Genomic DNA, 190510 nt, shown 5'->3' on the forward strand with positions numbered 1-190510 from the left:
CGCGAGGTCGGACACTTCCGGCCGGCCGTTGCCCTGCGTGTTGGCCGGCAGAGCGCGCAGGCCAACGCAGGCCGCATTCTGCGCCGCGCTTCCCGCAGTGGCCGAACAGGCGCGGTCAAGCGCTGAGAAGTCAAGATTGAAGCCACCCGCCTTGTAGCCCTTCGACGCCGAGCCGTAGATCAGCAGCGAATCGATCGGCTTGAACGACAGCACCGCCGTGCCGGTCCACTCGCCGTCACGGAACTTGGAGCCGGGCGAGCCCTTGGGAATGTCGATCGCGGCGCCGTTGATGACGCAGGCGAGCGACGCGAAGCTCTGCAGCGGCGAATTGACGATCGCCGGGCACAAGGTGTTGTTGGCACGCGTGTCGCCGGACAGGTCCTTCGCCTCGTGGGTGTAACGCACACCGACGGTCAGCTTCAGCACGTCCTCGACGATGTCGAGCGTGTTGTGCGTGAAGAAGGCGTAATTCTCCGCGTCCTGGCGAAAAGCATTACCGTTCGCGCCAGTGCCGTTGAGCGGCGAAGCACCGAGCGCGGCAGCAATCGCGTTGAACCCGGGGAAGGCCGCAGCCGGCGCGGTGGTGCAGGTCGGCAGCGCCGGATTGACCGCCCCGACGCCTGCGCCGGCGAGCGAGGCTGCGGCAAGACAATTGGCAAATCGGGTATAGTCACGGCCGTAGCGGATGTCGTCGACGACATCGAGCTTCTCGGTCGAGTAGTAAGCACCGACGAGCCAGTCGAGCCTGCCGTCCAGCGCCTCGCCCTGCAAGCGCAGCTCCTGGCTGAACAGGCGGAAACGACGGTCGAGATTCTGGCGATCAAGAATGTCGAGCGCGCTGAAGTCGCCGTCCTGCCCCTGCTTGTTCTTATAGTCGCGATACGCGGTGATCGACGTCAGCGTGGCGCCGCCGAAGTCGTAATTGACCTCGCCCGACACGCCCCAGTCCTCACTATCCGAGGTGTAGCGTACGCCCGGCGACGTCGGCGTGCCGAGCACGAAACGCTGGTCGCCCGAGAGAGTCGGGTAATTGGCACCCAATGCCTGGACGAGGCCGAACAGCGAGTTCGGCCCGTAAGCGACTGAACCGTCCGGCTGGCGCGTCAGACCGCGCACCGGGCCGAGCAGCACGCCGGCGCAGCAATTCTCGTCGCGCTTGGAATAATCACCGATCAGCCGGACCGACAGCGCATCCGTCGGCTCATAGGCGAACTGCCCGCGCAGCAGCCAGCGATCGCGGTCGTTCATGTCCGGCTCGCCCGGTGTCAGCGCCTTGATATAGCCGTCGCGCTGCTGCCACACGCCGTCCAGCCGGAACGCGGCGTCCTGGCCGATCGGGGCGTTGACCGCGCCGTCCACGCGCCAGAAATCGTAATTGCCGTAGGTCAGCGCACCCTTGGCCATGAAGCGGCCGAGCTCCGGCCCCTTGGTCACGATATTGATAAGGCCTGCGGTGGAGTTGCGTCCGAACAGCGTTCCCTGCGGGCCGCGCAGCACCTCGACGCGCTCGATATCGCCGAGCTCCGACAGACCAACGCCCGTACGGCTGCGATACACGCCGTCGATGAACAGGCCGACCGAGCTTTCGAGGCCGGCATTCTCACCCACCGTGCCGATGCCGCGAATACGCGCGGTGAAGTTCACCTCGCTTGTCGCGCCCGAGACGAGCAGCGAAGGCGCCACCTGGTTCAGCGCACGCACGTCGGTCGCGCCGGTATTCTGCAGCGTCTCCCCCGAGACGGCCGAGATCGCGATCGGCACATCCGACAGCGCCTCGGAACGACGGGTCGCGGTCACGACGATGTCGCCGGCGTTGCTTGCCGTCTCAGCCTGCGACTGGTCGGTGACGGGCGTGGCACCGTCCTGCGCAAGCGCAGGCGCCGCCAGCGCGATCGATGCAGTCGAGACAAGACAAGAAATCAGAAACGTGGCGCGCATCAAGAATCCTCCCCAGGAAACGGCCTTTTCGGCCGCATTAGATGCGCCCCTAGGGATAATCGCGCGCCAGCTCTAGCTGACAGCCACGTCAGGTTTCGTGTTCGTAACGAAGTGCGTCATTCGCGCCACAGTATTCGCGCCGAGAATGCCGAGAGCAGTCGCGGAACGACAATTGCCTGCCGCCCCACGTCTACTTGCGCCCTTGCCTCAGGCAAGATCAGGCGGCGTCGCTTCCTTCACCAGCCGCGCCACGATCTCATCGAGCGAGACGATCTCCTGCCCCTGGCTGCCCAGCCGGCGAACGGCAACGGTGCCTTCCTCCGCCTCGCGCTTGCCGACGACCAGCAAAGCCGGCACCTTCGCCAGGCTGTGCTCGCGCACCTTGTAGTTGATCTTCTCGTTGCGAAGATCCGTCTCGACGCGCAGCCCGGCTGCCGCCAGCCGATCACGTACCACGTGGGCATAATCGTCGGCTTCGGACACGATCGTCGCCACCACCGCCTGCACCGGCGACAGCCACAGCGGGAAGCGGCCTGCGTGATGCTCGATCAGGATGCCCAGGAACCGCTCGAACGTCCCCAGGATCGCGCGGTGCAGCATCACGGGACGATGACGTTCGCCATCCTCACCGATGTAGCTGGCGTCGAGCCGCTCCGGCAGCACGCGGTCCGACTGGATCGTGCCGACCTGCCAGGTCCGCCCGATCGCGTCAGTCAGGTGGAATTCCAGCTTGGGCGCGTAGAAGGCGCCCTCGCCCTCCAGCTCCTCGAACCCGTCCTTGATCGTCTGCGGCAGGTTCGACGCCATGACGGCGCGGCGCAGCTCGTCCTCGGACTTGTCCCACATCGCATCGTCGCCGAAGCGCTTCTCGGGGCGCAGCGCCAGCTTCACCGCATAATCCGTGAAGCCCAGGTCATGGTACACGCTGTCGAGCAGGTCGATGAACTTGGCGACCTCGTCGACCAGCTGGTCCTCGCGCACGAAGATATGCGCGTCGTCCTGCGTGAACTGGCGCACGCGCATGATGCCATGCAGCGCGCCATGCGGCTCGTTGCGGTGGCAGCAGCCGAACTCGGCCATGCGGATCGGCAAGTCGCGGTACGATTTGATGCCCTGGCGGAAGATCAGCACGTGTGCCGGGCAATTCATCGGCTTCAGCGCCATCCAGTCCGCATCCGGCGAAACCAAAGCGCCCTCGTCGGACACATTCGGCACTTCGTCCGGGATGACGAACATGTTCTCGCGATACTTGCCCCAGTGGCCGGAGCGCTCCCACTGCCGCGCGTCCATCACCTGCGGCGTCTTTACTTCCTCATAGCCGCCGGCATCCAGCCGGCGGCGCATATACGCCTCCAGCTGCCGCCAGATCATATAGCCCTTGGGATGCCAGAAGACGCTGCCATGCGCCTCGGACTGGAGGTGGAACAGGTCCATCTCCTGCCCGATCTTGCGATGATCGCGCTTCGCCGCCTCCTCCAGCATGTGCAGATGCGCATCGAGCTGCTTCTTGTTCAGCCAGCCCGTGCCGTAGATGCGGCTCAGCATCGCGTTCTTCTGGTCGCCGCGCCAATAGGCGCCCGATACGCGCGTCAGCTTGAACGCCTGCGGATCGAGCTTGCCGGTGGAGGCAAGGTGCGGGCCGCGGCACATGTCGAGCCAGTCGCCACCCGACCAATAGACCGTCAGTTCTTCGTCATCGGGAAGCTCGGCCGCCCATTCGGCCTTGAACGTCTCGCCCTGCTGCGTCCACCGCTCGATCAGTTGCTCGCGCGTCCACACCTCGCGGCGCAGCGGCTTGTCCGCGGCTATGATCTTGCGCATCCGCTCCTCGATCAGCGGAAGGTCCTCCTCCGTGAACGGGCCGTGGTCGGCCGGCGCGGCGAAGTCGTAATAGAAGCCGTCGTCGGTCGAGGGGCCAAAGGTGATCTGCGTGCCGGGGAACAGCTCCTGCACCGCCTCCGCCAGCACGTGCGCGTAATCATGCCGCGCCAGTTCCAGCGCGTCCGCCTCGTCGCGGTTCGTCACCAGCGCGAGCTGGGCGTCACGTTCGAAGGGGCGGTTGATGTCGCGCAACTCGCCGTCGACACGCGCGGCGATCGCGGCCTTGGCGAGGCCCGGGCCGATGGCGGCGGCAATGTCCGCGGGCGTCGAACCCGGCGGCACCTCGCGTACCGAGCCGTCCGGAAGCGTGATCGAAAGCATGTTCATGGTCGGTTTCCTGCAATGCCATTGCGCTTAGGCGAGGCGGCCCCGCGCGAAAAGGGCGTCCGACGTGGCAGGAACGAAGTGGAGGACGCCGGCCCACCCGTTCCCGGGCGAGCTAGCCGGCCGCGCGCTCAGCGCGTGGCGGGCCGCCCCCGGAACCCCGGGGTCGTGGTAGTGGTGCTGGCACGGTCGCGCGGCATGAGCGCAATATAGCGTGGGCGCGCCAGCCCGACAACTCGGGGCAGTACCTGCCAAAAAACAACGGGCCCGCCTTCTTTCGAAAGCGGGCCCGCGCCCTCATACACTACGCGAGGGATACTCAGGCCGATGGGGCCATCTCGTCCGCGGCGGTGCCTGGGCGGCCGCTTCAGCAGCCAGCCCCGGGCCCCGCGCCGCCTCAGCGGCAGTAACGCGGGTTGTTCGACTTCTCGATCGCGTTGCCGGCAACTGCGCCGCCGACGCCGCCGAGCACCGTGCCGAGCGTGCGGTCACCGCGGTTGTCGATCGTGCGGCCCAGCAGGCCGCCCGCGATCGCGCCGACGATGGTGCCGGTCGTGCCGCTGTTGCAGCGCTGGTTGCGGTAGTAGCGACGGTCGTTGCCGCGGTAGTTGTTGTAACCACGGTAGCCGCGGTGATTGTCATAGCCGCGATACTGGCGCTCATAGCGGTCGCCATAACGCTGCGCCGAAGCCTCGGCGGGGATCATCGCGACAGTGCTCATGGCTAGGGCGGCACCAGCGAGGGAAAGCTTCTTGAACATGGACTGTCTCCCGTTTCGTATCTCGTTCGAGGCCCGATTCCGCCTCGTTGAAGCCCTTTTGTCCGATTCGCGTTGAGCCAACCCTGAATGCGCCCGTTATCGTTCGTTCAGGCTTGAAGCGGCTAAGGCACCTCGTGCGCTGGCCCCTCTCTATCCTTGCCGTCCTTCTCGTCGTGCCGCGTTACAGCGGGGAGGAACGCCTGCCGCTGATCAGTGAGGCACCAGCGATAACAGCGGCGCCTTACGTACCCGCCGGCGGCTGGCCGAAGCGGATCGGCGCGCTGGAGCCGGTCGGCGCGGTCACGCTTTCAAGCCGCGATCCGGCCTTCGGCGGCTTCTCCGCTATCGCCTTGCACGATGGGCGCGCGATGCTGCTGTCCGATGGCGGCAACGTCGCCGCCTTCGCCATCCGCCGCGGCATGATCGAATCTCCGAGCGGTCATATCCTGAAGGCCGGCCCCGCGACTGGCTGGCTGCGCAAGGATCGCGACAGCGAATCGCTGACGCTGGATCCGGCAACCGGTCGCGCGTGGGTCGGCTACGAGAACCAGAACGAGATCTGGCGCTACGCCCCAGGCTTCAGTGGTGCCGAAGCGCGCGCCTGGCCGAAGGGGATGCGGCGGTGGGTGGCAAACCAAGGTGCAGAATCACTTGTCCGGCTTCGCGATGGCCGGTTCATCGCCATTGCGGAACGCAAGCCGGACCGGGCGTCCCGCTACGCTTTGCTCTTCTCCGGCGACCCGACCGCCAGGGGCACTCACGCCGAGGCCTTCCGGATCCAGCCGCCCGCGCGTTACGATCCCAGCGATGCCGCGGAATTGCCCAATGGCGATCTTCTCGTCCTCACCCGGCGCTTTCGCTACCCGTTCACCTTCACCGCCAAGCTGCTGCGAATCCCGCGCGCCGCGATCCGGCCGGGCGCCGTCGCGAAGGGGACCGTGATCGCCACCCTAGCACCGCCGATCATGGGCGAGAATTGCGAAGGCATCGCCGTCACGAGGGAAGGCGGGCAGGCCATGGTGTGGATCGTGACCGACAATGATTTGATGCCGCTGCGCCCCACATATCTGATGAAGTTCAGGCTGCGCGATTGAGCTCCGGCGAGGCACGCGACGAGTTCACCGCCACCAACACGAAAAGCCCGCCACCCCGTAGGACAGCAGGCCTTCATGTCGTGCGATCCTTAAAAGCGGATCAGGCGGCGGTTGCGGTCGCCGAGCGCTTCTTGACAACGTCGCGCTTCAGGCGACGGGCGCGCAGCGACAGCTTCTCGTCGCTGGTCTTGACCAGCCAGTTGTCGAGACCGCCGTTGTGCTCCACCGAGCGCAGACCATGGGTCGACACGCGCAGCCGCACGCTCTTCTCGAGCGAATCGGAGATCAGCGTCACGTTCTGCAGGTTCGGCAGGAACGTACGCTTGGTCTTGTTGTTGGCGTGGGAAACATTGTTCCCCACCTGCCGGCCCTTGCCGGTCAGCTCGCAGATGCGCGACATGGTTCAGATCCTGAGTTTCGGGTTGGCCCGGAAAGTGGGCGCCGATAACCCCCGGGGCGTCGCGCGTCAAGCACAGGCGATGCAACCTAGCTGGATCAAGGCGCGTTGTTCCGGCAGCGAATCGGTTGGAGATACTTCATGCGCGCCTTGCTCGTCCTGCTCGGTATTGCCGCTCTCGTGATCCTGGCGGGCATGGCGACCGGCTTTATCAATATTGATCAGACGCAAACGGCGCAGCTGCCGCGGCTGGAAGGCGGCCAGGCGCCGGAGTTCAAGGCGGATGTCGGCCGAATCGATGTGGGTACGGAGACGAAGACTGTCGAAGTGCCCAAGATCCAGGTGCAGAAGCCAGGCGACGCGCCCACCCCTGTCCCGGCCCAGTAACCGGCTGAGGCCGCCGCTGGACCAGGCGGCGCCGACGGCGCTACGGCGCGCAGCCATGTTCCCGCTCCCCGCCCCCATGCGCCTTGCGCTGGACGCCGCGCGCGAGGCTGCCGCCGCGGGCGAGGTGCCGGTTGGCGCGCTCGTGCTGTTCCGGGGAGAAGTCGTTGCCACGGCGGCGAATGCGCCGCGCCGCCTCGCTGACCCCACGGCGCATGCCGAGATGCTGGCGATTCGCGCCGCAGCCCAGGCGCTCGGCCGGGACCGGCTGGAGGACTGCGATCTGTGGGTCACCCTCGAGCCGTGCGCAATGTGTGCCGGCGCGATCGCGCATGCGCGGATCGCCCGGCTCTATTACGGCGCCGCCGATCCGAAGGGCGGCGCGGTGGAGCACGGGCCCCGCTTCTTCACGCAACCGACCTGCCATCATCGGCCGGAAATCTATCCCGGGATCGGTGATGGCGAATCGGCCGCCCTGCTGCGCGGGTTCTTCGCCGACCGGCGCTGAACCCGCGCTGCCGTTCAGCCGACCTCGTTCTGCGAGATCGGGACGATCTTGATCTCGACCCTGCGATTCGCTGCTCGGCCTTCCTCCGTCTCGTTCGTCGCGATCGGCTGGGTTTCGCCGAAGCCGCGGGTGCCGATCCGGGCGCTTTGCACACCGCGGGTGGAGAGATAATCGGCGACCGCCGCCGCGCGACGCTCCGACAGGCCCTGGTTGTACGAATCGCTGCCGGTCGAATCGGTATGGCCGTACACGTCGACATAGGTGCGGTTATATTCGCTCAGCACACTCGCCACCTGATCCAGCGTGCGCTGGAACTGCGGCTGCACTGCTGCCGAATTATAGGCGAAGTTGATCCCGCTCGGGATGTTCAGCAGCAGGTCGTCACCCTGGCGGATCACTTCTACGTCGGTGCCGGCGGTGCGGGCGCGAAGGTCGCGCTCCTGCTTGTCCATGTAGGCGCCGATACCGGCGCCGGCGATGCCGCCGATGCCGGCGCCAACGATCTTCTCGGTCCGATCGCGCCGCCCGCCGACGAGGTCACCCAGCAGATAGCCGCCCAGCGCGCCGCCGATGCCGCCGATCGCCGCCTTGGAAATCCGCTGCTGTCCGGTCTCCGGGTCGGTGGTGCAGGCCGCCGTCGCCAGCAGCGCGCCACCGGCAATCGCCGAAACCAGAGCAGTTTTGATACGCATTCGAATTGTCCCCTTTCACGTGGCTCGCCCGAAGAACCCGGGCATTGTGCCGGTTGTTCCGCCCCCGTCCTGAACCGGAACTGACGCGGACAGTTGTCGAACCCGGCGATTCACGCCAAGAGGGCGCCACATCATGCTACCGCCGTTCCCCTGGATCGACGTCCTCATCATTCTGGCGCTTGTCGCCCTGAATGGTGTTTTCGCGATGAGTGAGCTCGCCATCGTCTCCGCCCGCAAGGCTCGTCTGGAGGCGATCGCCCGTGGCGGCAACCGCGGCGCCCGTGCCGCTCTTGCCCTTGCCGCCGATCCCGGCAAGTTCCTTTCCACCGTTCAGATCGGCATCACGCTGATCGGCATCATAGCCGGCGCCTATTCGGGCGCTAGCCTCGGCACGCCAACCGCAGCAAGGCTGGAAGCGCTGGGCGTGCCCGCGCACATCGCGGCCAACCTCGGCTTCGCGATCGTCATTGGCCTCACGACCTATGCCTCGCTGATCATCGGCGAGCTCGTTCCCAAGCAGTTCGCGTTGCGCAAGCCGGAGGCGGTGGCGATTTGGATCGCCTTGCCGATGACGTGGCTGGCGGTCGCCACGAAGCCGCTAGTGTGGCTGCTCGACGCGACCAGCGCGCTCGTCTTCCGCCTCCTGCGCCTCAACCGCGAATCGGAAGAGCATGTCACGGCCGAGGAGATTCATCACATCGTCGCCGAAGCCTCACGCTCGGGGATCATCGAGGAGCATGAGCGCTCGATCATCTCCGGCGTGGTGCGATTGGCGGACCGCCCGGTACGCGAGGTCATGACGCCGCGGACCGAGGTGGAATGGCTCGATTCCTCGCTCGACGATGCGATGATCCGCACCAAGATCCTCGCCTCGGCGCACAGCCGCCTGCCAGTCGCCGAAGGATCGATCGATGCGGTGATCGGCGTCGTGCAGGCGCGCGACATCGCTCGTACGCTGGCTCAGGGCGATTCGCTCGATCTGAAGCAGCTCGTCCGCAAGGCTCCCGTCGTGGTGGACCAGATCGACGCAATGGACGCGCTCGACGCGCTTCGCCGCGCCGACGTGCCGATGGCGCTGATCCATGACGAATACGGTCATTTCGAAGGCATCGTCACGCCGGCGGATCTGCTCGCGGCGATCGCCGGCGAGTTCGCCTCGGACGCGGAGCCGGGTGAAGGACCCAATCTGGTCGAGCGGGAAGACGGCTCGATGCTGGTCGCCGGCACGATGGCAGCCGATGCGCTGGCCGAACGGCTAGGCATCGATCTGCCCGAGGATCGCGACTACGCCACCGTTGCGGGCCTTGCACTTGCGGTATTCCGGCATCTGCCCAACGAAGGCGAGAGCTTCGTCGAACAGGGATGGAAGTTCGAGGTGGTCGATCTTGACGGCCGCCGCATCGACAAGCTGCTGGTCAGCGCGGACTGACCGGCAGCGCCGCTCAGCCGGAGTTGCGCAGCCCCGTCGCGATCGCGTTGATCGACAAGAGGATCCCCTCGCCGATCCGCGGATCTTCGTCGCCCGCACGGTGGCGGCGCATCAGCTCGATCTGCAGCAGGTTAAGCGGCTCGATATAAGGCAGGCGCAGCCGGATCGAGGCGTCGAGCGTCGGATGTTTCTCCAGCAGCCGCGATTGGCCCGTCACCTGCAACAGGCAGTCATGCGTCGTCTGCCAGTCGTCGCGGATCCTCCCGAAGATGCGAGCGCCCAGCTTCTCGTCCTCGACAAGGCCCGCGTAGCGCTCGGCGATCCCCATGTCCGATTTCGCCAGCACCATTTCCATGTTGGCGAGCGTCGCGGCGAACAAGGGCCACCCCTCGGCCATCTCGGCAAGCAGGCCCTTGTCCTCGAAGCCCGCGATCGCCTGGCCGACGCCATACCAGCCCGGCAGCATCACGCGGGACTGGGCCCAGCTGAACACCCAAGGGATGGCGCGCAGATCCTCGATCCGCGTCGATTTGGTGCGACTGGCCGGCCGGCTGCCGATCTTCAGGCCGGAGATTTCGGCGATCGGCGTCATCTGGCGGAAGAAGGTCCGAAAACCCTCCGTGCCGTACACGAGATCGCGATAGGCGTGGAACGCCGTTTCCGAGAGGCGATCGATCGCGGCCGAGAAGGTCTCGCTTTCCGCATTCGACAGCGGCGCCGGCGAAAGGCTGGCGAGCAGGGTCGCCGAGGTCATCGCCTCGAGGTTCGTGATCGCCGTTTCCCGCGTGCCGTATTTGCCGGCGATCACTTCGCCCTGTTCCGTGATCCGGATGCGCCCTTGCACCGTCCCGGGCGGCTGCGCGCGGATCGCCGCGAAGGATGATCCGCCGCCGCGTCCCACCGCGCCGCCGCGGCCGTGGAACAGCTGCATGCCGACGCCGGCCGCCTCGAACACCGATTTCAAGGCGGTCGACGCCTTCGACAGCTGCCAGGTGGAGGTGAGATAGCCGCCGTCCTTGTTCGAATCGGAATAGCCGATCATCACTTCCTGGTGGCCGCGCGCCTTGGCGATCGCCGCCACTTCTGGCAGCGCGAACCACGCCTTCATGATCGCCGGCGCCGCTTCCAGATCCTCGATCGTCTCGAACAGCGGCACTGCCATCACGGCCGCGGTGGCGGGCTCTCCCGGCCGGTACAGCCCAACCTCCTTCAACAGCAGATGCACTTCGAGAAGGTCGCTGACCGATTTGCACATCGAGACGATATATTGCCGGATACACGCCGGCCCGTATGTCGCATGAGCATCGGCCGCCGCCGCGACGATCGCCAGCTCGGATGTCGTCTCGTCGGAATAATGGATGAATCGGCTGGTCAGCGGGCGTGCCGTCGCCAATTCGCGGGTGAGCAGCGCCACCCGCTCCTCCTCGTCCAGCGCCGCATAATCGTCGCACACGCCGGCGGTGGCGAGCAGTTCGGCCACCACCCGCTCATGCACCGCGCTGTTCTGCCGAAGGTCGAGCGTCGCGAGGTGAAAACCGAATACCTCAACCGCGCGGATCAGCCGCTCGATCGCCCCGCCGCTCGCCCGCAGCCCGTCGGTCAACGGATGCGCGATCGTGGCAAGATCATCGCGCAGCTCATCGGGCGAGGCATAGGGCTCGGCCGGCCGGCTCGGCCGTGGCGGCGTCGCACCGGTCAGCTTGCTGTAGGTGGCTGCCGTGCGCGCATAGATGCCGGTCAGCGCGCGGCGGTATGGCTCGTCGCGCCGGCTCTCCGCCTCGTCGCCGCTCCGTGCGGCCAGCGCCAGCACCGCCTCGTCCACCGGCGCATGATCGGTCGAGATCGACAGTTCGGCGCCAAGCGCATGCAGCTGCTCGAGATAATAGCCGATCACACCGGCCGATGCCTTGCTGAGCGCGGTACGCAGCGAGTCCGCCGTCACATAGGGATTGCCGTCGCGGTCGCCGCCGATCCAGTTGCCCGGCCGCAGGAAGCTCGGCACGCGCTTGCCCATCGCCCGGTCCCAGCGCTGGTAGAGCGCGGGGATCACCGGCAGGAACACGTCGCGCAAATAGCTCAGCGCCGTCTCCACCTCGTCGGTGACATACAGCCGTTCGCGCCGAAGCATCCGCGTCTGCCACAACAGCGCCACCTGCCGCACGATCGCCCCGTCGATCAGGTCGCCCTCCGGCGTCTCGGTCGCGCCGCTGTCGCGCAGCGCCATCAGGTCGGCGATGCGGTTGCGGTGGTCGATCATGCTCTTGCGCCGCACCTCGGTGGGGTGTGCGGTCAGCACCGGCGCGATCAGCGCATGGTCGAGCAGGGCAAGCACGTCCGCCTTGCCGATCCCCTCGCGCGACAGGCGCTCCAGTGCGGAGGCGAGATCCGCCCCTTCCTCCGCCGCGATGCCCTGGCGATCCTCGGCAAGGTTCGCCAGCATCGAAAACAGCATGAAGCCGCGCACGAAATCGAGCGTCTCGTCGAGCGACAGCGCGTCGAGATGATGGTCCACCGGCGCGCCGCCGTCGCGGTGGCGCTCCACCGATGCCGATCGGATCGCCTCGGTCGCGGCGAACAGCCGCTCGCCGCCAAGTTCGCGGATCACATCGCCGAGGACGCGCCCCAGATAGCGGATGTCGGGGTTGTTGTTGATCGGCGGAAGCTCGGCCATGTCGTCATGCTGCGCTGCAACAGGATCGCGGTCAACGCCCACGCTCAGTTGCCGCTGACGTTGTCGGCGCCGGCATCGGGCACGGGAACGACGGCATTGTCGGTGCTGTTGCCAAGCACCGATATTCCGCCCGGCGGCGCGATCCGCTCCATCGCTGTGGCGCGCTCCTCACTCGTCACCGAGCCGTCCTTGTTGAGATCCAGCTGGTCGAACCGGCCGAGCATGAACGCGCCCCATTCCTGCGAGCTCAAGCTGCCGTCGCCGTCCGTGTCGGCCTGCGCCATGATGCCGCGCAGCCGTGGCGGCAGTTCGTCCGGCGTCAGACGATCGTCGGCATTGACGTCCAGGCGGTGGAAGCGCCGCTCCACCATCCCGCCAAAGTCCAGCCGGGAAGTCACCGTGGGCGGCCGGTAATCCACCGCCATATTCTCGTCGGCCGATGTCCCCGATCCGCCGCACCCCGCCAGCACCGGCAGGACGCCAGCGAGCACGACCAACGACCGCATATATTATCCTCCAGAACCAGCCTTACGCTTCCAGTTCAACGTCCCAATAAAGCCAATCGTGCCACGTCTGATGAAGATAGTGTGGCGGATAGCTTCGGCCGTGTTCCTGCAGCTGCCAGCTGGTCGGTCGGATGGGCTCGATATGGAGCGGCATCGACGCTTCCTTCGGCGTGCGTCCGCCCTTCTTGAGGTTGCACGGGGAACAGGCGGTGACGACGTTTTCCCACGTCGTCCGCCCGCCCTGCGCCCGCGGCACGACATGATCGAATGTCAGTTCACGCTGCTGCGTGCCGCAATACTGGCAGGCAAAGCGATCGCGCAGGAAAAGGTTGAAGCGGGTGAAGGCCGGGAATTGCGACGGACGCACATATTGCTTCAGCGCGATCACCGATGGCAGCTTCATTGTCTGCGTCGGGCTGCGCACCTCGCGCTCGTAATGCGCGACGATATCGACACGGTCGAGAAACACTGCCTTGACCGCGGTCTGCCACGGCCAGATGCTGAGCGGATAATAAGATAGCGGCGTGTAATCCGCGTTGAGGACCAGCGTCGGACAAGCGTCCGGATGGCGGATCAGATCGGGATGGAACAAGCGCGCTCCCCTTCGATACTGTGTCGCCGCAGCGCATCGCGCCCAGCGATGACGCCATGATGACAGGCCGGGAATCACCGGGTCAAGGGGAGAGGATATATGACCGACAGCGTCACCTATGAAGTCGCCGACCATATCGCGACGATCACGCTCAATCGGCCCGAACGCCGCAACGCCTTGAACTGGGATGCTTATGCCAGGCTCGAGGCCGCGTTCCGCCGCGCGGTCACGGACGAGGATGCACGCTGCGTCATCGTCACCGGCGCCGATCCCGCCTTCTGCTCCGGCGATGACGTGGGCGAGATCATGGCCGGCCCCGATGCCTTTGCGAAGCGCAAGGCGCCGCCGGTCGTTCGTCATCAACCGACGCCCGCCGCCATTGCCGCGCTCGAATGCGACAAGCCGGTGATCGCCGCCGTCAATGGCGCCGCCGTCGGCTGGGGCATGGAACTCGCGCTTTACGCCGATATCCGCATCGCATCGGACAAGGCGAAGTTCGCCGAGCTCTTCATCAAGCGCGGCCTCGTCTGCGATGTCGGCGGCTTCTACCGTCTCCCTGCCATCGTCGGCCCCGCCAAGGCCGCGGAACTGCTTTTCACCGGCGACGTGATCGACGCGGCCGAGGCCGCGCGCATCGGGTTGGTGCGCGAAGTGGTGCCGCATGCCGAACTGATGGTCCGCGCCCGCGATCTCGCCGGGCGCATCGCGTCGAACCCGCCGCTCGCGCTTCGCTACATGAAGGAAGGGCTGCGCCGCGCCGCTTATGGGGATCCACGCGAGCTTGGCGGCTGGGCGATCGAGACGATCCGGCACCTGATGGGAACGCAGGATCACAAGGAAGGCGTCGCCGCCTTCATGGAAAAGCGCGAGCCGGTGTTCAGCGGCCGCTGAGGCCCGCGACGATCGGTCCAAGGCGAGGCGGGGCGGCGTCGGCGGGGGCTTGCCGCACTGCCCTGCGCCTCGCACATCGGCAGACGTGATCGTTACCCGCTTCGCCCCCTCTCCCACCGGCCAGCTCCACCTCGGCCACGCATGGTCCGCCATCCTCTCGCACGATCGCGCACGCGGCGGCGCCGGCCGCTTCCTGCTGCGGATCGAGGATATTGACGGCACGCGCAGCCGCCCCGAACATGTTGCGACGATCATCGAGGATCTCGCCTGGCTCGGCCTTGGCTGGGACGGCGAAATTGTGTTCCAGTCGCAGCGGCTGCCCGCTTATGCCGCCGCCCTGAATCGGCTGCGCGACATGGGGCTGCTTTACCGCTGCTATTGCACCCGCGCCGAGATTGCCGCCGCCAGCCTTTCCGCCCCGCACGGTGCCGAGCCGCGCTATCCCGGAACCTGCCGGGGTCGGGAGGGTGATCCCGCACAACCACATTGCTGGCGGATCGACATGGCCGCCGCCGTCGAGCGTGCCGGTCCGCTGAAGTGGCAAGACCACGGCAAGATGGTCGTCGCCGATCCGCTCGCTGCGGGGGACGTGGTGCTCGCGCGAAAGGACGCACCGGCCAGCTACCATCTCGCCGTCACCGTCGACGACGCTTGGCAGGGTGTGACGGACGTGGTGCGCGGTCGCGATCTGTTCGCCGCCACGCATGTTCACCGCCTGCTCCAGGCGTTGCTCGAACTGCCGACGCCTGCCTACCACCATCATGATCTGCTGCTCGGCCCGGACGGAAAGCGCCTCGCCAAGCGCAATGGCGCGCCCGCCCTTGCCGCGCTGCGTGCCGCCGGCGTAGACGGCCTCGCGCTTGCCGCCGATCTGCGCGCGGGGCGGGTTTCAAATCATGTCGCAAGATCCTAGATAGGTCTGATGCAGACGTTCCTCGTAATCCTTTTGATCGCGGCGCTGATCGCCACAGTCGTCGCGCTGGTACGCGGCGTCATCAGCTTTCTCCAGAGCGCCAGTGACGAAGCACGCGGCGTCGGCTCTTCGGGGCCAAGCGCGCTGCAGCTGAAGTCCAACCGGATGATGCAGCAGCGCATCCTGTTCCAGGCGCTTGCGATCCTCGTCGTCGTCGTCCTGCTGTTCGCCGCCGGGCGGACCTGACGGTTGGTCAAGCTCAACAAGATCTACACACGCACGGGGGACCACGGCACGACCGGGCTGGTCGATGGCAGCCGCGTCTCCAAGGCCGATCCGCGGATGATCGCGATCGGGGACGTGGACGAAGCGAACAGCGCGATCGGCGTCGCCATCGCCTCGCTTGGCGATCACCCCGTGATTTCAACGTTGTCGCGAATCCAGAACGACCTGTTCGATCTCGGCGCCGATCTCGCGACGCCGGGCGAGGATTTCATCCCGTCCGATATGGTGTTGCGGATGATCCCGGCGCAGGTCGACTGGCTGGAGCGCGAGATTGACAAGCTGAACGATCGCCTTGAACCGCTGCGCAGCTTCATCCTGCCGGGCGGTGCCGCCGCATCGCTTCACCTTGCGCGTGCGATCGCACGCCGGGCGGAGCGTGCCGCAGTGGCGATCGACGCACCGGTCAATCCGGCCGCGCTCACCTATCTCAATCGACTGTCGGATTTCCTGTTCGTCGCGTGCCGTGCGGTGAACCAAACGGGGGGCGGAGACGTTCTCTGGATACCCGGGGGATCACGCTAGCGCCGTGGGGCGCGTTACTGCGCCTGACCTGCGTATCCGAATTCTGGGGGAGAGATCAGAATGCGGTTACGCCCGACCCTGCAATCCGATGACCTCGCGGTCCGCTATTCCCGCGTTCGTGCGCTGACCGAGGCGCTCGTCGCCCCGCTCAGCGATGCCGATGCCACCGTCCAGTCGATGGACGATGCCTCCCCCGCCAAATGGCATCTCGCGCACACCAGCTGGTTCTTCGAAACCTTCGTGCTGCGGGATCACGCGCCGGGCTACCGGCTGCACGACGAACGCTTCCCCTTCCTGTTCAACAGCTATTACGAGGCCGAGGGGCGCCGCCATGCCCGCGCGCGTCGCGGCATGATCACCCGGCCGACGCTGGCGGAGGTGCTGGAATATCGCGCCGTGGTGGACCGCGCGATGATCGTCGCCTTCCCCGCCCTTGGTGGCGAGGCACGCGCCTTGGTGGAGCTCGGCTGCCATCACGAGCAGCAGCACCAGGAACTGCTCGTCACCGATATCCTCCACCTCTTCTCCGAAAACCCACTGGAGCCCAGCCTCTGGCTTCCCGAGCGCAAGGTGCCCGTCGAAGTTCCCCGGCCGATCGACTGGATCGAGCAGGACGAACAGGTGGTCGAGATCGGCCACGCCGGCGCCGGCTTCGCCTTCGATTGTGAAGGCCCGCGCCACCGTGCGCTTCTGTCGCCCCACCGGATCGCCGATCGCACCGTCACCAACGGCGAGTGGCAGGCGTTCATCGCCGACGGCGGTTATCGCACTCCGCGATGGTGGCTGGCGGACGGCTGGGCCTGGGTGCAGCGCGAAGGGATCACCGCCCCGCTCTATTGGGAAGAGCGCGACGGCGCCTGGACCCGCTTCGGGCTCGACGGCCGCCGCCCGGTCGATCCTGCCGCCCCCGTCACGCATGTCAGCTTCTACGAGGCGGACGCCTATGCCAGCTGGGCCGGCGCCCGCCTGCCGACCGAGTTCGAATGGGAAGCCGCCGCCGGCCACGATCCTGCCAGCGGCAACCAGCTCGACGTCGCCGGCGCCACAGAGCCGCGCCCGGCCCAGCGCGGCCCCGCCTTCTTCGGCGATGTGTGGGAATGGACCGGCAGCGCCTATCGCCCGTACCCCGGGTTCGTCGCCGCCGAGGGCGCGGTGGGCGAATATAACGGCAAGTTCATGAGCGGGCAGTTCGTGCTGCGCGGCGGATCCTGCGCCACGCCGCGCGGGCATCTGCGCGCCTCGTATCGCAACTTCTTCTACCCCCACCAGCGCTGGCAGTTCACCGGCGTCCGCCTCGCGAAGGATGCATGAGCACGCGCCGCCCCATCACACACCGGAAAGGATCGACATGCTGAAGCCAGAGATCGAGGACGGCCAGGCCTCGCTCGCCGATCCGCAGTTCCGCGCCGACGTGCTCGACGGCCTTGCCCGCCGCCCGCGCGCCATCCCCGCGCGCTGGTTCTACGATCATCGCGGGTCGGAGCTGTTCGAGCAGATCACCGCACTTCCCGAATATTATCCCACTCGCACCGAAACCGGCATCCTGTCGCGCATTGGCGGCGATCTCGCGCAGCGCCTGCCGCAGGGCGCCGCTCTCGTCGAGTTCGGCTCCGGCTCCTCGACCAAGACGCCGCTGGTGATCGACGCGATCCGCCCCAGCGCCTATGTGCCGATCGACATCTCGGGCGAGTTCCTGCGCGAATCCTCGCGCGCCCTGTCCGGCCGCTACCCGGGCCTGTTCGTGCTTCCCTTCGAGGCCGATTTCACCCGCACGCTCACCTTGCCCAAGACGATCGCCGCCGTGCCCAAGCTCGGCTTCTTCCCGGGTTCGACGATCGGCAACCTCATCCCGCGCGCCGCGGTGGACCTGCTCAGGGCGATGCGCGGCTCGCTCGGCATCGGTGCGCACCTTCTGATCGGCATGGACCGGATCAAGGACGAGGGCGTGCTGACGCGCGCCTATGACGATGCCGCCGGTGTCACCGCGGCGTTCAACATGAACCTCCTCGGCCGGATCAACCGCGAGCTTGACGGCACGATCCCGCTCGATGCCTTCCGCCACCACGCGATCTGGAACGACGATCGCGCCCGGATCGAAATGCATCTGGAGGCGACGCGCGATCTTGCCTTCACGGTTGACGGGCGGGACTTCGCGATCGCGGCCGGCGAGACGATCCACACCGAGAACAGCCACAAATACGGGCCCCGGGACGCAAAGATCCTGCTGCGCGCCGGGGGCTGGACCCCGGTCGCCGAACGGACCGATCCCGAAGGGCTGTTCGCAGTCTATCTCGCTGAAGCACAAGCGGATCGCCCTGCCCCGTGAGCCAGCGCGTCAGGTGACGGCGGCGCGCGCCGCATAGGCGGGATCGCGCCAAGCGTCCGCCGCCATCACCTCGGCCAGTTTCTCCACCGCCCGCCACACGTCCTCGTAGCGGGTGTAGAGCGGCGTCAGCCCCAGCCGCAGCACCTCGGGCGCGCGGAAATCGCCTACCACGCCGCGCGCGATCAGCGCCTGGCAGATCTCCCACGCATGATCGTGCGCGATGCTGACATGGCTGCCGCGCATCGCGGCATCACGCGGCGTAACCAGCGTGAAGCCGTGTCCGGCCAGGCGCGTGTCGATCCCCGCGATCAGGAGGTCGGCAAGCGCGCGGCTCTTGGGCACCAGATCACCCATCGTCACGCCCTCGAACGTGTCGAGCCCCGCATCCAGCGCCGCCATGCCGAGGATCGGCGGCGTCCCGCAGAGGAAGCGCTTCATGCCCCCCGCCGGCGCATAATCATCCTCGAAGTCGAACGGCGCGGCATGGCCCATCCACCCCGTCAGCGGCGATCGCAGCCGATCCTGCAGCGCCTTCGCCACATAGAGGAACGCCGGCGCCCCCGGCCCGCCGTTGAGATATTTGTAGCCGCAGCCGACTGCCAGGTCCGCGCCGCAGCCGTTGAGGTCCACCTCGACTGCGCCAACGCTATGGCTGAGATCCCACAGGATCAGCGCGCCCGCCGCATGCGCCGCGGCGGTGATCGCCGCCATGTCGTGCATCGCCCCGGTCTTGTAATGGACATGGGTGAGCAGCACGACCGCGGTGTCGCCATCGATCGCCGCCGCAATATCCCGCGTGGTGCGCACCTGGCGTCCGGGCAGCGTCGCCGCGATCCCCTGCGCGATATAAAGGTCGGTCGGGAAGTTGCCCGGCTCGGTCAGGATGGTGGTGCGGCCGGTCTGCGCCAGGCACGCCGCGGTCAGCAGCTTGAAGAGGTTGGCGGATGTGGAATCCGACACGATCACCTCGTCCGCCGCCGCCCCGATCAGCGGCGCGATCCGCGCGCCCAGCCGCGCCGGCGCTTCGATCCAGCCATGCTTGTTCCAGCTCGCGATGAGGTCCGCGCCCCATTCCCGCGTCACCGCATTCCCCACCCGCGCGGCCGTCGCCCGCGGCAACGCGCCCAGCGAATTGCCATCTAGGTAGATCAGCCCCTCGGGCAGCGCGAAGCGCGCGCGGTGGGAGCGCAGCGGATCGGCCGCATCCAGCGCCTGCACCTCGGCAAGGCCCGGCCAGCCACGCGCAGCGACCCCGCTCACCGCATCGCCCCTCACAGCACTGCCCTCACCGTGAGCAGTTCGGGGAAGAACACCTGGTCGATCACCTTGGCGAGGTACGGCACGCCCGCGGTGCCGCCCGTCCCGCGCTTGAAGCCGATCACCCGCTCCACCGTCTTCAGATGTCCGAACCGCCACAGCTGGAAGCGATATTCCAGGTCGACCAGCTTCTCGGCCAGCTCATACAGGTTCCAGTAGCGCTCCGGCGCGGCATAGACGTCGCGCCAGCATGCCTCCACCGCTGGAGATGCCTCATATGGCTTGGTGAAGTCCCGCTCCAGCCGGTCGGCGGGCACCGGCAGCCCGGCGCGCGCCAGCGCACGCAGCGCCTCGTCATAGATGCTCGGCCGGGCAAGCTCCGCGGTCAGCTCCGCCTGCAGGTGCGGCGCATCGGCGAAGACGCGGATCAGCGCCGCATTCTTGTTGCCCATCAAATATTCCATCGCGCGATACTGGTGCGACTGGAAACCGGAGCTACCGCCAAGCTTGCCGCGCATCGCGGAATAATCCGCCGGGGTGATCGTCGCCAGGATCTCCCAGCTGCTGATCAGCTGCTGCTGCACCCGCGCCACCCGCGCCATCATCTTGAATGCCGCGTCGAGCTGGTCCGCCGCAATCGCCGCGCGCGCTGCATTCAGCTCGTGAAGGCATAATTTCATCCACAGTTCCGATGCCTGGTGGATGACGATGAACAGCATCTCGTCATGCGTGCCGGACAATGGGCTCTGGCAGGCGAGCAGTTCGTCGAGCCTCAGATAGCTGGTGTAGCTCGGGCCGCTCGCGGGCGGCGCGGCATGATCGGTTTCGCGGGTCTCCATGCCGCCGGCTTGTAGGCGCAAGCGCCGCACAAGCGAAGGCGCGATGCGCCGCCTGGTGACACATGCAACGGCTGAACGGCATCACGTCAGGCCTTCGCTTGCGTCGTTCACCCCGCTACGCGAGGGCCAAGGGCAGGAGAGAGCAGACATGACCTATCTCGTCACCGGAGCGGCCGGCTTCATCGGCGCCGCCGTCGCGCGTCGGCTGCTTGATCGCGGCGAGACAGTCGTGGGGATCGACAATCTCAACGATTATTATCCCGTCCAGCTGAAGCGCGGCCGCCTCGCGACGCTGACGCATCCCAGTTTCACCTTCGCTGAGGTCGACATTGCGGATCAGGCGGCGCTCACCGCGGCGCTCGCGCCGCACCGGATCACCCACATCATCCATCTCGCCGCGCAGGCGGGCGTGCGTTACTCGCTCACCAACCCGCACGCTTATGTCCAGTCGAACCTCGTTGGTCAGGTGAACCTGCTCGAATATGCCCGCTCGCTCGATGGCCTCGCGTCGATGAGCTACGCCTCGTCCAGTTCCGTCTATGGTGGCAACACCAAGCTGCCGTTCGCGGAAAGCGACCGCGTCGACGGCCCGATCTCGCTCTATGCCGCAACCAAGAAGGCGGACGAGCTGATGGGCAATGTCTATGCCCATCTCTATCGCCTGCCGCTGACGGGTCTCCGGTTCTTCACCGTCTATGGCCCATGGGGCCGGCCAGACATGGCACTGTGGCTGTTCACCGACGCGATCCTCAAGGGCAAGCCGATCCGCGTCTTCAACAATGGCGACATGAGCCGCGACTTCACCTTCATCGACGATATCGTCTCAGGCGTGATCGCGGTCACCGACAGCCCGCCCGCTGATGACGGCACCAATCCGCCGCACCGCGTCTACAACATCGGCAACAACAAGCCCGAGCAGCTGCTGCGCATGATCGACGTGCTGGAGGATGCGATCGGCATCAAGGCGGTGCGCAGTCTCGAACCGATGCAACCCGGCGACGTCCCCGCCACCTATGCGGACATCACCGCGATCAGCCGCGATCACGGCTTTGCCCCCACCACGCCGATCGAGGTCGGCATCCCCCGCTTCGTCGACTGGTTCAAAGGATATCACGGGATCTGCTGACCCCGGCTGCGCCCCATCCCGCACTGTCCTACATCACCCTGACAGGCGTATTGTTCTCTTTTTGTTCTTGCGCAGGAGAGGACCATGATCGACGATCTCATCGATGCCGTCATCGACCGCGAAGGCGGCTACAGCAAACACCCGGCGGACCGCGGCGGCGCGACTCGCTGGGGCATAACCGAGGCCGTGGCGCGCGCCAGCGGCTATACCGGCGACATGCGCCATTTCGCGCGCGAGGCAGCCGCCGTCATCTATCGCCGCATCTACTGGCAGCGCCCACGGATCGACGACGTGGCGCGGCGCGCGCCGCTGATTGCCGCCGAACTGTTCGATACCGGCGTCAACATGGGGCCGGCGGTGGCAATCGCCTTCCTCCAGCGCGCGCTGAACGCGCTAAACCGTGGCGCACGCGATTATCCCGACGTGCTGCTCGATGGCCGCATCGGCCCGCAGACTTTGGGCGCGCTCGACGGCTTCCTCGCTACCCGCGGGCCGGCTGGCGAGACGGTGCTGCTCAAGGCGCTCGAGGCGCTGCAGGGCGAACGCTACGTCTCGCTGGCCGAGCGCCGTCCCGCGAACGAGGCATTCCTCTACGGCTGGCTCGCCAACCGCCTCGCCTGAAGGAGAAGGAACATGGCATTGCTCGATACCATCATCGGCCCGGTCGCCGGGCTGATCGACAAGATCATTCCCGATCCCAAGGCGCGCGAGGCGGCGAAGCTCGAACTGTTGCGCCTCGAAGGATCGCAGGAACTCGACCGGATCAAGACGCAGATGGCCGCCGTGCTGGCCGAGGCGGAATCCCCCGATCCCTGGACCAGCCGGGCGCGGCCGAGCTTCCTCTACGTCATGTACGTGTTGCTGCTCTGGTCGATCCCGATGGGGATCATCGCCGCGGTCAGTCCGGCGACGGCGCGGGTGATTGCGGGCGGCATGAACGCGTATCTCTCCGGCATTCCGGAGCCGCTCTACGCACTCTTCGCCACCGGTTATCTCGGCTACACCGCGGCGCGCGAATGGGGGAAGGCGAAGGCACGTTGAAAAATGCGCCAGAGCCTCAACTTCCTCAACATTCGCTCCAACATCGGCTCGCCCGTCCGTGGCGCGCGCCGTCAAGGCGCTCGCCGCCAGCGGGAGTCCCTGGCGGTGTTTCGCTCCTGCCTGGGGCGAGCGCGATGCTGGGGGCTGTTGAACCCGCGCCACACGTCCTACATCGCGCGCCATGAGTGAACAAAGCAGCATGCCCGTCTGGCACGGCACCACGATCCTATCGGTGCGGCGTGGCGGGAAAGTGGTCGTCGCGGGCGACGGCCAGGTATCGATGGGCCAGACGGTGATGAAGCCGAATGCGCGCAAGGTCCGCACGCTCGGCCCAGAGGGCAAGGTGATCGGCGGCTTCGCGGGCGCGACCGCCGACGCTTTCACCCTGTTCGAGCGGCTCGAGGCAAAGCTGGAACGCCATCAGGGCCATTTGATGCGCGCCGCGGTGGAACTGGCCAAGGACTGGCGCACCGACAAATATCTGCGCAACCTGGAGGCGATGATGATCGTCGCCGACAAGGACGTGACGCTGATCCTCACCGGCAATGGCGACGTTCTGGAGCCGGAGGCGGGCATCGCCGCGATCGGCTCGGGCGGTAATTTCGCGCTCGCCGCCGCTCGCGCACTGGTCGATTATGAAAAGGATGCGGAGACGATCTGCCGCAAGGCGATGGCGATCGCGGCGGAGGTCTGCGTCTACACCAACGATCGGTTGGTCGTGGAGACGCTCGACAGCGCGGCCTGATCGTGGCCCGCCAGTGATTGCGACGGATTGCGCTGGAGCAGCGGCTAAGCGCTTGTCTTCCGCCGCGCGTCCGTCCAATCACGGCGCCCATGATCCGTTCCTTTTCCACCGCCCCCCGCTGGGTCGCAGCGGGCGTGGCGGCGCTCTCGCTGATCGCATGTTCGCAAGGTGATGCCCGGCCGAAGTCCGCGTCGTCCAAGGCGCCCGCCAAGCCCTATTCGCGCGATCCCTACCCCTCCACCTACCGCGCCTATCCGGGCGTGCCGACGGTGGTGCGCAACGTCACGATCTTCGATGGCGAAGGCGGCCGGATCGACAATGGCCAGGTGCTGTTCGCGGATGGCAAGATCGTCGCGGTCGGCGCCAGCGTGAATGTGCCGGCGGATGCGCAGGTGATCGACGGCACCGGCAAGTGGGTGACCCCCGGGATCATCGATATCCACAGCCACCTCGGCGATTACCCGACCCCCAGCGTCCAGGCGCACAGCGACGGCAACGAGGCAACCAGCCCGATCACCGCGGATGTCTGGGCCGAACACAGCGTCTGGCCGCAGGATCCGGGCTTCAGCCGCGCGCTGGCCAATGGCGGCGTCACCACGCTGCAGATCCTGCCGGGTTCGGCGAACCTCATGGGTGGCCGCTCGGTCACGCTGAAGAACGTCTATTCGCGCACCATGCAGGGCATGAAATTTCCGGGCGCGCCCTACGGCCTGAAAATGGCGTGCGGCGAAAACCCGAAGCGCGTCTATGGCTCGAAGAACCGCCAGCCCTCCACCCGCATGGGCAATATCGCGGTTGACCGCGCGACCTGGGCCAAGGCGCAGGACTATCGCCGCAAATGGGACAAGTACGAGGCTGACGGCGGTGAGCCGCCCGCGCGCGACATCGCGATGGACACGCTGCGCGGCGTGCTGGCGGGCGAGATCCTGATCCAGAACCACTGCTACCGCGCCGACGAAATGGCGATCGTCGAGGATATGGCGAAGGAGTTCGGCTACAAGGTCACCGCCTTCCACCACGCGGTTGAGGCGTACAAGATCGCTGACCTGCTGAAGGCGAACGGCACCTGCGCCGCGGTCTGGGCCGATTGGTACGGCTTCAAGATGGAAAGCTATGACGGCATCGGCGAAAACCTCGCCATCCTCGAAAATGCCGGCACCTGCGCGATGATCCACTCGGATGACGAAAACGGCATCCAGCGGCTGAACCAGGAAGTGGCCAAGGTCCTCGCCTCCGGCCGCCGCGTCGGCATCAACGTCGCGCCAGAGGTGGCGTGGAAGTGGCTGTCGCTCAATCCCGCCAAGGCGATGGGCATCGCCGACCAGACGGGCAGCCTTGTCCCCGGCAAGATGGCCGATGTCGTGCTGTGGAACGGTGATCCGTACAGCGTCTACACCCGGCCGGAGAAGGTGTGGATCGACGGCGCGCTCCTTTATGATGCCAATGATCCCAAGCGTCGCCCGGTAAGCGACTTCGAGCTTGGCCAGCCCGGTTCGGGAGACGTCAAGTGAAGCGCGCTTTCCTCCTCCTCGCCACGATGCTGGCGAGCCCGGTCGCCGCGCAGACCGTGGCGATCACCAATGCGACGATCGCCGTCGGTGATGGCAGCGCACCGGTCGAAAACGGCACGGTCGTGTTCCAGAACGGCCGCATCGTCGCCGCCGGCAGCGGCGTGGCCGTGCCTGCCGGCGCACAGGTGATCGACGGCAGTGGCAAATGGGTCGCGCCCGGCTTCATCGCCGGCTTCAGCGATCTTGGCATCAGCGATGCTGGCGGCGTGCGCGAAAGCAACGACACGGGCGCGCGCACCGCGCCGTTCAACGCCGCGATCGACGTTTCCACCTCGATCAACCCGGCCGAGGTGAAGATCGCCAATGAGCGCCTTGGCGGCGTGACCCGCGCGCTTGTCGCGCCGGAGGCGTCGAACTCGATCTTCGCCGGTCAGGGCGCGGTGATCGATCTTGGCAATGATCCCAATGCCGTCACCCGCCCGCGTGCCTTCCAGTTCGTCGAGCTTGGCGAGGCTGGCGGGCGTCTTGCCGGCGGCAGCCGCCCGGCGGCCTATGCCGCGCTTCGCGATGCGCTGGCGCAGGCGGAGGATTATCGCCGCAACCCCGGCGCCTTCGGTGGCCGCGAGAAGGATTCGATGGTCAAGCGTGGCGACGCCCAGGCGCTGCTCCGCGTGCTCGACGGCAGCGTGCCGCTCGTCGTCCATGTCGAACGCGCAAGCGACATCCTCACCGTCCTCGCCCTGCCGCGTGAATATCCCAAGCTGAAGCTGGTGCTGACCGGCGTTACCGAGGGCTGGATGGTCGCGCGAGAGATCGCCGCCGCCCGCGTCCCCGTGATCGCCGCCGCGCTCGCCGATCTGCCGGCGCAGTTCGAATCGCTCGGCGCGACCGAATCCAACGTCGGCCGAATGCGCGCCGCCGGCGTGCAGGTGGCGCTCGCCTCGACCGGCAACAATGGCGGCGAGCACAATCTGCGCCAGTACGCCGGCAATCTCGTCGCGATCACCCGCGTGCCCGGCCACACCGGCCTGACATGGGGTGAGGCGCTGGCCGCGATCACGTCCGGTTCCGCCGCGGCGCTCGGCATGGACAATGAACTCGGCTCGCTGCGCGCCGGCCGCCGCGCCGACGTCGTGCTGTGGGACGGCGATCCGCTGGAGATTTCCTCCGCTCCCACTGCGGTGTGGATCGATGGTCAGCCCCAGCCGATGCACTCGCGCCAGTCGCAGCTGCGCGATCGCTATCTGGTGCCGACCGAACGCGCGCTGCCCAAGGCTTATGAGCGCTGAGCAGCAGGTGAGCGGCGGTGGTTGAGATGATCGTGGCCCCCCGCCCGCGCGCCGCGGGCCTCACCGCAGGCGCCAGGCGCATCGCCGCTGGCGCCGGGGACGTTGCCGCATGATGGCGGAAATCGGCCTCGCCGCTCTATGGTTCGCCGCCGCGCTCGCCGCGATGCAATTGCTGCTCGCCGCGCTGGCGGTGAGGCGCGGCGACGACATGCTCGCCGCCGCGGTCCGCCCCGTCGCGATCGTTCAGGGCGGGCTGTCGCTGCTCGCCATGGCGGCGCTGATCGGCGTGTTCCTCGCATCGGACATGTCGGTCGCGCTGGTCGTCGCCAACAGCCATTCGGCCAAGCCGTGGCTCTACAAGTTCGCCGGCGCCTGGGGGAACCATGAGGGCTCGATGCTCCTGTGGGTCACCATCCTCGGGCTGGCCGGCGCCGCCGTCGCCGCGCTCGAACGCCGCCTTGCCGAACGCACGCTCACCGCGACGCTCGGCGCGCAGGCGCTGATCGCGCTCGGCTTCTACGCCTTCCTGCTCTTTGCCTCGAACCCCTTTGCGCGGCACGTCACCCCGCCCGCGGACGGCCAGGGGCTCAATCCGCTGCTGCAGGACCCCGGCCTCGCCTTCCACCCGCCGACGCTCTACGCCGGCTATGTCGGCCTGTCGGTCGCCTTCTCCTTCGCGGTCGGCGCGCTCGTCACCCGTGATGTCGGCCCCACCTTCGCCCGCGCAATGCGCCCCTGGGTGCTCGCTGCCTGGGTGTTCCTGACGATCGGCATCACCGCCGGCAGCTATTGGGCCTATTATGAGCTCGGCTGGGGCGGCTGGTGGTTCTGGGACCCGGTCGAGAATGCCTCGCTGATGCCGTGGCTCGCGGCGACCGCGCTGCTCCACTCGGTCAGCGTGCTTGCCACGCGCGATGGCCTGCGCGCCTGGACGGTGATGCTGGCGGTGGTCGCCTTCTCCATGTCGATGCTCGGCACCTTTCTGGTCCGCTCGGGCATCCTCACCAGCGTCCATGCCTTCGCCGTCGATCCCGAACGTGGCCTGTTCATCCTCGTCCTCCTGTCGCTCTACATCGGCGGCGCGCTGGCGCTGTTCGCGACGCGCATCGGCGTGGTGCGCGCGGGCAATACCTTCGAACTGCTGAGCCGGGAGGGGAGCCTGGTGGCCAACAACCTCCTCCTGTCGGTGATCCTCGGCATCGTTCTGATCGGCACCTTCTACCCGATCGTCGCCGCCGCGATGGGCACGCAATTGTCGGTCGGCCCGCCCTTCTTCGAAAAGGCCGCCGGGCCGATCGCGCTGATCCTCGTGGCGATCATGGCGGTCGGGCCGCTGCTGCGCTGGCGCAAGGATGACGCGCAGGCGCTGCTGCAGCGGATGACCTGGCCGATCGCCACCACCGTCTTCACCGCCGCCGCGCTGGTCGTGTTCGGCGGCGGGATCGGCATCATGCCGCTCATCGCCATCGCGCTCGCCGCCGGCCTCGCGGTCGCCAGCGTCGCGCCGCTGTTCGGCCGCAACCTGCGCCGCACACCGCTGTTCGTCTACGGCATGGTCGTCGCCCATCTCGGCATCGCGGTCAGCCTCGTCGGCATGGCCGCATCATCGGCCTATACGCGTGAGACATTGGTCGCCGCCGGCGTCGGGGAGCCGGCGCGCGTCGGCCCCTATCGCGTCACCTTGCGCGGCATGCGCCCGGTGATCGGCGACAATTGGACCGCACTGGAGGCACGGCTTGAGGTGCAGCGCGGCGACGCCCCGGTCAGCTTCCTCGCCCCGCAGTCGCGCTATTTCTCCAACCCGCCGACCACCACCAACGAAAGCGCAATCCTCACCAGCGCGGACGGCCAGCTCTACACCGTCATCGGCCAGCCCGATGGCGCGGGCCGCTGGCAGCTGCGACTGTGGTGGAAACCGTGGGTGACGCTGATCTGGTATGGCGGCGGGCTGATCGCGCTGGGCGGCGCGCTGTCGATCCTCGGCCACTGGCTGCGCGATCGCCGGCAGAAGAAGCGCGCGGATGAGGCGGCGGAGGCGCTCGCCTGGGCATGAAGCGCTGGCTCCTCTGGCTCCCGCTCGTCGTGTTCCTCGTCCTCGCCGGCTTCGCCGTACGTGAGCTGCGTCGGCCGAGCGACCGGACGGTCTATTCGGCAATGGTGGGAAAGCCCGTGCCCGACATCACCCTGCCGCCGATCGTGCCGGGCAAGCCCGGCCTCGCGCCCGCGGATCTCCGAACCGGCCGGCCGCGCCTCCTCAACATCTTCGCCAGCTGGTGCGTGCCGTGCATCGCGGAGGCGCCGCAGCTGATGAAGCTGAAGGCGATGGGCATTCCGATCGACGCCGTCGCGATCCGCGACACCGGCCCCGCCATCGCCACCTTCCTCGCCCGCCACGGCGATCCCTACCAGCGGATCGGCGACGATCGCGACAGCCAGGTGCAGCTCTCGCTCGGCTCCTCCGGCGTGCCGGAAACCTTCGTGATCGACGGCAAGGGCGTGGTGGTGAAGCAGCATGTCGGCGACATCCGCGACGATGACGTGGCCGCGCTGGCCGAGGCATGGCGCAACGCCCGGTGAGCGCGCTTCTGCCCCGCATGCTCGCCGCCTTCGCCGCCAGCCTGCTCGCACTCGCCGGCCCCGCCACCGCGCAGACCCGACCGCCCGCCGACTACGCCAACGTCCAGCTGCGTGATCCCGCCAAGGAGGCGGAGGCGAAGGCGCTGATGGAAACCCTGCGCTGCCTCGTCTGTCAGGGTCAGTCGATCGCCGACAGCGACGCCGACATGGCCGGCGACATGCGCAGCCTGGTACGCCAGCGGATCGCCGCCGGCGACAATGCCACGCAGGTCCGCGACTGGCTGGTTGCCCGCTATGGCGATTACGTAACCTATGATCCGCCGATAAGCGCGGTCACCCTGCCGCTCTGGCTCACCCCGATCGCCCTGCTCGCGATCGGCATCTGGATCGCGCGGTCCAGCTTCCGTAGGCGCCGTCGCCGACACAAGTGAAAGTAGCGAAATAGGACTGGATTTGTCCGTCGTCGCCGCATAGCCTCTTCCACAACAAAAGTTATGGGGAGGGTGCGGCATGACCGTCACTTTGTGGGATCACCCGCTGTCGCCGTACGCGCAGAAGGTGAAGATCGCGCTGCGCGAAAAGGGCGTGCCCTTCGACACGGCGGTGCCCGGCGGGATCGGCGTCGGCGGCGCGGCGGGGGATTTCCTCGCTGCCAATCCGCGCGCGGAGGTGCCCGCGCTGCTCCATGACGGCACCGCCATCTTCGATTCGACCATCATTCTCGAATATATCGAGGATTGCTGGCCCGACCCTTCGTTGCTCCCCGCCACCCCCGCCGATCGCGCCCGGGTGCGGATGATCGAGGAAGTGGTCGACACGCACCTGGAGGCGGTGAACTGGGGCCTCAGCGAATTGCGCTGGTTCCGCCGCGCCGAAGGGCCGCTGGGCGAAAGCCTTGCCACCAAGGCAGCCGAGCAGATCCGCGGCTATCACGCCTGGCTCGAACGCGCGCTCGGCGATCGCCCCTGGTTCAACGGCGGCAGCTTCGGCTGGGGCGACCTCAGCGTCGTTCCCTACCTCAACGGCTCCGCCGGCCACGGCGTGCCGCCAGCGCCGGGGTCGAGGCTCGCCGACTGGCTGGCCCGCGCCAATGATCGCCCGTCAGTGCGCGACACCGTCGCCGATGCCGCCGCGACCGCCTCCACCGGCGGCATGGGCGATGTCGCGAAGCTCCTCGAACAGGGCCTCTTCAAGCGCGAATATCGCGACCACCGGCTCGAATGGATGGTGAAGTCCGGCGGGCTGGAGGTCGTCACCCAAGGCCTTGCCCGCGGCAACATCCGCTTCTCCCCCGATCTCACCTGACCCTCCCTCCGCCAGCCAGAGAAGACCGACCATGCATCTCGTCAGCGATCACATCATCGAGGGCCGGCAGGGCCCGACGTTCGGCCAGGCCTATCCGACGCTCCCCGGCGTCGACCTCATCGATATCCAGCGGTTCACCGCCGGCCAGCCGTGGGACGATTTCCGCCGCATGCGGGAGGAAGCGCCGGTGATGTGGCACCCCCTGCCCAACAACGGCGTCGGCTTCTGGGCGGTGACCAGCTATGACGGCGTGAAGCGCGTCAACGGCGATCCGGAGACGTTCAGCAGCGAGAAGGGCGGCATCCTGATGGCGCTCGGGCCGCAGGAAACGCGCCACCCGGTGCTGTTCTCCGCCTCGACCAACTCGATGATCAACCTCGACGGCCGCCCGCATCGCGAGCTGCGCCGCGAGCACATGCCCTATTTCACCGCCACCTACATGAAGGGGCTGCGCGCGCGCGTATCGGCGGAGGTCACCCGCCTGCTCGACACGATGGCCCCGCTCGGCAAATGCGACCTGGTCGAGAAATTCTCGCAGCGCCTGCCGATCTTCACCCTGTGCGAGATGCTCGGCGTGCCCGAGGCCGACCGCGAGAAGTTCATCGGCTGGATCCACTTCCTCGAAATGGCGCAGCAGGTCGCGACCGAGCAGGCGCAGCAGGTCGCCGCCGGCGGCGAGCTCAGCCCGCAGATCCTCGCCTTCATCGAGATGTTCAACAAGAACATCGCCGAGATGTTCGACTATGGCCGCCACATGCTGGCCAAGCGCCGCGCCGATCCGCAGCCCGATCTCATGAGCGCGATCGCCAATGCGGTGGTGGAGGGTGATCCGCTGCCCGATCCCTATCTCGACGGCGCGTGGCTGCTGATCGTGTTCGCGGGCAATGACACGACGCGCAACTCGATCTCCGGGGCGATGAAGCTCTTCACCGAGAATCCGGCGGAGAAACAGCGGCTTCAGGCCGACGGCGGCCTGCTGACCAATGCCGTGCACGAGATCACCCGCATGGTCTCCCCGGTCATCTACATGCGCCGCACCGCGACCCGCGATACCGAGATCGAGGGGCAGAGGATCGCCGAGGGCGAAAAGGTCATCATGTATTACGGCGCGGCCAACCGCGACCCCAAGATGTTCCCCGATCCCGACCGCTTCGACATCGGCCGCGCCAATGCGGAAAAGAACATCGCCTTCGGCCACGGCCCGCACATCTGCATCGGCCGCATGACCGCGCAGTTGCAGCTGGAGGAAGCGTACCGCCAGATCTTCGCTCGCTTCCCCGACATCCGCTGGACCGGCGACATGGACATCGCGCCCAACAATTTCGTCCACGCCGTCCGCCGGCTGGAGGTGGAATTCACCCCCGAACGCGCCGCGCAGGCCGCCTGATGGCCGGCGGCATCGCGGCGGCGGGCGCACCGCGCTGGATATCCTGGTGGTTCCGCGGCGCGGCGATCTTCGGCCTCGTCGCGCTGCTGCCGCAATATCTCCTGCCACAGCCGGCTGGGGCGGAGCTGGTGGCCTATGGCTTCATCGGCACCGCTGCCGCCTTCCAGCTCGTCTTCTGGGTGATCGCCGGCGATCCCGTCCGCTACCGCCCGCTGATGCTGCCCTCGGTGGCGGAAAAGCTCGCGTTCGGCGTGCCCGCGCTCCTGCTCTTCGCCAACGGCAAGGTGCCGGCGCCCGTGCTGCTGTTCGGCGCGATCGACCTTCTCCTCGGCCTCGGCTTCTTCCTCGCCTGGCGTGCCATACCAATCCACCGCGCCTGAAATAGGGAGAACGCCGGCTTGACGGCGGGGGCCGGCGCTCTCCACCCTCGCGCATACGTGTGAGGATCACTAGTTAGGCGCCAATGCAGCTTGTAATTGTCGAATCGCCCGCAAAGGCGAAGACCATCGAAAAATACCTCGGCTCCGATTTTCGCGTTCTCGCGAGCTACGGCCATGTCCGCGATCTGCCGGCGAAGGACGGCTCGGTCGATCCCGACGCCGGCTTTGCGATGGAATGGGAAAATTACGCCGACAAGGCCAAGCAGCTGAAGGCGATCGCCGATCTCGCCAAGGATGCCGACCGCCTGATCCTCGCCACCGACCCTGATCGAGAGGGGGAGGCGATCAGCTGGCACGTCCAGGAAGTGCTGGCGAAGCGCAAGGCGCTGCCCAAGAAGGTCGACCGCGTCACCTTCAACGCCATCACCAAGCCCGCGGTGACTCAGGCGATGGCGAACCCGCGTGAGCTCGATACCGACCTCATCGACGCCTATCGTGCCCGCCGCGCGCTCGACTATCTCGTCGGCTTCACGCTCTCGCCGGTGCTGTGGCGCAAGCTGCCCGGCGCCAAGTCCGCCGGCCGCGTCCAGTCGGTCGCGCTTCGCCTGATCGTCGATCGCGAGCGTGAGATCGAGGCGTTTCGCGCGCAGGAATATTGGTCGGTCACTGCCGCCATGGAGCAGGACGGCACCCCCTTCACCGCCCGCCTCGTGCAATGGGACGGCAAGAAGCTCGATCGCCTGTCGATCGGCAATGAGGGCGACGCGCTGAAGGCCAAGGCCGCGGTCGAGGCCGGCCGCTTCACCGTCGAGCGGGTCGAAACCAAGCCCGCGACGCGCAACCCGCCGCCGCCCTTCACCACCTCGACGTTGCAGCAGGAGGCAGCGCGCAAGCTCGGCTTCTCCGCCGATCACACGATGCGGATCGCGCAGCAGCTCTACGAGGATGGCGCGATTACTTACATGCGTACCGACGGCGTGCAGATGGACGGCAGCGCCATTGATGCCGCACGCGGCGCGATCGCCAATCGCTATGACGCGAGCTACGTCCCCGACAAGCCGCGGCAGTATCAGACCAAGGCCAAGAACGCGCAGGAAGCGCACGAGGCGATCCGCCCCACGGACTTCGGCCGCGATCGCGTCGGCTCGGGCGACCATGCCCGCCTCTACGACCTCGTCTGGAAGCGCGCGCTCGCCAGCCAGATGGCCTCGGCGCGGATGGAGCGCACCACCGTCGACATGGCCGACGGGACGGGACGCAACGTGCTGCGCGCGACCGGCCAGGTCGTGCTCTTCCCCGGCTATCTCGCGCTCTACGAAGAGGGGCAGGACGATAGCGCGGACGAGGATGCGAAGCGCCTGCCGCGGATGCGTGACGGCGATTCCCCGGCCAAGAAGTCGGTCGACGCCGAACAGCATTTCACCCAGCCGCCGCCGCGCTTCTCCGAAGCCTCGCTGGTCAAGCGCATGGAGGAACTCGGCATTGGCCGCCCCTCCACCTACGCCTCGATCATCAAGACGCTGAAGGACCGCGCCTATGTGCGCGTCGAGAAGAATCGCTTCTTCGCCGAGGAGAGCGGGCGTCTCGTGACGGCGTTCCTCGAACGCTTCTTCGAACGATACGTCGGCTATGATTATACCGCCGAGCTTGAGGAGGAGCTGGACGACGTCTCGGGCGGCCGCGCACAATGGCAGGCGGTGCTCGAAAGCTTCTGGCGCGATTTCAAGCCGCGCACCGCCGAGGTGATGGAGTTCAAGCCGAGCGAAGTCACCGAACAGCTCGACGCCTTCCTCGCGCCCTATCTCTTCCCCGAGCGGGCGGACGGCAGCGACGCGCGGCTGTGTCCCAATTGCGGCAATGGCCGGCTGGCGCTGCGCGGCGGCCGCTTCGGCGCGTTCATCGCCTGCTCCAATTACCCCGAGTGCAAATACACCCGCCGCTTCGCGCAGGCGGGCGCCGAGGCCGGCGACAGCGGTGAGCCCGAGCAGCTCGGCCATGATCCGGAAACCGGCCTTCCTGTCGAGCGCAAGTCGGGGCGCTTTGGCCCGTATATCCAGCTCGGCGAGGGCAAGGACGCCAAGCGCGCCTCGATTCCCAAGGATGTCGGCGAGCTCGATCTGGAAATGGCGCTGAAGCTCCTCAGCCTGCCGCGCACGATCGGCCAGCACCCCGAAACGGGCAAGGACATCGTCGCCTCGATCGGCCGCTACGGCCCCTATCTGCAGCATGACGGGAAGTACGCCCGGTTGCAGAGCACCGCCGACGTGTTCGAAACCGGCATGAACGCTGCCGTGGTGAAGCTCGCGGAGGCCGCCGCCGGCGGCGGCCGCCCCCAGCGCGGCTCGCGCGAACCGCTCAAGGTGCTGGGCAAGCATCCGCGCACCGAGGCGGAGCTGAAGCTCATGGAGGGCCGCTACGGTCCCTATGTCACCGACGGCGAAACCAACGCCACTCTGCCCAAGACGATCGCCCCCGATGCGCTGACGCTGGAGGAGGCCGCGCAACTCATCGACGCGCGCGCCGCCATGCCGAGCAAGGGCAAGACCAAGAAGAAGGCGCCCGCCAAAAAGGCCGCACCCAAGAAAGCCGCCGCCCCGAAGACCGCGGCCGCCAAGAAGGCACCTGCGGGAAAAAAGGCGGCAGCAGCCGAATAATCGTTGGCGAGCACGCCCGGCTTCTCACGCGCGGGAGGAGCCGAGGTGTATTATGCGATCAGGCCGCCCGGCGCTGGCTCGCGGCGATCCAGTCGCGGGCGGCGCGCTGCGCCGCAGCGATCTCGCGCGCGCTCATGTCGTCCGCGATCTCCGCCCGCGCGGCCTGCGCGGCTTCGTTGCCGGCAACGGCCGCCAGGTTGAACCATTTGTGAGCTTCGATGAGGTCATAGACCGCGCCACCAGTCCCGGTGGAGAAGGCGACCCCCAGGTCATAACAGGCAAGTCCGTCGCCGCGCATCGCATCGGCCAGCCGGCTGTCGATCAGAAAACGCGCACTCTTGAGACTGATACCCATCTGATTCGCCCCACGTTCATGTCCCCATGACGGACGTGTGGCGCGATTCGCCTCACCAAATGGTTAATGGGTTAACAGGGGTCGACCGCGATATTGTCGATCAGCCGGGTCTGGCCCATGCGTGCCGCGGCGAGCAGCCGGCGCGGCCGGTCAGCGGCGGGCTCCGGCTGCAACGTCTCGGCATCGACCAGCGCGATATAATCAACCGCAAAGCCAGCCGAGGTCAGGCTTGCCTCGGCTTCTGCCAGCGCCGTTGCGGCATCGTCCCCGCGGCAGATCGCGCGGGCGGCGATACCCAGCGCCCGGGGGAGTGCCACCGCCTTCGCGCGCTCCTCTTCGTCGAGGTAGATGTTGCGCGAGGACAACGCGAGGCCATCGTCATCACGCTGCGTCGGTACGCCGATCACCTCAAGCCCGAAATCGAGGTCCGCCACCATCCGCCGGATCACCGACAGTTGCTGGAAATCCTTTTCGCCGAAATAGGCGGCGTCGGGCGTCACCTGGTTGAAGAGCTTGGCGACGACAGTCGCGACACCATCGAAATGGCCCGGTCGCGCAGCGCCATCCAGCCCTTCGCTAACACCCGCAACGCTGATGTTTGTGGCGAAACCCGCCGGGTACATGACGTCCACCGTCGGCAACCAGAGAAGGTCGCACCCGGCCTCAACCAGCATGCGCGAATCCGCCATTTCGCGCCTCGGATAGCGGGCAAGGTCCTCGCTCGGGCCGAACTGCTTGGGATTGACGAAGATCGACGCCACCACCTTCGTGCCGGCGCGCTTCGCCGCCTCAATCAGGGCGATGTGGCCGGCATGAAGCGCGCCCATCGTCGGCACCAGAGCGATGCGGGCACCATCGGCGCGGAAGGCGGCAATCGCAGCGCGCAGGTCGGTCAAATCACGGACGGTCTGCACGCTGATCGAAACTCCACTCGTAACGGAAACCGCGGGCATCTATGGAGGTCGGTGCATACGATCAACAAGGGATGCGACGTTTTGCCGACCGGTTCCGACAATACCCATGTCATCGTGTTCGCCAACGAGAAGGGCGGAACGGGCAAGTCGACGACGGCAGTGCACGTCGCGATCGCCCTTGCGGTGCGCGGCGCGCGCGTCGCCTGCCTCGATCTCGATCATCGCCAGCGTACGATGGGCCGCTATCTCGACAATCGCGCCGAGACCGTTCGCCGTAACGGGTCCGATCTCGTGATCCCGCGCCACCGCACCGCGCATGAGGATTTCGAGGAAGCCTTCGCCGAAATGACGGAAGGCAGCGACTTCCTGGTCATCGACACGCCCGGTCGTGACGATCCTTATGCCCGCAGCGCCGCCGTGCGCGCGGATACGCTCGTCACGCCGATGAACGACAGCTTCGTCGATTTCGATCTCATCGGCCAGGTTCACCCCGAAACCTTCAAGGTCACGCGCCCGAGCTTCTATTCCGAACTCATCTGGGACGCGCGCAAGGCCCGCGCGAAGGCCGATGGCTCGACGATCGACTGGGTCGTCCTGCGCAACCGCCTGCAGCACATCGAGGCACGCAACATGCGACGCGTGTCGGACGCGCTCGATCAACTGGCGAAGCGGGTCGGCTTCCGCATCATCCCGGGCCTTGGCGAGCGCGTGATCTACCGCGAGCTGTTCCCCTCCGGGCTGACGATGCTCGATTCGAAGGAATTCGGTGGAATGGCACTGGGCCATGTCGCCGCGCGGCAGGAGCTTCGCGAGATGATGGCCGGGCTGGCGCTGCCCGAGCCTGCCGTGCCGCTGGTTGCATGATCTTCAAGCTGCTTCTCGCAGTGCTCGTCGCTTATGCCGGCTGGCGCATGTGGAAAAACGGCTTTGGCGCGCCGCGCAAGCGTATCCCTGCCGGGGCGCGCGTCGCCGAACCCATTGATGCGGCAGCGGCGCGCCAGTTGCTGGGCTTGGCGCCTGGAGCGGACGAAGCGTCGATCCGCGCAGCGCATCGCCGGCTGATGGCGGAGGCGCATCCCGATCGCGGCGGGTCGGCCGACGCCGCCCGCGCACTCAACGCGGCGCGTGACCTTCTGCTTCGTCGAGCCGGTTGACCGAAACGGGTCGTCCACCGTCATGCAACACCGTTTCCACCCCTCGATCCTGCGCGATTATGACATTCGAGGCACCGTCGGTCGCACGCTCGACACTGCGGACGCACGCGCGGTCGGCCACGCCTTCGGCAGCATCGTGCGGCGCAGCGGCGGCACACGCGTCGCGGTCGGGCGGGACGGACGCCTCTCCTCCCCTGATCTGGAAGCGGCGCTGGTCGAAGGCCTCGCTGCCGCGGGTATCCATGTCGTGCGGATCGGCCTCGGCCCCTCCCCGATGCTCTACCATGCAGAGCGGACGCTGGGCGTCGACGGGGCGATCCAGGTCACCGGCAGCCACAATCCGATTGACGACAACGGCTTCAAGATGGTGCTGCGCCACCGGCCGTTCTTCGGCGAGGACATCGTCAGGCTCGCCGGCCTCGCGGCTGCCGGCGACGTCGAGAGCGGTGCCGGCAGCGTCAGCGCGGCCGAGGTGTGCGAGGAATATGTCGCTCGTCTCGTCGACGGCGATCCGATCCCCGCCTTTCGCATCGGCTGGGATGCTGGCAACGGCGCGGCCGGGCCTGCGGTCGAACGCCTTGTTGGGCTGTTGCCAGGCGAGCATCACGTGCTCTTCGCCGAGGTCGACGGCAGCTTCCCCAATCATCACCCCGATCCGACCGAAGAAGCCAACCTTGCCGCGCTGAAGGCGCTGGTGGTGGAAAAGTCGCTCGACTTCGGGGTCGCCTTCGACGGCGACGGGGACCGTATTGGCGCCGTCGACGGCCTCGGCCGGGTGATCGCGGGCGATCAACTGCTGTCGATCCTTGCCGAGCCTGCGCTTCGCGCCAATCCCGGGGCCGCGATCGTCGCGGACGTCAAGGCAAGCGCCACGCTGTTCGATCGCATCGCCGCGCTCGGCGGCCGCCCGGTTATGTGGAAAAGCGGCCACAGCAACATCAAGACGATGATGCATGAGGTGGGCGCCCCGCTCGCCGGCGAGATGAGCGGGCATATCTTCTTCGCCGAACTGGGCGGGCATGACGATGCTCTCTACGCCGCGGTTCAGCTGATCCGCGCGGTCGGCCTCGCCGGCCGCTCGCTCGCCGCGCTGCGCGATGCCATGCCGGCCGTGGTCGCGACCCCCGAGCTTCGCTTCGCGGTTGACGAAGCACGCAAGGGGGCGGTGGTCGAGGAGGTGCTCGAACGGCTCGCCAACGAGGGGGCAAGCGTCGACCTCACCGATGGGGCGCGCGTGACGACGCCCGACGGTTGGTGGCTGCTACGCGCTTCCAATACCCAGGCGATGCTCACCGCCCGCGCGGAGGCGAAGGATGAGGCCGCGCTCGGGCGGCTGGTCGCCGCGATCGACGCACAACTGGCGCTCAGCGGTGTCTCGCGCGCCTGAGCAAGTGGCGATACGGCAGATGACATGCCGCAACGGAAGCCCCACATAGCCGGCATGCGAAAGCAACCCAGCATCATCCGAGTCATCGATCTAGAAACCACCGGTAACGCCCCGCCCACCCACGGCGTCTGCGAGATTGGCTGGCAGGACGTTGCTCTGGGCGAGGATGGCCGCTGGGAATTGTATGGCGAAGGCGGCAACCGGCTGGTGAATCCGGGGCGGTCCATGCCGCCGATCACTCAGGCGATCCACCATATCCGCGACGAGGACGTGGCCGACGCGCCCTGGTGGCATGATGTCGCCCGCGCGGTGCTCGATCCCTATCCCCGCCGCATCGCCCTTGCCGCCCATCGCGCCGATTTCGAGCAGCAATTCTGCACCCCGGCGATGACGCATGGCGCCAGCTGGATCTGCACCTGGAAGTGTGCGCTGCGGCTGTGGCCGGACAGCCCCAGCTTCTCCAACCAGGTGCTGCGCTATTGGCGCAAGCCCGAGGGGCTGGATCACGAGCGCGGCCTTCCCGCGCACCGCGCGTTCCCGGACGCCTATGTCACCGCTTTCCACCTGCGCGACATGCTGAACGAGGCGAGCGTTGCACAGCTGATCGAATGGTCAAGCATCCCCGCGCTGCTGCCGCGCGTTCGCTTCGGCGCGGACCGCGGCAAGCCGTGGACCGAGATCGAGGAGGAAAGCCTGGTCAAGTTCCTCACGGATCGCGATCCGGATGTTCGCTTCACGGCGGGAACAGAACTCGCCCGGCGCCGCGGCGGTGGCCTCGTTGGGCGCATGTCGCCCCAGGAATTGCTGCTCTAACGTCCGCGTCAACATCCGGTCTGGTCGCGACGGCGAGCGTCGCGGCAGCGGCTATGGCCTTTCTCGGCTGCGGCCCCTAGACGCGTCGCCAATGGCCGGCGACACTCCGCAAAGGTTCACCGTTAAGGAAGGCCGCATTGGCCGGGTGCTGATCGCCTTCATGGCGGCCGGCTTCGCCGCGCTGATCGTGGCGGGGATCGCCGCTGCGTGGATCACTGGAGAGCTTGCGCGCCACAGCCGGTGGATCGCCCATACCTACGAAGTCGAGCTTGCCATCGCCGACACGCGGCGGCTGATCGAACAGGGCGAAACGACGCGGCGCGGCTATCTGCTGGCACCGGACTCGCAAAGCTTCCTGCGGGCCTATCGCGAGGTCGAAAGCGCACTTCCGCAATCTGCCAAGAAGCTTCGCCAGCTGACCTATGACAATCCGGCGCAGCAGAAGAACATCGTTCAACTCGAACGCTTGCTCCGCGAACTGATCGTCCAGCGCAGCGAGACGATCGCGCTGGTCGAGCGTGGCGACAGTGCAGCCGCAGTCGCCGAATTCCAGCGGGAGGCAAGCGCCGCGCGGCTCCGCGCAATCCGACAGACGTTCGACGCCATGTCGCGCGAAGAGCGCAAGCTGCTGAACGAGCGTGATGCCGAGCAGCAGCGCAGCCTCAACCTGTTCTACACCGTACTCATCATCGCCGGCGTGCTGGTGGTGGTCGTCGCGATCGCATCATTACTGGTCGTGGTGCGCTACACGTCGGATCTCGCCCAGTCGCGCGAACAACTGCAGCAACTGAACGAGAGCCTGGAGATGATCGTCGAGGAGCGCACCTCCGATCTCACGCGTGCCAACGACGAGATCCAGCGTTTCGCCTATATCGTCAGCCACGATCTGCGCTCGCCGCTCGTCAACGTCATGGGCTTCACCGCCGAATTGGAATCGGCAACGGCGGCATTGCGCGATCTCGTCGATCGGGCCGAGGAAACGGCGCCCGAGGTGGTGACGGAAGAAGCAAAGCTCGCCGCGCGCGAAGATTTGCCCGAAGCGATCGGCTTCATCCGTACCTCCACCCAGAAGATGGACCGGCTGATCAACGCGATCCTCGCCCTGTCGCGCCAGGGCCGCCGCGTGCTGGCGCCCGAATTGCTCGATCTCAACCAGATCGTCGACAATATCCGCGATTCGATGGCGCACCGCCTCGAGGAGACGGATGCGACGATCCAGATCGAAGGCACGCTGCCGCGCATCGTCAGCGATCGGGTCGCGATCGAACAGATCCTCTCCAACCTGATCGAGAATGCGGTGAAGTACCGCCATCCCGATCGCCCCGTCTTCGTCAGCATCAGCGGCAGCGCCGCGCCCGATCGCGTCTGGATCTCGGTCGCGGACAATGGCCGCGGGATCGATCCGCGCGATCACGAGCGCGTGTTCGACCTGTTCCGCCGCTCCGGCACCCAGGATCAGCCCGGCGAAGGCATCGGCCTCGCCCATGTCCGTGCCCTCGCCTATCGTCTCGGCGGCACCATCACCCTACGCTCCGCGCTTGGCGAAGGGGCCACCTTCCGCCTATCCCTCCCCCCGACGCTGAGCCTGCAGGAAAGATCATCATGAACGCACATCAATCCGTCAGCATCGTGATGATCGAGGATGACGAAGGCCATGCCCGGCTCATCGAGAAGAACATCCGCCGCGCCGGCATCCTGAACGATATCAAGCATTTCCCGGACGGGACGAGCGCGCTCGATTATCTGTTCAATGCACCCGACGGCCCGATGCTGAACGGCCCGGCGCTGGTGCTCCTCGATCTCAACCTGCCGGACATGAGCGGCACCGACATCCTCGCCAAGATCAAGGGCTCGGACGGCCCGGTGAAGCGCACGCCCGTCGTCGTGCTCACCACCACCGACGACAGCCGCGAGATCCAGCGCTGCTACGATCTGGGCGCCAACGTCTACATCACGAAGCCGGTGAACTACGAAAGCTTCGCCCAGGCGATCCGGCAGCTCGGCCTGTTCCTGTCGGTGATCCAGGTTCCCGACCTCGCGGACTGATGGACCGCATCCTCTACATCGACGACGACGCGGGCATCCGTCGTCTCGCCTCGCGGGCGCTTGCCCGCCGCGGCTGGGACGTGACGGTTGCCGAAGGCGGCGAGATCGGCGTGCGGATTGCCGCCGAACAAAGCTTCCATCTCGTTGCCGTCGATCACTACATGCCGGGGATTGATGGGCTGGAAACGCTCGCCCGCCTGCGCGCACTGCCGGATCCGCCGAGTGTCGTCTACGTCACTGGTTCTGAGGAACAGCGCGTCGCCGTCGCGGCGCTGCGTGCCGGTGCGTCCGACTATGTCGTGAAGTCGGTCGGGGATGATTTCTTCGACCTGCTCGACGCCTCGTTCCGCGCTGTCCTCGCCCGCAGTCAGCTCGAAAAGCAGAAGGCGGCAGCCGAAGAATCGTTGCGCGTGTCGAATGCCCGGCTCGAGGCGCTGCTGGCCGAGGTGAACCACCGCGTCGCCAATTCCCTGCAGATCGTCTCCGCGATGGTACGGCTCCAGGCCAGCGCCCTCAGCGATCCCGCGGCACGTGCCGCCCTCGACGATACGCAGCGGCGCATCAACGCCATCGCCCAGGTTCATCGCCGCCTCTACACCGGCGGCGATGTCGAGCATGTCGACATGCGCGAATATCTCACCACCCTGGTCGACGAGCTCGCCGAAACTTGGTCGACCGCGGAAAAGCCGCGCGCGCTCCACCTCGCCGCCGATCCGATCCTGCTGCCCACGGATCGTGCCGTGTCGCTCGGCGTCATCGTCACCGAACTGGTCAGCAACGCCTGCAAATATGCCTATCCCAGCGGCAGTGGCGAAGTCCGTGTGGCGCTGCATCGCGAGGGCGAGGACGTGTTCATGCTCGCCGTGGAGGATGACGGCATCGGCATGATCGAGGGTGTGTCGCCCGGCGGCACCGGGGTGGGCACCAAATTGATCCGCGCCATGGCACAGAGCCTGCGCACCACCGTTGAATATGATCGGGCCCATCGCGGCACGCGCGCCATCCTGCGCTGCGCGCTCAGCTGACCGCCCGACACCGAAGGAGCCGTTATGAAGACCCGTGCCGCCGTCGCGTTCGAAGCGAAGAAACCGCTGGAGATCGTCGAGCTTGATCTCGAAGGGCCCAAGGCCGGCGAAGTGCTGGTCGAGATCATGGCGACCGGCATCTGCCATACGGACGCCTATACGCTCGATGGCCTCGACAGCGAAGGCATCTTCCCCTCGATCCTCGGCCACGAAGGCTGCGGCATCGTGCGAGAGGTCGGCCCCGGCGTCACCAGCGTCGCGCCCGACGATCACGTCATCCCGCTATACACGCCGGAATGCCGCCAGTGTAAGTCGTGCCTCAGCCAGAAGACCAACCTGTGCACCGCAATCCGGGCGACACAGGGCAAGGGGCTGATGCCGGATGGCACCAGCCGCTTCAGCTACAAGGGTCGGCAGATCTTCCATTACATGGGCTGCTCGACCTTCTCGAACTTCACCGTGTTGCCCGAGATCGCCGTCGCGAAGATCCGCCCCGACGCGCCGTTCGACACCAGCTGCTACATCGGCTGCGGTGTCACCACCGGCGTGGGCGCGGTGATCAACACGGCGAAGGTGGAGCCCGGCGCTACCGTCATCGTGTTCGGTCTCGGCGGCATCGGCCTCAACGTGATCCAGGGCGCCAAGTTCGCCGGTGCGGCGCGCATCGTCGGCGTCGACATCAACCCCGATCGTGAGGAATGGGGCCGCAAGTTCGGCATGACCGACTTCGTGAACCCGAAGGATGTTGGCGATGTCGTTCAGCACCTGATCGCGATGACTGATGGTGGCGGTGACTATACGTTCGACTGCACTGGCAACACGGTGGTGATGCGCCAGGCGCTCGAGGCGGCGCACCGCGGCTGGGGCGAGTCGATCATCATCGGCGTCGCCGAAGCCGGCAAGGAGATCGCGACACGTCCGTTCCAGCTCGTCACCGGACGGGTGTGGAAGGGCACGGCGTTCGGCGGCGCCCGCGGCCGCACCGACGTGCCCAAGATCGTCGACTGGTACATGAACGGCCTGATCGAGATCGACCCGATGATCACGCACCGGCTTACGCTGGACGAGATCAACAAGGGATTCGATCTGATGCACGCCGGCGAAAGCATCCGCAGCGTCGTCGTTTACTGAGGGCAATCACGCCGTGGGTCACCCTGAACTCGTTTCAGGGCCCACCGCCCCGCACAGCGCCGCAGGGCTAGCGGGGCGCTGAAACAGTTCGTTGAAGGCGCGTCAGCGATCCCGCCCGGCGACATAGCCAGTGTACGGCCCGCAATTCTCCGGGTCCTTGCGGCACTGCTTCTCCCACGCGCGCCGTTCCTTGCCCTCGCGCGCCTCGGCCTTGCGCATCTTGCGCCCGTAGTTGCGATCGGCCTCCTCTTGGCTCGTGGTCGACCAGTCGACCACTTTGCCCGCCGCCTTGAACGGCGCGGTGGCAACACCCGTCACCGTCCGCACGCACCCGCCCGCCAGAAGCGGCAGCAACGCTACCAGAATTACCTTACGCATCACTTCACTCCTCGCGCGTCATTGCGCGCTTTCACGCCGATTGCCGGAAAATCGGTGAAGAATCCGTCGATACCAAGGCGAAGCGCCGCCGAAATCTCGGCAGCCACATCACCATGACCGCGCGGGTCGATCCCCCGGCGATAGCCGGCCGGGAGGAAGTAGTTTTCCGCACGGTATGTCCATGGGTGAACGCGCAGCCCCGCGGCATGGGCGTCGCTCACCAGCGCGCTCGGCGCCTCGCCATTCCAGAGCATCGCCTTGTTCGGCCCGATCCCCCAGGCGTAGGTCGCCACCGCCCTGAGCCCCGCGGGCGTCATCATCGCAGCATAGCTTGCCGCCGCCCCATCCGCCGGGGCGCCTTCGCCGTCCACCAGCTGGATCAGCCGGACCTTCGTCGTGCCCTTCAGCCGCTTCAGGTTCTCGACCTCAAAAGACTGGATGAAGACCGGCGCCTCCGCGCTGTCCCACCCGGCACGGCGCAGCGCCTCGACCAGCGGCGCATCAGTCCCCTTGCCGATCGTCGCGAAATAGGTCGGATGCTTGGTCTCGGGATAGATCCCGACCCGGTGCTTCTTGGCCAGCGCGATCACCTCGTCGAAGGTCGGGATCGTCTCCTTGCCGTCATACTCCGTGTTGCCCGGCCGCATCAGCGGCAGCCGCTCCTTGGCGCGCAGCGTCTTCAACTCCGCCAGCGTGAAGTCCTCCGTGAACCAGCCTGTCTGCTCACGCCCGTCGATCGTCTTGGTGGTGCGGCGATCGGCGAACTCGGGCCGCTCGGCCACATCGGTCGTCTCGCTGATTTCATTCTCGTGCCGGGCCACCAGCACGCCGTCGCGCGTCGGCACCAGGTCTGGCTCGATTACATCCGCGCCTTGGGCGATTGCCAGTTCATAGGCGGCAATCGTGTGCTCCGGGCGCTCTCCGGAAGCACCGCGATGAGCAATGACGAGGGGATCGGAAAGAGAGGGTATGGCCTGCATCGGTCCTGCTTGCCGTGAAGTACATCCGCTCGCCAGCAGCGCGAGAAGAAATATTACGGAATACTTGGATCGTAACGAAGTGTCGCGCATACTGCCCCCATGCGCTTCACCATCAACGGCAGCAAGCGCGAGGCCGATCCCGACATTCGCGCCTCGCTTCTCGACGTCCTCCGCGAGGATTTTGGCCTTACAGGCACCAAGAAGGGCTGCGATCATGGTCAGTGCGGTGCCTGCACGGTGCTGGTCAACGGGCGGCGGATCAATGCGTGTCTCACGCTCGCGGTGATGCACCAGGACGATGACATTATGACGATCGAGGGGCTCGGCAGCGCCGATGCACTTCATCCGATGCAGAAAGCGTTCGTCCGCCACGACGGCTATCAATGCGGCTATTGCACCCCCGGGCAGATCTGCTCCGCGGTCGGAATGCTCGATGAAGTGGCGAAGGGCTGGCCCAGCCATGTCACTGATGATCTTTCCGCCCCCGCCCTCGACGATGCGGAGATCAGCGAGCGGATGAGCGGCAACATCTGCCGCTGCTCGGCTTATCCCAACATCGTCGACGCCATTCGGGAGGTTCACGCAGGGGTGCAGGGGGCATGAAGACCTTCGACTATGCCCGCGCCGACAGCCCGGAAGAGGCGGTGCGCGCCGGCGGCCGCTTCATCGCCGGCGGTACCAATCTGCTCGACCTCATGAAACTGCAGGTGGAAACGCCGGAAAAGCTGGTCGACATCAGCCGGCTCGATCTGGACACGATCGAGGAACAGGATGGCGGGCTGCTGATCGGCGCGCTCGTCCCCAACAGCGATCTCGCGGCCGACCCGCGCGTGATCGCGCGCTACCCCGTACTCAGCCGCGCGCTGCTCGCCGGGGCCTCGGGCCAGCTGCGCAACAAGGCGACGACCGGCGGCAACCTCCTCCAGCGCACGCGCTGCTATTTTTTCTATGATACCCACGCCGCCTGCAACAAACGCGAGCCCGGCAGCGGCTGCGATGCGATCGGCGGGTTCAACCGCATCCACGCGATCCTCGGCACCAGCGATCAGTGCATTGCTACCCATCCCGGTGACATGCCCGTCGCGATGCGCGCGCTCGACGCGACCGTCGTCACGCTGAAGCCGGACGGTGATCGCCGCCGCATCCCGCTCGGCGAATTCTACTGCCTGCCCGGCGATACGCCGCACATCGAGACGGTGCTGGAACCGGGCGAACTCATCACCCACATCGCCCTCCCCGCCCCGCTGCCTGGCGCACGGCAGCTCTACCGCAAGGTGCGTGATCGCGCCTCCTACGCCTTTGCGCTGGTCTCGGTCGCCGGCGTTGTCGCGGTGGAGAACGGCACAATCACCCACGCCGCGCTCGCGTTCGGCGGTCTTGCTCACCAGCCTTGGCGCGATCCCGCAGTGGAAGCCGCGCTGATCGGCAAGCCGGCCGAACAGGCCACCTTCGATGCCGCCGCCGACGCACTGCTCACCGGCGCGCGCGGCTTTGGCCATAATGATTTCAAGATCCCGCTCACCCGGCGCGTGCTCGTTGCCGCGCTGCGTGACCTTACCGGGGAGCCGGCATGAACGATCTCGCGATGGACGCGCCATACCGTCCCGCCGCCCTCGACCGCGCGCAGCAGGGCTTGCTGGGCAAGCCGATCGACCGCTACGAGGCACGCGAAAAGGTCAGCGGCGCAGCGCCCTATGCTTTTGAGCAGGCGCCGGAAAATACCGCCTATCTCGCTGTCGTGCAGGCCAGCATCGGCCGTGGACGCGTCACCGGCGTGGATCCGACCGCCGCACAAGCTGCGCCCGGCGTGATTGCCGTCATCCACGGCGATCCGCGCATGCCGACCGGCGAGGGCAACTCGCGCGCCATGTCCGCGATCGGCAAGGACGAGGTATTCCACTACGGTCAGGGCGTCGCGATCGTCGTGGCGGAAACGCAGGAGACGGCGCGCGCCGCCGCGCGCCTCGTCACGGTCAACTATGAGGAAACCGCCGGCCGTTTCGACGCGGCGGACGTGGAGATCCAGCAGGACCACAAGCTCGGCTTCCTTCCCCCGGTGAATCGCGGCGATCTGGACGCCGCGCTTGCCGCTGCCGAGGTGGTGATCGACCGCACTTACACGACGCCGATCCACTTCCCCGCCGCGCTCGAGCCGCATGCGACCACCGCCTGGTGGGAAGGTGACAAGCTCGTCGTCCGCTCCAGCAACCAAGTGATCGGCGCCGCCCGGGACACCATTGCCACCGCGTTGGGCATCGACAAGGAGCGGGTGCGCGTTCTCGCGCCCTATGTCGGCGGCGGCTTCGGTGGAAAGACGGGCGTCGGGCCGGAAGTGATCTTCGCCGCCATTGCGGCCGAGAAGGTCGGGCGCCCGGTGAAGGTCGCGCTCAGCCGCCGCCAGACCGCCTACATGGTCCATCATCGCTCGCCGACGACCCAGCGACTGCGCATCGGCGCCGATCATGAAGGCCGGATCAGTGCCATCGCGCACGAGAGCGTCGCCTATCAGAACGACGACAGCGCCTTCCTGGAGCCGGTGCCCTTCGGCACGCTGCCGCTCTACGCCGGCGAGGCGCGCCGTTTCCGCACCGATCTCGCGCGGATCGATCTGCCCGCGACGGGCGCGGTGCGCGCGCCGGGTGAGGCGATCGGCACCTTCGCTGTCGAATGCGCGATGGATGAACTGGCCGAGGAGCTCGGCCTCGATCCGATCGAGCTTCGCCGCCGTAACGAGCCTGCCCGAGATCCCACCACCGGCAAGCGCTTCTCCACCCGCCGCCTTCTCGATTGCTACGAGGAAGGCGCGCGCCGCTTCGGCTGGGACCAGCGCGAGGCGACGCCGGGCAGCCGGCGCGAGGGCGAATGGCTGATCGGCATGGGCATGGCCGCCGCGCTGCGCGGCAACTTCACCGTCAATGCCGAGGCCGAGGTGATCCTCGGCGATGACGGCCGCGCCACCGTGCGCACCGACATGACCGACATCGGCACCGGCACCTACACGATCCTCGCCCAGACGGTCGGCGACATGCTTGGCTTGCCGGTGGAGGCGATCGATGTGGTGATCGGCGACACCGATCTGCCGCCCAGCGCCGGCTCCGGCGGATCGTTCGGCGCAGGCAGCGCCTGCGCGGCTGCCGCACTTGCCTGCGAGGATGTCCTTGCCGAGCTAGGCCGCCGCATGAATGCCGCGCCGGAAGACATGCGCCTCAAGGACGGCATCGTTACCGCCGGCGCCCGCACCAGCCCGCTCGTGGATCTGGTCCGCGGTTCGCCGATCGCCGCCAGGGGCAAGACCTCGCCCGGCAAGGAATCGCAGGCGACCAGCCAGGCGAGCCACGGCGCGCAATTCGCCGAAGTCGCGGTCAACGCCGTCACCGGCGAGGTGCGCGTCCGCCGCATGCTCGGCGTGTTCGACATCGGCCGCGTGCTCAATGAAAAGACGGCGAAGAACCAGATCGTCGGCGGCATGGTCTGGGGTCTCGCCTATGCGCTCAGCGAAGACGGCGTGGTCGACACCCGCAACGGCCGCTTCGTGAACCCCGATTTCGGCGAGTATCACGTCGCCGTGAATGCCGACGTGCCCCAGATTGAAGCCTATTTTGTCGAGGAGATCGACGATTCCGCCAATCCGGTCGGCGCAAAGGGCGTTGGCGAGCTCGGCATCGCCGGCTCGGGCGCCGCGATCGTCAACGCGATCCACAATGCCACCGGTGTACGCATCTATGACATGCCCGTGACACTCGATAAACTCCTCCCTCATCTCCCACCGGTGTGATCCATGGCCGATAACGACAGCGTCCTCTCCGCGGCCCAATCGTGGAAGGGCGCCCGCATGGCGCTCGCCACGGTCGTCTCCACCTGGGGCTCAGCGCCCCGCCCGCGCGGCAGCCACATGCTGGTGCATGAGGACGGCCGCTTCGAAGGCTCGGTCTCCGGCGGCTGCGTGGAGGGTGACATCCTCGACACCGCCGCACGCGTGATCGCGGGCAGCCCGTTCGCGGTGAAGAAATACGGCGTGGCCGATGCCAGCGCCTGGGAAGTCGGCCTGCCGTGCGGCGGCGAGATCAGCGTCATGGTTCAGCCGGTCTCGGCGGAGGGGTTCGACCCTGAATTGTTCGACCGCATTGTCGAAGCACGCGCGGAAGGCCAGTCGCTGATGATCGCGACAGACCTCTCGACCGGCCACAGCGACCTGCGCCCCGTCGCAACCGGCGAAATCTTCGCCAACCGCTACGATCCGCCGCGCCGGCTGATCGTCGTCGGCGCGGTGCAGATCGCCCAGTCGCTCGTCGGTCTCGCGCGTACGCTCGGCATCGAGACCGTGGTGGTCGACCCGCGCGGCCGCTTCCTCACCGAGGAACGCTTCCCCGATACGACGCTCGACGATCGCTGGCCCGACGAGGCCGTGGAGGCATACAAGCCCGGCCCGTCGACCGCGGTGGTCACGCTCAGCCACGACACCAAGATTGACGATCCTGCGCTCGTTGCCGCGCTTGCTGCCAACACTGGCTATGTCGGCGCACTCGGGAGCCGGAAGAGCCACGCGGCGCGGCTTCAGCGGCTGACGGAGGCTGGCGTCTCTGCCGAGGATCTGGCGCGGATAGACGGACCCGTCGGGCTCGACATCGGCGCGATCGGGCCGGCCGAAATCGCCCTCTCCATCGCCAGCGCGATGGTGAAGGCCTTCCATGATCGCGGCTGAAGACACCGCGCTCATCCTCCTTGCCGCGGGCCAGTCACGGCGCTTCGGCGCCGGCGCGAGCAAGCTCGACACACTCGTCCGCGGCCTGCCGCTTGGCCTCCACGCAGCGCGCGCGGTCGAGGTCGTGCCCTTCGCCCGCCGCATCGCAGTCACCGCGCGCAGCGCGATCGATTATGGGGCGGAAGGCTTTCTCGTCATCCCGAACGATGACCCGGTCGGCGACATGGCCTCCTCACTCCGCCTCGGCATGGCAACAGCAGGAAAGGCCGCGGCGGTGCTCGTCCTCCTCGCGGACACGCCGAATATTACCGCGGCTCATGTCGGGCGGCTGCTTGCGGCAGGGGACGGCCCGCGAACGATCGTCGCCTCTACTGACGGCGGCGCCCCGCGCCCGCCCGCGCTGTTCGGGGAGGCGTGGTTCGGTGCCTTGTCGGCGCTCTACGGCGATCACGGCGCGCGCGATCTGATCCGCTCCGGCAAGCTCGTCCAGGCCAGTGTCGGCGAGCTCGCCGACGTCGACACGCCGGATGATCTCGCCGCGCTCTGATCGCGCTTATTCGTGCCGCAGCGCGTCGATCGGGTTCATCCCCGCCGCGCGCCGTGCCGGGAAATAACCGAACACCACGCCGATCGCGGCGGAGATCGCGAAGGCCGCCAGGTTGATCGTCGGATCGAACGTCCAGGGCACCTGCATCAGCGGCGTCGCCACCAGAATCACCAGCTGCGCCAGCAACAGGCCCACCAGCCCGCCCAGCATCGACAGCGCCACCGCTTCGACGAGGAACTGCATCAGCACTTCGCTCGCCACCGCGCCGATGGCGAGGCGGATGCCGATCTCGCGCGTCCGCTCGGTCACCGACACGAGCATGATGTTCATGATCCCGATCCCGCCGACGACGAGGCTGATCGCCGCCACCGCCGCCACGATCCGCGTCAGCAATGTCGTCGTCCCGGTCAGCGTGTCGCTGATCTGCTTGGTGTCGAAGATGTTGAAATTGTCCGGCTGGCCCGGGCGGATGTTGCGACGCTCACGCAACAGATCGCTGATCGCCGCCTGCACGGCCGCGGTCGAATAACCCTGGTCGACCCCCACCATCATCAGCCGAACGTCGCGATTTCCGGTGAAGCGCCGCTGCACCGCCTTGATCGGCATCACGACCGTATCGTCCTGATCGCCGCCGAAGCCGGCCTGGCCGCGCGTTGACAGCACGCCGATCACGTCGCAGCTGATCTCGCCGATGCGCATGCGATGGCCAACCGCGGTGCCGCCGCGGAACAGGTTCTGCCGGATGGTATTGCCGATGATGCACACCGCCTTGCCGGCCTGCTCTTCGGCCGGGGTCCAGTAACGCCCCTCCACCAGCGGCCAGGGCTGGACGACGAAGATCGCGTTGGTCGTCCCCTGTACCGTCGTCGACCAGTTGGCACCCTCGTAGATCGCGGTCGCGGTGGCGGAGGCTTGCGGCGCCACGGCGGTGACGCCCGCCACCTGCTGCTCGATCGCGGATACGTCCTCCGGCTTGAAGTCCGGCGGTCGCGGGCCCCCGCCGCCGCGGCCGAAGCCTTGGCCCGGGCGGATCTGCAGCACGTTGGTGCCAAGCGCCGCGATCTGCTGCTGCACCGCGCTCGTCGTCGCCTTGCCCAACGTCACCATGGTGACGACGGCGCCGACGCCGATGACGATGCCGAGGATGGTGAGGAACGATCGCAGCAGATGCCGCCGGATGGATCGCACCGCGAGGATGACGGTGGTGCCAAGCATCTCAGAGGCTCCCCTCGGGCTCGACCGGCGCGCCCTGGTGATGGTTCGCCTCGATCCGCTCCACCAGCCCGTCCTTGAAATGGACCACCGTGTGCGCGAACGCTGCCATTTCCGGTTCGTGAGTCACCATCAGCACGGTGATGCCGCTCTGACGATTAAGGTCCGTCAGAAGCTCCATGATCTCGATCGACCGTTCGGAATCGAGGTTGCCGGTGGGCTCGTCCGCCAGCAGCACGTCAGGCCGGGTGACGATGGCGCGGGCAATCGCGACACGCTGCTGCTGCCCGCCCGAAAGCTCCGCCGGCGTGTGGTCCCACCAGTCGGCAAGGCCCACCTTCTCCAGCGCGGCCATGCCCGCGTCGCGCCGCGACTTGCGATCATCGCCGCGGTACAGCAGCGGCAGCTCGACATTCTCCAGCGCACTCGTCCGGCTGAGCAGGTTGAAGCCCTGGAAGACGAAGCCGAAATACTTTCGCCGCAACAGCGCCCGCTGGTCCCGGTCCAGCGTCTCGACGTGATGGCCGCGGAACAGAAAGGTGCCCGCGCTCGGCACGTCGAGACAGCCGAGGATGTTCATCGTCGTCGATTTGCCCGATCCCGACGGTCCCATGACGGCAACGAAATCGCCCCCGGCAATATCGAGGTCCACGCCGCGCAGCGCCTGGAACGCGGTCGGCCCGGAGCCATAGACCTTCGTCACGCCGCGCAGCGAGATGATCGGCTCCGTCATGGCCGCCCGCCATCACGGCCGCGGGCGCGCGGGGTAAAGGCGGGGCTCATCTCAGCCACCGCCGCCCTGACGCTGCCGCCGCTGGCCACCGCCGCCGCCACCGCCGCGGGCGCCGTCGTCACCGCTCGACAGCTGCCCGGTGATCACTTCCATCCCCGGGCGCAAGCCGCCGGACAGTACCTCGGTCACGCTGCCGTTGGTATCGCCGGTCGTCACCTGGATCGCGCGCGGTTTCCCGTCCTCGTCCTTCACATACACCGTCTGCTGCGCCCCGCGGCCGATCTTCACCTCGCGCGAGGCACCGCCGCCGCGCCGGGGCCGGAAGGTCAGCGATCCGGCGATGCCGCCGCTGTCACCGCCGGCACCCGCCGTCGGCTGGAAGCGGAAGGCAGCATTGGGCACCAGCAGCACGTTCTTCTTGTCGCTCGTGATGATGTCGGCGGTCGCGGTCATGCCCGGCCGCAGCTCCATCGTCGGGTTCTCCACCGAAAGGTCGGCGGCGTAGGAGACGACCTGTCCGGTGGTGCTTCCCGCGGTCGAGGTGCTGCTCGAGGCACTCGCGGTGCTCGCCGTCAGGTTCGAACCCAGGTCGACGCGCGTGATAGCCGCCGGGAAGCTGCGCCCCGGGAAGGCATCCACCGTGAAGGTTGCCTTCTGCCCCTCCTTGACCGCACCAACGTCCGCTTCGTCGATCGCCACCTCCAGCTTCATCTTGCTGAGGTCCTCGGCAATCACGAACAGCGTCGGCGTGTTGAACGAGGCAGCGACCGTCTGGCCCGGATCCACCTGCCGCGCCAGCACCACGCCGTTGACGGGCGAGCGGATGATCGCGCGTTGCCGCTGTGTCTGGCTCTGCGACAGGTTGGCGCGCGCCGCCGTGACGTTCGCTTCCGCGACGCGGAGCGCAGCGACCGCGCGCTGTGCATTGGCCTGGCCGGTCTGAAGCTCGGTGCGAGACGGCACGCGGCCGTTCGACAGGCGATATACCTCCTGCAACCGGGCAAGCTGCGCCTGCGCTTCCGCTACCGTCGCCTTGGCCTGATTCACGCTCGCCACGTTTGCCGCCAGCTGCGCCTGGCTGGCACGGATCTGGTCGTCGATCTGCTCGGGATCGATCAGCGCCAGCGCCTCGCCGGCACGCACCCGGTCGTTCACGTCGACCACCACGCGTGTGACGAGGCCGGACAGCTGCGAACCAACCGTTACCTGGTTGGTCGGCGCGAGCTTGCCGGTCGCCGATACCGTCACGGTCAGATCGCCGCGCCGCACCGGCGCAGTGGCATAGCCGGTCTCCGCCTTCGGCCCGAACAACCGCCAGCCCAGCAGCAGCAGCAACAGCACGCCGATTGCGATCAGCACCCATTTCAGCCAGCGCTGCCACGCGGGCTGGGGCTTCACGCCCAGGAACTCGTCGATCTGCTCGCTCGCCATCAGCGGTTTCCGTCCTGATTGATGCTCTGGGGCGCGGGCGCCTCAGGGGTGACGCTGGCGTCCCATCCGCCGCCGAGCGCGGTATAGAGCTGGACCAGCGCATTGGCATGGTCGGCACGCGCCTGTGCGGCGCTGTTGCGCGCCGACAGCAGCGCAGCCTCCTGCTGGCTCAACGTCGTAAAATCGGTGAGGCCGGTGCGATACTGGCTACGGCTGAGAATGGCCGACGCATTTGCGGCCTGCAGCGCGACAGCGAATTGCCGCTCGCGTTCCTCGGCCGTGCGGAGCGCGACCACGGCATTCTCCACATCCTCCAGCGCGGTCAGCACGGTCTGCTTGTACGCCGCCAGCGCGGCATCGGTCGCCGCTTCCGCGCCGCGCACCTGGCTGCGCAGCCGCCCGCCGTTGAAGATCGCCTGCGTCAGCCCGGCGAACAGGCCGCCGGTGATCGTCTCGAACAGGCTGCCGACGGTGCCGGCCCGCGTATCGATGCTGCCGCTGATCGCCAGCGCGGGATAGAGCTGCGCCTTGGCGACACCGATCTGCGCCGTTGCCGCCGCCAGGTTTCGCTCGGCGGAGCGGACGTCCGGTCGCTGCCGCAGCACGTCCGCCGGAATGCCGACGCCCACCGTGTTCGGCCCGCGCGGGATTGGCTTGGTCGCTGCCAGCATCGGCTTCAGCGTGCCGGGCGCCTCGCCCACCAGCACACCCAGCCGCGACACCGCGGCATTATACTGCTGCTCGATCTGCGGCACCGAAGCGGCAGTCTGCGCGCGCTGCACGCGTGCCTGTTCCTCGTCCAGGCTCGATACCAGCCCGGCCTGCACCCGGAAGCCGGCGATCTCCAGATTATCGTCCTGAAGCGCCAGGCTGTCACGCGCATTGGCGAGTTGCAGCTGGTAGAGCCGCGCCAGCACGTAATTGCGCGCGACTTCCGCCTGAACCGACAGCAGCACCGTCGCCTGATCGAACCCGCTCGCCTCATATTGCGCGCGGGACGCCTCCACCGCGCGCCGCACCTCGCCGAACAGGCCCAACTGATACTGGGCATCGAGGCCGAGCGAGAAATTCGATCCCCCGCCGCCGCCGACATTCTGCACCGTGCCGTCCGGCAGTGTGATGGTGGTGCCGCCCCCGCGGAAGGTTTCGGACCTGCTATATCCGCCCGATCCGTTCAGCGACGGAAGCAGGCTCGCGCGGCTTTGCACCAGCGCCTCACGCGCTTGGCGCAGCCGCGCGGTTGCCTGTGCGATGTCGAGATTTGCCGCCGCCGCCCGTTCGACCAGATCGCCAAGCACCGGATCGTCGAACGTCCGCCACCAGCGGGTCAGATCCTCGCGGCGCGGCGGCGCGGTGACGGAAAAGGCGTCCGGCACGCCCAGTTCCGCCGCAGCGCGCGGGCGATAATCCGGGCCGACGGTGCACCCTGCCAGCGCGCCGGCAAGCAGGAGGTGGGCACGTTTGCGCAACATAGACCAGCGAAATGGCTGGAAGGGCCGAAAGGGTCCAGCGCAATTGTGTCGCGAATTGTCGCGAGCCGCCTCCCCCGCCCGCCATCGGGCGAGGGAGGCGCACATGATCACTCGAGTTCGAGGATCACCTGGTCAACCTGCAGGCTCTCGCCGGCGGCCGCATTCAGCACCTTCACCACCGCGACCTTCTCGGCGCGAAGGATGTTCTCCATCTTCATCGCCTCGACCACCGCGAGCGGCTGACCGGCCTCCACGCGGTCGCCCACCTCGACGTGCAAGCGCACCAGCAGGCCCGGCATCGGCGCGATGAGGAACTTCGACAGATCCGGCGGCACCTTCTCGATCAAGTGCTTGGCATAAGGCGCCGCTCGCGCCGGCAGCACACGCGCCTTGTGCGTCGCGCCCAGCGCATTGAGGGTGAAGCCGGTGCGCGTCTTGCCTAGCTTCACGCTCAGCGGCTGCCCGTCCCCGTCGGTCGGCTCTGCAACGACCACGCGGTCACCCGGCGTATATTCGATCGCGACCGGCAGTTCCGTGCCATCCACGATCAGCGCGTCGCGCGAAACGGTGACGTCATGGTCCTTGTCGCCGATGCGCACCACCCATTCGGCCGGGGGTTGCAGGCGATCGCCCAGCTGGCCGTCGACACGGCGCGCACGATCCGCCTCGGCGGTGGCGGCAAAGCCGGCGATGCCCGCCAGCGTACGCACCGTCTCCTCCGATGCCGGCGCGCCGTGGAAGCCGTCGGGATATTCCTCCGCGATGAAGCCGGTCGTGATGTTGCCCGAGCGGAAGCGGGGGTGCTGCATCAGCGCGGATACGAAATCGAGGTTCGTGCCCGGCCCGACGATCTCGAACTGGTCGAGCGCCGCGATCTGCTTGTCGATCGCTTCCTCGCGCGTCTTGCCGTGGGTGATCAGCTTCGCGATCATCGGATCGTAGAACATGCTGACCTCGCCGCCCTCGGCAACGCCATCGTCGACGCGCACGCCCGGCGCGCCTTCATCCTCGCCGAATGGCGCCTGCCGCTTGTCGGCGGCCGGCGTGTTGTAGCGCACCAGCCGGCCGATCGAGGGCAGGAAGCCGCGATAGGGATCCTCGGCATAGACGCGGTTCTCGATCGCCCAGCCGTCGATCTTCACGTCCTTCTGGCTGAACGCCAGCTTCTCACCAGCCGCGACGCGGATCATCTGCTCGACGAGATCGAGCCCGGTGATCTCCTCGGTGACGGGGTGCTCCACCTGCAGGCGGGTGTTCATCTCCAGGAAATAGAAGCTCTCGCCGGTCTTGTCGGCGCCCGAGACGATCAGCTCGACCGTACCGGCGCTATAGTATCCCACCGCCTTGGCGAGCGCGACCGCCTGCTCGCCCATTGCCTTGCGCATCTTGGGCGTGACGAATGGCGACGGCGCTTCCTCCACCACCTTCTGGTGACGGCGCTGCACCGAACATTCGCGCTCGTTGAGGTACACGACATTGCCGTGCTGGTCGCCGAGCACTTGGATCTCGATATGGCGCGGGCTTTCGATGAACTTCTCGATGAACACGCGGTCATCGCCGAAGCTCGCCAGGCCCTCGCGCTTGGTCGCTTCGAAGCCCTCGCGCACGTCCTGCTCGTTCCAGGCAAGCCGCATGCCCTTGCCGCCGCCCCCGGCCGATGCCTTCATCATCACCGGATAGCCGATGTCGGTCGCGATCTTCACCGCTTCCTCGGTATCGGCGATCTCGCCCAGGAAGCCGGGGACGACATTGACGCCGGCTTCCTTGGCGAGCTTCTTCGATTCGATCTTGTCCCCCATCGCCGCGATGGCGTTTGGCGGCGGGCCGACGAAGGCGATGCCCGCTTCGGCACAGGCCTTAGCGAAGCTCTCACGCTCGGAGAGAAAACCATAGCCCGGGTGGATGCAATCCGCGCCGGTCGCCTTGGCCGCGGCCAGGATCAGATCCGCCTTGAGATAGCTTTCCGCCGCCGGCGCCGGCCCGAGCCGCACGGCCTCGTCGGCCATCAGCACGTGCGGTGCCCGCGCGTCGGCATCCGAATAGACCGCGACCGTCGCGATCCCCATCTTCTTCGCGGTGCGGAACACCCGGCACGCGATCTCGCCACGATTGGCGACCAGGATTTTCTTGAACATGACGGCCCCTAACCAGCATGTTCGCGCATCGCGCGAACCCATGTGCCGTCACCCTGAACTTGGCTCAGGGTCCACCGTGCCACGGGCACGGACGGCGATTGTGGATGGATGAATGCTGAAGCGAATTCAGCATGACGGTGTCTGATGACGCTCACTCGGCAGCCTCCATCACGGCCGCGCTGCGGCACGCCCGCGCCGGCTCCTCGCCAGCCATCGGGCGGACGCCCAGTTTCGCGAACAGCGCCGCGTCGGCGCTGTCGCCGCGATTGCCGGTGGTGAGCAGCTTGTCGCCGGTGAAGATCGAGTTCGCGCCAGCCATGAAGCACAAGGCCTGTGTCGCCTCCGACATGCTCTCGCGCCCCGCGGACAGCCGCACCATGCTCATCGGCATGGTGATCCGCGCCACCGCCACGGTCCGGACGAACTCGATGTCGTCGATCTTGGCGAGCGGCGTATCCGCCAGCATGTCGCCCAGCACCGTGCCCTTCACCGGCACCAGCGCGTTGACCGGCACGCTTTCGGGATGGCGCGGCAGGGTGGCGAGCGCATGGACGAAGCCGACGCGATCCTCGCGGGTCTCCCCCATGCCGACGATGCCGCCGCAGCACAGGTTGATGCCCGCGGTACGCACATTCTCCAGCGTCTCGAGCCGCTCGCCGAACGTGCGGGTCGAGATCACCTCGCCATAACGCTCCGGCGAGGTGTCGATATTGTGGTTGTAATAGTCGAGCCCGGCGTCGGCGAGCATGTCGGCCTGGCTGGGCGTCAGCATGCCCAGTGTCATGCAGGTTTCCATCCCCATGGCGCGCACGCCCTTCACCATCTCGACGATGGCGGGCATGTCCTTCTCCTTGGGATTGCGCCACGCCGCACCCATGCAGAAGCGCTGGCTTCCCGCGTCCTTCGCCTCGGCCGCGCGCTGCAGCACGCTGCGCACGTCCATCAGCTTGGTCGCCTTGACGCCGCTGTCGGCGTGCGCGGATTGCGAGCAATAGCCGCAATCCTCGGGGCAGCCGCCGGTCTTGATCGACAGCAATGTGCACAATTGCACCTCGCCCGCCGCATGATGCGCGCGGTGCACCGATTGGGCGCGCCACATCAGCTCGTCGAACGGCAGGTCGAACAGCTCGGCGATCTCGCCGCGCGTCCAGTCCGTGCGGATCACCGGCTCCACATCAGGTTCCTCAGCTGCGTGGTGCGCTCCTGCGTCAGCCGCGCGAGGCATTGCGCGCGGACCAGCGGCTGAAGCGAGCCACCGGCCGCCTCGCCGCTCTCGATCTTGCACTGCGCGTCGCGGAACGCGATCCAGGCGCGCTGGCTGGCCAGCGTCGCCGCGGCATAGCCGAACTTCACCCGCCCACGGTCCTGCGCGTCCCTGCCCTTCATATAGGCATAAGTGCGCTTCCACTGCGCATTCATCGCCGCGTCCGCGCGCTGATAGACGGCACCCGCGCTCGCGTTCATCTGCGCCTGCGTCTGCGCCGCGGCAGGGGCCGCCAGCAGCAACGCCCCGCCGACGGCAGCAACGAACAGGCTGCGCACGCCCGTCACTCCGCCGCCTCCGCTTCGGGCGGCATGTTGTGGCCCAGCAGGCGAAGCACGTCCTCCGCCGCCTTGATCAGGTTCGTGCCCGGCCCGAAGATCGCCTGCACGCCGCTGTCGTACAGCGCCTGATAATCCTGCGCCGGAATGACGCCGCCCGCGATCACCTTGATGTCCGAACGCCCCGCATCGCGCAGATGGCCGATCAGCTCGGGGATCAGCGTCTTGTGCCCCGCGGCAAGGCTCGATGCGCCAACGATGTCGACGTCCTTCTCCAGCGCGACCGCGGCAGATTCCTTCGGCGTCTGGAACAAGGGCCCAGCGACTACCTCGAAGCCGAGGTCACCGAACATGGACGAGACGAGGTTAGCGCCGCGATCGTGCCCGTCCTGGCCCATCTTGGCGACGAACATGCGCGGGCGGCGCCCCAGCCGCCGTTCCACCGCCTCCACGCCGCGCAGCAACCGCGCCCAGCGCTCGTCTTCCTTGTAAGCGCCGCCGTAGATGCCCTTCACCGGCGTCGGGAACGTGCCGAAGCGACCGAACACATCCTCCATCGCCGACGAAATCTCGCCCAGCGTCGCCCGCCGCCTCGCGCATTCCACCGCCAGCTCGAGCAAATTGCCCTTGCCGCGCGCGCCTTCGCGCAGCGCGTCGAGCGCCGCCTGGCAGGCCGCCTCGTCGCGCTCCGCCTTCATCTTGTTGATGCGGCGGATCTGCGCCTCGCGCACGGCATGGTTGTCGACGTCGAGGATCTCGATGGGATCCTCATTGTCCTTGCGATACTTGTTAACGCCGACGATCACGTCCTCGCCGCGATCCACCCGCGCCGCCCGCGCGGCGGAGGCTTCCTCGATCATCGCCTTGGGCCAGCCCGCGGCGACCGCCTTGGCCATGCCGCCCTCGGCCTCGACGCGCTCGATGATCTCCCACGCACGGTCGACCAGGTCCTTGGTAAGCGCCTCGATGTAGTAGCTGCCGCCCAGCGGATCGACGACATTGCACATGCCGGTCTCCTCCTGGATCACCAGCTGCGTATTGCGCGCGATCCGGGCGGAGAAATCGGTCGGCAGCGCGATCGCCTCGTCGAGCGCGTTGGTATGCAGCGACTGGGTGCCGCCCAGCATCGCCGCCATCGCCTCGATCGTGGTGCGCATCACGTTGTTGTACGGGTCCTGCTCGGTCAGCGAGACGCCGCTTGTCTGGCAATGGGTGCGCAGCATCTTCGAGCGCTCGTCCTTCGCGCCCAGGTTCGTCATCACCCGGTGCCACAGCACGCGCGCGGCGCGCAGCTTGGCGATCTCCATGAAGAAGTTCATGCCGATCGCGAAGAAGAACGACAGGCGGCCGGCGAACTTGTCGATGTCGAGGCCCGACGCAACGCCGTATTTCACATATTCCATGCCGTCGGCGATGGTGAAGGCCAGCTCCTGGACCTGCGTCGCGCCGGCTTCCTGCATGTGATAGCCGGAAATCGAGATCGAATTGAACTTCGGCATCTCGCGGCTGGTGTAGCCGAAGATGTCCGAGATGATCCGCATGCTCGGCTCGGGCGGGTAGATGTAGGTGTTGCGGACCATGAACTCCTTGAGGATGTCGTTCTGGATGGTCCCGTCGAGCAGCTTGCGATCAACGCCCTGTTCCTCGCCGGCAACGATGAAGAAGGCGAGGATCGGGATCACCGCGCCGTTCATCGTCATCGACACGCTCATCTGATCGAGCGGGATGCCGTCGAACAGGATCTTCATGTCCTCGACGCTGTCGATCGCAACGCCGGCTTTGCCGACGTCGCCGGTCACGCGCGGATGGTCGCTGTCATAGCCGCGGTGCGTGGCGAGATCGAACGCGACGGACAGGCCCTTCTGCCCCGCCTTCAGGTTGCGGTGGTAGAAAGCGTTCGATTCCTCGGCCGTCGAAAAGCCCGCATATTGCCGGATCGTCCACGGTCGACCGGCGTACATGGACGCGCGCACGCCGCGGGTGAACGGCGCGAAGCCCGGCAGTCCCGGCTCCCAGCCCTCGACGTCAGCGGCGGTGTACAGCGGCTTCACGTCGATGCCCTCGGGCGTGTGCCACGTCAGGTCCTTGCCCTTCACCTCCTTCTCGGCGGCCTTGGCCCACGTGTCGATCGTGGGGGCGGGCGGCGGCGCGGCCACTTCGGTCGGCATCGCCGCCGGCTTGGGGACGCTGCCGGCGTCTTCGCCGAGGTTGGTTTCAGGCTTGTCGGTCATTGCTCAAACTCTCGATCCGTTCGTGCCGGGTGGCGCGGCGCCGGCCGGCACGAACGGGGTTGGATCACTTGCCCGTGAACACCGGCTTGCGCTTCTCGAGGAAGCTCAGCCCGCCCTCGCGGGAATCCTGCGAGCCGCCGGCCAGCCGCTGGCCCTCGGCTTCGGCGCGCAAAACCTGGTCGAACGTGCCGTCCAGCGCGGTCATGATGTTCTTGCGCATCGCCGACAGCGCCACCGTCGGCCCCGCGGCAAGCCGGGTCGCCATCGCCAGCGCCTCGTCCATCAGCGCGGCATCGTCGACCGCCTTGTAGATGAGGCCCCAATTCTCCGCCTGCTCGGCACTGATCCGCTCGCCCAGCATCATCATCTGCGTGGCGCGCGCCTTGCCGATCGTCTTGGCCAGCAGCCAGGTCGAGCCGCCGTCCGGAACCAGGCCGATGTTGACGAACGCCTGCAGGAAATAGGCGCTCTTGCCCGCGAACACGAAGTCGCCGGCCAGGCCCATCGAGCAACCCACGCCTGCCGCCGGGCCGTTCACCGCAGTGACGACCGGGACCGACAGGTTCATGATCTGGCTCATCAGCGGATTGTAGAAGTTCATCAGCGCACGGTGGCTGGTGTCGCCGCCCGTCACCACGCTCTCGCCGCCGCCGCGCGCCTGGAGGTCGGCGCCCGAGCAGAACGCCCGGCCGGCACCCGTGATCAGCACCGCGCGCGCGCCCTGCAGGTCGTACAGCGCAACGGTCAGGTCCTCGGCCAGCTGGATCGAGGCGGCATTCAGCCGCTCCGGCCGATTGAGGGTGAGGACGAGAACATCGCCCTTCTTCTCGGTCAGGATCGTTTCATATTCGGCCATGTTCTTCCCTCTCCTGTCGCGACCGTTCAGTGATCGCCCTTTGGTTCTTCCATCAGCTCGACGAGCATCCCGCCGAAATTCTTCGGGTGGATGAAGACGATCGGCGTGCCATGCGCGCCGATCCGCGGCTCGCCCAGCACGGTCGCGCCATTGTCCTTCATGTGCGCCACCGCTGCGTGGATGTCGGGCACCTCGAAGCACACGTGATGCTGCCCGCCGGCCGGGTTCTTCTGCAGGAAATTGGCGATCGGCGAGGTCGCGTCATACGGCTCGATCAGCTCGATCTGCGTGTTCGGAGCGTCGACGAAGCACACCTTCACGCCCTGCGCCGGCAGATCGAACGGCTCGCCGATCTTATCAGCGCCAAGCAGCGTCCGGTACGTCTCGATGGACTTCGCGATCGACGGCGTCGCCACGCCAACATGGTTCAGGCGGCCAAGCTGCATCGTCGGTCCTTTTCTATTGCTTCAAGGAGTGAACATACCGCCGATCACAGCGGGATGTTGTCATGCTTCTTCCAGGGGTTCTCCAGGCTCTTGTTCTTGAGCTTGCGCAGGCCCAGCGCGATGCGGCGGCGGGTCGAGTGCGGCTGGATCACCTCGTCGATGAAGCCCTTTGACGCGGCGACGAACGGATTGGCGAAGCGGGCCTCATATTCGCGCGTCTTCTCGGCGATGCCCTCCTCGTTCAGGCCGCGGAAGATGATCTCCACCGCGCCCTTCGCGCCCATCACCGCGATCTCGGCGGTCGGCCACGCGTAGTTCAAGTCACCGCGCAGGTGCTTGGAGGCCATCACGTCATACGCGCCGCCATAGGCCTTGCGCGTGATGACGGTGATCTTCGGCACAGTCGCCTCGGCATAAGCGAACAGCAGCTTCGCGCCGTGCTTGATGATGCCGTTATGCTCCTGGCTCGTCCCCGGCAGGAAGCCCGGCACGTCGACGAACGTGATGATCGGAATGTCGAACGCGTCGCAGAAGCGGACGAACCGCGCCGCCTTCTTCGACGAATTGATGTCGAGCACGCCAGCCAGCACCATCGGCTGGTTGGCGACGACGCCCACCGTCTTGCCCTCGATCCGGCCGAAGCCGCAGATGATGTTCGCCGCGTGTGCCGGCTGGATCTCGAAGAAATCGCCCTCGTCGCACACCTTCCGGATCAGCTCGTGCATGTCGTACGGCTGGTTGGCGGACGGCGGGATCAGCGTGTCGAGGCTCGGCTCCAGCCGGTCCCACGGATCGGCGGTGGGGCGCTCTGGAACCGGCGCGCGGTTCGATTCGGGCAGGAAATCGATGAAGTCCCGCGCGGCGAGCAGCGCCTCGATATCGTCCTCGAACGCAACGTCGGCGACGCTCGTCTTGGTGGTGTGCGTGACGGCGCCGCCCAGCGCCTCCTGCGTCACCACTTCGTTTGTCACGGTCTTCACCACATCGGGGCCGGTGACGAACATGTAGCTCGAATCCTTCACCATGAAGATGAAGTCGGTCATCGCCGGGGAGTAGACCGCGCCGCCCGCGCAGGGGCCCATGATGAGGCTCAGCTGCGGCACCACGCCCGATGCGAGCACGTTGCGCTGGAACACCTCGGCATAGCCGCCGAGCGAGGCGACGCCCTCCTGGATGCGGGCGCCGCCCGAATCATTGAGGCCGTTGACCGGCGCGCCGACCTTCATCGCCATGTCCATCACCTTGCAGATCTTCTGCGCATGGCGTTCGGACAGCGACCCACCGAACACGGTGAAGTCCTGGCTGAAGACGAAGACGAGGCGGCCGTTGATCGTGCCCGAACCGGTGACCACGCCGTCGCCCGGATACACCTGGTCCGGCATGCCGAAGTCGACGCAATTATGCTCGACGAACATGTCGAGCTCCTCGAACGAGCCCTCGTCGAGCAGCACGTCGAGCCGCTCCCGCGCGGTCAGCTTGCCCTTGGCGTGCTGCGCATCGATTCGCTTCTGCCCGCCACCCAGCCGGGCTGCGGCGCGCTTGCGTTCCAGTTCCTCGATCGTCGACGACATGCATCTCTCCTGACGGTGGCGCTGTGTGCGCTGCCCACGGCGGCGTGGCAAATGTGAATTTGCGAATTTGCGAAAACCCGCATTGCGAACTAGGAATTCGGCACCCGCGAAAGGCTCGAAGGTGAAACCCAGGCTCTATGCCGGCACCCAGCTGCGCACCCTGCGCAGCGCCGCCGGCCTCAACCAGCGCGCCATGGCGCAACGGCTCGGCATTTCGGTGAGCTATCTCTCGCAGCTGGAGACGGGAGAGCGACCGCTGACGGGCGCAGTCACCGCGGCGCTTGCCCGCCACTATCCCCAGGCGCTCGCCGCGATCGAGGGCGAGGCCCCGGCCCGCCGCCTCTCGGCGCTCGGCGCCGCGCTGGCCGATCCCTCGCTCGCCGCGTTCGACACGATGGATGCCGCCCGGCTTGCGGAGACTCAGCCCGAAGTCGCCGATCGCCTGATCGCGCTCCACGCTGCCAAGCGCGCGGCGGAGGACCGGCTTGCGCTGGCCGAGGAATCGCTCGTCGCCGGCAGCGGCGCGCGCCTGCCGTGGGAAGCGGTGCGGGACTGGTTTCACGAAGCCGGCAATTACGTCGATCCGCTTGACCGTGCGGCGGAGGATCTCGCCGAGCACGCGCGCAGCCTCACCCGCGCGCTGGCCGATCACAATATCGTCCTCGCCACCGATCATGACGAAGATGCGCCCCTGTCGCGCTTCGATGGCGTGCGCCTGACGCTGAACGCGGCCCTGCCGCCGGAAACGCAGCGCTTCCTCGTCGCTCACCGCCTCGCCGCCACGGCCTTCGCGTCGGAGATCGAACGGATCGTCGCCGCCGCCGATCTGCCCGGCAGCGAGGCGCGGCGCCTGCTCGGCGTGGGCCTCGCCAATTACGCCGCCGGCGCGCTCGTCATGCCGTACGCGCGCTTCCGCGCCGAGGCGCAGCGCTTGCGGCACGACATCGACCGCCTGTCGCACCGCTTCAACGTCAGTTTCGAACAGGCCTGCCATCGGCTCTCGACGCTGCAGCGCGCCGGGGCGGAGGGTGTCCCCTTCTACTTCTGCCGCGTCGACATGGCCGGCAACATCACCAAGCGCCATTCGGCGACGCGGCTTCAATTCGCCCGCTTCGGCGGTGCCTGCCCCTTGTGGCACGTGCACGAAGCGGTCGCGATTCCGGACCGCATCCTCGTCCAGCATGCCGAGACGCCGGACGGCGCGCGCTACATCTCGATGGCCAAGGGGCTGGTCAAATCCTCCGGTCGCTTCGATCGGCTGGCCCGCCGCTATGCCGTGGTGCTCGGCTGCGAGGCGAGCCATGCGGCGGACTTCGTCTATGCCGATGCGATCGACCGCACCGGCGCGCCCACCCCGATCGGCGTCTCCTGCCGCCTCTGCCCACGCATCGATTGCGACCAGCGCGCCTTTCCGCCCAGCGACCGCGCGATCGCCGTGGAGCCGGCGGTGCGCCGCATCGTCCCCTATCGCGTGCTTTAGCCAGCCGCAGGTCGCCCCGGCGCGCCTGCAACACAGTGCATCGTCTCGCCGCAGCGGCGATTGAACCGCGGTCCCGATTTTCCCATTATGGGGCGATGGCAGAGCCCTGCGACCCACCCGACACGGACGAGGCGGAAGGACCGGCGCTGGCGCCGCGTGCCCCGCGTCATCACGTGTTGCTGAGCGCGGTGGTAGAGCGCTTCGGCGGGACCGCGCCGACACGCCACCGGGTGCGCGATCTCTCAACCGGCGGGGTTCGCCTCGATCAGGCCGCCACCTTGCGGGTCGGCGCGACGGTGCTGGTCACGGTCGGTGCGCTCCAGTCGGTCGGCGCGACGGTCGTCTGGGTGAAGGACGGGCTTGCCGGGCTGAAGTTCGCCGAACCGATCGAGCCGGAGGAAGCGCGCGCCAAGACGATGATCGCCCCCTCCCGCGCCGCCAAGCCGCCGCTGGAAAGCCCCGCGATCGCGCCGCGCGCCGGCTGGATCGGCGATCTGCGCGACGCCTATCGCAAATAAGGGCCCGCGCCGCAGCACGAGCCCTCATCAGACGTGTCGCTAATCTCAAAGAGCGGCGCGTGCCCGGCGCGAATTGTGCCCACCGCCAGCGTAGAGGATGTCTTCCGCCTCTGCGGGCGCCAGCCCGGCCGCCTCGGTGTTGACGGACACGAACACGCCGCCGCTGTTCACCCGCTCGCCATAATAGCGCGCATCATCCTCGCTGACGCCGTGGTCGGTCATCACCTTCTCCAGGCCGCCGGCCGCGCCGCCCAGCGCCGCGCCGGTGATCGCCGCGCCCGGCACTGCCGAAGACGCGATCGCGCCTGCCGCCGCCAGCGGACCGACACCCGGGATGGCCAGCGCGGCAATGCCCAGCAGCGTGCCGATCCCGGCGCCCGCCGCCACCTTGCCGACGAACTCGCGGGTGCCGCCGTCATGGCCTGCGCCATCGGTGGTGGTCGTCTTGCCCTCATGCTGCGCGACGACCGAGATCGCCGTATCGCTGACGCCGGCGCGGCGAAGGTCGCTCACGGCGCGCTCGGCCTCGGCATGGGTATCGAAAATCGCGGAAACGAGGTTGGCGTTCATGTCTCTTCCATCCTGTATTGGTGCTGCGCCACCAATGCGCCTGGATAGAAGCGGCCGGCTGCGTGCCCGTTCCGCGCAATCGTCCCTAACGCGCCGTTAAGCACGTGCCGACAGCGCGATGCGCGCCGGTCAAAGAAGCGCCCGCGCGGCGCGCTCGGCGCCGCGCGGGGATGCTCGTCAGTCGTCCGCGCTCGTCACCGCGCCGACCTGCGTCGGGCCATAGAGCGCCGCATTGAACAGGAACTTGAACGAGGCATAGGCCTGGCCACGCTGCGTCACTTCCGGCGCCAGCAGATAGACATGGCCCTTGCCCAGCGTCCCGTCGATCACCGTCGAGGTGCCGTTCAGCGCCTTCTGCCCCCAGGCCCAGCCGGACCGCAGCGGATCGTCGCTCGCGAACCACGATACGCGCCGCACGCCCGCCTGGCCGGGCGTGAACGAATAGGTCGGGTTGTTATTGTAGAAGACGTCCAGCGTCTCCGGCACGCCGTAGGCGAGCGGATCGGTCGGATCGACCTTCGCCTGCAGCACCGATCCGGGCACGTAGAACTTCGTGCTCGGCAGCGGCGTGCGCTTGCCCGACGCGTCGACGCTGGTCAGCGCATTATAGACCGGCAGGCCAAGCTCCGGCCCAAGCCGCGTCGCATTGCCAACGGCCACCACCGTGCCGCCTGCCTTGGCGAACGACGCGAGCTGCGGCACCGTCTTCTCGCTCGTCACATGGCCAAGCGCCATGCGCCATTCCGCCGGCAGATCGGCCGCGGCCGGCTGCTTCTGCGGCGGCCGCCCCGGTCGGCCCAGCACGTCGGACTGGACCACGATCACGTCATATTTCGCGTTCAGCCCGCCCTTGTCGAGCTCCTGCGGGTAGACCACCGTATAGGGGAATTCGTACTTCTCGAAGATCCAGCGGTTCCAGCCCGACGCCATCGAGCCGCCATAGTGGTCGACCAGCGCGATCCGCACCGGCTTCAGCTTCACCGTGTCGCCCGCAGGCTTCGCCGCCACCGCATGGGCGTCGATCCCAAGCGTACGCACCGCGGTGTCCACGATGCCCTTCGCTGCGCCGCCAGCCGGGATCCACAAGGCGCCCGGCGCCAGCTGCGCGCCGCTGACACTGGTCGCCTGCTTCAGCCAAAACACCGGCACCCCTGCCTTCAGCAGGCGGTTCGTCAGCGTGAAGCTGTTGTTGGTGCCGTGATCGACGACATAGCCGGCAGATCCGGTGCCGATGATGCGCCCGGCGGGCGGCGTCTCGATCACGTCGGGCACCGGCGTGAAGTGCGCCGGCGCGCCGTCCAGCAGCCGGTCGAACGTCACGTTCATCTGGTACGCCAGCGTATAGCCGGTGATGTCGTACGGCCGGATCGGCGGCCCGCCCGGATAGGCGAAGTCCTGCGGGTGATCCTGCGGCTCGAACATGTCGAGCACATGGGGGCGGAAGGCCTGGTCGGCTCGCACGATGTACGATCCGGGGGCATAGCGCTTGCCGCCATAGCTGAAGCCCTGCGGCGCCTGCTCCACCTCGACGCCGGTCTTGATCAGCGAATTGAGGAAGGCGACCGTGGTCGGCATGTCCGCCTGCTTGTCGGCGGGAATGACGAAGGCGCGCGGCGCGCGATACTGCGGATCCTGCAACACCGTCTTGTAGATCGTGCTCGGCACGATATCGCGCGTGTTGTAGCCGGCGAGATCGTCCAGCGCGCTGCCGCCGCCGTCCTTCTTGATGCTCTCGGCCGCGGCCTTGGCCGCCTCGATCCGCTTCGGCGTCAGGACCCAGCTGTCCTCGCTGCCCTTCTGGATCTGGTTACGACCCATGACATAGCGGTTGTAGAGCACGTCCTCGCGGTTGCGCGATGCATAGTCGAGGATCGCCCGCGACATTTCCTTCACGTAATCGATCGACTGCTGGAAATGCCACTTCTGCGGCGCAATTGGCATGTACGCGTCCTGCCCCGCCAGCTGCTTGGCCGGCACCAGCGGGATCTCCATCGGCGTCGGATTGCCGATGATCTCGGTCAGGATGCCGATCTGGTTGTGGAAATAGCCAACCGTGCGGATGCCGCCGTTGAACCAGGTGGAATAGGGCGCGCCCGAACGCGAGACGGAACCGGCCTTGCCCTGCGCGATCAGCCGCGCATGCATCGCCGTGCCGACCGCGTCGGTGCCGTTGATGACCAGCGGCTCGTTGTTGAAATTATACGGGTCGCGGAACGGCGGGATGAACACCACCGTGCCGACCGGCCCGGTCTGGTGCTGGTTGTACAGGATCTGCGGGAACCAGTCGCGATAGGCGAGTCGGTTCATGTTGGTCGTCTCGGGCTGGTTAGAGGCGAAGCTGTCGCGGTTGTTATCGTGCCCGACGTACTTCTGGTACAGCACGGGGATCGTGTTGCTGTCGCGCTTGAGCTTGTCGGCCGGACGCATGTACCAGTTGGCGACAAGGTCCAGTCCGTCCGGATTGGCGAAGACGTACAGCCCGATCGTGTCGTTCAGCAGCCGCGTTGTTTCCGCGTCGTTGCGGGTCAGCATCTCGTGGATCAGCTGGATGTGCGACTGGGCGTTCACCACCTCGGTCGCATGCAGGCCGGCGTCGATCAGCACCACCGCCTTGCCCTCGCGCGACAGCGCCTTGGCCTGATCGTCGGTCAGCCCCTTGGCCAGCGCCAGCTGCTGCGAGATCGCACGATACTTGTCGAGATTGCGGATGTTCTCAGGCGACGAGATGATCGCGACATATTGCTCGCGCCCCTCGGCCGTCTTGCCGATGCTGATCAGCTTCATCCGGTCGCTTTCGGTGGCGACGCGCTGCAGCCAGTCGGAAATCTGCTTGTAGTTGGCGAGGAAATAGTCCGATCCGGGCTTCGCCTTCAGCACCGTCTCGGGATTGGTGATCGGCCGCGATTGCGCGGCGACGTTGGTCGCCAGAACGATCGACAGCCCGGTGGCTGCCAGCATCAATGCACGCATGTGAATCTCTCCCCCGTTATTTCGCGTCGGCCAGCATCAGGACGGTGGCCAGCCCCACCGCCATGCTGGCGACATCCTTTTCCTTGTCCACCACCATCGCTTCTTCCAGCGAATGGGCGCGCATCGTCTCGAAGCCGGAACCCAGCGTCACCGCCGGGATGCCAAGGCTCATCGGGATGTTCGAATCCGTCGATCCGGCGCCGTAACGCGGCGTGAAGCCGCTCGCCTTGGCCACCGCGGTCGCGATCTCGACGATGTCGACAATCTGCGCCGTCTTGCCGACCGGCCGGTCGCCGACCAGCTTCGCCTCATAGGCGATCTTGCCCTTGGCCGTGGAGCGTGCGGCATTCTCCGCCTCCACCGCACGCGGCAGGATGGCGAGGAATTCCTTCTCTTCCGCCTCGAGCTCCGCCTTGCCGGACGATCGCATGTCGATCGTCATCGCGGTCGAGAACGGGATCGAATTGACCGACGTGCCGCCTTCCAGCAGGCCAACGTTGTAGACGGTCTTGGGTTCGGTCGGCACCTTCATCTTGCCAAATTCGACCATCGCGTTGGCCATCGCATAGGCCGGGTTCACGATGCCGAAATCGCCCATCGAATGGCCGCCGGGGCCGGTGAACGTCACCTTGTAGCGCCGCGATCCGACGCCCGCGTTGGTGATCCGCCCGGCGCGGCCCGGCTCGAACGAGATGAAGTATTTGATCCGGTCCTTCAGCGGCCCCTTGGTGAACAGATAGCGCGAACCGCGCAGGTCGCCCGGCCCTTCCTCGCCGACGTTGCCCATGAAGATGATGTCGGCCTTGGTGGTGTATTTCGCCGCGTTCATCGCGCGAATGAAACCGAGCAGCACCGGCAGGCTCGACGTGTCGTCCCCGATGCCCGGCGCGTAGAGCATGTTGCCCTCGCGCCGCACCTTCACGTTGGTCCCTTCCGGGAACACCGTGTCGAGGTGCGCGGTGACGACGATCAGCGGCCCGCCGCCGGTGCCCTTGCGGGTGCCATACACATTGCCTTCCGCATCGGTCGTCAGGTCCGTCAGCCCCTCGGCGCGCAGCATCTCGAGGAAGGCCGCGCCGCGCTTGGCCTCCTTGAACGGCGGCGCTTCGATCTCGGTCAGCGTGATCACGTCCTGCACGATACGGTCATGATCGGCGGCAAGCTTCGCCTTGGCTGCGGCGAACTTTGGGCTGGCAAGCAGCGCCTTCGCCGCCGCGTCACGGTTCTGCGCCGCCGCCATTCCCGGCATCGCCACCGCTGCCGCCAGCACGGCCAGCATCACTCCACGCTTCATGCGCACGCCCCCCATCAACGGAACCCCTTTCGAATGTTGAGGCCAACCGTACGCGGCCGGTTGGAAACATAGAAGTCCGGCACGCCCGTCGCGGAACTGACGCGGTTCAGCCCGCGCTTGTCGAACACGTTGTTGATGAAGATCGCGACGCCCAGGTCCGAATCCGTGTCGATGCCGACACGCGCGTTGAAGATGCTGAAATTGCCGATCTCGCGGTAGAAGGCGTTCACCGGGCGAAGCTCGGTGTTCATCTTGCCGGTATAGGTCCAGTCGAAGCGGAACAGCGCGTCGATCTCGTCCGTCACCGGCGGCGTCCACTCCGCCCCCGCCGACGCCGTCATGCGCGGGATATAGGCCAGCTTGTCGCCGTCCAGGCCCGGCGCGACGATGAAGCCGGTCGCGTCCACCTGGTCACCGCGCAGCCGCGCATTGTTGTAATTGTACGATGCGTTCAGGCGCACGTTCTGCGGCAGACGAAGCGATCCTTCGACCTCCACGCCCTCCACCGTCACGCCGGCAAGGTTGTAGATGAAGCTGAAGTTGCCGCCGCCGTTCTGCAGCGTCGAGACGGACGTCTGCACGTTCTTCCAGTCGGTGCGATACAGCGCGACGTTGAACGTGCCGCGGCGATCCCAGAAGCTGGTCTTCGCACCGATCTCGTAATTCCACAGCGAGTCCGGACCATACACCAGATAGGCTTCCGGCAGGTTCGGGATGTTGTTCGCGCCGCCAGGGCGAAAGCCTTCCGCCGCGGTGCCGTACAGCAGCAGATTGTCCGTCACCTGGAAGTCGACGTTGAACTTGCCGACCCAGCCGGTCGCGTCCGCGCTCGTCTCCTGATACGGGCGCGGCTCCTGCCCGTTGAAGAAGTTGTAGCCGAGATACTCGCCGCCCACCGTCTTGGTGTAGTCATAGTGGCGCAGGCCGACCGTAATCGTCAGCGGATCGAGGACGCGGAAGCCCGCCTCGCCGAAGAAGGCGGTCTGCTTCACCTTGCCCGTGATGTAGCGCCCGCCCAGGTTCTCCACCGGGCTGCGCGGATTGCCCGTCGCCGGCACGCCCGGGAACACGACCGTGTCGACGCGGTCCTCGCGATCTTCCAGGAACATGCCGATCGTCCAGCTGATCGGCCCCTTGCCGGTCGAGCTAAGCCGCGCCTCGTTGGTCCAGTTGGATACGAACCGCGGCTGGAACGCGCCGATCGGCTGCTTGGAATTGGCGTATTCGCGATACGTCGCCTGCTGCGCCGGGGTGCAGGTGGTAGTCGGCGTGCCGAGCGCGATCCGGGTATAGAGCGGGCACCAGGTGCCGCGCGCGATGACATTGGCGTAGGAGCGGACGTTGTCGTTCGTGCTCTCCACGTCCCAGCGGTACTTGGACGTGATCGCCACCAGCGTCGCGAAGCCGAAGTCGACCTCCGCGGTGCCGGTATACAGCTGCAGCTTGTCCTTCCACGGCTGGTTCACCTGGATGTCCGAGAAATACGGCCCCAGCACCGATGAATATTGCGACGTGCCGGCGATGTTCTGCGTCTGGTACAGCGCCATGCCCGAAAGCTTCACGTCCTCCACCGGCTTCCACGACAGCAGGAAGCGGCCACCCTCGAGATCCGCGGTGTTGACGTTCTCGCGGTTCAGCACCGTCATGTCGACGAAGCCGCCCTGCCGCTCCTTGTAGAGCACCAGGCGCGCGGCCAGCTTGTCCTCGATCAGCGGCGCGTTGACGGCGCCTTTCGCGAAATAGCTGTAGGTGCCGTAACGCGTGTTGGCGATCTGCCCCTCGGCCTGCCCTTCGTAGCGGGTCGCGTCCGGCTGGTTGAACAGCACGCGGATCGTGCCGCCCATCGATCCCGAGCCATAAAGCGTCCCCTGCGGCCCGCGCAGCACTTCGACGCGCTGCACGTCGAACAGGTTGAGGTTGGGCGTGGCGCCCGCGGGATCGGAGCTGACGCCGGACGGGCCGGTCAGCGGCGTATCGCCATAATAGAGGCCCACGGTGCTTTCGCCCGCCCCCTGGATGCCGCGGATGGAGACGCGCGTGCGGCCCGAATCGCTCTCCGTCAGCTGAAGGCCCGGCACCTGGCGGATCACGTCGGCGATCGTCGTCGCGCCAAGGTTGGCCAGCGCCCCCTCGCCCAGCGCGGTGATGGCGAGCGGCGTCGACTGGACAGTCGATTCGCGGCGCAGCGCGGTGACCACGATCTCGCCGGTATCCTCGCTGGGGCCGACCGGCGCCGGCCGCACGTCGGTGCCGGGTGCCTGCGAGGCTGCCGTAGCGCCGGCCTCTGCCGGATCGGGTGCAGTCTGCGCCAGGGCTGGCGACATCGCCGCCAGCGAGACGGACAGCATAAGCATGGAACGAGCGATGGTACGCGTCATTATTCGGACCCCCCTGGTCCGACCGTGCAGGTGCCATCGGCTGGTTTTATCTGGCTCGTAGCCCCGCTGGTCGGTTGTGAACCGCCTCTCCCTGGGGTGTCATGCTATCGACACTTGAAGGCGGTACGAGTCCCTTCGTTACGCAAAACCCCTAGCGACTGTTCGTATAAGTATAACTTCAAGCTATATGCGCAACATTGTTGCTTGCGACCTCGACGGTGCGGCGGGCGAGCACATCGGTGGAATCGATCAGCGGCACCGTCACGTCGCCCGGCCCGAGCACCAGCGGCACTTCGGTACAGCCGGCGATGATCACGTCCGCGCCGCGCGCGATCAGCTGTTCCGCCGTGGTCAGCAGCGCGCGTCGGCCGAAGGCGAGGTCACCCGCCTTGATCTTCCACACGCCCTCCATGAAGGCGGCGCGCTCGGCGTTGGTCGGCACCACCGGTTCAAGCCCGCGCGGCTCAAGCGCGCGCTCGTACAGCCGCGCCTGCACCGCGCCGTTCACCGCCAGCACGCCGATCCGCCGCGCCTCGGGATAGGCGCGCGCCACCGCCGCCACCGTTTCCTCGATCAGGTGAAGGAACGGCAGCGGCGTCTCGTTGATCACGGCATCGGCGAAGGCATGGGCGGCGTTGCACGGCATCACCAGCAGCTGCGCGCCCGCACGCTCCAGCCCGAGCGCCATCGCCGCCAGCCCCGGGGCGGGTGACGGCCCGGTGCCGGCAACGGCAGCATTGCGATCCGGCAGTGACGGATTGCTGTCGACGATCAGGCGAACGATGTCCTGCTCGCGCGCCGCTACGCCTTGCGAATGGCGCAGCACCTTGGCCATGAAGTCGATCGTCGCCGCCGGCCCCATGCCGCCGAGCACGCCGACGGTCAGCGGGGCGATCAGCGGCGCGCCCATCAGAGCGGCACGGCCCCGGTCAGGACCGGCTGATACGCGTAGAGCGCGGGCGATCCACCGGTGTGGACGAACAGCACGCGCTCGTCGGCGCCGATCTCGCCCGAACGGACGAGGCCGATCAGCCCCGCCGCCGCCTTGCCGGTATAGACCGGGTCGAGCAGCACGCCTTCGTGCGCGGCGAACAGCCGCACCGCTTCCACCATCTCCGCGGTCGGGAGCGAGTAACCCGGGCCAATCCATTCGTCGCGGCACTCGATCGCCTCGCGCGGCACCGCCACCGACGATCCCGCCAGTTCGGCCGCCGCAACGGCCAGCTTGTGGACATTGCCTTCCTGCTCCGCGCGCGGCCGGCGCACGTTGATTCCGGTCACCGGAATGCCGGCGCTATTGCCGATCAGCCCGGCGACGATGCCCGAGTGCGTGCCGGCACTGCCGCTCGCCACCACGATGCGGTCGAACGCGATTCCCATCCCGAACGATTGCGCCAGGATCTCCTCGGCGCAGGCGACATAGCCGAGCGCGCCCAGCGCGTTCGATCCGCCGCCCGGAATGATATAGCCCTTGCGGCCGGCCGCGGAGAGTTCCGCCGCCACCTTCTCCATCTCGGCCTGCAGGTCGGCGCCGGCGTCGACCACCGTCACCGCCTCGACTCCCAGGAGGTCGAACAGGAAATTGTTGCCCGAGGCCGCGGGGTCGTAGCTCCCCGCCACGCGCTGCTCCAGGACGAGGCGGCACTTCAGCCCCTCGCGCACCGCCGCCGCCAGTGTCAGGCGGCAATGGTTGCTCTGCACCGCGCCGACCGTGATCAGCGTGTCCGCGCCCTGCGCCAGTGCATCGGCGACCAGGAACTCCAGCTTGCGCGTCTTGTTGCCGCCCGCGGTCAGCCCCAGCTGATCGTCGCGCTTGATGTACAGCTCGGCCCCGCCCAGCGCGCGCGTCAGGTGCGGCATGGGCTCGATGGCGGTCGCGCCGGCCGTGTAGCGGCGGCGCGCGAAACGCGCGAGATTCATCGTCGGTTACTCCTGAAGGTGGAACGGCGCGGGCGGTCAGTCGACCCGCGCGTTGTTCCGGTAATCAAGCGCTGGCGGCCGATCGCCGACCATCGCTTCGTAAGTGAAATTGGCTCCACGGCGCCCTTCGAACTCAGTCTTGGCAGCCGCCAGAACATCGGGGCTCGACAGCATCTCGGCAACCGTCAGTGCCAACGTTCGCGCGGCCAGCACCGATCCCTTGGCGCCGATGCTCATGCCGGCGGCGGCGACATTCTGCCAGCTGTGGCCCGGCATCCCCGGCACGAAGGTCGCGGTTCCCAGCCCCACCGTCGGCACCACCCAGGACACGTCGGACATGTCGGTCGAGGCGCCGGCCGCATCGGGATCGGTGCGCACGGCGTAAGGCTGCACCTGCGCGACAGAATCGATCGTGCCGCGTGCATTGGGCACGCTTTCGCGCATCTTGGCGGCGAAGGCCTTTTCCTCCGCGGTCCACTCGATCCCGCCGAGCGTGCGCAGGTTGCGGTCCATCACCTTGCCCAGCGTGTCGTTGGGCAGCATCGAATAGACGCCGCCGATCTGCTCGAACTCGAATTTCGTCTCGGTCGCGATCGCCGCGCCTTCCGCCGCCTTCTTCACCCGCGCCATCACCGAACGGGCGATCTGCGGATCGTGCGAACGCACGTAATAGAAGACCTCGGCATAATCGGGCACCACATTGGGCGCGCCGCCGCCGCTGGTGATCACATAATGAATCCGCGTGCGATCGGGCACATGCTCGCGCAGGTAATTGGTGGCGACGTTCATGATCTCCACCGCGTCCAGCGCCGAGCGGCCGGCGTCCGGGTTTGCGGCGGCATGGGCGGATGTCCCGCGGAAACGGAACTTGCCGTTGGTGTTCGCCATGGTGATCGATTGCGCGGCCGAGTTGGCGCCCGCAGGATGCCAGTGCACCGCCGCGTCCACGTCCTTGAACAGGCCGTCGCGCACCATATAGACCTTGCCCGACCCGCCTTCCTCGGCCGGCGTGCCATAGACGCGAAGCTCGCCCGGCACCTTGGCAGCGGTCATCCACTTCTTCACCGCGATCGCAGCGCCGACGGATGCGGCACCCAGCAAATTGTGGCCGCAGCCATGGCCATGCGCCTGGCCGGCGATCGGCGACTTGGTCGGCGACACATTCTGCGCCAGCCCCGGCAACGCGTCATATTCCGCGGTCACGGCAACGACTGGCCCCGCGCCATTGCGGAAGCTCGCGATGAAGGCGGTCGGCTCCCCGGCAACGCCCATCGTCACCTCGAAGCCTGCATCCTTCAGCGTCTTGGCGAGCAGCGCCGCGCTCTTCTGTTCCTGATATCCGGTCTCGGCGAAGCCCCAGATCGCGCGGCCGTTCGCCTCGACCGATTTGGCATCGACACCGGCCAGCACGCGGGCCCGCGCTGCCTCGTCAAGCGGCCCTGCCTGCGCTGCGACGCTGTTCAGTGCCACCGCGGCGACTGCGGCCATGCCGATCCGATTGATCATGCCAACTCCCCGATTTCGCTGCCAAGTGTGCGACGATGCGGCGGTGGGCACAATGGAAAGGCTATTCAGTGTTGGTTGGCACCCATAGCGTTTGTGCAATCGCTCGCCCGCTGCGCCTCGATCCGCGCCGCGCTCAGCATATCGCGCTTCAGGTCGATGAAGCTGCGCGCCAGCCGCGACGGTGGATGGGTGGCGAGGTACTGCACCGCCAGCTCGAACTCCGCGAGCGGCTCGATCGGCCGGAAGTGCAGCCCGTCGCCGACGAATGCCTGCGCCGTGAATTCGTCCACGATCGCGACGCCCGCGCCGTTCCGCGCCAGCGCCGCGGCAATGTACACCGACCGCACCTGGATTCCCGGCGCGTCGCCCGTGGCCGCGGATATCACGGGGCGCACCATGTCCCCGATCGCGACGCTGGGCGCGAGGCCGATCACCTCATGCTGGCGCAGCAGGTCGAGCGGGATCGCCGCCGCTTCCTCCGGGAACATCCCGTCGACGAACAAGGCCCCGACGCGGCCGGAACCGAGCGGAACGGAGGTGATCTCCAGCGTCGTCGGCCCCGAATGCCCGATCACGAAGTCGCATTCGCGCGACATCAGCGCCTCGCGGAACTGGTCATGGTGCACCGCGGATACCTCGAACGTCACCAGCGGCAGCTTGCGGCGGAAGCGCGCGATCGCGGCCGGCGTCGCGGCCAGCGCCAGCGATGGCAGCACGCCGACGCGGATATGCCCTTCGGAGGTCGATCGCATGTTGCGCGCGGCGCGCTGGAAGGTGTCGATCCGGCTGTGCAGGTCATCGACTTCACGGAACAGGATATGCGCTTCCTCGGTCGGCGTCAGGCGCCCGCGCACCAGCGTGAACAAGGGAAAGCCGAGGCGGCTTTCGGCGTGCTTGACGATCTTGCTCACCGACGGCTGTGACACGTTCAGCAGCCGCGATGCGCCGCTGATCGACCCGACGGTATAGACCGCGTGGAATACCTCGATGTGACGGAGATTCATGGCAACCCCCCGGTTCCGGTGTCCCGTCCTCTCCGCGACTGTTCTATTATTATGACGAAACGATAACACGTCTCACCCGCCTGCCAACCCGCCTTTTCGGACGCCCCTGCCGAAGCTCAGCTATCGCCGGTCGGCGGGGCGCCATGCACAAAGCTTATACCCCTCCCGCATAAATGCTGTTGCGGCGCGGCATAACGTCGTGGTTTGTTACGATTTTCGTGCCAACCGGGGTCGCGCATCCGAACATGCTGGAAAAGGCGATGGCCGCTCGCTGGCTACCTCTGTCGATCGGAAAGGGCGCGGCTCAATCCGTCGCCATCGCTGCCATCTTGCTGGCCGGATGCAACCAGAAGGCGCCATCCAAGCCCAAATCGGCACCATTGGTGCGCGTCGCAGAGCCGGTTTCACGCCACTTTTTGGATGAAATCGAGGCCGTCGGCACCGCCCGCGCCAACGAACAGGTAACGCTCTCCTCCCCGGTGACGGAGCGGATCGAGCGGATCAGCTTCACCGACGGCGGCTTCGTGCGCCGCGGCCAGGTGATCGCCGTCCTCGCCCAGGCACAGGAGCGCGCGGCGCTTGCCGGCGCCCTCGCCGCCGAGCGCCAGGCAGCAGCGCAACTCGATCGCATGAGCGCGCTGAACGCCCGCGGCTTCGTCACCCCGGCGACGCTCGACCAGCAAAGCGCCCTCGCCCAGCGTGCGCGCGCCGACGCCGAAACCGCCCGCGCCCAGATCACCGATCGCATCGTTCGCGCGCCCTTTTCCGGCTTCGCCTCGCAGCGGCTGATGTCGCAAGGCGCGATCATCTCGGCCGGCACGCCGATCGCCACGATCAGCGACATCTCGCGCATCAAGCTCGATTTCACCGTGCCGGAAACCGCGCTCGCCAGCCTGCGCACCGGCGTGCCCGTCACTGCCCGCGCCGCCGCTTACCCGGACATCCCCTTCACCGGGCGCGTGAGCTCGATCGATCCGGTGATCGAGCCCACCACCCGCGCCGCCAGCGTCCGCGCGATCCTGCCCAATCCCGGCAACCGGCTGAAACCCGGCATGCTGCTCACCGTCCGTGTGGTGACGGGGGAGCGCGATTCCCCCGCCGTCCCGGAACTCGCCGTGCTGGGCGAAGGCACCGAACGCTACGTCTATGTCGTCGGCAAGGATGCGGTGGCGCACCGTGCAAAGGTGCAGACCGGCGCGCGCGACGGCGGCTTCATCGAGATCCGAGGCGTTGCTCCCGGCGCGCGCGTCGTCACCGAAGGTGTCGTGAAGATCGATGACGGCGTGAAGGTGAAGCTCGCCAGCGACGGCGACGAACCCGATCGCCTCAGTGCAACGCGGCCCTCGCGGGATCATTTCCGCGAATGATGCTTTCCGATGTTTCGGTCCGCCGCCCGGTCGTCGCGGCGGTCGGGGCGATCCTGATCGTCATCGTCGGCATCGTCGCCTTCCTCAACCTCTCGGTCCGCGAGTTTCCCGAGACCGACCCGCCGGTCGTCTCGGTCTCCACCACTTATGTCGGGGCGGCAGCCGCGGTGGTCGAAAGCCGCGTCACGCAGCCGCTGGAGGAGCGGCTCGCCGGCGTCGAGGGGATCGAAACCATCTCCTCCCGCTCCACCGATGGGCGCTCGGACATCACGATCGAGTTCCGCCCGACGCGCGATGTCGATGCCGCCGCCAATGACGTGCGCGATCGCGTCTCCGGCGCGCTGGCGGACTTGCCCGACGAGGCACTCCCGCCCGAGGTCCGCAAGGTCGACGCCGATGCGCAGCCGATCATGTACATCGTCGTGCAGGCGCCCTCGTGGAACAAGATCGAGCTGTCCGACTATGTCGAGCGCTTCCTGGTCGATCGCTTCTCCACCATCGACGGCGTCGCCCAAATCCAGTTCGTCGGGCAGGCCCGCCCGTCGATGCGCGTGTGGCTCGATCTCGGTCGGCTCGCCGCCTTCCGCCTCACCCCGCGCGACGTCGAGGATGCGCTCCGCCGCCAGAATGTCGAGCTGCCCGCCGGCCGCATCGAATCCTCGGCGCAGAACGTGTCGCTGCGTGTCGACCGCGCCTTCGCCAGTCCCGAGACGTTCCGCAGCCTGGTGATCGGCCGCGGCGGCGACGGCTACCTCGTCCGCCTCGGTGACGTCGCGAAGATCGAACGTGGCGCTGAAAATCCCTACACCGCCTTCCGCTTCCGTCAGCAGACCGCGCTCGGCCTCGGCGTCGTGCGCCAGTCGGGCGCCAACACGCTGGAGGTGGCCAACAACGTCAAGGCGCTGGTCGCCGCGATCCAGCCCGAGCTTCCCGCCGGCGTCTCGCTGACGCTCGGCTCGGACAATTCGCTCTTCATCGATCGCGCGATCCGCGAGGTATGGCGCACCCTTGGCGAGGCGGTGATCCTCGTCGTCATCGTCATCTTCCTGTTTCTCGGCAGCGCGCGCGCCACGATCATCCCCGCGATCACCGTGCCGATCTGCCTGCTCGGCACCTTCGCGGTGCTCTGGGCCTTCGGCTATTCGATCAACCTCCTCACCCTGCTCGCCCTGGTCCTCGCGATCGGCCTCGTCGTCGATGACGCGATCGTCGTCCTGGAGAACATCCACCACCGCATCCTGGCCGGCGAAACGCCGCTCGTCGCCGCCTTCCGCGGTACGCGCGAGGTGGGCTTCGCGGTCGTCGCCACCACCGCGGTCGTCTGCGCGGTGTTCGTGCCGGTGATGTTCATCGCCGGGCAGACGGGCCTGCTGTTTCGGGAACTCGCCGTCGCGATGATCGCCTCGATCGCGCTGTCCGGCGTGCTCGCGCTCACCCTCGTTCCCATGCTGTCGTCGAAGCTGCTCAAGCCCGGGCAGGACGGACGCCTCACCCACGCGATCGAGCGCGTCTTCGGCCGGCTCGAGCGCGGCTACGGCGGTGCGCTGGATCGCGCGCTCGCCCACCCGCTGCCGGTGCTTGGGCTCGTCGCGCTGTTCCTTGCCGGCTGCGCCTTCCTGTTCCTGCAGCTCGACGGCGAACTCGTGCCGCCGGAGGACACCGGCGTCGTCGAGGTGCGCGTCAACGCCCCCGAAGGCACCAGCTTCGCCGAACTCGATCGCTATGCCGGCCAGGTCGAGCAGAAGGTCGCCGCGCTGATGACGGAGGATGGCCCGATCCGTGGCTTCAACACGCGCCTCCCGCTCGCTTACGGCATGGCGGAGGATTTCAACGCGTCGAGCATGAGCGTCTTCCTGAAACCGTGGGAAGATCGCGAGGAGGAATCGCAATCGGTCGCCCGCCGCGTCACGGCGGAGCTGCAGAAGATCCCCGGCATCCGCGGCAATGCGAACGTGCGCTCCTCGCTCGGCCGTGGGCGCGGCCAGCCCGTCGCCTTCGTCATCGCCGGCGCCACCTATGCCGATCTCGCCAGGGCACGCGACCGGATACTCGCCGCGGCGCGCGACAATCCCGGCCTCGTCAACCTCGACGCCGATTACGTCGAATCGAAACCGCAGCTGCTGATCGACGTGGATGCGAACCGCGCCGGCGATCTCGGCGTGTCGGTCGATGATGTCAGTCAGGCGCTGCAGACCGTGATGGGGTCGCGCCGCGTCTCCACCTATGTCGATCGCGGCGAGGAATATCGCGTCATGGTGCAGGCCGGTGCGGCGGATCGCGATCGCGAAGGCCGCCTCGCCAGCGTCTATGTCCGCTCCCGCTCAGGTGAGCTCGTGCCCCTGTCGAACCTCGTCCATGTGCGCGAGGCCGCCTCAGCCCGCGAGCTCGGCCGCTTCAACAAGATGCGCGCGATCACGCTGCAAGGCGGCCTCGCGCCGGGCTACTCGCTCGGCAAGGCGCTCGCCTTCCTCGAAGCCGAAGCCGCCAAATCACCCGAAGTGCAGGCGATCGGCTATCGTGGCGAAAGCCAGTCGCTGAAGCAGACCGGCAATGCCATCTGGCTGGTGTTCGGCATCACCGTGCTGATCATCTACCTGCTGCTCGCCGCGCAGTTCGAAAGCTTCATCCACCCGGCCGTGATCATCGCCACCGTGCCGCTGGCCGCGGGCGGCGGTGTGATAGGGCTCGCGCTGGCCGGAATGACGCTCAACCTCTTCAGCCAGATCGGCATCGTGATGCTCGTCGGCCTCGCGGCAAAGAACGGCATCCTCATCGTCGAATATGCCAATCAGCTGCGCGACACCGGTCAGGCGCTTCGCCCCGCGATCCGCGAAGCCTCGATCCGGCGCCTCCGCCCGATCCTGATGACCTCGATCGCGACCGTCTTCGGCGCGGTGCCGCTCGCGCTCAGCCATGGCGCCGGTGCCGGCGCGCGTAGCGCAATCGGCGTGGTGATCGTCGCCGGCGTGTCGATCGCCACCGCCATCACGCTGTTCCTGATCCCGGTGCTCTACCGCCTGCTCGCCCGCCGCGCCGCCTCGCCGCACATCACCGGCCGCCGCCTCGCAGCCGAGATGGAAGCACTGCCGGCCGAGTAGGACCTAAGCGTCGAAGGTGGGCGTGCGCCCGGTGCGCCGCGTGATCTCGGCCAACCAGTCCGGCCGGCCGGAAATCCGCTCGCGCACCGCTGGCGCCAGGCGGAATCCGTTCGGCGCGCTCGGCGGTGTCCGCTCGATCATGCGCAGCGCAGCGCGTGCGGCGGCACCCACCGGATCGGCGCGCAGTATCTCGGGGAGGGACGCGCGCGGCCGCGGCCGCACGATCTGGAGGAAGCCAAAGCCGTTCACCGCCGTCCGCTCGAACGGCTGCGCAAGCGCCGCATCGATCGCCGCCGCCACCGCCTGCCGCGGCTCGCGGCCATTCAGGGTCGGAAAGTCGATCCCGATCGATCCGCCGATATCCAGCCGCTCGATCGCCTCGGCCACCGCCGTCGCCGCGCGCACCGCCAGCGCCTCCAGCGGCGGATTTCCATCCACGTCGAACAAGGTCATCGCCGGTGTCGGCGACAGCCGCAGCATGCCGCCGGGAAAGCCGATGTCGCCGCCGGTCGCTTCCTCCAGCACCTCGGACCAGCCCGCGGCTTCCAGCGCATCCGCCTCATGCGCGCGCAGCTCGCGCACCGGCGCGCCGGTCAACTGCTCGCGCAAGGTCAGCGCCCGCCGCGGCGGGGCATCGGTCACCCTCCCGCGCGGCGGCTTTGCTCGTCCTTCTTCCGGTATCGCACTGCGCGTGATCTCCACGCGGATCGCCGCACCCAGCGTCACCCCAGGTGCCGGGCGCTCCAGCGTCACCTCGCTGCCATCGTCGAGCCGCGCCAGCAGCCGCTCGATCAGACGGCCGGTCGCGATAAGCCCCGGCTGCGGGCCCGCGTCGTGAACGGCAATTCGCGCGCGGATGATCCGGCCATCATCATCGACAAACCCGGCCCGGTCCTCGCCGAGGCCGTGCTCGTACAGCCATTCAGGCAAGGACGCCCGCCGTCACCAGCAGCGCCCGGGTCTCGAACAGCGGCAGGCCGACCACGCCCGAGTACGATCCGTCGATGCGCCGCACGAACGCTTCGGCACGGCCCTGGATGGCATAGCTGCCCGCCTTGCCCATGCCCTCGCCGCTGGCGATATATTCCGCGATCTCGGCGCCGGTCAGCGGCTTGAACGCCACCATCGTGTCAGACAGCCGCGCGCGCATCTTGCCGGCGGCGTCGATCACCACCACCGCGGACAGGCACCGATGCCGGCGCCCGGAAAGCAAGCCAAGCATGCGCGCAAGGTCCGCCTCATCCTCGGGCTTCCTCAGAATGCGCGGGCCCGCAGCAATGGTGGTATCGGCGGCAAGCACCACTTCGCGGTCGCCGCGTGGCACGGCCTGCGCCTTGGCGGTCGCGACCCGCATCACATAGTCGCGCGGCCGCTCACCCTTCAGCGCCGTCTCGTCGACGTCAGGCGCGACGACGCGCGCCGGCGTAACGCCGATCTGCGCCAGTAACGACAGGCGTCGCGGCGATGCGGATGCAAGGATCAGAGGGGCGGGCATCAGCCCTACCCGGATTATTGCGGGCCGGGGCCGCCGCGGCCGGGCATGAAGCGGTACGTGATCCGCCCCTTAGTTAGGTCGTACGGCGTCAGCTCGACAAGCACTTCGTCGCCGACCAGCACGCGGATGCGGTTCTTGCGCATCTTGCCAGCGGTATGGCCGAGAATCTCGTGATCATTCTCCAGCCTTACGCGGAACATCGCATTGGGCAGGAGCTCGACCACCTGGCCGCGCATCTCGAGGAGTTCTTCTTTCGCCAAACAACCACACTTTCTACGGATGAACGCGCGCGCCCTTAGCCGATGCTGGCCGGCAAGGGAAGCACGCGCATGAATAGGATCGTAGCCGAAATGTGGGATCGTCGCCCCGCCGTTCAAGGGATGCTAGACCAGCATCCCCTGCAACAACCGCGGCAATTGTCCGCTTTCGCCGCGTGCTTCGGCCATGAACCGGTCCTTCAGCGGCGGGATCGCATTCACCGCGGAGATGCCGAACCGCCGCACCGCGCTCGCCGCCCGGCCCGGAATGCCGAACAGCCGCGTCAACGTGTCGGTCGCACCGGCCACCAGCAGCGTATCGAGGCTGCGCCACGCCTGGTAGCGCGCCAGAAGCTGCGCGTCGCCCGCCTCCAGCCCCAGCCGGCGCCCCTCCACCAGCACCTCGACCAGTGCCGCAACATCGCGGAATCCAAGGTTCAGGCCCTGGCCGGCGATCGGGTGGATGCCGTGCGCCGCGTCGCCTACCAGCGCCAGCCTCTCTGCGGTGATCGTGGCGGCATGGTGGAAGCCAAGCGGGTAGCTCGACCGCCGGCTCGGCTCGCTGAGCTTGCCCAGGAAGCCCCCCATCCGCTTCTCCGCCTCGGCCAGGAATGCGCGGTCGCCCAGCTTCAGCATGCCGGCAGCATGATCGCCCTTCACCGTCCACACGATTGCCGAGCGATGCCCGATCGCATCGTCAACCAGCGGCAGCAGCGCGAAGGGGCCAGCGGGATAGAAGATCTCGTAGGCGGTATCCTCGTGCGAGCGCTCATGGTGGAACGCGCCGATGATCGCGGCATGATCATAGCGCCAGTTCGCCGTCACGATCCCGGCCGCCTCGCGCGTCGGCGAGTTGCGCCCCTCGGCCGCCACCAGCAGCGATGCGCTAACGGTCGTGCCGTCGCTCAGCACCGCGCGCACGCCACTAGCGGAACGTTCCACCTCGGTCGCCCGGGTCACGGGGCGGAAGTCCACCTTGCTCTCCGCCAGCTCCTGCGAAAGCGCGATACGGATCGCGCGATTCTCGTACATCGTGCCGAGGGCACCGTCGTTCTCGTCCGGGATGAAGTCCAGCGCGCCGGGTTCCAGCCCGTCGCTCACGCGGATCTGGCGGATGTGGCATCCCTGCCCAATCAACCGGTCGGCCAGCCCGATCGCCTCCAGCATCCGGTGGCTGGCGCTTGCCACCGCAGACGCGCGGCCGTCGAAGCCGGCCGCTAGCGTTACCGCAGGATCGGCCGGGTCGACGACGATCGTGGAAAGGCCATGCTTGTCGAGCGCCAGCGCAAGCGTCGCGCCAACCAGCCCGCCGCCAAGGATAAGGACGTCCGCGTGGTTCATGCCCCGTCCTTAGCGGCCCTTGGCGCCGCGCGCGAGCGCTGATGGCCGGGCGTCCACGGCAGACCGTGCTTCGCGCACCACACTTGGCCCGGAACATACCGGGCCCGGCTTGACGGCAGACTCCGCCCGGCGGATTATCCAGCCTGATCTAATTCCTTCAAATTGAACCGGGGGCGACACGATGGCGAGCAGGGCGCAACCGTCCTTGTGGCGCGAAACGGTGAAGGCAGGCGCGGTGCGCAGCGGCGCGCTTGTGACGGCGATCACGTTGTTCATCGCCACGCTGCTGATGGCGCTCGCGCTCGCCAGCTATCGGCCGGGCGACGGGTCGCTCAACACCGCCGCCGCCAGCACCGCCAATCTCGTCGGTGCGCCGGGTGCGTGGTTCGCGGATCTCGCGCTCACCATCTTCGGACCCGCGGTCGCGCTGCTGCTGCCGATTCCACCGATCATCGCACTTCGCCTGTGGCGTGATCAGCCGGCTGGCGCCTGGAAGCGAATGCTGCGCAATGCCACCTTCGGTGTCGCGCTGATGGCAGTCGCCCTAGGCTGCGTGTCCGATGGCGCGGTGCTCGCGCTCCCCTTCGGCTGGGGCGGCGCGGTCGGCCTCGGCGGTGTCGCCGCGGCGCGCTGGGCGCTCGCTTTCGCCAACAATCCGCAGGTTACCTGGTGGAGCATCGTCGCGCTCGGCGTGGTCAGCGGCCTTGCCGGTGCGATCGTCTGGGGCCGCAGCCTCGATCTCGACGTCCCCCGCGGCTGGCTCGCCCGCCGCCGCGCGCGCCGCGTCACGGATGGTGCCTTCGACGAAAGCGACGAGGACGAGGTCCCGCTCGATCTCGGCGGCAAGCAGGTGCAGCCCCGCGCCGTGGCGCAGCCCGACAATCGACCCGCGCCGGTGATCAACGATCGCACCACCGCCCCCGCGATCGCCGCCAAGCCGCAGCAGCCACGCCAGACCAGCCTTGATCTGCGCGATGATTATCGCCTCCCGACGCTCGACATGCTGACGCCCGCGCCGCCGACGCCGCCCGGCACGATCGACAAGACCGCACTGGAACGCAACGCGCGCCTGCTCGAAACGGTGCTCGACGATTTCAACGTGAAGGGTTCGATCGTCGAGGTGCGCCCCGGCCCGGTCGTGACGATGTACGAGCTCGATCCCGCGCCCGGTATCAAGGCGACGCGCGTGATCAGCCTCGCGGACGATATCGCGCGCAACATGAGCGCGATCTCCGCCCGTGTCGCGACCATCCCCGGCCGCACCGTCATCGGCATCGAGCTTCCCAATGCGAAGCGCGAGACGGTGTCGCTGCACGAGCTGATCGGCAGCCAGGCGTTCGAAGATCAAAACGCCTCGCTCCCCGTCATCCTCGGCAAGAACATCGCCGGTGATCCGGTGATCGCCGATCTCGCGCCGATGCCGCACCTGCTGGTTGCGGGCACCACCGGCTCGGGCAAGTCGGTCGGGCTCAACGCCATGATCCTGTCGCTGCTCTATCGGCTCACGCCCGATCAGTGCCGCATGATCATGATCGATCCCAAGATGCTCGAACTGTCGATGTATGACGACATTCCACATCTCCTCTCCCCCGTCGTCACCGATCCGGCAAAGGCGGTCCGCGCGCTGAAATGGGCGGTCGAGCAAATGGAGGATCGCTATCGGCAGATGTCCTCGCTCGGCGTGCGCAGCCTCGGCGGCTTCAACGAAAAGGTCCGCGCGGCCAAGGCCAAGGGCGCGCCCCTCGGCCGCAAGGTCCAGTCCGGCTGGGACGAGAACGGCCGTCCGGTCTATGAGGAGGAACAGCTCGATTATCAGGTGCTGCCGCAGATCGTCGTGATCGTCGACGAGCTCGCGGACCTGATGATGACCGCGGGCAAGGAAGTCGAATTCCTCATCCAGCGCCTCGCGCAGAAGGCGCGTGCGGCCGGCATCCACCTCATCATGGCGACGCAGCGCCCGTCGGTCGACGTCATCACCGGCGTCATCAAGGCTAACCTGCCGACCCGCATCAGCTTCCACGTCACGTCGAAGATCGATTCGCGCACCATCCTGGGCGAACAGGGCGCCGAGCAGCTGCTCGGCAAGGGCGACATGCTCTACATGCCCGGCGGCAAGGGCATCGTGCGTGTCCACGGCCCGTTCGTCAGCGACGAGGAAGTGCAACGCGTCACCGATCACTGGCGCGCGCAGGGCACGCCCGATTACATCTCCTCCGTCACCGAGGAGCCCGAGCAGAGCTTCGAGCTGGAAGGCGCGCCGACCGGCAACGATTCCGCCGAGGACCAGCAATATCGCGCCGCGATCCAGCTCGTCTGCGGCAGCCAGAAGGCGTCCACCTCCTGGCTCCAGCGCCAGCTGCGTATCGGCTACAATTCCGCCGCCCGCCTCATCGAGCGGATGGAAAAGGACGGCATCGTCGGCCGGCCCGATCACGTCGGCCGCCGCGAAGTGCTCCGCGATACGGACGGCCAGCCGCTCTGACGCCAGTCCCCGCCTTGCTGCCGGCACAAGGCTGATCGGGTGACCGCCGCGCCGCCCCTTCAAGGCAGCGCGGCAGCGAAAAAGTCGTTTCGCCTGCGGCACTTCCGGGAATTTCCCTGGTTGCCGAGGGACTGCCATCAGGCGCAAACGAACGCCATGACCGCAGCGGTATCGGGGGATGGGGGCGCGCGTTATCGAAGTGACAGGGGCACGGCTCCTGGCACGGCGCCACTGGCTGCGCTGCTCGCCGATCGGCCGTCGGGCGCGGTCACCCTGCTTGCGCTCTACACGCTCGGCTTCGCCTTCACCCACGCCGTCGCGGGCTGGTGGGGAGGCGCGGGCTATTATTCCTTGTGGTTCCCCGCCGCCGGTCTCCGCCTGGCGCTCCTGTGGCGCGCCGGCGCGCGGTACACCATCCCGGTCGCGATCATCGAACTGGTGGTGGATGTCACGTCGGGCGCGGTGGTGCTCGATCGCCACGACTGGGCGATCAGCGTGCTGGGCGTGGTTCGGCCCGTGCTCGCCTATGGCCTCGTCGTCGCGGCGATCCGCTGGCTGGTCGCGCGCGGCCAGGCGTCTGGTTCCCCCGTCTGCACCGCCCCCATGCCCTTTGCGCTCGCCAGCGTCCTGGCGCCGATCGTCGCCGCGCTGCTCGCGCTTCCGCAGGCGCTGTGGCACCCGGAGCTTACCGGCGTCAGCACCGCCCGCGACGTTGTCCTGTCGCTGAACGCCTTCATCATCGGCGATCTTCTCGGCGTCCTTCTGCTCGCCCCGCCGTTGTTGTGGCTTGCCGATCACCTCACCGGCCGCAGCCCCGCGCCGATCGTCTGGCCCGCAACCAGCACCCTGGCGGAGGGCGCGCTCGTCCTCGCGCTCGGGATTGGCAGCAGCAGCTTGCTTCACTGGGTGGGCCTCGGGCTCCAGCCGGCCCCGGTCGTGCTCACGATCGCCTGGATCGGCCTTCGCCTCGGCCGGGTCGGGGCGTGGGCGGCCTTGTTCGTCGTCGCCGCGGGGGCACTTCCATTCACCGCCGCCACGACGGGCACGGCCGAGCGGCTGGAGCTTCACCTCGGTCTCGCAACCATCGCGGTCACTGGCTACCTCGCTGGCAGCTTCGCCGATGCGCAGGCCGTCGCGCGTGCCGATCTGCAGCGCCGGGACCGACTGCTGTTCCAGGCGGAGCGGCTGAAGACGCTGCGCGCCATGTCGGTCGCCGTCATCCACGAGATATCGCAGCCGCTCTCTACCCTGTCGATCGAGGCGCATCACCTGCGCGATCTCACCGCCAGCGCCGATCCGGAAGTGGCCGAGGCTGCCGCACTGATCCATGCCAAGGCCACCAACCTCTCCGATCTCGTCCGCCGCTTGCGTCGCTATGGCGGGCGCGCGGTGGACGAACCGACGCCGCTCCCGCTGCACACGCTGATCGAAAGCGTTGCCGAACTCGCGCGCACCGAAATGCGCAACGCCGGCGTCACGCTCGCCGCTGAACCAGTCGATCCCGCGCCGCTCATCATCGGTCAGGAGGTCGAGCTCGCGCAGGCCGTGATGAACCTCGTGCGCAACGCCGCACAGGCTTGCGGCACCGGCGGCACCGTGACGCTGGCGGTGCGATCGAACGATGCCAGTGCACGGATCATCGTCAGCAACCTTTCCGACGGCCGCCGTCAGCCGCCCGCCGGCATGGGCGTCGGCACGCTGATCGCCCGCACCATCGTGGAGGCACACGGCGGCACGCTTACGCGCACCACCGATCGCGACGGCACGGTCCGCGCCACCATCACCCTCCCCCTCGTCGGAGATTCTGGATGAACGACAATCCCAGGGTGTTTGTCGTCGACGATGATCGCGATCTCGGCGCCAGCGTCGCACGGCTTCTGCAGCGCCGCGGCTTCGAGGCGCAGGCGTTCCTCGATCCCGCCGCACTGCTCGAACTCGATCCCAACACTTTCGCACACTGCGTGGTGACGGACATCATGATGGGCGATCTCGACGGTTTCGCCTTCGCCGATCGGCTCCGGCAACGCGACCCCACCGTCGCCATCGTGTTCATGGCCGCCTGGCCGACCACCGCGAATGCGGTCGATTCCGTGCGCCGCTACGGAGGGCTCGATTATCTCGAGAAGCCGCTCGACGAGGATCGACTGATCGCCGCCGTTGCCGAAGGCATCGCCTGGAGCAGCACGCGCCGGGCGGTCCTGGCCCGTACCGCGACGCTCACTGCCCGCGAACGACAGGTCTTTGACCTTCTCGTGCAGGGCCACCCCAACAAGGTCGTGGCCGATCGCCTCGGCCTTTCACCCAAGACCGTCGAAGACCACCGCGCCGCCGTTCTCGCCAAGACCGGCGCGAGCGGCCTCGCCCAGCTGATTGCCCTTGCACAATGACCAGGAAAGCCGTCGCAATGCCAGCCCAGGCCCATCCCATGGAAGACATGCTCGTAGAACTGGCGATCCTCGGCGTGCTCGCCGAACGCACGGAGATCTACCCGTCCAGCCTGGTGGGCGAGCTTCGCCGCCGTGCGCCGCTGCTGCCCGCAGTGCGCGTCCGCCCGGTGCTTGAGCGGCTGTGGCAGGAACGCCGCGTCGCTCGCCTGTGGCACCGTTATCTGTTGCCCGATCGCGTGCCGGCGGTGCGCAGCCAGTGGCTGGAGATGATCGATCGCCGACGCCTTGATCTGGAGGAACTGGAGGATGTGAGCGACGGCTATTCCAGCGGCCGCGCGATCATCACGGCCTGGGACGGCTGGCGCATGGGCTCGGCCGACGCCTGATCGAGGCGCGTGTAAGCGTCAGGCGAGGCCAGCGACGCTGCCCAGCACGATCCGCGTCAGATCCGCCTGTCCCCGTGCGCGCATCTTGGCGAAGGCGCGCTTCGAGTAATTGCGTGCCGTCTCGATCGTGAGGCCAAGCGCCACTGCCGCCTCGGCAAGGCTCGCCCCGCGCGCGACCGCCACGGCCAGCCGCGCCTCGCTCATCGCCAATCCATATAGGTCCCGCAGCACCCCTGCCTGCGTCTCGGCATCGCCGCCGCGCTCCGACAGGAACAGCGCCATCGCTGCTGCATCGCCGCGGCCCGCCACCAACAGCGCCACTCCGGTCGCGAGCCGCACTGCCACTGGCGCAGCAGGTGCCTGGCAGAAGGCAGCGATCAACGCACCCGCCTCGCTACGAACGGGTGCCAGCCGCTCCCCGGCGCGCGCCAAGGCCTCGTCGGACGCCGCAATGACCCGCCCGTCACGCGCCAATGTCGCAAAGCCAAGCCCCGTGCGCGCCAATGCAGCCCCGCTCGCTACCTCCTTATGCCGCGCCCGCTCCAGCATGACATAGGTTCGGAGCGCCACAGCCAGATGCGGGGCCAGCGCCGCCAACAACGCGCCGTCCGCAGCTGAAAAATCCCGCCCTCTCCGCTCGACGATCACCCATGCGCTCGCCCCTTCCGGCTCTTCCGCGCGCACCACTCGGCCAAGGCTCGCCTGCTCGTCCCCCCGCTCCGCCGCCGCATAGACCCGTCCGCGCCGCAAGCCCGCCAGCCACGGATCCAGCTCATCCACCGCCTCGGCGCTAGTTGGGCGGTGCTGCACAATCCTGTCGCCGATCTGCGTAATGATCGCCGCCGATCCCGCCCGCACACGTTGCTCCAGCCGTGACAGGAAAACCCGCCACGGCGGCGTCTCCTGCGCACCTTCATGCAGCGGGATCAGCAGGTCGGTCTCGTCGGAGCGCACCATCGCCATAGCGATATCCTCCCATATGGGAGGTGCCATGTCACCCCTGCCGCGCCATCTTCCCCACGATCAATGGGGACATTATGACCGCGCGCTCACTCACGCATCTCGAACGGCTCGAGGCGGAATCGATCCACATCATGCGAGAGGTCGTCGCCGAGAGCGAGCGGCCGGTGATGCTCTATTCGGTCGGCAAGGACTCGGCCGTGATGCTGCACCTTGCGCGCAAGGCCTTCTACCCCGCGCCGCCGCCCTTCCCGCTGCTGCATGTCGACACGACGTGGAAGTTCAAGGCGATGTACGAACTGCGCGATCGCATGGCACGCGAAAGCGGCATGGAGCTCATCGTCCACAAGAACCCGGAGGCCGAAGCGCGCGGGATCAACCCGTTCGATCACGGTCCCCTCCACACCGATATGTGGAAGACGGAAGGCTTGAAGCAGGCGCTGGATCTCTACGGGTTCGATGTCGCGTTTGGCGGCGCGCGCCGCGACGAGGAGAAGAGCCGCGCCAAGGAGCGCGTCTTCTCCTTCCGCTCGGCCAATCACCGCTGGGATCCGAAGAACCAGCGCCCCGAACTCTGGAACCTCTACAACGCCAGGAAGGCCAAGGGCGAAAGCATCCGCGTCTTCCCGATCTCCAACTGGACCGAGCTCGACATCTGGCAATACATCCAGCTCAACGACATTCCGATCGTCCCGCTCTATTTCTCGCAGCCGCGCCCGACGGTGGAGAGGGACGGCCTGATCCTGATGGTCGATGACGATCGCTTTCCGCTACGCGACGGCGAAGTCCCGGTCGAACGCTCGATCCGCTTCCGCACGCTCGGCTGCTACCCACTCACCGGCGCGGTCGAGAGCGAGGCGAGCACGCTGTCGGACGTGATCCAGGAAATGCTTTTAACCACCACCAGCGAGCGGCAGGGCCGCGCGATCGACAAGGATGCGGGCTCGGCCAGCATGGAGAAGAAGAAGCAGGAGGGGTATTTCTGATGTGGCAAGACGCTCCGTCGCGACCCGCGCATCCGGCCGCACCTGCGCTCCCCTGCCAGCAGCCTGAGGGAGTGAATTGATGGCCAGCTCCGCCCAGGAATCCGTCTACCAGGTCGACGCGTTGATCGCTGAGGACATCGACGCCTATCTCGCGCGTCACCAGCACAAGTCGCTGCTGCGCTTCATCACCTGCGGCTCGGTCGATGACGGCAAGTCCACGCTGATCGGCCGGCTGCTGTACGATTCGAAGATGATCTTCGAGGATCAGCTCGCCGCGCTGGAGAGCGATTCGAAGAAGGTGGGTACGCAGGGGCAGGAGATCGATTTCGCCCTGCTCGTCGATGGCCTCGCCGCGGAGCGCGAACAGGGCATCACGATCGACGTCGCCTATCGCTTCTTCGCGACCGAGAAGCGCAAGTTCATCGTCGCCGACACCCCCGGCCACGAACAATATACCCGCAACATGGTCACCGGCGCGTCCACCGCGGACTTGGCCGTCATCCTCGTCGATGCGCGCAAGGGCGTGCTCACGCAGACGCGGCGCCATTCGTATCTCGCCCACCTCATCGGCATCCGCAATCTGGTGCTGGCGGTGAACAAGATGGATCTCGTCGGCTACGACCAAGGCGTGTTCGACACGATCGTCGCCGATTACCGCGCCTTCGCGGAATCGATCGGGATCAGCGATTTCACCGCGCTGCCGATCTCGGGCTTCAAGGGCGACAACATCACGGCCCCCTCCACCCACACGCCATGGTACACCGGCCCCTCGTTGGTCGAGCATCTCGAAACCGTGAAGATTGACGCCGAAGCCGATCCGGCCAGGCCCTTCCGCTTGCCGGTGCAATGGGTGAATCGCCCCAACCTCGACTTCCGCGGTTTTGCCGGCCTCGTCTCCTCCGGCACGATCAAGCCGGGCGATCCCGTACGCATTCTGCCATCGGGCAAGACGACGACGGTTGCCCGGATCGTCAGTTTCGACGGCGATCTCGATCAGGCCGACGCTGGCCAGTCGGTCACACTCACGCTAGCTGACGAAGTGGATTGCTCGCGCGGCGACGTCATCGCCGCTGCCTCTGCCCCGCCGCAGGTCGCCGACCAGTTCGAGGCGACGATCGTCTGGATGGCCGAGGACGAGATGCTTCCCGGCCGCTCCTATTGGCTGAAGCTCGGCACGCAGACGGCGACCGCGACGATCCAGGCACCGAAATATCAGGTCAACGTCAACACGCTGGAGCAGCTCGCCGCAAAGACGCTCGATCTGAACGCAATCGGCGTAGCCAACCTGTCGACCGACAAGCCCTTGGTGTTCGAGCCCTACGCCGACAACCGATCGCTTGGCGGCTTCATCCTGATCGACAAGCTTACCAATGCCACGGTCGCGGCCGGCATGCTGCACTTCAGCCTGCGCCGCTCGCAGAACATCCACTGGCAGCCGACCGATGTCAGTCGCGATACCCATGCGGCGCTGAAGAACCAGAAGCCGGTCGTCCTGTGGTTCACCGGCCTGTCTGGGGCGGGCAAGTCCACGATCGCCAATATCGTCGAGAAGAAGCTGGTGCGGATGAACCGCCACACCTTCCTCCTCGATGGCGACAATGTGCGGCACGGCCTCAACAAGGACCTCGGCTTCACCGATGCCGATCGCGTCGAGAACATCCGCCGCGTCGGCGAAGTGGCGCGGCTGATGACGGACGCTGGGCTTATCGTCATCACCGCCTTCATCTCCCCCTTCCGTGCCGAGCGCGAGATGGTGCGCCAGATGATGCAGCCGGGCGAGTTCATCGAGGTGCATATCGATACGCCGCTCGCGGAAGCGGAGCGGCGCGACGTGAAGGGCCTCTACGCCAAGGCGCGCAGCGGCCAGCTGGCGAACTTCACCGGCATCGACAGCCCGTACGAGCCGCCCGAGGATCCCGAGATCCGCATCGATACCACCAGCATCACGGCCGACGAGGCGGCGGAGCTGATCATCAAGAGGATCATCCCATGACCGCCAGCATGACCGACGCGGAACTCGCCGCGCATCTCGCGGAGACGGCCGGCCGCATCCTGCTGGAGGTGCGCGAGGCCGGCGTCTTTTCGGAAAAGGCGCTCGGCAAGGCGGGGGATCAGACCGCCAACCAGTTCCTCGTCCACGCGATCCGCGAGGCACGGCCCGATGACGGCCTGCTGTCCGAGGAGATGAAGTGCGACGGCGAGCGGCTCGCCAAGTCCCGCGTCTGGATCGTCGATCCGGTCGACGGTACACGGGAATATGGCGAGAAGCGCGCCGACTGGGCGGTGCATGTCGGCCTCGCGATCGATTGCGTTGCCACGATAGGCGCCGTCGCCCTGCCCGGCGCCGGAATCGTCCTGCGCTCCGATCAGCCGCAGCCGGTGCCCCCACCCGCCAGCCCCCTGCGCATGCTGGTCAGCCGCACGCGCCCCGCAAAGGAAGCGGTCGCGGTCGCGGAGAAGCTCGGCGCGACGCTCGTGCCGATGGGCTCGGCCGGCGCCAAGGCGATGGCTGTGGTGCGCGGGGAGGCGGATATCTACCTCCACTCCGGCGGTCAGTTCGAATGGGATTCCGCCGCCCCGGTCGCGGTGGCGGCGGCATACGGCCTCCACTGCTCACGCATCGACGGCAGCCCGCTCGTCTACAATCAGGAGGACGTGTACCTCCCGGATCTGCTGATCTGCCCGAAAGCGCTCGCGGCAGACGTGCTGGCCCTGATCCGCCAGGTCCGCGCCAGCTGATCCGAAAAAAGGGCGGCTCCGCGAAGCCGCCCCTCTTTTCCTTACGCCAGATGCTCGGCGAAGAACGCCGAGGTGCGCTGATCCGCCAGCTCTGCCGCCGCCGGGGAGCGGCGATCGCCCATCTCGGTCGCGAAGCCGTGGTCCTCGCCCGGATAATCGTACAGCGTCACCTTCGGGTGATCGTCCAGTCCCTCGTGCATCTTCTGCTGCGTTGCCTTGTCGACGAAGCCATCCTCGCCCGCGATATGCAGCAGCACCGGCTTGGCAATGGCATGCTTCTCGCCCAGCAGACCGTCGATGCCGACGCCGTAATAGCCGACCGAGGCATCGATATCCGTACGGCACGCAGTCATGAAGGCCAGCCGCCCGCCGAGGCAGTAACCGACCGCGCCGACCTTGCCTGATCCGCCCAGCAGCTCGCGCGCCTTGTGGATCGTCGCTTCGATATCGCGGATGCCGCCATCCTGGTCGAACTCGCCGAACAGGCTGAGCCCCTTCTGCATCTCTTCCGGCACATCGGGATTGAGCTCGATGCCCGGCGCGATCTTCCAGAACAGGTCGGGCGCGATCGCCAGATAGCCGTCGGCGGCCAGGCGGTCGCACTTCTGGCGGATGCCCGGGTTCACGCCGAAGATCTCCTGGATCACGATGATCGCCGCGGTCGGATTTCCTTCGGGCTCGGCGCAATAGGCCTTGAAGCTGCCCTCGCCCTTCAGCGTGGCGACGTCGATCATCTCACCCATGTCATCTCCCCTTAGCTGCCCGCCGTGCCGGCGCCGCGAGGTTGCGGCGCCACCCATCCAACGGGCATAGACAGTGCCGGGTGACGCTATCGTCCCCCGCCGCACGGCTCAAGGGAGGCCAGGGATGAAGGTCACGATCGAGGTCGAGTGCACGCCCGAAGAGGCACGCCGCATGATGGGCTTGCCCGATCTCACGCCGCTGCATGATCGCTACGTCGCGATGATGCAGGATGCGATGCAGGGCGCCACCATGAAGCCCGAGATGATGGAGGGCATGCTGACCAGCTTCGCACCAATGGGTGAGGCGGGCGCTGCCTTCTGGCGCCGCCTGTTCGAGGCGGGAACGAAGCCCGGCGGCTGATGGACACGATCTTCGCGGTGTCGAGCGGGCGCCCACCCGCCGCGATCGCCGTCCTCCGCATCAGTGGCCCGCAGGCGATGGCCGCTGCCACCGCCCTCGCCACCACCCTCCCCCCGCCGCGCCGCGCTGGCCGTCGCCATCTGCGCGCCGCAGACGGTTCGCTGATCGACCAGGCATTGGTCCTCACCTTCCCCGCCCCCGCCACGGCCACCGGCGAGGATCTGGTGGAGCTTCATCTTCACGGAGGCCGCGCCGTCGTCGCGGCGGCGGAAAAGGCGCTCGGTGCGATGCCCGGCCTACGCCCCGCGCTCGCCGGCGAGTTCACCCGCCGCGCGCTCGCCAACGGCCGCATCGACCTCATCCAGGCACAGGGCATCGCTGACTTGCTCGAGGCGGAGACCGAGCAGCAGCATCGGCTCGCGATCGAGAGCAGTGAAGGCAGGGTCAGCCAGCTCGTCCGTGGCTTGATGGCTGAACTCTCCCGCCTCGCCGCGCTGGTCGAGGCGGCGATCGACTTCGACGATGAAGACGATGTCAGCGACGCCGACAACGAGCTGCTCGATCGCGACACTGAGATCCTACGGGCGCAACTCGCCGCGGTCCTAGCCCGCCCCTCGGTCGAACGCTATCGCGAGGGCATCCGCGTCGTCCTCGTCGGCCCCACCAACGCCGGCAAGTCATCGCTGTTCAACGCGCTGCTCGGTCGCGACGCCGCAATCGTCTCCCCCATCGCCGGCACCACGCGCGACCGGGTCGAGGCCAATGTCACCCGCCGCGGCCAAGCCTACACGCTGGTCGATACCGCCGGTGTCCGTGACGACAGCGCTGATCCGATCGAGCGGATCGGAATCGACCGAGCCCGTCAGGCCCGCGCCGGCGCCGATATCGTTCTTGACCTCGACGAGAATGCTGTCGGAGACGATCGCACGATCGCAGTCCATGCTCGCGCGAATGCCCGCAGTGATGCGCCCCGCCCCGGGACGATCATCACCTCTTGTGATGACCTAGCCTCGATCGACCGGCTGTGGGATGAGATCGACCGGCGGGCGAACATCATCCTGGTTCTGGACGGCGCCCCCACCTTTCACCGGTTCCAGCAGGACCAGATCCGCATCGCTGCTACCGCGCTCGAGGCATCACTGGCCTCGCAAGACTTGTTGTTGCGGGCGGAAGAGCTACGTACCGCGTCAGGCGCACTCGCCTCCCTGCTTGGCTTGGACGCGACCGAGGCAATGCTCGACGCGCTATTCTCCCGCTTCTGTGTCGGAAAGTGATTGTTTCACGTGGAACAGGTGTTCGACGTTATCGTGATCGGCGGCGGACATGCCGGAACTGAGGCGGCAGCGGCCGCCGCAAGGCGGGGCGCCCGCGTGGCACTGGTCAGCCATGATCCGCAAAAGATCGGGGCCATGTCGTGCAACCCGTCGATCGGCGGGCTCGGCAAGGGCCACCTCGTGCGCGAGGTGGATGCCTATGATGGGCTAATGGGCCGCGCGGCGGATGCGGCCGCGATCCATCACCGTATGCTCAACCGCAGCAAGGGCCTCGCGGTTCAGGGCCCGCGCATCCAGGCTGATCGCACGCTCTACGCCGCCGCGATCCGCCAGATGCTCGCTAGCTATCCGAACATCACGATCGTCGCCGGCGAAGCGATCGCGCTACGCCTCGACGGCGGCCGGCTCTCGGGTGTCGAACTTCGCTCCGGCGAGACGCTTGGCGCCCCGGCCGTCGTTCTCGCCACCGGCACCTTCCTGGGCGGCCGCCTCTTCCGCGGTGAGGAACAGGAGGAAGGCGGCCGGGTCAATGAAGCCGCTGCCCTCCCCCTCGCGCGCCAGCTCCGCGACCTTTCGCTCCCCATGGGTCGCCTCAAGACCGGTACCCCTCCCCGGCTCGACGGCCGAACGATCGACTGGGCCCAGCTGGAACCGCAGCCGTCGGACCCCGATGACTGGACCATGTCACCGATGACGAGGACGCGCGCGCTGCCGCAACTCGCCTGCGCGATCACCCGCACGACCAGCGAGGCGCACGCCATCATCGCCGCCAACCTCCATCGCTCCCCATTGCAGACCGGCGCGATCGAAGGGCTCGGCCCGCGCTACTGCCCGTCGATCGAGGACAAGATCCGCCGCTTCGGCGATCGTGACGGGCACCAGATCTTCCTCGAACCGGAAGGATTGGATGACGCCACCATCTACCCGAACGGCATCTCCACCTCCGTTCCCGCCGACGTGCAGGAGGCATTCATTCGCGCCGTGCCGGGCCTCGAGACCTGCCGCATCACCATGCATGGCTATGCCGTCGAATATGATCACATCGATCCGCGCGCGCTCGATGCGACACTGGGCCTCAGCGCCATTCCCGGCCTGTATCTCGCGGGCCAGATCAACGGCACCACCGGCTATGAAGAGGCTGCCGCACAGGGTCTCGTTGCCGGCGCCAATGCAGCGGCCTTCGCACGGGGCCTCGCGCCGCTGCTCCCGGATCGCAGCGCCAGCTACATCGGCGTGATGATCGACGATCTCGTGTTGCAGGGGATCAGCGAGCCCTATCGCATGCTCACCGCCCGCGCCGAGTACCGGCTCGCGTTGCGCGCTGACAATGCCGAAACGCGGCTTTCGGATCACGCGGCCAGCCTGGGTCTCCTGACCCCTGAACGCCGGGACCATGTCGACCGACGCATGACCCAGCGCGCTACTCTCCGCGCTGGCGGAACCACAACCGGCGTGGATGCTGATCTCATCCGCGAACACGAAGAGGATGTCCGCTACGCCCCGTATCTCGCGCGCCAGGCTGCCGAGATCGCGCGGATGAAGCATGACGATCGCGTCGTCATTGCATCGGGCCCTGCCCTCGATTCGATTGCTGGCCTCTCCAACGAGATGCGCGAGCGCCTGCGCGCCGCAGGGCCGCGCACACTGGGCGAGGCGTCCCGCGTCCGCGGTGTCACCCCGGCAGCCCTCACCGCTCTCTGGTTACACGCGAAGGCGAAACGATGAACGAGGAACAGGCGCGCGAGGCCACGCGCGCGATCGTCGGTGATGCAGCTCTGGAACGGATTGAGCGCTTTCTCCATCGGGTCCGCGAAGAAGCTGGCCGCCAAAATCTGGTTTCGCGCCCAACGCTTGATTCCTTGTGGCATCGCCACGCGCTCGACTCTGCCCAGCTGATACCTCTCGCTCCTGCGACTGGCTTGTGGGTGGACGTTGGCACCGGCGCTGGCTTCCCCGGCATCATTGTTGCCCTCGCCACCGAACACCCGATGATCCTGGTCGAACCCCGCCGCATGCGGGCAGACTTTTTGCGCAGCGTGCTTGAGGCAGAACAAATCACCGATCGGGTGTCGGTCCATCAGTCAAAGGTCGAGCGGCTCACCGAAATCACAGCGAGGATCATCTCCGCGCGGGCCGTGGCTGCGCTTTTCGACCTGCTCGGCGGCACCGCGAACATCGCCGATCGCGACACAGTCTACTTGCTCCCCAAGGGACAATCCGCCACGACGGAAGTTGACGACGCGCGCCGACGCTTTGATGGATTGTTCCACGTGGAACAAAGCCTCACCGATCCAGCCTCCGGCATCGTCGTCGCAACAGGGGTAAAGCGGCGATGATTCGGATTGCGGTGGCCAATCAGAAGGGCGGAGTCGGCAAGACCACGTCGGCGATCAACCTCGCGACTGCGCTGGCCGCCACTGGCAAGCGCGTGTTGCTGATCGATCTCGATCCGCAGGGCAACGCCTCGACGGGCCTCGGCATTTCCCACGCCCAGCGCGCCTCTTCCAGCTATCACGTGCTCGTCGATCAGGTTCCGATCGAGGACGGCGTCGTCGCGACCAGTGTCCCGCGGCTGGACGTCCTCCCTGCGACGCCGGATCTGTCGGGTGCGGAGATCGAGCTGGTCGAGCTCGACCAGCGCACGCATCGCCTGCACCGCGCGCTTGATGCTGCACCGCCCCGGTGGGACATCGCCCTGATCGATTGCCCCCCGTCGCTTGGCCTTCTCACCATCAACGCGATGGTTGCGGCGGATTCGCTGCTCGTGCCGCTGCAATGCGAGTTCTTCGCGCTGGAAGGCCTGAGCCAGCTCCTCACCACGGTCGAGCGGATCCGCGCCCGCTTCAATCCGTCCCTCGCCATCATCGGTGTCGCACTCACCATGTACGATCGCCGCAATCGCCTGACCGAACAGGTCTCCGCCGATGTCCGCGCCGTGCTCGGCAAGGTCGTGTTCGACACCGTCATCCCGCGCAACGTGCGACTGTCCGAAGCGCCGAGCCACGGCCTTCCCGCGCTGATCTACGATCACCGCTGCAGCGGCTCGCAGGCCTATATCGCGCTCGCCCGCGAGCTTATCGCGCGCCTGCCGCACAGCAATGAGGTTGCCGCATGAGCGATGCCAACAAGCGCCCCCGCGGTGGTCTCGGCCGCGGTCTGAACGCCCTTCTCGGCGATATCGCGCGTGATGATGCGCCGATCGATTCCAGCCGCGCCCAGTCCGCCGGCGTCCGGCTGATCCCGGTCAGCGCGATCGCGCCGCATCCGGAACAGCCGCGCCGCCATTTCGACGAGGACGCGCTCAACGAGCTTGCCGCCTCGATCGCCGAGCGTGGCATCATCCAGCCGATCGTCGTCCGTCCGCACGGCCATGATTATCAGATCGTCGCCGGTGAGCGCCGCTGGCGTGCCGCCCAGCGTGCGCGGTTGCACGAAGTGCCGGTCGTCGTACGTGAATATACCGACGCGGAAACGCTGCAGATCGCGCTGGTCGAGAATATTCAGCGCCAGGATCTGAATGCGATCGAAGAGGCCGAAGCGTACAGCCGGCTGCTCGACGAATTCGGCCACACGCAGGAAGTACTGGCGAAGACGGTCCACAAGTCGCGCAGCCATGTCGCGAACCTCCTCCGCCTGCTCGATCTGCCCAAGACCGTCCAGGGCCGTGTGATCGACGGTACGCTCAGCATGGGCCATGCCCGTGCGATCATCGGCGCGCCCGATCCGGAGGCACTGGCGGAGCAGGTCGTCAGCAAGGGCTTGTCGGTGCGCCAGACCGAGAAGCTGGCACAAAGCACGAAGCCGACCTCCCGCCGCCATAACAGCCGCACCCAGGAACGCGCCGGCGCGGAAGGTGACGCGGACGTCGCTGCGCTCGAACGCCAGCTGGGGGACCTGCTCGGGCTGAAGGTCCGCATCAGCTACGGCGCCAGCGGCGGATCGCTGACGCTCGAATATTCCACGCTCGATCAACTCGACATGATCTGCCAGCGGTTGAGCGGCGAGCCCATCTAGCGCCATTCGCGCGCCTCATGCGGCCATCGCTCACCATCGCGCGGCACCCGGACCCCAAAGGGGTGCAAAGAACGCCATGGCGCGCCCGCTGATGCCCGCCCAGACAGCCCGCCGCGCCCTGCTCCGAGCGGCATTGGCGGGCTCGCTGGTGGCCGCCTCACCATTCCTCCCGATCACGCTAGTCCTTGCCGTGGGAAGCGTCCCCCGGGCCTTCACCAGCGTCTCCGAGGCGCTGCTGCTTCTTCCCTTCGCCATCCTGCCGCTGCTGGTCACCTTCCCGCTCGTCCTGGCGATCAGCGTCTCGGTCGGCCTCCCGGTCACGCGCCTGCTCCACCGCCACGCACGGGAGAGCCTCCTGTCCTATGGTATCGCCGGCGCCGCCACCGGCGCGCTCGTCGCCGCGCTTTCGGTCGCGCTGCTGGAGATCCAGGACGGCTATTGGCTCATAGTCCCGGCCACTCTCAGCGGCTTGGTGACGGCGACGCTCTGGTGGCGCCACCGCAGGAAGATCGCGGCCTAGCGGCTCAGCTGCGCAGCCGGACGACCAGCGACAGCATCGCCTGGCTCGCCAGCACGTCGCCCGCCGTGGCGCTGGCCATCACCGATCGCTCCGCCCGCCGCACCTCGCCCAGCGCGCGCGCCAGCGCCTCCGGGGACCAGCGGCGCAGTGCGGCGCCCGTGGCGGCCTCTTCCTTCCAGAACACGCGGTGGCGCTTCATCACGCCGGCGACATCACCGCCCGCCAGCACCTCGCCCTTCATCTCGGCAAGTGACGCCAGCCGCCGCGCCAGCGCGCGCAGCCACGGGATCGGGGAAGCGCCCGCCTCGTCCATCCGCCGCAATGCCTCGCCAAGCGCGGCAGGCTTCGCCGCGATCACGCCTTGGATCACGTCGCTCATCTCGGTCTCGCCAAGATCCGCGCCGATCGCATCCAGCGCATCGTCTTCGCACGCCACCGGCCGCTCGGGCGAAGCATCAAGATACAGCGCCAGCTTCTCGATCTCGCGCATCATCACCGCGCGGTCACCGCCACCCGCCTGCGCCAGCCGCCGTGCAACGCCGCCGCCCAGCCGCAGCCCATGGTCACGTGCGATCTGCCCCGCCACCGCCTCCAGCTGCCCCGCATCGGGCACGTAGCAGGCAAGCGCCATGGCAGCCGGTGAATCGAGTGCCAGCTTCGCCAGCTTCGACGTCGCCTTCAGCGATGGCGCGATCATCACCACCGGATTGCCGGCCCGCTCCGCCTCCAGCAGCGCGGTGGTCGCCGCCAGGCTTTCCTCGCCGGCACCGGTAACCCGCACATGCCGGGCGGTGCCGAACAGCGACATCGCCGCCGCCTCGTCCGCCAGCCGCGCCGGATCGCCGCGCAGCGCCGCGCCATCCAGGTCGATCCGCTCCGCCTCGGGGCCCAGCGCACGCGCCAGCCGCTCCGCCAGCGCCATCGCGCCGGCTTCGTCGGGCCCGAACATCAGATAGAAGCGGATATCGGCGGGCGGCTTGTCCAGCGCCGCCTTCATGCGTGCTTCGGTCGCCTTCACGGCGCGACGCTCATGGTGCCGGCGGGTTCTGCCGCATCTCGACGGCGACGCGGGTCACGATCTGGTCGGCGACGATCACCGCCAGCCGCTCCAGCGCGGTCGATTCCGCCGCGATCGTCGCATATTCCGATCCGACCACGTCGATCCCCGCGTCCGATCCAGCCGTGGCGTCGACGAGCACTTCGTCCTTGCCCACTTCGACCAGCTGGTAGCGCGCACGCAGCGTCCGCCGTTCACGCGCCACCGAATCGTCACGCCGGATAGCGAGGCCGGTAATCTGGTCGTCCAGCTTCACCTGCAGCCGATAGCGCGCCGCGCCCGCGGCAGGCGGCGGACCCAGCCGATCGCGGAGCGCATTGTTCACCAGCCAGCCCGCCTTGCCCTCGATCGGCGCGATCTCGACCTCGCTGAGGCCGCGTGCCACCTGCCCCGAACTGCCCCCGCTATAGAGCGGCGTCAGGCCACAGCCGCCGAGGATCGCCAGCGCCGGCAGCAGCGCGATCAGGGCCAGGTGCCGCTTCATGCGACGATGTTCACCAATCGGTCGGGCACGACGATCACCTTCTTCGGGGCCTTGCCTTCCAGCGCACGGATCACCTTCTCGGATGCCATGGCCTGCACCTCGGCAGCGTCCTTCGCGGTCCCCTTGGGCATCACCAGCGTATCACGCAGCTTACCGTTCACCTGCACCGCGACGGTCACTTCATCGTCGACCAGCATCGCCGGATCCACCGTCGGCCACGCGGCATCGGCGATCAGCCCCTCGTGGCCCTGCGCCGCCCACGCTTCCTCGGCGAGATGCGGTACCATCGGCGCGACGATGCGCAGCAGCGTGGCGAGCGCTGCCGTGCGGTCCGCCGACGGCTTTGCCTTCTCCACCGCATTCGCCAGCGTGTAGATCAGCGCCACCGCCTTGTTGAACTGGAGGCCCTCGATGGCCTCGGCCACGCCCTTGACGGTGCGATGCGCCACCTTGCGTAAGCCGATGTCCTCGCCCGCATCGCTGGCGCCCTGATCGCCGACCAGGCGCCACAGCCGCTGGATGAAGCGCCACGCGCCCTCGATGCCGTTCTCGCTCCATTCCAGGTCGCGCTCCGGCGGGGAATCGGACAGCATGAACCAGCGCACCGCGTCCGCGCCGTACTGATCCACGATCGGCTCGGGATCGACCGTGTTCTTCTTCGATTTGGACATCTTCTCGACGCGACCCACCGTCACCGGCTGGCCGGTCGCCGTCTCGATGCCATTCTCGATTTCGCCGGGAGACAGCCAGCGGCCATCGCTCGACTTGTACGTCTCGTGAGTCACCATGCCCTGCGTGAACAGGCCGGCGAACGGCTCCGCCACGCCGATCATGCCGATATGCTGCAGCGCCCGCGTCCAGAAGCGGGCGTACAGCAGGTGAAGGATCGCATGCTCCACGCCGCCGATATATTGCCCCACCGGCAGCCATTGCTCGGCCACCGTCTTGTCGAACGGTTTGTCGTCCGGCTGGCTGGCGAAGCGTATGAAATACCAGGAAGAATCCGCGAACGTGTCGAGCGTGTCGGTCTCGCGCACCGCGGGCTTGCCGCATGACGGGCAATCGACATGTTTCCACGTCGGATGCCGATCGAGCGGGTTGCCCGGCGTCGCGAAGCTTACGTCCTCGGGCAGCTTCACCGGCAGCTGATCGGCCGGCACGGGCACCGCGCCGCAGCCATCGCAATGGATGATCGGGATCGGCGTGCCCCAGTAACGCTGCCGGCTGACGCCCCAGTCGCGCAGGCGGAACACGGTCGTCCCCTCGCCCCAGCCACCGGCCTCGGCGCGGGTGATCACCTCGCGCTTGGCATCCTCCACGTCCATGCCGTCGAGGAAGTGCGAATTCACCAGCGTGCCGGGCCCGGTGTAGGCTTCCGCCTCGTTGAACTCCGGCGCGTCCTTCGTGCCCTCGGACACGACACGGCGGATCGGCAGCTTGTACTTGGTGGCGAATTCGAAGTCGCGCTGGTCGTGCGCCGGTACGCCGAACACCGCGCCGACGCCGTAATCCATCAGCACGAAGTTCGCGATATAGACCGGCAGCTGGATCGACGGATCGAACGGATGCGCCGCCTTCAGCCCGGTGTCGAAGCCCAGCTTCTCCTGCGTCTCCAGCTCGGCCGCCGTGGTGCCGCCACGACGGCATTCCTCGATGAACGCCTGCGCCGCGGGATCGTTCGCTGCCACGCGCTGCGCCAGCGGGTGATCCGCCGCCACCGCGACGAAGCTCGCGCCGAAGATCGTGTCGGGGCGGGTCGTATAGACTTCGACCACGCCCTCGTTCGTGCCCGCCGCATCGTTCAACGCGAAGCGGAACGTCAGGCCCTGGCTCTTCCCGATCCAGTTCTCCTGCATCAGGCGAACCTTGTCGGGCCAGTCCTTCAGCTCGCTGAGGCCCGACAGCAGGTCCTCGGCAAAGGCGGTGATCTTCAGGAACCACTGGTTCAGCTTGCGCTTCTCGACCAGCGCGCCGGAACGCCAGCCGCGCCCGTCGATCACCTGCTCGTTGGCCAGCACGGTCATGTCGACCGGGTCCCAGTTCACCGCGCTCTCGCGGCGATAGACCAGCCCCGCCTCGTAGAATTTCAGGAACAGCGCCTGCTCGTGCCCGTAATATTCCGGGTCGCAGGTGGCGAATTCGCGCGTCCAGTCCAGCGCGAAGCCAAGCCGCTTCAGCTGCGCCCTCATCGTGGCGATATTGTCGCGCGTCCAGCCGCCCGGGTGGACGCCCTTTTCCATCGCCGCATTTTCGGCCGGCATGCCGAACGCGTCCCACCCCATCGGGTGGAGCACTTCCATGCCGTTCATGCGCCGGAAGCGGGCGAGCACGTCGCCCATGGTGTAGTTGCGCACATGGCCCATGTGGATGCGCCCCGAGGGATAGGGGAACATCTCGAGCACGTAGCTCTTGGGCTTGTTCGAATGATCGTCGGCGGCGAAGGTACGGCGCTCGTCCCACACCCGCTGCCAGCGGGCGTCGGCAGAGAGCGCGTTGAAGCGCTGGCTCATGATGGGGCTCAGCTACCCGCCATGGAGGCGCGGCGCAGGTCGCGCGCACGGGTCAGGATGATGTCCTCCAGCTTCTGCGTGGTCGCGGCCGCCACCGGCGCGCTCACCCACTGGCCGCCCTGGTTCACCTCGCGCAGCGCAGCGACGCGCACCGCATCGGCGCGCAGGTCCTGGTCCAGGATCGATACGGTCACCTTCATCCGCTCGGTCGGCGTCTGCGGATTCACATACCAGTCGGTCACGACGACGCCGCCGTTCGAATCGGTCTGCAGCAGCGGCATGAAGCTCAGCGTGTCGAGCGTCGCCCGCCACAGATAGCTGTTCACCCCGATCGTCGTGATGCGGGATGCGGCCAGATCGGCCTTCGGTCTATCCTTACCGCCGCCGCAGCTGGCGACGGCAAGAGCGGCGCAGGCGACCAGCGCGAAACGCAACGGGCGGAACATTGGCATCGTCCTGATGGAAAACAGTCAGCCAAGCTCTACATAGGCCTTCTGATGACGGCAAGTTCGCCCGTGTGGCCAATGCGTCCCATCGGCAGTTGCTCCGGCGCGGGGCCGGGCAGCGCCACATTGCGGCCAGATTGTGGAAACCGTGCAACACTCTCCGGCAAATCGCGTGCGTGTGCATGGCGGTTGGTGAACGAATCGTGTTAGGCGCGTTCCGCAGGGGTTGGAGGGATTCGTGTTCGAACGTCGAGCGCTTCTAGGTGGAATGATCGTGGCGGTTGCCGCGGCGACCGCCGTTGCGCCTGCGTTTGGCGCTGCCGAGGTCGATCGCCAGATGGTGAAGCGCGCCGCTCCGGTGCGCGCAGCCGGCGGGTTCACGCCCTCCGCGGCCGATCCGCGTCTCGCCGCCGCCTTCGCGCGCAGCGGCCTTGGCGCCGATGGATTCCGCTTCACGCCTTCGGAAACGCGGCAGGGCAATCGCCCGGTGACGGTCGCCGTCCGCGCCCGCTCGAACCGCACGGCTGAGGATGCCGGCCGTCTCGCCACCGCCGCCGCGCCGACGGTGGGCCTGGTCCCGGTCGCCTACAACCTCGGCGTTTCGGTCGGCTGGAAGCGATTCGCCGTCTCGGGTGACGTCGCCAAGGTCGATCTCGCCGGCGAGCCTGGCAGCCGCGAAATCGCGGACGTGTCGGTCAGCTATTCACTGCCGCGCTTCACCGGCCGCGTGAAGGCACAGGCCGATCGCCCGCTGCCGGGCACGCCCAAGCTGGTCGAGGATGCGCCGAGCTACTCGCTCGACGTCGGCGGTTCCTATTCGCTCACCCGCAACGTCGATCTCACCGCCGGCGTTCGCTACAAGTCGGAGCGTGAGCGTCTCGCCCGCTTCGCCGACGATCGCCGCGACAGCCAGGCGGTCTATGTGGGCACCGCCTTCCGCTTCTGATCTTTAACCGGGCTCGCGCCGGTCGCGCGGGTCCAGCCAGGCGTCGATTGCCGCCCAGCCATGGAATCCGTGCAGCCGCCGGAAGGCGCGCCGGTCCATGCCCGCAAGCGCGATCCGCACCATCGGCAGATTGCCCGCCAGCGCCGCCGCCCGCCGCGCGCCAAGCGACGGCGCACCGGGATGCGACCTGGTCGCGAAGACGGGCGAGACGAAGGCCACATCCGCCCCCGCCCGGCGCGCCGCCGCAGCCTCGCGCGCATCATGCACCGGCCAGGTGACAATTCCGCCCGCGCGCGCGCCATGCACGCCCATTTCGCCCCGCATCACCGCCGTTCCTGCGCGTACCAGTACGAGATTGCGCGGCCCGGCGATCCGCCGCAGCCGCGCGAACAGCCGCCGCCGCTCCGCCAGCGGCGTCTTGTGATGCCGGAACACCACGCCTGCGCCGCGCGGCAGCCGGGCGACCGCGCGCCACAGCCCCTCCCCCATCCGCTCGTCGGTCATCAGCCACAGGGTCGGGATTGGGTGGCGGCGGCGCATCGCCGTGCTTATAGCCCAGGCGATGCAAGCCGACGACCGCCTCGCCGCCATCCGCGGCCGCATTGCCCATGCCGCCAAGCTCGTCCGCCGCGCCGCCGGAGACGTGACGCTGATCGCCGTCTCAAAGACTCACGGGGCCGATGCGATCGAGCCTTTGCTCCACGCCGGCCAGCGCGATTTCGGCGAAAATCGCGTGCAGGAAGCGCTGGCGAAATGGCCCGCCCTGCGCGAGCAATTCCCGGATACGCGCCTCCACCTCATCGGCCAGCTGCAATCGAACAAGGCGGCCGAGGCCGTCGCCTTTGCGGATGCGATCCACGCCGTCGATCGTAGCTCGCTCGTCACCGCTCTCGCCAAGGCGATGGATGCGCAAGGCAAGCGCCCCACCTGCTTCCTCCAGGTGAACATCGGCGACGAGCCGCAGAAGGGCGGCTGCGCCGTCGATGCCCTCCCCGCTCTGCTCACCGAGGCGCGCGCGGCCGACCTGCCGATCGCTGGGCTGATGTGCATCCCGCCCGCTGGCGTCGAGGCCGCGCCCTATTTCGCGCTCCTCGCGAAGATCGCCCGCGACCACGGCCTCACCGGCCTCAGCATGGGCATGTCGGACGATTTCGAGACCGCGGTGATGATCGGGGCGACGCACGTGCGGATCGGCTCGGCACTGTTCGGCGATCGCCCTCCCGTCCGTACCCCCACCGGATTCAGGAAGCCCAAATGACGATCGACGCACTGCTCTTCGATTTCGATGGCGTGCTGATCGAGAGCGAATATCTCGGCAACAAGCATATCGCTGATTTCCTCACCGCCAGCGGCTATCCCACCACCACCGAAGAGGCGATGGCCCGCTTCATGGGCTATTCGGGGCGTGATTTCGTGTCCCGCCTGGAAGACTGGATCGGTGGCCCGCTGCCGTCCGACTGGGATACCGTGCGCCGCGTGGAGAATGAACGCGTCCTCGCCGAAGGGATCGAGGAGGTCGCCGGCGCCGTCGCCTTCGTTCGCTCGCTGCCCGCCGATCTCCCCAAGGCAGTGGTCTCCTCCAGCTCGACCCGCTGGATCCGCACCCATCTCGATCACCTCGGCCTCACCGACGTCTTCGGCGACCATCTCTATTCCGGCGCGGAGCACGTCACGCACGGCAAGCCCGCGCCCGATCTCTACCTCTACGGCGCCCGCCAGCTCGGCGTTCCGATCGATCGCTGCGCCATTCTCGAGGATTCCGAAGTCGGCGCGACCGGCGCGGTGGCGAGCGGCGGCAAGGTGATCGGCCTGTGCGCCGGCCTGCATTGTGCCCCCGGCCACGAAGCGAAGCTGCGCGCGCTCGGCGTCACCAACGTCGCGCATGACTTCGACGACGTCCGCCGCCTGCTGAACCTCTAGGATTCTCGCCGGCGGGGGCTTCCCCGCTCGGATTCAAAGCTGGTGCCCGGTCCGGTCCCGCTTGGTCGCGAGATAGCGCTCGTTGTGCGGGTTAGTCGGCAGGAAGTGCGGCACGCGCTCCACCACCGTGATGCCGCGCGCCTCCAGCCCCTGCACCTTGCCCGGATTGTTGGTCAGCAGCCGAATTTCGCGCTGGCCCAGCAGGTCCAGCATCCGCGCCGCCACGCCGAAGTCACGCGCGTCGACGGCAAAGCCCAGCCGGGTGTTCGCATCGACCGTGTCGAATCCCTGGTCCTGCAGCGCATAGGCGCGCAGCTTGTTGACGAGGCCGATGCCCCGTCCCTCCTGCCGCAGATACAGCAGGATCCCCCAGCCCGATTGCGAAATCGCCTTCAGCGCCGCGTCCAGCTGCGGCCCGCAATCGCACTTGAGGCTCCCCAGCGCATCACCCGTCAGGCATTCGCTGTGCAGCCGCACCAGCGGCGGCTGGCCATTGGGCGCGCCGATCAGCAGCGCGACATGCTCGCCCGGCCCCTCGGGCGTGCGGAAGGCGACGATCTCCGCGTCCTCCGCATGCGCCACCGGCAGCCGCGCCCGCGCCGCGATCGTCAGCCGGATCGCGTCCTCATGGGCGTCGACGTCACGCGGCGTGATCGCGACATCCGCCGGGCCGTCGGCGCGCACGAAGAACGCCGGCAGCATTCCCGCCACCCGCGCCAGCTTCAGCGCCGCAGCCGCATCCTCGGGCGACTCTAGGGCAATGGCGCGGAACGGCCCCTTCAGCGGCGTCGCCAGGTCAAGCTGCGGATCGGCCAGCGCGGTCGCGGTGGCGAAATCCACCCAGGGCGCCCGGTCCACCAGCACCGGCGCGTCCGGCACCGCTGCTTCCTTCTGATTGGCCAGCTTCAGCGTCTCGGCCCGCCCGGCGGACAGCAGCACCGGCGCCTCGGCCGCCGGGTCGAACGCCTCCAGCCGCACCGGATCGGCCGTCTCGATCGGCAGCAGCGCCAGTGCGCCGATCCGCACCGGCCAGCCACGGCGCAGCGCGTCGATCGCGCGCGCGGCGGCGTGCGCGTCGCCCTGAACGGCGCCGCTCAAAAGTCGAACTCGGTCATGATCGGCACATGGTCGGAAGGTTTCAGCCAGCTGCGGCACGCCTCGAATACCTTGTGATCCGTCGCCGCTTTGGCAACGTCGCCGGTCGCCCACATATGGTCGAGCCGACGCCCGCGATCATTCTTGGTCCAGTCGGGCGAGCGATAGCTCCACCAGGTGTGCAGCCGCGCCGGCGCGGGATAGAAATGCCGCCCCAGGTCCACCCAGTCGTTCGACGCTTTCAACCGGTCCAGCGCCTCCACCTCGATCGGGGTATGGCTGACGACCTTCAGCAGCGCCTTGTGGCTCCACACGTCCTCGGGCAGCGGCGCGATGTTGAAATCGCCGGTCAGGATCGTCGGGCAGTCGAGCGTGGCCGACCATTCGGTCATGCGCTGGACGAAATCCAGCTTCTGGCCGAACTTCGGATTCACCTCGCGATCGGGCACATCGCCGCCCGCGGGCACATAGACGTTCTCCAGCCGTACGCCGTTCGCAAGCCTCACGCCGATATGCCGCGCCTCGCGGTTCGCCTGCCAGTCGAGCCGGTCATCCTCTGCCAGCGGCACGCGACTGATGATCGCCACGCCGTGGTGCATGCGCTGGCCGTGGATCAGGATATGGTCATAGCCAAGCGCGCGGAACGTCTCGAACGGGAAGTCCGCGTCGATCACCTTGGTTTCCTGCAGGCACAGGATATCGGGCTGCGCCTCGCGCAGGAACTGCTCCACGATGGCGATGCGGAAGCGGACCGAATTGATGTTCCAGCTGACGATCTTCACGCCGGCGGCTGTAACCGGCCACAGCGCGATGGGGAAGCCGTCACCCCGGAGAGGTCATCGGGCGGCGGCCGCGGCGCTGAAAAGGAAAGGCCCTCGCTCCGGGGGCATGGAGCGAGGGCCGACCTGGCGTTCGTCACGCAGGGGGACGTGAAGCTTTGATCCGGGCAACAGGGGGAAAATCCCGAACCGCCCACGTCCGCAGCACCGTCATTACTTGCGATTACCTGTCGCCTGCATGAACAGATCAGGCGAAATCGGCCCTATCCGGCGCGGTTGTTCCTCCGCGGGTCGTTCCAGCGGAACGTCCCATCGTTCACCGGCACGTTGAAGCGTTGATCCGCCAGTCGGATCGTCGTCCGGTTGCCCTGGCTGTCCAGCATCACCCAGCCTTGCAGCATCAGCCCGCCGGGGGCCGATCCGTCACGCGCGAACACCATCGTGATGCGGCCATATTCGGGATGCTTCGGGTCATAACCCTCTACGGTCAGCACACGGGCGTCACCCGTCGGCACCACCTTGGCGTAGCGCGCGATGTCCTGGTCCGGGTTGATCAGCACGCCCAGCGGCGAGTTGCCGATCGGCCAGCGCTGCACCTGTCGCACCGAATAGTCGATGAAAGTCAGCGCCTTGCCGTCGCCGACCACTAGGATCGGCACGCCCTTTTCATATTGGAAACGGATCTTGCCCGGCTTCTTCAGCGACAGCGTGCCGGTCAGCGTCTTGCCGGCACGGTCGGTCTGCGTGAAGGTCGCGGTCATCGTGTTCACCGCGCGCAGGTGGTTCTGCACCTGCGCCAGGTCATTCTTCTGCGCCGCGGCCGGAGCGGCGACCATCGCCACGGCGGCGATGGGGAAAAGGATTCTCAACACGGCTCTCCCGTTTTGCTGGCTGCGCATATCGCAACCGGGGGTTGAACGCGTCGTGAATTGCGCGGCTCCCGCCGCCTGATGCGCAGGCGGCGGAGCACAGTGTCAGAACAGGGTGCTGAGGCCGATCGTCTCGCCGGTGCCCACCCAGCCTTCGTAGATCATCTTGAACGCGACGAAGACGATCACCGCCAGGCCGACATAAGCAATCCAGCGATACGTTTCGATCACGCGCGCGATGAGGTTCGCGGCAAGGCCCATCAGCGCCACCGACAGAATCAGGCCGACGACCAGGATGCCCGGATGCTCGCGCGCCGCGCCAGCCACCGCCAGCACGTTGTCCAGGCTCATCGAAACGTCCGCCACCGCGACCGCCCAGGCCGCAGCAGCGAAGCTGCGCGCCGGCGGCAGGCCCGAACGCTCGTCGCCCTGCACTTCTTCCGAACCCGGGTTCGCAGTGTGCCCGGCGCGCAGCTCGCGCCAGAACTTCCAGCTCACCCACAACAGCAGCAGACCGCCAGCGAAGATCAGCCCGACGACGCCCATCAGCCACGTCACGATCAGCGCAAAGCCGATGCGCAGCACCAGCGCGGCGGCGATGCCCAGCATGATCACCTTGCGGCGCTGATCCGCCGGCAGCCCGGCGGCCAGCGCACCGACCACCACCGCATTGTCGCCCGCCAGCACCAGGTCGATCATCAGCACCTGGCCGAAGGCGGCAAGCGCCGCCGGCTCGGTCAGGTTCGAGAAGTCGGCCACGATATGCGTCCAGATGTCGGCCAGCGAGCCCGGGCCCTGGACGGCAGCTTGAGCGAGCATGGTGAGGATCAACGCAAAACGCTCCTGGTGTTTGGGACCGAACGGGATGAGGTCGGATCGGTTGCACGTGCCCGATAGAGAGTTTCCACTCCACCGTCACCTCGAACCGGGCCAGCGCGCGCTGTCGGCCGCGACAGGCTCGCTCCTTAACGACAAACGGCGCGGGGATGAGCCGCGCCGTCGATCGACATCAGCGTCTCGGCGCTCCGGCCGATCCGCGTACCGCCTTACTGGTTCATGCTGGCGAAGAAGTCCTCGTTGGTCTTGGAATCCTTCATCTTGCCCAGCAGGAATTCCATCGCGTCGACCGTGCCCATCTGCATCAGGATACGGCGCAGCACCCACATCTTGCTGAGCTTGTCCTTCTCGACCAGCAGCTCTTCCTTGCGGGTGCCGCTCTTGCCCACGTCGATCGCCGGGAAGATGCGCTTGTCGGCCACCTTGCGGTCCAGCACGATTTCGGCGTTGCCGGTGCCCTTGAACTCTTCGAAGATCACCTCGTCCATGCGGCTGCCGGTATCGATCAGCGAGGTCGAGATGATGGTCAGGCTGCCGCCTTCCTCGATGTTGCGCGCCGCACCGAAGAAACGCTTCGGACGCTGCAATGCATTGGCATCGACACCGCCGGTCAACACCTTGCCCGACGAAGGAACGACGGTGTTGTAGGCCCGGCCGAGGCGGGTGATGTTGTCGAGCAGGATCACCACGTCCTTCTTGTGCTCGACGAGGCGCTTGGCCTTCTCGATCACCATCTCCGCCACCGCGACGTGGCGCGTCGCCGGCTCGTCGAACGTGGAGGAGACGACCTCGCCGTTCACCGTGCGCTGCATGTCGGTGACTTCCTCGGGCCGCTCGTCGATCAGCAGCACCAGCAGGAACACCTCGGGATGGTTCGCCGAAATCGCCCGTGCGATGTTCTGCATCATCACCGTCTTGCCGACGCGCGGCGGCGCGACGATCAGGCAGCGCTGGCCCTTGCCGATCGGCGAGACGAGATCGAGCACGCGGCCCGTCTTGTCCTTCAGCGTCGGGTCCTCGATCTCCATCTTCAGCCGCTCGTCGGGATAGAGCGGGGTCAGGTTGTCGAAGTTCACGCGGTGGCGCACTGCTTCGGGATCGTCGAAGTTGACGCTGGTGAGCTTGGTCAGCGCGAAATAGCGTTCGCCGTCCTTCGGCCCGCGGATCTCGCCTTCCACCGTGTCACCGGTGCGCAAGCCATGCTTGCGGACCTGATTGGGCGAAACATAGATGTCGTCCGGTCCGGCGAGATAGTTCGCCTGGGCATTGCGCAGGAAGCCGAAGCCGTCGGGCAGCACCTCGATGGTGCCCTCGCCCATGATCTGCTCGCCTTCCTCGGCCTGGACCTTGAGGATCGCGAACAGCAAGTCCTGCTTGCGCAGCGTGGAGGCGCCCTCGACGCCAAGCTCCTCGGCAAGCTGGACCAGCTCGGCCGGGGCTTTCTTCTTTAGTTCTTTCAGGTGCATCTGGGTGTCCGATGAAAATCGGTTGGGGGAGAAAGCCCGGTCGGCGGAAGGACTTCGCGCTGCAACGAGACTGAAGGAGGCAGCGGGCCGGAAAGGCCACACCGTGCGCCGGACGTAGGTGCGGCCAAAAGCTTAGTCAAGCCGGGAAGCTACGTGGATCTGCCCAATTCAGCCTGATTCCGCTTGGTCACCGGCCGTTGGCAAGGGCCGTTGGCAAGGGCCGGCGTTGCGCGATTCAGAACGGCTTCACCACTGCCAGGATGACGATGATCGTCAGCGCGAGCGCCGGCACTTCGTTCACCATCCGCAGCCGGCGGGTCGGCCACGCCGCCTCGCCCTTCGCCAGCCGCTTGGAATAGCCCACCGCCCAGCCGTGATAGCCCGACAGCAGGAACACGACGAAGATCTTGGCGTGCAGCCACGCCAGCCCCTGGATCCCCTCGAGCAGCCCGATGTTCACCGCCAGCATCAGGCCAAGCACCCAGACGGCGATCATCGCCGGCGTCAGGATGATCTTGCGCAGCTTGCGCTCGCGATCGATCCAGCGCGCTTCCTCCTGCGGATTGCCCAGCGCGTCCTGGTGATGGACCAGATAGCGCGGCAGGATGAACATGCCGGACATCCAGAACACCATGAAAATGATGTGCGCGGCCTTCACCCACAGATAGGATGCGCCGAGGAACCCTGCCGTCATCGCGCCGATCCTCCTGCTTCACCCGCTTCATGCCCGCGCACCCGCGCGATCACCTGCTCGACATGCGCGATCGGCGTATGCTGGTCGATCCCGTGGCCGAGGTTGAAGACATGCGGCCGATCGGGGAACGCCGCAAGGATCCGGTCCACGGCTGAATCGAGCGCCTCGCCGCCGGCGATCAGCGCCAGCGGGTCGAGATTCCCCTGCACCGGCAGCCCCGTCGGCAAAACCTGGTTCGCCCAGTCGGGATCGACCGTCTCGTCCAGCCCCACCGCATCGACGCCGGTTCCGCGCGCATAGGTCGGCAGCTTGCCGCCCGCGCCCTTGGGAAATCCGATGATCGGCACGCCCGGATGCCGCGCCCTCAGCCCCGCGACGATCGCCGCGTTGGGCGCGATGACCCAGCGTTCGAACTGCGCCGGGGACAGAGTCCCGGCCCAGCTGTCGAACAGCTGCACCGCCTCGACGCCCGCCTCGATCTGCCCGGCGAGATAGTCGATCGTCAGCGTCACGATGGCATCGATGATCGCGCCGAACGCCGCCGGATCGCGATAGGCGAGGCCACGCGCTTCGGCCTGATCCTTCGATCCCTGCCCCGCCACCATATAGGTCGCGACGGTCCAGGGTGATCCGGCAAACCCGAGGAACGTCGTTTGCGCCGGCAGCGCTGCGGCCACCCGGCGGACGGTTGCGTATACCGGATCCAGCCGCTCGCGCACCGGAGTCAGGCTCTCCAGCGCATGATCGATCAGCCTCGGGGCCAGCCGCGGCCCCTCGCCCGGCCCGAAGGTCAGGTCCTGCCCCATCGCCCAGGGGACCATCAGGATGTCGGAAAACAGGATCGCGCCGTCGAATCCGAAGCGGCGGATCGGCTGCAGCGTCACTTCCGCGGCCGATTCAGGATCGGTCGCGAGCGCCAGGAATCCGCCCTTTTCGGCACGGAGCGCGCGATATTCGGGCAGATAGCGGCCGGCCTGGCGCATCAGCCACATCGGCGGCCGCGCACGGCGCTCGCCCTTGAGTACGCCCAGCAACGGCTTGGCGGACAGCTCGACAGTGGCTCCGGGGTTCATCCTTCTACCTAAAGAGAAGAGTCAAACGGATGTAGTGGTGGTTGGCGCGTTGGTCGCGGGGCTTATGCGTTCATGCCGGAATTGCCAACAGCTTGACGGGCGCCGCGCCGCGGAACGCCGCAGATTCGATTCAGCCATCCCCGTTATTCACAGCCTGTGGAGGAACCGGGCCCGCGTGGATGGGATTGTGGATGACTTGGTAGTTTTCCACGGCGCGCACCCCCGCTTGGCCGTGCGACCGGGTTACGCTAGCGCTCGTCCCCATGTTTTCCACAGATTCATTCCGATGACCGTCCGGCTGCATCTGCACCTGCTGTCGGACTCAACCGGCGAGACGCTGGAGAACATCGCGAAGGCCGCGCTCGCGCAATATGATGACGTTGAAACGGTGCGGCATTTCTGGCCCATGGTGCGTACCGAGGCGCACCTCGATCGCATCCTTCAGGAAATCGCACACAATCCCGGGCTGGTGATCTACACGCTCGTCAACGCCGCCACCCGCCGCGCGCTCGAACAACGCTGCCAGGCGCTTGGCCTGCCGCTCGTCGCGCCGCTCGATCCGGTCAACGATGCGCTGTCGGCCTTGCTCGGCCAGCAGGCAAAGGCGCGCCCCGGGCGCCAGCACGTGCTCGACGCCGCCTATTTCGCGCGTGTCGACGCGATCCAATACACCATCGCGCATGATGACGGGCTGTTGTGGGAGGAATGGGAGGAAGCGGATATCGTCCTCGCCGGTGTCTCGCGCTCGTCGAAGACGCCGACCTCCATCTACCTCGCCAATCGCGGCTACAAGGTCGCCAACATCCCGATCGTGGTCGAAAGCCCGCCCCCGCCCGATCTCTTCCAGCTCAAGAACCCGCTGATCGTCGGCCTCACCACCAGCGCGGACCGGCTGATCGCGATCCGCCGCAATCGCCTCTTGTCGTTGAACCAAGCGCCGGAGACCTCCTATGTCGATGGCGAGGCGGTGACGCGCGAGCTGCAATATGCCCGGCGCATGTTCGCCGACAATGGCTGGCCGGTGATCGACGTCACCCGCCGCTCGATCGAGGAGACGGCCGCAGCGATCATCGCGCTGGTCAACGATCGTCGCGGCGAAATGACGTTGAGCGACCGCTAAGCCCCCTGTTGAAACGGACCCAATGAAACTGATCCTCGCTTCGCAATCGGCCTCGCGCCGCGCCATGCTGGAAGGCGCCGGCGTTCCCTTCACGGCGCAGCCGGCAATGGTCGATGAGGATGCCGCCAAGGCGTCGCTCGGCGCCATCCCGCCGCGCGATCTTGCCGATGCGCTCGCCGAACTGAAGGCATTGAAGGTGTCGCAGCGCGAGCCGCAGGCGCTGGTCCTCGGGTCGGACAGCCTCGCCGTGCTGGAGGACGGCACGATCCTGTCGAAGCCGCGCGACCGGGCGGAGGCGGCGCATCACCTCTCGCTGATGTCCGGCAAGCGCCACGATCTGGTCAGCGCCGCCGTCGTGGCAGAGGGCGGCCGCGCCGTCTGGCGCCATGTCGACAAGGCCCGCATGTTCGTCCGCCCGCTGTCCTACAGCTTCATCGAGGCGTATCTTGATGCAGAATGGCCGGCGATCGCGGGATGCGTCGGTTGCTACAGGATCGAGGGGCCGGGGGTGCAGTTGTTCAGTCGTGTCGAAGGCAGCCAGTTTACCGTACTCGGTATGCCGCTCCTGCCGCTGCTCGGCTATCTCAGGGAGCGCGAGGTGCTCGCCCAATGATGGAAAAAAAAGCGCCAGTGCCTCAACTTCCTCAACATTCGATTGCAGAAACTGCAATCGAAATGCCGTTCGCGGAGGTGATCGGCGATCCGATCAAGCATTCCAAGTCGCCGCTGATCCATCGTTTCTGGCTCGAAAAGCTCGGCATCGCCGCGGATTATCGCGCGACTCAGGTCGCGCCTGATGATCTAGCCGCCTTCATCGAGCAGCGCCGCGCCGATCCGCTCTGGCGCGGCTGCAACGTCACCATTCCGCACAAGGTAGCGATGCTCGATCTCGTCGCCGATCCCGGAGGCATCCGCGACAGCATCGGCGCGGCGAACACTGTATTCCGCAACGAAGACGGCGATCTCATCGTCACCAACACCGATGCGGCGGGCTTCTATGCCCCGATTGCCGATCTCGATCTCGCCGGCCAGCCGGTGGTGGTGGTCGGTGCTGGCGGTGCAGCGCGCGCGGTGCTGTTTGCGCTGTCGCGCCTCGATGTCGGCAAGGTCACGATCCTCAATCGCTCGCCGCTAAAGGGCGCGGCGCTCCTCAGCCGCTTCGGGCTGAAGGGTGAGGCGCTGCCGCTCGACGCCCGCCTCCCCGCCGCCCGGCTGCTGGTCAACACCAGCGCGCTCGGCATGGAAGGCCAGCCGCCGCTCGATCTCGATCTCCTGCCGCTGCCGCCCGAGGCGGTGGTGTACGACATCGTCTATGCCCCGCTCCACACGCAGCTGCTCGATGCGGCCGAGGCACGCGGGCTGGAGACGATCGACGGGCTCGAAATGCTCGTCGGCCAGGCGGCGGCGGCGTTCGAATTGTTCTTCGGCCAGCCCGCCCCGCGCGAGCATGACGGCGAGTTGCGCGAACTGCTGATCGGTTGATACGCGCGCCGCACATCACACGGCGACAGAAGGGAGAGAGAATGCTGAAGCTCGGCCTCACCGGCTCCATCGGCATGGGCAAGTCGACCGTGGCGAAGATGTTCGCTGATGAAGGCATCCCCGTGTTCGATGCCGATGCCGAAGTGCACAAGCTGCAGGGCCCGGCCGGCCGTGTCGTCGCCGCGATCGAGGCGCGCTTCCCCGGCACCACCGGCGACACTGGCGTGAACCGCACTGCGCTAGCCGAGGCGGTGCTCGGCGATGATGCCGCGATGAAGGCGCTGGAGGCGATCGTCCACCCCGCGGTGGGCGAGGAGCGCGCCGCCTTCCTCGCCCGCCACGCCGATGCCCCGCTCGTCGTGTTCGACGTGCCCTTGCTGTTCGAAACCGGCGGGCAGCGCGGGGTGGACAAGGTCGCCGTCGTCTCGGCGGCGCCAGACGTGCAGCGCGGACGCACGCTGGAGCGGCCGGGCATGTCGGAAGCGAAGTTCGATGCGATTCTCGCCCGCCAGGTGCCCGATGCCGAGAAGCGCGCGCGTGCCGATTTCGTCATCCCGACGGATGTGCCGCTCGATGAAACGCGCGGCCATGTTCGGCGGGTGATTGCTTGCCTCACGGAGGCGAAGGGCCGATAATCGCGTGATGCGCGAGATCGTTTTCGACACCGAGACCACCGGCTTCACCTTCGGCGAGGATCGGATGGTCGAAATCGGCTGCGTCGAACTGGTCAACCGGGTCGAAACCGGGCGCACCTTCCACGCCTATTTCCACCCGGAACGTGCCATGCCGCCCGGCGCCTTCGCGATTCACGGCCTGTCGGACGTGTTCCTGTCCGACAAGCCCCTGTTCCACGCCGTGGCGGACGAGCTGATCGCCTTCATCGGCGATGCGCCGCTCGTCGCGCACAATGCCTCGTTCGACTTCGGCTTTCTGAACGGCGAGCTTGGCCGCTGCGGCCGCGATCCGATCTGCATGACGCGGATGGTCGATACCCTGGCGCTCGCCAAGCAGCGCCATCCCGGCGCCAAGCTCACGCTCGACGCTCTGTGTTCGCGCTACGGCATCGACCGTTCGCACCGCGTGCTGCACGGCGCGTTGCTCGACGCTCAGCTGCTCGCGCAGGTCTATGTCGAGCTGCGCGGCGGGCGGCAGATCGGCCTCTCGCTGGTCAGCGATTTGGTGGTCGAGGAAGCCGACACGCGCAGCGCAACGCCGCGAATTGCACGCCCGGCGCGACATTTCGCAGCGAGCGATGCGGAACTTGCCGCGCATGCCGCGTTCATGACTCGGGTGAAGAATCCAATCTGGGGGGCCGCGGCGTCCGGATGACGCCCAACGCTCCGGCGAACCACGCCGGGCCAGTCTATGGAGTGAGAATAAATGGAAATCCGCATCTCTGGTCACCAGGTCGAAACTGGCGACGCGCTGAAGGATCATGTGGAGACCCGGATGCAGGGCATTGCGGAAAAGTATTTCAGCCGCGCCATCTCCGCGCAGGTGACGTTCAACAAGGGCCCGCAGCAAGGCGGTTTTGGCTGCGATATCGTCGCCCACGTCATGCAGGGCCTGGTGTTGAAGGGCCGGCACGAGGCGTTCGACGCGCATCTCGCCTTTGATGGCGCCGCGGAGAAGATCGAAAAGCAGCTCCGCCGTTACATGCGCCGGCTGAAGGACCGCAACGCCGGTGAGGCGCAGGCGATCGCCGAGAGCGGCGCCTATGACAATGGCAATGCCGGCTACACCTTGTTCGCCGAGCAGACGACTGAGGACGAGGCGGCGGATGCGCCCCCGATCATCGCCGAAACCCGTGTCGACGTGCCGGACGCCAGCGTGTCCGATGCGGTGATGATGCTCGATCTGCGCAACACGACCGCGCTCCTGTTCAAGAATAGCGGGACGGGCGCGTACAACATGGTCTATCGGCGCGGCGACGGAACGATCGGTTGGGTCGAGCCGCAGCGCGCGGAGTAACGCCGAACGACATGTCCCATGATTTGAGTGACCTCCTCCACCCCGACCTCATCGTCGTCGGGGTGGCGGCGACCAATAAGAAGAATCTGTTCCAGCAGCTCGGGGCGCTCGCCGCCCCGGCACTGGATCTTGACGCCACGGACGTGGCGACCGCCCTGTTCGAGCGCGAGAAGCTCGGCTCGACCGGCTTTGGCGGCGGCGTCGCCATCCCCCATGCCCGGATCAAGGGCCTGCCGCGCATCGTGCTCGTCATTGCCCGTCTCGCCCAGCCGATCGATTTCCAGGCGGTCGACGATCTGCCGGTCGACATCGCGGTAACAATGCTGTCCCCGCCGGAGGCCGGCGCCGATCACCTGAAGGCGCTGGCACGCGTATCGCGCCGGTTCCGCGATCGCACGTTCGTCGCGAAGCTGCGCGGCGCCGGATCGCGCGACGCGCTTTATGCGCTGCTGACGGCGGATGAGCCGGGGAGTGACGCGCGTGACGCGGCCTGAAGGCGCCGAAGCGCACCATCGTGCGCTCGAGTCGCTCTACGCCGCCGCCCCGATCAACCGCCTGTTCGCCTCCACCCTGTCGATCCCGGAGCCGGGCGTGGCGCGGATCAGCTTCGAGATCTCGACCGAGCATTTCCATGCCGCCGGCGCGGCGCACGGCACCGCCTATTTCAAGATGCTCGACGATGCGGCCTTCTACGCCTGCAACAGCCTCATCACCGATCGCTTCCTGCTGACGACTCAGTTCAACCTCGTCCTCACCCGTCCGCTGTCAGCTGGTCCGGTGGTGGCGGAGGGGCGCTGGGTCAGCGGTCAGCGCCGCGTATTCGTTGGCGACGCGCGGCTGATCGCGGCGGATGGCGAGGAGGTCGCCCGCGGCACCGGTACCTTCATGCGCAGCCGCATCCCCCTCGCGTCCCTGCCCGGATATCGCACGGCGTGATCGCACGCCTGCCGACTCATCTCGTCGTCGGCGCCTTGTTGCGGCGGGTCAATGACGCCGGCGGGATCGCCGTGATCCTCGCGCGGGGCGATCCCGATGCCGGCGCCATTCTCCTTGTTTTGGAACAGGAAGGCCGGCTGCTCGAGCGGCGCATAGACTTTGATGGTAATGATACGCTCGTTCCCTGCGGCCCCGTTGAAGGTAGCAGCGACTCACCTGATGATTATTGGAAGAAGCGCCGTTCGCGCGACCCTGATCTATGGGTAGTTGCTCTGGACATCGCGGACTCCGAACGGTTCGCCGCTGAAACAATCCTCGGGTAATTGACTCTAGACGGCTACGCGGCGACCTGCCGGCCATCGTTTTCAAGCGTTGTGCCGCGGCGGGTGCGATCCGTGCGGTGACGCAGTCGGGGGGATCCCGGACGATCGATGTTCCGTTCACGGAGCATGCGGTCGCTTCCGCGTACCCACCGCCTTTGACTGTTTAGAATGTCGTTCTTTTCGCGGGCCGCCGTTGCGGTGGCCATGACTGTGTCTTTCTTCGGCCTCGGCGTGCAGAGCACGGCTGGCCTTGCAGCTCAGGTTGAGCCCACGCTCCCGCTGCCCACCGCGACGATGGTGCCCATTACCGGGCAACAGTCGACACCGGTTTCTGCACCGACCAGCCCTGTCACTGATGAACTCGCGACGGGCGATACGGTTGCATATCCCTCGCTTGCTGCTGCAGTCGCAGCGCAGCCGACCCATGATGGCGACGACGAGGCGATCCAGTGCCTCGCCGGTGCGATCTACCACGAATCGCGTGGTGAGCCCCTTTCGGGTCAACTCGCGGTGGCGGACGTGATCCTGAACCGGTCCAAGTCGGGCCGCTTCCCGTCGGACGTCTGCGATGTGGTGACCCAGCGTGGCCAGTTCGGCTTCGTGCGCGGCGGTCGCATCCCCGCCATTGACGAGAACAGCCGTTCGTACCGCACTGCAGTCGCCGTGGCGCGCGTCGCGCTGGCTGACGCATGGGAGAGCCAGGCCGAACGCGCCCTGTATTTCAACCGCGGGCGTGCCCCGGCGGCGAGCCTGCGCAAGGTTGCCTCGATCGGCAACCACGTCTTCTATCGCTAAGGCTTTTCAACGTTCCTGAATTGTTCTAAGGTTTCTTGCGTGCTTACCACGCCGGAAACCTGTGTAGACGATCCCCTCTCTCCACTCTGTGCCGCGGATGTCGCGCGCGGCGTGACAAGGCTTCTGCTGCGGCATGAGCTTGTCGCCATGGGAGAGGTGCCGCTCGACGGCGGCCGACGGGTCGATCTGATGGCGCTAGACGCGCGCGGCCAGATCACCATCATCGAGATCAAGGTGTCGCGCGCCGACCTGCTCGGTGACAACAAGTGGCAGGATTATCTGCCGCATTGTGATCGCTTCTTCTGGGCGGTGCCGGCAGGCTTTGATCATTCACCCATCGCCGGCGAGGCGTTCCTTCCCGAACGCACCGGCCTGATCGTTGCTGATCGCTATGATGCCGCCGTGGTGCGCGAGGCGAAGACGGAAGCGATGAACACCCACGCGCGCAAGAAATGCACCCTCGCCTTTGCGCGCCGCGCCGCGCGGCGGCTCGTTGCGTTGTCCGATCCGGAGGCGGTGCAGGGCTGGTGAGGCGGCGGCGCGCTACGCGAGCCGCAATCCTTCCTTGTTCATTACCGCCGTCACATGGTTGTTCTGCGCCTCGCTCAGCTGGCCGCGCAGCCGTGGGAAGATGTCGCGCTCCTCTTCCTCCATGTGCTTCTCGATCAGCGTCCGGAATTCGCCCAGCTTGGGCAGCCACGCCGGATCCGTCTTCGGCATCTCCGATAGCTCGAAGAAATATTGTTTCACATAACCATGTTCGTGGTTGAGATGGTCCGCCGCCTCGGTCAGCCCGTGGTCGCGCATCATCGTGTAGATGACATTCTCTTCCTGCCAGGCATGCTTGCCCACCGCATGCTTCAGCTGCGCGAGCAGCGACGCGCGCTTCACCGGATCCTCCTCGGTGGTCTTTTCCAGCAGGTCGAAGATCTTGAGCGCGGCGGCGTGTTCCGCGGCCAGCGCCTTGTCCCAATTGCCGGCCAGCGCACTCGGTGCCTGGACGGCGGCCTTTCGCGCAAGATTGGCGAGCAACCCTGCCGCCACGCCGCCTACCGCGCCAATGGCGATCGTCCGGGCGGTCGATGATTTCGCTTCCTTGGCGCTCGGCATGTCCTTCGCTCCCGTGTTGCTTGAACCGGTAACGACAGGTGCGGCGCTACGTTCCTGTCTGCGGAATCGCTGCTTCGACCGGGGTATGTCGTGTCGGTTCGGTCAGGTCAGCCAGCGCAGCGGCAAGATCGGCCTGGCGGAAGGGCTTGGCGAGCTGGGGCAGGGCGATTTCCAGGTCTCCACCTGCATAGCCGGTCACCACCAGCACGGGCAGGTCAGGCCGCCGCGCCAGCAGCCGCTCCGCCAGTTCACCGCCATTCATGCGCGGCATCATGTAATCGGTGATCACCACATCCACCATGAGGCCAGCGTCAAGCGCGGCAAGCGCCTCCGCGCCCCCCGGCAAGTCGGTCACCTTATGGCCCAGATCGCGCAGCATCTCGGCCGTGCCGGCACGCACCAGATCTTCGTCATCGACCAGCATGATGGCCAGCGGCCGGCTGTTCGCCGTTGCGCGCTGCGGCCCGCGATGATGCGTTACCCCGGCAATCGTCGTGGCGGCGGGCAGATAGAGGTCCGCCCGCGTGCCAACGCCCGGCTTGCTCGACAATACGAAGGTGCCGCCGAGCTGCGCCGCCAAGCCGTGCACCATCGACAGGCCAAGCCCGGTGCCCTTGCCGCGCTCCTTGGTCGAATAGAAGGGCTCCACGGCACGGGCGAGCGTCTCTTCGTCCATGCCCTCGCCATCATCGATCACCACGATACGCACGTATGTGCCGGGCGACAGGGCAGGGGAGGTGCCCCAGTCCATCTCCACCTGATCGATGCACAGGCTCAGCACCCCGCCGTCGGGCATTGCGTCGCGCGCATTGACGCACAGGTTGAGGATGGCGAGCTCCAGCTGGTTCGGATCGGCCAGCGCCGGCTGCAGCCCGGTGGGCGCGTGAATGTCGAGTTCGATTTGGCCACCGATCGAACTCGCGATCAGATCGCGCATCCCCTCGATCAGCGCACCGGTATCGACCGGACGCTTCTCCAGCGCCTGGCGCCGCGCGAACTGCAACAGTCGCTGCACGAGTGTCTTGGCGCGTTCGGCGGATTGCAACGCCCCGTCGATCAGCCGTGCTGACCGTGGATCATCGCCGTAACGGTGCTCGAGAAGGTCCAGCGTTCCGGTGATCGGTGTCAGCAGATTGTTGAAATCATGCGCCACACCGCCGGTGAGCTGGCCGATCGTCTCCAGCTTCTGCGCCTCGTGCAATTGCGCCAGCGCCTGTTCGCGCTCTGCGATCGCTTCGCTGATCCGGTGTTCCAGCGTCTCGTTCAGTTCGCGCAGCGCCAACTCGGCGCGCCGCCGCTCGGTCACGTCCTGGAAAATAACTGCGACTTCGCGGCGCTCCTCGGGTTCGACGCGGAACGCGGCCAGCTCCAGGTGCCGGCCGGTCGCCACCAGCTCGCGATTGAACCTGATGGCGTTGCCGGTGACGAGAACGTCGCGATACAGCGCCACCCAGTCGTCCGCCTCTTCGGGCACCATCTCGCGCACCTTCTGCCCCACCACGTTGGGGATACCGGCATGGCGTTCGTACGCAGGATTGGCCTGAACATGGACATAGTCGCTGAGCGGCCCGTGCGGCCCGTCAAAGAACTGGATGACGCAGAAGCCTTCGTCCATCGTATCGAACAGGGTGCGAAAGCGGGTCTCGCTTGCGCGCAACGCCAGAAGGCGTGCACGCGCTTCATATTGCCGCCGCCGCGCGCGCAATGCCGAACGCGCGAGGCTGATCAGCGTCGTCGGATGAAACGGTCGCTCGAGGAAGGTGACGTTGCCCAGGATATCGAGGTGCCGCGCCGCCGCCGGATTGCGTTCCAGCCCGCCGCCCCGTGTGGTCAGCAGGATGATCGGCAGGTCGGACCATTCCTCCTGTTCCTCGATCCAGCGGACGACTGCGCGCAGATCGACGTTTGCGACTGCCTCTTCCGTCATGACGACGAAGCCCGCACCGCGGCCCAGTTCATCGACCAGGCCGCCCAGGCCCCGACAGGCCGTCGCCGCGATCCCCGCCTCGCACAGCATGCTCGCCGCGACGGCCGCGTCGCGGCCATGCGGTGCCAGGATCAATGCGCGTTCAGAGACGGCGGTAACGGTCACGCGTCGCTTCGCCTGAGCAAGGGCACGTCGCCAAGCACCTCGGGCACACCGCGCAGGATGCCCTGGAAGGCGTGCAGCGGCTCGCCCAGCGTAAAGCCGCGACCGCCGATCTGATATTCGCGGATCGTATCCTCGTGCATGCCGGTGCGCTTCTTGATCACTGAAATCGCGCGGCGCACGCGGCCGTGCGCCTCGAAATAGCGCAGTAGCAGGACCGTATTGGCGATATAGGTGAGGTCGACCGGCGAGCGCATTTCGCCGATCAGCCCATGCTGCGCCACCGTCAGGAAGGTCGTGGCGCCCTGGCGGTTGAGATATTGCAGCAGTTCGTGGACGTGCAGCACCAGCGCCTGCTCGCCCGGCATGGCGGCCTGATAACCGTTGAGGCTATCGATCACGACGGTGCGCGCATGACGCTGCTCGACGCAGGCGCGGACGCGAGAGGAGAATTCGCCGGGGGTCAGCTCCGCGGCGTCCACCTGCTCCAGCACCAGCTTGCCGTCATCGATATAGCCCTGAAGATCGATCCCGAGAGCCGACGCGCGCTGGATCAGCAGCTGAAGCTCCTCGTCGAAGACGAACATCGCCGCGCTTTCGCCGCGCTCGATCGCCGTCTTGATGAAGGTCAGGCACAGCAGCGACTTGCCGGTGCCCGCGGGGCCCAGCATGAGCACGCTCGATCCACGATCGATCCCGCCGCCTAGAAGTGCGTTCAGCTGCGGCGAACTCGTCGACAGCGCCTCGCGCGCGAAGCCGCCCTTGTGCTCGGCCGACACCAGCCGGGTGAAGACGCGCACGCCGCCCGTCTCGATCGCGAAGTCGTGGAAGCCACCGCGATAGCGGCGCCCGCGATATTTGATCACGCGCAGCCGGCGCCGCTCCGCGCCATATTCGGGCGCCAGCTCCTCCAGCCGCACCACCCCGTGCGCGATCGAATTGACCGTCTTGTCGTTCACGTCGCTCGTCAGGTCGTCGAGCATCAGCACGGTCGCGCGGCTTTGCGCGAAATAGTGCTTCAGGGCGAGTATCTGGCGGCGATAGCGTAGCGAGCTTTGCGCCAGCAGCCGGATTTCCGACAGGCTGTCGAGCACCACGCGCTCGGGCCGCACGTCCTCGAAGATCTCGAAGATCCGCTTCGCGGTTTCACTGAGTTCGAGGTCGGAGGAATAGAGCAGGCTCTGCTGCTGGTTCTCGTCCAGCAGATTCTCCGGTGGGATCAGTTCGTAGACATGCACGCCCTCGAGCGAAAAGTCGTGCGACGCCGCGGCGGAGCGCAGCTCGTCCTCGGTTTCCGACAAAGTGATATAGAGGCACCGCTCGCCCGCCCGCGCGCCGTCAACCAGGAATTGCAGTGCAATGGTGGTCTTGCCGGTGCCCGGCTGGCCTTCCAGCAAGAAGGTCCGGCTGCGCTCCAGGCCGCCCCGAAGCACTTCATCCAAGCCCGCGATGCCGGTCGGTGCGTCGCGCGAGCCAGCGTACGCCATTCAGTCACCTTCCTCGTTGCACCTGTCGTCAACGCAACTAGCAGTCGGAAGTTCGCGTCGCCACGGGAGAGATGTGACGCGATGTACTCCGCCAAGCTTCGGCGTCAGGAAACTCACCAGAACTGGCGCTTCGACCAGAACGCGCGGCGCTTCTATCGAAAGGGAGGCAAGGCTTCCCTTGTTGCTTCGGTAGCAACAGTGGATAGGCGGCCCCATGACGCCGAACCCAGCGCCCGCCGGCATGAATCGCCGTGAGTTTGTTGCCTTCATCGCGGCATTGATGGCCGTCAACGCGCTAGGCGTGGATCTCATGCTGCCCGCTTTGGCGGATATCGGTAACGAATTGAGCGTCACCGCCGCCAATCACCGCCAGTGGGTGATCACCTTCTACATGTTGGGCTTCGGCGCAGCGCAGTTGTTTTACGGGCCGATGGCGGATCGCTATGGTCGCCGCCCGGTGCTGATCGCCAGCCTCGCCGGCTTCGTAGCGGCCAGCATCTTCGCGGCAAGCTCCGCGACCTTTCCGGCGCTGCTCGGCGCGCGCATGCTGCAGGGGCTGATGTCGGCCTCCACCCGCGTGCTGGCGGTGGCCATCGTCCGCGATGGCTCGTCCGGCCGGCAGATGGCGCGCACCATGTCGATGGCGCAGATGATCTTCTTCCTGGTGCCGATCCTTGCGCCGTCTCTCGGGCAGGGGCTGCTCGCCTTCGGGCCGTGGCGCTTCATCTTCTACGTGCTCGGCGGGTTCGCGGCCGTGGTGCTCGGCTGGTCGGCGATCCGGCTCGTTGAGACGCTGCCGGTATCGCGCCGCGTGCCGATCTCGCTCTCCCGCCTGCGGGAAAACTACGCGCTCACTCTCTCGAACCGCTTCTCGCTCGGCTACGCCGTGGCCGCCTCGCTCACCTTCGGCGGGATCATCGCCTTCGTCTCGTCCTCGCAGCAGATCTTCGTCGACGAGTTCGGGGCGGGGGACCGCTTCACCTGGCTGTTCGCGATCTGCGCCGGCGCGATGGGCTTCGCCGCCTTCGCGAACAGCCGACTGGTGGAACGGCTAGGTACTCGCCTCATCTCGCAAAGCGCGGTGCTCGGCCTCATCGCTTTGTCGCTGGCCCATATCCTGGTGATCCAGGCAGGCTGGGAGACGCTGACCACCTATATCTTCTTCCAGGCGCTCAGCATGACGTGCATTGGCCTGTGTGGATCGAACTTCGGTTCGATGGCGATGGAGCCGGTCGGCCATATCGCCGGCACCGCATCCTCGGTGCAGGGCTTCATCACCAGCATCGGCGCCGTGATCGTCGGCTCCGCGATCGGCCAGGCCTATGCGGGCACCACCATGCCGCTCGCGGTCGGCTATCTGTGCATCGGCCTCGCCGTGCTCGCGATCATCTATGTCGTCGAAGGCGGGCAGCTCTTCCACCCGCGCGATCGCCGCGCGGTCGGCGGCTAGAAAGCGTCGCCCAAGCCGGCATCCGCATAGGCCTGATCCAGCTGCCGATGCCGCCGCCGCGCCAGCTGCGCACGGCGCAGGCGCACGCGCAGCCGGGCATCGCGCACCAGCGCGCCCGGCAGGTCGGTGGCCGCGCGTAGGCCGGCGACGCTGGAGATATTGCGGATCGTCCGCCGCGTCTCGATCAGCACATGGCCCACCATCTCGCGCCGCTCGATCTCGCCGCGCTCTTGCACCAGCGACAGGCGGTGAATCGCATAGACGCCGATGATCCCGGCGATCAGGAAATAGAAGTCCCACTGCGTCAGCACGATCGGCAACGCGAACACGCCGTTCGGGCCGCTCCAGCGCGCGACCAGTTCGAACTGACGGGCAGCGAAGAAGTCGGCAAGCAGCCCGCCCAGGATCGGCGCCAGCCCAGCCGCGATCGCCGTAACCAGCGCCGCGCTGGCGACATACGCGGTCGCCGATCCCTTGGGGGAGAGCTTCAGGGCGATGTTGGTGCTCGTCAGCGTGACGCCCGCAATCGAGGCGCCCATGATCATGTGGAGTAACGCCAGCCAGAGCTTCACCACGTCCGGGTCAGCGAATTGCGAGGCGCCGATCATGCCGACGATCGCCACGATATAGGTCGGCGCGCACAGCGCGAGCACCGATTTGTTGGCGAACCGGTCGCTCAGCGTGCCCCACAGGCGCAGCGCCAGGATATTGGCGATCTGGCTGATCACGCTCAGCACCATGACGAAGCTGAGGTCGAAGCGCAGCTGGCGGACGATGAACACGGTGAAAAAGGGCGTCGCCAGGTTGATCGCGAACTGCCAGCTCGCCACAAAAACGAGCAAACGGCGGAAATTCTCGTCGCGCAGCGGCTGGCGCAGCAGCGCGCCAAGGTTGATCGGGCCCGGCGCGGGCGGCATCAACGGCTCCGGCATCGCCGCCACGATCCGCGCGCTGATCAGCCCGGTGATGCAGCCAGCGGCGAACATCCCCGCGAACACCAGGTTGCGCCCTCGCGATCCGGCGGGCGTCAGGTCCAGCGCCAGCGCAGCGGCAAGGCCGAGCACCAGACCGATCCCGGTCAGCCATACCGTCCGCCTGGCGAAGACGCTGCCCAGCTGCTCTTCCGGCGCAAGATCGCGCATCCACGAATTCCAGGCGCAGGCACCGATCGCGCCCAACCCGCACAGGATCATCTGCGCCGCCAAGAAGACGATCAGGGGCCCTGATCCGGTGAAGAACGCGACTGCCGCCATCACCGCCAGCATCGCCCGGCCAATCACGCTGGTGACGACGGCGATCTGCTTGCGCCGTCGCCAGTGCTCGACCAGCCCGATTGCCGGCACCTGCAGCAGCTGCGCCAGGAAGGGGATACTCGCCAGCACGCCCACCATCAGGTTCGACGCGCCAAGATGGAGCGCAAATGCTGTCAGGATGACGCCGGAGGTGAGCGCAGCCGCCCCGCCGGAAAAGGCGGCTTCGATCACCAGCAGCCGCAGCCCGCGCGCACGCTCCCGCTCGGTGATCTCTGCCTCGGGTAAGAGTGTCGTCACGGCGCCAGAACGTGCCGTCAGCACAGCGGTTTCGGGCGCAGGGGCCGATCTTCTTAACCTAAATCATTGAAAAAGCCGGCGCTTCGTTGCGCTGGCGAAGCGACTAACCGCGCCCTCGTCCGTTTCAGGAGGCCAAACGCCGGGTGCGGTGGCTCGTTTTGGGGCCCGGCCTGCCCGGTCGCCTCATTCAAGGGGACGGCGTTGCGCATCCACCATCTCAATTGCGGCACTGATTGCCCGCTCGGCGGCGCGCTGTTCGACGGCCGGAGCGTCAGCCCGTTCGGCACGATCGTCGGCCATTGCCTGCTGATCGAAACCGACGCGCACGGCCTGGTGCTGGTCGACACCGGCTTTGGCCTGCGTGACGTTGCGCACCCCCATGCATCGCCCGATCCCCGCGTGCCGCGCCCGTGGCGCGCGATGCTCAACATCCAGCTGCGCGAACGCGAAACCGCCATCCGCCAAATCGAAGCCTTGGGGTATGACGCGGCCGACGTCCGCCACATCGTCGTCACGCATCTCGACTTCGACCACGCCGGCGGGCTGGAGGATTTCCCCGCCGCCACCGTCCATGTGATGCAGCGCGAATATGACGATGCAACCAGCCCGCACGAAGGGTTCGTCGCGCGCAATCGCTGGCGCCCGCCGCAGCTGAACGGCGTTGCGGAATGGCGCTGCTACAGCGCGCCGGGCGAGCCATGGTTCGGCTTCGATGCGGTGCGCGGTCTCGTGGGTCTGCCGCCCGAGATCCTGCTCGTGCCGCTGCCCGGCCACACCTGGGGTCACGCCGGCGTCGCCGTCCGGCGCGACGACGGCCGCTGGCTGCTCCACGCTGGCGACGCCTATTTCTACCGCGGCGAAATGCGCCAGGCGCGCCGCCGCTGCACGCCGGGGCTGCGTGCCTACCAGCGTTTGATGGAGACGGATGCAACGAGCCGCCTGCGCAACCAGGAACGGCTCCGCCTCCTGTCAATCGAGAAGCGCGACGAGGTGACGATCACCTGCGCACACGATCCGGTCGAACTCGAACGCTGCCAGGCCGGCACGCCGCTCTGATCCGTCCCCGATCACCCTTCAACCGCAACAACACCCCCCATGGAGGAGAAGACAGATGGCAACACAGCAGGACACGCTTCGCGAATTGTTCGTGACCGGTCTGGTCAACGCGCACGCGGTGGAAAAGCAGGCGCTTTCGATCATGACGCCGCAGGTATCGCGGATCGAACATTACCCTGAGGTGGCCGATCGCCTGCGCGCGCATATCGAGGAAACGAACGGTCAGATCGCCCGGCTTGACGAGATTCTCGCCACCCTCGGCACCAGCGCCTCGGCGTTCAAGGATCTGGGGCTTAGCCTGTCGGGCGGGATGGCCGCGCTCACCCATTCGGTGGCCGGTGACGAGATCGTGAAGAACAGCTTCGCCAACTACGCCTTCGAGCATTTCGAGATCGCCGCCTACAAGTCGCTTCTCATTCTCGCCGAGGATGGCGGCTTCGCGCAGGTCGCGCCGCTGCTCCAGCAATCTCTGGGCGAGGAACAGGCGATGGCCCAGTGGATCGATGAATCCTTGCCGCTCGTCACCCGGCGCTATGCCTCGCTCTACGCCGAATCCGGCGCGTCGACAGCAAAGGCCTGAGGAGAGCCGCCATGGAACGCACCGATCACCCAGCCGTCGACCCGGAGCGGCAGACGCCGCAGAACTCGTTCGATCATGATGTCGGCCTCTTCGGCCAATCCTATTCGCGGGAGCGGGAGGAGGAGATGCGCCGCGCCGACCCTGCCGGCGCCGTGAACGCCGATCCGGCCGAGGGCGGGGAGGGGGCCGGCGCACGCGCGTCGGTCGACCCTGTGACTGGCGAGGCGCGTGGCAGCGGCGCCGGTGCGGCGGAGGATCCGCCAACCAAGCCCGGTGCCTGGAAGCCCGGCGCCGGCAAGAACCAGGCGAGCCGCTGACGGCAACAGCGCGTGCCGGGGCGCCCGCCCCGGCACGCGCGACAAGCGGCTTGTGCGTCAGATCAGGACTTGATCGAGCGCATGCCGGTTCGCGCGCTCCGCCGCCAATGCCCGCTCGTTCGCCGCGCGTGCCGAGGCGCCCTGGCGTCGCCCGATCATGAAGCCGAGCGCGAGCGAGGCCGCGATCCACGGCCACGGCGATGGCGCACGGGGCGTGTCCGGCAGCGGGTGATCGGCCGGCGCCCATCCGCCGACGGACGCAACCGGCGTGGCAGCAGCATGCGGCGACGCCACCATCCGGCTGGCTTCGGCAAAAGCCACGCCGGAGATTTCCTCTACCTCGATTGCCGGCTGGTCCTCCGGCAATACCGTGCGGTGATAGCCCGGGCCATCGACATCCGCGACACCCTCGCCGCGTATGCCGTTCAGCGCGGCGTCCTGGCGATTGGACGGGGCGGCCGTGCCGTAGAGGCGGGTAGCGGGATCGTTCATTATCGTCGCTCCTGCGGTGATTAACGCGGATCGGCTTCGGGGTCCGGTGTTCAAAGCGGTCGAGAAGGGAAGCGGCGGGTGCGCGGCCGGGTTCCCGAAACTCGGGGGCGACTAACCTGAATCACGATGTTTGCGTCACTGGCCCGGCCGCGGGATCGCGCACCACGCACAGGCCAATCGCGGCGATCCGGTCGACCTCGGCGTACACCTCGTTCTCCAACTCGTCGCTGTAGATATCGGGATCCAGCAGGCGATAGTCGTAGCGATAGCCGATCGCCGGCATCGCCTCGCTCAGCGCCTCCTGCACCACATCGCGGCCCTCGACGATCGAGACGCCGGTGTGCATCAGGAAGCGTCCGCCCGGCGTCAGCTTCTCGATCGCCGCCAGCGTCCAGTCGAGCGACAATTGCCCGCCGTAAAGATCACCGCCGTCGCGATAGGCGCGCCGGTCGCGGTCGATCATGAAGGGCGGATGAGTGACGATCAGGTCGAACTGCCCGTCCACGTCGCCTACTGATTTTGTGGATACGGTGTGATGTTCCACGCCCGCTGCGGTCGCGTTGACCGAGGCGAGCGCCAGCGCCTTCGGGTTGATGTCTGCCAGCGTCAACGTCGCGTCGCCATGCAGCGTCGCGGCAACGATCCCGCCCGCGCCGGCGCCGGCGCCATAATCCAGGATCTTCGCACCTGGTTTTAGCCCGGCGATGTTGCGCGAGATGTAATCGGCGAAGCGATGGCTGTCGGGGCCGAGGAAGACCGAATCCTTCGCGGCCGTCGGAAAGGCGGAATGAACGAACAGGCAGTCGAACAGCCTTGACACCCGCACGCCCGCCTTCACGAAGCCGTCGTCGTCTCGCTCGAGCAGCCCCGCGGCGTCCAGCGCTGCGGTCACTGCTTCGTCCATGGCGTCGCTGCGGCACGGCACGTTCCAGCCGAGCAGGTCCTCGGTCGTGCTGCCGCTTTGCCGGCCCGGCCGCGCCAGCACCCGTTCGTGCGAGGCGGGGGTCGGCGCCAAGAAATCGTAATGATGGTCGCGCAGCAGCGTCAGAAGCTGGAGCAGCGCGTCACGCTGCTGTTGGGTTTGCTGCGCGTCGATCGGTTGTATCTGGGTTGTGGTCATGCGTCTTGATCGGCCAGTCAATGGATGCCGATCGAACCGGACAGGGGCCCGCTACGTTCCCGGCAAACTCGCTGATCAGGATCAAGCCCGCCGGGCAGTCACTTCGCTGCTTTCGCCTTGGTATAAGGCACGAAATCGCCCAGCACGACGAAGCCGCTCGGCATGCGTGAGCTGCGATCGACCAGCTGGACGGATTCGATGCTGCACAGCTGCGTACCGATCGTCCGCGTCACCAGCACGTCATTCTGGTCGAGCTGCTGCGCGCCCGATCGCGGCTCGTTGACGTACAGCGTGCTGCCGGCGCGATAGACAATCGCCTTGCCGTTGATGATCTCGCTCGAATTGATGGCGGACAGCGGGATGCAGCGCGTCGGCTTCCCCGCCACCCGCCCCGCCAGCATCTTCTGCAGCTGGGCCTCGGGCGTGTCCCGCGGGGCCGCCACTACGGGCGTGGCAAGAACGGCGGCGGCCGCCATCGCGGCAGGGATGATCGTGCGCATGCCTCGCCTCATGCCGCGATCGTTGTGAACCAGCGCTGACCACATCGCTCAGGCGACGCTCCGCTCGCCCGCGAGCCGCTCGTCGCGGTCGAAATGCAGCGTCGCGAAGGGCGATGCGTCGACCGCTACCTCTCCTGCGGTAATCGGCGTCACCGTCGCTGCCGGCTGGGCCTGCGCATAGCGGTCGATCATCCAGGCGCAGAAGTCCGCGAAGCCCTGCGGGTCCGCCGCCGGGCTGGTGTGATGCGGCGCAACGCCGAGATGCGCCGGCGTGAAGCAGAAGGTGACGGTCACCTCGAAATCCGCCAGCGCCTCCATCTGCCGGTCGAACCAGTCGACCGCATTTGGGCGGAAGCTGTCGGCCCACGAGAGCCCGGTGCGGATTCGCTTCGTGCCCAGCCGCTTCATCCAGCTCACCGCCTCGTCCAGCCGCGGGTCCTCGAAGTGGAACCATTGCATCAGGCCGATGTCGGCGGCGTGCGCGGCATAGGTTTCCAGCGCTGGCTTTGGCGTTCCGTCCTCGCGGATCATGCCGAGGTAGAAATGCCGGTAATAGGATGATCCTTCCGCCTCGCGGTGCCGCGTCTCCGCTCCCCAGCTCACCGGCAGGTCGAACAATGAATACCAGAAGATCCGCGGCACGCGGTGCTTCAGCAGCGCAGCGGTCTTCTCCAGCCCGAAGACCTGCACTTCCTCCGCCCCGAACGAGCTGACACCGACCTCGGTCACCCAGATCGGCTTGTCGGTCACCGCCTCGATCTCGGCGATCTTGTTCGGCCAGGCGGCAATCGGCCACAGGTTCCAGTCCAGCGGGAAGCCGTGCACCGCCACCGCATCGACCGCGTCCAGCGCGCCATAGTCCTCGATCCGGCGCAGCCAGTGCGGGTCGATCGGTGACATGCCGCCCAGCACGCGCGTCACGGCGGGATTGACGGCATGGATCGCATTCCCGGCGCGGACCACATGATCGGCGAATTTCGACCAGTCGGGGTCGATCGCCGGATCCCAGTGAGACTTGTTGTTCGGCTCGTTCCAGATCATCGCCGCTTCGATCATGCATCCCCCTCCGCTGTCTGGTGTGCGGGCGTTGCGCCCCTCGCCGGATAGACCGCCGCCTGCCCGCCCCAGTCGGCGTAGGGCACGGGCGCGACCCGGCACAGATAGACCTCGTCTTCCGGCTGCTCTTCGATGGTGAACCCCGCGGCGCGCAGCATCGCCTCGGATCCGGCGCGGTTGGGCGCCCACCAGTTGGTCCAGTCATCGGCGTAGCGCCGCTCGATGAAATGCATCTTGGGATAGCCGGGCTCGTCGAAGATCGGCGATGGCTCGAACGTCCCTTCCATGTGGAAGGGGTGGTTCTCCGGCACGTCGGCCACTTCGGTCGATCCGCGCTGCATCGTCTGGAACAGCAGCATGTCTCCCGCGACATGCTCGCGGATCAGGTCCAGCGCCAGAAGCGGGTGCCGTAGGTGATACAGCACGCCCATGAAGATCACGAGATCGAACCGCTCGCCCAGCGCCGCGACGTCATAGACGGAGAGGTTGCGGAACTCGATATTGTCGAAGCCAAGGGCCGTACACGCCAGCCGCGCTTGCGCCAGATAGCGATCGTCGCTGTCGATGCCGACGACGCGCGCCGCTCCGCGCCGCTTCATCTCCACCGAATAGAAGCCGGCGTTGCACCCGATGTCGAGCACCGTCTTGCCGCTGAGATCCGCCGGCAGCGCATGGGCGAAACGCTCGAATTTGAAGCGTGGATAATCACCCAGGAAGTGATCGGGCGCGGTGACGACACCATCGCCCAGATCGATATTGTGGAACCACGGCGCCAGCGCCTCCACCCGGCTGCGCAGCTCGCTCACAGTGCGCGCTCGTTGATCGAGACGACCCGCCCGCCGCCCGGATGCAGCGCGATCTCCGTCAGCGACGCGGGATCCACGTCGAACGACAGCAGCCGGTCAGCGTCCAGGCCCAGATAATGCGCCACGATCCCGCGGATCACGTCGCAATGGCTCACGCACACCAATGGCACGTCGCCGGCTGCCGCCTCGATATGGCGCACCGCGCGCGCCGTCGCGCTCTTCATGTCCTCGCCCCCCGGTGTCGACGCCGTGCCGCGTCGCGCATTCCACTCCTGCCACGCCGGATCGCCGGCCAAAGCATCGAACGGCTGGCCGGACCAGCTGCCGAAGTCGATCTCGTCGAGCTCATCGGCGTTCTCCACGCTCTGCCCGTGTGCGTCGGCGATGATCGCTGCCGTTTCGCGGGCGCGCTGCCGCGGGCTGGTGTGGATCGCACCAATCGTCGTGCCTGCCAGCCGCCCTGCCAGATGCTTTGCCAGCCGCCCGGCCTCGGCGCGGCCGGCTGCGTTGATGGCAATGTCGGATCGGCCACTCAGCACCCGGCCGAGCTCGTCATGGCTGGCGTGCCGCACGAGGAAAACGACCATCCCTCAGGCGCACACGAAATCGAGGATCAACATAGAAGCAGCAACATCGCACGAGTGCCAATGTTCCGCTGAGAAAGCCGCGTCCCTGATTAATGTACTTGATCCAGATTAACTTCCTGCTTCTTCTAAGAAATTTGCGGAACAAAGAAGATGAAGAAGATGTTTCCGGCTGAACTTGGGGTTTTCTGGTCGGAATAGCTGTTCGCTGTCAAGCGAACGGCCGTTGCGGACCCGTGGGAGGGCGGATGGAAAAGGTTCTGATCACCGGCGGCGCAGGGTTCATCGGGCGCTTCGTCGCTGACGAACTTCTCGCCCGCGGCAATCAGGTTCGCGTGCTCGATGCCCTGATCGAGCAGGTGCACGGTGAAACCGACGGGTCGCAGATGCTGAACTCGGAGGCGGAGCTGGTCCGCGGCGACGTGCGCGACAAGGCGGCCGTTTCGCGCGCGCTCGATGGTGTCGACAGCGTCATCCATCTCGCCGCCGAAGTCGGCGTCGGCCAGTCGATGTACGAGGTCGAACGCTACACCTCGACCAACGATGTCGGCACGGCCGTCCTGTTCGAGGCGCTGATCGACAAGCCGGTGCGCCGCGTCGTCACCGCTTCCTCGATGAGCATCTATGGCGAGGGGCTGTACCGCGATGCGGACGGCGCGACGGTCGAGGATGCCGAACGAAAGGGCCTGCGTGACGGGCTCATCAACTGGGAACCGGTCGACGGACAGGGCCGCCCGTTGGTGCCGATGGCCACGCCGGAATGGAAGCGGCCGAACCTCAGCTCGATCTACGCGCTCAACAAGTACGTGCAGGAACGCACCACCCACATCATGGCCGCGCCCTACGGGATGGAGGGCGTCTGCCTCCGCCTCTTCAACGTCTATGGCCCCGGCCAGGCGCTTTCCAATCCGTACACCGGCGTGCTGGCGATCTTCGCCTCGCGCCTGCTCAACGGCCAGCAGCCGATGATCTTCGAGGATGGCGAGCAGCGCCGCGATTTCGTCCATGTGACGGATGTGGCGCGCGCCTTTGCCGATGCGCTGGTTCTCCCGCAGGCGGCAGGCGGCACGTTCAACATCGGCTCGGGCAAGGATCGCTCCGTCACTGAGGTTGCCACCGAACTCGCCCGGGCCATGGGCAAGAACGATATCGCGCCGCAGATCGTCGGCAAGGCGCGGATTGGCGACATCCGTCATTGCTTCTGCGACACGAGCTATGCCGCCGATAAGCTCGGCTTCACTGCCAGCCAGGATTTTCAGGCCGGCCTTGCCGAACTCGCCGAATGGGTCGCGCAGCAGACGGCGCAGGACCGTGTCGAACAGATGCGCGCCGAGCTCGAGACGCGGGGTCTCGTCGCATGACGGACGAGGCCGATCCACGACCAGTCCTCGTCACCGGCGGCGCTGGCTTCATCGGTTCGAACCTCGCCGATCGCCTGGCGGCGGCGGGGCATGACGTCATCGTCTATGACGCGCTGTCCCGCGCGGGCGTCGAAACCAACCTCGAGTGGCTGGTGCAGCGCCACGGGGATCGCATCCGGCCGATCATCGCCGACATCCGCGACGAGGCGAAGCTTGCCGATGCGGCTGCCGGCGCCAAGGCGGTGTTTCATCTCGCCGCGCAGGTCGCGGTCACCACCAGCATGGTCGATCCGCGGGACGATTTCGCCATCAACATCGCGAGCACGCTTGGTCTGCTGGAGGCTCTGCGCACCCGCGCGCCCGAAACGCCGCTGATTTTCGCCTCCACCAACAAGGTCTATGGCGATCTCGCCGACGTGGACTTCGTGCTGGAGGGCGAGGCCTATCGCCCCGCCGATCCCGCCACCCGGGCGTATGGCATCGGCGAGACGCGGCCACTCGATTTCCACACGCCCTATGGCTGCTCCAAGGGCGCGGCCGATCAATATGTGCTCGATTATGCGCGCAGCTTCGGCCTGCGCACCGCCGTGCTGCGGATGAGCTGCATCTACGGCCAGCGCCAGATGGGCACGGAAGATCAGGGCTGGGTCGCGCATTTCCTAATCCGCGCGCTCGAAGGAAAGCCGATCACGCTGTACGGCGACGGCTATCAGGTCCGCGACATTCTGGAAGTGTCGGACGCCGTCGCCGCGTATCTAGCCGCGTGGCGGGACATCGATGCGATCGCCGGACGCGCCTTCAACCTTGGCGGCGGGCCGGACAATGCCATTAGCCTGCGTTTGCTGCTCGCCTATATCGGCGATCTGATCGGCCGCGAGGTCGATGTCTCTTTCTCGGACTGGCGCGCTGGCGACCAGCGCTATTTTGTGGCCGATACGCGCGCGGCAGAGTCCGCGCTTGGGCTCGGGCCAAAGGTCGATTGGCGTAGCGGCGTCGCGGCATTGGCACGCTGGCTCGCCGAGGCGCGCGGCATCAACGCGCCGATCGGCCTTCCCAACGTGGCCGCCGCATGACGCGCCGGCTGCTCATGACCGCCGACAGCGTCGGCGGCGTGTGGCAATATGCCACCGAACTCGCCCGCGCACTTCAACCGCGCGGCTATGATGTGACGATCGCGACGCTCGGCCCGCCGGCCTCGGCGACGCAGCGGGCTACGCTCGGCAGCGACATCACCTTGCTCGACACCGGCCTCCCGCTCGATTGGACGGCCAGCGACGCTGCCGCCGTGCTGGAAACCGGCGCCGCGATCGCACGACTCGCTGAGCAGCACGGTGCAGACGTGGTGCAGGTGAACCAGCCCGCCTTCGCTGCCGCTGCCTTCACCGTGCCGGTCGTCGCCACGGCGCACAGCTGCGTCGGAACTTGGTGGCAGGCGATGTTCGGCGCTGCGCCCGAACCCGCCGATTTCGCGTGGCAGACCGATCTGATGCAGCGCGGCCTCGAAAGCGCGGATCGGGTCGTTGCGCCAAGCCATGCCTTCGCGGCGGCGCTACAGCAACGCTACCGCCTCACCACGGCCCCGAACGTCGTCCACAACGGGCGGGCGGCGTTTGAATTGCCGCCGAAGGCTCCCGAGGACGCCGCCTTCACCGCCGGTCGCTTGTGGGACGATGCGAAGAACGTCGCGACGCTTGATCGCGCCGCCGCGCGACTTGCCATCCCGTTCCGCGCCGCCGGCGCGCAGCGCAATGCCAAGGGCCAGTTCCTCGCGCTCGATCATCTCGAGTTGCTCGGCCAGCTCGATGACGCGGGAATCGCGGAGCATCTCGCCGCGCGCCCGATCTTCGTGTCCGCCGCGCGGTACGAGCCGTTCGGCCTCGCCGTGCTCGAAGCCGCGCTCGCCGGCTGCGCATTGGTGCTGTCCGACATTCCCACCTTCCGGGAGTTGTGGAGCGGCGCTGCGATCTTCGTCGATGCCGAGGATGACGCCGGTTTCGCCGCCGCGGTGGCGGAGCTCGTCGCGGGGCCCGCGGACCGCCGGTTGCGCGGCACGCTCGCGCGCCGCCGCGCGCTGGAATTCACGCCTGTCCGCCTCGCCGCGGCGATGGATGCGCTGTTCGATGGCGCGGTGGCGGCACGCGCGAAGGTGGCGGCATGAAGATCGCCTATTTCACCCATTCGCTCGCTTCGTGCTGGAACCATGGCAACGCGCATTTCCTGCGCGGCGTGCTGCGCGATCTGAAGGCGCGCGGCCATGACGTGCGCGCGCTTGAGCCCACAGGTAACTGGAGCCTCGCGAACTTGCTGGCCGACGCCGGCGAGGCGGGGCTGGATCCCTATCACGCTGCCTATCCCGATCTTGCCTCGGACAGCTTCGATCCCGCGACCGATCCGGCCGACTTGGTCGGCGACGCCGATCTCGTCATCGTCCACGAATGGAACGAGCCGGCGCTCGTCGCCGCGATCGGCGCGCTGCGCGCCCGCGGCGGCCGCTTCACGCTCCTGTTCCACGATACGCACCACCGCGCCGTCAGCGATCCCGATGCGATCCGTGCCTTCGATCTCTCTGGCTATGACGGCGTCCTCGCATTCGGCGAAACCCTGTCCGAGGTCTATCGCCGCTGGGGCTGGGGTGATCGTGTCTGGACCTGGCACGAGGCCGCCGACACGCGCCACTTCACACCGCCAGCGGCCGAGGGCCCGCGCGAAGGCCTCGTGTGGGTCGGAAACTGGGGTGATGGCGAACGCACGCAGGAGATCGAGGATTTTCTCCTCCGCCCGGCACGCGATGCCGCCCTGCCGCTGGACATCTACGGCGTGCGCTATCCCGATGACGCGAAGGCGCTGCTCGCCCGCTACGGCGTCACCTATCGCGGCTGGGCGTCCAACGCCCGCGCGCCGGAGATCTTCGCGCGCCACCTAGCCACCGTACACGTGCCGCGCCGCTATTATTCCACCATCCTGCCTGGCATCCCCACGATCCGCGTGTTCGAGGCGCTCGCCTGCGGCATCCCGCTCGTTTCCGCCCCGTGGGACGATGCCGAACATCTTTTCCGCCCCGGCCAGGATTATCTTCTCGCCTCCAACACCGCCGAGATGACTGCTCACTTGCGTCAACTTCGAGAAGATCCGGCCTTGCGCGCGGCGCTCGTCGCCAACGGCCTCGAAACGATCCGCGCCCGTCACACCTGCGCGCATCGCGTCGACGAGCTGCTCGCCATCATCGCCACGCTCGCTGCGCCCGAACCCGCAAGGAAATCCGCGTGAAGATCGCATTTTACGGATCCAGCCTGCTCTCTTCCTACTGGAACGGCGCCGCCACCTACTATCGCGGCATCCTGCGCGATCTCGCCGCCCGCGGCTACGACATCACCTTCTACGAACCCGACGCGTTCGACCGGCAACAGCACCGCGATATCGACCCGCCCGAATGGGCCCGCTCGGTCGTCTACCCCGCCACCGAAGAAGCGATGCGCGGTGTCTTGGCGGAGGCACGTGACGCCGACATCGTCGTCAAGGCGAACGGTGTCGGCGTGTTCGATCGCGAATTGCTCGAAGGGATCATCGCACAGGCCCGCCCCGGCGCCTTGCGCATCTTCTGGGATGTCGACGCCGCCGCAACGCTGGACGAGATGCGCGCCGATCCCGCACATCCGGTGCGCGCCGCGCTGCCCGATCTCGACGTGGTGCTCACGTACGGCGGCGGCCCGCCGGTAATCGATGCCTATCGCGGTTTCGGCGCGGCTGAGTGCATCCCCGTCTACAACGCGCTCGATCCGACGACGCACTTTCCGGTCGCGCCGGATCCGCGCTTCGCCTGCGATCTCGCCTTCCTCGGCAATCGCCTGCCCGATCGCGAGGCACGGGTGGAGGAATTCTTCCTCAGGCCCGCCGCCGCGCTTCCCGGTCGCCAGTTCCTGATCGGCGGCAACGGCTGGGAGACGAAGCAGATGCCCGCCAATGTTCGGCACCGCGGCCATGTTTACACGGCCGAGCACAACGCCTTCAATTGCACGCCCAAGGCGGTGCTGAACGTGGCGCGAGACAGCATGGCCAATGTCGGCTTCTCGCCCGCGACCCGCGTGTTCGAGGCGGCCGGCGCCGCCGCCTGCCTCATCACCGACGCATGGGAAGGGATTGAGCAGTTCCTGAAGCCGGACGCCGAAGTGCTCGTCGCTCGTGACGGTCAGGACGTCGCCGATCACTTGGCCGCGCTCACGCCGGAACGCGCCCAGGCAATCGGCCAGGCAGCGCTCGCCCGCGTGCTCGCGGAACACACTTACACGTTGCGCGGCGCGCAGGTGGACGCCTTGTTCAAGGCCCATGCCCAGCGTCAGCGAGAAGCGGCATGAGGCTCGTCGTCCTCGGCCTCAGCCTTTCCTCCTCCTGGGGGAACGGTCATGCCACCACGTTCCGCGCGCTGCTCAAGGCCTTCGCCGCGCGCGGGCATGACATCCTGTTCCTCGAGCGCGACGTGCCGTGGTACGCCAGGCAGCGCGATCTCGCGAACCCCGATTACTGCCAGCTCGCCTTCTATGCCGATCTCGATGATCTCACGCGATGGAGCGGCGAGATCGCCGCCGCCGATGCGGTGATCGTCGGCTCCTATGTGCCTGACGGTGTCGCGGTCGGGCGCTTCGTCCAGGAGAAGGCGCGCGGCGTCACCGCCTTCTACGATATCGACACGCCGGTGACGCTGGCGAAGCTTGCGCGCGGCGACTTCGAATATCTCTCGCCCGAAGGCATTCCCGGATACGACGTTTACCTCTCCTTCACGGGCGGCCCGACGCTGGAGCTGCTTGAGGAAACCTACGGCTCACCCGCCGCCCGCGCGCTCTATTGCTCGGTCGATTCTGACCTGTACGCCCCAACGGGCGCCGCCAAGCGGTGGGACCTGTCGTATCTCGGCACCTACAGCCCGGATCGCCAGCCGACGCTGGAGCGGTTGTTGCTCGCGCCGGCGCGCGCGCTGCCGCAGCGGCGCTTCGTCGTCGCTGGCCCGCAATACCCCGCGGACATCGATTGGCCCGCGAATGTCGAGCGGATCGAGCATTTGCCGCCTGCCGACCATGCCGTATTCTACTCCGCTTCGCGCTTCACGCTGAACGTCACGCGCGCGGACATGATCGCGGCGGGCTGGTCGCCCTCGGTCCGACTGTTTGAAGCCGGCGCCTGTGGGACACCGATCATTTCCGACCTCTGGGACGGGATCGAGACCTTGTTCGCGCCCGGTCGAGAGATGTTGACCGCGCCCGACGAAGACACCGTCGTGGCGGCGATTGAAGGCGCGGACGCGACCGCGATGGGAGAGGCAGCGCGCGCACGCGTCCTGGCGGCCCATACCGCGTCGCACCGCGCAGCAGAACTTGAGGCGTATCTCGCCGAGGCGATGGCCTCGCGCCTCCAGGTTGCGGGGGCGGCATGACAACAAAACAAGAGGATCACGGGATGGAAGAAGGGAAGCGCGACGTCGTCCTCGTTGCGGGAGGGGCCGGCTTCATCGGCTCGCACCTCTGCCGCGCCTTGGTCGAACAGGGGCACGAGGTGATCTGCCTCGACAATCTGCAGACGGCGCGGCCGTCGAACCTGCGCCTGCTGGAATCGCTGCCAAATCTCCGCTTCGTCCAGGCGGATGTCACCCGGCCCCTGCCGGCCGAGATCACCGCCGCCACGCGGCGCATCACGCGGATCTACAATCTAGCCTGCGCGGCCTCGCCGCCGCAATATCAGGCCGATCCCGAACATACGATGCTAACCAATGTCGTCGGCACCCACCATCTGCTGCGCCTCGCGGAGCAGGCCGGCGCACGCTTCCTCCTCACCTCGACCAGCGAGGTCTATGGCGATCCGGAAGTGCATCCGCAGCAGGAGGGCTATCGCGGGGCCGTCAGCTGCACTGGCCCGCGCGCCTGTTATGACGAAGGCAAGCGCGCCGCCGAGGCGCTGACGTTCGATTATGCGCGCCTCGGCCGCGTCGAGGTGCGCGTTGCGCGTATCTTCAACACTTATGGCCCGAACATGCATCCGGACGATGGCCGGGTGGTGAGCAACCTCATCTGCCAGGCACTGTCGGGCAAGGACATCACGATCCATGGTGACGGCACGCAGACGCGCAGCTTCTGCTATGTCAGCGACATGGTCGATGGGCTGATGACGCTGATGGAAAGCGACATCGACGGGCTGGAGCCGGTCAACCTCGGCAACCCGACCGAACTGACAGTCAACGATCTGCTCGACCGCATCCTCGGCATCGTCGGCACGGAGGGCAGGGTGGTCTACAAGCCACTGCCGCAGGATGATCCGCGCCGTCGTCGGCCGGATATCAGCCGTGCCTCGGCGGTGCTCGGCTGGGCGCCCAAGGTGCCGGTCGACTATGGTCTGGCGCGGACCGCGGCATGGTTCGCGCAGGAGATTGGCGCCGCCGCGCCGGTCGGCCTTTCGGAAGCAGCGGAGTAAGCGTGGCGGACATGGTGGAGACGATGCGGGCGGCGCAGCTGTCCGCGCCGGGAGACATGCGGATCGTGGCGGCGTCGCTGCCCCAGCCGGGCGAAGGCGAGGTGCGCGTCCGGCTTGAAGGATGCGGGGTCTGCGCCTCGAACCTCGAGCCGTGGGCGGGACTCGAATGGCTGACCTATCCCGGAGAGGTCGGCGGGCTCGGCCATGAGGGCTGGGGCATCGTCGATGCGCTCGGCCCGGGCGTTGCGAATGTCGCCTTGGGAGACCGCGTCGCAACGTTATCTGGCCGCAGCTTCGCCGAATATGATCTCGCACGTGCCGACTCACTGGTCGCGCTGCCCCCCGAACTCGATGGGCAGCCCTTCCCCGGCGAGCCGCTCGGCTGCGCTTTCAACATCTTTCGTCGCAGTGACATTCAGCCTGGCCAGCAGGTCGCGATCATCGGCATCGGCTTTCTCGGTGCGGTGCTGACCAAACTGGCGAGTGACGCCGGCGCGCACGTCATCGCGATCTCACGTCGCCAGTCTTCGCTCGATCTCGCCCGTTCCTTCGGCGCCGCCGAGACGATCGTGATGGACGATCACTGGGCGATCATCGAGCAGGTGAAACAGCTGACCGACGGCCGGCTTTGTGATCGCGTGATCGAGGCGGTGGGCAAGCAATGGCCGCTCGATCTCGCGGCGGAGCTGGTGCGCGAGGGCGGCCGGCTCGTCATCGCGGGTTATCACCAGGACGGCCCGCGCCAGGTGAACATGCAGGCGTGGAACTGGAAGGGGATCGACGTGATCAACGCGCATGAACGCGATCCGGCGGTGTGCCTTCGCGGGCTGCGCGAGGCGGTCGACGCGGTCGCGTCGGGGCGGCTCGATCCGACGCCGCTCTACACTCATGTCTATCCGCTCGAACAAGTCGGCGACGCTTTGGACGCGACCCGCGACAAGCCGGACGGGTTCGTCAAGGCGCTGGTGACCTATGGTTGAGGCTGTGATGGAACGCCGCGCGCCCGCGCTTGCAACCGCCCGACCGCGCATCGGCTTCCTTGGCGTGGGATGGATCGGGCGCCACCGCATGGGGGCGATCTGCGATACCGGTCGCGTCGAGGCGGCAGCGATCAGCGATCCCTCCCCGGAGATGAGCGAGGAAGCCGCCAAGCTCGCGCCCGATGCGGCGATCTGCGCGTCGCTTGACGAGATGCTGGCGCTCGGCCTCGACGGACTCGTCATCGCCACGCCAAGCGCGCTGCACGCCGAACAATCGATCCGTGCGCTCGAGGCCGGGGCCGCCGTGTTCTGCCAGAAGCCGCTCGGGCGTAATGCTGCGGAAGCGCGCGCCGTTCTAGATGCGGCTCGCACCGCTAATCGCCTGCTGGCGGTTGACCTGTCGTACCGCTTCACCGCCGGCATGGAGCGCATTGCCCAGCTGGTGCGCAGCGGCGCCCTCGGGCGCGTCCACGCGATCGATCTCGTGTTTCACAACGCTTACGGCCCGGACAAGCCGTGGTTCTACGATCGCGCGCTGTCGGGTGGCGGCTGCGTCATGGACCTTGGCGTTCACCTCGTCGATCTGGCGCTCTGGGCGATGGATTTCCCTGCGAGCGAGAGCAAGGTCGATGCCTGGCTCACCGCCAAAGGTCAGCCTCTGCAAGCCAATGCTGTGGAGGATTTCGCCGTCGCCAGTTTCAGGCTCGCGGATGGCCCCATCGTACGCCTCGCTTGTTCGTGGCGGCTCCACGCGGGACGAGAGGCGGAAATCGGCGCGACTTTCTATGGCACCGAGGGCGGCGCTGCGCTGCGCAACGTGAACGGCTCTTTCTACGATTTCACTGCGGAGCATTATCGCGGCACGTCGACGAAGCTTTTGACCAGCCCGCCCGACGAATGGGGTGGGCGCGCCGCTGCCGATTGGGCAACACGTCTTGCGTCAGGTGCTCGCTTTGATCCCGCGGCCGAGCGCCTCGTCGACGTGGCCGACGTGCTCGACCGGATCTACGCCGCCGCCTGACCGGCGGTCAGGAAGCTTCCAGCATTTGTCGGATCCGGGTGGCGAGCGCTTCCATCGCGAACGGCTTGGTGATCATCTCCATGCCGGGCTCGAGGAAGCCGGAGGCGAGCGCGGCATTTTCTGCATAGCCGGTCATGAACAGCACCTTCAGCCCCGGGCGCTGCTCCCGCGCGGCATCCACCATCTGGCGGCCGTTCAGCCCCGGCAGGCCGATGTCGGTGACGAGCAGGTCGATCCGCTGGTCGGATTGCAGGATTTCCAGCCCGGACGGCCCGTCATCCGCCTCTATCGCATGATAGCCGAGCTCCTGCAGTTCCTCGACGATCAGGCTTCGCACCACCGCTTCGTCTTCCACCACAAGCACTACCTCACCGTCGTCGGCGTGATGGTCCTGCGTCAGCTGCGGCAGCGGCTCATGCTCCTCCTCCTCGCCGCGGTGGCGCGGCAGGTACAGCTTGAACGTCGTCCCCTGGCCAACCTCGCTGTAGATCTTGGCATAGCCTTCCGATTGCTGCGCGAAGCCGTAGATCATCGACAGGCCAAGCCCCGTGCCCTGGCCAATCGGCTTGGTCGTGAAGAACGGCTCGAACGCCTTGGCCATCGTGTCGGCATCCATGCCGATCCCGGTGTCAGTGACGCAGATGCAGACATATTGCCCCGGCTTCACCCCGCGTTGCGTCGCGGCGTAGCTGCTGTCGAGGTGTGCATTGCAGGTCTCGATCGTCAGCGTGCCGCCATCGGGCATCGCATCGCGGCCGTTGATGACGAGGTTGAGGATCGCGCTTTCCAGCTGGTTCGGATCGCACTTCGTCGTCCACAGCTCGCTGTCGAGCACCAGGTCCAGCTTGATCCGCTCGCCGATGGTGCGGCGGAGCATGTCCTCCATCGATGCGATCAGCGCGTTCGCGCGCACCGGCCGCGGATCGAGCGGCTGGCGGCGCGAGAAGGCAAGCAGCCGATGGGTCAGCGCCGCGGCACGCTGGGCGGCGGCCGATGCGCCGGCGATGAACCGGTCCAGTTCGTCAAGCCGCCCCTGCGCCACGCGACGCTGCACGATTTCCAGGCTGCCGGTGATCCCCTGCAGCAGATTGTTGAAGTCATGTGCGATGCCGCCAGTCAGCTGGCCCACCGCCTCCATCTTCTGCGCCTGCCGCAGTGCCGCCTCGGTCTCCGCGAGCGTCGCGGCCGCCTCCACCTCCGCGGTCACGTCACGGCCGAAGCCATAGAAGGTGCAGTTTTCTGGCACCGTGCTCCACTTGATGATCCGCTGGCTGCCGTCCTTGCAGCGCATCACCGTCTGATATTCGAGCAGCGGCGTACCCGCAGTCAGCTGCGCCACGCGCTCTTCCCACGCCGCCTCATCCTCGATGATGAAATCCGTCGTGCGCCGGCCCAGCGTCTCTTCACGGCCCCACCCCAGAACGCTGGTCCAGGATGGATTGACGTCGGCAATCCGGCCGGTGACGTCGGCCACCACCTTCAGCACTGGCGACAGCGTCCAGATTCGCTGGCGATCGCGCTCAAGCTGGCGCTCCTCGGTGATGTCGCGGCCGACGGCGTGAATGCGCCCTGCATCCGGCACCGCAGTCCAGGCGAGCAGCCGATAGTCCCCCGCCTTGGTGCGATAGCGGTTCTCGAACGCTAGCGTCGTGACGCCGCGGCTCAGCGAATCCAGTTCGCCGGCGGTCTCGCCAAGATCCTCGGGATGGATGAAGCTCGCGAGCGGCCGGCCGACCATCTCGTCCTCGCTCCAGCCCAGCATGCGCGTGGCGCTGGGATTCACCGCGGTGATGATCCCGTCCAGCGTGCACACCAGCAGCAGATCGCGCGAGATCGACCACAGCCGGTCGCGGTCGTTCGCCATCTGGCGGCTCGCCAGTACGCGATCGGTCGTCTCGATGACGACCGCGACCACGCCGATCGGCTGCCCTGCTTCGTCGAAGGCCGGGGAATATTCGAGGTCCGTCCACAGCACCTTGGGCGTGCCGTCACGGATCAGCGTCAGTTCCTGGTCGCGGTAGGAAAGCGTGCCGCCCTCGCGGTACACCTTCTGCATCACATTCGCGTTGAAGTCCGCCACCTCGTGCCAGCCTTCCAGCACGTTGGTGCCAAGTAGCGACGGATGCCGGCCGCCGGCGAACTGACGATAGTCGTCATTGTAGATCATGACGCCCTTGTCGCCCCACAGGGTGACGATCGGCACAGGCGAGTGAAGCACGAATGCCAGCGTCGTCTTCATGGCGCTGGGCCAGCTGCTGATCGGGCCGATCGGCGTTTTGGCCCAGTCGAATGCGGCGATCCGCTCCGCCAGTTCCCCGCCGCCGCTCAGAAAGGGCTCCGCACCGTTGGTCAGCATGTCGTTCCTGTACGGCGCGGCGAGTGGCGCTCGCGCTGCGATGGCCTAATTTCTTCGCCCGGGCAAACGCCGTCTGCCCGGGTACAGGATCAACATTTCATGTCGTTGATTGCTCCACCCTTTCCGACGACTACCCGCGCTTGGCAGCGATGTAGCGATTCACCTGTTCCTCGAGCACGTCGAGCGGCAGCGCGCCCTGGCTCAACACCGCTTCGTGGAAGTCGCGGATGTCGAATTTGAGGCCGAGTTCGGTCTCGGCCTTCTTGCGCAATTCCGCGATCTTCAGCTGGCCGACCATGTAGCTCGTCGCCTGGCCCGGCCAGTTGAAATACCGGTCGACTTCGCGCGCGATATCGGTGTCCGACACGGAGCTGTTGTTCTTGAAATAGGCGATCGCCTGCTCGCGGGTCCAGCGCTTGGAATGGATGCCGGTATCCAGCACCAGCCGGATCGCGCGCCACACCTGCAGCGACAGCATCCCGAAGCGCGAATAGGGATCCTTGTAGATGCCCATCTCGTCGGCCAGCCTCTCGGAATACAGGCCCCAGCCTTCCATGAACGCGCCATAGCCGCCGAACTTGCGGAACTTGGGCATGTCGGCCAGCTCCTGCTGGCGCGCGATCTGGAAATGGTGGCCTGGCGCACCTTCGTGCGCAGCGATGCCGGCGACCTGCACCTTCTGCGTCTGGTTCATGTCGACCAAGTTCACGTAATAGATGCCGGGGCGCGATCCGTCGGCGGACGGCGAGTTGTAGAAGGCGGTCGACGCCGTTCCCTCGCGCCACTTCTCTACCGCGCGCACTTCCAGCGGCGCCTTGGGCAGCACGCGGAAATATTTCGGCGCATCCGCCATCACCGCCGCGATCACCGCGCGCGCATCGCGCAGATATTCCTCCCGACCAGCCTCGGTATTCGGATATTTCAGCGTCGGATCGGTGCGGATCTTGTCGAAGAACTGCTCCAGCGTGCCATTGAAGCCCACTTCGCGCTTGATCGCTTTCATTTCCTGCCGGATCGCCGCCACTTGGGCGAGGCCGAGATCGTGGATCTGGTCCGCGGTCAGATCGGTGGTGGTCGATGCCTTCAGCCGATCGGCATAATAAGCCGCGCCGTCGGGCAGGCTCCACGCACCATAATTGCCGGTCGACTTCGGTTCGATCTCGTCCAGCGCGACGAACAGCAGGTCATAGCCGCGCTTGAACGGACCGGTAAGCGCGGCGCTCGCGTCGGCGATGAGCTTCTGCTTGGTCGCGGCCGACGCGTTCAGCGCGTCCACCTTCTTGCGGAAATCGGCGAGCAGCGTCGAATCCGCGCCATTGTCGAACGGCGCGCCGGTGATCACCTTGCGCGCGTCCGCCCGGGCCGGCGCGAAATTCACCTTGTTCGGGATGATCCCGGCGGCGGCCTGCTCGCGCATCGTGGCGGTCACTTCGCGCATCACGCGCTCGGTCTCGCGCAGCCGCGCGATATACGCCTGGGCGTCGGCGACGCTGTCCACCTTGTGGTTGTTGATCAGCAGCACGGGAATATCACCCGCCGGGCTGCCGTTGGTCGACACCGGGAAACGCAGCTTGCGGAAGCGCGCAGACTCCCGTTGCCGCTGCACCTCATGCTCGAACAGGCGGTAGCTGACGCGCGCATTCTCCCCCAGCTGCTCCGGGCGGAAGCGGGTCTGCATCTCCTTCAGCTGCCGTTCTGCAAGGGCCAGCGAGCGTTGGGATGCGGCATCGGTATAGTCGTCCAGCTTGTCATAATTGGTCTTGAAGCCAAGCTGAGTCTGCGATTCCGGGCTCAGCGCCAGCTGTTCGTCGAACGCCTTGTCGAGGAACGCCAGCAGCGCCTTGTCCTGCGCGCCGGGCTGCGGCGCCTGGATCGGCGGGGGGGCGCTTCCCTGGGCCAACGGCATGATCGGCAACAACAACAGCGAGAGAGCAAGACGCATGGGGATCTCCAACGGAATTCCCGCTTCTCGCCCGCCGCGTCTCTGCGTGCAACTGCGTTCCCGGTGCGCGCTCAGTCTCGTTCGCGCGCCGGATCGCTCCCGAACCATGCAAGCCCGCTCGCCGTGATCAGCAGCACGCTGCCCAGCGCCGCGCGATTGCGCCGCCGCAGCAGGGCGAGGCCGATCGTCGCCAGCGCGGGCGGCAGCGTCCCGAGCCGCGCTCCGCCACTGCGTGCGGCGACGCCGGCCGTCAGGCGGCTTACGGCAAAGCCGCGAACCACGGGCGTCCGCGGCGGCGGTGAACCCTCCCGCGGCCCCGCCAGGCCGCCTGTGGGCGCCACCGGCTCGTCGCCATCGCCAGCCACCGTATCAGCCGCATAGGCGCCGCGCTGGCCCATCGGCTGTTCCGGCCCGGTCGTCGTGTCGCGCACCGTCTGGCGCTCGAGCTCGCAATTGAACTCTGCGCCCAGCAGCAGGACATAGGCGGAAAGGTAGAGCCAGGTCAGCAGAACGATGGCCGCGCCTAGCGATCCGTAGGTTGCATCATAGCTGCCGAAATTCGCCACGTAGAAACCGAAGCCAAGCGTCATGATCAGCCAGCTGACCGCCGCGAGCACCGATCCGGGCGTCAGCCATCGCCATTTCGCCCCGTCACGGTTGGGGGCGAAATGGTACAGCGTGGCAGTGGCAGCCGCTCCGACGCCAGCCATCACCACATAGGACAGGATCTTGCCGAGCACGAGCAACACGCCCGGCGCGTTGGGGAATAGCGTCTCCAGCGCCGCCAGCGCGGTCACCGATACGATCGCCAGCAATGCGAGGATGAGCGCACCGACGGTAATAGCGAGCGCAAGCAGGTTCAGCGCCACGAACCCGCGCGTCTCCTCCTCGTCGTAAGCGATGTTGAGCGCGGTGATGATCGCGCTCGCACCCTTCATCGCGCCGTACAGCGCGATGCCCAGCGCGATGACGAGGCCGATGCCCTTCTTGTCGTCCGCTCCGTTGACGAGGTTCGCGAGCTGCTCGCCGATTAGCCGCGCGGCGTCCGCCGGCATCACCGACGCCAGCGAACGGACATTCTCCAGCACCGTCTGGGGTGTGGCCACCAAGCCATAAGTGAGCACGATCGCGCCCAGCATCGGGACGATCGCAAGCACCGCGCAAAAGGCGACCCCTGACGCGATCAGGCTCACATTGTCCTGCCCCGCCTCGCGCCAACTGCGCAGCACCACGTCCTTCCAGCCCCCCGCCGGGATCGCCCACGGTGTAGCCGCATGGTGCCCATGCGTGTTGGTGTCGCGCGTTTCCGGCGGGTGCTGCGGCGTTGGTTGTGGCGGCATGTCGTTGAAACTCCCGGCCAACCGAACAAGCCGACAGCCGGGACGTTCCGATCCGCCGCCGGAACGGCCATCCGTAACGCTCGTTTGGCAAGCTCCCCCCGCTTGGAGACATGCTTGATGCCGGCGTCCACCGCTCTTCCCGCCCGGGCGCTTGCTCCCATCGATCAGGCGCCGCTCCTACCGGTCGGGGGGGTCGCAGCGCTGGTTGCCGATGCACTGGAGCAGGCCGACGTGATGGTGGCTGCCAAGGACGAGGCGCGGGCCATCGCCGTCGCGCGTGCGCTCGCCGCAATGACATCTGCCGAGGTCGTCTTCTGCCCCGGGAGCGATGCGCTGCCGGGCGATGAGGCGCCGGCGTCGCCCGCAAACGTCGGTCAGCGCGTCGCGGCGCTGCGTCGCATTCATTCTCTCCGCCATGCTGCGGATCGGACGCACATCGCCTGCGTCACCACCGGGGAAGCGCTTGCCCGCGCCTATGCCGCGCCGGACGCCTTCCAAGCTGCTCCGCCGCGCGTCGCCCTGAACGCGCCGGTGGTGCTGGAGGAACTGTTCGACGAGCTGGTCGCAGCCGGCTACGTCAGCGACGAGCGCGTCGACGAGCCCGGCGAGGTCGCGCTCCGTGGGCAGGTGCTCGATGTCTATCCCGCCGATGCCGAGGAACCGATCCGCATCGAGGCGGAGAATGGTCGCATTGTCTCGATCCGCACCTATGACGCTGCCGATCAGCGCACGACCGGTGAGCGCGAGGTGCAAGAGCTGGGCCGTGTCGCGGAGCCAGCGACCGACGGCGCGGGCGCCCCGCTGCTCGACCACCTGCCAGGCGCCATGCTCGCGATCGAGCCCGCCGCGGAGGAGCGTCGCCGCCGCTTTCTTGCGCTCGCCGCCGATGCCGAACGCCGTCGCCCGCGCCGGGCACTTCGCGCCATCGTCGACGAGAAGCGCTGGCGTACAGTGGCGTCGGATCGCGCCATACTGCCACTCAGCGGTGCCGGCGATCCGCCGCCGCGCTTTGTCGAGGGGAAATCGCCGCTGCGCGCCCTCGCGCGCTTTGCCCGCGACGCACTGGCGGAGGGCGAGCGCGTCATCCTGCTCGGCAGCGCGCGCGATCTGCGCTTCCTGCGCCGCCGCATCGCGCGCGCGCTGAAGATGCAAGTGGGCGAGGTCGCCAGCTGGAGCGAGGCTCGCGCTGCGCCAGCCGGCACGCTGATGTCGCTGGAGGCAGCCGTAGACCGCGGTTTCCGCGTCGATGGTGTTGTTGCCATCGCCGCCGCTGATCTGCTCGGCAGCCGCGCTGATCGCGATGACGCGCATGCCGGCCCGGCGGACACGGCACTGTTCGGCCTTGCCGAAATCCGCATCGGCGATGTCGTCGTGCATGAGGACCACGGCATCGGTATCGTTACTGGGCTCGAGCCGATGCCGCAGACCGGAGAGGATGCGCCGGGCGACGCGATCGTCCTCACCTATGCCGACAATGGCGTTCGCCTGGTGCCGGTGGCGGAGGCGGACCGGCTGTGGCGCTACGGTGCGGATGCCGATGCGGTCAGTCTCGATCGGCTCGACGGCGCAAGCTGGGAAAAGCGCCGCACCGCGATCGACGCCGCCATCGCCGAAACTGCGCGCGGCATGACCGAACTTGCCGCGGAGCGCGCCAGTCAGACCGCGCCTGTGCTCGATCCCGATCCTGCCGCTTATGAACGCTTCGCCAGCGGCTTTCCGTTCAGCGAAACGCGCGATCAGGCGCGCGCGATAGAAGCGGTGCGCGGCGATCTTGCCTCGGGCAAACCGATGGACCGGCTGGTGATCGGCGACGTCGGTTTCGGCAAGACCGAGGTCGCGCTCCGCGCCGCTGCGCTTGCTGCGCTCGCCGGAAGCCAGGTCGCGATCGCTGCACCCACGACGGTGCTCGCCCGCCAGCATCTGGAGAATTTTACCGAGCGGTTCGAGGGCACCGATATCACGGTCGCCGGCCTGTCGCGCCTGTCCAGCGCGGCCGAAAAGAAGCGCGTGAAGGCTGGCCTTGCCGATGGGTCGATCCAGGTCGTGATCGGCACCGGCGCGGTGGCCGGAAAGGGGGTCACCTACAAGGATCTGGTGCTCGTCATCATCGACGAGGAGCAGCGCTTCGGCACGGCGGACAAGACACGGCTGCGCGAGCTTGGCGCCGGCCACGTGTTGACGCTCAGTGCCACCCCGATTCCGCGTACGCTGCAGGGAGCACTGATTGGTATCCAGCAGCTCTCGGTCATCGCCACGCCGCCTGCGCGCCGCCAGCCGATCCGCACGGTGGTCGGCGAATTCGACAAGGAAACCGTCCGCGCCGCGCTGCTGCGCGAACGTAGCCGTGGCGGCCAGAGCTTCGTCGTCGTGCCCCGGATCGAGGACATGGAGCCGCTTGGCGCCCTCCTCGAATCGTTGGTGCCCGAACTCGAGATCATCCAGGCGCACGGCAAAATGCCGGCGGCCGACATCGACGAGGCCATGGTACGCTTCAGCCGCGGCGACGGCGACGTGCTGCTCGCCACCAATATCATCGAGGCCGGGCTGGACGTGCCGCGCGCCAACACGATGGTGATCTGGCGTGCGGATCGCTTCGGCCTGAGCCAGCTCCACCAGCTGCGTGGCCGGGTGGGCCGCAGCAGCCGTCGCGGCCAGGTCCTGCTCCTGACAGAGCCGGACAAGGAAATCGCGCCCCACACGCTGAAGCGCCTCCGTACGCTCGAGGCGTTCGACCGCCTCGGCGCAGGCTTCGCGATCAGCGCCCGCGATCTCGACATGCGCGGCGCGGGCGATCTTCTGGGCGAAGCGCAGGCCGGGCACATGAAGCTGATCGGGATCGATCTCTACCAGCATCTGCTGGAAGCAGCGCTGCGCACCGCGCGCGGCGAGACGGTGGAGCGCTGGACGCCGGAGCTTCACCTCGGCATCGACGGCCAGCTGCCGGAAAGCTGGATCCCCGATCCCGAACTTCGCGTCACTTTCTACATCCGCCTTGCCCGCGCAGAAACCGCGGAGGAGGTCGACGCGCTGGAGGACGAGCTGGAGGATCGCTTCGGCACCATTCCCGACGCAGCGGCGCGCCTGCTCGCGCTTGCCCGGATCCGCGGCGCGGCGCGGGCACTCGGCATTGCCCGCATCGATTCGGGGCCCGCGGCGATCGCGTTGACGCCGCGACGCGACTTCACCGGCGATGGCGATGCGGCCGGGCTGGTGAAGAAGGGCGATCGCCTGCTTCTCGCCGAGCGGATCGAGGATGCGGCGGCTCGGCTCACCCGGCTGGAGGCGCTGCTCGACGAACTCGCCGCCTGAACGACGCGTCCTCGCGCATGCCGGCTCAAAAGTGTTGAACCATCAGCGCGTTGGCGCGTCTGATCGACAAGGCAGGAGAAAGTTTATGTCGCTCGACGATTTCGTTTCGACCGTTGCCGGTACCATCCGCAATGCGGCCACCGGCGCCACCGACACGCGTGTGCTGCGCGATCCGGTGCTTGCCCAGATTGATCGCGCCGCCAAAGCCTGGGGCGATGGCCGGGCGGGCGCATCCGACGAATGGTTCAGCCGGGATGGCGATCTGGTGGCCTTCTCGCCGCACCTCCCCGGCGGCGCGCCGCTCACGATCGATGGTCAGACGACAGTGTTTGTGCCGGCCGATCGGTTCGCGGCGTACCTCGCCAAGATGCGAGAGCAGGTCGAGGCCGGGGTGTTCGATCGCGAGATCGATGCTGGCCTGCACGGCTCCCCCAATGTCAGCGGCCTTGCCACGGTTCCGATGCCGGAGGCGCACGGCGGCAATACCGAAGGCAGCGGCGGCGACCGCATTTCGTAGCGCACCGGCGTCCCCATCCCCCCGATTCTGTCGCGGGCGGTCTGCCGTTCGTGAGTCATTCCAGCGCGGCAAAGATTCGGATCGGCGCACCGTTCATTGCCGCGACAGCCGCGCTGCGGCTATCATGGCTGATCGAGGCGCGCCTGCGGGGGAATGACCATGCGCAAGTTGTTGATAGCGGTTGGATTGATGGCGACGGTGCTGACCGGCGCTGCGCCGGCGCAGGTGCGGACGATCGATCCTAACCAGCCGATCGACGGCGATCTTTCCACCACCAATTCGCCACCACCGCCGCAGCCGCGCGCACCGGCGCAAACCTATCGCGAACCGACCTATACCGACGATACGCCGGTCGATCCGCCGCCGCCGCCGCCGCCGCCGCAGGATCGGGCGGCTGATGCGTCGCGCGCGCCGCTCCCGCCGCCCCAGCCCGAGGCGACGACCCAGGCCGCCGCCACCTTCAAGCGCGACGATCTGATCGGCGCTGGCGAGGGCGTATTCGGCAAGGGTGCCGAGGGATTCGCCTCGATCATCGAGAAGATCCTCAGCGAACAGGGCGAACCGAACGCCTATATCGCGGGCCGCGAGGCGGCCGGCGCCTTCGTGCTTGGCGTGCGCTACGGTTCGGGCGTCATGACCCACAAGGTCGAAGGCCAGATGCCGGTATATTGGACCGGCCCGTCGGTGGGCTTCGACGTCGGCGGGGACGCGAACAAGGTGTTCGTGCTCGTCTACAACCTCTACGATACCGCTGATCTCTATCGCCGCTTCCCGGCGGCGGAGGGGCGGCTCTATTTCGTAGGCGGATTTGCGGCGACGTATCTGCGCCGCGGCAATGTGGTGCTGATCCCGGTGCGGCTCGGCGTCGGCTACCGCGCGGGCGTCAACGTTGGCTATATGAAGTTCACCCAGAAATCGAACTGGCTGCCGTTCTGACGCGCCTTTCGTCCTGCACCGGATAATTCCCCATGCCCGGCAAATGCCCGATCTGCAGCGCGCCGTCCGTGCCGGAGCATGCGCCCTTCTGCTCGCGCCGCTGCAAGGATCGCGACCTCTTGCAGTGGCTCAGCGACGGTTATCGCATTCCGGGGCGAGAGATCGATCCGGATGGGCTGGACAGCCGCCGCGAGCCCGATTAGGGGGACCGCTCCCGCCGCAACGCCGGTGTGCCCAGGTAGCTCAGTTGGTAGAGCATGCGACTGAAAATCGCAGTGTCGGCGGTTCGATCCCGTCCCTGGGCACCACTTTCTCCCTTGCCATTACCTCTCCCGCATGACGTTTGACGGCAAGGTCGCGCTCATCACCGGCGCGAGCGGCGGGCTGGGGCGCGAGATCGCGCTCGGCCTTGCGCGCGCGGGCGCCCATGTCCTGCTCCACGGTCGCCGCGCCGACGAACTCCGGACGCTTGCCGATGAGATCGGCGCGCGCGGTGGCTCCGCAGAGATGCTGGCCTTCGATCTCACGGACGAAGCCGCCACCGCCACTGCGCTGGCTGGCGTCCCCCGAATCGACATCCTGGTGAACAACGCCGGTCACCGCGATCGCCGCCCAATCGCTGACCTCAATCGCGCGGCGGTGCGCCACCTGCTCGAGATCAACCTCTCGGCGCCGTTCGACCTCGCGCGCCTGCTCGCCCCGCGCCTGCCTGCCGGCGGGCGGATCATCAACATCAGCTCGATCGCCGGCCAGATCGCGCGCTCGGGCGACGCGGCCTACACCATGTCCAAGGCTGGGCTAGAAGGGCTGACGCGCGCGCTCGCGGCGGAGCTCGGCCCGCGCGACATCACCGTCAACGCCGTCGCACCGGGCTATTTCGCGACGGAAGCAAACGCCGCGATGGTGGATGACCCCGGCGTCGCGGAGCATCTCGCACGGCGAACTTCGCTCGGCCGCTGGGGCCGGCCGGCGGAAATCGTCGGCGCGGTGCTGTTCTTCGCGTCCGACGCCGCTTCTTATGTCACAGGGCAAGTGCTGGCGGTCGACGGCGGCTATCTTGCCCATTTCTGAGGGCGGTCGCCCTTAGCTGGGCGACCCGCGCTTCGCCTTCGCGCCGGCAAGGGCGGAGAGTACCCCGCGCATCGTGCGCACTTCCTGGCTCGTCCAGCCCGGCTTGGTCAGCAGCGTGCGCAGCGTGCGCCGCGTTGCCGGCGTGCGATCCGGCGGAAAAAAGAAATTCGCCGCCTCCAGCATCGCGTCGAGCTGCCCGATCATGCCGTCGAGTTCCTCCTGAGGCGCCGGCGGATCGAGCGCCACCTCGGGCGGCGACACCAGCGTCTCGCCCTTCGACCATTCATAGGCAACGAGGATCACCGCCTGTGCGAGGTTGAGGCTGCCGAACTCTGGATTGATCGGCACGGTCAGGATGGTGCGTGCCAGCGCCACGTCGTCGGTCTCCAGCCCAGATCGCTCGGGCCCGAACAGGATCGCGCTCCGCCCCGCCGCGGAGCGCATCTCGGCGGCGGCCTGTTCCGGCGTCACTACCGGCTTGGTGATGCCGCGCTTGCGCACCGTCGTCGCGTAGACGTTCGGGCAATCGGCCACCGCCTCGGCGACCGTCTCATAGACCTTTGCCCCGGCAAGCACGATGTCCGCGCCTGACGCTGCCGGCCCTGCCGCGGGGTTCGGCCAGCCGTCGCGCGGCGCGACGAGGCGCATCTCGGTCAGCCCGAAATTCAGCATTGCGCGCGCGGCCTTGCCGATATTCTCGCCCAGTTGCGGGCGGACGAGGACGATGACGGGCTTGGTGTCGGGCGTGGCAGTCATGCGGTGCGCCTATCCGCGGAGCGGGCATGGAGACAAGCGGGCCGCGCTGGCCACGCCGCTAGCCGCGCCCGACTTCCTCCACGGTGCCGGCGAATTCCTCGAAATCGCGCGCTTCGCTGAAATCGCGATAGACGCTGGCGAAGCGGATATAGGCGACCGAATCGAGGCCCTTCAGGCCCTCCATCACCATCTCGCCGATCCGCTTGGAGGTGACTTCCGCCTCCCCGCTGGTTTCAAGCTGCCGCTGGATGCCGCTGACGAGGCGTTCGATCGCCATCGCCTCGATTGGTCGCTTGCGCGCCGCAATGCCGATCGAGCGCAGCAGCTTCTCGCGCTCGAACGGCTCGCGCCGGTCTTCCGACTTCACCACGGTCAGTTCGCGCAGCTGGATCCGCTCGAAGGTGGTGAAGCGCGCTGCGCACCCTTCGCACTGGCGGCGGCGGCGGATCGCGGCGCCGTCGTCGGTCGGGCGGCTGTCCTTCACCTGGCTCGCATCATGGCCGCAGAAGGGGCAACGCATCGTCGGTTCGGTCTTTCAGGCGGGCCCGCCGGCCGCACATGGCAGCTGGCGGGCGGGCAGGGGGATCAGATCTTGTCGCGCCGCGCGTAGGCGACGCCGGCGCCCACCAGCGCGCCAAGCACCGGGCCGACGAACGGCACGGGGATCGCGATCACGGCGCCGATCGCGCCATATTTCGCCATCTTCTTGCCGAGGCCCGGCGTGTTCTGGACGGTGTTCTGGACTTCCTCGATCTTGGACACGTTCACCTCACTGATAGATGGGGAAACGAGCGCATAGCGCGCGAACTCGTTCCCGCACCGCAGCTTCGACGTCCGGGTCGCCCTTCTCGCCCTTCTTGGCGAGGCCGTCGAGCACGTCGGCCACCATGTTGCCGATCTCGCGGAATTCGGCGGTGCCGAAGCCGCGCGTCGTGCCGGCCGGCGAACCGACGCGGATGCCGCTGGTCTTCATCGGCGGCAGCGGGTCGTTGGGGATGCCGTTCTTGTTGCAGGTGATGCCGGCACGCTCCAGCGCCTCGTCCGCATCCTTGCCGGTGACGCCTAGAGGGGTGAGGTCCACCAGCGCCAGATGCGTGTCGGTGCCGCCGGAAACTAGGTTCGCGCCGCGCTCCTTCAGCGTGGCCGCCAGCACCTTCGCATTCTCCACCACGGCGGCAATGTAGCTCTTGTACTCCGGCTGCAGTGCCTCATTGAAGGCGACTGCCTTCGCCGCGATGACGTGCATCAGCGGCCCGCCCTGCAGGCCCGGGAACACCGCCGAGTTGATCTTCTTCGCGATTGCGTCGTCGTCGGTCATCACCATGCCGCCGCGCGGGCCGCGCAGGGTCTTGTGCGTCGTGGTGGTGACGACATGGGCGTGACCGAACGGCGTCGGGTGCAGCCCGCCGGCAACGATGCCCGCGAAATGCGCCATGTCGACCATGAAGAACGCGCCCACCTTGTCGGCGATCGCGCGGAAGCGGGCGAAATCGATCTGGCGCGGATAAGCGGAGCCGCCGGTTATGATCAGCTTCGGCTTGGTTTCCACCGCCAGCCGCTCGACCTCGTCATAATCGATCAGGTGCGTGTCCGGCTTGACGCCATATTGCACCGCGTTGAACCACTTGCCGCTCATCGCGGCGCGCGCACCGTGCGTCAGGTGCCCGCCAGCGTCCAGGCTGAGGCCCATGATCGTCTCGCCGGGCTTCACCAGCGCCAGCATCACCGCGCCGTTCGCCTGTGCGCCCGAATGCGGCTGCACGTTGGCGAAGCCGCAGCCGAACAGCTGCTTGGCGCGGTCGATCGCCAGCTGCTCCACCTCGTCGGACGGGTGGCAGCCCTGATAGTAACGTTTGCCGGGATAGCCCTCGGCATATTTGTTGGTGAAGACGGAGCCCTGCGCTTCCAGCACTGCCTTGGAGACGATGTTCTCCGATGCGATCAGCTCGATCTGCGTCTGCTCGCGCTCCAGCTCATGCGCCACACCGGCAAATACTGCGGGATCGGCGTCGGCAAGGCCGCGCGTGAAGAAGCCATCAGGCTGCACGTCGTTGAGATTGGCCGGGTTCGTGCTCATGCGGGCTCCCTTTCGGATACGGGGGGCGTGCCGAGCTTCTCGACGCGCTGGGTGTGGCGGCCGCCGGCGAAGGCGGTGCTGAGGAAGGCGGTGATGCAGGCCTTGGCCATGTCTTCGCCGGTGAGGCGAGCGCCAAGCGCGACGACGTTGGCGTCATTGTGTTCGCGGGCCAGTGCCGCGGACAGCGGCTCGGAAACGAGCGCGCAGCGCACGGCGGGGTTGCGGTTCACGGCGATGGAAATGCCGATCCCGGAACCGCACAGCGCAACGCCGCGCTCGACATTGCCGTCAGCGACGGCGGTCGCCAGGCGGTAGCCGAAATCGGGATAATCAACGCGGGCGTCTGTCTCGGGCCCAAGGTCGAGGACGTCATGGCCGCACTCGCGCAGCCAGGCGGCAAGCGTCGCCTTCAGCGCGACGGCGGCATGATCGGAGGCGATGGCGACTCGCATGGGGGTCGGCTTGGCTCTCGGTTGCGATGGATGCGGCGCCCTTTAGCGGGCACCTCGCGGGAAAGCCACCGTTGCGATCAGCCGCGACCGGCAATCGCCTCCGCCAGCGCGATGGTACGGCGGGCGTCGTCCCGGTGGAGCAGTTCCACCATCTTGCCCTCAACCTTGATCGCGCCCTTGCCGGCATTCTCCGGCGCGTCGAACGCGGCGACGATCGTGCGAGCCCATTCCACTTCTTCCGCCGAGGGCGCGAAGACGCGATTGGCGGGGGCGATCTGCTTGGGATGGATCAGCGTCTTGCCGTCGAATCCGAAGGCGAGGCCCTGGCGGCATTCCGCCTCCACCGCCGCTTCGTCGTCAAAGCCGTTCATCACGCCGTCCAGCGGCACGATGCCATAGGCCCGCGCCACGGTGACGATCTGGCTCAGGATCGGCAGCAGCGGCGCACGATCCGCGCCGGGGCGCAGCCGCAATTCCTTCGCCAGATCGTTGGGGCCGACGACGAAGGCGGCAAGGCCGGTCTCTGCCGCCGCTTCGCCAATCGCACGCAGATCGACGATCGCCTGCGCCGTCTCGATCATCGCCCATAGCGCCGGGCCGTCCCCGATCGCCTTGCGGGCGGCGCGCAGGGTCCCGGCATCCGAAACCTTGGGCAGCAGCACCGCATCGGGCTTCGCCGCGGCGATCGCCGCCAGGTCATCCGCACCCCATTCGGTGTCCAGCCCGTTGGTGCGGATCACCCATTCGCGGTGGCCGAAGCCGCCCGCTGCCACTGCCTGGTCCCGCGCCCCCGCCTTCTGCTCCGGGGCGACGGCATCCTCCAGATCGAGGATCACGACGTCGCACGCCAGATCGCGCGCCTTCTCGATCGCGCGGGCATTCGATGCCGGCATGTAGAGGGCGGAACGGCGCGGGCGGATCGTCATGCGGCTTTGGCTTCCTGTCTGAACCGGTGGAGCAGCGGCTCGGTATAGCCCGACGGCTGAGTAACGCCTTCGAAGATCAGCGCCCGCGCAGCCTTGAACGCAAAGCCCTCGCGCGTGAGCGGCCGATACAGCGGGTCGTTCGCATTCTGCGCATCGACCTTCTTCGCCATACGGTCGAGCGCCGCGTCCACCTCCGCCTCGGTGCACACGCCGTGAAGCAGCCAGTTGGCGAGATGCTGCGAGGAAATGCGCAACGTCGCGCGATCCTCCATCAGCCCCACGTCATGGATGTCCGGCACCTTGGAACAGCCGACGCCCTGGTCGATCCAGCGCACGACATAGCCAAGGATGCCCTGGCAATTGTTGTCGAGTTCCTCGCGGATCTCGTCGGGCGTCCAGTTCCGCCCGGCCGCCGCGAACGGCACCGTCAGCAGCTTTACGAGCGGCGGCGGTGCCTCCCCCGCAATCTCCTTCTGCCGCGCGAACACGTCCACCTGATGATAGTGAAGCGCGTGGAGCGTCGCGGCGGTGGGCGACGGCACCCAGGCAGTGTTCGCGCCGCTTCTGGGGTGCGCGATCTTCTGCTCCAGCATGTCGGCCATCATGTCGGGCGCGGCCCACATGCCCTTGCCGATCTGCGCCTTGCCACTGAGGCCGCAGGCAAGGCCGATGCGCACGTTGCGATCCTCATAGGCCTTGATCCACTCGGCGCCCTTCATCTCCGCCTTGCGGATCACCGGGCCGCCGCGCATCGCGGTGTGGATCTCGTCGCCGGTGCGATCGAGGAAGCCGGTGTTGATGAAGGCAATCCGGTCGCGCACCGCATGGATGCACGCGGCGAGGTTGGCCGAGGTGCGGCGCTCCTCGTCCATGACGCCCACCTTGATCGTGTGCCGCGTGAGGCCCAGCAGATCCTCCACCGCGTCGAACAGGCGGTTGGTGAACGCCGCCTCCTCCGGCCCGTGCATCTTGGGCTTCACGATATAGATCGATCCGGCGCGGCTGTTCTGCAGCGCGCCGAGCCGCTTCAGGTCATGCAGCCCGATCAGCGACGTGACGATCGCGTCGAGAATCCCCTCCGGTGCCTCGCTGCCGTCGGCGAGGTGCAGCGCCGGCGTCGTCATGAGATGGCCGACGTTGCGCACGAACAGCAAGGATCGGCCTGGCAGCGTGAAGCTCGATCCGCTGGGCGCTTGATAGGTGCGGTCGCTGGCGAGCTTGCGGGTCAGCGTCGCGCCATTCTTCTCGAACGTCTCGACCAGATCGCCGCGCATCAGGCCCAGCCAGTTGCGATAGGCAGCAACCTTGTCCTCCGCATCCACCGCAGCGACCGAATCCTCGAGGTCGACGATCGTCGTCAGCGCGGATTCGAGGATCACGTCGGCAATGCCGAGCGGGTCGGTCTTCCCGATCGGAGACCCGCGATCGACCACGATCTCGATGTGCAGCCCGTTGTGGACGAACATCACGCCCTTATCGAACTTGGCGAAGCGATGCGGGCAGTCGCCCCCGGTCAGCGCCGCCTCCCAGCCCGGCAGCGTCTCGTCCAGGAACGCCCGCGCCCGCGCGATCACCTCAGCGCCGCGTTCCGCATCATAGCCGCCCGGCTTCGCCTTCCCCGGCAGCGCATCGGTGCCATAGAGCGCGTCATACAGGCTGCCCCAGCGCGCGTTGGCGGCGTTCAGCACGAAGCGGGCGTTGAGGCTTGGCACCACCAGCTGCGGCCCGGCCATGGTCGCGATCTCGGCATCGACATTCTCGGTGCCGATGGTGAACGGCGCCGGCTCGGGCACGAGATAGCCGATCTCGTTCAGGAACGCCTCGTCGACCGGCTCGCCCGCCATGTAACGTTGGTCGATTGCCGCCTGCAGTTCCTCGCGACGAGCGAGCAGCGCTCGGTTCTCCGGCGTGAAGCGCGCGAAAATCGCCGCCGCCCCCTGCCAGAAAGCGTCTGCGGAAATGCCGGTGCCGGCAAGCGCCTCATCCTCGACAAAGGTGGCGAGGCGATCATCGACCGATAGGCCGGCGCGGGTTTGCATTGCGGGATTCCTCCTGACGTTACCAACAGCGCCTGGGGAGGGCACCGCCGCGATTAATCGATGCCGCGGCGGAAGTGCAACGCCCAATTCCTCCCCGGGGTCCACCCGGGGAGGATCGGTCGTCCCCTCAGGAGGCGCGTTTCCACACCATCAACTCGCCCTCCGCGATTACCTCGCCTGGCGTTCCCACCGGCTCGGCTTTGCCATCGCTGAGGAAGGCGATCGTCGCGGCGTCGTTTGCCGGCACCTGCGCCAGCGTGCGCTTTCCGTCGGGCAGCTTGGCCACCACTACGCCGGCCTTCGCCGAACCATCGCGGTTGTAAAAGACGGTATAGGTCTCGATCTCGCCCGGCCCGGTGTAATCCTTCACCAGCTCCGGCACCGCCCCGCGCGCGGCATCCGCCTCCGCCCGCAGGTCGAACTCATGCGCCTCGCCAGCGCCCGGCAGCGGCTGGGTGCCGAGCACGATCGCATGGTTGTGCGTGGCGAAGCCGCCGTTGGCGAACAGCAGCCCCTTCTCACCCTCGCCCGCGCGCAGGGCATCGACCATCTCGGCCACGGCATGCGCCATGTAATTGCCGATCGGCCCGCCACCAAAGGTCAGCCCGCCGAACACCGTCGCCGGCTTCTCCACCGGCCAGCCGATCACCCGCCGCGCCATTTTCGGCACGCAAGGGAAGCAGGAATAAAGCTCGACCAGGTCGAGATCGTCCGGCGTCACCTCGTTGAATTCCAGCGTGCGGCGAAGGCACACTTCCATGCTCGGCGACTTGTCATAGCGGTCACGCGCGAGGAAATCGTCCGCCTCGTGCGCGCTGGCACCGCGCCCGACATAGATGATCCGCTCCTCCGGCACCCCGCGCCGCCGCGCTTCGGCCAAGCTGGTGACGATGAAGCCCGCGCCCTGATTGACGCTCGAATTGGCCACCATCAGCTTGGTGTAGGGGAAAGCGATCGGGCGATTGTCCGCAGTCGGCTCGACGATCTCCTCAGGGGATTTCGGTGCATGAATCCATGCCGCCGGCGTCTTCGCCGCCACTTCGGAGAAGCGCGACCAGATCTCGCCGGATTCGCGCTGCCCTTCGTCCAGCGTCTGGCCATAGGCCGCGCGCCCGGCATTCTCGTAGAGCGGATAGACGTCGACCGGCGTCGCCAGGCCATAGATCTGGCGATAACCGGGCTTCGCGCCCTTGCTGAGGGTGCGCAGCGGGTTCTGGTCCGCCACGCTCGTCTTCGCCGCGATCGCCGCACGCTGGCTGGCGGTGCGCAGCGCCTCGCCGCCAGTCACCGCCGCGATTTTGATCTCGCCGCGCGCGATCCGGTTCGCCGCCTCGTTCAGCAGCAGGATCGGGCTGTCACCATTGGGACCGACCGATTCATAGACGATCGCCGCCGTCGATCCGATGCCGTCCGCCACCTTCTGCGCCAGCGGATTGTCCTTGCGGAAGCTGATCTGCTGCACGACCGCGACGGAATCGACATCCGCCAGCCAGCCGCCGCCCGCGTCCTTGTCGGCCTCTTCCAGCGCGGCGATCATCAGGCCGAGCGCATCCTTGCCCGCCATCGGATCAGTGGGTCGGTCATTGACCTGCCCGACGCCAACGATGACCGCGATATTCTCCGGGTTCGCTGCCATCTCAGCGCGCCTTCCACACCGGCGCGCGCTTCTCGGCGAACGCCTTGGGCCCTTCGCGCGAATCCTCGCTGGTGAAGACGATCCTGGTCTCGGCGCGATTCTGCGCCCAGGCATCTTCCTCACGCTCGATCTTTCCGTCGACGATGCCCTGCGCCATCCGCTTCGACGCCTGCACCGACAGCGGCGCGTTGACGGCGATCCGCTCAGCGAGCGCAAAAGCTGTGTCGAGCAGCTGCTCGCGCGGCGCGACGGCGTTGATCAGGCCAAGCTCCAGCGCGCGATTGGCGTCGATCGGATCGCCGGTCAGGATCATCTCCATCGCGATCTTCTTCGGCAATTGCTCGGGCAGGCGGAACACGCCGCCCGCCGCCGCGAACAGGCCGCGCTTGGGCTCCGGCAGGCCGAACTTCGCCTCCTCCACTGCGACGGCAAGGTCGCAGGCCAGCGTGATTTCCAGCCCGCCGCCCAGCGCCATGCCGTTCACCGCGGCGATCACCGGCTTCGAAATCGCATGGCTGACGATCCCGGCAAAGCCCCAGGCGGCCTTGGTCTTGTCGTCCGGCGCCAGGCTCTCACCGCGTGACAGCGCGACAAGGTCGGCGCCCGCGCAGAAGGACTTATCGCCCGCGCCGGTCACGATGACGACGCGGATCTCGGGATCCTTGTCGGCCGCCTCCAGCGCATCGCCCACGCCCTCGTGGACGAAGCGGTTGACCGCGTTGCGCGCTTCCGGCCGGTTGATCGTGATGAGCATCACGTTGCCGCGCGTCTCTACGGTGACGGCCTCGTTGCCGAGTTCAGCCATTTCTACAGTCCCTTTCTAGGCAGCTTGTTCGATGATCTTGTCGGCAAGCAGCGGCGCGATCGCGTCATCGCCGAGGCCGAGCCAGTGCTTGAGAACCGCCACGCTGTCCTCGCCGATGCGCGGCGCCGGCCGCTGGTCGGGCTCCGGCACTCGCTCGAAATGCGCGATCGGCCCTTCCGCCTGGAACGGCGCGTCCAGCAGCGGATGATGCGCGGTGCGGAACGTTTGAAGCGCGCGATAGCCGGGCGCGTCGGGCATCTCGATCACGCGGATCATCATCCCCGCCGGCACGCCTGCCGCCTGTAAGGTTTCCATCACCTCTTCAGGCGCTTTGGTCCGCGCCCATTCCTCCGCCGCGCTACGTGCCGCCTCGCCCACCACGCTCGCCAGTGCCGCCCGGTCTGCCGCATCGCGCAGCGTAACGGCGCACCATTCGTCCTCGCCGACGCACGGCAGCAACCAGTCCTCCGCGGGTATGCCGCCGTCGATCTTGATGCCGGCCTGCCGCGCCGCCAGCGTCGCGATCTCGGCCGCCTTGTGGCCCAGCATCACCTCGGCCTGACTCACGCTCGCCGTCCCGCCGGTGCCGGTGCGCAGCCGCCGGATCAGCAGCGCCAGCGCGCCGACCGTGCCGATCCGTCCTGCGACATGATCGGGGTACACCGTCACCGTGTCGGAAAAGCTGTCCGGCTCGCCGGGATACACCCATTGCTTGGTCAGCCCGGCAGAAGCGCGCACCAGCGGGCCGTAGCCAAGCCGCCCGGACCATGGCCCCGTCGGTCCGAACGCCGAACTGTCGATTGCCAGCAGCCGCGGGTTTGCCGCTGCCAGCGTCGCCGCGTCGAAGCCCAGGGCGGCAAGCGTCCCGGGCTTGAAGTTCGACAGCAGCACGTCCGCCTGGCGCACCAGGTCGAGGAACAGCGCCTTGCCGCGGTCGGACCGCAGGTCGATTGACAGGCCACGCTTGTTGCGATGCCCCGCGGCCCAGGTCAGGCTGACGGGCGCATTGTCGCGCGACTGGCGCTGTCCGTCCGGGAAGGCGGCATTCTCTACCTTGATCACGTCCGCGCCCAAGTCCGCGAGCACGCGACCCGTCTCGCCGCCGACGACGATCACGCCCATGTCGAGCACCCTGATGCCCTCCAGCGGGTAATTCGCCCGCGGCGGCGCCCGGAATATAGCGCGCGGCGTCTCGAACGTCGCGGTGCCGCCTGCCGCCGGTGCCGGTCCGCAGACGCCGGCCCGCGCGCCGTCGATCTCGATCGTCCCGTTGGGGAAGGGGAGGGTGCAGCCCGGCGCCATCTCCACCGGCACGAATGCCTCGCGCGCGGTCATATGCGCCGTCACCACCGCCTCGTCGAGATCGAGCAGGCCCGCTACCGGAATGCCCCGTGCAGCGCCTTCTTCCTCGATCTCGGCGCGCGTCTTGTCCGCGAAGAAGCGGGTGATCGCCGGCAGCAGCGTGGTCGATCGGAAGCGCGTCGCCAGCTTCTCCCACTCCGGTCCGGCAAATTCCGCCGGCTCGCCCATCCAGGCATACATCGCGCGCCACTGCCGCGGCGCCAGCACGCACAGCCGCACCAGTCCGTCGGCGCACGGAAGGATGGGGTAGCGGAAGCGTTCGTCGGTCCGCCCGCGATCCATCTTCCAGCTCGGCACGCCCGATTGCGCACTGCCGTTCAGGCCGAAGCCGGGGTCGAGAGCCTGCATCCCCGCTTCCAGCAGCGACACGACCACATGGTCGCCCTCGCCCGTCCGCAACCGGCGAAAGAAAGCAGCGAGGGTCGCCACCGCAATGTGCGGCGCAGCAGTCTCGTAGGTGAGCTGCCCCGGCGGCAGCAGCGGCGGCCGCCCCGGCAGGCCCGAACGGGACAATCCGCCCGTCAGTGCCTGCAGCACCGCCTCGCTCGCCTGCCAGTCCCGCCACGGGCCCACGGGTCCGAAGTCGCTGATCGTTACCAGGATTAGTTCGGGCGCGGCGGCGCGGATGGCAGCGTGATCAAGCCCGGCGAACCCGGCCTCGATCATGATGTCCGCCTCGCGCGCGAGGTCGATGAGCCGCGCTGCGTCTGCCGGCAGGTCGATCGTGGTGGCCTTCTTGCCCAGGTTCGCGGCGACGAACGACAGGCTGGTGCCGCCGACCTTGGCGCCAGCCTTTCGATCCGCCCCGCCGCCGCTCGGCTCGATCCGGATCACCTCCGCGCCAAGCTCGCCCAGCAACCGCCCGATCGCGCCCAGCACGCCCGGGGCGGCATCGATCACGCGGATTCCCGAAAGCGGCAGGTCCGTCATAACGGCCAGGCCAGCTCCCGCCGCGCCGCGCTTTGGCGGTAGAAGTCGAAGAACGGCGTCTCGTCCCCGCCCGCTTCGGCCACCGCGTCATGCTGTGCGATCAGAGCCGTCGCCAGCGCGGCCCAGATGCCGTCGAGCGCGTCGAGCGTCTCGCCATCATGGGTCACCGGGGCATCCTCGCCCAGCAGGGCTCGCATGTCGGCGATGTCCGCGCGTCGCCACGCCGCCGCCTTCTCCGCTTCCTGCGCGCCGAGCAGCGCGAGCAGCGCCGCCACGGTCAGGGTCGATCCGGCGAACGCATCGACGGCGCCCACCTTCTCGCCTGCGCCCGCCGCCGCGATCCCGGCGCCGATCAGCACCTGCGCCAGGTCGCTCGAAGGCATTACAGGCACCGGGTCATAATGCCGCCCGCCCAGCTGCGCGGCGATGATCGCGTCCTGCCGCCGCGCCGTGTACCAGCCCGAAACCGCCAGCACCGGATCCTGCCTTCCACCGTCGACGAACTCGCGGAAGGCGGAAATCCAGATCGCCATTCCCTTCACCGAGGCGAACAGCGACCACCAGCGCATCGCGGCAGGATCGACGCTCAGCCCGCTCGCCCGCTCCCAGATCGCGATCGCATCGGGGCGGGGCAGCATGCCGCTCGCCGCACCGGGGATGAAATGGTCCCAGATCGGGTCCAGTGCCCAGCCAAGATCCTCCAGCGGATCGCCGAGATGCGCCATCTCCCAGTCGAACATCGCGCGCATTCCGCCCGCGCCGTCATGCATGACATTGCCGGAGCGATAATCGCCATGGACGATCGCGACACGCTGCGCCGGCGGCGGCGGATTGGCGCGCAGCCAGCGGATCGCGGCACGCGCGATCGGCTGCGGCTGCAGCGAATCCTCCTCGATAACGCCTTCCCAATAATCCAGCGCGATGCGCCAGCACTGGTCGGGTTCGGGCATCGGCACATGATCGGCGAGCGGTGTGCCGGTCGGATCATGCGCCGCCAGCCGGCCGAGCGCGCCGAAGAACGCCTCGCCGAGCGCCGCGCCATGGGCGCCGAATGGATCGCGGGCGAAGCTGCTCGCGACTTCGCCGCCCTCGATCCGCTCCATGATGAAGAACGGCCGGCCAAGCTCGGCGCCATCAGGCTCCAGCGCCACCGCGCGCGGCACGGGAACGACACCGGCCGCGCTTTGGTAGGCGCGAAACTCCGTCGCGCTCTCCGTATCGATCAGGCCCTTGGCCGGCTCGCGCCGCAGGATCAGCTGGTGGACTTCCGTCCCGGCATGGGCATCGAAGCGATAGGTCTCACGGCTCGCGCCGCCGGGGATCCTGGCAAGATCCGCGACCCGCACCGGCTGTTCCCAGACGCGGGTGAGATAGGCTTCGATCTCGGTTGGGGTCAGCGTCGTCATGCCGGGTCGAGCACGCCCTTGAAGCCCGACGGCGCGTGCGGCCCCATCACAAGTTGCTCAAGCACCCCCTTGCCGCGCCTCACCTTGCCGTCCGGCCCGGTCATCGTGACGGTGGCCAGCGCCTGGATGTGCAGATGGTGCGGCTGCATCGGGTCCATCTCGGCGGGCACGAAATCCTCGCGCTCCACCGTCAGCCCGTCGCCCTGGTGCCGGCCGTGGCTCCATTTGGGATGGGTGTAGCCAAGGCCGAGCATCATGAACTGCTGGCCAAGGTCGAAGTCGACCTTCGTCTCCTGGCCCTGTTCGTCCTTCAGCGTGACGCTGGCGGCCTGGGCGTGGCGCGAACCCTGCTTCCACTGGATCTTGTAGTCGGATTCGAAATGCGTCTCGTCCTCGATCCCGCCACCCAGCGGCTTCCACGCCGCGCGGCGGTTCCAGAAGCGGCCGTGCTCGTCGTCGTTGGTGTGGAAATAGAAGTCGCCGTCCTCCATCGCGGTCGGGCTCCACAGCCAGAAGAACTGCGGCGCGATCGGCGGGCTGGCCGGCTGCGCATCGGGCGCACCGATCGGGCGCACGCCCCAGGAGCGATCACGCGTCCCGAGCCAACCATTCACCTCCGTTCGCACGCCATCGACGTCGATCCAGCCCCGATAGCTGCCATTCTGGGTCATCCGCGTCACATCCATCAGCACGCGGGGACCATTTCTGCGCGTGAATCGCGGCTCCTCCAGCGGGAAGGCGCGACCAGTGAAGGTCAGTTCGGCGCGGATCTTGTGCTCGGGCGAATCCACCGTGAGCTTCACCGACTTCAGCGGCTCGAGCACCTCGACCGCTATCCCGCCAACCTGCGTGTCCATCCGCTCCATGTTGAGGCCGCGGCTGGCGTGCAGGTTCACCTGCTTGCCGTCCTTCAGCCAGCAGAAGCTCGCGTCGATGATGTTGATATGCGGATAGACGCCCATCGCGGCGGCGAAAAAGCCGTCCTCGTCCGCGCCCGGGGCATAGCCGTTGAAGAAAAAGCGATCGTAGAAATTCCGGTCCGTTCCCGCATAGGCGACCGGCTCGGCCGTCTGGTGGATCGGATATTCATCGCCCTTGGTCAGCACCATGCACGCTCTCCCGACTGGAACCTGCCGCTCTCATGGCGGCTCGGAAGGCGGGTTGGACCAGCGGCGGCGGCGCTGTCAACGCTGCAATAACATTAGTTACGCCGGCGCGCCCAGCGCCAGCGACGAAGGGAGGGCGCTTCTCATCTCCTCAGGCCGAACCCACCAGCGGCGCGAAGCGGGCCACCTGCCGCCCAACCATGCGCAATTGCTCGATAACCGCAGGATCGTTTGCGCCACCCTCGTCGTCGAACTTGGTGATCGCGCTGTTGATCGCGGCGGCGAACGGCGTCGGCCAGCCGCGCAAAGCATGGACGATCGAGCGCAGCGCCGCGATCGTCGATCCGGTCGCCTGCCAGCCATAAGCGGTCGCGATCAGCCCCACCGGGATGTCCGCCAGATATGCCCGTTCGGTATCCCGCGCGGTCTCCTCCAGCAGGTCGAGTGCGTTCTTCACCACGCCCGAAATGCTGCCGTGATAGCCGGGCGAGGCGATGATCAGCGCGGAGGCGCCGCGAACCGTATCGACGAATTCGCGTTCCTCGGGCGTACGCTGTGCCGCGCGCGGATCATACAGCGGCAGCTTCGCCATGTCCGCGCCCCCGAACATGCGGGTGCGAAAGCCCTGCTCGCATGCGGCATCCAGCGCGATGCGCAAGGCGCGTTCGGTAGAGGAGGGGCCACCGATCGTCCCGCCGATGCCTACGACCAAGGGTCGCTCATTCATTTCAAGTGCTTCCGCTTGGCCGCTCATTTCCCTATTCCTCGCACGATGCGCATTCTTGCGGCAACTGTCATAGTGACGTAATACAGATGGCAGAACGCCGGAACGACGATATGCGCCCCGATCCCTTTGACCCAAGTCCCTTTGATCGGGGGCGTCTGAGATATAATCATGCTCCCGGCGAGCCGCGTTCGCCGCTGCCGGATTTCGAGCCTTGGCAGGAAGCCGATCAGCCCGCAACCGAGCTTGGATTTGCGGATGTTCCGCCGCGCCGCCGCCGCATACCGTGGCGCTGGGTTTCACGGGCGATGGGCGCCCTCGTGATCCTGTTCGTGCTGGCGATCGGCTGGCTCGCCGTCACCGCGCCCTTGTCGCAGTCGCTTAAGCCGCCGACGCCCCCTTCGATCACGCTCACTGCCGCCGATGGCACGCCGATCGCGCGCCGCGGTGCGATCATCGGCGAACCGGTCGATGCGACGAAGCTGCCGGCGCATGTGCGCGAGGCGTTCCTCGCAATCGAGGACCGCCGTTTCTATTCCCACTGGGGGATAGATCCGCGTGGCATCGCGCGCGCCGCATTCGCCAATCTGGGGTCGGGCGGCGTCCGTCAGGGTGGCAGCACGATCACGCAGCAGCTGGCGAAGAACGCCTTCCTCGATTCCGATCGCACCGCCGCGCGCAAGATCCGCGAAGTGCTGATCGCCTTCTGGCTGGAGGCGTGGCTGTCGAAGGACGAAATTCTCTCGCGGTACCTGTCGAACGTCTATTTCGGCGACAACGTCTACGGCCTGCGCGCGGCGTCGAAACATTATTTCGGGCGTGAGCCGGAGAAGATGAACATCGGCCAGGCCGCGATGCTAGCCGGTCTTGTGAAGGCGCCGTCGCGGCTCGCACCGACCAGCAACCTCAAGGGTGCGCGCGAACGCCAGGCCGTGGTCGTCGCAGCGATGGAGGATGCCGGCTTCCTCACGAAGCGTGAGGCCGATGCGGTGCAGCCGCAGCGCGTGCTCGCCCGCCGCGCGCAAACCTTGCCGAGCGGCACCTACTTTGCCGATTGGGTGCTTCCCGAGGCGCGCGACCAGGCGGGCGAGATCAAGACCGAGGCCACCGTGCGCACCACGCTGGATCGCGATCTGCAGCGCAATGCAGAGCGCGTGATCCGGCAGGCCGGCCTCCGCCAGGCGCAGGCGGCACTCGTCGCGATGAAGCGCGATGGCTCGGTGGTGGCGATGGTCGGCGGGCGTGATTACAAGAAGAGCCCGTTCAATCGTGCGACGCAGGCGCGTCGTCAGCCCGGTTCCACCTTCAAGCTCTTCGTTTATCTCGCCGCGCTGCGTGCCGACATGTCGCCCGACACGACCGTCGACGATTCGCGGGTCGAGATCGCCGGATGGAAGCCGAAGAACGACGACAATCGCTATCTCGGCGAGATCACGCTTCGACGCGCCTTCCAGCGATCTTCGAATGTCGTTGCGGCGCGGCTGACGCAGGAAGTGGGCGTGCGCAACGTCATCCGCGCCGCGCGTGATCTCGGCATCACCACGCCGATCGCCAACGAGGCGACGATCGGTCTTGGCACTTCCGAAGTCTCGTTGCTGGAGCTTACCTCTGCCTTCGCCGGCGTCGCCGAAGGTCGCTATCCGGTGCAGGCGCATGGGCTCCCGGATGCGAAGGACAAGAGCTGGTACCAGTCGCTCACCGGCGGGCAGAAGCAGATGCCCAGCCGCATCCATGATGACATGCTGACACTGCTCGCCTCGTCGATCCGGGGCACCGGGCGCGCGGCGGCGCTCTCGGTCCCGGCTTATGGCAAGACCGGCACGTCGCAGTCTGGTCGCGATGCATGGTTCATCGGCTTTGCCGGCGATCTCGTGGTCGGCGTGTGGGTCGGCAATGACGACAATACGCCCAACCCTGGCCTGCACGGCGGCGGCATCCCGGCGCAGATCTGGCGCAACTTCATGGTCAGTGCGCTCGACCTCGCGCCCGTGGTCAAGGTGCCGGAGGTGGAGGATGTCGATCCCGAGGCGGGCATGATGGGTATGGTCGAGAATGAAGTCGCGCCCATCGCGGGCCGGCTTGAAGGGCTCGGCATGGATCTGGAGATCGGCCCCGACGGCTCGGTCAGCATCGCCCGTCAGCCGCCGCCACCGCCGCCCGCCCCGCGCCGCCGCGAGGAACTGGAGCCGGCCTTCGAGGAAGAAGGCCCGAACTTCTAGCGCGTGAAAAGTGGGCGGGGGCATCGGCATGCCCCCGCCCGTTCTACTAGCGCCGAGCGCTGCGTCACTCCGCGGCTTCCATCGCCGGCGTGTCGTCCAACGGGTGAGTCAGCCGCTCCAGCATCTCCCGCGGCACCACTTGCCAGAAGCGGCCCGCCGTGCGGTCCCAGTCCTCCAGGATGCCGCGCGCCCACTTCGAATCCGTCGCCCCGGCGTGCCGCTCGATCAGGCCGCGCAGCACGCCGGCCCAATGGGCCGAGGCCAAGCGCTGCCACACGATGCTTTCCGGGTTGGCGCGCCGCGCAAAGCTGTCGTCATGATCGTAGACGAAAGCCATGCCGCCCGTCATGCCGGCGCCGAAATTGTGGCCGACTGAGCCCAGCACCACGGCCGTGCCTCCGGTCATATATTCGCAGCCGTTGGCGCCGCAGCCCTCGACCACGACGGTAGCGCCCGAGTTGCGTACCGCGAACCGTTCACCAGCCTGTCCGGCCGCGAACAGCGCACCCGATGTTGCACCGTACAGCACCGTGTTGCCGACGATCGTATTATCCTGGCTGCGGAGCGGTGAGGACACCGCCGGCCGCACCACGATCACGCCGCCCGACAGGCCCTTGCCGACGTAATCGTTGGCGTCGCCGAACACTTCCAGCGTGATGCCCTTGCACAGGAAGGCGCCCAGGCTCTGCCCGGCCGACCCGCGCAGGCGGATCGTGACGTGGCCATCGTTCAGCGCGCTCATCCCGAAGGTGCGCGTGATCTCGCTCGACAGGCGGGTGCCGACCGCGCGGTGCGTGTTGCGCACCGAATAGGTCAGCTGCATCTTCTCCCGGCGCGAGAAGACGGCGGCGGCATCCTTGATAATCTGCGCGTCCAGGCTGTCGGGCACCTCGTTGCGGAAGGTGTTGAGCGAAAAGCGCCGCTCCGCATCCGTCGCATCGACCTTCGCCAGGATCGGGTTGAGATCGAGGTCGTCGAGATGCTCCGCACCGCGGCTCACCTGCCGCAGCAATTCGGTGCGGCCGATCACTTCGTCCAGACTGCGCACGCCCAGCCGCGCCAGGATGTCGCGCACTTCCTCGGCAATGAACGTCATCAGGTTGATGACCTTCTCGGGCGTGCCGACGAACTTCTCGCGCAGCCGCGGGTCCTGCGTGCACACGCCGACCGGACAGGTGTTCGAATGGCATTGGCGCACCATGATGCAGCCCATCGCGACGAGGCTCAGCGTACCGATGCCGAACTCCTCCGCGCCCAGAATCGCGGCGATCACGATGTCGCGCCCGACGCGCAGGCCGCCGTCGGTGCGCAGCTTGATCCGCCCGCGCAGGCCGTTCAGCGTCAGCACCTGGTTGACCTCGGAGAGGCCCATTTCCCACGGCGTGCCGGCATATTTGATGCTCGTCTGCGGGGACGCGCCGGTGCCACCGACATGGCCGGAAACCAGAATCACGTCGGCATGCGCCTTGGCAACGCCTGCCGCGACCGTCCCGATGCCTGCCGACGACACGAGCTTCACGCACACCCGCGCCCGCGGATTGATCTGCTTCAGATCGTAGATCAGCTGCGCCAGATCCTCGATCGAATAAATGTCGTGATGCGGCGGCGGCGAGATCAGCGTCACGCCCGGTGTCGCGTGGCGCAGCTTGGCGATGAACTCGGTCACCTTGAAGCCGGGCAACTGCCCGCCCTCGCCGGGCTTGGCGCCCTGTGCGACCTTGATCTCGATCTCCTCGCAGGCGTTCAGATATTCGGCCGTCACGCCGAAGCGCCCCGACGCGATCTGCTTAATCACCGAATTGGCGTTGTCGCCATTTTCGTACGGCTGATACCTGCTCTTGTCCTCGCCGCCCTCGCCCGACACGGCCTTGGCGCCAATGCGGTTCATCGCGATCGCCAGCGTTTCGTGCGCTTCGGGGGATAGCGCGCCAAGGCTCATGCCAGGCGTCACGAAGCGCTTGCGGATCTCGGTGATCGGCTCGACCTGGTCGATCGGCACGCCTTCCGCGGGGAAATTGAACTGTAGCAGATCGCGCAGATAGATCGGTGGCAGATCGCCGACGCCGCGTGAGAATTGCAGGTACGTCGAATAGCTGTCGGTAGAGACGGACGTCTGCAACAGATGCATCAGCTGCGCTGAGTAGGCGTGCGCCTCGCCCGTATGCCGCTGGCGATAGAAGCCGCCGATCGGCAGGTTCACCACCGCCTCCTCGAACGCCGCGTCGTGCCGGTCCTTGGCGTTGATGTGCAGCGAGGCATAGCCTTCGCCCGAGATCTTCGCCGGCATGCCCGGGAAGAAGTCGTTCACCAGCGCGCGGGACAGGCCCACCGCCTCGAAGTTATAGCCGCCGCGATAGCTGGAGATCACCGCGATCCCCATCTTCGACATGATCTTCAGCAGCCCTTCCTCGATCGCCTTGCGATGGCGCTTCAGGCATTCGTCCAGCGAAAGATCACCGAACAGCCCACGCGCTTGGCGATCGGCGATCGCGGCTTCGGCGAGGTAAGCGTTCACCGTGGTCGCGCCGACGCCGATCAGCACCGCATAATAATGCGTGTCGAGGCACTCCGCCGTCCGCACGTTCACCGATGCGTAGGAGCGCAGCCCACGCCGCACGAGGTGCGTGTGCACGGCCGCTGCGGCCAGCACGCCGGGGATCGCGATCCGCTCCGGTCCGACATGTTCGTCGGTCAGGAAGATCTCGCTCTTACCCTGCCGCACCGCCTGCTCGGCCTCGTTGCGGATGCGCTGGATTGCGGCGCGCAGCTTGTCCGCACCGCCGCTCGCCTCGAACGTGCAGTCGATTTCTGCCGCCGCGCTCCCGAAATAGGTCTTCAGCCGCGCCCAGTCGGTAGAGGTTAGCACCGGCGAATCCAGGACCAGCACGCGCTCGCGCCGATCCTCGGTGTCGAGGATGTTGGCAAGGTTCCCGAACCGCGTCTTGAGGCTCATCACGTAGCGCTCGCGCAGCGGGTCGATCGGCGGGTTCGTCACTTGGCTGAAATTCTGCCGGAAGAACTGGCTGATCAGCCGCGGCTTGTCGGAAATGACGGCGAGCGGCGTATCGTCGCCCATCGATCCGATCGCTTCCTTGGCGGTCTCCACCATCGGCGCGAGGATCAGCTCCATGTCCTCCAGCGTCTGGCCGGCCGCCACCTGGCGCTTTGCCAGCTCCGCGCGGTCATAGCGCGGCACGCCGGCGGCGGGCGCAGGTGGCAAGTCGTCGATCGTCGCGAAATTGCCGATCATGCCGGCATAGTCCGCCTCGGCCGCGATCCGGTCCTTGATCGCGCGATCGTCGTACACCTTGCCCTCAGCGAGATCGACCGCGATCATCTGCCCGGGTCCAAGGCGCCCTTTGGTGGTGATGGTCGATTCCGGCACCACCACCATGCCGCTTTCCGATCCCACGATCAGCAGGCCGTCGGCGGTCTGGGTGTAGCGCAGCGGGCGAAGCGCGTTGCGGTCCATCCCCGCCACGGCCCAGCGCCCATCGGTCATCGCCAGCGCCGCCGGCCCGTCCCACGGCTCCATGACGGAGGCGAGATACTGGTACATGGCGGCATGCGCCGGCGGCATGTCGCCGCTCATCTCGCCCTGCCACGCTTCGGGCACCAGCATCAGCTTCGCGGTCGGCGCGTCGCGCCCCGAGCGGCAGATCGCCTCGAACGTCGCGTCCAGCGCCGCCGTGTCAGACGCGCCGGCCGGGATCACTGGCTTGATGTCCTCCGAATGCTCGCCGAACGCGATCGACGCCATGCGGATCTCGTGGCTCAGCATCCAGTTCTTGTTGCCGCGGATCGTGTTGATCTCGCCATTGTGCGCGAGGCACCGGAACGGCTGCGCGAGCCACCATTGGGGGAAGGTATTGGTCGAATATCGCTGGTGGAAGATCGCGACCCGGCTCTCGAAGCGCTTGTCGGTCAGGTCCGGATAGAAGACCGACAGGCTCTCGGCCAGGAACAGCCCCTTGTAGATGATCGAGCGGCAGCTGAGCGAACAGATGTAGAAGCCTTGGATCTGCGCCGCGATCACGCGCTTCTCGATCCGCCGGCGGACGAGATAGAGGTTCTTCTCGAATTCCGCGGCGTCGACTTCGTCGGGCATCGGCCCGGCGATCATGATCTGCTCGATCTCCGGCCGTGTCGCCTGCGCCTTCAGCCCGATGACGCTGACGTCGACGGGCACCTGCCGCCAGCCGTAGATGGTATAGCCCGCCTCGATGATCGCACTTTCCACGATGGTGCGGCACGTCTCCTGCGCGGCAAGATCGGTGCGTGGCAGGAACACCATGCCCACCGCCAGCCGGTTCGGCCGCACCTTGTGCCCGCTCATCGCGATTGCATCGTCGAAGAACCGCACCGGCAGGTCGACGTGCAGCCCCGCGCCGTCGCCGGTCTTGCCGTCAGCGTCGACCGCGCCGCGGTGCCACACCGCCTTCAGCGCATCGATCGCCGATTGCACCACGCGGCGCGACGGCTTGCCATCGGTTGCTGCGACCAGGCCGACACCACACGCATCGCTCTCGAATTCCGGGCGGTACATGCCATGGGTGGCGAGATATTCGCGCTGATCCATCACGCCGCCTCCTTCGCGGGCTGCGCCGCGACCTTGCTCTTGAGATATTTGTGCATCGTCGCCGCGACATCGCGGCCATCGCGGATCGCCCATACGACCAGGCTCGCCCCGCGCACGATGTCACCCGCGGCGAACACGCCGTCGAGGCTCGTCATCAGCGTCTTGTTGTCGACCAGCACCGTGCCCCAGCGCGTAACGCCAAGCTCCGGCGTGTCCCACAGGTGCGGCAGTTCCTCCGCATCGAAGCCGAGCGCCTTAATCACCATGTCCGCAGGCATCTCGAACGGGCCGCCCGGATCCGCCTCGGGCGCGCGTCGACCGCTCGCGTCAGGCGCGCCCAGCCGCATGCGGTTGGCGCGCACCGCCGACACATGCGCGTCGCCGACGAAGGAATGCGGCGCCGAAAGCCAGACGAACTCCGCGCCTTCCTCCTCAGCATTGGTCACCTCTCGCTGCGATCCCGGCATATTCGCGCGGTCTCGGCGATAGAGGCAGCGCACGCTTTTGGCGCCCTGGCGGATCGCGGTGCGCACACAGTCCATCGCCGTGTCGCCGCCGCCGATAACGACGACATTCTTGTCTTTGGCGTCAAGCCCGCCGTTGTCGAACGCTGGCACCGCATCGCCAAAGCTCTTGCGGTTGGAAGCGGTGAGATAGTCCAGGGCGGCGATGACGCCCGGCACGTCTTTGCCTGGCGCGTCGATCTCGCGCGCCTTGTAGACGCCGGTCGCGATCAGCAACGCGTCATGCCGTTGGCGCAACTCGGCAAAGCTAGCGTCCTCGCCAACCGCAAAGCCTTCGTGGAAGACGATCCCCGCCTCCTTCAGCCGATCGACCCGGCGCACCACGACGGGCTTCTCCAGCTTGAAACCGGGGATGCCGTAGGTCAGGAGCCCGCCCGCCCGATCGTGCCGATCATAGACGTGCACCTCATAGCCATAGCCGCGCAGATATTCCGCGGCCGTCAGGCCGGCGGGGCCGGCCCCGATCACGCCGATGGATTGGCCGCGCGCCGGCCCCGGCACCAGCGGCTCCACCCAGCCTTCTTCCCAAGCCTTGTCGGTAATGAATTTCTCGACCGATCCGATCGTCACCGCACCATGGCCGGAGAATTCAATCACGCAATTGCCTTCGCACAGGCGATCCTGCGGGCAGATGCGCCCGCAGATCTCCGGCATGGTCGACGTCGCGTTGCTCAGCTCATAGGCCTCGCGAAGCCGGCCCTCGGCGGTCAGCCGCAGCCAGTCGGGAATGTGATTGTGGAGCGGGCAATGCACCGTGCAATAAGGCACGCCGCATTGTGAGCAGCGCCCGGCCTGCTCTTCCGCGCTCGGCACCGCATAGCGGTTGGCGATCTCGCGAAAGTCTTCCGCGCGCAATTCGGCCGGTCGCTTGTCCGGATAGGACTGCGGGGTCGTCACGAATCGAAGCATGGTATCAGCAGCCATAAGCCCTCCGGAAACGGAGGTCTCACATATGCTACCGACCATCAAGGCAGCACTGATGACCTATTTCACTGTTCCCCGCCGCGCTTGCCCATTCTGCGACCTTCAGCAGCATCAAAGAAGGTCCGGATCAGTACCTATCGAAAATTCACCATCACGAGCGCCAGCGCGCCGGCGACGATCCGATACCAGGCGAACGGTGCGAAGCCGTGCTTTGTCACCACCGCCATGAACGCCTTCACCACCACCAGCGCGACGATGAAAGAGACGAACGCGCCAACCCCGATCAGCTGCAGGTCATTGGCGGTGATCGCGTCGCGATGCTTCACCATCTGCAGCACGGTCGCGCCCGTCAGTGTCGGGAGGGCGAGGAAGAAGGAAAACTCGGCGGCCGTGCGCCGGTCAATTCCAAGTGCCATGGCGCCCATGATCGTCGCGCCGGACCGGCTGACGCCCGGGATCATCGCGATGCACTGGACCAGGCCGATCTTAACCGACTGCCCCGTCGTCACACCCGAGATGCCGCCAACGTCGCGCGTCTTGGCCAGTTTCTCGACCACCAGGATGCCGATGCCGCCGATGATCAGCGCCCAGGCGACCACAACCGCATTTTCCAGCAGCGCCTCGATCTCGTCGTTGAAGGCAAGGCCCAGCGCCACGGCGGGGATGAAGGCGATCAGCAGGTTGCGCACGAAAGCGACGGAGTGCGGCTCGCCCTTCATCAGGCCGGACAGCACCGCCATGAACGTGCGCCAGTACAGCACCACGATCGCCAGGATGGCACCTGGCTGGATCGCGATGTTGAACACCGCCCAGCGCTGCGGATCATAGCCGAGCAGTTCGGTGGCGAGCACGAGATGCCCGGTCGAGGAAACGGGCAGGAACTCGGTGACGCCCTCGACAATGCCGAGGATGATCGCGGTCAGCAAATCGGACATGACAGCCTTTCAGGTTGCCCGCCGCTGCGGGCCGATGCGCGAAGCGATGGGGCGGATCAGGCCGCGGTGGGCTGTGCGAAGCGGCCGGCGCGCTGATATTTCACCAGCCAGCCCGGCGCCACGGCCGCTAGCGGCGTCGGCGTGATGCCAAGCGCCTGCAGCCCCTCTGCGCCGTCGCCCACGATGCTGTCACGTTGCAGCAGCTTCCACTGATCGCGTGAGATCGGGGCACCCGGCAGCGCGGCGAGCAGCGCGCCGGCGGCATCGGGCAGCTCCAGGAACGAGCGATGCCGCCCGATCATCCGCGCGATCCACTGGTGCAGCTCCATCATCGTCATCACGTCCGGCCCGCCGAGCTCGAACGTGCGCCCGCCGAATTGCGCGCCGTCCGCCATGGCGGCGGTGACAGCGTCGCCCACATCGCCCGCGAACACCGGCTGGAAGCGCACATTGGGCCTCAGCACCGGCACGAACGGAAGCGCCGCGATCATGCCCGCGAACATGTTGATGAACTTGTCCTCGCGTCCGAACACCGTGGACGGGCGAAGGATCGTCGCCTGCGGGAAGGCGAGCCGCACCGCTGCTTCGCCCGCGCCCTTGGTCTGCGCATAAAGCGACGGCGCATGCTCGTCCGCGCCGATCGCCGACAGGTGCACCAGCGTGGATGCGCCCGCCGTCCGCGCGGCCTCGGCCACGTTCCTGGCCCCGGTCACGTGGATTCGGTTGAGATCGCCGGTGAAGCTGCCGACGAGGTTCACCACCGCGTCGGCGCCGCTCACGGCGCGCGCAATCGTGTCCGGCTTCGTCACGTCGGTCGCGACGAACTGCGTCTGCCCCAGCCCGCCCAGGGGCTTCAGGAACCAGGCCTCGCGCGGATCGCGCTGGGCAATGCGCACGCGGGCGCCTGCCTTGAGCAGAACCTGTGCGACGTAGCGGCCAAGAAAACCGCCGCCGCCGATCAATGTGACCAGCTTGTCCTTCATGTTTCGCTCCGCGGAAAAGATGCGCTGCCACTAGCCGCCACACACGGCTGTTGACAAGGCCGCCGCCCCGGCCCTAGAGGCGCCGGCCTACCGGGGCTTCAAGCCCAGTGCCCAGATGGCGGAATTGGTAGACGCACCAGCTTCAGGTGCTGGCGATCGCAAGGTCGTGGAGGTTCGAGTCCTCTTCTGGGCACCATTTTCCCCATCCGCAGACATCCGCTGACGTCGCGTAAGTGGCTGGGGAAACAGGGTTTTTTCGAATATCATTTCCGACGAAATTTGGGCGGGTTCGCCGAGATACCAACGCTTTTGTTGGTCTATTTCCGCCGCGGATTCGCCCGTTTTCGGACGGAGATACCAACATGGCTCTTACCGCACTGGCGATCAGGAACGCCCGGCCCCGGGCCAAGGCGTACAAGCTCAGCGACGAGCGGTCCCTCTACCTTCTGGTGATGCCCAACGGCTCGAAATACTGGCGCTTCAGCTATCGATTCCTCGGCAAGCAACGATCTCTCGCTCTCGGCGTCTGGCCGGAAGTCAGCCTCGCCGAGGCACGCGAAAAGCGTGATGCCGCCCGCAAGCTGGTGGCGGACGGCACCGATCCCTTCGTCGAGAAGAAGCGCCGGAAGCTGCGCGCGCAAGTCGATGCCAATGTCACGTTCCGCGCGGTTGGCGAGGAATGGTTCGTCAAGATCACCCGCGAGGAGCGGGCGGATGTGACGCTGCGCAAGGTGCGCTGGCTGCTCGATATGGTCTACCCATTCCTCGGCGACCTCCCCCTTCGTGACATCGAGGTGCAGGAAGTGCTCGCCGTGCTGCGCAAGATCGAGGCGACTGGCCGCTACGAGAGCGCACGGCGCATGCGCAGCGTGATCAGCCGCGTCTTCCGCTACGGCATCGCCACCGGACGAGCGAAGGTTGACGTCGCCCGCGATCTGCGCGGCGCGATCATCGTTCCCAAGACGAAGCATTTCGCCGCGATCACCCGTCCGAAGGAGGTAGGACTGCTGCTTCGTGCGATCGACGACTGCTCGTGCCATGCCATCACCAAATTCGCCCTGCGGATGACGCCGCATGTCTTCGTCCGCCCGGGAGAATTGCGCCGGGCCGAATGGAGCGAGTTCGACCTCGAGCGTGCCATCTGGTCGATCCCGGCCGAGAAGATGAAGATGCGCTGGCCGCATCAGGTGCCGCTGTCGCGTCAGGTTCTGGACCTGCTCGACGAGATACGGCCCCTGACCGGCCACAGCCCGTACGTCTTTCCGGCAATGCACACCTGGAAAAGGCCGATGTCGGAAAACACCGTCACCTTCGCGCTCCGGCGGATGGGCTACAGCGGCGACGAGATGACCGCGCACGGCTTCCGGGCGACGGCGGCGACACTGCTCAACGAGATGGGGCTGTGGAACCCGGATGCGATCGAGCGCCAGCTCGCGCACATGGAGAATAATGGCGTCCGGCGCGCCTACGCCCGCGGCCAGTATTGGGAGGAACGCGTGCGCATGATGCAGCACTGGTCCGATTATCTCGACCAGCTCCGTGGCGGAGGCGACACCGGCGAGGCACCCGGCGACGGAAAGGTGGTCACGGTCGACTTTGCCCGGCGCGGCGCCCGATCGCGGTGATCGGGTCGTCTGCGAGGTAACCCGGCGGTCTTGCCGTTTTGCAAGACCGCCGGTGCTCAATCCCATCCGGAGAACTCCATGTCTACGCCGATTGCAGCACCTGCCGCAGGGGGCATCGCTGTCGCGAGCCTCGGTCAGGCGAGAAAGCACAAGCGCCGGTTCGATGCCGTCATCACGGTGGAGGACCCGGCCTGCCGCCCCACGGCACAGTTGCGCTTCTTCACGCAGCCGCGGCCCGCGCACCTGGTGCTGCAGTTCGAGGACGTCGACGATGACAGCCTCGGCATCCGCGTGGCCACGCGAGAACAGGTGGTTGAGGCGATCGCTTTCGCCGAAGCCCGGGAGACGGAATCGCTGCTCGTCCATTGCTTTCACGGAGTGGGCAGATCCGCAGGAATCGCGCTTGCGATCCTGGCTTCACGCCGCGGCGCCGGGCAGGAAGAACAGGCCTTGGACGATCTGCTGAAAATCCGTCCCGAGGCCACGCCGAACCTCGTCGTCGTGAAGCTCGCAGATCAGATTCTTGACAGGCGCGGCGCGCTCCAGGACGTGGTGGCCCAATGGGAAGCGCGAACCCCGCACGTCCAGACGGCACGGCAAGCTCGCCGCGACTTCGTGCGACGCTACCCGCAGCTCTACGCGCAGGTCTCTGATGACACGCCGCGGGCGTAGCATGCTATCCCCTGCAAGGTATTTCCAGGAGACATACCCTGCAGGGGATGCGCGGCCGGGTCATCAGCTTCGTTCGAACAGCCGTTTCAGGCTGGGATAGAGGATGAAGGTCGATCGCCCGATCTTCACCGTCTCGAGCGTCCCGTCGCCGATCAGCTCGTAGATCGTCGAACGGCAGATCCCGGTCAGCTTGACCGCAGTGGCAATCCGCACACTGATCGGCTCCAGGGTGCGAGCGACAGGTTGCCCCTGTCCCTCCCAGCCGCACTCATTCCCATTCACGTCGTTCTTCATCACGCTATCCTCCGTGCGAGCAAGTTTTCGATGTCGGTTTGCCGGCGGGCGCAATCGACCGGCGGCAAGGCAGCTGCGAAGCGGGAGACGCCGGAACCGTCGAAACTATCGGCGCCGGCCGCCATGCAGAGGCGGACGCGTCGGGCGCTGTTGACGCGCCCCACATGGCAGATCGAACCGCGCGCATGCGCAAGGCGCGCCCAGAGACCCATGGTCGCCAGCTTCCACGAGGTGTCGCCACCCACGAAGACGCCGACCCGGGGACCCAGCAGGTGACGCACCTCCTCGGGGCGCATCCCGTTCTGCACGGCGATCAGGAAAGTCTGCCCGGCCAGTGCCCTGCGGTGCCGGAGCCGCTCGAGCCATTTCTGCGAGAAGCGCAGCGATGCGAGGCCGCCCATGACGATGTCCGGAAGGACGATCCAGTCGGCACCGGGTCCGAGCAGGGCGACCGCCCGCTCGAACGCCGCGTCGTCGAAGGGCTCCTTCCGCTGGAACGACGTCCATGCGCCGTTGTCGAGCGCGTACGGGAAGCCTTCGGTGCGCAGCACGCCGCGGGCAGAGACCATCAGTCGCCATCCGGCGGCGCGCAGTGCGTCGAGATTGCGGCGTGTGCCGGTGCGCGATGCATAGGCGAGCATCATCGGCCGCCCCCGGTTGGTTCGGCCGGTGGGCGCCGCGAGCGGACGAACGCCTTGTCGCTTTCGAGAAAGGCGGCGAGCATTGCCGGAATCAGGTCAGCGACCGGCTCCTCCCGGCCATAGACCTGCGCATAGAGCGCCGCATAGTCGTTGAGCGCCTGGTGGAGGTCCGGCGTCACCGAGATGCCGAGCTTGACCGGGGTGCGGTCCGGCAGTTGTGCGAGCTTGAGGTCCGGCATGCTATCGCTCCTGTCCGGGCCACGGCGCGAGGACGATGTCCTTGTGAACGACCACGCGCAGCGGCCAGCCCGGCCGCACCTTGAGGGTCGGCTGGACGTTGAGGTTCCTGGTGACGATCTGGTCGCCGGCACGCGACGTTCCCTGCTGCGCCGACTCCCGGATGGCGCGGACGAGGTCGCTTTCGCTGCCGCCCAGGCCCAGCTCGGTACCGACCCCGAGCAGCGTCGACAGCGCCACGCCCTTGAGCAGCTGCCAGGTGTGGGCATCGACTTTGTCGGAGAGCCCGGCATAACCGGCCATGTCGGTTGCCGGCACATTGTCGATGCGGATCGAGCTTCCGTCGGACAGGATGATGCGCTGCCATACGACCAGCGCGCGCTTTTGCCCGAACGCCACGACGCTGTCGTAGCTGCCGATCAGGCGAGACCCTTGCGGCACCAGGAGAGTGCGGCCGGTGACGCTGTCATAGGCGTTCTCGGTAACCTGCGCGGTTACGAGCCCCGGCAGGTCGGAATTGAGCCCTGTGATCAGGCTCGCGGCGATGATGCTGCCGGCGGTCAGCGTATAGGGTGAGACAGGTGGCACCAGCCTGTGCGGATTGGTGTCGCCCGTCGGGTCCTTGCCTGCAAGAAAGTCGACCTTGCGCTGCTGGTTGCCCGGATCGCGCGTGGGATCGACGGCGATCGTCGCCGGCTGCGCTTCCTGCGCCGGAGCCGCGGCCGGCGCAGCGGTGGCAAGAGCAGCCCCGGTTGCGTTCCCGGCGGTGCCGAGCTGCATCATGATTCCGGACTCGCGAGCCGCCTTGCGCTCGGCGAGAAGCCGCTGTCGCTCGGCCTCGGCGGCCTGTGCGGCCTGCTCCGAAGAGCCAGGGGGCGGCGATCCGCCGAGCGCCTCCTGCCGGCGCAGGATCGGACGCCCGAGATCGCCGGGGAGCGGCGGCCCGAGCCTGGGCACGTCTCCATAGCTTTTCGGCGCGCCGGCCAGGGCATCGTCCGGCGCCCGGCTGGCGATATTTTCCTGGTCCTCGGCACCGGCAACGATCCGGAAGGTCGCAGGCTTGAGCGCGACCCAGGTCACGCCGACAATCGCTGTCGACCCGAGCGCTGCGATTGCGATGATCGCACCGCGCCGAAAGCGGATGATACGGCTCGGGCGGCCGCGCAGCACGAGCGTCTCGGGGTCGACCTTCGGAGCGGCCGCCGCAGCAGGCACAGCCTCGCTCATGACGCCCTCCGGTGCCGGCGCCGGTCGACGCCTGTGCGGCTGATCCGCACTACGGCCTGCTTCTTCGCGCCCAGCCGAAGCTCGGCGGCATTGAACAGCCGGTCGACGACATAGAAGCGGCCGGCCACGCGGTAGTTGACGAGCTGGACGTCGCCGCGGTCGCCGACGACGAACAGCGGCGGCGCCTCGCCAACGCTGACGCTCGCCGGAAATTCGATGAACGTCTGCCGCCCGTCGTCGAACGCGCGCAACGGCCGCCATGCCGGCCTGTCGCCGGTTACTGTATAACCGAAGTCGAGCTGCTCGACGGCGAGCCCCGCCGCAACCGGCCTTGCCGCTTCCGCCGCTGCCTGCTGACGGCGGATCGCAATCAGCTCGTCCTGGGGATAGGTCCAGGACAAGGCGGCCATCGCGGTGGCCGGCGTGCTTTCGAGCTGCAGGTGATAGGCGCGCCGGTCTGTCGTGATGACGAGGTTGGTCGAGAGCCCGGCAGCGAAGGGCTTGACGAGGATATGGACGCGCCTGCTCTCGCCGGTACCGCTGGTCGTGTCGCCGACGGTCCAGCGCGCGGTGTCGCCCGCCGCCACCGAGACGATCGCCTCGCCGGGTTGCAGGGCGATGTCGGTCACGCGCTCGGGCGCTGCAAACAGGCGGTACAGGACGCCCTCGCCATAGGGATAGACCTGCACAGCGTTGATGAAGGCCGGAGTGACAGGCTCCTGCGTTGCCCTCGCATTTGCGGTGCGAACCCGAAGCTCGGCCGGCGATGGCTTGTGACGGCGGAGCGCGGTGGGGCGCGCCACCGACGGGGGATGAGCGGGGGTGGTCGCGGCCGGCGGTGGTTGGGAAGGACTTGCCGTGGAGGCCTGCGCCGGCGCGGACGGCGAGGTTTGCGCGAAAGCGGGCCACGCGACGAGCGTGGTCGCCGCAAGCAGGATGCGGTTCATGGGCGGTTCTCCGGTTGGGCTTGGGAGGGCTGGCCGAGGCCGTGATCGAGCGGGGATCCGCTGGGCACGCCGGAATCGGGCGCGGGCGTCGCCGCCGCGCTCGACGGATGGTCGGACGGCGTCTCAAACTCGCGGCTCCAGTCGATTGCATCGACATAGAGGCCGAGCGGGTTCCTGCGCAGTGTCTCGGCGTCGCGCGGCGGCCTGAGCACGACGGTGACGATCGCGGTCCAGCGGGACGTGCCCGCGAGGCTCCCGCGGTCATAGGCCCGCTCGACCCATTTCACCTGGAAGCTCGAGGCGGACGCGCGGACGACGCTGGTCACCTGAACCGAAACGGTCCTGTCGCCGACATCGGCGAACGGGTTCGCCGAGCGGGCATATTCGCCGAGAAAGATCGCGCCGCGCTTCGAAGCGAAGTCATAGGCCTGGAGCCAGTTCTCGCGCATCAGCACGGGATCGAGCGACCGTCCCCGGATGTCGGTGATGAACCTCGCGAGAAACCAGGTGATCTGCGGGTCGGTCGGTCGGTATTCGCTGGCGGCTGGCGCTACGGCCTGTGCCTGGCCGAGGTTGTCGACCTCGACGACATAGGGAATGACCCGGCTCTGCATCGACTGCCAGACCAGCGCGCCCGACAGGCCCGTGGTCAGCGCGAGGCCGCCGAACGCCATCAGCCGCCAGTTGCGCGCCTGGGCCCGGGCGGAGCCGATCCGTTCGTCCCAGAGCTGGCCGGCCCGCTGGTACGGGGTCTCGGGTTGGTCCGTGCGCCCGTAGCGCTGGACGGCACGTTTGAAGCGCATCAGTCCTTCTCCTTGATGTCGGGGGTCGCGCCGCCGCCGCCGCGATCCGAACCCTGAAGGGCGTGGATCGCCATCTGACGGTGGTGACGGCGGGATTGCGTGTTCTGGAGTTTGCGCGCCCAACCCGGCATCGCGTCAGACGCAGGAGCCGGTCCATCCCCGGGGCGCGCCTGCGCGCCCGTCGTGCCGGCATTCCACGCTGCGCGCTGGCCTTCGCCGGATGCGGCGCGGAGCCCGAGCCCGCCGCCCATGCGCTGCGCGAGCGCGCCGCGGGCGGCGGTCGCGACACCGCCCATGCCGGCCGCGACCGATTTCGAGCCGGAGGTTTCCTGGCCGAGTTTGTACGCGTTCGACGCCGCCGATCCCATCGAGGTGCCGGCGCGGATCGCGCCTAGCCCGGCACCGGCCAAGCCCTTCGCCGCAGCCATGCTTGCGCCGCCGGCGACCGCGAAGCCACCGGCCGCGAGCGCCGTGGTGGCGACCGCGGAGCCCGCGCCGAGCTGCGGCGCGCCGGACACGAGCCCGGAGGCGATGCCGGGTCCGAAGATGCCAAGGCCGAACAGCGCGAGGCTGGCGAGCACCAGGCTCATCGCTTGGCCGATATCGGGCTCCTTACTCTGGAGCGCGGAGGCGAACTCGGTGAAGAAGCCGGAGCCGATGCCGACGATCACCGCCAGCACCATCACCTTGACGCCCGACGAAATGACGTTGCCGAGCACGCGCTCGGCGAGGAAGCTGGTCCGGTTCCACAGCGCGAACGGCACGAGGATAAAGCCCGCGAGCGTCGTCAGCTTGAACTCGAGGATGCAGACGAACATCTGCACCGCGAGGATGAAGAAAGCGACGATCACGATCACCCAGGCGATCAGGAGCACCATGATCGTCAGGAAGTTGTCGAAGAAGGTCGTGAAGCCGAGCAGGTCGCTCGCCTGGTCGAGCAATGGCCAGGCGGCCTGAAAGCCTGTGCCCGCGAGCCGGCCCGGGCGTAGCAGATCGTCGGCGGAAAGCGTTCCCCCGCCGGCGGTCAAACCCGCTTGGGCAAACGAGCGATAGATGATGTCTGCAAGTGTCGGGAAGCGATTCAGGATCAGCGCGAACACGCCGATATAGAGGATCTTCTTGAGGAAGCGGCCGATGATGTCGTCCTCGCCGCCCATCGCCCAGAACAGGCCGGCGAGCGTGATGTCGATGCCGATCAGCACGGATGTCAGGAAACCGACATCGGGCCCGAGCAGGCCGAACCCGCTGTCGATGTAGCGGATGAAGTCGGCCATGAACCGGTCGATCACGTTGAGGTCGTTCACGGGTTCTTCCTTGGATCTGGGTGCCGCGGGGCCCGACCAGGGGAGCGGTTGGCCGGGCCCCGCGGGCTGCGACCGCGGCGGCAGGGGGCTCGTTCCGCCGCGGCCGGTCTCGCTATTGCCGGGCCGTGTAGGCGGTGCCGCTGCCGAGGAACCTGCGTGTCGCGGCGCGCGACGCCTCGGACTCGGTCAGCTGGCGCTGCTTCTCGAGCGCGTCGGCGCGGAACTGCGCGGCCATCATCTGCTGGAGCGCCATGCCCTGCTTGGCGGTCAGCGCGAGCAGCTGGTTGGTCGCCTGGCCGACGGCGAGCGCGCCTTCCGCGCCCTGGCTGCGTGCCGCGATCTCGGCCAGCGCCTCGGCATCGTCGCGTGCCTGCTGCACGATCCCGCTCTGGACGGTCATCGTCCGCCGCAGCGCCTCGGCGCTCGCGTCGTAGCGCGCCCGGGCCGCCTGCAGCCGCTGGTCGCGTGTCGAGGCGGGATCGAAGCTGCGCGGATAGAGCGCCTTCAGCCGGGCCTCGAGCTGGTCCATCTCGAAGTCGACGCTCTGCGCCTGCTTCATCAGCCGATCGATGCCGTCGAGCCTGTCGAGCAGCGCCTGGAGCTGGGGAAAGGCGACGCCCTTAAGGTTCTTGTCCAGGCGGAGCAGCATCTGCGCCTCGTTCTGGAGCGACTGGATCCCACATTCTCCAAGTAAGTCGCTGATTTCGCTGTCGTAATCGTGATATTTCGCATATAAATCATGGCGTTGACGGC

Annotated in this window: 178 protein-coding genes and 2 tRNA genes (1 of these 180 cut by a window edge); 91 read left to right on the plus strand and 89 right to left on the minus strand. The window is 67.2% G+C overall.

What is annotated here, in order from left to right; all coding sequences use genetic code 11:
- The 3 genes from ACH0AE_RS14555 to ACH0AE_RS14565 form a co-directional block, all read right to left on the minus strand.
- Nucleotides 1-1938 carry the 5' portion of a TonB-dependent receptor gene (locus ACH0AE_RS14555; RefSeq protein ID WP_294445188.1) on the minus strand. The gene continues 804 nt to the left of window position 1, outside the view, so 1938 of the gene's 2742 nt are visible here — the first part of the coding sequence; its start codon is at nucleotides 1936-1938; the stop codon falls past the left edge of the window.
- 207 nt (nucleotides 1939-2145) lie between these two features.
- Nucleotides 2146-4140: a threonine--tRNA ligase gene (gene thrS / locus ACH0AE_RS14560; RefSeq protein ID WP_406875886.1), complete on the minus strand. Its 1995-nt coding sequence runs from the start codon at nucleotides 4138-4140 to the stop codon at nucleotides 2146-2148.
- A 400-nt stretch (nucleotides 4141-4540) separates the two neighbouring features.
- Nucleotides 4541-4903 carry a glycine zipper 2TM domain-containing protein gene (locus ACH0AE_RS14565; RefSeq protein WP_294445211.1) on the minus strand — a complete coding sequence of 121 codons (363 nt, stop codon included), beginning with the start codon at nucleotides 4901-4903 and terminating at the stop codon, nucleotides 4541-4543.
- Between the two features lie 134 nt (nucleotides 4904-5037).
- On the opposite strand from ACH0AE_RS14565, the gene ACH0AE_RS14570 reads away from it, so the two are divergent.
- On the plus strand, nucleotides 5038-5997 hold the full coding sequence (locus ACH0AE_RS14570; RefSeq protein ID WP_294445212.1) for an esterase-like activity of phytase family protein: 960 nt from the start codon (nucleotides 5038-5040) through the stop codon (nucleotides 5995-5997).
- Between the two features lie 100 nt (nucleotides 5998-6097).
- On the opposite strand, the gene rpmB is transcribed toward ACH0AE_RS14570, so the two are convergent.
- Complete coding sequence (rpmB, locus tag ACH0AE_RS14575; RefSeq protein WP_406875832.1) at nucleotides 6098-6397, minus strand: 50S ribosomal protein L28; 300 nt, start codon at nucleotides 6395-6397, stop codon at nucleotides 6098-6100.
- 138 nt (nucleotides 6398-6535) lie between these two features.
- Here rpmB and ACH0AE_RS14580 point away from each other — a divergent pair, with 138 nt between their 5' ends.
- Both ACH0AE_RS14580 and ACH0AE_RS14585 read left to right on the plus strand, forming a co-directional pair.
- Nucleotides 6536-6781 carry a hypothetical protein gene (locus tag ACH0AE_RS14580; protein WP_294444635.1) on the plus strand — a complete coding sequence of 82 codons (246 nt, stop codon included), beginning with the start codon at nucleotides 6536-6538 and terminating at the stop codon, nucleotides 6779-6781.
- 76 nt (nucleotides 6782-6857) lie between these two features.
- Nucleotides 6858-7286: a nucleoside deaminase gene (locus ACH0AE_RS14585; RefSeq protein ID WP_294444654.1), complete on the plus strand. Its 429-nt coding sequence runs from the start codon at nucleotides 6858-6860 to the stop codon at nucleotides 7284-7286.
- Nucleotides 7287-7300: 14 nt separating this feature from the next.
- Here the strand turns inward: ACH0AE_RS14585 and ACH0AE_RS14590 are convergent, their stop codons facing one another.
- Nucleotides 7301-7978 carry an OmpA family protein gene (locus tag ACH0AE_RS14590; RefSeq protein ID WP_294444637.1) on the minus strand — a complete coding sequence of 226 codons (678 nt, stop codon included), beginning with the start codon at nucleotides 7976-7978 and terminating at the stop codon, nucleotides 7301-7303.
- A 133-nt stretch (nucleotides 7979-8111) separates the two neighbouring features.
- Here ACH0AE_RS14590 and ACH0AE_RS14595 point away from each other — a divergent pair, with 133 nt between their 5' ends.
- A complete protein-coding gene (locus tag ACH0AE_RS14595; protein ID WP_294444638.1) occupies nucleotides 8112-9407 on the plus strand; it encodes a hemolysin family protein in 1296 nt (431 codons plus the stop codon).
- A gap of 13 nt (nucleotides 9408-9420) precedes the next feature.
- Here the strand turns inward: ACH0AE_RS14595 and ppc are convergent, their stop codons facing one another.
- From ppc to ACH0AE_RS14610, 3 genes are read right to left on the minus strand one after another with little or no spacing between them, the layout of a single operon-like run.
- Complete coding sequence (gene ppc / locus ACH0AE_RS14600) at nucleotides 9421-12078, minus strand: phosphoenolpyruvate carboxylase (protein WP_294444639.1); 2658 nt, start codon at nucleotides 12076-12078, stop codon at nucleotides 9421-9423.
- A gap of 44 nt (nucleotides 12079-12122) precedes the next feature.
- Nucleotides 12123-12584, minus strand: a complete 462-nt coding sequence (locus tag ACH0AE_RS14605) for an EF-hand domain-containing protein (RefSeq protein WP_294444640.1) — start codon at nucleotides 12582-12584, stop codon at nucleotides 12123-12125.
- A 22-nt stretch (nucleotides 12585-12606) separates the two neighbouring features.
- On the minus strand, nucleotides 12607-13176 hold the full coding sequence (locus tag ACH0AE_RS14610) for an HNH endonuclease (RefSeq protein ID WP_294444641.1): 570 nt from the start codon (nucleotides 13174-13176) through the stop codon (nucleotides 12607-12609).
- 99 nt (nucleotides 13177-13275) lie between these two features.
- On the opposite strand from ACH0AE_RS14610, the gene ACH0AE_RS14615 reads away from it, so the two are divergent.
- The 6 genes from ACH0AE_RS14615 to egtD all read left to right on the plus strand — a co-directional run bounded on the left by ACH0AE_RS14615 (nucleotide 13276) and on the right by egtD (nucleotide 18113).
- The gene (locus tag ACH0AE_RS14615) at nucleotides 13276-14067 is read left to right on the plus strand and encodes an enoyl-CoA hydratase/isomerase family protein (protein WP_294444642.1); all 792 of its coding nucleotides are present in this window, start codon (nucleotides 13276-13278) and stop codon (nucleotides 14065-14067) included.
- Nucleotides 14068-14152: 85 nt separating this feature from the next.
- Nucleotides 14153-14980 (plus strand): tRNA glutamyl-Q(34) synthetase GluQRS, encoded by an 828-nt coding sequence (gluQRS, locus tag ACH0AE_RS14620; RefSeq protein WP_294444643.1) that lies wholly within the window; start codon nucleotides 14153-14155, stop codon nucleotides 14978-14980.
- 9 nt (nucleotides 14981-14989) lie between these two features.
- Nucleotides 14990-15226, plus strand: coding sequence for a twin transmembrane helix small protein (locus ACH0AE_RS14625; protein WP_294444644.1), 237 nt, complete (start codon nucleotides 14990-14992; stop codon nucleotides 15224-15226).
- 3 nt (nucleotides 15227-15229) lie between these two features.
- Nucleotides 15230-15787 carry a cob(I)yrinic acid a,c-diamide adenosyltransferase gene (locus tag ACH0AE_RS14630; RefSeq protein ID WP_294444645.1) on the plus strand — a complete coding sequence of 186 codons (558 nt, stop codon included), beginning with the start codon at nucleotides 15230-15232 and terminating at the stop codon, nucleotides 15785-15787.
- A gap of 60 nt (nucleotides 15788-15847) precedes the next feature.
- A complete protein-coding gene (egtB, locus tag ACH0AE_RS14635) occupies nucleotides 15848-17098 on the plus strand; it encodes an ergothioneine biosynthesis protein EgtB (protein ID WP_294444646.1) in 1251 nt (416 codons plus the stop codon).
- A gap of 37 nt (nucleotides 17099-17135) precedes the next feature.
- Nucleotides 17136-18113 (plus strand): L-histidine N(alpha)-methyltransferase, encoded by a 978-nt coding sequence (egtD, locus tag ACH0AE_RS14640; RefSeq protein ID WP_294444647.1) that lies wholly within the window; start codon nucleotides 17136-17138, stop codon nucleotides 18111-18113.
- A gap of 9 nt (nucleotides 18114-18122) precedes the next feature.
- Here egtD and kynU read toward each other — a convergent pair whose 3' ends face one another.
- Together kynU and ACH0AE_RS14650 are read right to left on the minus strand one after the other, a co-directional pair.
- Nucleotides 18123-19373: a kynureninase gene (gene kynU, locus ACH0AE_RS14645; protein WP_294444650.1), complete on the minus strand. Its 1251-nt coding sequence runs from the start codon at nucleotides 19371-19373 to the stop codon at nucleotides 18123-18125.
- Nucleotides 19374-19384: 11 nt separating this feature from the next.
- Nucleotides 19385-20209 (minus strand): tryptophan 2,3-dioxygenase, encoded by an 825-nt coding sequence (locus ACH0AE_RS14650; protein WP_294444651.1) that lies wholly within the window; start codon nucleotides 20207-20209, stop codon nucleotides 19385-19387.
- 148 nt (nucleotides 20210-20357) lie between these two features.
- On the opposite strand from ACH0AE_RS14650, the gene ACH0AE_RS14655 reads away from it, so the two are divergent.
- The 13 genes from ACH0AE_RS14655 to topA all read left to right on the plus strand — a co-directional run bounded on the left by ACH0AE_RS14655 (nucleotide 20358) and on the right by topA (nucleotide 34224).
- A complete protein-coding gene (locus ACH0AE_RS14655) occupies nucleotides 20358-21335 on the plus strand; it encodes an NAD-dependent epimerase/dehydratase family protein (protein ID WP_294444652.1) in 978 nt (325 codons plus the stop codon).
- 84 nt (nucleotides 21336-21419) lie between these two features.
- The gene (locus ACH0AE_RS14660; RefSeq protein ID WP_294444653.1) at nucleotides 21420-21956 is read left to right on the plus strand and encodes a glycoside hydrolase family 108 protein; all 537 of its coding nucleotides are present in this window, start codon (nucleotides 21420-21422) and stop codon (nucleotides 21954-21956) included.
- A gap of 12 nt (nucleotides 21957-21968) precedes the next feature.
- Nucleotides 21969-22376, plus strand: a complete 408-nt coding sequence (locus ACH0AE_RS14665; protein WP_406875833.1) for a holin family protein — start codon at nucleotides 21969-21971, stop codon at nucleotides 22374-22376.
- 199 nt (nucleotides 22377-22575) lie between these two features.
- Complete coding sequence (gene hslV, locus ACH0AE_RS14670; RefSeq protein ID WP_294444836.1) at nucleotides 22576-23121, plus strand: ATP-dependent protease subunit HslV; 546 nt, start codon at nucleotides 22576-22578, stop codon at nucleotides 23119-23121.
- An 89-nt stretch (nucleotides 23122-23210) separates the two neighbouring features.
- The gene (locus ACH0AE_RS14675) at nucleotides 23211-24632 is read left to right on the plus strand and encodes an amidohydrolase (protein WP_294444837.1); all 1422 of its coding nucleotides are present in this window, start codon (nucleotides 23211-23213) and stop codon (nucleotides 24630-24632) included.
- A complete protein-coding gene (locus ACH0AE_RS14680) occupies nucleotides 24629-25921 on the plus strand; it encodes an amidohydrolase family protein (RefSeq protein WP_294444838.1) in 1293 nt (430 codons plus the stop codon). Before ACH0AE_RS14675 ends, ACH0AE_RS14680 begins: the two co-directional genes overlap by 4 nt.
- Nucleotides 25922-26030: 109 nt before the next feature.
- The gene (locus ACH0AE_RS14685; RefSeq protein WP_294444840.1) at nucleotides 26031-27974 is read left to right on the plus strand and encodes a heme lyase CcmF/NrfE family subunit; all 1944 of its coding nucleotides are present in this window, start codon (nucleotides 26031-26033) and stop codon (nucleotides 27972-27974) included.
- Complete coding sequence (locus ACH0AE_RS14690) at nucleotides 27971-28498, plus strand: redoxin family protein (protein WP_294444841.1); 528 nt, start codon at nucleotides 27971-27973, stop codon at nucleotides 28496-28498. The genes ACH0AE_RS14685 and ACH0AE_RS14690 overlap by 4 nt, the downstream gene beginning before the upstream one ends.
- A 17-nt stretch (nucleotides 28499-28515) precedes the next feature.
- Nucleotides 28516-28929 (plus strand): cytochrome c-type biogenesis protein, encoded by a 414-nt coding sequence (locus ACH0AE_RS14695; RefSeq protein ID WP_294444848.1) that lies wholly within the window; start codon nucleotides 28516-28518, stop codon nucleotides 28927-28929.
- Nucleotides 28930-29008: 79 nt separating this feature from the next.
- Nucleotides 29009-29803 (plus strand): glutathione S-transferase family protein, encoded by a 795-nt coding sequence (locus ACH0AE_RS14700; RefSeq protein WP_294444843.1) that lies wholly within the window; start codon nucleotides 29009-29011, stop codon nucleotides 29801-29803.
- A 31-nt stretch (nucleotides 29804-29834) separates the two neighbouring features.
- A complete protein-coding gene (locus tag ACH0AE_RS14705; RefSeq protein WP_294444844.1) occupies nucleotides 29835-31190 on the plus strand; it encodes a cytochrome P450 in 1356 nt (451 codons plus the stop codon).
- Entirely contained in the window at nucleotides 31190-31570 is a 381-nt protein-coding gene (locus ACH0AE_RS14710; RefSeq protein ID WP_294444845.1) for a hypothetical protein, read from the plus strand. The genes ACH0AE_RS14705 and ACH0AE_RS14710 overlap by 1 nt, the downstream gene beginning before the upstream one ends.
- An 83-nt stretch (nucleotides 31571-31653) precedes the next feature.
- Nucleotides 31654-34224: a type I DNA topoisomerase gene (topA, locus tag ACH0AE_RS14715; protein ID WP_406875834.1), complete on the plus strand. Its 2571-nt coding sequence runs from the start codon at nucleotides 31654-31656 to the stop codon at nucleotides 34222-34224.
- Nucleotides 34225-34282: 58 nt separating this feature from the next.
- Here the strand turns inward: topA and ACH0AE_RS14720 are convergent, their stop codons facing one another.
- Together ACH0AE_RS14720 and panC are read right to left on the minus strand one after the other, a co-directional pair.
- Nucleotides 34283-34579: a hypothetical protein gene (locus ACH0AE_RS14720; RefSeq protein WP_294445200.1), complete on the minus strand. Its 297-nt coding sequence runs from the start codon at nucleotides 34577-34579 to the stop codon at nucleotides 34283-34285.
- A gap of 71 nt (nucleotides 34580-34650) precedes the next feature.
- Complete coding sequence (gene panC, locus ACH0AE_RS14725; RefSeq protein ID WP_294445198.1) at nucleotides 34651-35493, minus strand: pantoate--beta-alanine ligase; 843 nt, start codon at nucleotides 35491-35493, stop codon at nucleotides 34651-34653.
- Between the two features lie 51 nt (nucleotides 35494-35544).
- Between panC and ACH0AE_RS14730 the strand changes: the two genes are divergently transcribed.
- The 8 genes from ACH0AE_RS14730 to ACH0AE_RS14765 all read left to right on the plus strand — a co-directional run bounded on the left by ACH0AE_RS14730 (nucleotide 35545) and on the right by ACH0AE_RS14765 (nucleotide 43049).
- A complete protein-coding gene (locus tag ACH0AE_RS14730; protein WP_294445197.1) occupies nucleotides 35545-36357 on the plus strand; it encodes a division plane positioning ATPase MipZ in 813 nt (270 codons plus the stop codon).
- Nucleotides 36354-36647 carry a J domain-containing protein gene (locus tag ACH0AE_RS14735; RefSeq protein WP_294445196.1) on the plus strand — a complete coding sequence of 98 codons (294 nt, stop codon included), beginning with the start codon at nucleotides 36354-36356 and terminating at the stop codon, nucleotides 36645-36647. Before ACH0AE_RS14730 ends, ACH0AE_RS14735 begins: the two co-directional genes overlap by 4 nt.
- A gap of 22 nt (nucleotides 36648-36669) precedes the next feature.
- Complete coding sequence (pgmG, locus tag ACH0AE_RS14740) at nucleotides 36670-38034, plus strand: phosphoglucomutase/phosphomannomutase PgmG (protein ID WP_406875835.1); 1365 nt, start codon at nucleotides 36670-36672, stop codon at nucleotides 38032-38034.
- Nucleotides 38035-38088: 54 nt separating this feature from the next.
- Nucleotides 38089-38847, plus strand: a complete 759-nt coding sequence (locus ACH0AE_RS14745) for an exonuclease domain-containing protein (RefSeq protein WP_294445127.1) — start codon at nucleotides 38089-38091, stop codon at nucleotides 38845-38847.
- A 91-nt stretch (nucleotides 38848-38938) separates the two neighbouring features.
- A complete protein-coding gene (locus tag ACH0AE_RS14750; RefSeq protein ID WP_294445126.1) occupies nucleotides 38939-40453 on the plus strand; it encodes an ATP-binding protein in 1515 nt (504 codons plus the stop codon).
- Nucleotides 40450-40893, plus strand: a complete 444-nt coding sequence (locus ACH0AE_RS14755; RefSeq protein ID WP_294445125.1) for a response regulator — start codon at nucleotides 40450-40452, stop codon at nucleotides 40891-40893. Before ACH0AE_RS14750 ends, ACH0AE_RS14755 begins: the two co-directional genes overlap by 4 nt.
- On the plus strand, nucleotides 40893-41918 hold the full coding sequence (locus ACH0AE_RS14760; RefSeq protein ID WP_294445124.1) for a sensor histidine kinase: 1026 nt from the start codon (nucleotides 40893-40895) through the stop codon (nucleotides 41916-41918). Before ACH0AE_RS14755 ends, ACH0AE_RS14760 begins: the two co-directional genes overlap by 1 nt.
- A gap of 24 nt (nucleotides 41919-41942) precedes the next feature.
- Nucleotides 41943-43049 carry an S-(hydroxymethyl)glutathione dehydrogenase/class III alcohol dehydrogenase gene (locus ACH0AE_RS14765; protein WP_406875836.1) on the plus strand — a complete coding sequence of 369 codons (1107 nt, stop codon included), beginning with the start codon at nucleotides 41943-41945 and terminating at the stop codon, nucleotides 43047-43049.
- A gap of 102 nt (nucleotides 43050-43151) precedes the next feature.
- Here the strand turns inward: ACH0AE_RS14765 and ACH0AE_RS14770 are convergent, their stop codons facing one another.
- Nucleotides 43152-43427 (minus strand): hypothetical protein, encoded by a 276-nt coding sequence (locus ACH0AE_RS14770; RefSeq protein ID WP_294444554.1) that lies wholly within the window; start codon nucleotides 43425-43427, stop codon nucleotides 43152-43154.
- Complete coding sequence (locus ACH0AE_RS14775) at nucleotides 43427-44407, minus strand: glycerophosphodiester phosphodiesterase (protein WP_294444552.1); 981 nt, start codon at nucleotides 44405-44407, stop codon at nucleotides 43427-43429. Before ACH0AE_RS14775 ends, ACH0AE_RS14770 begins: the two co-directional genes overlap by 1 nt.
- A 99-nt stretch (nucleotides 44408-44506) precedes the next feature.
- Here ACH0AE_RS14775 and ACH0AE_RS14780 point away from each other — a divergent pair, with 99 nt between their 5' ends.
- The 5 genes from ACH0AE_RS14780 to ACH0AE_RS14800 are packed head-to-tail and all read left to right on the plus strand — an operon-like array spanning nucleotide 44507 to nucleotide 49656.
- On the plus strand, nucleotides 44507-45010 hold the full coding sequence (locus ACH0AE_RS14780) for a 2Fe-2S iron-sulfur cluster-binding protein (protein WP_294444551.1): 504 nt from the start codon (nucleotides 44507-44509) through the stop codon (nucleotides 45008-45010).
- Nucleotides 45007-45981 carry a xanthine dehydrogenase family protein subunit M gene (locus ACH0AE_RS14785; RefSeq protein WP_294444550.1) on the plus strand — a complete coding sequence of 325 codons (975 nt, stop codon included), beginning with the start codon at nucleotides 45007-45009 and terminating at the stop codon, nucleotides 45979-45981. The genes ACH0AE_RS14780 and ACH0AE_RS14785 overlap by 4 nt, the downstream gene beginning before the upstream one ends.
- Nucleotides 45978-48182 (plus strand): xanthine dehydrogenase family protein molybdopterin-binding subunit, encoded by a 2205-nt coding sequence (locus ACH0AE_RS14790; protein ID WP_294444549.1) that lies wholly within the window; start codon nucleotides 45978-45980, stop codon nucleotides 48180-48182. The genes ACH0AE_RS14785 and ACH0AE_RS14790 overlap by 4 nt, the downstream gene beginning before the upstream one ends.
- A 3-nt stretch (nucleotides 48183-48185) precedes the next feature.
- A complete protein-coding gene (locus ACH0AE_RS14795) occupies nucleotides 48186-49109 on the plus strand; it encodes an XdhC family protein (RefSeq protein WP_294444548.1) in 924 nt (307 codons plus the stop codon).
- Nucleotides 49096-49656 carry a nucleotidyltransferase family protein gene (locus tag ACH0AE_RS14800; protein WP_294444547.1) on the plus strand — a complete coding sequence of 187 codons (561 nt, stop codon included), beginning with the start codon at nucleotides 49096-49098 and terminating at the stop codon, nucleotides 49654-49656. Before ACH0AE_RS14795 ends, ACH0AE_RS14800 begins: the two co-directional genes overlap by 14 nt.
- Before the next feature lie 6 nt (nucleotides 49657-49662).
- Here the strand turns inward: ACH0AE_RS14800 and ACH0AE_RS14805 are convergent, their stop codons facing one another.
- From ACH0AE_RS14805 to ACH0AE_RS14855, 11 genes are all read right to left on the minus strand, one after another.
- On the minus strand, nucleotides 49663-50871 hold the full coding sequence (locus tag ACH0AE_RS14805) for an ABC transporter permease (protein WP_294444545.1): 1209 nt from the start codon (nucleotides 50869-50871) through the stop codon (nucleotides 49663-49665).
- 1 nt (nucleotide 50872) lies between these two features.
- Nucleotides 50873-51601 carry an ABC transporter ATP-binding protein gene (locus tag ACH0AE_RS14810; protein WP_294444544.1) on the minus strand — a complete coding sequence of 243 codons (729 nt, stop codon included), beginning with the start codon at nucleotides 51599-51601 and terminating at the stop codon, nucleotides 50873-50875.
- 51 nt (nucleotides 51602-51652) lie between these two features.
- Nucleotides 51653-53032: an efflux RND transporter periplasmic adaptor subunit gene (locus ACH0AE_RS14815; RefSeq protein ID WP_294444543.1), complete on the minus strand. Its 1380-nt coding sequence runs from the start codon at nucleotides 53030-53032 to the stop codon at nucleotides 51653-51655.
- Nucleotides 53032-54504, minus strand: coding sequence for an efflux transporter outer membrane subunit (locus ACH0AE_RS14820; RefSeq protein ID WP_294444541.1), 1473 nt, complete (start codon nucleotides 54502-54504; stop codon nucleotides 53032-53034). Before ACH0AE_RS14820 ends, ACH0AE_RS14815 begins: the two co-directional genes overlap by 1 nt.
- Nucleotides 54505-54611: 107 nt before the next feature.
- Nucleotides 54612-56639, minus strand: coding sequence for an acetyl/propionyl/methylcrotonyl-CoA carboxylase subunit alpha (locus ACH0AE_RS14825; RefSeq protein WP_294444540.1), 2028 nt, complete (start codon nucleotides 56637-56639; stop codon nucleotides 54612-54614).
- A 151-nt stretch (nucleotides 56640-56790) separates the two neighbouring features.
- The gene (bioB, locus tag ACH0AE_RS14830) at nucleotides 56791-57801 is read right to left on the minus strand and encodes a biotin synthase BioB (protein WP_294444557.1); all 1011 of its coding nucleotides are present in this window, start codon (nucleotides 57799-57801) and stop codon (nucleotides 56791-56793) included.
- Complete coding sequence (locus ACH0AE_RS14835; protein ID WP_294444539.1) at nucleotides 57801-58190, minus strand: lysozyme inhibitor LprI family protein; 390 nt, start codon at nucleotides 58188-58190, stop codon at nucleotides 57801-57803. Before ACH0AE_RS14835 ends, bioB begins: the two co-directional genes overlap by 1 nt.
- Nucleotides 58187-60349 carry a methylmalonyl-CoA mutase gene (gene scpA / locus ACH0AE_RS14840; protein ID WP_294444556.1) on the minus strand — a complete coding sequence of 721 codons (2163 nt, stop codon included), beginning with the start codon at nucleotides 60347-60349 and terminating at the stop codon, nucleotides 58187-58189. The genes ACH0AE_RS14835 and scpA overlap by 4 nt, the downstream gene beginning before the upstream one ends.
- Before the next feature lie 127 nt (nucleotides 60350-60476).
- Entirely contained in the window at nucleotides 60477-61268 is a 792-nt protein-coding gene (locus ACH0AE_RS14845; protein WP_406875837.1) for an enoyl-CoA hydratase-related protein, read from the minus strand.
- A gap of 26 nt (nucleotides 61269-61294) precedes the next feature.
- Nucleotides 61295-61714 carry a methylmalonyl-CoA epimerase gene (gene mce / locus ACH0AE_RS14850; protein ID WP_294445226.1) on the minus strand — a complete coding sequence of 140 codons (420 nt, stop codon included), beginning with the start codon at nucleotides 61712-61714 and terminating at the stop codon, nucleotides 61295-61297.
- Between the two features lie 44 nt (nucleotides 61715-61758).
- The gene (locus ACH0AE_RS14855) at nucleotides 61759-63285 is read right to left on the minus strand and encodes an acyl-CoA carboxylase subunit beta (protein ID WP_406875838.1); all 1527 of its coding nucleotides are present in this window, start codon (nucleotides 63283-63285) and stop codon (nucleotides 61759-61761) included.
- Between the two features lie 121 nt (nucleotides 63286-63406).
- On the opposite strand from ACH0AE_RS14855, the gene ACH0AE_RS14860 reads away from it, so the two are divergent.
- Both ACH0AE_RS14860 and ACH0AE_RS14865 read left to right on the plus strand, forming a co-directional pair.
- Nucleotides 63407-64765, plus strand: a complete 1359-nt coding sequence (locus tag ACH0AE_RS14860) for a short-chain fatty acyl-CoA regulator family protein (RefSeq protein ID WP_406875839.1) — start codon at nucleotides 63407-63409, stop codon at nucleotides 64763-64765.
- Nucleotides 64766-64860: 95 nt separating this feature from the next.
- Nucleotides 64861-65283 (plus strand): PilZ domain-containing protein, encoded by a 423-nt coding sequence (locus ACH0AE_RS14865; protein WP_294445170.1) that lies wholly within the window; start codon nucleotides 64861-64863, stop codon nucleotides 65281-65283.
- 45 nt (nucleotides 65284-65328) lie between these two features.
- On the opposite strand, the gene ACH0AE_RS14870 is transcribed toward ACH0AE_RS14865, so the two are convergent.
- From ACH0AE_RS14870 to ACH0AE_RS14905, 8 genes are all read right to left on the minus strand, one after another.
- On the minus strand, nucleotides 65329-65853 hold the full coding sequence (locus ACH0AE_RS14870; RefSeq protein ID WP_406875840.1) for a hypothetical protein: 525 nt from the start codon (nucleotides 65851-65853) through the stop codon (nucleotides 65329-65331).
- 177 nt (nucleotides 65854-66030) lie between these two features.
- On the minus strand, nucleotides 66031-68823 hold the full coding sequence (locus ACH0AE_RS14875; RefSeq protein WP_406875841.1) for a M14 metallopeptidase family protein: 2793 nt from the start codon (nucleotides 68821-68823) through the stop codon (nucleotides 66031-66033).
- Nucleotides 68824-68839: 16 nt separating this feature from the next.
- Nucleotides 68840-70117 carry a M20/M25/M40 family metallo-hydrolase gene (locus ACH0AE_RS14880; protein WP_294445089.1) on the minus strand — a complete coding sequence of 426 codons (1278 nt, stop codon included), beginning with the start codon at nucleotides 70115-70117 and terminating at the stop codon, nucleotides 68840-68842.
- A 14-nt stretch (nucleotides 70118-70131) separates the two neighbouring features.
- A complete protein-coding gene (locus tag ACH0AE_RS14885) occupies nucleotides 70132-72471 on the minus strand; it encodes a TonB-dependent receptor (RefSeq protein WP_294445088.1) in 2340 nt (779 codons plus the stop codon).
- Between the two features lie 202 nt (nucleotides 72472-72673).
- Nucleotides 72674-73405 carry an aspartate/glutamate racemase family protein gene (locus tag ACH0AE_RS14890; protein WP_294445087.1) on the minus strand — a complete coding sequence of 244 codons (732 nt, stop codon included), beginning with the start codon at nucleotides 73403-73405 and terminating at the stop codon, nucleotides 72674-72676.
- Complete coding sequence (locus ACH0AE_RS14895; RefSeq protein ID WP_294445086.1) at nucleotides 73405-74415, minus strand: D-cysteine desulfhydrase; 1011 nt, start codon at nucleotides 74413-74415, stop codon at nucleotides 73405-73407. The genes ACH0AE_RS14890 and ACH0AE_RS14895 overlap by 1 nt, the downstream gene beginning before the upstream one ends.
- A gap of 36 nt (nucleotides 74416-74451) precedes the next feature.
- Complete coding sequence (locus tag ACH0AE_RS14900) at nucleotides 74452-75918, minus strand: amidohydrolase (RefSeq protein WP_406875887.1); 1467 nt, start codon at nucleotides 75916-75918, stop codon at nucleotides 74452-74454.
- A gap of 68 nt (nucleotides 75919-75986) precedes the next feature.
- Nucleotides 75987-76925, minus strand: coding sequence for a LysR family transcriptional regulator (locus tag ACH0AE_RS14905; RefSeq protein ID WP_294444828.1), 939 nt, complete (start codon nucleotides 76923-76925; stop codon nucleotides 75987-75989).
- 260 nt (nucleotides 76926-77185) lie between these two features.
- On the opposite strand from ACH0AE_RS14905, the gene ACH0AE_RS14910 reads away from it, so the two are divergent.
- Together ACH0AE_RS14910 and ACH0AE_RS14915 are read left to right on the plus strand one after the other, a co-directional pair.
- A complete protein-coding gene (locus tag ACH0AE_RS14910) occupies nucleotides 77186-78292 on the plus strand; it encodes an efflux RND transporter periplasmic adaptor subunit (protein ID WP_406875888.1) in 1107 nt (368 codons plus the stop codon).
- The gene (locus ACH0AE_RS14915; protein WP_294444830.1) at nucleotides 78289-81390 is read left to right on the plus strand and encodes an efflux RND transporter permease subunit; all 3102 of its coding nucleotides are present in this window, start codon (nucleotides 78289-78291) and stop codon (nucleotides 81388-81390) included. Before ACH0AE_RS14910 ends, ACH0AE_RS14915 begins: the two co-directional genes overlap by 4 nt.
- A gap of 3 nt (nucleotides 81391-81393) precedes the next feature.
- Here ACH0AE_RS14915 and ACH0AE_RS14920 read toward each other — a convergent pair whose 3' ends face one another.
- The 4 genes from ACH0AE_RS14920 to ACH0AE_RS14935 all read right to left on the minus strand — a co-directional run bounded on the left by ACH0AE_RS14920 (nucleotide 81394) and on the right by ACH0AE_RS14935 (nucleotide 84483).
- Nucleotides 81394-82320 (minus strand): ribonuclease, encoded by a 927-nt coding sequence (locus ACH0AE_RS14920; protein WP_294444831.1) that lies wholly within the window; start codon nucleotides 82318-82320, stop codon nucleotides 81394-81396.
- Nucleotides 82313-82885: a Maf family protein gene (locus tag ACH0AE_RS14925; RefSeq protein ID WP_406875842.1), complete on the minus strand. Its 573-nt coding sequence runs from the start codon at nucleotides 82883-82885 to the stop codon at nucleotides 82313-82315. Before ACH0AE_RS14925 ends, ACH0AE_RS14920 begins: the two co-directional genes overlap by 8 nt.
- 14 nt (nucleotides 82886-82899) lie before the next feature.
- The gene (gene infA, locus ACH0AE_RS14930; protein WP_026325702.1) at nucleotides 82900-83145 is read right to left on the minus strand and encodes a translation initiation factor IF-1; all 246 of its coding nucleotides are present in this window, start codon (nucleotides 83143-83145) and stop codon (nucleotides 82900-82902) included.
- A 123-nt stretch (nucleotides 83146-83268) separates the two neighbouring features.
- Nucleotides 83269-84483 (minus strand): UbiH/UbiF/VisC/COQ6 family ubiquinone biosynthesis hydroxylase, encoded by a 1215-nt coding sequence (locus ACH0AE_RS14935; protein WP_294444833.1) that lies wholly within the window; start codon nucleotides 84481-84483, stop codon nucleotides 83269-83271.
- A gap of 181 nt (nucleotides 84484-84664) precedes the next feature.
- Between ACH0AE_RS14935 and ACH0AE_RS14940 the strand changes: the two genes are divergently transcribed.
- From ACH0AE_RS14940 to ACH0AE_RS14955, 4 genes are all read left to right on the plus strand, one after another.
- A complete protein-coding gene (locus ACH0AE_RS14940) occupies nucleotides 84665-86965 on the plus strand; it encodes a DNA translocase FtsK 4TM domain-containing protein (protein ID WP_406875843.1) in 2301 nt (766 codons plus the stop codon).
- Between the two features lie 156 nt (nucleotides 86966-87121).
- A complete protein-coding gene (locus ACH0AE_RS14945; protein ID WP_294442618.1) occupies nucleotides 87122-88777 on the plus strand; it encodes a HAMP domain-containing sensor histidine kinase in 1656 nt (551 codons plus the stop codon).
- On the plus strand, nucleotides 88774-89352 hold the full coding sequence (locus ACH0AE_RS14950; protein ID WP_406875844.1) for a response regulator transcription factor: 579 nt from the start codon (nucleotides 88774-88776) through the stop codon (nucleotides 89350-89352). The genes ACH0AE_RS14945 and ACH0AE_RS14950 overlap by 4 nt, the downstream gene beginning before the upstream one ends.
- Before the next feature lie 38 nt (nucleotides 89353-89390).
- Nucleotides 89391-89738 carry a hypothetical protein gene (locus ACH0AE_RS14955; protein ID WP_294442616.1) on the plus strand — a complete coding sequence of 116 codons (348 nt, stop codon included), beginning with the start codon at nucleotides 89391-89393 and terminating at the stop codon, nucleotides 89736-89738.
- Between the two features lie 18 nt (nucleotides 89739-89756).
- On the opposite strand, the gene ACH0AE_RS14960 is transcribed toward ACH0AE_RS14955, so the two are convergent.
- Nucleotides 89757-90731 (minus strand): hypothetical protein, encoded by a 975-nt coding sequence (locus ACH0AE_RS14960; RefSeq protein WP_294442615.1) that lies wholly within the window; start codon nucleotides 90729-90731, stop codon nucleotides 89757-89759.
- A gap of 44 nt (nucleotides 90732-90775) precedes the next feature.
- On the opposite strand from ACH0AE_RS14960, the gene cysD reads away from it, so the two are divergent.
- The 3 genes from cysD to ACH0AE_RS14975 all read left to right on the plus strand — a co-directional run bounded on the left by cysD (nucleotide 90776) and on the right by ACH0AE_RS14975 (nucleotide 94423).
- The gene (cysD, locus tag ACH0AE_RS14965; protein ID WP_294442614.1) at nucleotides 90776-91684 is read left to right on the plus strand and encodes a sulfate adenylyltransferase subunit CysD; all 909 of its coding nucleotides are present in this window, start codon (nucleotides 90776-90778) and stop codon (nucleotides 91682-91684) included.
- A gap of 79 nt (nucleotides 91685-91763) precedes the next feature.
- Nucleotides 91764-93677 carry a sulfate adenylyltransferase subunit CysN gene (gene cysN / locus ACH0AE_RS14970; protein WP_294442613.1) on the plus strand — a complete coding sequence of 638 codons (1914 nt, stop codon included), beginning with the start codon at nucleotides 91764-91766 and terminating at the stop codon, nucleotides 93675-93677.
- On the plus strand, nucleotides 93674-94423 hold the full coding sequence (locus tag ACH0AE_RS14975; RefSeq protein WP_294442612.1) for a 3'(2'),5'-bisphosphate nucleotidase CysQ: 750 nt from the start codon (nucleotides 93674-93676) through the stop codon (nucleotides 94421-94423). Before cysN ends, ACH0AE_RS14975 begins: the two co-directional genes overlap by 4 nt.
- Before the next feature lie 41 nt (nucleotides 94424-94464).
- Here the strand turns inward: ACH0AE_RS14975 and ACH0AE_RS14980 are convergent, their stop codons facing one another.
- Nucleotides 94465-95166 carry a dienelactone hydrolase family protein gene (locus ACH0AE_RS14980; RefSeq protein WP_294442611.1) on the minus strand — a complete coding sequence of 234 codons (702 nt, stop codon included), beginning with the start codon at nucleotides 95164-95166 and terminating at the stop codon, nucleotides 94465-94467.
- 124 nt (nucleotides 95167-95290) lie between these two features.
- On the opposite strand from ACH0AE_RS14980, the gene ACH0AE_RS14985 reads away from it, so the two are divergent.
- From ACH0AE_RS14985 to ACH0AE_RS15015, 7 genes are all read left to right on the plus strand, one after another.
- Nucleotides 95291-95527, plus strand: coding sequence for a DUF6489 family protein (locus ACH0AE_RS14985; RefSeq protein ID WP_294442610.1), 237 nt, complete (start codon nucleotides 95291-95293; stop codon nucleotides 95525-95527).
- Complete coding sequence (gene mnmE, locus ACH0AE_RS14990; RefSeq protein WP_294442609.1) at nucleotides 95527-96801, plus strand: tRNA uridine-5-carboxymethylaminomethyl(34) synthesis GTPase MnmE; 1275 nt, start codon at nucleotides 95527-95529, stop codon at nucleotides 96799-96801. The genes ACH0AE_RS14985 and mnmE overlap by 1 nt, the downstream gene beginning before the upstream one ends.
- A gap of 9 nt (nucleotides 96802-96810) precedes the next feature.
- Nucleotides 96811-98526, plus strand: coding sequence for a tRNA uridine-5-carboxymethylaminomethyl(34) synthesis enzyme MnmG (gene mnmG / locus ACH0AE_RS14995; RefSeq protein WP_406875845.1), 1716 nt, complete (start codon nucleotides 96811-96813; stop codon nucleotides 98524-98526).
- On the plus strand, nucleotides 98523-99137 hold the full coding sequence (locus tag ACH0AE_RS15000; protein ID WP_294442607.1) for a 16S rRNA (guanine(527)-N(7))-methyltransferase RsmG: 615 nt from the start codon (nucleotides 98523-98525) through the stop codon (nucleotides 99135-99137). Before mnmG ends, ACH0AE_RS15000 begins: the two co-directional genes overlap by 4 nt.
- Complete coding sequence (locus ACH0AE_RS15005) at nucleotides 99134-99916, plus strand: ParA family protein (protein WP_294442606.1); 783 nt, start codon at nucleotides 99134-99136, stop codon at nucleotides 99914-99916. The genes ACH0AE_RS15000 and ACH0AE_RS15005 overlap by 4 nt, the downstream gene beginning before the upstream one ends.
- Complete coding sequence (locus ACH0AE_RS15010) at nucleotides 99913-100815, plus strand: ParB/RepB/Spo0J family partition protein (RefSeq protein ID WP_294442605.1); 903 nt, start codon at nucleotides 99913-99915, stop codon at nucleotides 100813-100815. Before ACH0AE_RS15005 ends, ACH0AE_RS15010 begins: the two co-directional genes overlap by 4 nt.
- Nucleotides 100816-100891: 76 nt before the next feature.
- Nucleotides 100892-101335, plus strand: coding sequence for a hypothetical protein (locus ACH0AE_RS15015; RefSeq protein ID WP_406875846.1), 444 nt, complete (start codon nucleotides 100892-100894; stop codon nucleotides 101333-101335).
- Between the two features lie 4 nt (nucleotides 101336-101339).
- Here the strand turns inward: ACH0AE_RS15015 and holA are convergent, their stop codons facing one another.
- Genes holA through ACH0AE_RS15035 form a run of 4 tightly spaced genes read right to left on the minus strand, consistent with a single transcriptional unit; the run spans nucleotide 101340 to nucleotide 105832 of the window.
- A complete protein-coding gene (gene holA / locus ACH0AE_RS15020; protein WP_294442604.1) occupies nucleotides 101340-102353 on the minus strand; it encodes a DNA polymerase III subunit delta in 1014 nt (337 codons plus the stop codon).
- Nucleotides 102354-102363: 10 nt separating this feature from the next.
- Nucleotides 102364-102876: an LPS assembly lipoprotein LptE gene (lptE, locus tag ACH0AE_RS15025; protein WP_294442603.1), complete on the minus strand. Its 513-nt coding sequence runs from the start codon at nucleotides 102874-102876 to the stop codon at nucleotides 102364-102366.
- The gene (gene leuS, locus ACH0AE_RS15030; RefSeq protein WP_294442602.1) at nucleotides 102873-105386 is read right to left on the minus strand and encodes a leucine--tRNA ligase; all 2514 of its coding nucleotides are present in this window, start codon (nucleotides 105384-105386) and stop codon (nucleotides 102873-102875) included. The genes lptE and leuS overlap by 4 nt, the downstream gene beginning before the upstream one ends.
- An 8-nt stretch (nucleotides 105387-105394) precedes the next feature.
- On the minus strand, nucleotides 105395-105832 hold the full coding sequence (locus tag ACH0AE_RS15035) for a DUF3576 domain-containing protein (protein ID WP_294442601.1): 438 nt from the start codon (nucleotides 105830-105832) through the stop codon (nucleotides 105395-105397).
- 268 nt (nucleotides 105833-106100) lie between these two features.
- On the opposite strand from ACH0AE_RS15035, the gene ACH0AE_RS15040 reads away from it, so the two are divergent.
- Nucleotides 106101-106778, plus strand: coding sequence for a hypothetical protein (locus tag ACH0AE_RS15040; protein ID WP_406875889.1), 678 nt, complete (start codon nucleotides 106101-106103; stop codon nucleotides 106776-106778).
- A 3-nt stretch (nucleotides 106779-106781) separates the two neighbouring features.
- Here the strand turns inward: ACH0AE_RS15040 and ACH0AE_RS15045 are convergent, their stop codons facing one another.
- Nucleotides 106782-107318, minus strand: coding sequence for a thiamine phosphate synthase (locus ACH0AE_RS15045; protein WP_294442599.1), 537 nt, complete (start codon nucleotides 107316-107318; stop codon nucleotides 106782-106784).
- Nucleotides 107319-107340: 22 nt separating this feature from the next.
- Here ACH0AE_RS15045 and ACH0AE_RS15050 point away from each other — a divergent pair, with 22 nt between their 5' ends.
- The gene (locus tag ACH0AE_RS15050) at nucleotides 107341-108036 is read left to right on the plus strand and encodes a YggS family pyridoxal phosphate-dependent enzyme (protein ID WP_294442598.1); all 696 of its coding nucleotides are present in this window, start codon (nucleotides 107341-107343) and stop codon (nucleotides 108034-108036) included.
- Nucleotides 108033-108698, plus strand: a complete 666-nt coding sequence (locus ACH0AE_RS15055) for an HAD family phosphatase (RefSeq protein WP_294442597.1) — start codon at nucleotides 108033-108035, stop codon at nucleotides 108696-108698. Before ACH0AE_RS15050 ends, ACH0AE_RS15055 begins: the two co-directional genes overlap by 4 nt.
- A gap of 33 nt (nucleotides 108699-108731) precedes the next feature.
- Here ACH0AE_RS15055 and ribA read toward each other — a convergent pair whose 3' ends face one another.
- The 7 genes from ribA to hemE all read right to left on the minus strand — a co-directional run bounded on the left by ribA (nucleotide 108732) and on the right by hemE (nucleotide 115511).
- Nucleotides 108732-109796, minus strand: coding sequence for a GTP cyclohydrolase II (gene ribA / locus ACH0AE_RS15060; RefSeq protein WP_294442596.1), 1065 nt, complete (start codon nucleotides 109794-109796; stop codon nucleotides 108732-108734).
- Nucleotides 109793-110575 (minus strand): exodeoxyribonuclease III, encoded by a 783-nt coding sequence (locus tag ACH0AE_RS15065; protein WP_294442595.1) that lies wholly within the window; start codon nucleotides 110573-110575, stop codon nucleotides 109793-109795. Before ACH0AE_RS15065 ends, ribA begins: the two co-directional genes overlap by 4 nt.
- Before the next feature lie 260 nt (nucleotides 110576-110835).
- Nucleotides 110836-111408 (minus strand): outer membrane lipoprotein carrier protein LolA, encoded by a 573-nt coding sequence (locus ACH0AE_RS15070; RefSeq protein ID WP_294442625.1) that lies wholly within the window; start codon nucleotides 111406-111408, stop codon nucleotides 110836-110838.
- Nucleotides 111409-111546: 138 nt separating this feature from the next.
- Nucleotides 111547-112260 (minus strand): TerC family protein, encoded by a 714-nt coding sequence (locus ACH0AE_RS15075; protein WP_294442624.1) that lies wholly within the window; start codon nucleotides 112258-112260, stop codon nucleotides 111547-111549.
- 227 nt (nucleotides 112261-112487) lie between these two features.
- Nucleotides 112488-113744, minus strand: a complete 1257-nt coding sequence (gene rho / locus ACH0AE_RS15080; RefSeq protein ID WP_294442594.1) for a transcription termination factor Rho — start codon at nucleotides 113742-113744, stop codon at nucleotides 112488-112490.
- Nucleotides 113745-113979: 235 nt separating this feature from the next.
- Nucleotides 113980-114438 carry a CopD family protein gene (locus ACH0AE_RS15085; protein ID WP_294442593.1) on the minus strand — a complete coding sequence of 153 codons (459 nt, stop codon included), beginning with the start codon at nucleotides 114436-114438 and terminating at the stop codon, nucleotides 113980-113982.
- A complete protein-coding gene (gene hemE, locus ACH0AE_RS15090; protein ID WP_294442592.1) occupies nucleotides 114435-115511 on the minus strand; it encodes a uroporphyrinogen decarboxylase in 1077 nt (358 codons plus the stop codon). The genes ACH0AE_RS15085 and hemE overlap by 4 nt, the downstream gene beginning before the upstream one ends.
- A 286-nt stretch (nucleotides 115512-115797) precedes the next feature.
- Between hemE and ACH0AE_RS15095 the strand changes: the two genes are divergently transcribed.
- The 11 genes from ACH0AE_RS15095 (at nucleotide 115798) to ACH0AE_RS15145 (ending at nucleotide 122669) form a co-directional block, all read left to right on the plus strand.
- Nucleotides 115798-116631 carry a pyruvate, water dikinase regulatory protein gene (locus tag ACH0AE_RS15095; RefSeq protein WP_294442591.1) on the plus strand — a complete coding sequence of 278 codons (834 nt, stop codon included), beginning with the start codon at nucleotides 115798-115800 and terminating at the stop codon, nucleotides 116629-116631.
- Between the two features lie 22 nt (nucleotides 116632-116653).
- Nucleotides 116654-117244: a nucleoside triphosphate pyrophosphatase gene (locus ACH0AE_RS15100; RefSeq protein WP_294442589.1), complete on the plus strand. Its 591-nt coding sequence runs from the start codon at nucleotides 116654-116656 to the stop codon at nucleotides 117242-117244.
- A 62-nt stretch (nucleotides 117245-117306) separates the two neighbouring features.
- Nucleotides 117307-118113, plus strand: a complete 807-nt coding sequence (locus tag ACH0AE_RS15105; RefSeq protein WP_294442587.1) for a shikimate dehydrogenase — start codon at nucleotides 117307-117309, stop codon at nucleotides 118111-118113.
- 41 nt (nucleotides 118114-118154) lie between these two features.
- Entirely contained in the window at nucleotides 118155-118748 is a 594-nt protein-coding gene (coaE, locus tag ACH0AE_RS15110; RefSeq protein ID WP_294442586.1) for a dephospho-CoA kinase, read from the plus strand.
- 7 nt (nucleotides 118749-118755) lie between these two features.
- On the plus strand, nucleotides 118756-119442 hold the full coding sequence (gene dnaQ, locus ACH0AE_RS15115; RefSeq protein ID WP_294442585.1) for a DNA polymerase III subunit epsilon: 687 nt from the start codon (nucleotides 118756-118758) through the stop codon (nucleotides 119440-119442).
- Between the two features lie 51 nt (nucleotides 119443-119493).
- Nucleotides 119494-120084: a ribosome hibernation-promoting factor, HPF/YfiA family gene (gene hpf, locus ACH0AE_RS15120; RefSeq protein WP_294442584.1), complete on the plus strand. Its 591-nt coding sequence runs from the start codon at nucleotides 119494-119496 to the stop codon at nucleotides 120082-120084.
- 11 nt (nucleotides 120085-120095) lie between these two features.
- Nucleotides 120096-120578, plus strand: coding sequence for a PTS sugar transporter subunit IIA (locus ACH0AE_RS15125; protein ID WP_294442583.1), 483 nt, complete (start codon nucleotides 120096-120098; stop codon nucleotides 120576-120578).
- A complete protein-coding gene (locus ACH0AE_RS15130; RefSeq protein WP_406875847.1) occupies nucleotides 120544-121020 on the plus strand; it encodes a PaaI family thioesterase in 477 nt (158 codons plus the stop codon). The genes ACH0AE_RS15125 and ACH0AE_RS15130 overlap by 35 nt, the downstream gene beginning before the upstream one ends.
- Nucleotides 121017-121343, plus strand: coding sequence for a DUF1491 family protein (locus ACH0AE_RS15135; RefSeq protein WP_294442581.1), 327 nt, complete (start codon nucleotides 121017-121019; stop codon nucleotides 121341-121343). The genes ACH0AE_RS15130 and ACH0AE_RS15135 overlap by 4 nt, the downstream gene beginning before the upstream one ends.
- Nucleotides 121344-121547: 204 nt before the next feature.
- Complete coding sequence (locus ACH0AE_RS15140) at nucleotides 121548-122138, plus strand: cell wall hydrolase (protein WP_294442580.1); 591 nt, start codon at nucleotides 121548-121550, stop codon at nucleotides 122136-122138.
- A gap of 39 nt (nucleotides 122139-122177) precedes the next feature.
- Nucleotides 122178-122669 (plus strand): MmcB family DNA repair protein, encoded by a 492-nt coding sequence (locus ACH0AE_RS15145; protein ID WP_294442579.1) that lies wholly within the window; start codon nucleotides 122178-122180, stop codon nucleotides 122667-122669.
- A gap of 12 nt (nucleotides 122670-122681) precedes the next feature.
- On the opposite strand, the gene ACH0AE_RS15150 is transcribed toward ACH0AE_RS15145, so the two are convergent.
- From ACH0AE_RS15150 to ACH0AE_RS15160, 3 genes are read right to left on the minus strand one after another with little or no spacing between them, the layout of a single operon-like run.
- The gene (locus ACH0AE_RS15150) at nucleotides 122682-123248 is read right to left on the minus strand and encodes a hemerythrin domain-containing protein (RefSeq protein ID WP_294442578.1); all 567 of its coding nucleotides are present in this window, start codon (nucleotides 123246-123248) and stop codon (nucleotides 122682-122684) included.
- A 46-nt stretch (nucleotides 123249-123294) separates the two neighbouring features.
- Nucleotides 123295-125340, minus strand: coding sequence for an ATP-binding protein (locus tag ACH0AE_RS15155; RefSeq protein WP_406875848.1), 2046 nt, complete (start codon nucleotides 125338-125340; stop codon nucleotides 123295-123297).
- The gene (locus ACH0AE_RS15160) at nucleotides 125337-126824 is read right to left on the minus strand and encodes an ATPase domain-containing protein (RefSeq protein WP_406875849.1); all 1488 of its coding nucleotides are present in this window, start codon (nucleotides 126822-126824) and stop codon (nucleotides 125337-125339) included. The genes ACH0AE_RS15155 and ACH0AE_RS15160 overlap by 4 nt, the downstream gene beginning before the upstream one ends.
- 241 nt (nucleotides 126825-127065) lie before the next feature.
- Here ACH0AE_RS15160 and ACH0AE_RS15165 point away from each other — a divergent pair, with 241 nt between their 5' ends.
- Complete coding sequence (locus ACH0AE_RS15165) at nucleotides 127066-128274, plus strand: multidrug effflux MFS transporter (protein ID WP_294442622.1); 1209 nt, start codon at nucleotides 127066-127068, stop codon at nucleotides 128272-128274.
- Here the strand turns inward: ACH0AE_RS15165 and ACH0AE_RS15170 are convergent.
- On the minus strand, nucleotides 128271-129824 hold the full coding sequence (locus ACH0AE_RS15170) for an MFS transporter (RefSeq protein WP_294442576.1): 1554 nt from the start codon (nucleotides 129822-129824) through the stop codon (nucleotides 128271-128273). The two genes, ACH0AE_RS15165 and ACH0AE_RS15170, sit on opposite strands and share 4 nt — an antisense overlap.
- A gap of 201 nt (nucleotides 129825-130025) precedes the next feature.
- Here ACH0AE_RS15170 and ACH0AE_RS15175 point away from each other — a divergent pair, with 201 nt between their 5' ends.
- The 3 genes from ACH0AE_RS15175 to ACH0AE_RS15185 are packed head-to-tail and all read left to right on the plus strand — an operon-like array spanning nucleotide 130026 to nucleotide 131777.
- The gene (locus ACH0AE_RS15175) at nucleotides 130026-130880 is read left to right on the plus strand and encodes an MBL fold metallo-hydrolase (RefSeq protein WP_294442575.1); all 855 of its coding nucleotides are present in this window, start codon (nucleotides 130026-130028) and stop codon (nucleotides 130878-130880) included.
- Between the two features lie 55 nt (nucleotides 130881-130935).
- On the plus strand, nucleotides 130936-131460 hold the full coding sequence (locus ACH0AE_RS15180; protein WP_294442574.1) for a ferritin-like domain-containing protein: 525 nt from the start codon (nucleotides 130936-130938) through the stop codon (nucleotides 131458-131460).
- An 11-nt stretch (nucleotides 131461-131471) separates the two neighbouring features.
- Complete coding sequence (locus tag ACH0AE_RS15185; protein WP_294442573.1) at nucleotides 131472-131777, plus strand: hypothetical protein; 306 nt, start codon at nucleotides 131472-131474, stop codon at nucleotides 131775-131777.
- A gap of 57 nt (nucleotides 131778-131834) precedes the next feature.
- Here the strand turns inward: ACH0AE_RS15185 and ACH0AE_RS15190 are convergent, their stop codons facing one another.
- The 6 genes from ACH0AE_RS15190 to ACH0AE_RS15215 form a co-directional block, all read right to left on the minus strand.
- On the minus strand, nucleotides 131835-132269 hold the full coding sequence (locus ACH0AE_RS15190) for a hypothetical protein (RefSeq protein ID WP_294442572.1): 435 nt from the start codon (nucleotides 132267-132269) through the stop codon (nucleotides 131835-131837).
- A gap of 121 nt (nucleotides 132270-132390) precedes the next feature.
- Nucleotides 132391-133389 (minus strand): methyltransferase, encoded by a 999-nt coding sequence (locus ACH0AE_RS15195; protein WP_294442571.1) that lies wholly within the window; start codon nucleotides 133387-133389, stop codon nucleotides 132391-132393.
- Nucleotides 133390-133487: 98 nt separating this feature from the next.
- A complete protein-coding gene (locus tag ACH0AE_RS15200; RefSeq protein WP_294442570.1) occupies nucleotides 133488-133889 on the minus strand; it encodes a hypothetical protein in 402 nt (133 codons plus the stop codon).
- A 48-nt stretch (nucleotides 133890-133937) separates the two neighbouring features.
- Nucleotides 133938-134945: a glycosyl hydrolase gene (locus ACH0AE_RS15205; protein ID WP_294442569.1), complete on the minus strand. Its 1008-nt coding sequence runs from the start codon at nucleotides 134943-134945 to the stop codon at nucleotides 133938-133940.
- Nucleotides 134942-135751, minus strand: a complete 810-nt coding sequence (locus tag ACH0AE_RS15210) for a TIGR04290 family methyltransferase (protein ID WP_294442568.1) — start codon at nucleotides 135749-135751, stop codon at nucleotides 134942-134944. Before ACH0AE_RS15210 ends, ACH0AE_RS15205 begins: the two co-directional genes overlap by 4 nt.
- Nucleotides 135748-136338, minus strand: coding sequence for a histidine phosphatase family protein (locus tag ACH0AE_RS15215; RefSeq protein WP_294442567.1), 591 nt, complete (start codon nucleotides 136336-136338; stop codon nucleotides 135748-135750). The genes ACH0AE_RS15210 and ACH0AE_RS15215 overlap by 4 nt, the downstream gene beginning before the upstream one ends.
- A gap of 245 nt (nucleotides 136339-136583) precedes the next feature.
- Between ACH0AE_RS15215 and ACH0AE_RS15220 the strand changes: the two genes are divergently transcribed.
- From ACH0AE_RS15220 to ACH0AE_RS15260, 9 genes are read left to right on the plus strand one after another with little or no spacing between them, the layout of a single operon-like run.
- A complete protein-coding gene (locus ACH0AE_RS15220) occupies nucleotides 136584-137696 on the plus strand; it encodes an SDR family NAD(P)-dependent oxidoreductase (protein WP_294442566.1) in 1113 nt (370 codons plus the stop codon).
- Nucleotides 137693-138769, plus strand: coding sequence for an SDR family NAD(P)-dependent oxidoreductase (locus ACH0AE_RS15225; protein WP_294442565.1), 1077 nt, complete (start codon nucleotides 137693-137695; stop codon nucleotides 138767-138769). Before ACH0AE_RS15220 ends, ACH0AE_RS15225 begins: the two co-directional genes overlap by 4 nt.
- A complete protein-coding gene (locus tag ACH0AE_RS15230; RefSeq protein ID WP_294442564.1) occupies nucleotides 138766-139854 on the plus strand; it encodes a glycosyltransferase family 4 protein in 1089 nt (362 codons plus the stop codon). The genes ACH0AE_RS15225 and ACH0AE_RS15230 overlap by 4 nt, the downstream gene beginning before the upstream one ends.
- Nucleotides 139851-140963 carry a glycosyltransferase gene (locus ACH0AE_RS15235; RefSeq protein ID WP_294442563.1) on the plus strand — a complete coding sequence of 371 codons (1113 nt, stop codon included), beginning with the start codon at nucleotides 139851-139853 and terminating at the stop codon, nucleotides 140961-140963. Before ACH0AE_RS15230 ends, ACH0AE_RS15235 begins: the two co-directional genes overlap by 4 nt.
- Entirely contained in the window at nucleotides 140960-142048 is a 1089-nt protein-coding gene (locus tag ACH0AE_RS15240; protein WP_294442562.1) for a glycosyltransferase, read from the plus strand. The genes ACH0AE_RS15235 and ACH0AE_RS15240 overlap by 4 nt, the downstream gene beginning before the upstream one ends.
- Complete coding sequence (locus ACH0AE_RS15245; protein ID WP_294442561.1) at nucleotides 142045-143121, plus strand: glycosyltransferase; 1077 nt, start codon at nucleotides 142045-142047, stop codon at nucleotides 143119-143121. The genes ACH0AE_RS15240 and ACH0AE_RS15245 overlap by 4 nt, the downstream gene beginning before the upstream one ends.
- A 23-nt stretch (nucleotides 143122-143144) precedes the next feature.
- Nucleotides 143145-144152 (plus strand): UDP-glucuronic acid decarboxylase family protein, encoded by a 1008-nt coding sequence (locus tag ACH0AE_RS15250; RefSeq protein ID WP_406875850.1) that lies wholly within the window; start codon nucleotides 143145-143147, stop codon nucleotides 144150-144152.
- An 11-nt stretch (nucleotides 144153-144163) separates the two neighbouring features.
- The gene (locus ACH0AE_RS15255; RefSeq protein WP_294442621.1) at nucleotides 144164-145132 is read left to right on the plus strand and encodes a zinc-binding dehydrogenase; all 969 of its coding nucleotides are present in this window, start codon (nucleotides 144164-144166) and stop codon (nucleotides 145130-145132) included.
- 7 nt (nucleotides 145133-145139) lie between these two features.
- Nucleotides 145140-146153, plus strand: coding sequence for a Gfo/Idh/MocA family protein (locus tag ACH0AE_RS15260; protein WP_294442559.1), 1014 nt, complete (start codon nucleotides 145140-145142; stop codon nucleotides 146151-146153).
- Nucleotides 146154-146160: 7 nt separating this feature from the next.
- Here ACH0AE_RS15260 and ACH0AE_RS15265 read toward each other — a convergent pair whose 3' ends face one another.
- From ACH0AE_RS15265 to ACH0AE_RS15275, 3 genes are all read right to left on the minus strand, one after another.
- A complete protein-coding gene (locus ACH0AE_RS15265; protein WP_406875851.1) occupies nucleotides 146161-148509 on the minus strand; it encodes a PAS domain S-box protein in 2349 nt (782 codons plus the stop codon).
- A 130-nt stretch (nucleotides 148510-148639) separates the two neighbouring features.
- Nucleotides 148640-150451, minus strand: a complete 1812-nt coding sequence (locus tag ACH0AE_RS15270; RefSeq protein ID WP_406875852.1) for a DUF885 domain-containing protein — start codon at nucleotides 150449-150451, stop codon at nucleotides 148640-148642.
- Nucleotides 150452-150522: 71 nt separating this feature from the next.
- The gene (locus ACH0AE_RS15275; protein WP_294442557.1) at nucleotides 150523-151791 is read right to left on the minus strand and encodes a YihY/virulence factor BrkB family protein; all 1269 of its coding nucleotides are present in this window, start codon (nucleotides 151789-151791) and stop codon (nucleotides 150523-150525) included.
- 117 nt (nucleotides 151792-151908) lie between these two features.
- On the opposite strand from ACH0AE_RS15275, the gene ACH0AE_RS15280 reads away from it, so the two are divergent.
- The 6 genes from ACH0AE_RS15280 to ACH0AE_RS15305 all read left to right on the plus strand — a co-directional run bounded on the left by ACH0AE_RS15280 (nucleotide 151909) and on the right by ACH0AE_RS15305 (nucleotide 157624).
- Entirely contained in the window at nucleotides 151909-155100 is a 3192-nt protein-coding gene (locus tag ACH0AE_RS15280; RefSeq protein WP_294442556.1) for a helicase-related protein, read from the plus strand.
- An 85-nt stretch (nucleotides 155101-155185) separates the two neighbouring features.
- Entirely contained in the window at nucleotides 155186-155617 is a 432-nt protein-coding gene (locus tag ACH0AE_RS15285; RefSeq protein WP_294442555.1) for a hypothetical protein, read from the plus strand.
- A gap of 153 nt (nucleotides 155618-155770) precedes the next feature.
- Nucleotides 155771-156553, plus strand: coding sequence for a DUF1134 domain-containing protein (locus ACH0AE_RS15290; protein ID WP_406875853.1), 783 nt, complete (start codon nucleotides 155771-155773; stop codon nucleotides 156551-156553).
- Between the two features lie 32 nt (nucleotides 156554-156585).
- On the plus strand, nucleotides 156586-156756 hold the full coding sequence (locus tag ACH0AE_RS15295; RefSeq protein ID WP_406875854.1) for a DNA gyrase inhibitor YacG: 171 nt from the start codon (nucleotides 156586-156588) through the stop codon (nucleotides 156754-156756).
- 29 nt (nucleotides 156757-156785) lie between these two features.
- Nucleotides 156786-156861, plus strand: a tRNA-Phe gene (locus ACH0AE_RS15300).
- A 28-nt stretch (nucleotides 156862-156889) separates the two neighbouring features.
- A complete protein-coding gene (locus tag ACH0AE_RS15305; protein ID WP_406875855.1) occupies nucleotides 156890-157624 on the plus strand; it encodes an SDR family oxidoreductase in 735 nt (244 codons plus the stop codon).
- 12 nt (nucleotides 157625-157636) lie between these two features.
- Here ACH0AE_RS15305 and ACH0AE_RS15310 read toward each other — a convergent pair whose 3' ends face one another.
- The 13 genes from ACH0AE_RS15310 to ACH0AE_RS15370 form a co-directional block, all read right to left on the minus strand.
- Complete coding sequence (locus ACH0AE_RS15310; RefSeq protein WP_406875856.1) at nucleotides 157637-158380, minus strand: RNA methyltransferase; 744 nt, start codon at nucleotides 158378-158380, stop codon at nucleotides 157637-157639.
- 58 nt (nucleotides 158381-158438) lie between these two features.
- On the minus strand, nucleotides 158439-158900 hold the full coding sequence (gene nrdR / locus ACH0AE_RS15315) for a transcriptional regulator NrdR (protein WP_406875857.1): 462 nt from the start codon (nucleotides 158898-158900) through the stop codon (nucleotides 158439-158441).
- A gap of 65 nt (nucleotides 158901-158965) precedes the next feature.
- Nucleotides 158966-159142, minus strand: coding sequence for a hypothetical protein (locus ACH0AE_RS15320; protein ID WP_406875858.1), 177 nt, complete (start codon nucleotides 159140-159142; stop codon nucleotides 158966-158968).
- Between the two features lie 7 nt (nucleotides 159143-159149).
- Nucleotides 159150-160457, minus strand: a complete 1308-nt coding sequence (gene glyA, locus ACH0AE_RS15325) for a serine hydroxymethyltransferase (protein WP_406875859.1) — start codon at nucleotides 160455-160457, stop codon at nucleotides 159150-159152.
- The gene (gene rpiB, locus ACH0AE_RS15330) at nucleotides 160454-160909 is read right to left on the minus strand and encodes a ribose 5-phosphate isomerase B (protein ID WP_406875860.1); all 456 of its coding nucleotides are present in this window, start codon (nucleotides 160907-160909) and stop codon (nucleotides 160454-160456) included. The genes glyA and rpiB overlap by 4 nt, the downstream gene beginning before the upstream one ends.
- A 77-nt stretch (nucleotides 160910-160986) precedes the next feature.
- Nucleotides 160987-161835, minus strand: a complete 849-nt coding sequence (locus ACH0AE_RS15335; protein ID WP_406875861.1) for an HpcH/HpaI aldolase/citrate lyase family protein — start codon at nucleotides 161833-161835, stop codon at nucleotides 160987-160989.
- Nucleotides 161832-163874: a malate synthase G gene (locus ACH0AE_RS15340; RefSeq protein ID WP_406875862.1), complete on the minus strand. Its 2043-nt coding sequence runs from the start codon at nucleotides 163872-163874 to the stop codon at nucleotides 161832-161834. The genes ACH0AE_RS15335 and ACH0AE_RS15340 overlap by 4 nt, the downstream gene beginning before the upstream one ends.
- A 127-nt stretch (nucleotides 163875-164001) precedes the next feature.
- Nucleotides 164002-165510 (minus strand): acetyl-CoA acetyltransferase, encoded by a 1509-nt coding sequence (locus tag ACH0AE_RS15345; protein ID WP_406875863.1) that lies wholly within the window; start codon nucleotides 165508-165510, stop codon nucleotides 164002-164004.
- Between the two features lies 1 nt (nucleotide 165511).
- A complete protein-coding gene (locus tag ACH0AE_RS15350) occupies nucleotides 165512-166315 on the minus strand; it encodes a crotonase/enoyl-CoA hydratase family protein (RefSeq protein ID WP_406875864.1) in 804 nt (267 codons plus the stop codon).
- A 15-nt stretch (nucleotides 166316-166330) separates the two neighbouring features.
- On the minus strand, nucleotides 166331-168607 hold the full coding sequence (locus ACH0AE_RS15355; protein ID WP_406875865.1) for a CoA transferase: 2277 nt from the start codon (nucleotides 168605-168607) through the stop codon (nucleotides 166331-166333).
- Entirely contained in the window at nucleotides 168604-170013 is a 1410-nt protein-coding gene (locus ACH0AE_RS15360) for a phosphotransferase family protein (protein ID WP_406875866.1), read from the minus strand. Before ACH0AE_RS15360 ends, ACH0AE_RS15355 begins: the two co-directional genes overlap by 4 nt.
- Nucleotides 170010-171122, minus strand: a complete 1113-nt coding sequence (locus ACH0AE_RS15365) for a hypothetical protein (protein WP_406875867.1) — start codon at nucleotides 171120-171122, stop codon at nucleotides 170010-170012. Before ACH0AE_RS15365 ends, ACH0AE_RS15360 begins: the two co-directional genes overlap by 4 nt.
- 148 nt (nucleotides 171123-171270) lie before the next feature.
- Complete coding sequence (locus ACH0AE_RS15370; RefSeq protein ID WP_406875868.1) at nucleotides 171271-171873, minus strand: NADPH-dependent FMN reductase; 603 nt, start codon at nucleotides 171871-171873, stop codon at nucleotides 171271-171273.
- Between the two features lie 59 nt (nucleotides 171874-171932).
- Between ACH0AE_RS15370 and ACH0AE_RS15375 the strand changes: the two genes are divergently transcribed.
- The gene (locus ACH0AE_RS15375; protein WP_406875869.1) at nucleotides 171933-174062 is read left to right on the plus strand and encodes a transglycosylase domain-containing protein; all 2130 of its coding nucleotides are present in this window, start codon (nucleotides 171933-171935) and stop codon (nucleotides 174060-174062) included.
- Between the two features lie 64 nt (nucleotides 174063-174126).
- Here the strand turns inward: ACH0AE_RS15375 and gltB are convergent, their stop codons facing one another.
- The 4 genes from gltB to ACH0AE_RS15395 all read right to left on the minus strand — a co-directional run bounded on the left by gltB (nucleotide 174127) and on the right by ACH0AE_RS15395 (nucleotide 182007).
- Nucleotides 174127-178641 carry a glutamate synthase large subunit gene (gltB, locus tag ACH0AE_RS15380; RefSeq protein WP_406875870.1) on the minus strand — a complete coding sequence of 1505 codons (4515 nt, stop codon included), beginning with the start codon at nucleotides 178639-178641 and terminating at the stop codon, nucleotides 174127-174129.
- Nucleotides 178641-180089 carry an NAD(P)-dependent oxidoreductase gene (locus ACH0AE_RS15385; protein WP_406875871.1) on the minus strand — a complete coding sequence of 483 codons (1449 nt, stop codon included), beginning with the start codon at nucleotides 180087-180089 and terminating at the stop codon, nucleotides 178641-178643. Before ACH0AE_RS15385 ends, gltB begins: the two co-directional genes overlap by 1 nt.
- 134 nt (nucleotides 180090-180223) lie before the next feature.
- Nucleotides 180224-181024, minus strand: a complete 801-nt coding sequence (locus ACH0AE_RS15390) for an undecaprenyl-diphosphate phosphatase (protein WP_406875872.1) — start codon at nucleotides 181022-181024, stop codon at nucleotides 180224-180226.
- Between the two features lie 56 nt (nucleotides 181025-181080).
- Nucleotides 181081-182007 (minus strand): complex I NDUFA9 subunit family protein, encoded by a 927-nt coding sequence (locus tag ACH0AE_RS15395; RefSeq protein ID WP_406875873.1) that lies wholly within the window; start codon nucleotides 182005-182007, stop codon nucleotides 181081-181083.
- Between the two features lie 109 nt (nucleotides 182008-182116).
- On the opposite strand from ACH0AE_RS15395, the gene ACH0AE_RS15400 reads away from it, so the two are divergent.
- The 3 genes from ACH0AE_RS15400 to ACH0AE_RS15410 all read left to right on the plus strand — a co-directional run bounded on the left by ACH0AE_RS15400 (nucleotide 182117) and on the right by ACH0AE_RS15410 (nucleotide 184304).
- Nucleotides 182117-182203 (plus strand) — tRNA-Leu (locus tag ACH0AE_RS15400).
- A 166-nt stretch (nucleotides 182204-182369) separates the two neighbouring features.
- Nucleotides 182370-183632, plus strand: coding sequence for a tyrosine-type recombinase/integrase (locus tag ACH0AE_RS15405; protein ID WP_406875874.1), 1263 nt, complete (start codon nucleotides 182370-182372; stop codon nucleotides 183630-183632).
- 78 nt (nucleotides 183633-183710) lie between these two features.
- A complete protein-coding gene (locus tag ACH0AE_RS15410; protein ID WP_406875875.1) occupies nucleotides 183711-184304 on the plus strand; it encodes a tyrosine phosphatase family protein in 594 nt (197 codons plus the stop codon).
- Between the two features lie 63 nt (nucleotides 184305-184367).
- On the opposite strand, the gene ACH0AE_RS15415 is transcribed toward ACH0AE_RS15410, so the two are convergent.
- From ACH0AE_RS15415 to ACH0AE_RS15450, 8 genes are all read right to left on the minus strand, one after another.
- Nucleotides 184368-184598: a helix-turn-helix domain-containing protein gene (locus ACH0AE_RS15415; protein ID WP_406875876.1), complete on the minus strand. Its 231-nt coding sequence runs from the start codon at nucleotides 184596-184598 to the stop codon at nucleotides 184368-184370.
- Nucleotides 184598-185242 carry a hypothetical protein gene (locus ACH0AE_RS15420; RefSeq protein ID WP_406875877.1) on the minus strand — a complete coding sequence of 215 codons (645 nt, stop codon included), beginning with the start codon at nucleotides 185240-185242 and terminating at the stop codon, nucleotides 184598-184600. The genes ACH0AE_RS15415 and ACH0AE_RS15420 overlap by 1 nt, the downstream gene beginning before the upstream one ends.
- Complete coding sequence (locus ACH0AE_RS15425; protein ID WP_406875878.1) at nucleotides 185239-185478, minus strand: DUF2274 domain-containing protein; 240 nt, start codon at nucleotides 185476-185478, stop codon at nucleotides 185239-185241. The genes ACH0AE_RS15420 and ACH0AE_RS15425 overlap by 4 nt, the downstream gene beginning before the upstream one ends.
- A gap of 1 nt (nucleotide 185479) precedes the next feature.
- Complete coding sequence (locus ACH0AE_RS15430; RefSeq protein WP_406875879.1) at nucleotides 185480-186703, minus strand: TrbI/VirB10 family protein; 1224 nt, start codon at nucleotides 186701-186703, stop codon at nucleotides 185480-185482.
- Nucleotides 186700-187650, minus strand: coding sequence for a P-type conjugative transfer protein TrbG (trbG, locus tag ACH0AE_RS15435; protein WP_406875880.1), 951 nt, complete (start codon nucleotides 187648-187650; stop codon nucleotides 186700-186702). Before trbG ends, ACH0AE_RS15430 begins: the two co-directional genes overlap by 4 nt.
- Nucleotides 187647-188453 carry a conjugal transfer protein TrbF gene (gene trbF, locus ACH0AE_RS15440; RefSeq protein WP_406875881.1) on the minus strand — a complete coding sequence of 269 codons (807 nt, stop codon included), beginning with the start codon at nucleotides 188451-188453 and terminating at the stop codon, nucleotides 187647-187649. The genes trbG and trbF overlap by 4 nt, the downstream gene beginning before the upstream one ends.
- A complete protein-coding gene (trbL, locus tag ACH0AE_RS15445) occupies nucleotides 188453-189757 on the minus strand; it encodes a P-type conjugative transfer protein TrbL (RefSeq protein WP_406875882.1) in 1305 nt (434 codons plus the stop codon). Before trbL ends, trbF begins: the two co-directional genes overlap by 1 nt.
- Nucleotides 189758-189869: 112 nt before the next feature.
- Nucleotides 189870-190510 (minus strand): conjugal transfer protein TrbJ (locus ACH0AE_RS15450; protein ID WP_406875883.1); only part of this gene is annotated, 641 nt, incomplete at its 5' end.

Origin of the sequence: Sphingomonas sp. 179-A 2A2 NHS (assembly GCF_045371305.1) — a bacterium.
Classification (GTDB): domain Bacteria; phylum Pseudomonadota; class Alphaproteobacteria; order Sphingomonadales; family Sphingomonadaceae; genus Sphingomonas.

Bases quoted from the DNA above. Each gene is read 5' to 3' on its own strand.
- thrS (WP_406875886.1), bottom strand. From the start codon at position 4,140: ATGCTTTCGATCACGCTTCCGGACGGCTCGGTACGCGAGGTGCCGCCG.
- ACH0AE_RS14565 (WP_294445211.1), bottom strand. From the start codon at position 4,903: ATGTTCAAGAAGCTTTCCCTCGCTGGTGCCGCCCTAGCCATGAGCACT.
- rpmB (WP_406875832.1), bottom strand. From the start codon at position 6,397: ATGTCGCGCATCTGCGAGCTGACCGGCAAGGGCCGGCAGGTGGGGAAC.
- ACH0AE_RS14580 (WP_294444635.1), top strand. From the start codon at position 6,536: ATGCGCGCCTTGCTCGTCCTGCTCGGTATTGCCGCTCTCGTGATCCTG.
- ACH0AE_RS14585 (WP_294444654.1), top strand. From the start codon at position 6,858: ATGCGCCTTGCGCTGGACGCCGCGCGCGAGGCTGCCGCCGCGGGCGAG.
- ACH0AE_RS14590 (WP_294444637.1), bottom strand. From the start codon at position 7,978: ATGCGTATCAAAACTGCTCTGGTTTCGGCGATTGCCGGTGGCGCGCTG.
- ACH0AE_RS14595 (WP_294444638.1), top strand. From the start codon at position 8,112: ATGCTACCGCCGTTCCCCTGGATCGACGTCCTCATCATTCTGGCGCTT.
- ppc (WP_294444639.1), bottom strand. From the start codon at position 12,078: ATGGCCGAGCTTCCGCCGATCAACAACAACCCCGACATCCGCTATCTG.
- ACH0AE_RS14605 (WP_294444640.1), bottom strand. From the start codon at position 12,584: ATGCGGTCGTTGGTCGTGCTCGCTGGCGTCCTGCCGGTGCTGGCGGGG.
- ACH0AE_RS14615 (WP_294444642.1), top strand. From the start codon at position 13,276: ATGACCGACAGCGTCACCTATGAAGTCGCCGACCATATCGCGACGATC.
- ACH0AE_RS14625 (WP_294444644.1), top strand. From the start codon at position 14,990: ATGCAGACGTTCCTCGTAATCCTTTTGATCGCGGCGCTGATCGCCACA.
- egtB (WP_294444646.1), top strand. From the start codon at position 15,848: ATGCGGTTACGCCCGACCCTGCAATCCGATGACCTCGCGGTCCGCTAT.
- egtD (WP_294444647.1), top strand. From the start codon at position 17,136: ATGCTGAAGCCAGAGATCGAGGACGGCCAGGCCTCGCTCGCCGATCCG.
- ACH0AE_RS14650 (WP_294444651.1), bottom strand. From the start codon at position 20,209: ATGGAGACCCGCGAAACCGATCATGCCGCGCCGCCCGCGAGCGGCCCG.
- ACH0AE_RS14655 (WP_294444652.1), top strand. From the start codon at position 20,358: ATGACCTATCTCGTCACCGGAGCGGCCGGCTTCATCGGCGCCGCCGTC.
- ACH0AE_RS14660 (WP_294444653.1), top strand. From the start codon at position 21,420: ATGATCGACGATCTCATCGATGCCGTCATCGACCGCGAAGGCGGCTAC.
- ACH0AE_RS14665 (WP_406875833.1), top strand. From the start codon at position 21,969: ATGGCATTGCTCGATACCATCATCGGCCCGGTCGCCGGGCTGATCGAC.
- hslV (WP_294444836.1), top strand. From the start codon at position 22,576: ATGCCCGTCTGGCACGGCACCACGATCCTATCGGTGCGGCGTGGCGGG.
- ACH0AE_RS14675 (WP_294444837.1), top strand. From the start codon at position 23,211: ATGATCCGTTCCTTTTCCACCGCCCCCCGCTGGGTCGCAGCGGGCGTG.
- ACH0AE_RS14685 (WP_294444840.1), top strand. From the start codon at position 26,031: ATGATGGCGGAAATCGGCCTCGCCGCTCTATGGTTCGCCGCCGCGCTC.
- ACH0AE_RS14690 (WP_294444841.1), top strand. From the start codon at position 27,971: ATGAAGCGCTGGCTCCTCTGGCTCCCGCTCGTCGTGTTCCTCGTCCTC.
- ACH0AE_RS14695 (WP_294444848.1), top strand. From the start codon at position 28,516: ATGCTCGCCGCCTTCGCCGCCAGCCTGCTCGCACTCGCCGGCCCCGCC.
- ACH0AE_RS14700 (WP_294444843.1), top strand. From the start codon at position 29,009: ATGACCGTCACTTTGTGGGATCACCCGCTGTCGCCGTACGCGCAGAAG.
- ACH0AE_RS14705 (WP_294444844.1), top strand. From the start codon at position 29,835: ATGCATCTCGTCAGCGATCACATCATCGAGGGCCGGCAGGGCCCGACG.
- ACH0AE_RS14710 (WP_294444845.1), top strand. From the start codon at position 31,190: ATGGCCGGCGGCATCGCGGCGGCGGGCGCACCGCGCTGGATATCCTGG.
- topA (WP_406875834.1), top strand. From the start codon at position 31,654: ATGCAGCTTGTAATTGTCGAATCGCCCGCAAAGGCGAAGACCATCGAA.
- ACH0AE_RS14720 (WP_294445200.1), bottom strand. From the start codon at position 34,579: ATGGGTATCAGTCTCAAGAGTGCGCGTTTTCTGATCGACAGCCGGCTG.
- ACH0AE_RS14735 (WP_294445196.1), top strand. From the start codon at position 36,354: ATGATCTTCAAGCTGCTTCTCGCAGTGCTCGTCGCTTATGCCGGCTGG.
- pgmG (WP_406875835.1), top strand. From the start codon at position 36,670: ATGCAACACCGTTTCCACCCCTCGATCCTGCGCGATTATGACATTCGA.
- ACH0AE_RS14745 (WP_294445127.1), top strand. From the start codon at position 38,089: ATGCGAAAGCAACCCAGCATCATCCGAGTCATCGATCTAGAAACCACC.
- ACH0AE_RS14750 (WP_294445126.1), top strand. From the start codon at position 38,939: ATGGCCGGCGACACTCCGCAAAGGTTCACCGTTAAGGAAGGCCGCATT.
- ACH0AE_RS14755 (WP_294445125.1), top strand. From the start codon at position 40,450: ATGAACGCACATCAATCCGTCAGCATCGTGATGATCGAGGATGACGAA.
- ACH0AE_RS14760 (WP_294445124.1), top strand. From the start codon at position 40,893: ATGGACCGCATCCTCTACATCGACGACGACGCGGGCATCCGTCGTCTC.
- ACH0AE_RS14765 (WP_406875836.1), top strand. From the start codon at position 41,943: ATGAAGACCCGTGCCGCCGTCGCGTTCGAAGCGAAGAAACCGCTGGAG.
- ACH0AE_RS14770 (WP_294444554.1), bottom strand. From the start codon at position 43,427: ATGCGTAAGGTAATTCTGGTAGCGTTGCTGCCGCTTCTGGCGGGCGGG.
- ACH0AE_RS14775 (WP_294444552.1), bottom strand. From the start codon at position 44,407: ATGCAGGCCATACCCTCTCTTTCCGATCCCCTCGTCATTGCTCATCGC.
- ACH0AE_RS14780 (WP_294444551.1), top strand. From the start codon at position 44,507: ATGCGCTTCACCATCAACGGCAGCAAGCGCGAGGCCGATCCCGACATT.
- ACH0AE_RS14785 (WP_294444550.1), top strand. From the start codon at position 45,007: ATGAAGACCTTCGACTATGCCCGCGCCGACAGCCCGGAAGAGGCGGTG.
- ACH0AE_RS14790 (WP_294444549.1), top strand. From the start codon at position 45,978: ATGAACGATCTCGCGATGGACGCGCCATACCGTCCCGCCGCCCTCGAC.
- ACH0AE_RS14795 (WP_294444548.1), top strand. From the start codon at position 48,186: ATGGCCGATAACGACAGCGTCCTCTCCGCGGCCCAATCGTGGAAGGGC.
- ACH0AE_RS14800 (WP_294444547.1), top strand. From the start codon at position 49,096: ATGATCGCGGCTGAAGACACCGCGCTCATCCTCCTTGCCGCGGGCCAG.
- ACH0AE_RS14805 (WP_294444545.1), bottom strand. From the start codon at position 50,871: ATGCTTGGCACCACCGTCATCCTCGCGGTGCGATCCATCCGGCGGCAT.
- ACH0AE_RS14810 (WP_294444544.1), bottom strand. From the start codon at position 51,601: ATGACGGAGCCGATCATCTCGCTGCGCGGCGTGACGAAGGTCTATGGC.
- ACH0AE_RS14815 (WP_294444543.1), bottom strand. From the start codon at position 53,032: ATGGCGAGCGAGCAGATCGACGAGTTCCTGGGCGTGAAGCCCCAGCCC.
- ACH0AE_RS14820 (WP_294444541.1), bottom strand. From the start codon at position 54,504: ATGTTGCGCAAACGTGCCCACCTCCTGCTTGCCGGCGCGCTGGCAGGG.
- ACH0AE_RS14825 (WP_294444540.1), bottom strand. From the start codon at position 56,639: ATGTTCAAGAAAATCCTGGTCGCCAATCGTGGCGAGATCGCGTGCCGG.
- scpA (WP_294444556.1), bottom strand. From the start codon at position 60,349: ATGCCGACCGAAGTGGCCGCGCCGCCGCCCGCCCCCACGATCGACACG.
- ACH0AE_RS14845 (WP_406875837.1), bottom strand. From the start codon at position 61,268: ATGGCCGAATATGAAACGATCCTGACCGAGAAGAAGGGCGATGTTCTC.
- mce (WP_294445226.1), bottom strand. From the start codon at position 61,714: ATGCAGCTTGGCCGCCTGAACCATGTTGGCGTGGCGACGCCGTCGATC.
- ACH0AE_RS14855 (WP_406875838.1), bottom strand. From the start codon at position 63,285: ATGTCGTCGACGATCGAGGAACTGGAACGCAAGCGCGCCGCAGCCCGG.
- ACH0AE_RS14865 (WP_294445170.1), top strand. From the start codon at position 64,861: ATGGCAGAGCCCTGCGACCCACCCGACACGGACGAGGCGGAAGGACCG.
- ACH0AE_RS14870 (WP_406875840.1), bottom strand. From the start codon at position 65,853: ATGAACGCCAACCTCGTTTCCGCGATTTTCGATACCCATGCCGAGGCC.
- ACH0AE_RS14875 (WP_406875841.1), bottom strand. From the start codon at position 68,823: ATGCGTGCATTGATGCTGGCAGCCACCGGGCTGTCGATCGTTCTGGCG.
- ACH0AE_RS14880 (WP_294445089.1), bottom strand. From the start codon at position 70,117: ATGAAGCGTGGAGTGATGCTGGCCGTGCTGGCGGCAGCGGTGGCGATG.
- ACH0AE_RS14885 (WP_294445088.1), bottom strand. From the start codon at position 72,471: ATGCTTATGCTGTCCGTCTCGCTGGCGGCGATGTCGCCAGCCCTGGCG.
- ACH0AE_RS14890 (WP_294445087.1), bottom strand. From the start codon at position 73,405: ATGGGCGCGCCGCTGATCGCCCCGCTGACCGTCGGCGTGCTCGGCGGC.
- ACH0AE_RS14895 (WP_294445086.1), bottom strand. From the start codon at position 74,415: ATGAATCTCGCGCGTTTCGCGCGCCGCCGCTACACGGCCGGCGCGACC.
- ACH0AE_RS14905 (WP_294444828.1), bottom strand. From the start codon at position 76,925: ATGAATCTCCGTCACATCGAGGTATTCCACGCGGTCTATACCGTCGGG.
- ACH0AE_RS14910 (WP_406875888.1), top strand. From the start codon at position 77,186: ATGGCCGCTCGCTGGCTACCTCTGTCGATCGGAAAGGGCGCGGCTCAA.
- ACH0AE_RS14915 (WP_294444830.1), top strand. From the start codon at position 78,289: ATGATGCTTTCCGATGTTTCGGTCCGCCGCCCGGTCGTCGCGGCGGTC.
- ACH0AE_RS14925 (WP_406875842.1), bottom strand. From the start codon at position 82,885: ATGCCCGCCCCTCTGATCCTTGCATCCGCATCGCCGCGACGCCTGTCG.
- ACH0AE_RS14935 (WP_294444833.1), bottom strand. From the start codon at position 84,483: ATGAACCACGCGGACGTCCTTATCCTTGGCGGCGGGCTGGTTGGCGCG.
- ACH0AE_RS14940 (WP_406875843.1), top strand. From the start codon at position 84,665: ATGGCGAGCAGGGCGCAACCGTCCTTGTGGCGCGAAACGGTGAAGGCA.
- ACH0AE_RS14945 (WP_294442618.1), top strand. From the start codon at position 87,122: ATGACCGCAGCGGTATCGGGGGATGGGGGCGCGCGTTATCGAAGTGAC.
- ACH0AE_RS14950 (WP_406875844.1), top strand. From the start codon at position 88,774: ATGAACGACAATCCCAGGGTGTTTGTCGTCGACGATGATCGCGATCTC.
- ACH0AE_RS14955 (WP_294442616.1), top strand. From the start codon at position 89,391: ATGGAAGACATGCTCGTAGAACTGGCGATCCTCGGCGTGCTCGCCGAA.
- ACH0AE_RS14960 (WP_294442615.1), bottom strand. From the start codon at position 90,731: ATGGCACCTCCCATATGGGAGGATATCGCTATGGCGATGGTGCGCTCC.
- cysD (WP_294442614.1), top strand. From the start codon at position 90,776: ATGACCGCGCGCTCACTCACGCATCTCGAACGGCTCGAGGCGGAATCG.
- cysN (WP_294442613.1), top strand. From the start codon at position 91,764: ATGGCCAGCTCCGCCCAGGAATCCGTCTACCAGGTCGACGCGTTGATC.
- ACH0AE_RS14975 (WP_294442612.1), top strand. From the start codon at position 93,674: ATGACCGCCAGCATGACCGACGCGGAACTCGCCGCGCATCTCGCGGAG.
- ACH0AE_RS14980 (WP_294442611.1), bottom strand. From the start codon at position 95,166: ATGGGTGAGATGATCGACGTCGCCACGCTGAAGGGCGAGGGCAGCTTC.
- ACH0AE_RS14985 (WP_294442610.1), top strand. From the start codon at position 95,291: ATGAAGGTCACGATCGAGGTCGAGTGCACGCCCGAAGAGGCACGCCGC.
- mnmE (WP_294442609.1), top strand. From the start codon at position 95,527: ATGGACACGATCTTCGCGGTGTCGAGCGGGCGCCCACCCGCCGCGATC.
- ACH0AE_RS15000 (WP_294442607.1), top strand. From the start codon at position 98,523: ATGAACGAGGAACAGGCGCGCGAGGCCACGCGCGCGATCGTCGGTGAT.
- ACH0AE_RS15005 (WP_294442606.1), top strand. From the start codon at position 99,134: ATGATTCGGATTGCGGTGGCCAATCAGAAGGGCGGAGTCGGCAAGACC.
- ACH0AE_RS15010 (WP_294442605.1), top strand. From the start codon at position 99,913: ATGAGCGATGCCAACAAGCGCCCCCGCGGTGGTCTCGGCCGCGGTCTG.
- ACH0AE_RS15015 (WP_406875846.1), top strand. From the start codon at position 100,892: ATGGCGCGCCCGCTGATGCCCGCCCAGACAGCCCGCCGCGCCCTGCTC.
- lptE (WP_294442603.1), bottom strand. From the start codon at position 102,876: ATGAAGCGGCACCTGGCCCTGATCGCGCTGCTGCCGGCGCTGGCGATC.
- leuS (WP_294442602.1), bottom strand. From the start codon at position 105,386: ATGAGCCAGCGCTTCAACGCGCTCTCTGCCGACGCCCGCTGGCAGCGG.
- ACH0AE_RS15035 (WP_294442601.1), bottom strand. From the start codon at position 105,832: ATGTTCCGCCCGTTGCGTTTCGCGCTGGTCGCCTGCGCCGCTCTTGCC.
- ACH0AE_RS15040 (WP_406875889.1), top strand. From the start codon at position 106,101: ATGATCGTGGCGGTTGCCGCGGCGACCGCCGTTGCGCCTGCGTTTGGC.
- ACH0AE_RS15045 (WP_294442599.1), bottom strand. From the start codon at position 107,318: ATGCGCCGCCGCCACCCAATCCCGACCCTGTGGCTGATGACCGACGAG.
- ACH0AE_RS15050 (WP_294442598.1), top strand. From the start codon at position 107,341: ATGCAAGCCGACGACCGCCTCGCCGCCATCCGCGGCCGCATTGCCCAT.
- ACH0AE_RS15055 (WP_294442597.1), top strand. From the start codon at position 108,033: ATGACGATCGACGCACTGCTCTTCGATTTCGATGGCGTGCTGATCGAG.
- ACH0AE_RS15070 (WP_294442625.1), bottom strand. From the start codon at position 111,408: ATGGTCGCCGCTCCGGCCGCGGCGCAGAAGAATGACCTGGCGCAGGTG.
- ACH0AE_RS15075 (WP_294442624.1), bottom strand. From the start codon at position 112,260: ATGCTCGCTCAAGCTGCCGTCCAGGGCCCGGGCTCGCTGGCCGACATC.
- rho (WP_294442594.1), bottom strand. From the start codon at position 113,744: ATGCACCTGAAAGAACTAAAGAAGAAAGCCCCGGCCGAGCTGGTCCAG.
- ACH0AE_RS15085 (WP_294442593.1), bottom strand. From the start codon at position 114,438: ATGACGGCAGGGTTCCTCGGCGCATCCTATCTGTGGGTGAAGGCCGCG.
- hemE (WP_294442592.1), bottom strand. From the start codon at position 115,511: ATGAACCCCGGAGCCACTGTCGAGCTGTCCGCCAAGCCGTTGCTGGGC.
- ACH0AE_RS15095 (WP_294442591.1), top strand. From the start codon at position 115,798: ATGACCGTCCGGCTGCATCTGCACCTGCTGTCGGACTCAACCGGCGAG.
- ACH0AE_RS15100 (WP_294442589.1), top strand. From the start codon at position 116,654: ATGAAACTGATCCTCGCTTCGCAATCGGCCTCGCGCCGCGCCATGCTG.
- ACH0AE_RS15105 (WP_294442587.1), top strand. From the start codon at position 117,307: ATGCCGTTCGCGGAGGTGATCGGCGATCCGATCAAGCATTCCAAGTCG.
- coaE (WP_294442586.1), top strand. From the start codon at position 118,155: ATGCTGAAGCTCGGCCTCACCGGCTCCATCGGCATGGGCAAGTCGACC.
- dnaQ (WP_294442585.1), top strand. From the start codon at position 118,756: ATGCGCGAGATCGTTTTCGACACCGAGACCACCGGCTTCACCTTCGGC.
- hpf (WP_294442584.1), top strand. From the start codon at position 119,494: ATGGAAATCCGCATCTCTGGTCACCAGGTCGAAACTGGCGACGCGCTG.
- ACH0AE_RS15125 (WP_294442583.1), top strand. From the start codon at position 120,096: ATGTCCCATGATTTGAGTGACCTCCTCCACCCCGACCTCATCGTCGTC.
- ACH0AE_RS15130 (WP_406875847.1), top strand. From the start codon at position 120,544: ATGAGCCGGGGAGTGACGCGCGTGACGCGGCCTGAAGGCGCCGAAGCG.
- ACH0AE_RS15140 (WP_294442580.1), top strand. From the start codon at position 121,548: ATGACTGTGTCTTTCTTCGGCCTCGGCGTGCAGAGCACGGCTGGCCTT.
- ACH0AE_RS15150 (WP_294442578.1), bottom strand. From the start codon at position 123,248: ATGCCGAGCGCCAAGGAAGCGAAATCATCGACCGCCCGGACGATCGCC.
- ACH0AE_RS15160 (WP_406875849.1), bottom strand. From the start codon at position 126,824: ATGGCGTACGCTGGCTCGCGCGACGCACCGACCGGCATCGCGGGCTTG.
- ACH0AE_RS15165 (WP_294442622.1), top strand. From the start codon at position 127,066: ATGAATCGCCGTGAGTTTGTTGCCTTCATCGCGGCATTGATGGCCGTC.
- ACH0AE_RS15180 (WP_294442574.1), top strand. From the start codon at position 130,936: ATGGCAACACAGCAGGACACGCTTCGCGAATTGTTCGTGACCGGTCTG.
- ACH0AE_RS15185 (WP_294442573.1), top strand. From the start codon at position 131,472: ATGGAACGCACCGATCACCCAGCCGTCGACCCGGAGCGGCAGACGCCG.
- ACH0AE_RS15190 (WP_294442572.1), bottom strand. From the start codon at position 132,269: ATGAACGATCCCGCTACCCGCCTCTACGGCACGGCCGCCCCGTCCAAT.
- ACH0AE_RS15195 (WP_294442571.1), bottom strand. From the start codon at position 133,389: ATGACCACAACCCAGATACAACCGATCGACGCGCAGCAAACCCAACAG.
- ACH0AE_RS15200 (WP_294442570.1), bottom strand. From the start codon at position 133,889: ATGCGCACGATCATCCCTGCCGCGATGGCGGCCGCCGCCGTTCTTGCC.
- ACH0AE_RS15205 (WP_294442569.1), bottom strand. From the start codon at position 134,945: ATGATCGAAGCGGCGATGATCTGGAACGAGCCGAACAACAAGTCTCAC.
- ACH0AE_RS15215 (WP_294442567.1), bottom strand. From the start codon at position 136,338: ATGGTCGTTTTCCTCGTGCGGCACGCCAGCCATGACGAGCTCGGCCGG.
- ACH0AE_RS15220 (WP_294442566.1), top strand. From the start codon at position 136,584: ATGGAAAAGGTTCTGATCACCGGCGGCGCAGGGTTCATCGGGCGCTTC.
- ACH0AE_RS15225 (WP_294442565.1), top strand. From the start codon at position 137,693: ATGACGGACGAGGCCGATCCACGACCAGTCCTCGTCACCGGCGGCGCT.
- ACH0AE_RS15230 (WP_294442564.1), top strand. From the start codon at position 138,766: ATGACGCGCCGGCTGCTCATGACCGCCGACAGCGTCGGCGGCGTGTGG.
- ACH0AE_RS15235 (WP_294442563.1), top strand. From the start codon at position 139,851: ATGAAGATCGCCTATTTCACCCATTCGCTCGCTTCGTGCTGGAACCAT.
- ACH0AE_RS15245 (WP_294442561.1), top strand. From the start codon at position 142,045: ATGAGGCTCGTCGTCCTCGGCCTCAGCCTTTCCTCCTCCTGGGGGAAC.
- ACH0AE_RS15250 (WP_406875850.1), top strand. From the start codon at position 143,145: ATGGAAGAAGGGAAGCGCGACGTCGTCCTCGTTGCGGGAGGGGCCGGC.
- ACH0AE_RS15255 (WP_294442621.1), top strand. From the start codon at position 144,164: ATGGTGGAGACGATGCGGGCGGCGCAGCTGTCCGCGCCGGGAGACATG.
- ACH0AE_RS15260 (WP_294442559.1), top strand. From the start codon at position 145,140: ATGGAACGCCGCGCGCCCGCGCTTGCAACCGCCCGACCGCGCATCGGC.
- ACH0AE_RS15265 (WP_406875851.1), bottom strand. From the start codon at position 148,509: ATGCTGACCAACGGTGCGGAGCCCTTTCTGAGCGGCGGCGGGGAACTG.
- ACH0AE_RS15270 (WP_406875852.1), bottom strand. From the start codon at position 150,451: ATGCGTCTTGCTCTCTCGCTGTTGTTGTTGCCGATCATGCCGTTGGCC.
- ACH0AE_RS15275 (WP_294442557.1), bottom strand. From the start codon at position 151,791: ATGCCGCCACAACCAACGCCGCAGCACCCGCCGGAAACGCGCGACACC.
- ACH0AE_RS15280 (WP_294442556.1), top strand. From the start codon at position 151,909: ATGCCGGCGTCCACCGCTCTTCCCGCCCGGGCGCTTGCTCCCATCGAT.
- ACH0AE_RS15285 (WP_294442555.1), top strand. From the start codon at position 155,186: ATGTCGCTCGACGATTTCGTTTCGACCGTTGCCGGTACCATCCGCAAT.
- ACH0AE_RS15290 (WP_406875853.1), top strand. From the start codon at position 155,771: ATGACCATGCGCAAGTTGTTGATAGCGGTTGGATTGATGGCGACGGTG.
- ACH0AE_RS15295 (WP_406875854.1), top strand. From the start codon at position 156,586: ATGCCCGGCAAATGCCCGATCTGCAGCGCGCCGTCCGTGCCGGAGCAT.
- ACH0AE_RS15305 (WP_406875855.1), top strand. From the start codon at position 156,890: ATGACGTTTGACGGCAAGGTCGCGCTCATCACCGGCGCGAGCGGCGGG.
- ACH0AE_RS15310 (WP_406875856.1), bottom strand. From the start codon at position 158,380: ATGACTGCCACGCCCGACACCAAGCCCGTCATCGTCCTCGTCCGCCCG.
- nrdR (WP_406875857.1), bottom strand. From the start codon at position 158,900: ATGCGTTGCCCCTTCTGCGGCCATGATGCGAGCCAGGTGAAGGACAGC.
- glyA (WP_406875859.1), bottom strand. From the start codon at position 160,457: ATGAGCACGAACCCGGCCAATCTCAACGACGTGCAGCCTGATGGCTTC.
- rpiB (WP_406875860.1), bottom strand. From the start codon at position 160,909: ATGCGAGTCGCCATCGCCTCCGATCATGCCGCCGTCGCGCTGAAGGCG.
- ACH0AE_RS15335 (WP_406875861.1), bottom strand. From the start codon at position 161,835: ATGACGATCCGCCCGCGCCGTTCCGCCCTCTACATGCCGGCATCGAAT.
- ACH0AE_RS15340 (WP_406875862.1), bottom strand. From the start codon at position 163,874: ATGCAAACCCGCGCCGGCCTATCGGTCGATGATCGCCTCGCCACCTTT.
- ACH0AE_RS15345 (WP_406875863.1), bottom strand. From the start codon at position 165,510: ATGGCAGCGAACCCGGAGAATATCGCGGTCATCGTTGGCGTCGGGCAG.
- ACH0AE_RS15350 (WP_406875864.1), bottom strand. From the start codon at position 166,315: ATGGCTGAACTCGGCAACGAGGCCGTCACCGTAGAGACGCGCGGCAAC.
- ACH0AE_RS15355 (WP_406875865.1), bottom strand. From the start codon at position 168,607: ATGACGGACCTGCCGCTTTCGGGAATCCGCGTGATCGATGCCGCCCCG.
- ACH0AE_RS15360 (WP_406875866.1), bottom strand. From the start codon at position 170,013: ATGACGACGCTGACCCCAACCGAGATCGAAGCCTATCTCACCCGCGTC.
- ACH0AE_RS15365 (WP_406875867.1), bottom strand. From the start codon at position 171,122: ATGGTGCTGACCAAGGGCGATGAATATCCGATCCACCAGACGGCCGAG.
- ACH0AE_RS15370 (WP_406875868.1), bottom strand. From the start codon at position 171,873: ATGAGCGGCCAAGCGGAAGCACTTGAAATGAATGAGCGACCCTTGGTC.
- ACH0AE_RS15375 (WP_406875869.1), top strand. From the start codon at position 171,933: ATGGCAGAACGCCGGAACGACGATATGCGCCCCGATCCCTTTGACCCA.
- gltB (WP_406875870.1), bottom strand. From the start codon at position 178,641: ATGGATCAGCGCGAATATCTCGCCACCCATGGCATGTACCGCCCGGAA.
- ACH0AE_RS15385 (WP_406875871.1), bottom strand. From the start codon at position 180,089: ATGGCTGCTGATACCATGCTTCGATTCGTGACGACCCCGCAGTCCTAT.
- ACH0AE_RS15390 (WP_406875872.1), bottom strand. From the start codon at position 181,024: ATGTCCGATTTGCTGACCGCGATCATCCTCGGCATTGTCGAGGGCGTC.
- ACH0AE_RS15395 (WP_406875873.1), bottom strand. From the start codon at position 182,007: ATGAAGGACAAGCTGGTCACATTGATCGGCGGCGGCGGTTTTCTTGGC.
- ACH0AE_RS15405 (WP_406875874.1), top strand. From the start codon at position 182,370: ATGGCTCTTACCGCACTGGCGATCAGGAACGCCCGGCCCCGGGCCAAG.
- ACH0AE_RS15410 (WP_406875875.1), top strand. From the start codon at position 183,711: ATGTCTACGCCGATTGCAGCACCTGCCGCAGGGGGCATCGCTGTCGCG.
- ACH0AE_RS15415 (WP_406875876.1), bottom strand. From the start codon at position 184,598: ATGAAGAACGACGTGAATGGGAATGAGTGCGGCTGGGAGGGACAGGGG.
- ACH0AE_RS15420 (WP_406875877.1), bottom strand. From the start codon at position 185,242: ATGATGCTCGCCTATGCATCGCGCACCGGCACACGCCGCAATCTCGAC.
- ACH0AE_RS15425 (WP_406875878.1), bottom strand. From the start codon at position 185,478: ATGCCGGACCTCAAGCTCGCACAACTGCCGGACCGCACCCCGGTCAAG.
- ACH0AE_RS15430 (WP_406875879.1), bottom strand. From the start codon at position 186,703: ATGAGCGAGGCTGTGCCTGCTGCGGCGGCCGCTCCGAAGGTCGACCCC.
- trbG (WP_406875880.1), bottom strand. From the start codon at position 187,650: ATGAACCGCATCCTGCTTGCGGCGACCACGCTCGTCGCGTGGCCCGCT.
- trbF (WP_406875881.1), bottom strand. From the start codon at position 188,453: ATGCGCTTCAAACGTGCCGTCCAGCGCTACGGGCGCACGGACCAACCC.